This is a genomic window from Streptosporangium sp. NPDC000509 (assembly GCF_042898365.1).
Lineage (GTDB): Bacteria > Actinomycetota > Actinomycetes > Streptosporangiales > Streptosporangiaceae > Streptosporangium.
The window spans coordinates 1-230,686 of the sequence record NZ_JBIAYX010000017.1 but is presented as its reverse complement, the minus strand read 5'-3'; the positions used below and the strand labels follow the sequence as shown (position 1 = coordinate 230,686).

The 230,686-nt window shown below is 70.2% G+C and carries 188 protein-coding genes, 1 tRNA gene and 1 other RNA gene (1 of these 190 cut by a window edge); 96 read left to right on the top strand and 94 right to left on the bottom strand.

Annotation, left to right across the window (positions count from 1 at the left end; all coding sequences use genetic code 11):
* Positions 1-106: the 3' portion of a response regulator transcription factor gene (locus tag ACFY3D_RS29695; RefSeq protein ID WP_350946500.1), read on the top strand. The gene continues 599 nt to the left of window position 1, outside the view; 106 of the gene's 705 nt are visible here — the last part of the coding sequence; the start codon falls outside the window, past its left edge; it ends in the stop codon at positions 104-106.
* A gap of 87 nt (positions 107-193) precedes the next feature.
* Here the strand turns inward: ACFY3D_RS29695 and ACFY3D_RS29690 are convergent, their stop codons facing one another.
* Together ACFY3D_RS29690 and ACFY3D_RS29685 are read right to left on the bottom strand one after the other, a co-directional pair.
* Positions 194-1,387 (bottom strand): winged helix-turn-helix domain-containing protein, encoded by a 1,194-nt coding sequence (locus ACFY3D_RS29690; protein WP_389773638.1) that lies wholly within the window; start codon positions 1,385-1,387, stop codon positions 194-196.
* Between the two features lie 161 nt (positions 1,388-1,548).
* Positions 1,549-1,863 carry an HGxxPAAW family protein gene (locus tag ACFY3D_RS29685; RefSeq protein WP_389985283.1) on the bottom strand — a complete coding sequence of 105 codons (315 nt, stop codon included), beginning with the start codon at positions 1,861-1,863 and terminating at the stop codon, positions 1,549-1,551.
* Between the two features lie 263 nt (positions 1,864-2,126).
* Here ACFY3D_RS29685 and secA point away from each other — a divergent pair, with 263 nt between their 5' ends.
* Complete coding sequence (gene secA / locus ACFY3D_RS29680) at positions 2,127-4,940, top strand: preprotein translocase subunit SecA (RefSeq protein WP_350946503.1); 2,814 nt, start codon at positions 2,127-2,129, stop codon at positions 4,938-4,940.
* A 239-nt stretch (positions 4,941-5,179) separates the two neighbouring features.
* Here the strand turns inward: secA and ACFY3D_RS29675 are convergent, their stop codons facing one another.
* The 3 genes from ACFY3D_RS29675 to ACFY3D_RS29665 all read right to left on the bottom strand — a co-directional run bounded on the left by ACFY3D_RS29675 (position 5,180) and on the right by ACFY3D_RS29665 (position 8,508).
* Positions 5,180-5,803, bottom strand: coding sequence for an Rv3235 family protein (locus tag ACFY3D_RS29675; protein ID WP_389985280.1), 624 nt, complete (start codon positions 5,801-5,803; stop codon positions 5,180-5,182).
* Positions 5,804-5,984: 181 nt separating this feature from the next.
* Complete coding sequence (locus ACFY3D_RS29670) at positions 5,985-7,505, bottom strand: PTS transporter subunit EIIC (RefSeq protein ID WP_389985277.1); 1,521 nt, start codon at positions 7,503-7,505, stop codon at positions 5,985-5,987.
* Between the two features lie 229 nt (positions 7,506-7,734).
* Positions 7,735-8,508 (bottom strand): GntR family transcriptional regulator, encoded by a 774-nt coding sequence (locus tag ACFY3D_RS29665; RefSeq protein ID WP_389773628.1) that lies wholly within the window; start codon positions 8,506-8,508, stop codon positions 7,735-7,737.
* Positions 8,509-8,634: 126 nt separating this feature from the next.
* Between ACFY3D_RS29665 and ACFY3D_RS29660 the strand changes: the two genes are divergently transcribed.
* The 7 genes from ACFY3D_RS29660 to ACFY3D_RS29630 all read left to right on the top strand — a co-directional run bounded on the left by ACFY3D_RS29660 (position 8,635) and on the right by ACFY3D_RS29630 (position 14,820).
* Entirely contained in the window at positions 8,635-9,669 is a 1,035-nt protein-coding gene (locus ACFY3D_RS29660) for an SIS domain-containing protein (protein WP_362906275.1), read from the top strand.
* 64 nt (positions 9,670-9,733) lie between these two features.
* Entirely contained in the window at positions 9,734-9,970 is a 237-nt protein-coding gene (locus tag ACFY3D_RS29655) for a glucose PTS transporter subunit EIIB (protein ID WP_350946508.1), read from the top strand.
* Positions 9,971-10,137: 167 nt separating this feature from the next.
* A complete protein-coding gene (locus tag ACFY3D_RS29650; RefSeq protein ID WP_350946509.1) occupies positions 10,138-10,593 on the top strand; it encodes a PTS glucose transporter subunit IIA in 456 nt (151 codons plus the stop codon).
* A gap of 95 nt (positions 10,594-10,688) precedes the next feature.
* Positions 10,689-11,336: an HAD family phosphatase gene (locus ACFY3D_RS29645; RefSeq protein WP_350946510.1), complete on the top strand. Its 648-nt coding sequence runs from the start codon at positions 10,689-10,691 to the stop codon at positions 11,334-11,336.
* Positions 11,337-11,364: 28 nt separating this feature from the next.
* On the top strand, positions 11,365-11,622 hold the full coding sequence (locus tag ACFY3D_RS29640; RefSeq protein WP_350946511.1) for an HPr family phosphocarrier protein: 258 nt from the start codon (positions 11,365-11,367) through the stop codon (positions 11,620-11,622).
* Entirely contained in the window at positions 11,619-13,310 is a 1,692-nt protein-coding gene (ptsP, locus tag ACFY3D_RS29635) for a phosphoenolpyruvate--protein phosphotransferase (protein WP_389985273.1), read from the top strand. Before ACFY3D_RS29640 ends, ptsP begins: the two co-directional genes overlap by 4 nt.
* 115 nt (positions 13,311-13,425) lie before the next feature.
* On the top strand, positions 13,426-14,820 hold the full coding sequence (locus tag ACFY3D_RS29630) for a glycoside hydrolase family 3 protein (protein WP_389985270.1): 1,395 nt from the start codon (positions 13,426-13,428) through the stop codon (positions 14,818-14,820).
* Between the two features lie 33 nt (positions 14,821-14,853).
* On the opposite strand, the gene ACFY3D_RS29625 is transcribed toward ACFY3D_RS29630, so the two are convergent.
* Both ACFY3D_RS29625 and ACFY3D_RS29620 read right to left on the bottom strand, forming a co-directional pair.
* Entirely contained in the window at positions 14,854-14,979 is a 126-nt protein-coding gene (locus ACFY3D_RS29625; protein ID WP_350946514.1) for a hypothetical protein, read from the bottom strand.
* Positions 14,980-15,045: 66 nt separating this feature from the next.
* Positions 15,046-19,677 (bottom strand): HAD-IC family P-type ATPase, encoded by a 4,632-nt coding sequence (locus ACFY3D_RS29620; RefSeq protein ID WP_389985267.1) that lies wholly within the window; start codon positions 19,675-19,677, stop codon positions 15,046-15,048.
* Between the two features lie 82 nt (positions 19,678-19,759).
* Between ACFY3D_RS29620 and ACFY3D_RS29615 the strand changes: the two genes are divergently transcribed.
* The 6 genes from ACFY3D_RS29615 to ACFY3D_RS29590 all read left to right on the top strand — a co-directional run bounded on the left by ACFY3D_RS29615 (position 19,760) and on the right by ACFY3D_RS29590 (position 26,868).
* A complete protein-coding gene (locus ACFY3D_RS29615) occupies positions 19,760-20,752 on the top strand; it encodes a hypothetical protein (protein WP_389985264.1) in 993 nt (330 codons plus the stop codon).
* Positions 20,753-21,465: 713 nt separating this feature from the next.
* Entirely contained in the window at positions 21,466-22,110 is a 645-nt protein-coding gene (locus ACFY3D_RS29610) for an HAD family hydrolase (RefSeq protein WP_389985261.1), read from the top strand.
* 166 nt (positions 22,111-22,276) lie between these two features.
* Positions 22,277-22,783 carry a DUF6912 family protein gene (locus tag ACFY3D_RS29605; protein ID WP_389985331.1) on the top strand — a complete coding sequence of 169 codons (507 nt, stop codon included), beginning with the start codon at positions 22,277-22,279 and terminating at the stop codon, positions 22,781-22,783.
* Positions 22,784-23,141: 358 nt separating this feature from the next.
* Positions 23,142-23,771: an HAD hydrolase-like protein gene (locus tag ACFY3D_RS29600; protein ID WP_350946518.1), complete on the top strand. Its 630-nt coding sequence runs from the start codon at positions 23,142-23,144 to the stop codon at positions 23,769-23,771.
* Between the two features lie 133 nt (positions 23,772-23,904).
* Complete coding sequence (locus ACFY3D_RS29595; protein ID WP_389985328.1) at positions 23,905-24,639, top strand: HAD family hydrolase; 735 nt, start codon at positions 23,905-23,907, stop codon at positions 24,637-24,639.
* A gap of 249 nt (positions 24,640-24,888) precedes the next feature.
* Positions 24,889-26,868, top strand: a complete 1,980-nt coding sequence (locus tag ACFY3D_RS29590; RefSeq protein WP_389985258.1) for an acetoacetate--CoA ligase — start codon at positions 24,889-24,891, stop codon at positions 26,866-26,868.
* A gap of 223 nt (positions 26,869-27,091) precedes the next feature.
* Here ACFY3D_RS29590 and ACFY3D_RS29585 read toward each other — a convergent pair whose 3' ends face one another.
* The 5 genes from ACFY3D_RS29585 to ACFY3D_RS29565 form a co-directional block, all read right to left on the bottom strand.
* Positions 27,092-28,513 (bottom strand): FAD-binding oxidoreductase, encoded by a 1,422-nt coding sequence (locus ACFY3D_RS29585; RefSeq protein WP_389985255.1) that lies wholly within the window; start codon positions 28,511-28,513, stop codon positions 27,092-27,094.
* A gap of 175 nt (positions 28,514-28,688) precedes the next feature.
* Complete coding sequence (locus ACFY3D_RS29580; protein ID WP_350946521.1) at positions 28,689-30,146, bottom strand: NADH-ubiquinone oxidoreductase-F iron-sulfur binding region domain-containing protein; 1,458 nt, start codon at positions 30,144-30,146, stop codon at positions 28,689-28,691.
* The gene (locus ACFY3D_RS29575) at positions 30,143-30,994 is read right to left on the bottom strand and encodes a hypothetical protein (RefSeq protein ID WP_389985251.1); all 852 of its coding nucleotides are present in this window, start codon (positions 30,992-30,994) and stop codon (positions 30,143-30,145) included. The genes ACFY3D_RS29580 and ACFY3D_RS29575 overlap by 4 nt, the downstream gene beginning before the upstream one ends.
* A 144-nt stretch (positions 30,995-31,138) precedes the next feature.
* Positions 31,139-32,530 (bottom strand): DUF1996 domain-containing protein, encoded by a 1,392-nt coding sequence (locus ACFY3D_RS29570; protein WP_389985325.1) that lies wholly within the window; start codon positions 32,528-32,530, stop codon positions 31,139-31,141.
* A gap of 5 nt (positions 32,531-32,535) precedes the next feature.
* Positions 32,536-33,207: a DUF4142 domain-containing protein gene (locus tag ACFY3D_RS29565; RefSeq protein WP_350946523.1), complete on the bottom strand. Its 672-nt coding sequence runs from the start codon at positions 33,205-33,207 to the stop codon at positions 32,536-32,538.
* A gap of 306 nt (positions 33,208-33,513) precedes the next feature.
* Here ACFY3D_RS29565 and ACFY3D_RS29560 point away from each other — a divergent pair, with 306 nt between their 5' ends.
* The 3 genes from ACFY3D_RS29560 to ACFY3D_RS29550 all read left to right on the top strand — a co-directional run bounded on the left by ACFY3D_RS29560 (position 33,514) and on the right by ACFY3D_RS29550 (position 39,698).
* The gene (locus ACFY3D_RS29560) at positions 33,514-34,053 is read left to right on the top strand and encodes a sigma-70 family RNA polymerase sigma factor (protein ID WP_350946525.1); all 540 of its coding nucleotides are present in this window, start codon (positions 33,514-33,516) and stop codon (positions 34,051-34,053) included.
* Positions 34,053-34,256: a zf-HC2 domain-containing protein gene (locus ACFY3D_RS29555; RefSeq protein WP_389985248.1), complete on the top strand. Its 204-nt coding sequence runs from the start codon at positions 34,053-34,055 to the stop codon at positions 34,254-34,256. Before ACFY3D_RS29560 ends, ACFY3D_RS29555 begins: the two co-directional genes overlap by 1 nt.
* A gap of 561 nt (positions 34,257-34,817) precedes the next feature.
* Entirely contained in the window at positions 34,818-39,698 is a 4,881-nt protein-coding gene (locus ACFY3D_RS29550) for an NAD-glutamate dehydrogenase (protein WP_389985245.1), read from the top strand.
* A 185-nt stretch (positions 39,699-39,883) separates the two neighbouring features.
* Here the strand turns inward: ACFY3D_RS29550 and ACFY3D_RS29545 are convergent, their stop codons facing one another.
* Entirely contained in the window at positions 39,884-40,966 is a 1,083-nt protein-coding gene (locus ACFY3D_RS29545; protein ID WP_389985242.1) for a hypothetical protein, read from the bottom strand.
* A 65-nt stretch (positions 40,967-41,031) separates the two neighbouring features.
* Here ACFY3D_RS29545 and prfB point away from each other — a divergent pair, with 65 nt between their 5' ends.
* The gene (gene prfB / locus ACFY3D_RS29540) at positions 41,032-42,150 is read left to right on the top strand and encodes a peptide chain release factor 2 (protein ID WP_350946529.1); all 1,119 of its coding nucleotides are present in this window, start codon (positions 41,032-41,034) and stop codon (positions 42,148-42,150) included.
* Positions 42,151-42,364: 214 nt separating this feature from the next.
* Here prfB and ACFY3D_RS29535 read toward each other — a convergent pair whose 3' ends face one another.
* On the bottom strand, positions 42,365-42,556 hold the full coding sequence (locus ACFY3D_RS29535; RefSeq protein ID WP_362504082.1) for a hypothetical protein: 192 nt from the start codon (positions 42,554-42,556) through the stop codon (positions 42,365-42,367).
* 235 nt (positions 42,557-42,791) lie between these two features.
* On the opposite strand from ACFY3D_RS29535, the gene ftsE reads away from it, so the two are divergent.
* The 5 genes from ftsE to ssrA all read left to right on the top strand — a co-directional run bounded on the left by ftsE (position 42,792) and on the right by ssrA (position 47,607).
* Complete coding sequence (ftsE, locus tag ACFY3D_RS29530; protein ID WP_012888192.1) at positions 42,792-43,481, top strand: cell division ATP-binding protein FtsE; 690 nt, start codon at positions 42,792-42,794, stop codon at positions 43,479-43,481.
* Positions 43,482-43,512: 31 nt separating this feature from the next.
* Entirely contained in the window at positions 43,513-44,421 is a 909-nt protein-coding gene (gene ftsX, locus ACFY3D_RS29525; RefSeq protein ID WP_350946531.1) for a permease-like cell division protein FtsX, read from the top strand.
* Positions 44,422-44,533: 112 nt separating this feature from the next.
* Positions 44,534-45,001: an SsrA-binding protein SmpB gene (gene smpB, locus ACFY3D_RS29520; RefSeq protein ID WP_344922291.1), complete on the top strand. Its 468-nt coding sequence runs from the start codon at positions 44,534-44,536 to the stop codon at positions 44,999-45,001.
* Between the two features lie 2 nt (positions 45,002-45,003).
* Positions 45,004-46,893 (top strand): penicillin-binding transpeptidase domain-containing protein, encoded by a 1,890-nt coding sequence (locus tag ACFY3D_RS29515; protein ID WP_389985239.1) that lies wholly within the window; start codon positions 45,004-45,006, stop codon positions 46,891-46,893.
* Between the two features lie 329 nt (positions 46,894-47,222).
* Positions 47,223-47,607: a transfer-messenger RNA gene (gene ssrA, locus ACFY3D_RS29510) on the top strand.
* Positions 47,608-47,779: 172 nt separating this feature from the next.
* On the opposite strand, the gene ACFY3D_RS29505 is transcribed toward ssrA, so the two are convergent.
* Positions 47,780-48,145, bottom strand: coding sequence for a hypothetical protein (locus tag ACFY3D_RS29505; RefSeq protein WP_389985236.1), 366 nt, complete (start codon positions 48,143-48,145; stop codon positions 47,780-47,782).
* A gap of 480 nt (positions 48,146-48,625) precedes the next feature.
* Here ACFY3D_RS29505 and ACFY3D_RS29500 point away from each other — a divergent pair, with 480 nt between their 5' ends.
* Positions 48,626-49,543: a DUF4388 domain-containing protein gene (locus tag ACFY3D_RS29500; protein ID WP_389985233.1), complete on the top strand. Its 918-nt coding sequence runs from the start codon at positions 48,626-48,628 to the stop codon at positions 49,541-49,543.
* A gap of 289 nt (positions 49,544-49,832) precedes the next feature.
* Positions 49,833-50,201, top strand: a complete 369-nt coding sequence (locus ACFY3D_RS29495; protein ID WP_350946534.1) for a roadblock/LC7 domain-containing protein — start codon at positions 49,833-49,835, stop codon at positions 50,199-50,201.
* Between the two features lie 196 nt (positions 50,202-50,397).
* On the opposite strand, the gene glpK is transcribed toward ACFY3D_RS29495, so the two are convergent.
* Positions 50,398-51,915, bottom strand: a complete 1,518-nt coding sequence (gene glpK, locus ACFY3D_RS29490) for a glycerol kinase GlpK (RefSeq protein WP_389985231.1) — start codon at positions 51,913-51,915, stop codon at positions 50,398-50,400.
* A gap of 84 nt (positions 51,916-51,999) precedes the next feature.
* The gene (locus tag ACFY3D_RS29485; protein ID WP_389985229.1) at positions 52,000-52,830 is read right to left on the bottom strand and encodes an MIP/aquaporin family protein; all 831 of its coding nucleotides are present in this window, start codon (positions 52,828-52,830) and stop codon (positions 52,000-52,002) included.
* A gap of 340 nt (positions 52,831-53,170) precedes the next feature.
* Here ACFY3D_RS29485 and ACFY3D_RS29480 point away from each other — a divergent pair, with 340 nt between their 5' ends.
* Entirely contained in the window at positions 53,171-54,241 is a 1,071-nt protein-coding gene (locus tag ACFY3D_RS29480; protein WP_350946537.1) for a polysaccharide deacetylase family protein, read from the top strand.
* A gap of 250 nt (positions 54,242-54,491) precedes the next feature.
* Here the strand turns inward: ACFY3D_RS29480 and ACFY3D_RS29475 are convergent, their stop codons facing one another.
* Positions 54,492-55,604 carry a S1C family serine protease gene (locus ACFY3D_RS29475; protein ID WP_389985226.1) on the bottom strand — a complete coding sequence of 371 codons (1,113 nt, stop codon included), beginning with the start codon at positions 55,602-55,604 and terminating at the stop codon, positions 54,492-54,494.
* A gap of 499 nt (positions 55,605-56,103) precedes the next feature.
* Here ACFY3D_RS29475 and ACFY3D_RS29470 point away from each other — a divergent pair, with 499 nt between their 5' ends.
* From ACFY3D_RS29470 to ACFY3D_RS29435, 8 genes are all read left to right on the top strand, one after another.
* Positions 56,104-57,153: a hypothetical protein gene (locus ACFY3D_RS29470; protein WP_389985223.1), complete on the top strand. Its 1,050-nt coding sequence runs from the start codon at positions 56,104-56,106 to the stop codon at positions 57,151-57,153.
* A 223-nt stretch (positions 57,154-57,376) separates the two neighbouring features.
* Complete coding sequence (locus tag ACFY3D_RS29465; protein ID WP_389985220.1) at positions 57,377-59,602, top strand: acyl-CoA dehydrogenase; 2,226 nt, start codon at positions 57,377-57,379, stop codon at positions 59,600-59,602.
* Between the two features lie 191 nt (positions 59,603-59,793).
* Entirely contained in the window at positions 59,794-60,564 is a 771-nt protein-coding gene (locus ACFY3D_RS29460) for an FkbM family methyltransferase (protein ID WP_350946541.1), read from the top strand.
* A complete protein-coding gene (locus ACFY3D_RS29455) occupies positions 60,564-62,339 on the top strand; it encodes a hypothetical protein (RefSeq protein ID WP_389985217.1) in 1,776 nt (591 codons plus the stop codon). The genes ACFY3D_RS29460 and ACFY3D_RS29455 overlap by 1 nt, the downstream gene beginning before the upstream one ends.
* Before the next feature lie 139 nt (positions 62,340-62,478).
* Positions 62,479-62,610, top strand: a complete 132-nt coding sequence (locus ACFY3D_RS29450; protein ID WP_350946543.1) for a hypothetical protein — start codon at positions 62,479-62,481, stop codon at positions 62,608-62,610.
* Positions 62,611-62,850: 240 nt separating this feature from the next.
* Complete coding sequence (locus tag ACFY3D_RS29445; protein ID WP_389985214.1) at positions 62,851-64,122, top strand: glycosyltransferase family 4 protein; 1,272 nt, start codon at positions 62,851-62,853, stop codon at positions 64,120-64,122.
* Positions 64,123-68,427 (top strand): alpha-(1->3)-arabinofuranosyltransferase, encoded by a 4,305-nt coding sequence (locus ACFY3D_RS29440; RefSeq protein WP_389985211.1) that lies wholly within the window; start codon positions 64,123-64,125, stop codon positions 68,425-68,427.
* Positions 68,424-69,554 carry a DUF3068 domain-containing protein gene (locus tag ACFY3D_RS29435; RefSeq protein WP_389985208.1) on the top strand — a complete coding sequence of 377 codons (1,131 nt, stop codon included), beginning with the start codon at positions 68,424-68,426 and terminating at the stop codon, positions 69,552-69,554. Before ACFY3D_RS29440 ends, ACFY3D_RS29435 begins: the two co-directional genes overlap by 4 nt.
* Here the strand turns inward: ACFY3D_RS29435 and ACFY3D_RS29430 are convergent.
* Positions 69,475-70,710, bottom strand: coding sequence for an acyltransferase family protein (locus tag ACFY3D_RS29430; protein ID WP_389985205.1), 1,236 nt, complete (start codon positions 70,708-70,710; stop codon positions 69,475-69,477). The genes ACFY3D_RS29435 and ACFY3D_RS29430 overlap by 80 nt on opposite strands.
* 130 nt (positions 70,711-70,840) lie before the next feature.
* Between ACFY3D_RS29430 and ACFY3D_RS29425 the strand changes: the two genes are divergently transcribed.
* The 4 genes from ACFY3D_RS29425 to ACFY3D_RS29410 all read left to right on the top strand — a co-directional run bounded on the left by ACFY3D_RS29425 (position 70,841) and on the right by ACFY3D_RS29410 (position 78,603).
* A complete protein-coding gene (locus tag ACFY3D_RS29425; protein ID WP_389985202.1) occupies positions 70,841-71,755 on the top strand; it encodes a DUF3068 domain-containing protein in 915 nt (304 codons plus the stop codon).
* Positions 71,756-71,999: 244 nt separating this feature from the next.
* On the top strand, positions 72,000-73,115 hold the full coding sequence (locus ACFY3D_RS29420; protein ID WP_362504135.1) for a nitronate monooxygenase family protein: 1,116 nt from the start codon (positions 72,000-72,002) through the stop codon (positions 73,113-73,115).
* A 57-nt stretch (positions 73,116-73,172) separates the two neighbouring features.
* Entirely contained in the window at positions 73,173-74,984 is a 1,812-nt protein-coding gene (locus tag ACFY3D_RS29415) for a hypothetical protein (RefSeq protein ID WP_389985199.1), read from the top strand.
* Positions 74,985-75,261: 277 nt separating this feature from the next.
* Positions 75,262-78,603: a family 16 glycoside hydrolase gene (locus ACFY3D_RS29410; RefSeq protein ID WP_389985196.1), complete on the top strand. Its 3,342-nt coding sequence runs from the start codon at positions 75,262-75,264 to the stop codon at positions 78,601-78,603.
* Between the two features lie 148 nt (positions 78,604-78,751).
* Here ACFY3D_RS29410 and ACFY3D_RS29405 read toward each other — a convergent pair whose 3' ends face one another.
* Together ACFY3D_RS29405 and ACFY3D_RS29400 are read right to left on the bottom strand one after the other, a co-directional pair.
* Positions 78,752-79,978: a cysteine desulfurase-like protein gene (locus tag ACFY3D_RS29405; protein WP_389985193.1), complete on the bottom strand. Its 1,227-nt coding sequence runs from the start codon at positions 79,976-79,978 to the stop codon at positions 78,752-78,754.
* Between the two features lie 198 nt (positions 79,979-80,176).
* Entirely contained in the window at positions 80,177-80,992 is an 816-nt protein-coding gene (locus ACFY3D_RS29400) for a crotonase/enoyl-CoA hydratase family protein (protein WP_389985191.1), read from the bottom strand.
* A gap of 347 nt (positions 80,993-81,339) precedes the next feature.
* On the opposite strand from ACFY3D_RS29400, the gene ACFY3D_RS29395 reads away from it, so the two are divergent.
* The 5 genes from ACFY3D_RS29395 (at position 81,340) to ACFY3D_RS29375 (ending at position 87,658) form a co-directional block, all read left to right on the top strand.
* Complete coding sequence (locus ACFY3D_RS29395) at positions 81,340-82,890, top strand: acyl-CoA synthetase (protein ID WP_389985189.1); 1,551 nt, start codon at positions 81,340-81,342, stop codon at positions 82,888-82,890.
* Complete coding sequence (locus tag ACFY3D_RS29390; RefSeq protein ID WP_350946553.1) at positions 82,880-83,791, top strand: OB-fold domain-containing protein; 912 nt, start codon at positions 82,880-82,882, stop codon at positions 83,789-83,791. The genes ACFY3D_RS29395 and ACFY3D_RS29390 overlap by 11 nt, the downstream gene beginning before the upstream one ends.
* Positions 83,792-84,811, top strand: a complete 1,020-nt coding sequence (locus ACFY3D_RS29385) for a thiolase domain-containing protein (RefSeq protein ID WP_389985187.1) — start codon at positions 83,792-83,794, stop codon at positions 84,809-84,811. It abuts the gene before it with no gap.
* A gap of 89 nt (positions 84,812-84,900) precedes the next feature.
* Complete coding sequence (locus tag ACFY3D_RS29380) at positions 84,901-86,052, top strand: thiolase domain-containing protein (RefSeq protein WP_389985184.1); 1,152 nt, start codon at positions 84,901-84,903, stop codon at positions 86,050-86,052.
* Positions 86,053-86,071: 19 nt separating this feature from the next.
* Positions 86,072-87,658, top strand: a complete 1,587-nt coding sequence (locus ACFY3D_RS29375; protein ID WP_389985181.1) for an acyl-CoA synthetase — start codon at positions 86,072-86,074, stop codon at positions 87,656-87,658.
* Between the two features lie 29 nt (positions 87,659-87,687).
* Here ACFY3D_RS29375 and ACFY3D_RS29370 read toward each other — a convergent pair whose 3' ends face one another.
* Positions 87,688-88,785 (bottom strand): helix-turn-helix transcriptional regulator, encoded by a 1,098-nt coding sequence (locus ACFY3D_RS29370; protein WP_389985178.1) that lies wholly within the window; start codon positions 88,783-88,785, stop codon positions 87,688-87,690.
* Between ACFY3D_RS29370 and ACFY3D_RS29365 the strand changes: the two genes are divergently transcribed.
* Positions 88,778-89,929, top strand: a complete 1,152-nt coding sequence (locus tag ACFY3D_RS29365; RefSeq protein ID WP_389985175.1) for an alpha/beta fold hydrolase — start codon at positions 88,778-88,780, stop codon at positions 89,927-89,929. The two genes, ACFY3D_RS29370 and ACFY3D_RS29365, sit on opposite strands and share 8 nt — an antisense overlap.
* 201 nt (positions 89,930-90,130) lie before the next feature.
* The gene (locus tag ACFY3D_RS29360; RefSeq protein ID WP_389985173.1) at positions 90,131-90,853 is read left to right on the top strand and encodes a hypothetical protein; all 723 of its coding nucleotides are present in this window, start codon (positions 90,131-90,133) and stop codon (positions 90,851-90,853) included.
* A 1,043-nt stretch (positions 90,854-91,896) separates the two neighbouring features.
* Here the strand turns inward: ACFY3D_RS29360 and ACFY3D_RS29355 are convergent.
* Both ACFY3D_RS29355 and ACFY3D_RS29350 read right to left on the bottom strand, forming a co-directional pair.
* Entirely contained in the window at positions 91,897-92,256 is a 360-nt protein-coding gene (locus tag ACFY3D_RS29355; RefSeq protein WP_389985170.1) for a hypothetical protein, read from the bottom strand.
* Between the two features lie 24 nt (positions 92,257-92,280).
* The gene (locus tag ACFY3D_RS29350; protein ID WP_389985167.1) at positions 92,281-93,582 is read right to left on the bottom strand and encodes a helix-turn-helix domain-containing protein; all 1,302 of its coding nucleotides are present in this window, start codon (positions 93,580-93,582) and stop codon (positions 92,281-92,283) included.
* A 293-nt stretch (positions 93,583-93,875) separates the two neighbouring features.
* Here ACFY3D_RS29350 and ACFY3D_RS29345 point away from each other — a divergent pair, with 293 nt between their 5' ends.
* The 7 genes from ACFY3D_RS29345 to ACFY3D_RS29315 are packed head-to-tail and all read left to right on the top strand — an operon-like array spanning position 93,876 to position 100,031.
* Positions 93,876-94,964 (top strand): adenosylhomocysteinase, encoded by a 1,089-nt coding sequence (locus ACFY3D_RS29345; RefSeq protein ID WP_389985164.1) that lies wholly within the window; start codon positions 93,876-93,878, stop codon positions 94,962-94,964.
* Positions 94,961-95,575, top strand: coding sequence for a hypothetical protein (locus ACFY3D_RS29340; protein ID WP_389985160.1), 615 nt, complete (start codon positions 94,961-94,963; stop codon positions 95,573-95,575). The genes ACFY3D_RS29345 and ACFY3D_RS29340 overlap by 4 nt, the downstream gene beginning before the upstream one ends.
* A gap of 2 nt (positions 95,576-95,577) precedes the next feature.
* On the top strand, positions 95,578-96,468 hold the full coding sequence (locus tag ACFY3D_RS29335; protein ID WP_389985157.1) for a glycosyltransferase: 891 nt from the start codon (positions 95,578-95,580) through the stop codon (positions 96,466-96,468).
* Positions 96,465-97,364 carry a phosphotransferase gene (locus ACFY3D_RS29330; RefSeq protein ID WP_389985154.1) on the top strand — a complete coding sequence of 300 codons (900 nt, stop codon included), beginning with the start codon at positions 96,465-96,467 and terminating at the stop codon, positions 97,362-97,364. The genes ACFY3D_RS29335 and ACFY3D_RS29330 overlap by 4 nt, the downstream gene beginning before the upstream one ends.
* Entirely contained in the window at positions 97,357-98,091 is a 735-nt protein-coding gene (locus tag ACFY3D_RS29325; protein ID WP_389985151.1) for a glycosyltransferase, read from the top strand. Before ACFY3D_RS29330 ends, ACFY3D_RS29325 begins: the two co-directional genes overlap by 8 nt.
* Positions 98,092-98,103: 12 nt before the next feature.
* A complete protein-coding gene (locus ACFY3D_RS29320; RefSeq protein WP_389985148.1) occupies positions 98,104-98,988 on the top strand; it encodes a PIG-L deacetylase family protein in 885 nt (294 codons plus the stop codon).
* Positions 98,985-100,031 carry a glycosyltransferase gene (locus ACFY3D_RS29315; RefSeq protein WP_389985145.1) on the top strand — a complete coding sequence of 349 codons (1,047 nt, stop codon included), beginning with the start codon at positions 98,985-98,987 and terminating at the stop codon, positions 100,029-100,031. Before ACFY3D_RS29320 ends, ACFY3D_RS29315 begins: the two co-directional genes overlap by 4 nt.
* 14 nt (positions 100,032-100,045) lie before the next feature.
* Here ACFY3D_RS29315 and ACFY3D_RS29310 read toward each other — a convergent pair whose 3' ends face one another.
* The 10 genes from ACFY3D_RS29310 to ACFY3D_RS29265 form a co-directional block, all read right to left on the bottom strand.
* A complete protein-coding gene (locus ACFY3D_RS29310; RefSeq protein ID WP_389985142.1) occupies positions 100,046-101,101 on the bottom strand; it encodes a phosphotransferase in 1,056 nt (351 codons plus the stop codon).
* A gap of 103 nt (positions 101,102-101,204) precedes the next feature.
* Positions 101,205-102,722 (bottom strand): class I adenylate-forming enzyme family protein, encoded by a 1,518-nt coding sequence (locus ACFY3D_RS29305; protein ID WP_389985139.1) that lies wholly within the window; start codon positions 102,720-102,722, stop codon positions 101,205-101,207.
* Between the two features lie 17 nt (positions 102,723-102,739).
* Positions 102,740-103,687, bottom strand: coding sequence for an MBL fold metallo-hydrolase (locus ACFY3D_RS29300; RefSeq protein WP_389985136.1), 948 nt, complete (start codon positions 103,685-103,687; stop codon positions 102,740-102,742).
* Complete coding sequence (locus tag ACFY3D_RS29295; protein ID WP_389985133.1) at positions 103,684-104,664, bottom strand: ABC transporter permease; 981 nt, start codon at positions 104,662-104,664, stop codon at positions 103,684-103,686. The genes ACFY3D_RS29300 and ACFY3D_RS29295 overlap by 4 nt, the downstream gene beginning before the upstream one ends.
* A gap of 59 nt (positions 104,665-104,723) precedes the next feature.
* Positions 104,724-106,274 (bottom strand): sugar ABC transporter ATP-binding protein, encoded by a 1,551-nt coding sequence (locus ACFY3D_RS29290; RefSeq protein WP_389985130.1) that lies wholly within the window; start codon positions 106,272-106,274, stop codon positions 104,724-104,726.
* Positions 106,275-107,444, bottom strand: a complete 1,170-nt coding sequence (locus ACFY3D_RS29285) for a sugar ABC transporter substrate-binding protein (RefSeq protein ID WP_389985127.1) — start codon at positions 107,442-107,444, stop codon at positions 106,275-106,277.
* A gap of 99 nt (positions 107,445-107,543) precedes the next feature.
* Entirely contained in the window at positions 107,544-108,965 is a 1,422-nt protein-coding gene (locus tag ACFY3D_RS29280; protein ID WP_389985124.1) for an amidohydrolase family protein, read from the bottom strand.
* Positions 108,966-108,987: 22 nt separating this feature from the next.
* A complete protein-coding gene (locus ACFY3D_RS29275) occupies positions 108,988-109,893 on the bottom strand; it encodes a fumarylacetoacetate hydrolase family protein (RefSeq protein WP_389985121.1) in 906 nt (301 codons plus the stop codon).
* A 301-nt stretch (positions 109,894-110,194) separates the two neighbouring features.
* Positions 110,195-110,317, bottom strand: a complete 123-nt coding sequence (locus tag ACFY3D_RS29270) for a hypothetical protein (RefSeq protein ID WP_389985118.1) — start codon at positions 110,315-110,317, stop codon at positions 110,195-110,197.
* 30 nt (positions 110,318-110,347) lie between these two features.
* Positions 110,348-111,148 carry an HpcH/HpaI aldolase/citrate lyase family protein gene (locus ACFY3D_RS29265; RefSeq protein ID WP_389985115.1) on the bottom strand — a complete coding sequence of 267 codons (801 nt, stop codon included), beginning with the start codon at positions 111,146-111,148 and terminating at the stop codon, positions 110,348-110,350.
* A 56-nt stretch (positions 111,149-111,204) separates the two neighbouring features.
* On the opposite strand from ACFY3D_RS29265, the gene ACFY3D_RS29260 reads away from it, so the two are divergent.
* Together ACFY3D_RS29260 and ACFY3D_RS29255 are read left to right on the top strand one after the other, a co-directional pair.
* Positions 111,205-112,389: a CaiB/BaiF CoA transferase family protein gene (locus tag ACFY3D_RS29260; RefSeq protein ID WP_389985112.1), complete on the top strand. Its 1,185-nt coding sequence runs from the start codon at positions 111,205-111,207 to the stop codon at positions 112,387-112,389.
* Between the two features lie 87 nt (positions 112,390-112,476).
* Positions 112,477-113,160, top strand: coding sequence for a GntR family transcriptional regulator (locus ACFY3D_RS29255; protein ID WP_389985109.1), 684 nt, complete (start codon positions 112,477-112,479; stop codon positions 113,158-113,160).
* A 4-nt stretch (positions 113,161-113,164) separates the two neighbouring features.
* Here ACFY3D_RS29255 and ACFY3D_RS29250 read toward each other — a convergent pair whose 3' ends face one another.
* The gene (locus ACFY3D_RS29250) at positions 113,165-113,791 is read right to left on the bottom strand and encodes a TetR/AcrR family transcriptional regulator (protein ID WP_389985106.1); all 627 of its coding nucleotides are present in this window, start codon (positions 113,789-113,791) and stop codon (positions 113,165-113,167) included.
* Between the two features lie 481 nt (positions 113,792-114,272).
* Between ACFY3D_RS29250 and ACFY3D_RS29245 the strand changes: the two genes are divergently transcribed.
* On the top strand, positions 114,273-115,742 hold the full coding sequence (locus ACFY3D_RS29245) for an aldehyde dehydrogenase (NADP(+)) (RefSeq protein ID WP_389985103.1): 1,470 nt from the start codon (positions 114,273-114,275) through the stop codon (positions 115,740-115,742).
* A 176-nt stretch (positions 115,743-115,918) separates the two neighbouring features.
* On the opposite strand, the gene ACFY3D_RS29240 is transcribed toward ACFY3D_RS29245, so the two are convergent.
* Together ACFY3D_RS29240 and ACFY3D_RS29235 are read right to left on the bottom strand one after the other, a co-directional pair.
* Positions 115,919-117,274, bottom strand: a complete 1,356-nt coding sequence (locus tag ACFY3D_RS29240) for a polysaccharide lyase family 1 protein (RefSeq protein WP_389985100.1) — start codon at positions 117,272-117,274, stop codon at positions 115,919-115,921.
* Between the two features lie 250 nt (positions 117,275-117,524).
* Positions 117,525-118,616: a Gfo/Idh/MocA family protein gene (locus ACFY3D_RS29235; protein WP_389985097.1), complete on the bottom strand. Its 1,092-nt coding sequence runs from the start codon at positions 118,614-118,616 to the stop codon at positions 117,525-117,527.
* 263 nt (positions 118,617-118,879) lie between these two features.
* Here ACFY3D_RS29235 and ACFY3D_RS29230 point away from each other — a divergent pair, with 263 nt between their 5' ends.
* The gene (locus ACFY3D_RS29230; RefSeq protein ID WP_350946563.1) at positions 118,880-119,851 is read left to right on the top strand and encodes a LacI family DNA-binding transcriptional regulator; all 972 of its coding nucleotides are present in this window, start codon (positions 118,880-118,882) and stop codon (positions 119,849-119,851) included.
* Complete coding sequence (locus ACFY3D_RS29225) at positions 119,848-120,801, top strand: aldose epimerase family protein (protein ID WP_389985094.1); 954 nt, start codon at positions 119,848-119,850, stop codon at positions 120,799-120,801. The genes ACFY3D_RS29230 and ACFY3D_RS29225 overlap by 4 nt, the downstream gene beginning before the upstream one ends.
* A 113-nt stretch (positions 120,802-120,914) precedes the next feature.
* Here ACFY3D_RS29225 and ACFY3D_RS29220 read toward each other — a convergent pair whose 3' ends face one another.
* From ACFY3D_RS29220 to ACFY3D_RS29205, 4 genes are all read right to left on the bottom strand, one after another.
* On the bottom strand, positions 120,915-121,559 hold the full coding sequence (locus ACFY3D_RS29220; protein ID WP_362905164.1) for a LysE family translocator: 645 nt from the start codon (positions 121,557-121,559) through the stop codon (positions 120,915-120,917).
* A 91-nt stretch (positions 121,560-121,650) separates the two neighbouring features.
* Entirely contained in the window at positions 121,651-123,165 is a 1,515-nt protein-coding gene (locus tag ACFY3D_RS29215) for a DUF6297 family protein (protein ID WP_389985091.1), read from the bottom strand.
* Positions 123,162-123,803, bottom strand: coding sequence for a heme ABC exporter ATP-binding protein CcmA (gene ccmA / locus ACFY3D_RS29210; RefSeq protein ID WP_389985088.1), 642 nt, complete (start codon positions 123,801-123,803; stop codon positions 123,162-123,164). Before ccmA ends, ACFY3D_RS29215 begins: the two co-directional genes overlap by 4 nt.
* A gap of 101 nt (positions 123,804-123,904) precedes the next feature.
* Positions 123,905-124,771, bottom strand: coding sequence for a LysR family transcriptional regulator (locus ACFY3D_RS29205; protein WP_389985085.1), 867 nt, complete (start codon positions 124,769-124,771; stop codon positions 123,905-123,907).
* Between the two features lie 74 nt (positions 124,772-124,845).
* On the opposite strand from ACFY3D_RS29205, the gene ACFY3D_RS29200 reads away from it, so the two are divergent.
* Complete coding sequence (locus tag ACFY3D_RS29200) at positions 124,846-125,370, top strand: cysteine dioxygenase (RefSeq protein ID WP_389985082.1); 525 nt, start codon at positions 124,846-124,848, stop codon at positions 125,368-125,370.
* 162 nt (positions 125,371-125,532) lie between these two features.
* On the opposite strand, the gene ACFY3D_RS29195 is transcribed toward ACFY3D_RS29200, so the two are convergent.
* The 4 genes from ACFY3D_RS29195 to ACFY3D_RS29180 all read right to left on the bottom strand — a co-directional run bounded on the left by ACFY3D_RS29195 (position 125,533) and on the right by ACFY3D_RS29180 (position 130,479).
* Complete coding sequence (locus ACFY3D_RS29195; RefSeq protein ID WP_350946571.1) at positions 125,533-126,279, bottom strand: PspA/IM30 family protein; 747 nt, start codon at positions 126,277-126,279, stop codon at positions 125,533-125,535.
* A gap of 10 nt (positions 126,280-126,289) precedes the next feature.
* Complete coding sequence (locus ACFY3D_RS29190) at positions 126,290-127,021, bottom strand: hypothetical protein (protein ID WP_350946572.1); 732 nt, start codon at positions 127,019-127,021, stop codon at positions 126,290-126,292.
* Complete coding sequence (locus ACFY3D_RS29185) at positions 127,021-128,871, bottom strand: substrate-binding and VWA domain-containing protein (RefSeq protein WP_389985078.1); 1,851 nt, start codon at positions 128,869-128,871, stop codon at positions 127,021-127,023. The genes ACFY3D_RS29190 and ACFY3D_RS29185 overlap by 1 nt, the downstream gene beginning before the upstream one ends.
* 261 nt (positions 128,872-129,132) lie before the next feature.
* Positions 129,133-130,479: a M20/M25/M40 family metallo-hydrolase gene (locus ACFY3D_RS29180; protein ID WP_350946574.1), complete on the bottom strand. Its 1,347-nt coding sequence runs from the start codon at positions 130,477-130,479 to the stop codon at positions 129,133-129,135.
* Between the two features lie 281 nt (positions 130,480-130,760).
* Here ACFY3D_RS29180 and ACFY3D_RS29175 point away from each other — a divergent pair, with 281 nt between their 5' ends.
* Together ACFY3D_RS29175 and ald are read left to right on the top strand one after the other, a co-directional pair.
* Positions 130,761-132,155 carry an aspartate aminotransferase family protein gene (locus ACFY3D_RS29175; protein ID WP_350946575.1) on the top strand — a complete coding sequence of 465 codons (1,395 nt, stop codon included), beginning with the start codon at positions 130,761-130,763 and terminating at the stop codon, positions 132,153-132,155.
* A 104-nt stretch (positions 132,156-132,259) separates the two neighbouring features.
* On the top strand, positions 132,260-133,375 hold the full coding sequence (gene ald, locus ACFY3D_RS29170; RefSeq protein ID WP_350946576.1) for an alanine dehydrogenase: 1,116 nt from the start codon (positions 132,260-132,262) through the stop codon (positions 133,373-133,375).
* 134 nt (positions 133,376-133,509) lie between these two features.
* On the opposite strand, the gene ACFY3D_RS29165 is transcribed toward ald, so the two are convergent.
* The 5 genes from ACFY3D_RS29165 to ACFY3D_RS29145 form a co-directional block, all read right to left on the bottom strand.
* Complete coding sequence (locus ACFY3D_RS29165; RefSeq protein WP_389985073.1) at positions 133,510-134,919, bottom strand: tetratricopeptide repeat protein; 1,410 nt, start codon at positions 134,917-134,919, stop codon at positions 133,510-133,512.
* Between the two features lie 295 nt (positions 134,920-135,214).
* Complete coding sequence (locus ACFY3D_RS29160) at positions 135,215-136,369, bottom strand: sulfite exporter TauE/SafE family protein (protein ID WP_389985070.1); 1,155 nt, start codon at positions 136,367-136,369, stop codon at positions 135,215-135,217.
* Positions 136,370-136,665: 296 nt separating this feature from the next.
* Positions 136,666-137,289 carry a Uma2 family endonuclease gene (locus tag ACFY3D_RS29155; protein WP_389985067.1) on the bottom strand — a complete coding sequence of 208 codons (624 nt, stop codon included), beginning with the start codon at positions 137,287-137,289 and terminating at the stop codon, positions 136,666-136,668.
* Positions 137,290-137,382: 93 nt separating this feature from the next.
* Positions 137,383-138,030: a response regulator gene (locus ACFY3D_RS29150; RefSeq protein ID WP_389985064.1), complete on the bottom strand. Its 648-nt coding sequence runs from the start codon at positions 138,028-138,030 to the stop codon at positions 137,383-137,385.
* Entirely contained in the window at positions 138,027-139,154 is a 1,128-nt protein-coding gene (locus tag ACFY3D_RS29145) for a sensor histidine kinase (RefSeq protein WP_389985061.1), read from the bottom strand. Before ACFY3D_RS29145 ends, ACFY3D_RS29150 begins: the two co-directional genes overlap by 4 nt.
* Before the next feature lie 131 nt (positions 139,155-139,285).
* On the opposite strand from ACFY3D_RS29145, the gene ACFY3D_RS29140 reads away from it, so the two are divergent.
* Positions 139,286-141,052, top strand: a complete 1,767-nt coding sequence (locus ACFY3D_RS29140; RefSeq protein WP_389985058.1) for a gamma-glutamyltransferase family protein — start codon at positions 139,286-139,288, stop codon at positions 141,050-141,052.
* Positions 141,053-141,239: 187 nt separating this feature from the next.
* On the opposite strand, the gene ACFY3D_RS29135 is transcribed toward ACFY3D_RS29140, so the two are convergent.
* The gene (locus ACFY3D_RS29135) at positions 141,240-141,416 is read right to left on the bottom strand and encodes a hypothetical protein (RefSeq protein WP_350946585.1); all 177 of its coding nucleotides are present in this window, start codon (positions 141,414-141,416) and stop codon (positions 141,240-141,242) included.
* Positions 141,417-141,736: 320 nt separating this feature from the next.
* On the opposite strand from ACFY3D_RS29135, the gene ACFY3D_RS29130 reads away from it, so the two are divergent.
* Positions 141,737-142,639, top strand: coding sequence for an SURF1 family protein (locus ACFY3D_RS29130; protein ID WP_389985055.1), 903 nt, complete (start codon positions 141,737-141,739; stop codon positions 142,637-142,639).
* Positions 142,640-142,668: 29 nt separating this feature from the next.
* A complete protein-coding gene (locus tag ACFY3D_RS29125; RefSeq protein WP_350946587.1) occupies positions 142,669-142,986 on the top strand; it encodes a DUF3817 domain-containing protein in 318 nt (105 codons plus the stop codon).
* Positions 142,987-143,243: 257 nt separating this feature from the next.
* On the opposite strand, the gene ACFY3D_RS29120 is transcribed toward ACFY3D_RS29125, so the two are convergent.
* Positions 143,244-143,435, bottom strand: a complete 192-nt coding sequence (locus ACFY3D_RS29120; protein WP_350946588.1) for a hypothetical protein — start codon at positions 143,433-143,435, stop codon at positions 143,244-143,246.
* Between the two features lie 360 nt (positions 143,436-143,795).
* On the opposite strand from ACFY3D_RS29120, the gene ACFY3D_RS29115 reads away from it, so the two are divergent.
* Positions 143,796-144,752: a winged helix-turn-helix transcriptional regulator gene (locus ACFY3D_RS29115; protein WP_389985052.1), complete on the top strand. Its 957-nt coding sequence runs from the start codon at positions 143,796-143,798 to the stop codon at positions 144,750-144,752.
* 46 nt (positions 144,753-144,798) lie between these two features.
* Here the strand turns inward: ACFY3D_RS29115 and ACFY3D_RS29110 are convergent, their stop codons facing one another.
* The 6 genes from ACFY3D_RS29110 to ACFY3D_RS29085 form a co-directional block, all read right to left on the bottom strand.
* A complete protein-coding gene (locus ACFY3D_RS29110) occupies positions 144,799-146,136 on the bottom strand; it encodes a hypothetical protein (RefSeq protein ID WP_389985049.1) in 1,338 nt (445 codons plus the stop codon).
* 78 nt (positions 146,137-146,214) lie between these two features.
* Positions 146,215-147,762: a serine/threonine-protein kinase gene (locus ACFY3D_RS29105; protein WP_389985046.1), complete on the bottom strand. Its 1,548-nt coding sequence runs from the start codon at positions 147,760-147,762 to the stop codon at positions 146,215-146,217.
* Complete coding sequence (locus tag ACFY3D_RS29100) at positions 147,755-149,608, bottom strand: hypothetical protein (protein WP_389985043.1); 1,854 nt, start codon at positions 149,606-149,608, stop codon at positions 147,755-147,757. Before ACFY3D_RS29100 ends, ACFY3D_RS29105 begins: the two co-directional genes overlap by 8 nt.
* A complete protein-coding gene (locus tag ACFY3D_RS29095) occupies positions 149,605-151,173 on the bottom strand; it encodes a serine/threonine-protein kinase (RefSeq protein ID WP_389985040.1) in 1,569 nt (522 codons plus the stop codon). The genes ACFY3D_RS29100 and ACFY3D_RS29095 overlap by 4 nt, the downstream gene beginning before the upstream one ends.
* Before the next feature lie 387 nt (positions 151,174-151,560).
* Entirely contained in the window at positions 151,561-152,409 is an 849-nt protein-coding gene (locus tag ACFY3D_RS29090; RefSeq protein ID WP_389985037.1) for an arylamine N-acetyltransferase, read from the bottom strand.
* A 239-nt stretch (positions 152,410-152,648) separates the two neighbouring features.
* Entirely contained in the window at positions 152,649-153,557 is a 909-nt protein-coding gene (locus tag ACFY3D_RS29085) for an alpha/beta fold hydrolase (RefSeq protein ID WP_389985034.1), read from the bottom strand.
* A 64-nt stretch (positions 153,558-153,621) separates the two neighbouring features.
* Here ACFY3D_RS29085 and ACFY3D_RS29080 point away from each other — a divergent pair, with 64 nt between their 5' ends.
* The 3 genes from ACFY3D_RS29080 (at position 153,622) to ACFY3D_RS29070 (ending at position 158,879) form a co-directional block, all read left to right on the top strand.
* Positions 153,622-154,236 carry a TetR/AcrR family transcriptional regulator gene (locus ACFY3D_RS29080; protein WP_389985031.1) on the top strand — a complete coding sequence of 205 codons (615 nt, stop codon included), beginning with the start codon at positions 153,622-153,624 and terminating at the stop codon, positions 154,234-154,236.
* 89 nt (positions 154,237-154,325) lie between these two features.
* Positions 154,326-155,015 carry a response regulator transcription factor gene (locus ACFY3D_RS29075; RefSeq protein ID WP_386201565.1) on the top strand — a complete coding sequence of 230 codons (690 nt, stop codon included), beginning with the start codon at positions 154,326-154,328 and terminating at the stop codon, positions 155,013-155,015.
* Positions 155,016-155,261: 246 nt separating this feature from the next.
* Positions 155,262-158,879 carry a DUF4153 domain-containing protein gene (locus tag ACFY3D_RS29070; RefSeq protein WP_389985027.1) on the top strand — a complete coding sequence of 1,206 codons (3,618 nt, stop codon included), beginning with the start codon at positions 155,262-155,264 and terminating at the stop codon, positions 158,877-158,879.
* Positions 158,880-158,892: 13 nt separating this feature from the next.
* Here the strand turns inward: ACFY3D_RS29070 and ACFY3D_RS29065 are convergent, their stop codons facing one another.
* The 3 genes from ACFY3D_RS29065 to ACFY3D_RS29055 all read right to left on the bottom strand — a co-directional run bounded on the left by ACFY3D_RS29065 (position 158,893) and on the right by ACFY3D_RS29055 (position 159,984).
* Entirely contained in the window at positions 158,893-159,324 is a 432-nt protein-coding gene (locus ACFY3D_RS29065; RefSeq protein WP_389985024.1) for a hypothetical protein, read from the bottom strand.
* A 115-nt stretch (positions 159,325-159,439) separates the two neighbouring features.
* Entirely contained in the window at positions 159,440-159,757 is a 318-nt protein-coding gene (locus tag ACFY3D_RS29060) for a hypothetical protein (protein WP_389985021.1), read from the bottom strand.
* Entirely contained in the window at positions 159,754-159,984 is a 231-nt protein-coding gene (locus tag ACFY3D_RS29055) for a hypothetical protein (protein WP_362919966.1), read from the bottom strand. The genes ACFY3D_RS29060 and ACFY3D_RS29055 overlap by 4 nt, the downstream gene beginning before the upstream one ends.
* A 332-nt stretch (positions 159,985-160,316) precedes the next feature.
* On the opposite strand from ACFY3D_RS29055, the gene ACFY3D_RS29050 reads away from it, so the two are divergent.
* Positions 160,317-161,471: a hypothetical protein gene (locus tag ACFY3D_RS29050; protein ID WP_389985018.1), complete on the top strand. Its 1,155-nt coding sequence runs from the start codon at positions 160,317-160,319 to the stop codon at positions 161,469-161,471.
* Positions 161,472-161,957: 486 nt separating this feature from the next.
* A complete protein-coding gene (locus ACFY3D_RS29045; protein ID WP_389985015.1) occupies positions 161,958-162,557 on the top strand; it encodes a hypothetical protein in 600 nt (199 codons plus the stop codon).
* A gap of 337 nt (positions 162,558-162,894) precedes the next feature.
* Here the strand turns inward: ACFY3D_RS29045 and ACFY3D_RS29040 are convergent, their stop codons facing one another.
* Positions 162,895-164,604 (bottom strand): glycosyl hydrolase family 8, encoded by a 1,710-nt coding sequence (locus tag ACFY3D_RS29040; RefSeq protein ID WP_389985012.1) that lies wholly within the window; start codon positions 164,602-164,604, stop codon positions 162,895-162,897.
* 203 nt (positions 164,605-164,807) lie between these two features.
* Here ACFY3D_RS29040 and ACFY3D_RS29035 point away from each other — a divergent pair, with 203 nt between their 5' ends.
* The 4 genes from ACFY3D_RS29035 (at position 164,808) to ACFY3D_RS29020 (ending at position 169,304) form a co-directional block, all read left to right on the top strand.
* Positions 164,808-166,331, top strand: coding sequence for an amidohydrolase family protein (locus ACFY3D_RS29035; protein WP_389985009.1), 1,524 nt, complete (start codon positions 164,808-164,810; stop codon positions 166,329-166,331).
* Positions 166,332-166,530: 199 nt separating this feature from the next.
* Complete coding sequence (locus tag ACFY3D_RS29030; protein WP_389985006.1) at positions 166,531-167,649, top strand: alanine racemase; 1,119 nt, start codon at positions 166,531-166,533, stop codon at positions 167,647-167,649.
* Between the two features lie 25 nt (positions 167,650-167,674).
* Positions 167,675-168,061 (top strand): Rid family detoxifying hydrolase, encoded by a 387-nt coding sequence (locus ACFY3D_RS29025; RefSeq protein ID WP_362504357.1) that lies wholly within the window; start codon positions 167,675-167,677, stop codon positions 168,059-168,061.
* 31 nt (positions 168,062-168,092) lie between these two features.
* Positions 168,093-169,304, top strand: a complete 1,212-nt coding sequence (locus ACFY3D_RS29020; protein WP_389985003.1) for a hypothetical protein — start codon at positions 168,093-168,095, stop codon at positions 169,302-169,304.
* A 227-nt stretch (positions 169,305-169,531) separates the two neighbouring features.
* Here the strand turns inward: ACFY3D_RS29020 and ACFY3D_RS29015 are convergent, their stop codons facing one another.
* Positions 169,532-170,152, bottom strand: coding sequence for a LysE family translocator (locus tag ACFY3D_RS29015; RefSeq protein ID WP_389985000.1), 621 nt, complete (start codon positions 170,150-170,152; stop codon positions 169,532-169,534).
* 144 nt (positions 170,153-170,296) lie between these two features.
* On the opposite strand from ACFY3D_RS29015, the gene ACFY3D_RS29010 reads away from it, so the two are divergent.
* Positions 170,297-173,095 carry an ATP-binding protein gene (locus ACFY3D_RS29010; protein WP_389984997.1) on the top strand — a complete coding sequence of 933 codons (2,799 nt, stop codon included), beginning with the start codon at positions 170,297-170,299 and terminating at the stop codon, positions 173,093-173,095.
* Positions 173,096-173,258: 163 nt separating this feature from the next.
* Here ACFY3D_RS29010 and ACFY3D_RS29005 read toward each other — a convergent pair whose 3' ends face one another.
* Both ACFY3D_RS29005 and ACFY3D_RS29000 read right to left on the bottom strand, forming a co-directional pair.
* A complete protein-coding gene (locus ACFY3D_RS29005) occupies positions 173,259-173,660 on the bottom strand; it encodes a response regulator (RefSeq protein ID WP_362897407.1) in 402 nt (133 codons plus the stop codon).
* Positions 173,661-173,750: 90 nt separating this feature from the next.
* A complete protein-coding gene (locus ACFY3D_RS29000; protein WP_389984994.1) occupies positions 173,751-175,172 on the bottom strand; it encodes an FAD-dependent monooxygenase in 1,422 nt (473 codons plus the stop codon).
* An 80-nt stretch (positions 175,173-175,252) separates the two neighbouring features.
* Between ACFY3D_RS29000 and ACFY3D_RS28995 the strand changes: the two genes are divergently transcribed.
* On the top strand, positions 175,253-175,855 hold the full coding sequence (locus ACFY3D_RS28995) for a TetR/AcrR family transcriptional regulator C-terminal domain-containing protein (RefSeq protein ID WP_389984991.1): 603 nt from the start codon (positions 175,253-175,255) through the stop codon (positions 175,853-175,855).
* A 6-nt stretch (positions 175,856-175,861) separates the two neighbouring features.
* Here ACFY3D_RS28995 and ACFY3D_RS28990 read toward each other — a convergent pair whose 3' ends face one another.
* On the bottom strand, positions 175,862-176,479 hold the full coding sequence (locus ACFY3D_RS28990; protein ID WP_389984988.1) for a helix-turn-helix domain-containing protein: 618 nt from the start codon (positions 176,477-176,479) through the stop codon (positions 175,862-175,864).
* 118 nt (positions 176,480-176,597) lie between these two features.
* Here ACFY3D_RS28990 and ACFY3D_RS28985 point away from each other — a divergent pair, with 118 nt between their 5' ends.
* Genes ACFY3D_RS28985 through ACFY3D_RS28975 form a run of 3 tightly spaced genes read left to right on the top strand, consistent with a single transcriptional unit; the run spans position 176,598 to position 178,541 of the window.
* Positions 176,598-177,389: a class II aldolase/adducin family protein gene (locus ACFY3D_RS28985; RefSeq protein WP_389984985.1), complete on the top strand. Its 792-nt coding sequence runs from the start codon at positions 176,598-176,600 to the stop codon at positions 177,387-177,389.
* Positions 177,376-178,125 carry an alpha/beta fold hydrolase gene (locus ACFY3D_RS28980; protein WP_389984982.1) on the top strand — a complete coding sequence of 250 codons (750 nt, stop codon included), beginning with the start codon at positions 177,376-177,378 and terminating at the stop codon, positions 178,123-178,125. The genes ACFY3D_RS28985 and ACFY3D_RS28980 overlap by 14 nt, the downstream gene beginning before the upstream one ends.
* The gene (locus tag ACFY3D_RS28975; protein WP_389984979.1) at positions 178,122-178,541 is read left to right on the top strand and encodes a RidA family protein; all 420 of its coding nucleotides are present in this window, start codon (positions 178,122-178,124) and stop codon (positions 178,539-178,541) included. Before ACFY3D_RS28980 ends, ACFY3D_RS28975 begins: the two co-directional genes overlap by 4 nt.
* Before the next feature lie 196 nt (positions 178,542-178,737).
* Here ACFY3D_RS28975 and ACFY3D_RS28970 read toward each other — a convergent pair whose 3' ends face one another.
* Together ACFY3D_RS28970 and ACFY3D_RS28965 are read right to left on the bottom strand one after the other, a co-directional pair.
* The gene (locus ACFY3D_RS28970) at positions 178,738-178,938 is read right to left on the bottom strand and encodes a DUF397 domain-containing protein (protein WP_389984976.1); all 201 of its coding nucleotides are present in this window, start codon (positions 178,936-178,938) and stop codon (positions 178,738-178,740) included.
* Complete coding sequence (locus tag ACFY3D_RS28965) at positions 178,925-179,473, bottom strand: DUF5753 domain-containing protein (RefSeq protein WP_389984974.1); 549 nt, start codon at positions 179,471-179,473, stop codon at positions 178,925-178,927. The genes ACFY3D_RS28970 and ACFY3D_RS28965 overlap by 14 nt, the downstream gene beginning before the upstream one ends.
* 72 nt (positions 179,474-179,545) lie before the next feature.
* On the opposite strand from ACFY3D_RS28965, the gene ACFY3D_RS28960 reads away from it, so the two are divergent.
* The 3 genes from ACFY3D_RS28960 to ACFY3D_RS28950 all read left to right on the top strand — a co-directional run bounded on the left by ACFY3D_RS28960 (position 179,546) and on the right by ACFY3D_RS28950 (position 181,773).
* On the top strand, positions 179,546-179,800 hold the full coding sequence (locus ACFY3D_RS28960) for a PQQ-binding-like beta-propeller repeat protein (protein ID WP_389984971.1): 255 nt from the start codon (positions 179,546-179,548) through the stop codon (positions 179,798-179,800).
* A 108-nt stretch (positions 179,801-179,908) separates the two neighbouring features.
* Positions 179,909-180,394, top strand: a complete 486-nt coding sequence (locus ACFY3D_RS28955) for a DUF5946 family protein (protein WP_389984968.1) — start codon at positions 179,909-179,911, stop codon at positions 180,392-180,394.
* A gap of 221 nt (positions 180,395-180,615) precedes the next feature.
* A complete protein-coding gene (locus ACFY3D_RS28950) occupies positions 180,616-181,773 on the top strand; it encodes a glycosyltransferase 87 family protein (RefSeq protein WP_389984965.1) in 1,158 nt (385 codons plus the stop codon).
* Between the two features lie 89 nt (positions 181,774-181,862).
* On the opposite strand, the gene ACFY3D_RS28945 is transcribed toward ACFY3D_RS28950, so the two are convergent.
* Complete coding sequence (locus tag ACFY3D_RS28945; protein WP_389984962.1) at positions 181,863-182,408, bottom strand: TetR/AcrR family transcriptional regulator; 546 nt, start codon at positions 182,406-182,408, stop codon at positions 181,863-181,865.
* A 118-nt stretch (positions 182,409-182,526) separates the two neighbouring features.
* Between ACFY3D_RS28945 and ACFY3D_RS28940 the strand changes: the two genes are divergently transcribed.
* The 4 genes from ACFY3D_RS28940 (at position 182,527) to ACFY3D_RS28925 (ending at position 185,775) form a co-directional block, all read left to right on the top strand.
* Positions 182,527-183,213 (top strand): SDR family oxidoreductase, encoded by a 687-nt coding sequence (locus ACFY3D_RS28940; protein ID WP_389984959.1) that lies wholly within the window; start codon positions 182,527-182,529, stop codon positions 183,211-183,213.
* Between the two features lie 943 nt (positions 183,214-184,156).
* Positions 184,157-184,576 (top strand): C40 family peptidase, encoded by a 420-nt coding sequence (locus tag ACFY3D_RS28935; RefSeq protein ID WP_389984956.1) that lies wholly within the window; start codon positions 184,157-184,159, stop codon positions 184,574-184,576.
* A 241-nt stretch (positions 184,577-184,817) separates the two neighbouring features.
* Positions 184,818-184,892, top strand: a tRNA-Arg gene (locus ACFY3D_RS28930).
* 226 nt (positions 184,893-185,118) lie between these two features.
* Complete coding sequence (locus ACFY3D_RS28925; RefSeq protein WP_389984953.1) at positions 185,119-185,775, top strand: flavodoxin family protein; 657 nt, start codon at positions 185,119-185,121, stop codon at positions 185,773-185,775.
* Here the strand turns inward: ACFY3D_RS28925 and ACFY3D_RS28920 are convergent.
* Genes ACFY3D_RS28920 through ACFY3D_RS28895 form a run of 6 tightly spaced genes read right to left on the bottom strand, consistent with a single transcriptional unit; the run spans position 185,718 to position 190,837 of the window.
* Complete coding sequence (locus ACFY3D_RS28920) at positions 185,718-186,278, bottom strand: hypothetical protein (protein ID WP_389984950.1); 561 nt, start codon at positions 186,276-186,278, stop codon at positions 185,718-185,720. The two genes, ACFY3D_RS28925 and ACFY3D_RS28920, sit on opposite strands and share 58 nt — an antisense overlap.
* Positions 186,268-186,672, bottom strand: a complete 405-nt coding sequence (locus tag ACFY3D_RS28915; protein WP_362897445.1) for a carboxymuconolactone decarboxylase family protein — start codon at positions 186,670-186,672, stop codon at positions 186,268-186,270. Before ACFY3D_RS28915 ends, ACFY3D_RS28920 begins: the two co-directional genes overlap by 11 nt.
* Positions 186,669-187,895, bottom strand: a complete 1,227-nt coding sequence (locus tag ACFY3D_RS28910; protein ID WP_389984947.1) for an MFS transporter — start codon at positions 187,893-187,895, stop codon at positions 186,669-186,671. The genes ACFY3D_RS28915 and ACFY3D_RS28910 overlap by 4 nt, the downstream gene beginning before the upstream one ends.
* Positions 187,896-187,902: 7 nt before the next feature.
* Complete coding sequence (locus tag ACFY3D_RS28905) at positions 187,903-188,415, bottom strand: aromatic-ring-hydroxylating dioxygenase subunit beta (RefSeq protein WP_389984944.1); 513 nt, start codon at positions 188,413-188,415, stop codon at positions 187,903-187,905.
* Positions 188,412-189,731 (bottom strand): aromatic ring-hydroxylating dioxygenase subunit alpha, encoded by a 1,320-nt coding sequence (locus ACFY3D_RS28900; RefSeq protein ID WP_389984942.1) that lies wholly within the window; start codon positions 189,729-189,731, stop codon positions 188,412-188,414. Before ACFY3D_RS28900 ends, ACFY3D_RS28905 begins: the two co-directional genes overlap by 4 nt.
* Positions 189,728-190,837: a glycosyltransferase gene (locus tag ACFY3D_RS28895; protein WP_389984939.1), complete on the bottom strand. Its 1,110-nt coding sequence runs from the start codon at positions 190,835-190,837 to the stop codon at positions 189,728-189,730. The genes ACFY3D_RS28900 and ACFY3D_RS28895 overlap by 4 nt, the downstream gene beginning before the upstream one ends.
* Before the next feature lie 708 nt (positions 190,838-191,545).
* Here ACFY3D_RS28895 and ACFY3D_RS28890 point away from each other — a divergent pair.
* From ACFY3D_RS28890 to ACFY3D_RS28880, 3 genes are all read left to right on the top strand, one after another.
* Positions 191,546-192,121 (top strand): hypothetical protein, encoded by a 576-nt coding sequence (locus tag ACFY3D_RS28890; protein ID WP_389984936.1) that lies wholly within the window; start codon positions 191,546-191,548, stop codon positions 192,119-192,121.
* Positions 192,122-192,425: 304 nt separating this feature from the next.
* Positions 192,426-193,052, top strand: a complete 627-nt coding sequence (locus ACFY3D_RS28885; RefSeq protein ID WP_389984933.1) for a class I SAM-dependent methyltransferase — start codon at positions 192,426-192,428, stop codon at positions 193,050-193,052.
* 52 nt (positions 193,053-193,104) lie between these two features.
* Entirely contained in the window at positions 193,105-194,019 is a 915-nt protein-coding gene (locus ACFY3D_RS28880) for an SIS domain-containing protein (protein ID WP_389984931.1), read from the top strand.
* Between the two features lie 6 nt (positions 194,020-194,025).
* Here the strand turns inward: ACFY3D_RS28880 and ACFY3D_RS28875 are convergent, their stop codons facing one another.
* The 6 genes from ACFY3D_RS28875 to ACFY3D_RS28850 all read right to left on the bottom strand — a co-directional run bounded on the left by ACFY3D_RS28875 (position 194,026) and on the right by ACFY3D_RS28850 (position 200,567).
* On the bottom strand, positions 194,026-195,174 hold the full coding sequence (locus tag ACFY3D_RS28875; RefSeq protein ID WP_389984928.1) for an NAD(P)/FAD-dependent oxidoreductase: 1,149 nt from the start codon (positions 195,172-195,174) through the stop codon (positions 194,026-194,028).
* An 81-nt stretch (positions 195,175-195,255) separates the two neighbouring features.
* Positions 195,256-196,071 carry a PRC-barrel domain-containing protein gene (locus tag ACFY3D_RS28870; RefSeq protein WP_389984925.1) on the bottom strand — a complete coding sequence of 272 codons (816 nt, stop codon included), beginning with the start codon at positions 196,069-196,071 and terminating at the stop codon, positions 195,256-195,258.
* Positions 196,072-196,102: 31 nt separating this feature from the next.
* Entirely contained in the window at positions 196,103-197,326 is a 1,224-nt protein-coding gene (locus ACFY3D_RS28865) for an NRAMP family divalent metal transporter (RefSeq protein ID WP_389984922.1), read from the bottom strand.
* A complete protein-coding gene (locus ACFY3D_RS28860; RefSeq protein WP_389984919.1) occupies positions 197,323-197,763 on the bottom strand; it encodes a hypothetical protein in 441 nt (146 codons plus the stop codon). Before ACFY3D_RS28860 ends, ACFY3D_RS28865 begins: the two co-directional genes overlap by 4 nt.
* A 262-nt stretch (positions 197,764-198,025) precedes the next feature.
* A complete protein-coding gene (locus ACFY3D_RS28855) occupies positions 198,026-198,991 on the bottom strand; it encodes a TIGR03557 family F420-dependent LLM class oxidoreductase (protein ID WP_389984916.1) in 966 nt (321 codons plus the stop codon).
* Between the two features lie 196 nt (positions 198,992-199,187).
* Positions 199,188-200,567 (bottom strand): NAD(P)/FAD-dependent oxidoreductase, encoded by a 1,380-nt coding sequence (locus ACFY3D_RS28850; RefSeq protein WP_389984913.1) that lies wholly within the window; start codon positions 200,565-200,567, stop codon positions 199,188-199,190.
* Positions 200,568-201,029: 462 nt separating this feature from the next.
* Between ACFY3D_RS28850 and ctaD the strand changes: the two genes are divergently transcribed.
* Positions 201,030-202,697, top strand: coding sequence for a cytochrome c oxidase subunit I (ctaD, locus tag ACFY3D_RS28845; protein WP_389985322.1), 1,668 nt, complete (start codon positions 201,030-201,032; stop codon positions 202,695-202,697).
* An 81-nt stretch (positions 202,698-202,778) separates the two neighbouring features.
* Here ctaD and ACFY3D_RS28840 read toward each other — a convergent pair whose 3' ends face one another.
* The 3 genes from ACFY3D_RS28840 to ACFY3D_RS28830 form a co-directional block, all read right to left on the bottom strand.
* On the bottom strand, positions 202,779-203,729 hold the full coding sequence (locus ACFY3D_RS28840) for an MBL fold metallo-hydrolase (RefSeq protein WP_389984910.1): 951 nt from the start codon (positions 203,727-203,729) through the stop codon (positions 202,779-202,781).
* A 97-nt stretch (positions 203,730-203,826) separates the two neighbouring features.
* Positions 203,827-204,720, bottom strand: coding sequence for a serine/threonine-protein kinase (locus tag ACFY3D_RS28835; RefSeq protein WP_389984907.1), 894 nt, complete (start codon positions 204,718-204,720; stop codon positions 203,827-203,829).
* A 25-nt stretch (positions 204,721-204,745) separates the two neighbouring features.
* A complete protein-coding gene (locus ACFY3D_RS28830) occupies positions 204,746-206,725 on the bottom strand; it encodes an N-6 DNA methylase (RefSeq protein WP_389984904.1) in 1,980 nt (659 codons plus the stop codon).
* 84 nt (positions 206,726-206,809) lie between these two features.
* On the opposite strand from ACFY3D_RS28830, the gene ACFY3D_RS28825 reads away from it, so the two are divergent.
* The gene (locus tag ACFY3D_RS28825) at positions 206,810-207,613 is read left to right on the top strand and encodes a PP2C family serine/threonine-protein phosphatase (RefSeq protein WP_350948503.1); all 804 of its coding nucleotides are present in this window, start codon (positions 206,810-206,812) and stop codon (positions 207,611-207,613) included.
* A 250-nt stretch (positions 207,614-207,863) separates the two neighbouring features.
* On the opposite strand, the gene ACFY3D_RS28820 is transcribed toward ACFY3D_RS28825, so the two are convergent.
* From ACFY3D_RS28820 to ACFY3D_RS28795, 6 genes are all read right to left on the bottom strand, one after another.
* The gene (locus ACFY3D_RS28820; protein WP_389984901.1) at positions 207,864-208,694 is read right to left on the bottom strand and encodes a phosphoribosylaminoimidazolesuccinocarboxamide synthase; all 831 of its coding nucleotides are present in this window, start codon (positions 208,692-208,694) and stop codon (positions 207,864-207,866) included.
* A 197-nt stretch (positions 208,695-208,891) separates the two neighbouring features.
* The gene (locus tag ACFY3D_RS28815) at positions 208,892-209,272 is read right to left on the bottom strand and encodes a DUF488 domain-containing protein (protein WP_389984898.1); all 381 of its coding nucleotides are present in this window, start codon (positions 209,270-209,272) and stop codon (positions 208,892-208,894) included.
* Positions 209,273-209,322: 50 nt separating this feature from the next.
* Positions 209,323-214,329 (bottom strand): DNA repair ATPase, encoded by a 5,007-nt coding sequence (locus tag ACFY3D_RS28810; protein WP_389984895.1) that lies wholly within the window; start codon positions 214,327-214,329, stop codon positions 209,323-209,325.
* Entirely contained in the window at positions 214,326-216,464 is a 2,139-nt protein-coding gene (locus tag ACFY3D_RS28805; protein ID WP_389984892.1) for a flotillin family protein, read from the bottom strand. Before ACFY3D_RS28805 ends, ACFY3D_RS28810 begins: the two co-directional genes overlap by 4 nt.
* Positions 216,465-216,477: 13 nt before the next feature.
* Positions 216,478-217,098, bottom strand: a complete 621-nt coding sequence (locus ACFY3D_RS28800) for a hypothetical protein (protein ID WP_389984889.1) — start codon at positions 217,096-217,098, stop codon at positions 216,478-216,480.
* Positions 217,099-217,657: 559 nt separating this feature from the next.
* A complete protein-coding gene (locus tag ACFY3D_RS28795; protein WP_389985319.1) occupies positions 217,658-218,419 on the bottom strand; it encodes a PP2C family protein-serine/threonine phosphatase in 762 nt (253 codons plus the stop codon).
* A 251-nt stretch (positions 218,420-218,670) separates the two neighbouring features.
* On the opposite strand from ACFY3D_RS28795, the gene ACFY3D_RS28790 reads away from it, so the two are divergent.
* Together ACFY3D_RS28790 and ACFY3D_RS28785 are read left to right on the top strand one after the other, a co-directional pair.
* Positions 218,671-220,254 (top strand): peptide chain release factor 3, encoded by a 1,584-nt coding sequence (locus ACFY3D_RS28790; protein WP_389984886.1) that lies wholly within the window; start codon positions 218,671-218,673, stop codon positions 220,252-220,254.
* Between the two features lie 102 nt (positions 220,255-220,356).
* Positions 220,357-221,337 (top strand): Gfo/Idh/MocA family protein, encoded by a 981-nt coding sequence (locus tag ACFY3D_RS28785; protein ID WP_389984883.1) that lies wholly within the window; start codon positions 220,357-220,359, stop codon positions 221,335-221,337.
* A 683-nt stretch (positions 221,338-222,020) separates the two neighbouring features.
* Here the strand turns inward: ACFY3D_RS28785 and ACFY3D_RS28780 are convergent.
* Complete coding sequence (locus ACFY3D_RS28780; RefSeq protein ID WP_389984880.1) at positions 222,021-222,737, bottom strand: GntR family transcriptional regulator; 717 nt, start codon at positions 222,735-222,737, stop codon at positions 222,021-222,023.
* Positions 222,738-223,818: 1,081 nt separating this feature from the next.
* Here ACFY3D_RS28780 and ACFY3D_RS28775 point away from each other — a divergent pair.
* The 3 genes from ACFY3D_RS28775 to ACFY3D_RS28765 all read left to right on the top strand — a co-directional run bounded on the left by ACFY3D_RS28775 (position 223,819) and on the right by ACFY3D_RS28765 (position 225,759).
* On the top strand, positions 223,819-224,064 hold the full coding sequence (locus tag ACFY3D_RS28775) for a hypothetical protein (protein ID WP_389984877.1): 246 nt from the start codon (positions 223,819-223,821) through the stop codon (positions 224,062-224,064).
* Positions 224,061-224,450 (top strand): type II toxin-antitoxin system VapC family toxin, encoded by a 390-nt coding sequence (locus ACFY3D_RS28770; RefSeq protein WP_389984874.1) that lies wholly within the window; start codon positions 224,061-224,063, stop codon positions 224,448-224,450. The genes ACFY3D_RS28775 and ACFY3D_RS28770 overlap by 4 nt, the downstream gene beginning before the upstream one ends.
* 883 nt (positions 224,451-225,333) lie before the next feature.
* Positions 225,334-225,759: a cellulose binding domain-containing protein gene (locus tag ACFY3D_RS28765; protein ID WP_389984871.1), complete on the top strand. Its 426-nt coding sequence runs from the start codon at positions 225,334-225,336 to the stop codon at positions 225,757-225,759.
* A 180-nt stretch (positions 225,760-225,939) separates the two neighbouring features.
* Here the strand turns inward: ACFY3D_RS28765 and ACFY3D_RS28760 are convergent, their stop codons facing one another.
* From ACFY3D_RS28760 to mscL, 3 genes are all read right to left on the bottom strand, one after another.
* Entirely contained in the window at positions 225,940-226,692 is a 753-nt protein-coding gene (locus ACFY3D_RS28760) for a hypothetical protein (protein WP_389984868.1), read from the bottom strand.
* 249 nt (positions 226,693-226,941) lie between these two features.
* Positions 226,942-230,010, bottom strand: coding sequence for a BTAD domain-containing putative transcriptional regulator (locus ACFY3D_RS28755; protein ID WP_389984865.1), 3,069 nt, complete (start codon positions 230,008-230,010; stop codon positions 226,942-226,944).
* Positions 230,011-230,139: 129 nt separating this feature from the next.
* Complete coding sequence (gene mscL / locus ACFY3D_RS28750; RefSeq protein ID WP_362897477.1) at positions 230,140-230,568, bottom strand: large conductance mechanosensitive channel protein MscL; 429 nt, start codon at positions 230,566-230,568, stop codon at positions 230,140-230,142.
* Positions 230,569-230,686: the final 118 nt, after the last annotated feature.

Genomic DNA, 230,686 nt, shown 5'->3' with positions numbered 1-230,686 from the left:
CACCGTGAAGAACCACGTCAGAAACATCCTGGACAAGCTTCAGCTCCACTCCAGGATGGAGGCGGTGGTCTACGCGGTCCGCGAGCGGATGCTTGAGATCACCTGACGCGTGCCCGGTGCGGTGACCGCCCGGCGGTCACCGCGCCCGGCCCCGGGCATCACGTTCGCGGGCCGGGCCGCGAGGTCACCGCGCTCAGCCCTGGGCGCCGTCCTTCAGGGCGTCCTGCAGGGGGCCTGCCAGGAGAGGATCGACGCGCTCGACCCGGACGGCCTCGCAGCCGACCCAGCTCGCGGCCTCCCAGAGCGCTCCGGCCAGCGAGGCGGCGCCCCTGGCCGGTGTGACATCGCCTTCGAGGCTCACCTGACGGGCCACCAGCGTGGACCCCTCCCGGGCCGGGTCGATCCGCCCGATCAGCCGGCCCCCGGCGAGGACCGGCATCGTGAAGTAACCGTGGACGCGCTTCTCCTTGGGCACGTACGCCTCAAGGCGGTGGTTGAAGCCGAACACACGGGCGGTGCGGGCGCGATCCCAGACCAGGGAGTCGAACGGGGAGAGCGGGGTCGTGCGGTGACGGCCCCTGGGCTCGGTCTCCAGCGCGGCCGGGTCGGCCCAGGCGTCGGCGGACCGCTCGGGCCACCCGGCGACGCGGACGGGCACCAGCCCGGTGGAGCCGTCGAGCAGGCACGCGTCGAGCAGCCGTGCCTCCGGGGCCTTCAGCCGCAGGAAGTCGACGAGGTCGGCACGGGTGGCCACGCCGAGCGCGGCCCCGGCCATCCCGGCGAGGCGGGTGACGCACTCGGCGTCGGACAACTCCTCGGCCAGCAGGTCCGCGGGGACCGCGCGCTCCGCCAGGTCGTAGACGCGGCGCCAGCCCACCCTGCGCGTGCAGACGACCTCGCCGGTGTCGAGCAGCCACTCAATGGCGATCTTGGAGTCCGACCAGTCCCACCACGGTCCGCCCTTCTTGGCGCCGCCGATGTCGGCGGTGGTGACCGGGCCGCTCTCACGGACCAGGTTCAGCACCTTGTCGACGCTGTCGGGGACCTCGTGCCAGCGGAACTTCCTCGCGCGGAAGTATCTCCGTCTGAAGGCGTACAGCGCCCAGTCGCCGATCGGCAGGATGCAGGCGGCGTGGCACCAGTATTCGAAGGCCCGCGCGGGCTCGTCCCAGTAGGCCCGCTCGACCTCCTGCCTGCCGACGGCGCCGAGGCGGGCGTACGCGACCAGCTCGTGGGAGCGGGCCAGCACGGAGATCGTGTCGAGCTGGACGGCGCCCAGACGGCGCAGGGTCGCGGGGGCGCCGCCTCGCCGGGACTCGGCGCCCAGGAACCCCTGGGCGCGCAGGATGACGCGGCGGGCCTCGTCGGAGGAAAGGGAGAGCTGCATGACCGCCCCAGGGGGAGACAACACGTCGTGGGCCGAGGCTAGCGCCTGACACCGACAACGCGGCCACGCCGGTGTCAGGGGGGCGTCCGGAGCGGGCGGGGATGAGCGCGCGCCCGCCGCGTCCGGGGATGAACCGGGGCGAACTCCGCCGCGCCGGGCGGTCAGTCCAGGACGCTCCGGCCGGTTCCGCTCATCCTGCGAGGAGCCTCGACGACGATGTCCTGGAAGACGCGGAAGACCAGGACGAGAACGCCGCCCATGGCGCAGACCGCCGCACCCATCCAGAAGACGAACCAGTTGGGGCCCAGACAGAGGGCGACCCCCGCGACGGTGAAGCCCAGCAGGATCACGGTCACCGCGAGCCAGGACGACGCCCTTCCCCCGTGGCCCCCCGAGCCCTTGTGGAGCGCGGGACCGCCGTCGCCCCCCTGACCCTCGTGGGTCCCGCCACCTGCCGGACGTGTGTCCTCCGTCATCACGACTCCTCCTCCCAGGCAGTGACCAGGCATGGCGACGCGCCCGCGCGAATCCCTCGCGGACGCGGCAAAGAGCGACATACCCTATGAAGCTGGTCGTACTCTCTCAAAGAAGCGGGCAAGGAACTCCCAGGGCCACAAGAGCGTCTTTGGGGGTGGCTGTGTCTGGTGGCGGAACCGCCTACGATGGCAGCGGAGAACCATGTCTCGTCCTCAGCCGGGCCGGTCCGGCCGCGGAAGACCTGCGAGGAGCTTTACCTAAAGTGCCAGCCTTTCTCGATAGAATTCTTCGCGCCGGCGAAGGCAAGCTTCTGCGTAAGCTCAAGCGGATCGCCGACCAGGTCAACTCCATCGAAGACGACTTCACGAGCTTGACCGACGCCGAATTGCGCGCGCTCACCGACGACTACAAGCAGCGCTACGCCGAGGGTGAATCCCTTGACGACCTGCTTCCCGAGGCGTTCGCCACGGTTCGCGAGGCGTCCAGGCGGGTTCTGGGTAAGCGTCACTTCGACGTGCAGATCATGGGCGGGGCCAACCTGCACATGGGCAACATCTCGGAGATGCGCACCGGTGAGGGCAAGACCCTCACCTGTACGCTGCCCACCTACCTCAACGCCATCTCGGGCAAGGGCGTCCACGTCATCACGGTCAACGACTACCTGGCCAAGCGTGACGGTGACGAGATGGGCCGTATCCACCGCTTCCTCGGCCTCGAAGTCGGCGTGATCCTGGCCAACATGCCGGCCGACGAGCGTCGCAAGCAGTACAACGCCGACATCACGTACGGCACGAACAACGAGTTCGGCTTCGACTACCTGCGCGACAACATGGCGTGGTCGCTCGAGGAGTGCGTCCAGCGCGGCCACCACTTCGCCGTCGTCGACGAGGTCGACTCCATCCTCATCGACGAGGCCAGGACGCCGCTGATCATCTCCGGCCCCGGCGAGCAGTCCGGCAAGTGGTACGCCGAGTTCGCCAAGATCGTCCCCCGGCTCCGCAGGGGCACCGAGGGCAAGGACGGCGAGGAGAACACCGGCGACTACGCCGTCGACGAGAAGAAGCGCACGGTCGGCATCTTCGAGTCCGGCGTGGAGAAGGTCGAAGACTGGCTCGGCATCGAAAACCTCTACAAGCCCGAGCACACCCACCTAGTCGGCTTCCTCAACAACGCGTTGAAGGCCAAGGAGCTCTACAAGAAGGACAAGGACTACATCGTCGTCGACGGCGAGGTCCTGATCGTCGACGAGTTCACCGGTCGAGTCCTGCACGGACGCCGCTACAACGAGGGCATGCACCAGGCCATCGAGGCGAAGGAAGGCGTCAAGATCAAGGACGAGAACCAGACTCTCGCCACGATCACGCTGCAAAACTACTTCCGCCTCTACGAGACCCTCTCCGGCATGACCGGCACCGCGGCGACCGAGGCCAACGAGTTCCACCAGACCTACAAGCTCGGCGTCGTCCCGATCCCGACGAACCGGCCGATGATCCGCAAGGACCAGGCCGACGTGGTCTACAAGACCGAGGACGCCAAGTTCCTGGCGAGCGTCGAGGACATCAAGGAGCGCTACGAGCGGGGCCAGCCGGTGCTGGTCGGCACCACGAGCGTCGCCAAGTCCGAGCGCCTCGCCAAGGAGCTCAAGCGCAAGGGCGTCAAGCACGAGGTCCTCAACGCCAAGAACCACGCCCGTGAGGCGGCCATCATCGCCGAGGCGGGCCGCAAGCACGCCGTCACCGTGGCGACCAACATGGCCGGTCGAGGCACCGACATCATGCTCGGCGGCAACCCCGACTTCCGTGCCGACCTGGAGCTGCGCAGCCGGGGTCTCGACCCGGTCGAGACCCCGGAGGAGTACGACAAGGCCTGGGGCGAGGCGCTGGAGAAGGCCAAGGCGGCCGTGCAGGCCGAGCACGACGAGGTCACCGAGCTCGGCGGCCTCTACGTCCTGGGCACCGAGCGGCACGAGTCGCGGCGCATCGACAACCAGCTCCGCGGTCGTTCCGGCCGTCAGGGCGACCCGGGCGAGTCGCGCTTCTACCTCTCGCTCGAAGACGACCTCATGCGCCTGTTCAACTCGGCGAGGGTCGAGATGATCATGACGCGTCTCAACATCCCCGACGACGTCCCGATCGAGTCCGGCATCGTCTCCAAGGCCATCGCCTCCGCCCAGCACCAGGTCGAGCAGCAGAACTTCGAGATCCGTAAGAACGTTCTGAAGTACGACGAGGTCATGAACCGGCAGCGCAAGGTGATCTACGCCGAGCGTCACCGGGTGCTGGAGGGCGCGGACCTGCACGAGCAGATCCGCGGCTTCGTCAACGACGTGATCGACGAGTACATCGCGGGCGCCACCGCCGAGGGCTTCGCCGAGGAGTGGGACCTCGACAAGCTGTGGAAGGCCCTCGGCCAGCTGTACCCCATCAGCATCACCGCCGAGCAGCTCATCGAGGAGGCCGGGGGACGCGAGGAGCTGACCGCCCAGTTCCTCGACGAGCGGATCAAGGCCGACGCGATGGCCGCCTACGACCGTCGCGAAGAGGAGATCAACGCCCAGGCCATGGACCCGGAGGCGATGCGGGTGCTGGAGCGCCGCGTCATCCTGTCGGTCCTCGACCGCAAGTGGCGCGAGCACCTCTACGAGATGGACTATCTCCAGGAGGGCATCGGCCTGCGGGCGATGGCCCAGCGCGACCCGCTGATCGAGTATCAGCGTGAGGGCTTCGAGATGTTCTCCCAGATGCTTGAGGGCATCAAGGAGGAGTCGGTCGGCTACCTGTTCAACCTTGAGGTCGAGGTCCAGAGCAACCCGATCGTCGAGGAGCACGACCACTCCGAGGACGCCGCGCTCGCGGAGACCCGCTCGATCATCGCCCGTGGCCTGCGCGGCCCGCAGCGTCCCGCCGAGCTGGAGTACACGGCTCCCGGCGAGAGCGGCGAGGTGGAGCACACCCGGGTCAGCACCAAGGCACAGCGCGACGCGTACGGCAACGTGGAGCGCAACGCCCCGTGCCCCTGCGGCTCCGGCAAGAAGTACAAGCGCTGCCACGGAGACCCCAAGAACGTCGAGGTCTGACCGTCGCCGGAGGGCCCGCACCACCACGGTGCGGGCCCTCCGGCGTGTCCGGATCTCCTCCGCTCCGGGCGGAGCGCGGCGGGCCGGGGGCGGTGGCCGCACGGATTCCGGCAGCGAGCGGTCACGGGCGTGGCGGGCTCCGCGCGGGGGCGGCCGGCCACGATTTCCTGGAACGAGCGACGCGTGCGGCGGACCCTGTCGCGAGCGGGCCGGTCAGGGGGTCGTCGGCTTCACGGCCTTCACGGCCTTCGGGGACGAGCTGCGGACGCGGCGGTGGGCCTGGGCGTCGCGGGCCCTCGGCGCGGGACGCGGTCGGGGGCCGTCTCGAACTCGGTGCACAGCCAGCGCACGCCCCTGCGTTCCAGCCGCAACGCCAGGACGCGCGAGCGGTCGCCGCAGTCGACCACGACGCACATCTCCACGATCCCGTCCTCGGGCTGGGAGACGTGGACCCTGCCGACCCGGGGCGGGCGCGCACTGTCGATGACCTTCCCGCTCCTGGCCAGCTCGGCCTGGACCCTGCCGGTCAGGTGACAGGAGACGCTCGCCGGGGGGCGCCTTCCGGACAGGATCTCGGCGACGGCCTGCGCGAGGGCCCGCAGTCTCCGCTCGCCGGGGACCGCGCCGGGCGGGCCCCAGACCAGCGGTTTCCCGGCCGAGGAGCCAGGCTCTCGGGGATCGAGGGCGAGAGCGAGGGTGCCCTGCACGTACGGCGGTACGGCCGGGGCGTTCCCGGTGGGGCGGTCGTCGTCGTAGGGCGGTTCCGCGGCGGGGGAGGGGGCGATTCTGGGGAGTGCTGCCGGGCGTCGTGGGGGCGGCATGAGGGCTCCGATGTGCTGGTCCGGGGGCGGGGAAATCAACACATCAGGGAGTTTCCGGCCCGCTGTGCAGATACGCGGCCCGCCAACTTCCCGGAAATCGCGGTCGATTCGTCCTGTTGGGTGGAGAAGGTCGCCTCAGGTTGGAGCGGTCGTTTCCGGTTGAGGCGGGTTGTGGCCAAAGCCGTGATCGCCGACGGACGGCCGAAACCACTCGGCGCACCTCTCAGGAGAGGGGCGGTCCGCTCTCCGCGTCTCCCTGGGCCCGGCCGGTGTTCGTGTTTTCCCGAGCCCGGTCGGTGTCCGCGTTTTCCCGTGCCGGATTGTCATCCGCCCGGCTTCGCGCCCGCCCGGTGTTCGTGTCTTCCCGAGCCCGGTCGCTGTTCGTGTCTCCCGGTGTCCGGCCACCGTCCGCGCCTCCCCGCACCGGGGTGGAGGACTCCCCGGAGTCGACGTCGGGTTCGGGCTCGCGGCCGGGGGTCATGATGTTCAGTCTTCTGATCAGGAAGGTGAAAACGGTGTAGTAGATCACCGCGTAGAACAGCCCCATCACGATGATGATCGGTATCCCCCGGGCGTTGGGCGCGGTCCCGTACAGGCCGAGGTCGATCAATCCGGAGGAGAAGCTGAAGGCGAGTTTGGCGCCCAGGGCGGAGGCGACGGCCATGGAGATGCCGGTGAGCACGATATGGATCACGAACAGGACCGGCGCCACGAAGATGAAGGCGAACTCGATCGGTTCGGTGATCCCGGTGAGGAACGCGGTGAGCGCCGCGGAGATCATGATCGAGCCGACCGCGGTGCGGCGGTGCGGTGGCGCGGCCCGCCAGATGGCGATCGCGGCGGCGGGCAGGCCGAACATGAGGACCGGGTAGAAGCCGGCCTCGAAGCCGCCGTAGCCGACGGCGCCGTTGTTGAAGCAGATCAGGTCCCCGGCGAGCTTCTTGCCGTCGACCACGCACTCGGGCACCTGGGTCCAGATCACGTTGTTGACGATGTGGTGCATGCCGAGGGGGAGCAGGGCGCGGTTGATCATGCCGTAGATCCCGGCGCCGAGCTCGCTGTTGGAGGCGAGCCAGGCCCCCGAGGCGCGGACCCAGCCGCCCAGCAACGGCCAGACGAAGCCGAAGAGCACGCCGATCACGAGCCCGGCGAAGGCGGTGAGGATCGGCACCAGGCGACGCCCACCGAAGAAGGCGAGCCAGGTCGGCAGCTTGGTGCGGTAGTAGCGCTGCCAGAGCAGGGCCGAGACCAGGCCCATCACGATCCCCCCGAGCACCCGGGTCGGGTTCTGCGCGCCGAGGTTCAGCACCGTGTCGGGGACGCCGGGGTCGCTCCTGTCGAACACCTCCGTGGTGATGGGCCCCCTCAGATCGGCGTCGAAGAGGATGAAGAACATGTTCATGCTCACGGCGTGGAAGACCAGGTAGCCGACGAGTGCCGCCAGGGCGGTGGAGCCGTCGGCCTTGCGGGCGAACCCGATGGCGACGCCGATCGCGAACAGGATGGGCAGGTTGTCGAACAGGGCGCCGCCCGCGGTGCCGACGACCCGGGCCACGTCGTCGAGCAGCGCGCTGTCGGTCCGGCCGAGGAGGTCGTCCTGCCCGAGCCTGAACAGCAGACCCGCGGCCGGCAGGACCGCGATCGGCAGCATCAGGGACCGTCCCAGGCGCTGGAGCACGCTCATCGCCGCGGACCCGCGCGGGTGGGCGGCGGGCGGACCCGCGTCCGCCGAGAGAGGGCTCATCGGGCTTTCCTCCAGAGGCTGGAAGGGAGGAGGGCGGCGAAGGGGCGGTGGGCGGGGGGTGACGGTGGCGGTACGGGCACGGTGGATGGGACGTTGTCGGAGGGCGAGGTCGGAGGGCGAGGTCGGCGGTGGACGGGACGTGCGCGGGAAGTCGAGGCCGGTAACCGGTCTCGGATGTGGTCGAGAAGCGAGGTCGGTGGCGGGTCTCGGCTGTGGCCGAGAAGCGTGGTCAGCTGCGGCGGGTCGGTATCTCCAGGATCGTACGGAGCTGGTAGCGGTCGGCGCGATAGGTGGACACCCCGAGTTCCGCGCAGACACCTCCCGCGAAGGAGCGTCGCTGGAGTAGCAGCACGGCCCCGCCGCGCGGCAGCTTCAGCAGGTCGGCGTCACCGGGATCGGCGATGCCGCCGTCGATGGTGAGCTCTCCGGCGTCGAGCACCAGGCCGTAGCGGGTCTCCAGAAGGGCGTAGAGGGAGCGGCCCGTCAGGTCGTGGGTGTCGAGGTCGGGCGCGAGGGAGACGGGAATGTGGGCCCGCTCGATGCACATGGGCTCGTCGGCCGCGGTCCGCAGCCGTTCGATGAAGTGAACCTCGTCGCCCGGCTGGATGCCGAGTTCCCGCGCCAGGTGCGCGCTCGCCCTGACCACCCGCCGGTCCAGGTCGCGGGAGCCGGGTTCCATGCCCCTGGCGCGCATCTCGTCGCTGAAGGAGGTGAGCCGCAGGGACATCTCGATCTTGGGGCGGGCCACGAAGGTGCCCTTGCCCGCCACCCGCTGCAGCCTGCCCTCCGAGACGAGGTGGTCCACGGCCTGCCGCACGGTCATGCGGGACAGTCCGAAGCGCTGGCAGAGCTCGCGTTCCGACGGGATCGCCGTGCCGATCGCCAGCTCGTTGTTCTCGATGAGATCGAGCAGGATCTCCCGGAGCTGGAAGTATTTGGGCACCGGGCTGTCCGGATCGATCCGGGCCACAGGATCCTCCCCCCTCGATCTGAGATGCCTCATGAGCTATGGTTCGTACTGGTCTAGTCCGGACTAGACCACAGGCCGGAAAAGGGTGTCAACGTACGGACCGGAGACGGATCGGTAACGGCCCGGTCTCGTCCGTCCGAACCGAAGGATGAGCGCGAGATGACGACCAAGATGCGCAGCGAGATCGCCGAGCAGCCCGCCGCGCTGCGAGCCACGCTCGACGCACTTCTCCCCAGGGTCGGGGAGGTGGAGCGGCTCGCCGGGCAGACCCGCCAGCTGCTGTTCATCGCCCGCGGCACCTCCGACAACGCCGCGGTCTACGGCCGCTATCTCGCCGAGACGCACACGGGCAGGCTCTCCACGCTCGCCGCTCCCTCGATCGCCACGACCTACCGGCGCAGGCTGGACCTCGACGGTGTGCTGGCCGTCGCCCTCTCCCAGTCGGGCAGGACCGAGGAGATCGTCGAGACCCTCGCCTGGGCGAAGGACTGCGGCGCCAGGACCGTGGCCATCACCAACGGCGGCGAGCAGACCCCCCTCGCGCAGGCCGCCGACCTCGCCCTGTGCACGGTCGCGGGCGAGGAGAAGGCCGTCCCCGCCACCAAGACCTACACCACCGCGCTCGCCGCGCTCGCCGTGCTCGCCCTCGGGCTCGGTGCGGACGTCGACGCCGCCGACCTGCGGCGGGTGCCGGACGCGGTCGAGAAGCTGATCGGTGACCCGGGCGACCTGGAGGCGATCGTCGAGGGCCTGGCCGACAAGCCGGGTGTCGTGGTCTCCGGCCGGGGTCTGGCCTTCTCCACCGCGCTGGAGGTGGCGCTCAAGCTCAAGGAGGCCTGCTACCTGCACGCGATGGGCCTGTCGTACGCCGACCTTCTGCACGGCCCGATCGCCGTGGTCGACTCCGACACCCCGGCCATCCTGGTCGCGGCGGGCGAGGGCCCGACCCTGGCGGGCACCGTGGCGCTCGCGGAGAGGGTGACCGGCGCGGGCGCCTCGGCGTACACGGTCGGCGGCGGCAATGCGCTCTCCTCGGTCGCCACCGCCGCGCTGAACGGCCCCGACCTTCCCGAGTGGGTCGCGCCGCTGGGCCTCATCGTCCCAGGTCAGCTGCTCACCGAGGCGCTCGCGCGCAGGCTGGGGATCGACCCCGACTCCCCCCGAGGTCTCAACAAGGTGACCCAGACCGACTGATCGTGACATGTCCTTTAGCCTGGTCATAGCCTTGGGGACAGGGTGATCACATCTGGAGGGCGACATGGCGGCCGACGCCGACGCGATCATCGCTGGACTCGGTGGGGCGGACAACATCATCGAGATCGAACCGTGCATCACCCGGCTCCGCACCGAGGTGCGCGACGCCTCCAGGGTCGACCAGGCCGCCCTGCGGGCGGCCGGCGTGCACGGTGTGATGGCGGCGGGCAACGTCGTCCAGGTGGTGGTGGGCCCCGAGGCCGACACGATCGCCAGCGACATCGAGGACATCATCGGCTGAGCACGACCGACATGGACATGGGCACGAGCCGGTCAGGGCAGGGGAGGACGCTCTCACGGCGGGGGTGTGCCCGAACGGCGCGAGTGGTACGGGCGACGCGGGTGGCAGGGGCGGCAGGGGCAGGGACGGGCCGCCCTCGCGGGCGGCGGCAGGCCGAGGGGGGAACGGTGACCACAGTTCTGGCACCGGTCGCGGGGGTGGCCGTGCGGCTCGGCTCGGTGCCCGACCCGGTTTTCTCCGAAGGACTGGTCGGGCCCGGTGTGGCGATCGAGCCGGACAGGGCGCCCGGCAGGGTGCTCTCTCCCATCGCGGGCACCATCGTCAAGCTGCACCCGCACGCGTTCGTGGTCGTCGGCGACGACGGCCGGGGGGTCCTCGTCCACCTCGGCATCGACACGGTCGAACTCAGGGGCGAGGGCTTCGAGACACTGGCCGCCGAGGGTGACCGGGTGAGCGCGGGGCAGCCGGTGGTGGCGTGGGATCCGGCCGGGATCGAGGCCGGCGGGCGCTGCCCGATCTGCCCGGTCGTGGCGCTCGACGCCGCCGCGAGTGCCGTCACCGGCCTGGCCACGGGGGCCGTCGACGCCGGGGACGACCTTTTCGAGTGGGACGATCCGGTCTGAGAGCTCGCGGAAGCGACCACGAGACACCGGCCGTGCGACACCGGCCGCGAAGCCGAGAGTGGGGACGAGAAGTGGCGACGACAGCGAGACCGCCCGTGAAGGCGGCACTCTTCGATCTCGACGGAACGCTGATCAACACCGAGCGGCGGAGCATGGCGATGTGGTCGATGCTGCTCGACAGCCACGGGGTGGTCCACGACGAGATCGTGCTGCGCGGATTCATGGGACGGCGTGGGCGCGACGTCCTGACGGAGCGCGCCCATCTCTTCCCCGGTAAGCGGATCGACGACCTGATCGAGGAGGTCTTCTCCTTCCAGGACCATCCCGGCCTGCCCGGCATCGTGCCGGTGCCCGGCGCCGCCGAACTGGTCCGCAGGGTCGCGGCGCACGGTTCGCCGGTCGCGGTCGTCACCTCCGCCGACCGTGACTGGGCGGAGGAACGGCTCGCGCAGGTCGGTGTCCGCGACCTGCTGGAGACGATCGTGTCCGCCCACGACGTGATCGTGGGCAAGCCCGATCCCGAGGGATTCCTCCTGGCCGCCGCACGCCTGTCGGTCGATCCGGCACACTGTGTGGCGTTCGAGGATTCCATTGCCGGGATCACGGCGGCGAAGGCGGCGGGCATGGCGTGCGTGGGCATAGCGACCACGCACGCGGGCACCGAGCTGGCCGGGGCCGATCTCGTGGTCACCGACCTGACGGGGGTCGCCTGGCCCCTGTCGCCCAACGATCTCGCGGTCTAGACCGCGAGAGGACTCTCGGGAGGAACACGTGGCCGAACGCCAAGTCATCGTCAAGTCGGAGGTCGGCCTGCACGCCAGACCCGCCGCGACGTTCGTCCAGACGGCCGCCAAGGCGTCCCTGGACGTCACCGTCGCCAAGGGGGGTGGCGAGCCGGTGAACGCGAAGAGCATCCTGGGGGTCCTCTCGCTCGACGTCAGGGAGGGCGACACCGTGGTGATCAGGGCGGAGGGTGAGGGGGCCGACGAGCTCGTCGACCGGCTGGCCGACATCGCGTCGGCGCCGTGAGCACACTCACCGGGGTGGGTGTCAGCCCCGGGGTCGGTGTCGGTCCCGCCCACGTGCTCGCGTACGAGGCGACCGTCCCCGACCCTGACTCCCGGCACGGCGGGGACGCCGGGGACGCCGAGGCGGAGCTGGCCAGGGCCGGGCGGGCGCTGGAGCGGGTCGCCGCCGACCTGGAGGAGCGGGGGGTCCGCGTCGGGGGCGAGGCGAGGGAGATCCTCCAGGCGCAGGCCATGATGGCGCGCGACCCCGGCCTGGCCGACGGGGTGGCGAGGCTGGTCGAGGCGGGTACCTCCGCGGCCCGCGCGGTCTACGAGGCGTTCGGCCACTACCGCGACCTGCTCGCCGCGGCCGGGGGATACCTCGGCGCGCGTGTCGCGGACCTGGACGACATCAGGGACCGTGTCGTCGCGGTGATCGAGGGCAGGTCGATGCCCGGCGTGCCCACCGGCACCGGGCAGCCGTACGTCCTCGTCGCCCGTGACCTGGCGCCCGCCGACACGGCGCTGCTGTCTCCCGACGTGGTGGCGGCCTTCGTCACCGAGCAGGGCGGACCCACCGGCCACACCGCGATCCTCGCCCGCGCCCTGGGGGTGCCGGCCGTGGTGGCCTGCCAGGGGGTGACCTCGATCGTTCCGGGGACGCCGCTGCTGGTCGACGGTGCCTCGGGCCTCGTACGGCCCGAGCCCTCCGACGACGAGGTCCTCCGGGCGCGCGAGGCCGCCGCCGCGCGGAAGGCGGGACAGGCGTCCGCCAAGGGGCCGGGCAGGACCGCCGACGGGCACGCCGTGCCGCTGCTCGCCAACATCGGCGGGCCGCGCGACGTGGCCGCCGCACTGGAGCACGGGGCCGAGGGGGTCGGGCTGTACCGGACCGAGTTCCTCTTCCTCGACCGGGCCGAGGCGCCCTCCGAGCAGGAGCAGGAGGCCGCCTACCTGGAGGTTCTGGACGCCTTCCCCGGTGGCGGGGTGGTCGTGCGGACCCTCGACGCGGGAGCCGACAAGCCCCTCGCCTTCCTGCCACCGGGAGCGCACGAGCCCAACCCGGCGCTGGGGGAGCGCGGGGTGCGGCTGTTCAGGACGCACTCGGAGATCATGGACACCCAGCTCGCCGCGCTGGCCGCGGCGGCCGCCCGTTCGTCGGCGAGGCTCCAGGTGATGGCGCCGATGGTGGCCACCGCCGAGGAGGCCGCCTGGTTCGCCGACGCCTGCGACGCGGCGGGGTTGCCGTCGGCGGGCGTGATGATCGAGATCCCGTCGGCGGCTCTGCGCGCCGCCGACCTGGCGGTCCGTGCTGCTTTCTTCTCCATCGGCACCAACGACCTCGCCCAGTACGCCCTCGCCGCCGATCGGCAGCTGGGCGCGCTGGCCGGGCTCCAGGAGGCATGGCAGCCCGCGCTGCTCGACCTGGTCGCCCTCGCCGCGGCGGGCGCCGCCGAGCGCGGGAGGCCGTGCGGGGTCTGCGGTGAGGCCGCGGCCGATCCCGCCCTCGCCTGTGTCTTCGTCGGGCTCGGGGTGACCTCGCTGTCGATGTCCGCCCCGTCGCTGCCCGCCGTGCGGGCCGCGCTGGCGCGCCACACGCGGCAACAGTGCCACCTCGCCGCCCTCGCGGCGCGGGCCGCCTCCTCCGCGGGCGAGGCGCGCGCCGAGGCGCGCTCGCACCTGCCCGGCCTCGCCGATCTCGGCCTCTGACGTGGGCCGATCCCCTTCACAGGTGGCGAGGACCCGGCGGGTGAGCGGCGTGGGGCCGGTGGTGACCGGGTGGATGCGGAGGCAGCGGTGCGCGAGCCCGGATAGCGTAAGCGGCATGGCTCGGTGGACACGTGTGGCGGGTATCGCAGTGATCGCGACGATGATGGCGGGATGCGCCGAGGCGGGGATGGCCGCTCCGCCCACCTCGGGTGCCACCCGGGCGGACGAGACCCCCGCGAACGCCGACGCGGCGGCACCCACCGGCACGACCGCTGTGACCTCCGGGACCCCCGGGGCACCCGAGACCGCTGGGACTCCCGATCCCTCCGCTCCCCCCGCGGCCTCCGCGACGGCGGAGGCGCCGGGCGTGGAGGGCGTGCTCGCCGCGATGAGCGTGGAGGAGAAGGTCGGCCAGCTGTTCATGCCCGTGCTGTACGGCCCGTCGGCCGACACGGCGTCGGGGGAGAACCAGGCGAGGTTCGGCGTGGACACCCCGGCGAAGATGGTCGCCCGCTATCGCCCCGGCGGGGTGATCCTCTTTCCCTGGGCGGGCAACGTGAAGAATGTGCGGCAGGTCGTGGCGTTGACCAACGGGCTGCAGAAGGCGTCCCCCGAGATCCCGCTCCTGATCGGCATCGACCAGGAGAACGGCAAGGTCTCCCGCCTCGCCCCCCTGGTCACCCCCCTGCCCGGGGCCTCGGTCATCGGCGCGACCGGCGACGTCTCGCTGGCCCGCCGGGCCGCCAGGGTGACGGGCACCGAACTGCGCGCCCTGGGCGTGAACCTCGACTTCGCGCCTGTCGCCGACGTCAACCTCAACCCGCGCAACCCGGTGATCGGCCCGCGCGCGTACGGCTCCGACCCGAAGAAGGTGGCGCCGATGGTCGCCGCCGCCGTACAGGGCTTCCACGACGCGGGAATCGGGGCGACGGCGAAGCACTTTCCCGGTCACGGTGACACCGCCGTCGACAGCCACACCGGGCTGCCGGTGATCAAGCACTCCCGGTCCCAGTGGAACAGACTGGACGCTCCGCCGTTCGCCGCGGCGATCGGCAAGGACGTCGACGCGATCATGAGCGCGCACGTCGTGATGCCCAAGCTCGACCCCTCGGGGGACCCCGCCACCCTCTCCAAGCCGATCCTGACCGGGCTGCTCCGCGAGAGGCTCGGCTTCGACGGGGTCGTCTCGACCGACGCGCTGGACATGGCGGGGGTACGCAAGAAGTACCGCGACGGGGAGGTCGCGGTACGGGCGATCCAGGCGGGGGTGGACCTGCTGCTCATGCCGCCGGACTACCGCGAGGCCCATCGGGCGCTGCTCGCCGCCGTGGCGTCCGGAAAGATCTCCGAGGCGCGGCTCGACCAGTCCGTCCGGCGACTGCTGAAGCTGAAGGCCGCTCGCGGCCTGCTGAACAAGGCGCCGGTCGCCGACCCCGCCAAGGCCGAGCGGGTGCTTCGCTCGGCCGAGCATCTCAAGGTCGCCCGGCTCATCGCCTCACGGGGCCGCTGAGCGGGACCCCGGGGCTCCGTGCCGTCAGGGGGATCAGGCGACCTGGAGGTTGCCGGTCCTGGCCAGCGAGACGACGAGCGACTGGATGATGCGCGTGAGCAGGGCCTCGATCAGCATGACGGCGGCCTTCGCGATCACGGTGGAGATGAATCCGGACATAGTAACCTCACAGGGAGAAATTGGTCTTAAGGCGATAATTCATACCAAAGGAGTCTAAGTCACCAGTCACGAGGTTACCGTTTGGTGAACGTTCGGTGACGAACCCCGCCTCGACGCCTGGAAGGCCACCCCGGCCGCCGTCGTGGCGGCCGCGCTCCCCAGGGCGACGGTCCACCCCACCGGCCCCAGGTAGCGGCAGTCGAAGAACCGGCAGAGCCACGGGAGCGAGACCGACGCCCCCAGAACGCCGAGGGAGAGCAGCGAGGCGAGAACGACCATGCGATCCCGGCTGCCCATCGCCAGGGTCTGCAGCAGCTGCGACGCCACGAGCGCGACCAGCCCCATCGAGTTCGCCCGCCCGTGCGTACCGGTCACCCTGCCGATCGCCCAGGCCAGACCCGCCGCGCTCGCCGTGGTGGCGGCACGCAGGTAGATGTCGCGGGTCAGGGAGGCCCCCAGCGAGGCCTCGGGCCCCTCGTCGAGCAGCCTCTCCGGGCTGGTGGCCGTCGGCGGCCTGGAGGCCACCGCCATCGCGGGCAGCATGTCGGTGAGCAGGTTGACCAGCAGCAGCTGCCGGGCGTTCAGCACGTTTCCGCCGCTGACCAGGCTGGACCCGACCGCGAAGACGATCTCGCCGATGTTGCCGCCGAGCAGGATGCTCAGGGCGTCGCGGACCGAACTCCACATCGCCCTGCCCTCGATGATCGCGTCGACGATCGTCTCGATGCGGTCGTCGGTCACCACGATGTCGGCGGCCGCCCGCGCCGCCGGGGTGGCACGGGAGCCGAGGGCGATCCCCACGTCCGCGACCCGGATCGCGGGGGCGTCGTTGGCGCCGTCGCCGGTGACCGCGACCACCTTGCCGGTCCGGCGCAGGCAGCCGACGATCCGCGCCTTGTGCGCCGGAGTGGTCCTGGCGAAGACCGTCACCTCGGGCAGCGCCTCCACCAGGGCGTCGTCGTCCATCTCGTCCAGCTCGGGCCCCGTCATCACCTGCCCGCCGTTCAGCACGTTCAGCTCGACGCCGATCGCCTCGGCCGTGCTCGGATGATCGCCCGTGATCATGACGACGCGTACGCCCGCCCGGGTGAGGCGGCCGACGCTCTCCGCGGCCGTGGGCCGCACGGGGTCGGCGAGGCCGAGGAACCCGAGGAAGCACAGCTCCTGGATACGGGACTCGTCGAGATCGCGACGGTTGGAGGCGGGGCGCTCCGCGACCGCGAGCACCCGGTAGCCCTGCCGGGCGAGCTGGTCGAGTTCTTTTTCGATCTCCGCCACGAGAGGGTCCGTGAGGGGGACCACCTGGCCGTCGCGAAGAATGGACGTGCACCGGGTGACCACGACCTCAGGGGCGCCCTTGACGCTCAGCAGCGGGCCGGAGTCGCCCTTGCCGAGTACGGCGTGGTAGCCGCGCCCCGGTTCGAAGGGAAGCTCGTCGATCCGCTCCCAGCTCCCGGTCCCCTTCTCGGTCACGCCCAGCTCCTCGGCCCCCTTGAGCACGGCGCGGTCGGTGGGATGCGGGACGGAACGCCCCTCACCGTGCTTGGGGCAGGCGCGCACCCCCGCGGTCACGACGTACCTCAGCTCGGGGGGTAGGTCCTCCAGAGTGCGCTCGTCCTGTACGTCGGAGACGCACCGCAGGCTGATGCGCCCCTCGGTGAGGGTTCCCGTCTTGTCGAAGCACAGGACGTTCACCCGGCCGAGGGCCTCGATCGTGGAGGGGTTCGGCACCAGGGTCTTGCGGGTCGACAGCCGCCGCGCGGAGGCGAGCTCCGCGACCGAGGCGACGAACGGCAGCCCCTCGGGTACGGCGGCGACGGCGAGGCTCACCGCCGGCGCGAGCGCCTGCACCGCGGGGTTGCCGCGCAACAGGTCGGCGGCGAGCAGGACGACGCCGGATCCGACCGCGACGGGAAGGACCCGCCGGCTCAGCTCCCGCAGCCGCAACCGCACGCCCGAGGCCGGGGGCTGCTCCGCGGCGAGCCTGGCGGTCCTCGCCGCCTCGGTCGACTCACCCGCGGCGACCACCACGGCGAGCCCGCTGCCGGCCGCCACCGTCGTCCCCTGGTAGACCATCGAGGTCCGGTCGGCGACGGCGGGCGCGTTGACGGGCTCCGGCGACTTGGTGACGAGCTGCGACTCGCCGGTCAGGGCGGCCTCGTCGATCTCCAACCCCACCGCCTTGAGCACGCGGCAGTCGGCCGGCACGGTGTCACCCGCGCGCAGCTCGACCACATCGCCGGGTACGAGGTCCTCGACGGTCACCTGCGCCCGCTCGTGGGAGCGGGCGGCGCTCGGCTTCTCGTGAGGGCCGGGATCGTGAGGGGGAGCCGCCTTCGCCCGCTTGCCCGATTTGAGGTCCTCGGTGGTCGCGTTCGCCTGCTCCCGGGGGCGGCGCAGTCGTACCGGAATCGCCACCGCCTCGGTCAGGCGGTGCAGCGCCCGGTCGGCGCTGTATCGCTGGCTCCCCCCGATGAGCGCGTTGGCGAGCACGACCGTGCCGATCATCACCGAGTCGGAGACCGAGCCGACCATGGCCGACAGGCCCGCTCCGGCCGCCAGGACGGGGGTGAGCGGATTGGCCAGCTCCTCGGCGGACACGTGGAGCAGCGAATCGGGGCCCTTCGGCTCTCCCGATCCGGTGGCCGACCTGCGCCGCCTGGCCTCGGCCTCGCTGATCCCCTCGGCAGACGAGCCCAGCAGGGCCAGGACCTCCTTGGCCGGCATCGCGTGCCAGGGGGTCGTGTCGATCAGGACCGGCGGCGTCTCCCGCCCGGCCTGCCAGCCCGCCCACCCGCCCGCGACGAGGGCGGCCAGTGACGTGCAGCTGCTTGTGAACTGCGCCTTGCTCTGGGAGTTCTCCGCCGGTCCGAGGATCGTCAGCACGCCTCCGGCGACGGTTCCCGCGGTGGTGAGCCACACGCAGCGCTCGCTTGTCCTCCTCGCGGGTCCCAGGCAGCTCAGGAGCAGGTGAACCTCCTCAAGCTCGGCGATCACGTCCGCGTCCCAGGGCACCCGGCCCGAGCGGCGCAGCACGCCGATCCCCAGGTCGGCCTGGGCGAGCGCGGCCATGCGGCGCTCCGACACCACGGCGACCCCGTGGCCCGCCGCCTGGAGGGTGCGGACCGACCGGGCGAGCCGGGAACCGCCCGGTACGATCTCGTCGATACCGAGCCGCAGGCCGAGTTCCGTGTCGTCTCCCGCGAGCGCCACGGCGCACGCACCCCTGGCCGCGGCGACGATCGCGTCGGCGAGCGGGTCGACCCGCGGCGCCATGCCGACCAGGGCGACGGGAACGCCCTTCCTCGTCACGCGAACGGCCCGGATCCCCCGGACCTCCCAGTCCCTGGCATCCTCCGTGACGAGCCCGGCGGGACCCGCGAGGGGTTCGGCCTTCCAGGTGTCGCGCTCCCTTCGCGCTTCGGGGTCGTCGACGTCGATCAGGGTGAGCAGCCGCGCACGCAGTACGTCGAGACCCTCGCCGTTCGCGGAGTCCGCGTCACCGAGGGGGATGATGCGGTCGATCTCCCACGAACCGGTGCCGAGCACGTCGGCGTCGAGGATGACCGTGTCGATGCCGTCCATGCGGCGCAGGGCGCGATTGTTGAGAACGATCGCGCCGCGTCTCGCCATGGCGCGCCCGATCGCGACCGCGAAGAACTCGCGGCCCAGTTTCGCGGCCTTGGGCGTCGTCGCGGTGAGCATGGCGACGGCGCGCGCGTGGCCGTCGCCGAGAAGGTACGTCAGCCCGGAGGCGCCGGCCGCCACCGGGCTTCCGACGCGTTCGAACCGATCCACCGGGCTGTGGGCCATGGGCGCGGGACGCCGTTTCCTCGCGGTGCGGATGTGGCGGTAGGAGCCCTTTCTCGATGCCAGTTCGTGCTGGCGCGCCTCCCAGGCCCGCCGCGTGTCGCGCGCCTCGGTGTAGCGGCCCGCGGCGATGATCGACTGGACGAGCATCTCCACCCGGCGCAGCGCCAGGGTGTGGGTGACGATGTTCGCCGTCGCGAACAGGTTGACGGTGGCCGGACCGCCGATGCGGCGTTCCACCTCGTGGCGGACTCTCGGGGTGGACTCGGCCAGGCCCAGCAGGGCGGGAAAGATCGGCGGGATCGACGGTGCGCGCACCGCCTGCCCGGCGAACGCCACGCCCGTCCCGATCAGGTTCGCGCCGAGCCGGATGCCGGCCCGGGTGTGCCGCTCCACCAGCCTGGCGGTATGGTGCTCCACCAGCCTGGAGGCGACGAATTTCAGTGCCGGAGACGAGGTCTCGCCGGACTCGGTGTCCTCTTCCTCCTCTTCCTCTTCCTCTTCGGCTTCTTCGGCTTCCTCTTCCAGGTCGTCGGTCAGATCGTCGCCCGCACCCTCGTCGTCGAGGGCGTCGATGATCGCCATCAGCCTCTCCAGGTCGACCAGGCCCGTGTCACACCCCACGAAGACGGAGCCGAGGACACCGTTGACCTCCGCTCGCTCGACCCCCTCCAGCTTCAGCAGGGCCTTCTCCAGCCGCCGGGCCTTGGAGCCGCTCCCCGGAGCGCCGATCACACGCAGATCGACATGGAGCCCTCCGGAACAGGCACGCCTCCCACGCGAATGTGGCAGGGCGTTTCTGATCGCGCCGGGTACGACCTTGATCGCACCGGGCACGACGCTCCAGAGGGTTTCCGCGGGAACGGACAGCAGGCGGGGCACGAACATTCAGATCTCCAGCAGACAAGACGACGGGGCCGATCAGGCCTTTGTTGACGCGTGGCCTGATCGGCCCCATCGCTGCGATTACTTGGACGACTTCCCGGAGGTCGACCCCTTCGAGCGAGAGGCGGACGGCGTCGCCCGTGACGCGGAGGTCGCGGTGCGCGAGGTGGACGCCGACGCGCGAGCCCGCGAGGTGGGCGTCGCGGCCCGTCGCGATGTGGATTTCGTGGTCCGCGATGCCGGTTTGGTGGTCCGTGCCGCGGGTTTCGCGGCCCGGGACGCGGGCTTCGCGGTCCGTGAGCGCGAGGTGGACGTGCCGGCCCGGGAAGCGCCGCTCGCGGCCCGGGACGCGGCGCCCGCCGCGCGTGAGGCGGCGCCGGTCGCCCGTGAGGCGGCGGCGCCGGTCGCGCGGGTCGCGGCGCCCGCCGCGCGTGAGGTGGTGCTTTTCGCACGGGATGTGGGTTTCGTGGCCCGTGAGGCGGTGCCCCCTGTACGGCTCGCGGTGGTGCGGGTCCGTGAGGTGGGGCTCGTGGCCCGAGACGCGGCGCCGGTCGCCCGGGACGCGGCGCCCGCCGCGCGTGAGGCGGCGCCGGTCGCCCGTGAGGCGGTGCGGGTCGCGCGTGAGGCGGCGGTGCCCGCCGCGCGGGTCGCGGTACCGGCTGCCCGGGACGCGGCGCTCGCGGTGCGCGACGCGGCGGTGCCCGCGGCTCGGGAGACGGTTCTCGCGGTCTTGGAGGCGGTGCGTGACGCGGACGCCGCCGTACGGGAGGGCGTGGTCCGTGCCGTGGGCTTCGCGGTCCGTGAACGTGAGGTGGACGTGCCGGCCCGTGTCCGGGACGTGGTGCCTCCCGTGCGAGAACGGGATGTGGCACCGGTGGTCCGGGTCCGGGATGTCGTCCTCGTCGTCGGGGACGTGGCGCCGCCGAGCGAGGCGGCGGATGTCGAAGGTCTGGAGACCGGGCTCGACGACCCGTTCTTCCCACGCGCACGTTGCGCGATCAGCGTTCCGACCCCGATGGCCGCCGCTACCGGCCATTCGAGCAATCCGGCCACCGCGAGCGCGCCGAGTCCTCCGTAGTAGGCGATGCGCTCGGCCGGCGGGAGGAAGGACTTGGCCGTGTCCATGGCCTGTCCCGCCTCCTGCCTGCTGACATGCGGCAAGTGAACATGCGGAGGCCGCAGCTGAACGGTCATCATCGGAAGTTTGAGCGTTAACGATTTGCCGTCCTGTTTCCTGCCTGCCTGGGCAGGCGTGGTGGACGTCGCGGATGTGGTCGGTCGCTGTGCCGTACGGGCGCGCGACCGGCTCGCCTGAGCTACTGCCATGATCCCTCCTCATGGGAACCGAGGGAAGCTGCAAATGGAGCCCGCAGGAGGTCGATCATGCCTTCTACGTGCGGTTATATGGCCTGAGTGCCATTCTCGTAATCTTCCTCGTATTGAGACCGTGAAACGCGTAACGGTCGTTGAATCGGATGTTAGGGGAGGAATCTCCGGAGCGTCGGGTCGCGCCCTGTCTGTTTGGGGATGTTTTAGGAGGTATGCGACCCGAGCTCGCGGCAGGCCACGGTGCGTGAACCCCGGGCGGATCGCCGAAGACGCGCGTCGCGTGGACCCAGCCGTACACCGCCGAGAGCGAGACGTCGTCGGACGATCCCGTGCCACCACGGACCCGGACGGCGCGGTCGACGGCCTCGCGCGCCGTCCTCGGGGCGACGACCTCGACAGAGGCGGCCGCTCGTGTCCACCGGTCCGCGCCTAACCTGGAAGCCGTTCCGGCAAGGAGGAGAAATGCTGAAGGGTGTGCTGATCGACTGGGGCGGTGTGCTCACCGTCGATCTCACCGAAGCGGTCGCCGAGTGGATCGTCGCGGAGAGACTCGACGAGGCCCACTACCGCGAGGTGATGCGTGAACTCATCGTCCACGCGTACGAGAACACGGAGAACGGCGAGAACACCATCCACGCCCTGGAGCGCGGAGAGATCTCCGGCCTGGACTTCGAACGTGACCTGGCGGCCAGACTGATCACGACGGACGGCGTGCCACCGGCCGCCGAGGGGTTGCTGAACAGGATGTTCTCCCGCTTCCACAGGGTCGAGCCGATGTACGAGATGCTCCGTGAGGCGCGCGCGGCGGGGCTGCGCACCTGCCTGCTCTCCAACTCCTGGGCGAACGAGTATCCCCGCGAGGGCTGGGACGACTTCTTCGACGAGGTCGTCATCTCGGGGGAGATCGGCATGCGCAAGCCCGAGCCCAGGATCTTCGAGCACGCGCTCGGCAGGATCGGCCTGGCCGGGGAGGAGTGCGTGTTCGTCGACGACGTCAAGGCCAACATCGAGGCCGCCCGGCGGCTCGGCATCGTCGGCGTGCACCACCGTGACCCCGAGGTGACCATCGCCGAGTTGGAGACCCTGTTCCAGGTCCCGCTGCGCTGACCTGTCCCGCTCACCTCTCACCGTGTCACCGTGCCCGATGCCCGGGCCGCGGGTCGCCGCCGTCGGATCGTGCCGCTTGACGCCGGGGGGCGCCGATGCTGGCACACTCGATGCGTGAATCGGCGCCGAACCGGTGCCGATGTCGGAGAGACAGATCGAGGCATGGATGCGCGTCTACCTGCCGTGTACGCTTCCGGCGCTGGCCCGTGTGGCCGCCGTGGGGGAGCTGGGTCCGGCCCCGCTGACCGGCTACGCGGTGACCCCCGCGTTGACCGAGTGGTACGCCTCGGGTGACACCGAGGAACTCGAGTACGTCGCCCTGACCGAGGCGGCCAGGCATTCCCTGCGGATGCTCGCCGCCGACCGCGCCGACGGGGTGGAGGTCGCCGCGCGGCGGGTGGTCGTCGCCGTCGACGTGCCGGAGGGTGACGTGAGCGCGAGCACCGACCTGGAGGAGCGCGCCCGGGTGCGGCTCGCCGCGGCGGTCCCGCTGAAGCTGGTCGCCGCGGTCCACGTGGACGACCTGCCCGCGGTGAAGGATGTCGAGGCCGCTCTCGCCGCGCTGCCCGCGGCCGAGCGCGGCGACGACGACGCCCGCTTCACCGTGGACGGCGCCGAGGCGAACGAGCTCCTGTGGTACGCCACCCAGGAGATCCCCGACCTGATCGGCTGATGGGAGTCACCGGGTCAGCTGATCGGGCGGATTCGGTGCCTGACAGCCGCCGGTGGGTGAGCATCCTCTTCGGCTGGATCGATGTTCGAGTCCTGAGGTCGGACCGGGCCCCCGCCGGTGGTCAAGGGCCTTGATCACTGATGGATGTCGGCCCGACCTGGTGGCGCGAGACCGGTCCAGCAGCGTGGCGTCCGGAGTCTCGTGTCCTCTCCTCCCGCGGGCCGAGCGCGGAGGAGACTCCCTCGGCCGGCCCTGTCGTGAGCACCTCGGACCGGGCCTCGGACCGGGGCGCCGAGAGGACGGTATCCCCTGCCGCGGCGCCGATCCGACGGGAAATTTCGCTATCCTGGAGGGCAATATGAGACACATTGTTTGGGATTGGAACGGCACGCTGTTTCACGACATCGACGCCGTCGTCGGTGCGACGAACGCGGTGTTCGAGCCCTACGGGCGTTCCTACGATGCCGACAGCTTCCGCGCGGTCTACACGCGCCCGATCTGGACCGCCTACGAGCGCATGCTCGGCCGTGCCCTTGAGGACGGCGAGTGGGAGAGGCTCGACCTCGGCTTCCACGAGAACTACCACCGGCTGATGCTGGAGTGCGGGCTCGCCGCCGACGCCCTCTCCACCCTGCGGAGCTGGGAGCGCGCGGGGGGCAAGCAGTCTCTGCTGTCCATGTGGGCGCACGAACGGCTGGTTCCCAAGATCGCGGAGTTCGGGATCGACCACCACTTCACCCGGATCGACGGCCTGCGCGGTGTCCCCGGCGGGCACAAGGCCGAATCCATGGTGGCCCACCTCACCGCCCTCGGCGTCGACCCGGCCGATGTCCTCGTCATCGGCGACAGCCTGGACGACGCGCACGCCGCTCAGCACGTCGGGGCACGCGCGGTCCTCTACACCGGTGGCATGACCAGCCGGGCCGATCTGATGGCCTTCGGCGTCCCGGTCGTCGACACCCTGGAGAACGCGCTCGACCACGCCTGAGGGCAGTGAGGGCGCTGAGGGCGCTGACACGACCTCGCGAGAACCGGCGAACGGATCCTTTCGGTATCGAAGGCGGTCACTGTACGCCCGGGGCCTTACCCTGGGCATCCACCCCCATTCCGGGAGGCCCCCGATCAACCGCCTCGTTCTCTGGAACATCGACCTCACGCTGGTCGACGTGTCGATCGTCACCCGTGAGGCATACGCGGAGGCGTTCCGCGCCGTCACCGGAAGGCCCCTGGTCAAACTGACCCAGGCCAACGGGCGTCCCGACTCGGAGATCGTGTTCGAGATGCTCGCCATCAACGGGATCGTCGCCGAGGACGACCACCTCCCCAGGTTCCTCGACGCGCTCGCCGAATCCTTCGGAGCCCGGCGCAGGCGCCTGGCCAAGGAGGGCAGGATGATGTCCGGCGCCCGCGACGCCCTGAAGGCCGTGGCGAGGCTCGACGGTGTGGTCCAGTCGGTGCTCACCGGCACGATCAAGAGCAACGCGGCGCACAAGCTGACCGCGTTCGGCCTCGACAGGCACATCGACTTCGAGATCGGCGGTTACGGTGAGGAGGTCTATCCCAAGGCGACCCTCCTACAGGTCGCGCAGGGACGCGCCAAGCGGAAGTACGGGGCGACCTTCGACGGGCGTAACACGGTGCTGGTCGGCGACTCGGCCAGGGATGTCCAGGCCGCCAGGATCGCCGGGGCCGCGATGATCGGGGTCGCCTCGGGGCGTTCCCTCCCGGCCGAACTGCACGAGGCGGGAGCCGACGTGGTCCTGCCCGACCTCTCCAACCCCTCCGAGGTCGTCGCCGCCGTCGCCGGTCTCACCTCTCCGGCCCGGCGCGCCGGCCACTTCCCCGCGGACCGCTGACCTCCGGCCCCCGGCGGCGGCCAACGGCCGTACGGGGGCGAATCACGCGGAGTCCGTCGCTGTCCGTCGCTGTCCGTCGCCGTCCGTCGTCACCGGTCGGCCCCACATGCCCGGCGGCGATCCATGTCCCCGGCCCGATGCCGCTCGTTCCCTTCGGAAGGTCCGTACGTGTGCGTCCCACACCGGGGGGCCGGAGGGTGTGTGGTCCCGGGGGATGACATTCGGGTGGGGCACCGAGAGGATGGAGTCATGGTTGAGGAAGGTGCGCCGCTCTGGGAGCCGTCCCCGGAGATCGTGAGAAACGCCAAGGTCACCCGCTACGCGGAATGGCTGGGCCGGTCCGGTGACTACGAGTCCCTGTGGCGGTGGTCGGTCGACGCGCCTGAGGAGTTCTGGACGTCGATCTGGGACTACTTCGGGGTGGTGGGGGAGCGCGGCGACGGGCCCGTCATGTCGGGGGAGATGCCCGGCACCGAGTGGTTCGCCGGGTCGACGCTGAACTACGCGGCGAACGCGCTGCGCGGGGCCGCGTCCGACCCCGGGCGGCTCGCGGTGGTCTCCCGCGACGAGGCGGGCGGGCGCCGGGCGCTCACCCTGGGAGAACTCGCCGAGGAGGTGGCGCGGGTCCGTACGGGGCTCGCCGCGCTGGGTGTCGGGCGCGGTGACCGGGTGGCGGCCTACCTGCCGAACGTCCCCGAGGCGCTGATCGCCTTCCTCGCGACCGTCTCCCTGGGCGCCGTCTGGTCCTCCTGCTCGCCCGACTTCGGCGCGCCCAGCGTGATCGACCGTTTCACCCAGATCGAGCCGAAGGTGCTCGTCGCGGTGGACGGCTACGACTACAACGGCAGGCGCTTCGACCGGAGCGCGGTCGTCCAGGACATCGCCGCCAAGCTGCCGACCCTGGTGGCGCGGGTGCGCGTCCCGGCCCAGGACGCGCTCGGCGCCGACACCTCCGGTACGGCACAGCAGGCGGCCGTGACCGGTGACGGTGTCCGTACGGTGAGCTGGGCGGAGGTACGCGCCGTCGCGGGACCGCTCGGCTTCGAGCCGGTGCCGTTCGGGCACCCGCTCTGGATCGTCTACTCCTCGGGCACCACCGGGTTGCCCAAGCCGATCGTGCACGGTCACGGCGGTGTGGTGCTCGAGCACCTCAAGGCGCTCTCCTTCCACCAGGACCTGGGCGAGGGCGACGTCTTCTTCTGGTACACCACGACCGGCTGGATGATGTGGAACTACCTCGTCGGCGGCCTGCTGGTCGGCTCGGCGGTGGTGCTCTACGACGGGGCGGCGACCTATCCGGAGACCGGCGCGCTCTGGCGGATCGCCGCCGAGGAGGGGGTCACCTACTTCGGTACGGGGGCTCCGTACGTGATCGCGTCCATGAAGGCTGGCCTGGAGCCGTCCGGTCTCGACCGGCTGCGTGGCCTCGGCTCCACCGGCTCGCCGCTGCCGCCCGAGGGGTTCGCCTGGGTGCACGACGTGATGCCGGAGGTCCAGCTCGGCTCGTTCTCCGGCGGCACCGACGTGTGCACCGGTTTCGTGGGCGCCGTACCGCTGCTCCCGGTCCGTGCGGGGGTGATCCCGTGCCGCTGCCTGGGGGCGAGGGTCGAGTCCTTCGACCCGTCGGGCGCGTCGGTGGTCGGCGAGGTGGGCGAGCTGGTGCTGACCCTGCCGATGCCGTCGATGCCGGTGATGTTCTGGAACGACCCCGACGGGTCCCGCTACCGCGACAGCTACTTCTCCGAGTATTCGGGCGTCTGGCGGCACGGCGACTGGATCAAGATCCTTCCCGATGGCGGCTGCGTGATCTACGGCCGCTCCGACTCGACCCTGAACCGGGGCGGTGTCCGGATGGGCACCAGCGAGTTCTACCGCGTGGTGGAGCGCTTCGAGGAGATCACCGACAGCCTGGTGATCGACACCGGCCAGCTCGGTCAGGAGGGTCGCCTGCTGCTGTACGTCACCATGGCCGAGGGGAGGTCCCTGGACGACGATCTGGTCGGGCGCCTGCGCAGGGAGCTGAGGGAAGGTCTCTCACCGCGCCACGTGCCGAACGAGATCATCGAGGTTCCCGGCATCCCCCGTACCCTCAGCGGTAAGAAGCTGGAGGTCCCCATCCGTAAGATCCTCCTCGGCGCGGCGCCGGAGCAGGCCGCCAACCTCGACGCGATGGCCAACCCCGAGGTCCTGTCCCACTTCGTACCGGGAGCCGACATCACCCGGCACTGACCTCCCAGGAATCGCGGGCACGCGGCGCCGACCGCCCCCGGAGCCACGCGGCGTCGACCGTTCGGGGACCGGTGCCACGCGGCACCGGCGTCACCCGGCACCGGCCGCCCCTCGGGAGTGGCGTCACGCCGCTCTGGCCTCCCGAGGAGCCTCTGGCCCCCGGGGAGCGGCGTCACACGACGGCGGCCGCCGCTCGGGAGCGGTGTCACGCGGCCTTCGGGGGTCAGATCCCCTGGGGAAGGCGGAACAGGCGGCCCGGGTCACGGGCGGCCTTGACCTGGGCGAGCCTGGTGGCGTTGCCCCCGTAGTAGGCGGCGCGCCAGCCGCCGAGCTCAGGGTCGACGTAGTTGACGTACGCGTGGTCGCCGAAGTGGGGCCGCATCGCCGCGCGCGCGGTCCTGGTCCAGACCCTCGCGCCGAGGCGGTGGGCGTAGTACTGCACGCTGTAGAGGGCGGTCCGGTGCGGGAAGGCCGTGGCGTCGGGGCGGACCCTGGCGACGGCGCCGCCGAGGGCGTCCAGCAGCACGGTGTGCTCGCCGGGGCGGGCGACCTGGGCGACGAGGGCCTTGGCCCCGGCCTCGGAGAGCGGGCGGTAGGCCATGTGCGACTTGGCGGTGAAGTTGCCCCTGGACAGCCGCCCGCCCCGGGCCTGTCCGGGCAGGGTGGCGGGCAGGCGGCACTCGGCGACCGAACGCGAGGCGCAGCCCGCCATGATGAGCATCGCCTGGCGGTAGGAGGTCTGGCTGACGGAACTCGACGACGGCGACCCGGCCGCGTCGGCGAGCCGGTCGAGCAGCCGTTCGCAGCCGGCCTTGCCGCCGAGGTAGAGCCCGACGACCTCCACGTCCGTCCCGCCGTTGCGGCTCAGGTGCATCCCCGACCACATGGCGTCGGGAGCCGAGGGAGCCCACGCCTGCCAGGCGCGCAGGGCCTTCACCGCCTTCGACCACGGCCAGTGCAGGAAGAACACCGTGACCTCGCGGGTGGGGTGGGTGCGGAACTCGAAGGAGACCGCCACGCCGAGGTTGCCCCCGCCGCCGCCCCGCGAGGCCCAGTACAGGTCGGCGTTGTGGTTCGCGTCGCAGGTCAGCAGCCGTCCGTCGGCCGTGACGATCTGGACCGACTCCATCACGTCGCAGGTCAGCCCGTACTTCCTGGAGACCACGCCGATGCCGCCGCCCAGGGTCAGCCCGCTCACCCCGACCGTCGCGCAGGTGCCCGCGGGGACGCTGACCCCGCTCGCGGCCAGCTTGTCGTAGAGGTCGATCAGCTTGGCGCCCGCCCCGACGGTCGCGCGCCCCGAGGAGTGGGCGACCTTGTTCATCCGGGACACGTCGAGGACGAGACCGTTCCCGGTGGACCAGCCCGCGTAGGAGTGGCCGCCGGAGCGTACGGCGAGCGGCAGTTTCAACCGGCGCGCGAAGCCGACGCACTCGGCGACGTCGGAGGGGTTGGCGCAGAGGGCCACCCCCGCGGGCCGGATCGCGTCGAAGGTGGGGTTGAACAACTTCCTGGCGCCGGGGTACGCGGCGTCGCCGGGCCGGATGAGCGTGCCGTCCAGCCCTTCGGCGAGCGCCCGCCAGTCGGCGGGCCGTGGCGCGCCCGCGGCGCCCCTGGCGGTGGTGTCGGCCTGGGCGCCGTTCATGCCGACGGCGCCCAGGGGGGATAAGCCCTGAGCGCCCAGCGTGAGGGCGGCGAGGCCGCCGGTTCGAAGGAATGCCCGCCTGTCCGGGGGGGTCGGCATGTTCTTACTCCCGAGATTCGGTGTCACCTGCCTGATAAGGACGGCCACGCCGCCCTTCAGGTTGATCACGTTCGCATCACGTCCCCTGAACCACGCGCAGCGCGAGGGCCGGGCACATCTCGACGGCCCTGCGGGCCATCCGCCGGAACTGGGCGGGTACGGTGTCGCGGCTGAACACCGGGTAGCCGTGCTCGTCGAGGTGGACGAGGTCGGGGGCGAGTTGCGCGCACAGGCTGTGGCCCTGGCAGCGGGTCCAGTCCACGGTGAGCTTCACCTCCGGCTCGTTCTCCTGCGGGGGCAGGGGGAGCACACCGTGCACCGGGCGCCCGCAGCCGCCGCGCAGCAGGTGCTCCTCGATGTCCTCGGGGAAGGCGTCCAGCGCCGACAGTACGAACCTGGACGTTCCGTCGGGGTGGAAGCACGCTCCCCTGCCCTTCACGCTCGCGGACCTGCTCCGCAACTCGTCCAGGGCGGAGGCGGACCCGTTCACGAGCTCGGCCATCGACTGCGCGACGTCCGGGAGGCCGAGGCGGCAGGGGCCGCACTGCCCCGACGACTGGGCGGCGAGGTATCTCGCGACCCTGACCGTCTCGCCCAGCGGGCAGGTCTCCCCGCCGAGCGGCACGATGATCCCGGCGCCGAGCTGGCCGCCCGCCTCCGCGATGCCCTGACGGGAGACGGTCGCCACGGCCGCGGCGTCCGCGTGCAGCCACGCGCCGTGGTAGCCGCCGACCAGCACCCCGTCGCCGGTCGAGGCCTGGCAGGCGTCCAGGACCGCGTACAGCGGGGTGCCGGTCGCGACCTCGACCACGGCGGGGGCCTTGGCCGAGCCGCCCACGGTGAGCAGGACCGTCCCCGGCTCGCGTGCCGTGCCGACGTCGGCGTACCGTTCCGCGCCCAGGGTGGCGAGGACCGCGAGCTGGGCGTACGTCTCGGCGTTGGACAGCAGGGTGGGCAGCCCGTTCACGCCGCTCTCCACGGCCCGCACCTTGCGGCCGGGCGGCTCGCCGACCTGGCCGTTCACCGAACGGACCAGGGCGCCGCCCTCGCCGGAGATGAACCTCTCGACGATGCCGACCACCCGGACCCGGTCACTGATGCCCCGCTCCTCGACCGCGGCGGCCACGGACGACTGGCCCATGCCGCCCTCGACGGTCGCGATCACGACCTGCTTGGCGCCGATCGCGTCCGCCGCGAGGAGCGCGCCCTCGATGACCAGGTGGGGGGTCCTGGTGAGCAGCATCGTGTCCTTGCTGCTCGCGGGCTCGCCCTCGGCCGCGTTGACCAGGACGATCTTGTCGGCCTTCTTGTCCATCACCGCGCGGACCTTGCGGGCGAAGGGGAACGCGGCCCCGCCGCGCCCGCGCATGTCCACCTCGTCGGCGAGCGCCGCGAGCTCCTCACCGGACATGCTCGGCGCGGTGCCGTGCATGTCGCGGTGTTCCGCGAGGTCCATCCTGCGGCAGTCGTCGAGTCCGGCGGTCAGCCTGGCCGGCCCCAGCCGGCGAACGGGTGGGACACGGTAGGGAATCATCCGACATCTCCGATACGGCGAAGCTCCGGCTGCTCCTCACGGACGATGCGCGGGATGCGGCCGACGATGCTCGTGGGCGGGGTGAGGCTGGTGGGCGAGGTCGTCTCCGTCGCGACCGGCACCGCGGCGGGCACCGCCACCGGCGCCTCCTCGGGTACGAAGATCGGCTTGGGCTGCAGTTCGGAGATCACCCGGATCAGCAGGGCGGCTCCCACCGCGACCAGGCAGACCACGTAGCTCCAGGTCACCCACTCGGCGGGCGCGCGGCCCGCGGTCAGCCCGTGCAGGACCGCAATCGGCCACGCCAGGTAGGCGGAGCCGTGCAGCATGCGCCAGAGCCACGGCCTGCTGTTCTCCGCGAACCTGGCACGGGCCGCCCCGGTGAGGAAGACGAGGATCATCAGGTCGGAGGCGATGGCGCCGAAGCCGACGTACAGGCCCTGGCCGCTCGCCGAGAGCGGGATCACGACGGAGGGGAGGGACGTCCTGCTTTCGATGATCTTCATCGTGACGTGGATGGCGAGGAAGCCCATGCCGGCCATGGCGGTGGCCCGGTGGGCGAGCTGCGACCGGATCCTGCCCAGGACGGGCAGCACGATCCGGTCGGCGGAGAGCAGGCCGAGCGCCACGGTCACGGTGAGCGACACGAGGGCGATCACGCCGGAGAAGAACGAGAAGACGCCGCGGACGGCGGCGGCCACCTCCATGCCGGGCGCCGTACGCCCGAGCATCAGGAGGCCGACCACGGAGACCGTGATCGTGACACCGAGGCCGATCCTGGCGGGCCTCTGGTCGAGGCTGATCCCGGCCTCGGACCGGGTGTGCCTCGGAGTCCGTCTGTTACCCACCTGTTGCTCCTGTCTGCGAAGCGGCTCGGACGACGGCTGCGTCCGAGGGGGATGGACTCTGATATCGCGAGATGCCGCCCCCCGTCTCCGCGGGGTGTGGAAGAGGCGCGGAGACGGGGGGCGGCGGTCCCGGGAGGGGTTCCGTCAGCAGCGACGGTTCCTGTTGATGCAGTCGACCGCGAACCTCATGAGCCGGTCGGGCATCACGTTGGCGAAGTCGGCGTGGTCGGTGACGGGGTTGTGCCGTTGCTCGGGGAAGGCGTCCAGCGCGAAGGACGCGGTGCGCGGTGTGGCGTAGAACAGGCTCATCCGCAGCTGCGGGATCGCCCTGGTGCCGGACGGGCAGGCGCCGTTCGCGTCGGGGAACACCACGTGCGTGCGGTGGTTGGCGCTGTCGTTGTTCTGGCCGTCCCAGCAGCTGGGGAAGTCCAGGATCCGGACGAGCAGGCTGCCGCGCGGGCAGAGCGGATACTTGGTGGTGATCCGGTTGGTGAACCCGGTGCAGGTCCACTTGGCGAGGGCGTTCGCGCCGCCGTTGGTGGCGGCCTTGGCGTCGCCGGTGAGCATCCTGATGAAGCGCGGCATCGGGCTCACCCTGGAGACCGGGTTCCCGCGGAACTGCAGGCTCACCTGGCGGGCCCGCATGATGGTGCCGACGTTGCCGTCCGGGTCGTTCGCGTTGGCGTCGCTCGTACGGTCGCGAAGGACCGGCCAGAAGTAGGTCGAGCGGTCGTTGAACGCGCACGTGGTGCCCGCGGCGGCCAGTGACTGGTCCGTGGAGAAGGCGTCGGTCGACAGGTTGCCCACGTAGTCGTGGATGTGGTGGGCGCCGTTGGACACGCCGGGGGCCACGATGAAGTTGTCGGAGTTGTGGTGGCCGTTCCTGTTCGTGCCGCACTGGGAGGTGAAGACGCCGCCGGAGCCGCCGCGCCGGGTCCGGACGTCCTGGAAGTTGCGCGGGACTCGCCGGATGTCGATGAAGTCCTCGGGGAACGGCCCGAGGTCGGCGCACTCGGCCTCCTCACCGCCGGGCGGGGGAGCGGAGGTCTCACCGGGTGCCGGGTTCGCGGGCGGGTCGGCGGGCGGGGCGTCGGTCGGCGGAGTGTCGACGGGGGGCTGGGCGGGGTTCTGCGTGGGCGCCTGGTTCGGACGGCGGCGGGCATTGGCGTCGCTGCCGTCGTTACCGTCGCCGCCCAGGGTCTGCGCCTCCTGGTCGGCGAACTCGTCGGGGGTGGCGGGGTCGGTGGGGGAGGCCGGGATGAGGCTTCCGCCCGCGGGAGGCGCGTCGGCGGGCTGGTCCTGAGGGAGCTGATCCTGAGCGGGCTGGTTCTGATTCTGGCCCTGATCCTGTTGATTCTGGTTCTGCTGCCCCTGGTCCTGCTGACTTCGCTGGTTCTGCTGGTTCTGGTTCTGTTGCTCGGCGGGGTCGCAGTGATCACCGTAGGCGGGGGTCGTGACCGCCACCGTGAACGTGACGGTGGTGAGCGTGCCGGCGGCCAGTACCAGCGCCGACAGGGAGGCCATCGAGCGTTTCATGATCTTCAAGCGATTTCTCTCCTCACAGGTGTGTCGAGAGCGGAGGCGGGCGGCGGCGGTGCGGGCATCGGAGGCTCGGGCAGGTCCGAGTAGTCGACCAGCCCGGTGCTCTCCAGCAGGGTCATGTGCTTCATGACCACCTCGACCGCCCGCTGGGCGAATGTCCTGACCAGGTCGTTGCGGGTGCCGGCTCGTACGCCGGCGACCACCCCGAAGACCTTTCCGTGGGCCTGCCGCAGCAGCCGGGCGAACAGGAGGTCGTACTCGGCGCCCGCCTTCACCGCCGTCAGCTGCGCCATCCAGGACTGCTGGTCGGCGTTGGCCTGGTCGGGCAGCGGCACGTTCAGTTTGGCCGCGAGGGCGCGGACCTCCTCGTCGAGCTTGAGGTGGTCGGTCATCAGATGCATGCCGACCTCCTTCACCCGCTTGCTCGCCGCCCGCTGCTGGGCCTGCTGGCCGCTGGGAATCTCCCAGAGCCCGGCCAGGCGGACCTTGACCAGCAGGTCGCGATCGGCCGGACCCAGCGGGCCCTGAGGGGTCTGGACCCAGCTCTGATCGGCCAGTGCACCGCCGCCGGGAGGGGTGATCAGGACGACCGCCACGGCGGCGACCGCGATGAAGACCCCGAACAGCAGGGGTTCGCCGTTCTTGAAGCGGCGGAACAGTGATCTGAACATGGCCCGGCCCCGCTCTCAGATACCGGCCGCCACCGGGGCCTTCTCGGCGCCCGGCGCGGTGACGAACGTGCCGCCCGGCCCGTGAGGGGCCGGGTGCGTGAGGAGGAGGACAGTTCCGACCGGCCACGGGATGTGCCGCACCGCCATGTCGTTTCCTTTCCCCGGGGCCCGCCGATGCGGGCGCACTTGGTGGGAGGTACGCGGCACTGCCCGGGGTGGTTCAGCAGAAGTGATGAGATAGTTAGAAATGACTGGAGTTGCTAGAGATGCAGACGGGGCGGATAACGAAGGTGTAAAGATGTGCCCGTGCGTCAACTCGACAGTCGGTTCGAGAGCGCGGACACCGATGTCCTCCTGGTAGAAGATCTGTACCGAGAGTTCGGTGTACCCCTGCTCCGCCATGTGCGTAAGGCCACCGGTAACGATCTGCAGTGGGCAGAGGACGTCGTCCAGGAGACGCTCGTCCGTGCCTGGCGTAACGCAGGAAGGTTGCAACGAGAGCCCGGTCTTCTGTGGGCCTGGCTCCTGACCGTCGCCCGTCGTATCGTCATCGACGGGCGTCGTAGACGAGGCACCCGACCACAGGAGGTCGAACCCGCCGACGCGAACGCCGTGCCCGTTCCCGACGGGGCCGATCGCGCGCTGGAGGCGATGGTCGTCGCCGAGGCGCTGCGAGAACTGTCCCCAGAACACCGCGAAGTCATCGAGCACACTTACCTGCGGGACCGTACGATTAACGAGGCGGCGGAAATCCTCGGGATACCGCCGGGTACGGTCAAGTCCCGGCTCTACTACGGGATCCGGGCTCTCCGAAAGGTCTTGAAGGAGAGAGGTGTCGCGAGCTGATGTTGCCCTCCCCGCATCATGACGTGGCGGCGTACGCGCTCGGGGTGCTCGACGAAGAGGATCACGAGACGTTCCAACGCCATCTCATGACCTGCGAGGAGTGCCAGGTCGAGCTCCGGGAACTCACCGAGGTTCCCGGACTTCTCGATGCGGTGAAGCGGGACCGCTCCAATACCCTGGACGATGACCGCACGCCACATTGACGTTTAGCTGCTTTTGGGGTGATATCAGGAACGGTGGTACGTCCCGGTCAACGAGGATCGGGACAGACGGCCACTGGAGGTGTCGTGCCGCGGGCCATGCCCGATGGGCGGAGTGCGGGTCGGTCGACCCCGATCGCCGGGCGAGGCGTCCGGGGCGAGGCCAGACTCGCCCGGCTGCGCCGTAGCCGTTCCGAGGCGACCCTGTGGAATGATTGCCCCACCGCCACCTCGTGGGGAGAACCCGCCGTCTCCGACCAGGAGCCCTTCCGTTCCCCGTTGGCAGCGGCGAGAGACCGCGGTTCCCATGACGAGCCGTGGCGCCTGGCCGCGATCCCGATCACCCGTGAAGAGACGATCACCCCGTGGTGGGCGTTTCGTGCCCCCGCTGCCGGGGAGCTGAATGTGGCCGGAAACGGGCGGCAGGACGAGGGCACCGCATCCCCGAGGGCGCGGGCGACATCACTTTCTCTCCGCTGGGCACCATTTCCGCGGAGCTTATGAGATTCCATCCTGGAGTCTCACCCAACCATGCAAAACCCCTCACAAAGGAGTGAGAGCGACATGCCGCTCGACGAGGCCAAGGACGAGCTGCTGAGGAGTGCCGCGGAGACGTGCGCGCGCACACCGGGCAGTGATCACGTGAGCGTGGAGGAGGCGCTCGCCTTCCTGCGGCTCTACTACCGGCATGTCGCCCCCGAGGATCTGCTCGGCCGCGACCTGGTCGACGTGTACGGCCCGGCGATGGTCCAGCGGCGGCTCGCCGAGCAACGCCCCCAGGGCCGCGCCCTGGTCCGCGCCTACACCCCCACCCCCGAGGAGCAGGGCTGGGCCCGCGGGTCCTCCGTCGTGGAGATCGTCACCGACGACATGCCCTTCCTCGTCGACTCGGTGACCATGGAGCTCAACCGGCACGGCGTCGGCATCCATCTGGTCGTCCACCCGCAGATGCGCGTGCGCAGGGACATGACGGGCAAGCTGCTCGGCCGCGACGAGGAGAACGTCACCGGGCAGGTGCTCGCCGAGTCCTGGATGCACTTCGAGATCGACAGGCAGAACGACGAGGCCGCGCTCAAGGCGATCGAGACCGACCTGCAGCGTGTCCTGGAGGACGTGCGCGGCGCCGTCGAGGACTTCGCCAAGATGCGGGCGCTCGCCCTGCGGACCGCCGAGGACGTCTCCGTCAACCCGCCGCCCCTCGACCCGGCGGGGGTGGAGGACAGCCTGGAACTGCTGCGCTGGCTCGCCGACGGGCACTTCACCTTCCTCGGCTACCGCGAGTACCGCCTGGAGGAGGGCGAGGAGGGCGACAGGCTGCACCCGATTCCCGGGACGGGGCTGGGCATCCTCCGCGGCGACAGCGCAGACTCGGGCAGCTTCGCCGCGCTCCCGCCCGACCTGCGCGCCAAGGCCCGCGAGAAGCAGCAGATGCTGATCGTCACCAAGGCCAACAGCCGAGCCACCGTCCACCGCTCCGCCTACCTCGACTACGTGGGCGTCAAGCTCTTCGACGCCTCGGGCGAGGTCGTCGGCGAGCGGCGCTTCCTCGGCCTCTTCACCCACGTGGCCTACAGCGAGTCGATCTCGCGCGTCCCGGTGCTCCGGCGCAAGCTGGCCGAGGTGCTCGTGCTCGCCGGGCTGACCGCCGACAGCCACGACGGCAAGGATCTCATCGAGATCCTGGAGACCTTCCCCAGGGACGAGCTCTTCCAGACCTCGGTGGATCAGCTGCTGCCGATCGCCCTCGGCGTGCTCAGGCTCCGCGAGCGCAAACAGGTCAAGGTCTTCCTGCGCCCGGACGACTACGGCCGCTACGTCTCATGCCTGGTCTACCTGCCGCGCGACCGCTACACCACCAAGATCCGTATCAAGCTGCAGGACATCCTGCTCAGGACGCTCGGCGCCACCACCTTCGACTACAGCGCGATGATCGGAGAGTCGGCACTCGCCAGGCTGCACGTGGTCGTGCGCGGTGAGCGTGGCAGGCCGCTGCGCGTCGACACGGTGAACGTCGAGGAGCTGGAGGCGAGGCTCGCCGCGGCCACCAGGTCCTGGGAGGACGACCTGGCCTCCGCGATCACCGAGCTGTGCCCCGAGGGCGAGGTTTCCAAGCTCGTCCGCCGCTACGTCCAGGCGTTCCCCGAGGGCTACAAGGCCGACTTCCCGGCCCGGATGGCGGTCGCCGACCTGCGCCGCCTGGAGGATCTCGCCGCCTCCTCGGACGAGATCGAGATGAACCTCTACGAGCCGCACGACGCGACGGAGGGCGAGCGCCGCTTCAAGCTCTACCGCCTCGGCGCGCCGGTCTACCTCTCGCACGTGCTGCCGCTGCTCCAGCGGATGGGCGTGGAGGTGGTCGACGAACGGCCGTACGAGGTCGACCGCGACGGGGACCCGGCGACCAAGGACGCCTGGATCTACGACTTCGGCCTGCGCTACACGCCCTCGCCCGAGGTCGACAGGGATGAGTTCAAGCGGCTCTTCCAGGACGCGTTCGGCGCGTTATGGGCAGGGCGGGTGGAGAACGACGGGTTCAACGGCCTCGTCCTGGCCGCCGGGCTCACCTGGGAACAGGTCGAGATCCTGCGCGTGTACGCCAGGTATCTGCGCCAGGCGGGCACCGCGTTCAGCCAGGAGTACATCGAGCGGGTGCTGACGGGCAACGTGCGGCTCGCCCGGCTGCTGGTGCGCCTGTTCGAGGCGAGGCTGAACCCGCGGCGCCCGGCCGAGGTCCGCTCCGACCTGTCCGAGGCGCTGCGCGAGGAGATCCTCGCGGCCCTGGACGACGTGGCCTCGCTGGACGAGGACCGGATCCTGCGGGCCTACCTGGAGATGATCGGGGCCACCCTGCGGACCAACTACTTCCAGCGGGTCGACGGCGAGCGCAAGCCGTACATCAGCCTGAAGCTCGACTCGCCGTCGATCAGCGTGCTGCCGCTGCCCCGGCCCGCGTACGAGGTGTTCGTCTACTCGCCCAGGGTCGAGGGCGTGCACCTGCGCTTCGGCAAGGTCGCGCGGGGCGGGCTGCGCTGGTCGGACCGGATGGAGGACTTCCGTACGGAGGTGCTCGGGCTGGTGAAGGCGCAGATGGTGAAAAACACCGTCATCGTCCCCACCGGTTCCAAGGGTGGCTTCGTCGTGAAAAATCCGCCGAAGTCGGGGTCGCGGGAGGACACCCTGGTCGAGGGCATCGCCTGCTACCGGATGTTCATCTCCGGCCTGCTCGACCTCACCGACAACCTCGTCGACGGCGAGGTGGTCCCGCCCGCCGACGTCGTCAGGCACGACGGCGACGACACCTACCTGGTGGTCGCCGCCGACAAGGGCACCGCGACGTTCTCCGACATCGCCAACGCGGTGGCCAAGGAGTACGGCTTCTGGCTGGGCGACGCCTTCGCCTCCGGCGGCTCGATCGGCTACGACCACAAGGCGATGGGCATCACCGCGAGGGGCGCCTGGGAGTCGGTCAAGTACCACTTCCGCACGACCGGCGTGGACATCCAGAACACCGACTTCACCGTCGCCGGAATCGGCGACATGTCCGGTGACGTGTTCGGCAACGGCATGCTGCTCTCCCGGCACATCCGGCTGGTCGCCGCGTTCGACCACCGGCACATCTTCATCGATCCCCGGCCCGACGTCGCGGTGAGCTACGCCGAGCGCGCCCGGCTCTTCGCGCTGCCCCGCAGCTCCTGGGAGGACTACGACGCCTCGCTCATCTCCGCGGGAGGCGGCGTCTGGCCCCGTACGGCCAAGTCGATCCCCGTCTCCGCGCAGACGCGCGCCGCGCTCGGCATCGACGCCGACGTGACGTCGCTCGCCCCGGCCGACCTGATCAGCGCCATCCTGCGGGCCCCGGTCGACCTGCTGTGGAACGGCGGCATCGGCACCTACGTCAGGGCGTCGAGCGAGTCCAACGCCGACGTCGGCGACAAGGCCAACGACGGCCTGCGGGTCACCGCCGGCGAGCTGCGGTGCAAGGTGATCGGCGAGGGCGGCAACCTGGGCTTCACCCAGCTCGCCCGGATAGAGTTCGCGCTCAACGGCGGCCTGGTCAACACCGACTTCATCGACAACTCCGCCGGGGTGGACACCTCCGACCACGAGGTCAACATCAAGATCCTGCTGGACCGGGCCGTCCGCGACGGGGAGCTCACCGACAAACAGCGCAACCAGCTCTTCCTCGACATGACCGACGAGGTGGCCGAGCTCGTCCTGCGCGACAACTACGACCAGAACGTGGTGCTCGCCGCCGCCCGCGCGCAGGCCCCCGACATGCTGCACGTCCACTCGCGCCAGCTGCGCAGGCTGGAGCGGGCCGGGCTGCTCAACCGGGAGCTGGAGTTCCTGCCGTCGGACAAGATGCTCGCCGAGCGGCGTCAGGCCAGGCTCGGGCTGACCGCGCCGGAGTTCTCGGTGCTGCTCGCCTACACCAAGCTGGTGACCGACGCCGAGATCCTCGCCTCCGACCTGCCCGACGACCCCTACCTCGCCTCCTGGCTGGTGTCCTACTTCCCCTCCGCGCTGCGCGACGCCCGGATCCGCACCTACATGGACACCCACCCGCTGCGCAGGGAGATCATCACCACCGGGGTGGTGAACGACCTGGTCAACTCCAGCGGGACCACCTTCCTGTTCCGCATCGGCGAGGAGAGCGGCGCGTCCACCCCCGACATCGCCCGCGCCTACCTGGTCACGCGCGAGGTCTTCGACATGCCCAACCTCTGGCGCCAGATCGAGGAGCTGGACAACAAGGTCGACACCCCCACCCAGATCGCGATGGAGCTGGAGGCCCGCAAGCTCGTCGAGCGGGGCACCCGCTGGCTGCTGGGCAACCGGCGCCCGCCGCTGGACCTCGCCTCCACCGTCGGCTTCTTCGCCAAGGGGATGAACGGCCTGCTGCCGCACCTGCCCAAGCTGCTGACCGGGGTCGACCTGTCCGCGTTCGAGGAGCGGCGCGACGGCTTCGTCTCCCGGGGCGTCCCGGCCGAGCTGGCCGAGCGCGTCGCGGCGATGGTGCCCGCCTACTCCACGTTCGACCTGGTCGAGGTGGCCGCACGCACCGGCCGTCCCGTGCACGACGTCGCCGAGGTCTACTTCGACCTCGCCGACCGGCTCCAGCTCTCCAGGCTGCGCGAGCGCGTCGTCGCGCTGCCCAGGGACAGCCGCTGGAACTCCATGGCGCGGGCCGCGCTCCGTGACGACCTCTACGCCGCGCACGCCGCGCTCACCCACGGCGTCCTGACGCACAGCACCCCCGGACTGTCGCCGGAGGAGCGGCTGGCACGCTGGACCGAGGCGAACTCGGCGGCGGTCTCGCGGGCGCGGCAGACCCTGTCGGAGATCTGGGAGAGCGACAACTTCGACCTCGCGACCCTCTCGGTGGCACTGCGCGCGATCCGCACGCTGGTGGCCACCATCAACCTCCCGCGCACCGGCGCCTGACCCGCCCGACGCCCGGCCGGGCCTCCTTCATCGGGGTCCGGTCAGGCGGCGCGCCACACGGTAGGCGCGTCGCCCGGTATGACGGGTCCGGTTTCCCGCGGCACGGGCCGGTGCGCGGCCGGTCCGGGCCCGCGGGCTCCGTACGAACTCCGTGAACCTCGCACGGCTCACACGGGAAGGGGAACCTAGCTCACGATGACCTTGGTGAGACCGCCGAGATAGCCGATCACCTTGGCCGCGTGGCCGCTGTCCTTGGCCGGGACCGTGCTCACGTACAGCTGCGTCTCCACCGTGCGCAGCTCCTTGAGGATGAACCGCTCCTTCGTCAGCTTCCTGGCCTCGGGCGGGATACGGGTGTCCGACCCGCACGGGGTGACCTTGATCGACCGTGTCGTCGTCCTGATGAGGGAGTACAGGACGAGCGCGCCGCCGTCGGCGGTGCGCAGCGCGTGAACCGGGTAGTCGCTCGCCGCGAAGATCGAGTCGTAGCCCAGGCAGTTGTTCTTCTCCTCCGCGCGCCTTCTGGTGATCTCGTCGGCGAGCCCCGTGGTGTGCGGGCCCTCCTCGATCAGCCCCGTCGCGAACCCCCGCTCGCCCTCCTCCGCCGAGGTCGCGTGCAGCGGGGCCATCAGGCGCGGGCTGATCGCCACCGTCGCGTCCTCCTCGCCCAGCGCCGTCGCGTACCCCTCGGTGTCCGTGACGACCTCCGGGGGCCGGACGCCCTCGTCGAGCAGGGAGGTCGAGCTGACCCGCCAGTCCTCACCGCCCTGCCGCATCAGGGTGAGCACGGCGGTGCGCACCTCGCCCGAGGACTCCTCGCGGTCCACGAACGCGGCGAACCAGAGCGGACCCTGCTGGTTGCGCGGGACGAGCAGCCGGGGGGCGCCCCACGTGTAGTGGGGAAGGTCCTCGGCGGAGCCGCTGAAGGCCGCGATGGTGAGGGCCTCCTGCCCGTCGCGGGTCTGCTCCAGCATGAGCCTGCGGTCGGCGTCCAGGTGCGGCGTCGCCGCTCCCAGCACCCCGTCGGCGCCCACGACGCCCGCGAGAGCCCTCTTCGCCTCGGCGAGCGTGACCGGGGGCGGCGAGGGGGTGGCCGTGGGGTGGGCGGTCGGCGTGACGGCGTCGGCCGAAGGGCTCCGCTCGGGCCGGCCGTCGCCGGAACCCGAACACGCCGCGGTCGCGGTGATCAACGCCAGCGCGAGTGCGAGCACACCCCGTCGCCCGTTTTCGCGCACGTACACCTCCCGATACTCCCCGATGCGGGCCATGCTAGCCATGGTGGGGGAGCCAGCCGTACACGATGGGGTTCGGAGGTCGCGTACCCTTTACAGACGTGGCACTCATCGATCCGGCAGAACAGATCAACGAGCTTACCGGGACGCTGAACAGCATCCAGGACGTGCTCGACCTTGGCGCGATGCGCAAGCAGATCGAGGAGCTGGAGGATCAGGCCGCCGCCCCCGACCTGTGGAACGACCAGGAACGCGCGCAGAAGGTCACCAGCAGGCTCTCCTATCTCCAGGGCGAGATCAACAGGATCGAGTCGCTGGAGCAGCGGCTGGACGACCTCTCCGTCCTGTACGAACTCGCCGCCGACGAGGGGGACGACGACACGCGGGAGGAGGCCGACCGCGAGCTGGAGTCCCTGCGGGGCGACATCGGCGCCCTGGAGGTCCGCACCCTCCTGTCCGGGGAGTACGACGCCCGCGAGGCGGTCGTCACGATCCAGTCACAGGCGGGCGGCGTGGACGCGGCCGACTGGGCCCAGATGCTCCAGCGGATGTACCTACGGTGGGCCGAGCGCAAGGGCTACCCGACCGACATCTACGAGACCTCCTACGCGGAGGAGGCGGGCATCAAGTCGACGACCTTCACCGTCAAGGCCCCCTACGCGTACGGCACGCTGCGCGGCGAGCACGGCACCCACCGGCTGGTCCGCATCAGCCCGTTCGACAACCAGGGGCGCAGGCAGACCTCGTTCGCGGGCGTCGACGTGGTGCCGGTCGTCGAGACGACCGACCACATCGACATCAACGAGGACGACCTGCGCGTCGACGTCTACCGCTCCTCGGGTCCCGGCGGCCAGGGCGTCAACACGACCGACTCCGCGGTCCGCCTCACCCACCTGCCCACGGGCATCGTGGTCTCCTGCCAGAACGAGCGCTCGCAGCTGCAGAACAAGGCGACCGCGATGGCGGTCCTGCAGGCCAAGCTGCTGGAGCGCAAGCGCCAGGAGGAGAAGGCGGCGCTGAACGAGATCCGGGGCGAGTCGACCACGTCGTGGGGCACCCAGATCCGTAACTACGTGCTCCACCCGTACCAGATCGTGAAGGACCTGCGGACGGGCGCCGAGGACGGCAACCCGGGCGGGGTGCTCGACGGCGACCTGGACGGCTTCATCGAGGCCGAGATCCGCTGGACCCGACGCCAGGAGTCGGGCGCCGACGACTAGGACGTCCTTCTCCCGCCTCTGAGAGCCCGACACGGGCGGACACCCTCGCCCCCTGCGGGATGGATGCCTGAGGGAACTCCCGGTGAGCCGGGAGCCGGCGGGAAGACCGTGTTCCGGCCCTGGGCATGGCGGAGTCCTCACTCACGGGCGCCGCTGAGCGCCCGTGAGGCGGGTTTTCCACGCGAGACGGGAACAACCGCCTCGGAAGGGCGTGTCAGGCGCCGCTGAGGTGCTTCAGGGCCAGGGTGAGGAAGAAGAGCGCGATCAGCACCAGCGACAGGAGTGCGGGGGTCATGCCCCCGAAGGTGTGCTGGTGCATCCGCTCGCGATACGCGCGGCAGCGGGGGCAGCGGCCTTCGGCCACGGGGTGGGCGCACCCCGCGCAGACCAGGTCTTCACAGCTCATGATGTCCTCCCTCGTCGAGGTCAGAACTACTTTATGCGGTCGTTACCGGGCGCCGAATCGTTTTGTTTCCGTTATGGGCTTTCCATGTCAGTCTTCCCCCTAGACTGGGCTCCGGCCAACCGGAACGTCGATCGAGAGCAAAGACCGGCGCCCCCCGGCCGGCGAGAGGCGGAAGTGGCCCTCTGCCACTCCTGCGACCGTCCTAACCCCTAGACTGGCATGCCGTGATGCGCCCGTGATCCATTTTGATAATGTCACCAAGGTCTACGCGAACCAGAACCGGCCCGCGCTGGACCACGTCAGCGTCGATGTCGACAAGGGCGAGTTCGTGTTCCTCGTCGGCCCCTCGGGGTCCGGGAAGTCGACCTTTCTCCGCCTGGTCCTGAAGGAGGAGCGCCCGAACTCGGGCGCGATCCACGTGGCTGGCAAGGACCTCGCCCGACTGTCCAACTTCAAGATTCCACACCTGCGCCGCCGGATCGGATGTGTCTTCCAGGACTTCCGGCTGCTCCCGAACAAGAACGTGTACGAGAACGTCGCGTTCGCCCTGGAGGTCATCGGCAAGCCCCGGCGTTTCATCCGTAAGGTGGTCCCGGAGGTCGTCGAGCTCGTCGGCCTTGAGGGCAAGGCACACCGGATGCCCGACGAGTTGTCCGGTGGCGAGCAGCAGCGGGTCGCGATGGCCCGCGCGTTCGTCAACCGGCCGATGATCCTGCTGGCCGACGAGCCGACCGGAAACATCGACCCCGCGACGAGCATCGGCATCATGAAGGTGCTCGACCGGATCAACCGGACCGGCACCACGGTCGTCATGGCCACGCACGACGCGGCCATCGTCGACTCCATGCGCAAGCGGGTGGTGGAACTGGAGGACGGCAAGATCGTCCGTGACCAGTCGCGAGGCGTGTACGGCCAGGCGTACTGACACCAGGACCGGATAGAGCGACAGGAAGAGCATGCGGGCAAACTTCATCTTCTCCGAGGTCTGGATCGGCCTCCGCCGCAACCTCACGATGACCATCGCGGTCATCGTGACCGTGGCGATCGGCATGGCGTTGCTGGGCGTCGGTCTGATGATCAACTCCCAGATCTCCAGCATGAAGGACTTCTGGGCGGACAAGGTCGAGGTCTCGGTCTTCCTGTGCAAGAAGGACGACCCCTTCCCGCAGTGCAAGGGCAGCGGTGGCGTGAACGCCCAGGAGCGGGCCGCGCTGAAGGGGGACATCGAGGCCATGCCCCAGGTCGAGAAGGTCGACGTGGAGGACGCGGCCCAGGCCTACAAGAACTTCCGGGCACAGAACGCCAACAACACCGTGCTGCTCTCCGCCATCCAGGTCGAGGACATGCCCGAGTCGCTGCGGGTCAAGCTCAAGGACCCCGACGCCTACGCGGCGGTGATCGAGGCGGTCAAGGGCGCCCCCGGGGTCTCCAACGTGGTGAACCAGCGGGAGCTGCTGGAGAAGTTCTTCGGGCTGCTGGAGAAGCTCCGCTGGGCGGCCCTGGTGGTGGCGATCATCCTGGTCTTCGCGGCCACGCTGCTGATCGGCAACACCGTGCGGCTCTCGGCGTACAACCGCAGGCGTGAGACCGGCATCATGCGGCTGGTGGGGGCCTCCAACCTCTACATCCAGCTGCCCTTCGTGATGGAGGGCGTCATCGCCGGTCTGATCGGCGGTGTGATGGCCGCGATACTGCTGATCATCAGCAAGGTCTTCCTCTTCGACGGGGTGCAGCTCTACCTCTCTCCCAACAGCCAGCTGTCCTGGGAGACGGTCGCCTCGGTGATCAGTATCACCATGATCTTCGGTGTGCTCATCTGTGTTCTGGCGTCCTTCGTCACGCTCCGCCGCTACCTGCGGGTGTGACGCTCCCGTGTCCTCGTACGCCCCGCGGGCGTGGCGCGTCCGTACGTCGCTCCGGGCCTCGCCCACGCTCGCGGGCGCGGCCCGACACTCCGGTCACCGGTAGGCTCCAGACATGCCACGTGAGACCGGGCGGAAGGTAATCGCTCAGAACAAGCGTGCCTGGCACGACTACCACATCGAGGACACCTACGAGGCCGGCCTCGTGCTCCAGGGCACGGAGGTCAAGTCGCTGCGGCTCGGCCGTGCCTCCCTCCTCGACGGGTACGCCGTCATCAAGGACGGCGAGGCCTGGCTGATCAACGTCCACATTCCCGAGTACACCATGGGGACCTGGACCAACCACGCCGCGCGCCGAACCCGCAAGCTCCTGCTCCACCGCAAGGAGATCGACAAGCTGGTCTCCAAGACCAAGGAGGGCGGGCTCACCCTGGTGCCGCTCGCCATCTACTTCAAGGACGGCAGGGCCAAGATAGAGATCGGCCTCGCCAAGGGAAAGAAAGACTGGGACAAGCGGCAGACGCTGGCCGAGAACCAGGCCAAGCGGGAGATGGCGCGCGCGCTCAGGCACAGGAACAGGTGATCGTGAGGGGCAAGGCCCGGCGAGCCACCGCCGCGGCGCTCGCGCTGGCGGTGACGACTCCCATGTTGTCCGCGTGTTTCGAGGAGCCCTCGGCTCACGAGGCGGTGCGCGACTTCCTGATCGGCTGGCAGACGGGCGACTACGCCGCCGCGGCCAGGCGCACGGACGGCGACGAGAAGGTGGTGAGCCGGGCGCTGGAGGACGCCAAGCTCCAGCTCGACGCGGCCTCGTTCCGTTTCGACGTCACGAGCATGCGGCGCGCGGCGGACGAGGTCGAGGCCGACTTCGACGCCGAGGTCGACCTGGGGGAGAACAACCCCCTGTGGGAGTACGAGGGCGTGCTGCCGCTCCACCTGGTCGACGGCCGGTGGAAGGTGCGCTGGTCGCCCAGCGTCCTGCACCCCCAGCTGCGCGAGGGGGAGCGGTTCGCCGTGAAGGTCACCCCCGAGGGGCGTCAGCCGATCCTCGACCGCAACGGTGACCCGCTGCAGGAGAAGGCCGTCCTGCACGTGGCGAGTGTGGTCCCGGCCACCCTGAAGAGCGGTCAGGCGGACGAGCTCTGCGCGAAGCTCTCCAAGATCACAGGATTTCCCCAGGACCGCCTGCTGAGCCGGATCCGCTCCGCGCCGCCCAACCTCCAGGTCCCCCTGGTCACCTTCGGCCGTACGAAGTTCGGGCAGTTGCGCGCGCAGCTGGAGGCGATCCCCGGGATCACCCTCTCCGCGCAGGAGCAGGCGGTCGCCCCCGCCTCGCCCACCCAGATCGTCGGCACCGTCACCGCGGTCACCCCGGAGAGCGAGCAGCAGCTCGGCGGCCCGCAGCGGGCCGGGGACACGGTCGGCAGGGCCGGTCTGCAGAAGGCGTACCAGGAGCATCTGACCGGTTCGACCGACACACGTGTGATCATCGTCGATCTCAAGACGCTCAAGGTGACCGAGCTCAAGAAGTGGCGGCCCGACCGCTCCACCTCGTCCGTGCAGACCACGCTCGACCGTTCCCACCAGAAGGCGGCCGACAGCGCGCTGCTCGGCGGCGGGGCTCCCGGCATGCTGGTCGCGGTCCAGGCCTCGACCGGCGACATCCTGGCGGTGTCCAGCACCGAGCAGTACGACCAGGAGAAGCACGCCCTCGCGGGGAGGTTCCCCGCGGGGACCGCCTTCTCGATCATGACCGTCGGGGGCATGCTCAAGGCGAAGATCGACCCCAAGCAGAAGATGGCCTGCCCGGCCGACAGGTCCGTCGGGGGGGCCGCGTTCCACCAGGAGGGCGCGCCCGCGGGGAGCTCGCCGAGCATCCAGGCCAACTTCGCCACCGGCTGCGTGACCGCGCTCGCCGCGCTGGCCCGCAGGATCGACGGCGCGGAGCTGGCGGCCGACGCCGCGAAGTTCGGCATCGGGGCGCCGTGGACGCTCCCGCTGAGGTCGTTCAGCGGCTCCATGAAACCGCTGAAGAACGACGCGGCCACGGCCAAGGCGATCGCCGGGCAGAACGTCCTGGTCAGCCCGCTGTCCATGGCGCTGGTCGCGGGAGCCGTCTCCTCGGGCACCTGGCGCCCGCCGGTCCTGGTCACCGAGCCCGAGGTCGCCGACTCCACACCCGACGCCAAGCCGTCCAAGGCGCCGGACCCGGTCAAGCTGGACGACAAGACGGTCGAGACCCTCCGCACCTTCATGCGCAGTGGAGTGACGGTGGGCTCCGCGCGTGCCGCCGCGGCACCCGGCGACCCCGTCCACGGCATCACCGCCGTCGCCTCGCAGAAACGCAAGCCGCTCGCCTGGTTCGTGGGGTGGCAGGGGGACGTCGCCGTCGCGGTGCTGACGCAGAGCTCGGACGCGACGGCCGGGGCGGCCGTCGCGGGGAGGTTCTTCCAGGGGCTTCACGCGGGGTTGTGACGTTCCGCACTGTTTTTTTCACCCTGAGCAACCATGGGGTGTCTTGTTTGCGTCCTTCTAAGTGACCGGGCTCCGCTTGGGGGGTTGCGGACCCGGTCGCAATGATGGGACAGGGCCTCATCTCGGGGGAAGCCCTGCCGTCAGAACCGGCTCGACCCTGCCGGTCGACCCCGGGGACGCCCGCGATTCGCGGGTGTCCCCGGGGTTTCGGCGTTCGGGGCTCCGCTGGTTCACGCAGGCGCCGCGCGGGAATTCGATTCGCGTCGGCCGTGTTGTAGGAGGTATCTTCGGATGGCTCGACCCCACGGGGTCGCGTTGAAAACTCAACAGGGGGTGACTGGTTTCGACTTTGGCTTTTCAAGCCAGGTGAAGCGGGTCGAGGACTGCGGACATAACCTCGTTAACACTGTGACCGCGACCAACAAGTGCCAATAAGACGCACTCCGAAGTCAGCCAGGGCAACCTGGCACTCGCCGCCTAAGCAGCGAGTGACTTCTGCCGGCCCGGGAGCGCCTCCGGCCCGGATCCGGCATCGCTAGGAGGCTCAACCGATCGACCCGGCCACGGGGAAGATCGGGAAATCTTACAGTGGCTGAGCCCGTCGGCGACTTGCCTGCGTGATTGCCGGGGCTGAGAAAAGCACAGCAGGCTGCACCCGGAGAAGCCCTGTCTTGGAGTTGAAGGACGCGGGTTCGATTCCCGCCACCTCCACCCCCGTTCCGCGCCGACCGCGCGGAACAGATCGCCGAAGGGCGGTCGAGTCGGCCCAGCGCCGCCTCGACCGCCCTTCGTCTTTTCCTGGCCACAGCGGGGTCGCTTTTTCGGAAGCCTTCGTCGCCGGGTGAACTCGCCTTCCGGTCGTGACGCCGCCCCGTGGTTCTCGCGGCTAGATGGTGAGCGCGGACTCGATGCGCCTGAGGTGGTGCCTGGCCAGGGCGAGGTTGGAGCGGTCGCGGTCGAGCACCAGGTAGAGGAAGGTGTGGCCGGCACTGTCGGACAGCAGCCTGATGATGTGATACTGCCTGGCCAGCGTGATGAGGATGTCCTCGACGGAGTCGTTGATGTTCAGCGCGGCCATGGTCCGCACCTTGGCCCGGACGACCTCGGTGTTGCCCGCGGCGGCGACTTCCAGATCGAGGTCGCGGCCTCCACCGATCGTGCCGAGAGACATGCCGCTTTCGTAGTCGACCAGCGCCGCGCCGATCGCGCCGTCGATCGCCATGGTCTCCTTGAGGGCGGTTTCGATGTTCATGATCTTCTTTCCCGGGCGAGCGACCGCACCCCGGCGCCTCGCCGAGGAGGGGATTTATCGGACATACAGATGGGGCAGTTTGTGGCTGTCGATACGTAAAGTACACTTAACTACTACCGTTAGTGAAGTGCAATATGGTCTAGTAGCGGATGAACAGCTCATTAGGGGAGATATCCGGAGTTCGTGGTAGGGGCATGGCCTGTCCTGTCCCACGGAGTCAGGGGTGTCGTGCCGCGTCCGGGCGTCTCCCGGCTCGTCCGGAGTGCGCGGGCGCCGGGGCCGCGTCGTCTCCCGTCCGAGCGCCCGTGAAAGAGCCGAGGGAGACACCCGGTGGTGAAGACCGGCCCACATTCCGTACGTGAACGACTCACCCTCCGCGAGCAGAACCAGAGGTGACCCTGTGCCGTCGTCGGCCGCCATCCAGCCGATGCCGTCTCGTGGAGCGGCAGGCCGCTCCCCTTCCCCGAACGGGATGACGGCGTGACCGCCGGGGAGCCGGAGGTCCTGGGCGAGATCGGAAGATGCCTGCAGCAACTCTCCCGCGAGAGGTTCTCCGGCGTGCTCCGCGTCGAAGGAGGCCCGGGAGGAGCGCTGTGGGTGCGGGACGGCCTCGTGGTGGCCGCCACGACCCCGGCGGCCCCCGGCCCCGAATCGCTGCTGCTGCGCTCGGGCAGGGTGTCGGAGAAGGACTGGACCGACGCGTACACGACCGGTGCCCCCGCCGACCGGCTCGCCGCCGAACTCGCCGAGCGCGGCGTCATCGGCGAGGCGGGTCTGGAGGCGGTGTGCCTGGCCGCGCTCTTCGACGCGGTGTTCGCCATGGTCCTGTACGGCGTCGAGTCGTGCGCCGCCGAACCGGTGGGCCCCGGCGACCGCCGGCCGCTGCTGCCCGTCCTGCCGGGCATCGGGCACGAACGGCTGGCACGGGAGACCGCGCGCCGCATGGGATACGTGGAGACCTGGCGACGGCTGGGCCTGTCCATGCGCGTCAGGCCCGTGCCCCCGGCCGTCTCCGTTCCCACGCTGCTCGGCGCCGACCGCATCCGCCGAGCCGTCCTGGACCGGGCGAACGGGCGCCGGACGCCGCGGGACATCGCCTTCGTCCTGGGCAAGGGCCTGTTCGCGGTGATGAGCGAGATCGCGAGGATGGTCGAGGAAGGGGTGCTCGACCTCGGCGGTTCCCCGGCGGGAGAGGTGACGCCCGTTCCCGAGCCCGCGGCGGAGGATCCGGACGAGAGTCCGGCCTCCCGGCTGCCGCGCCGCCATCCGGGAAACAGCAAGATCAACGAGGTGCTGGCCGCCGCCGGGGGAGGACCGATCCCCTCCCGGCCCCTCCTCGCCCTCCGGTCCCTGCCGCTGCCCTCGCCTCCGCCCTCCAGGGAATCGGAGGGGAATTGACTTCCTCCCCACGCCCACGGTTGAAGCCAGGGGATTCCAACCCTCACGGGTCGGATTTCCTGCTTCATCGCCGGTTGCCCGCCAGGAGGAAAACTCTCCCCATTGAGGTCTTATACCAGCTCCACAGGCGTTTTTCCTCTCCGCCAGCCCGGCGGCGAGGGTGGTGCGGGTCATACGTGCGGCGGCTTGGTTATCGCCACCGCACGCACATGCCAACAACCCGTGTGGTGTCTTGCCGCGTTTTCTTCCCACGCCTAAAGGCGGGATTCTCCACGTTGAAAGGAACACGATGACCAGGCAAGCGGTGCTCGCCGAGCTGAAGATCCTGCGCGATCAGGTGGCCGGCGTGATGGAGACGGCCGTCGCGTCCGTGGACGGGCTGCTCGTCGCGGCCGACAGCGAGGGGCCGAGGCCGGAGGTGCTGGCGGCGCTGGCCGCCGCCACGCTCGGCCTGGGCAAGCGGACGGGCTACGAGGTGGGCATGGGGGAGCTTCGTGAGGTGGTGACCCGCTGCCGCAGCGGGTACATCGTCGTCTACGCCGTGCGTCAGGAGGCGCTGCTCGTCGTGCTCGCCGACGAGGGATTGGACGTCTCCCGGTTGCACGTGGAGTCCCGGCCCACGGTCGAGCGGCTGGGCGCGCTCCTCGTCGCCACCTGACCAGGACTCCACCCGCCACCAGGACTCCACCCGCCACCAGGACTCCACCCGCCACCAGGACTCCACCCGCGACCGGGATCCCGCTCACTGCCGGAGGCGCACCCGCGACCGGGTCTCTCGTCCGGGAACCAGGTCGCACCCGCGACCGGGATCCCGTCGGCGAGCGGAGTCGTACCCGTGACCGGGATCCGGTCGTTCAGGACACGTCGACCCAGTCGAGGGTGCGCTCGACCGCCTTCTTCCAGTGCGCGTAGCCGTCGGCCCGCTGCTCGTCCGACCACCGGGGCTCCCAGCGGCGGCCCTCCTGCCAGTTCTGCTTGAGCTCGTCGGTCGACTTCCAGAAGCCGACGGCGAGCCCCGCCGCGTACGCGGCCCCCAGGGCCGTCGTCTCCGCCACGACGGGCCGGGAGACGGGCACGCCGAGTATGTCGGCCTGGATCTGCATGCACAGGTCGTTGGCGGTGACACCGCCGTCGACGCGCAGGACGTCGAGGGCGACCCCTGAGTCCTGTCGCATCGCCTCGACCACGTCGCGGCTCTGGTAGCAGATGGACTCCAGGGTGGCCCGCGCGAGGTGGGCGTTGTTGTTGAAGCGCGACAGGCCGACGATGGCGCCCCGGGCGTCGGATCGCCAGTACGGGGCGAAGAGGCCGGAGAAGGCGGGGACGAAGTAGACGCCGCCGTTGTCCTCGACCTGCCGGGCGAGCGCCTCGCTCTGCGACGCCCCCGAGATGATGCCGAGCTGGTCGCGCAGCCACTGCACCGCGGAGCCGGTCACCGCGATGGAGCCCTCGAGCGCGTACACCGGAGGCTCCTCGCCGAAGCGGTAGCAGACGGTGGTGAGCAGGCCGTTCTGGGATCGCACCAGCTCGGTGCCGGTGTTGAGCAGCAGGAAGTTGCCGGTCCCGTAGGTGTTCTTGGCCTCGCCGACGCCGAAACAGACCTGTCCGACGGTGGCGGCCTGCTGGTCGCCGAGGTCGCCGGAGAGCGGGACCTCGCCTCCCAGCGGGCCTCTCGCCAGGGTGGTGCCGTACAGGCCGGGGTGGGAGGAGGGGGCGATGGCCGGCAGCATCTGGCGGGGGATGCCGAAGAACGACAGCAGCTCGTCGTCCCAGTCGAGGGTCTCCAGGTCCATCAGCATCGTGCGGCTGGCGTTCGTCGGGTCGGTGACGTGCACGCCGCCGTCGGGGCCGCCGGTCAGGTTCCACAGCAGCCACGAGTCGGTGTTGCCGAAGATCGCGTCCCCGGCCTCGGCCGCCTCGCGCACCCCCTGGACGTTCTCCAGGATCCACTGGACCTTGCCGCCGGAGAAGTACGTCGCCGGGGGCAGGCCCGCCTTGTGACGGATGACGTCGCCCCTGCCGTCGCGGTCCAGGGCCGAGGCGATCCGGTCGGTACGGGTGTCCTGCCAGACGATCGCGTTGTGGTACGGGCGCCCGGTTCTGCGGTTCCAGACCACCGCGGTCTCGCGCTGGTTGGTGACGCCGAGCGCGGCGAGGTCGGAGGCGGAGAGTCCCGCCCTGTTCATCGCGGTCTCGATCACCGCCCTCGTGCGCTCCCAGATCTCCGTGGGGTTGTGCTCGACCCACCCGGCCCGCGGCAGGATCTGCTCGTGTTCGAGCTGGTGGCGACCTATCTCGTTACCGCCGTGATCGAAGATCATGAAGCGGGTGCTCGTCGTTCCCTGGTCGATGGCTCCGACGAAGTCAGGCATGGATGGTGCCTCCTCTGTGAGACTCTCCGGGAGATCTGCCGCTCTCCCCGTAACGGTTCTCGGCCGTGGTCGTCCCGCCCCTGTTCAGGCGGTGTCGGCTTTCTCGTCGGACGGCATCCGTCCCACCTCGGGCTCGGCCTCCTCGGGAGGAAGGAACCTGGAGATCAGGACCTGGTACAGGAACGCCCCGATCAGCCCTCCGATCACCGGCGCCACGATCGGCACCCAGAAGTAGAGTTGGCCGTACTGATCCTGCCAGGCGGTCTCATACCCGGTGAGGTACGAGGCAAGCCGGGGCCCTAAGTCGCGGGCGGGGTTGATGGCGTACCCCGCGTTGGTGCCCCAGGCCATGCCGATGGCCACGACGATCAGGCCGATCACGAAGGGGGCGAGGTTGGCCATCGGCGCCGAGTTGCGCGCGTCGGAGACGGCGAGGATGAGCAGGAGCAGGATCGCGGTGCCGATCACCTGGTCGCGGAAGGCGCCCCAGGTGCCGATGGGCAGGGTCCCGTTGCCCGGCAGGGTCGAGAAGACGCCCTGGGTCTTGATCGTGAGCCCCGGGTCGGCCTTCTGCAGCACCTCGCTGTAGTTGAAGCGGACGATGAGCGCCGCCACGAACGCGCCCGCGGTCTGTGCCAGGGCGTAGGGCAGGACCTTGCGCCAGGAGAAGCCCTTGAAGGCGGCGAGGGCGACGGTGACGGCCGGGTTGAGGTGGGCTCCGCTGGTGCGTGCCGCGACGTAGACGCCCAGGGTCACCCCGAGTCCCCACGCCCACGCGATGCTGTCGTGGTCGCCGATCTCGGCCGCCGCGACCTGGGCGACCACCCCCACGCCGAACAGGATAAGGATCATGGTGCCCGCGAACTCGGCTGCCATCTCGCCGAGAAGACCCCGGTTTTTCAGCCGTTCTGCCATATTTCCCCCTCACGGCGCCGCTCCGGATGCTCGGACGGTAGGCACGAATTCCAGGGCAGTCAACGATTTCGTGACGAGATTGTTGATTTTTGGTCAACAATCTAAGTAATTGGCAACGTCATCGAAACATGCCCTTATGTCCCTACTTGCGCTGTAACCGTCGGGTAAGAATCCCGTCGCCTTCCGGGATTCCGCGTGAGGACGTCCTCTTTTCCGAACCGCCGGGTGCCCCAGGCGCGGCCAAGAGCCGCTCGGGCGGGAACCTTTGCCGGGTGCGGAGGTCAACTCGCAGGTCAGAGGGGGATGAGAAGCGTATCTTCAGTGCGCTTGGAGGAATTCGATGGGCCGTCTCAGAATGTGCAGGGCCGGTGTGGCCGTCGTCGCGACGGGAGCCGTGCTGGCCGGATGCGGATCGACGGGGCCGGATGAGAATGACGAACAGAAGGCCAGGGTGGCGGCTGCGGCGAAGGCGTCGGCCGCCGCGGCCTCGCAGGCCAACCTCCTCAAGGCCAAGACGGAGGCCGCCGCCAAGGTCAAGGCCAACGAGCTCGGACAGGTGCCCGTCCTCATGTACCACCGGATCGTCGACAAACCCTCCACCCAGGACGACCGCACCCCCAAGCAGTTCCGTACCGAGTTGGAGCGGCTCGCCAAGGAGGACTACGTCGCGATCACCGCGGCCGAGTTCGTCACCGGGCGCATCGACATCCCGGCGGGCAAGCACCCCGTCGTCCTCACCTTCGACGACTCCTCGCCCTCGCAGTTCGATCTGGACGGGATGGGCCTGCCCAAGCCGAACACCGCCGTCGCGATCCTTCAGGAGGTCGCCAAGGCACACCCGGGCTTCCGCGGGGTTGGAACGTTCTATGTGACGCGCGACATGTTCGGCAAGGCGACGCCCGAGGAGGGGGCGCAGATGCTCCTCTGGCTCGCCGAGAAGGGCTTCGACATCGGCAACCACACCCGTGACCATCTCAACCTGAGGGGCAAGCCGAAGAAGGAGGTGAACACGGAGGTGGCGGCGGGCCACCGGCTCATCACCGACCTGATCAAGGTGCCGCCGGTCACGCTCGCCCTGCCGTACGGCAACCAGCCCGACGGCAAGGAGTGGGGACGCAAGGGCTCCTCGGGCGACGTCTCCTACGACTACGGCGGCGTCTTCCTGGCCGGTTACACCCCGGCGATGTCACCGTTCAACAAGAAGTTCGACCCGCTCGGCATCCCGCGCATCCGCTCGATGGACAAGAAGGGCGACTGCGCGAAGTTCTGCTCCGTGGCCTGGCTCGACTGGCTGAAGGCGAACGCCGACGAACGCTACACCTCCGACGGCGACGTGAAGACGGTCGCCTTCCCCAAGTTCAAGGCCCCCTTCGTGGCCAAGTCCTTCACCGACCGCGTCCTGCCCTACTGACCCGGCCCGGCCTGACCGGAAGCGGCCTGACCGGAAACGGTTTGAGTCAGCCCGGATTGACCTGAATCATCCCGAACTGATCTGAACCTGCCGAGGATCGGTCCTGGCCTACCGATCCTCGGCCGGACGGTCGATGTCTCTTCGATGTGCCCCGAGGTGGCCGAGCAGGATCCGGGCGTGTCCCGAGGTGGCCGAGCAGGACCCGAGCAGGATCCGGGCGTGTCCCGAGGTTTCCCGCGGGGCACCGGGATCAGCCGGGGAGTTCTTCGAGGGGGACCACCACGGTGGTCGTCGAGCCGTTGGGGCGCAGGGTCTCCACCTTCGCGTCGTCGCCGGGCTTGAGCTGCGCGAGGACCGTCGCCAGCTCCTGGGTCGACGGGGTGGGGGTGCCGTTGACCGAGACGATCAGATCTCCGGCCTTGAGTCCCGCCCTCTCCGCGCCGCTGTTCCTCTGTACCCGTACGACGCCGACGCCCGCGGGCTGCCCGTTCATGTCGATCACGGTCTGTACGACGACGCCGAGCGCGGCCCTGCGGGTGTTGGTGACCTTGCCGTCCCTGATGATCTGCGTGGCGACGTCCTTGGCGGTGTTGGCCGGGATCGCGAAGCCGATGCCGGGGGCCTGGGCGTTGCCGAGTTCGGGGTTGACGGCGGTCAGGGTCGGCACGCCGACGACCTCGCCCCTGAGGTTGACCAGGGCGCCGCCGCTGTTGCCCGGATTGATGGGGGCGGATGTCTGGATGGCCCCGGTGATCGTCGCGCCCGGCGAGCCCTCGCCCCCGGGTTCGGTGATCGTGCGGCCCAGCGCCGAGACGATCCCGTCGGTGACGCTGCCCGACAGGCCCAGCGGGTTGCCCATCGCCATCACGATCTCACCGACGCGCAGCCTGGAGGAGTCGCCGAAGACGGCGGGCCTCAGCCCGGCCGGGTCCTCCACCTTGATCACGGCCAGGTCGCCCAGCTCGAAGGAGTCGACCAGCCTCGCCGTACGCGGGGCGCCGCCGCTGGCGAGCGTGACCTCGAAACGCTTGGAGCTCCCGACCACGTGGGCGTTGGTGATGATGTGCCCGGCGTCGTCGTAGACGACCCCCGAGCCGAGGCCGTTGTCGGTGGTGATCTGCACGATGGACGGCAGCACCTTGGCGATCGTCCGCTCGTACGCGGCCTCCAGGGCGTCCGGGACGTACGTGGGCGCGGGAGAGCCCGGCGGGGATGCCTCGGCGGAGGTGCTCGCCGGCGCGCCGGGTGTGGGGGCGCCGGGTGAGCCGGCCATCCCGGATGTTCGCAGTTCCGGGCCCTGACCGCAGCCCGCGAGTGTCACGGCGGCGGCCAGTAGCGCGACGCCTGTCTTTGATCCCCCCATGCAAGGGTATTTGCCCAGCTCAGAGAGGAAGATACGCCTTGTGAGGGTTGTCGCGGCGGAGCTCGCCCGATCGTGAGCGCGTCGACCTCTCGCGCACCCCATGCCGGGACCAGCGGAGTGACATTCTGTTCATGCGGCAGAAAAGGCGGTCACCTGGGCGGATGTGCCTCCCGTAGCCGAAGCGTAATAAACGACGATGCGTCGAATCTTTCCGGGGTGACATAACCTGGCGCGTATGGCGGACGTCGGCGGCAATTCCTCCGGGCGCTCTCATGAGAGATACATCCCCTCATACGAGGCGCCCACGGCTCCCATACCCGCCATACCCGCCGAAGACGGCTCGATCATCAGCCCTCGGGTGCCCCGGCGGTTTCCCATCGGCGACGGCGAGGAGACCGTTCTGGTCTCCGGGCCTCCTGGATCGTTCCCTCACCCTTCATCCTCGCCGGGTACGGCGTCGGGTGACGGGCGGGACGAGCCTGAGGAGGACGCCGACCAGGTGCGTGAGTCAGGCGGTCTCGGCACGATCCCGGTCAGGCAGGTAGGCGGCTCCGCGGGGCTCTGGCGCCCTGATCGGACCGGCATGCCCGGCCGGACGGGTGGAGGGGCACTGGCGGGCGCGGCCGGAGGGCGAAGCGCGGCGGGGCAGGGCGACCGGCTCGGCAGCGGGCAGGACGGTGGACAGAGCGACGGGCAGGGCACGGCGGCCGGATGGCCCGGCGCGGCGCGGCGGCCCGGCGTGTTCGCGGAGTCCGGCGGGCAGGACCGGCCGGAGGCGCAGAGCGGGCCGCAGGTGCGAGGTGGGACCAAGAGGTCCGGCGGCCTGCTGATGCGGATCGGCGACATCCCGATCCGGTTGGCCTACAGCCTGGGTGCCGCCGTCCTCACCGGTGTCATCGTGGCCCTGATCTTCGTCCTGTTCTCCGGTGACCAGCCCAAGGACCCGGCGGGGGTCGGCAGGGCCGTGATGCCCGCCGCGAAGCCCTCGCCCACCGTCTCACCGATCACGCTGCCGGCCCTGCCGGGCGCGACCGCCCTGCAGGTCCTGCCGGGCACGCCGAGTACGGTGCTGGGCGCGGTGACCGACACGAGGTCCGCGCTCACCTACGCCAGCCTGGGGGCGCCGTGGGAGAGCAAGGCCGTGCCGTCGTTCTCGGTCGGCCAGCAGGTCGGCGCGACCCGTCTGCCGCGCACGGTCATCGCCTCGGGGCCGCTGCCCGGCGCCACCCCGGCCAAGGCGCTCAAGAGCGACGCCGACTACCGCAGGGCGGCGCTGAACGCGGTGAGGTGGACGATCCGCGGCCACCACCCCGCGGGGAGCAAGGTCGTCTGGACCGCCTCGCAGCGGCCCGCCGGAGGCAAGGGATGGCTGCTCGCCTACAAGGTCACCTATGAGGTCAACGGCAAGAAGCGCACCTCGCAGTCGGCGCTCGCCGTGATCGACGTGGGCCGTCGCAAGCCCTCGATGCTCTTCGTGACCGTGCCCGACGGGCGCAAGCGGCTCTGGGCCGACATCGCTCCGCTGATGGCGAGCGTCCGCGCCCTCTGACCTCTTCCACGCCCGTCCGGCCCCGGCTCACGGGGGAGGCCGACGGACGGGCACAGAACGGGTGTCCTCCACGCGGCGGGTGGGGGTCGGGAGTCTCGGCGTGCGGGATTCTCTCCGGTTGTCCACGGCGCGAGATCGTGTGCCCGGAAGGTGATCTCGCGCGTTGTGATGGAAGTACCTTCTAGAATATGGTTCTGGCATTGAATCCTGTCTGGAGGCTGTCATGGCGATCGGATTGAGTGAGGAGCACGAGGCGCTCCGGGAGTCGGTGACCAGGTGGGCGGAGCGCAACATCCCGTCCGGGACCGTGCGCGCCGCCGTCGCGGCGGAGGGTGAGGAACGCCCCGGTTTCTGGGCAGGACTGGCCGACCAGGGCCTGCTCGGCCTGCACATCCCCGAGGAGCACGGCGGCAGCGGTTACGGCCTGCTGGAGACCGTCGTCGCCGTCGAGGCCCTCGGCGAGCGCGTCGCCCCAGGCCCGTACGTCCCCACGGTGCTGGCCGGCGCCGTGATCCTCGCCTCCGACGGCAAGGCCCAGGCCGAGCTCCTGCCCGGTCTCGCCGACGGCACGCTGACCGGTGCGGTCGCGCTGGGCGCCTCCATCACCGGCACCCGCGCGAAGGACGGCACCCTCACGATCGGCGGCGTCGCCGAGCCGGTCCTGGGCGGCGCGTCGGCCGACGTCCTGGTGCTCCCGGTGAGCACCGACCGAGGCGAGGAGTGGGTCGCGGTGGACGCCTCCGCGGCGACCGTCACCCCGGTCAGGTCGCTCGACCTCACCCGGTGGGTGGCCAAGGTCGAGCTGGACGCGGTCACCGTACCGGCGGGGCGGATCCTCGACCGGCTGCGGGGCTCGCAGGTCCTGGATCTGGCCGCGATCCTGTTCGGCGCGGAGGCCGCGGGCGTCGCGTCGTGGTGCGTGACCGCCGCCGCCGAGTACGCCAAGGTGCGCGTGCAGTTCGGCCGCCCGATCGGGCAGTTCCAGGGGGTCAAGCACAAGGCGTCCCGGATGCTCGTCGCCCTGGAGCAGGCCCGCGCGACCGTGTGGGACGCCGTCCGCGCCGCCGAGGTGACGGGCGGCCCCGAGGTGTCGGCCGACGAACGGGCGTACGCCGCCGCGATCGCCGGTGTGGTCGCCCCCGACGCGGCCGTGCTCTGCGCCAAGGACGCCATCCAGATCTTCGGCGGCATCGGTTACACCTACGAGCACGACGCCCACCTGTACTACCGGCGCGCGCTCACCCTGCGCGCCCTGCTCGGCTCCTCGGGGGAGTGGGCGGAGAAGGTCGCGGAGCTGGCACTGAACGGCGTGAGCCGGGAGCTGGAGATCGAGCTGCCCGACGAGGCCGCCGAGCTGCGCGAGAGCATCCGGACCGAGATCGCCGGGATCGCCGCGCTGGAGGGCCAGGAGCAGAAGCGGGCACTGGCGAGCGCCGGATACGTCATGCCGCACCTGGCCAGGCCCTGGGGACGCGACGCCAAGCCGCTGGAGCAGGTCCTCATCTTCCAGGAGCTCAAGGCCGCGAAGGTCAGGCTGCCCCAGATGATCATCGGTGCCTGGGTGGTGCCCTCGATCGTCACATACGGCACCCCCGAGCAGCAGGAGCGCTTCCTGCCGCCCACGCTGAGCGGCGAGATGATCTGGTGTCAGCTCTTCTCCGAGCCCGGTGCGGGCTCCGACCTGGCGAACGTGCAGATGAAGGCCGAGAAGGTCGAGGGCGGCTGGCGGCTCAACGGTCAGAAGATCTGGACCTCGGTGGCGCACTTCGCCGAGTGGGGCATCTGCATCGCCCGCAACTCCTCCGAGGGGTCCAAGCACGAGGGCATCACCTACTTCCTGGTCGACATGAAGGGGGCCGGCGTCACGGTCAGGCCGCTCACCGAGATGACGGGGGAGAACCTGTTCAACGAGGTCTTCCTCGACGACGTGTTCGTCCCCGACGAGCTCGTCGTCGGCGAGGTCGGGCAGGGCTGGAAGGTCGCGAGGAACACGCTGTCCAACGAGCGGGTCTCGCTCTCCTCCGGTTCCGGCGGCACCGGCTCGTCCGTCCCCGACCTGCTCGGCCTGACCGGGCGCCTCGGCAGGGAGCTGGCCCCCGCCGAGCGCCAGGAACTGGCCCACGTGGTCTGCGAGGGCCACTCGATCGCCGCGCTCGGACTGCGGGTGACCCTGAAGCAGCTGACCGGCCAGGAGCCCGGCGCCGACGCATCGGTCCGCAAGTTCCTGTCCACCTCGCACGCCCAGCACGTCTCGGAGTGCGCGGTCTCGTTGCTCGGTTCCTCGGCCGTCGTCGCCGCCGACATGAAGCTCGGCGACGCGGGCTACTGGAACCGCGCGGTCCTCTCCACCCGGGCCATGACGATCTACGGCGGTACCACGGAGGTGCAGCTCAACATCATCGCCGAACGCATGCTCGGCCTGCCCCGCGACCCCGAGCCGGGGAAGTGAGCCGTTTGCCGTGGTGAGGGGACGTGCTCGGTTCGTCCTGAGTGCCCGCGCCCGGGGAGTGACCCACCTCCCGTCGTGAGCGTAAGGAAGGCGCGTTCTCGCCCGCCTGTGATCCTGCGGGCGGACACCGCAGGTAAAGACCGGTTATTTCAGTACAAGTCGGGTTTGACCCCTTCGGTTAGGCTTCGCGCATGTCGATGCGGTTCCGGCCAGGTGTGGTCGTCCGGAGCGCCGTGGCCGGCGCGATCCCGCTGCGCTGGTTCGGCGCCCTGATCCGCCGGGTCTACCCCCGGCTGGACGCCGAACTGGCCCGTGCCGAGGAGTTCGTGCCACGCGGCGGCACCGCTGTCGACGTGGGCGTCTGGTACGGGCCGTGGACCGCGAGGCTTCGGCGGCTCGGCTGCGACGTCGTCTCGATCGAGGCGAACCCCCGCCTGGCCGCCATGCTCGGGCGGACCTTTCCCGACGTCCGGGTGATCGCGGCGGGTGCCTCGGACAGCTCGGGCACGGCGCGGCTGTGGATACCCGGCGGTGGGCGGGGAGCGGAGGCCACGGCCTCGCTCGTCCACGGCGAGGGGGAGGGGGTGCCGGTGGACATCCCGACCGTCACCATCGACGAGCTGGACCTGAAGGACGTCCGTTTCATCAAGGTCGATGTGGAGGGTCACGAACTCGCCGCGTTGCGCGGCGCCGCGCGGACCGTCCACCGGGACCGGCCCGTCCTGCTGGTCGAGCTGGAGACCAGACACCAGGACATCGGCCTGGTCGTCGACCAGCTCGCGGAGTGGGGCTACACCGGCTCCGTCCTCACCGGTGGCACCTGGGTTCCGCTGGACGGCTTCGACCTGGCCGCCCACCAGGCGGCGGCGGTCGGCGAGGTGGAGCGGAGCTTCGTCTCCCGTCTCGTCAGGCCCGGCGGTGAGTACGTGAACATGGTGCTGTTCCGTCCCACCGTCTCGTAGTGCGCGCCCCCCGCGTGTCCGCTCTCGGCGCCACCGCCCCCCGCGTGTCCGCTCTCGGCGCCACCGCCCTCCGCATGTTCGCCCTCGGCGCCCTCGGTGCCATCGCCTCCCGCGTCTTTGCCCTCCGCGCGCTCACCCCCCGAGCCCTCGCCTCCCGCGCGCTCGCCCCCCGCACCCCCGTCCCGCACCCGGCCGCGGGGCACGTCTTCGCGTCGTTCCTGGTCCCGGCCCTGGTGGGGCTCGCCCTCGGGGTGCTCGCGCTCTGGCCCGCGCTCGGCTCCGGTTTCGTGCTCCGCTACGACATGGTGTTCGTGCCCGACCCGCCGATCCCGGCGCGGAGCGGCGGTTTCCCCCGTGCCGTGCCGAGCGACCTCGTGGTGGCCCTGCTCTCCTCGGTCCTTCCCGGCCAGATCGTGCAGAAGGCGATCCTGTTGGGGATCTTCGTGCTCGCCGCGACGGGTGCCGCGGCCCTGGTGCCGGGGGAGCGCCGGGTCGCCCGGCTGGTCGCCGCGGTCTTCTACGCCTGGAACGTCTACCTCGCCCAGCGGTTGCTGCTCGGCCAGTGGGCGCTGCTGCTCGGGTACGCGGGCCTGCCGTGGGCGGTACGCGCGGTCACCCGAGGGGGGATGTGCAGGACGGTCCTCGCGCTGATCCCCGCGGCGATCGGGGGCTTCCAGGCGATGCTCGTCTCGGCGATGGCGGTCGTGCCGGTGGCGGGCCGCCGGGCGCCGCGAGCGTTGCTCGCCGTCGCCGTGCTGAGCCTGCCGTGGCTGGTTCCGGCGCTGGGCAGCTCCGCCGTCACCGATCCGGCCGGGGTCCGGGCCTTCGCACCACGGGCGGACGGCCCGTTGGGCACCCTCGGCAGCCTGCTCACCCTCGGCGGCGTGTGGAACTCCGGAGCGGCCGTACCGGGACAGGAGACCTGGTGGTCGGCCCTCGTCCGGCTCGCGGTGGCCGTGGCGGCGGTGACCGGGTACGCCCTCCTCGCGCGGGGGTGGCCGTCGGCGGGCCACGTGGCCGGGGGCGGGCCGGTCGCGAAGAGCGGACGGGGCACGGCTGGAGGCGGGCGGGACAGCGGGCGGCCCGCGTACTGGGGTGGGCTGACGGTCGCCTCGGTGGCGGGGCTGACGGTGGCGTGTGCCGGGGCCTTCCTGCCGGGGGCGGTGGAGGCGCTGGTCGGGCTGTGGCCCGGCTTCGGGCCGCTCCGCGACGGGCAGCTCTATCTCGCCCCCTTCGCCTTGCTGCAGGCGGTCGGCCTGGCCGCGGTGACCGCGCGCCTGTCCCCGGTGATCCGTCCCGGCATGCTCGTGCTGCCCCTGCTGGTGCTGCCCACCTTCGCGATGGGGGCGTTCGGCCGGCTGGTCGCGGTCGACTACCACCCGGACTGGTCCGGGGTGCGGAGCGTCGTGGACGCGGATCCCGCGCCGGGGGCGCTGCTGACGCTGCCGTGGGGGGCCTACCGGGTATTCGGCTGGAACGGGGGCCGGGTGGTGCTCGACCCGGCCGTCAAGTCCTTCCGGCGCGAGGTCGTCTGGAACGACGGTCTGCCGGTCGGGCTGGGAGACGGTCGTAGGCTCGTCCTCGCGGGCGAGGATCCGAGGGCGCGCAAGGTCGGCGCGATCCTCGCGGGGTCCGGCCCGCTGACCGGCCCGCTGGCCGCTGAGGGGATCAGCCACGTGCTGGTCCAGAGGTCGAGCGAGAACTTGTTTCGTTCCAGACTGCCCGGCGCGCGGCTGATATTCGCTGGTCAGGAGCTCGTGTTGTACCGCCTCTGATCCTCTGGGACGCGAATACACCGAGATTTACCAGCTGGTAGCATTTTCCACACACTTTCGTCGATTGACTAGCTGATTACCTGTATCAGGTTCTACTGTCAGGCAGACCGCACGACCGCGCGTTGGAGGGAGAACTCGGGTGTTGCGAGTGATTGCCGCTCTGGCGGTAGGGGCAGTGCTGGCGGTCGGAGCCTCGGTGGCCGTCGTGAACGTCGCGGCACCGACCCCCGAGCCGCCCAACAGGCCGCTCTACAACTACGGCAACAGGTGACGCGCGAAGGCCGCGGATCGGTCCTGGCGCTCACCTGAGCATCCGGCCCTCGGGGGCGGAGACCCGCTCCGGATCACGTCGACGAGACAGGGCCTGGCCGCCGCATGCGCGAAAACCCTCGGTGCCGTCGTTCTCGCACGCCGGACAGCGACATTCACCCCATAAAGTGACACCTCGTCCGGAGAGTGCGGAGCGTACGGGGGCACGGAGCGCTCGGAGAATTCGGAGATAGGAGTGGTCGTGGCCGGACAGGGCGCCAGGGCGACCCGCCGGGCGTCGGGCCCGTCCCCCGCGGGCCTGGTGGCCGCGACGGCGCGGCAGCGGCCGTTGCTGCGCGGGGTGCGCGTCGCCGTCCTGAACTTCCGTGAGCCGTTGCAGTCGGTGGCGGGGGGCGCCGAGGAGTACGCCTGGCAGGTGAGCCGCCACCTGGTGGGGCAGGGAGCGTCGGTCACCTTCGTCACCTCCAAGGAGGCGGGGCAGTCCTCGGCCGAGGAACGCGACGGCATCGCGCTGCGGCGGATGGGCAACCCGTTCCTGGTCTATCTGCTGGTCCCGCTCTGGATGCTGCTGCGGCGCCGGCGCTTCGACGTCGTCATCGACTGCATGAACGGCATCCCCTTCTTCGCCCCCCTGGTCACCGGACGGCGCACGGTCGTCATCTCCCTGGTGCACCACGTGCACGACCGCCAGTTCTACGCCTTCTTCCCGCGCTGGCTGGCCCGTATCGGCTGCTTCATCGAGGGGCCGGTCGCCCGGCTGGTCTACCGGCGCCGCGCGACCGTCACGGTCTCCGAGTCCTCCAGGAAGGAGTTGCGCGAGCGGCTCGGCTGGCTCGCGCCGATCCAGATCATCCCGAACGGCAGCCCGGTGGCGCGCCTGGTCGCGAGCGGCGAGGGCGTGGCGGGGGACCCCTCGGTGGTCTACCTCGGCAGGCTCGTGGGCCACAAGCGCGTCGAACGGGTGGTGGACCTCGCGGGAGACCTCGAAGGGGCGTGGCCGGGCATCCACGTGCACGTCATCGGGCGCGGCTGCGAACAGGAGCGGCTCACGGCACACGCCGCCCGCCGCGGCCTCGAAGACCGGGTCCACCTGCACGGCTTCCTGCCCGAGGCCGCCAAGAACGCGATCCTGGGGGCGGCGCGGGTCAACGTCACCGCCTCGGAGTTCGAGGGCTGGGGGCTGACCGTGATCGAGGCCGCCGCGCTCGGCGTCCCGACCGTCGCCTACGACGTCGCGGGACTGCGCGACTCGGTGCGTGACGGTGTCACGGGCTGGCTGGTCGGGGAGGGGGAGGCGCTCGCCGACGTGGTGGACCGCGCGCTGCGGGAACTGTCGGACCCGGCCAGGCGCGAGGAGATCCAGCAGGCGTGCAGGCTCTGGGCGGCCGAATTCACCTGGGGGAGAACGGGCGCTACGATGACCGGACTAATCACCACAGAACTATCTAAAAACGGCCGCCACCTTCATGTATCCGATCTCTGTCTCGCCGTGGGTGAGACCGACCCGCCATAAGTGACGGTGATCCCCGAGGCGTGGATCACCCGCCTTTCCGCACCTCCCTCCGAGTTCGGAGCCTCCGACACCGGGCTCCGCCGCAGGCTCAGGCTGCTCGCCGGGTGCCTCTTCCTCGCCGCCGTCGCCTTCCACATGGCGCCGGGCATGCTCATCGCCGAGACGAAGCTGGACATGCCGATCAACCCGATCGGCTTCCTCTCCCAGGCGCTGAGCATGTGGGACCAGGACTACCTGGGACACCTGCAGAACCAGGCGTACGGCTACATCTTCCCGATGGGCCCCTTCTACACCCTGCTGATCAACGCGGGCATGCCTCCGTGGGTGGTGCAGCGGCTCTGGGTGACGCTGATCCTGTGCGTCGCCTTCGTCGGCGTCGCCCAGCTGGCCAGGGCGCTGCGGATCGGCGGGCAGCTCGCCGGGGTGCTGGCCGGTCTCGCCTACGCGCTCGCCCCGCACGCGCAGGCGCTCATGGGCTTCAACTCCGTGGAGTTCGCCCCCAGCGCCGTCCTGCCCTGGGTGCTGCTCTTCCTCGTCAGGGGCGCGCAGGGGGAGACGAGCCCGCGCAGAGCCGCCTGCCTGTCGGCGCTCGTGTTCCTGTTCGCGGGCGGCATCAACGCCGCCGCCGAACTGGCCGTGCTCGTGGTACCGATGATCTACCTGCTCACCCGGGCGCGCGGCCCGCGCAAGCGGCGGCTCATCGCCTGGTGGCTCGCCGCGATCGCCGCCGTGTCGTTCTGGTGGCTCGTCCCGCTGGTGATGCTCGGCCGCTACGTCTTCTCCTTCATGCCCTTCACCGAGAACGCGTGGACGACCACGGTCGTGGGCTCGCTCACCAACGTGCTGCGCGGCATGAACAGCTGGGTCGCCTTCCTGCCGGTGGACGGACGCCCCTTCCTGCCCGCCGCCTACGAGCACGCGACCGTGCCCTGGCTCGTGCTGGTCACCGCGCTCGTCGCCGGGCTGGGACTGGCCGGGCTCACCCTCGCGCGCACGCCCGAGCGGACCTTCCTGATCCTGACCGCGCTCGTGGGTGTCGCCGTCCTCGTCGCGGGCCACGCCGGGCCGCTCGCCGAACCCCTCAGGGCGCTGCTGGACGGCCCGCTCGCGCCGTTCCGCAACCTGCACAAGTTCAACGCGCTCGTACGGCTGCCGCTGGTGCTCGGACTCGCCGCGTTCGTCTCCTACGTGGGAGCGCGCAGGCCCGCCGTCCGCCTCCCCGCCGTGGTGGTGGGGGCCGGGCTGGTCGGGCTCACCCTCGTCCCCGTCGCCACCGCGGGCATCGCCCCGAGCGGCGCCTTCGCCGACGTCCCCGAGCACTGGCGGCAGGCGGCCTCCTGGCTGGACGACCGGGCAGAGGAGGGCACCGTGCTGGTTCTGCCCGGAGCCCGGCGAGGCGAGTACACCTGGGGGCGCCCGCTCGACGAGCCGTTCCAGCCGCTGCTGAAGAAGGCCCGCTGGGTGAGCAACACGATCGTGCCGTGGGGTACGGCCGGCTCCAACCGGCTCGTCAAGGCGATCGACGACCGCTTCGCCAACGGGCAGGGATCGGAAGGGCTCACCCGGACGCTGCGCCGGATGGGGGTGCGCTACCTGCTGATCCGCAACGACCTCGACAGGGTCGCCTTCGGTGACGCGTGGCCCGCCCGGGTGCACGAGGCGCTGGACCGCTCTCCCGGCCTGACCCGGGTACGCGGCTTCGGGCCCACGGTCGGCTTCGAGGACTCCCAGACCGGCGCGAGCTGGCTCGACCAGCCGTACGCGTCCCTGGAGATCTACGAGGTCACCGGGGCGCGTCCCGTCGTCGGCACGGTCGCGGCGCGGCGGCCGCTGCGGGTCTCCGGCGGTCCCGAGGCACTGCTCACCATGGCCGAGGAGGGGGTCCTCGACGACGACCGGCCGGTGATCCTCGGCGACGACCCCGGAGCGGACGCGATCCCCGCCGCCGACACGGTGCTCACCGACACCATGCGGCGGCGCGAGCTGGTGGTGAGCGACCTGCGCAGGCCGTACGGCGAGACGATGACGCCGGACGAGCCCTACGAGGGGTACGGGCCCGCCTACGACCTCACCGACCCCGGCTGGTCCGATCCCGGCACCGTCGCCGCCTTCATCGGGATCAAGGGGGTGACCGCCTCCTCCTCGCAGTCCGGGCTCGGGGTGACCCCGGGAACCCGCGACAGCGGGCAGCAGCCGTACGCGGCGGTGGACTTCGACCTGCGCACCGGCTGGCGCTCCACCGGCTGGAAGCCCGCCACCGAGCAGTGGCTGGAGGTACAGCTCGCCAAACCGACCTCGGTGCCCTTCATCCAGGCGGTCTTCGAACGCTCGGAGGAGACGGTGACGGTCTCCGAGGTCATGGTCGAGACCGACACCGGCAGGGTGCGCACCCGGCTCGGCCTCACCTCGCTGTGGGAGCGGCTGAACGTTCCGCAGGGCGAGACGTCCCGGATCCGGATCCGGGTCACCGGCGTCCTGCGTGACCCCAACCCCCGGGTCGGCATCACCGAACTGTCCATTCCCGGGGTCCGCGCGGAGCGCACGCTCGTGGTGCCGCCTGTCTCCTCGTCCGCCTCCTCGGCCGACCCCGCTTCGCCCGGGCAGACGGTCGTGACCAGCCGGACGGACACCGCCCCCGGCTGCATGCTCGGCTCCTACGCCTGGACCTGCGCGGACAGGCTGCGCTTCGTGGGCGAGGACGGTTACGCCTTCGACAGGCTGGTCCCCGTCGCCGAGGGAAGGCAGACGCTGGAGGGCAGGGCCGTGCTCACCGACCGGCGGGTGGCCGAGACCGTGCTGATGCCGGAAGGGAGCTTCCCCCGCGCCACCGCCTCCTCCACCGCGAGCGACATCCCGGCCACCGGCGCCTACGCGGCCTTCGACGACGACCGCAGGACCATCTGGTACGCCGGGGACAAGGACCTGGAGCCCTCGCTCTCCTTCGAGCTGGGCAGGGAGGTGAACCTGTCCCGGCTGCGCGTCGACTTCCCCGACACCAGGCTGGGCGCTCCGCCGGTCCGGGTCACCGTCACGACCGACGACGGCGTCCGGTACGCCTGGGCCTCGAAGGACGGGTGGATCCACTTCGCGCCGATGAGGGCGAGCCGGGTGAAACTCACCTTCGCCGCCCTCGGCTCCTGGCGGATGGAGGTGCTCGGGGTGGCGATCCCGGGGGTCGAGCCGCTGCCCACCCCGGACACGCAGCCGGTGAGGATGCCCTGCGGGCTCGGCCCGACGCTCACCGTGAACGGGGTCGCGACGCCCACCGAGATCCACAGCGGGACCCTGGGCGACCTGTTCAACGGCCGTCCGGTCGGCTACCGGGCCTGTGAGGCGGTGGAGACGCGGGACGGCACGCTGCGGGTGCGCGCCGCCGCGCTCCAGGGCTTCCGGGTGGACTCGATGGTCCTGCGCGCCGCCGACGCGGAGGGCGAGGGGGGCGGCGACGGTGCCGCGAACGACGCCAAGAATGCCGCAGAGAGCCCGAAGAGCCCAAAAAGCCCGAACAGAAGCGGTGCCGGGAGCATCGAGAGCACCGAGAGCACCGGGAACGCGGGGAGCGCCGGGAACGTCGCGGCGCCGGAGGTGATCCTGCGGCCCGCGACCGTGGAGAGCTGGGAGGCGGGGGAGCGCCGGGTGAGGGTCTCCACGACGGAGCCCTCCTACCTGGCGCTCGGCGAGAACTTCAACAGGGGCTGGCAGGCGTCGTTCGACGGACGTGTGCTGGAACCGGCGAGGCTGGACGGGTGGCGGCAGGCGTGGCTGCTGCCCCCCGGGAGCGGGACCGTGGTGATGACGTACGCCCCCGACGGCCTGTATCGGATGTCGCTGGTCGTGGGATGGGTGCTGGTCGCGCTGGTCGTCGCGCTCGCCCTGGTCCGCCCCCGCCGCCCGCTCCGCGAGCTTCCCGCGTCGCCGCCCGCGGTGCTGCGGGCGGCCTGGCTGTGGCCGCCGGCCCTCGTGCTGGGCCTGGTGGCCGAGGGGTGGGCCGGTGCCGCCCTGGCCGGTCTGGTGGCGGCACTCGCCCTGTGGCTGCGAGGCATCGCGGGGGCCGAGCACAGCGCGGGCGGCCGGCTGTACAGGATCGGCCGGGTGCTGCTCACGCCGTTCCCGGTGGTGGCGGCGCTCGGCGCGGCCGGTCTCGCGCTCGGCTACGGCGGGGAGACGGGGGCGGTGGGAGCGCAGTATCTCTCCCTGGTCGCGGTGGGCCTGTTGTTCGCCGCGGCGCGCGTGTCGAGGTCGCCCCGCCGTTGGCTACGGGCGTGGGAGAAGGACGATCACCTCCAACCCGTGGAGCGACGATGATCGGCCGGAGACCGCGCGGTGTGCTCGTCCTGGTCGCCGGTGCCTTCCTGATCACGCTGGCCGCGCTGGTGCGCCTCTACATCTATCCCAGCGGTCTGGTACTGCCCGCGGAGCAGGACCGGATCACCAAGCTGACCACCGAGTCCGGCTCCTACTTCGACACCGCCACCCTGCGCACGCACCGAGGCGTCCCGCTGGAGACGGCCGTGGCCAGATACGGGGACACGGTCAGGTCCACGCCGGACGTCGCGGTGTGGACGGAGTTCGTCTCCCTCGCCACCCGCGACGGGCGGCGCATCGACTACCACGAGCGGCGGGCCGCGTTCGACCGCCGTACGGGGCAGGCGGTCAACTGCTGCGAGAACTACGTCGACGAGAACGGCAACCCCGCCCCGCGCGGGCTGGTGTTCCGCTGGCCCTTCGGAGCCGGGCCGGTCGCCTACCAGGTCTACGACCCGCTCGTCCGGCGTCCGGTGGCTGCCCGCTTCGAGGGGATCGAGACCCTGTACGGCGTCCGGGTCAACCGCTACGCGCAGCGTCTGGTCAACGAGCGGCTCGTTCAGCGGGCGATGGAACTGCCGGGGACGGTCCTCGGGCTGGGCGGCAGGGAGACGTTCCCCGTCAACGCCTACCTCGAAGGGACCCGTACCTTCTGGGTGGAACCGGAGAGCGGGATGGTGATCGGGATCAGGGAGAACCTGGTCAAGACCCTGCGCACCGATGACGGCGCGGGACGGCTGGTCGCGCTCGCCGCCGACATGCGCACCAGCACCGGGGACGAGCGGTGGAACGCGGGGGAGGCGCGGCAGTTTCTTCGCCGGGCGACGCTCGTCAACCGGGTGATCCCGCTGTCGTGCGCCGTGCTCGGCGTGCTGTTGCTGGTCGCGGGCCTGCGCCTGCAGCGTCGCGCCTCCGCCGTTCCCGCCTCCGATGATCCCGCTGCCGGGAGCGGAGGCGCGGACGGTGAGGGCGTCGCGGGTGGTGCGGAAGGCCTCGACGACGGTGGCGAGGTCGGAGGCGGTGTGGGGGGCAAGGGCGGTGCCGGGGTCAGTGGCGGCGGCGTCGCCCCCGCCCCCGACCTCGGCTCCGGAGCCGCAGCGCCGGAGCCTCGATCAGCCGATGGCTGAGGTCGGCGAGCAGGACGGTGAACGCGGTGCACACCACCAGCGTCGTGAGCAGATCGCCGCTGAAGCTCTGCTGCCCGGTCAGCTCGTACCAGCCCACGATCACCACGAACTGCCACAGGAAGACGCCGTAGGAGATGCGGCCGAGATAGCGCATCACCCGGTTGCCGAGCAGCGAGCGCAGCGGCGAGGGTTCGGAGGTCTGCAGGGCCACGGGAGAGAGCAGGGCGAGGACGAAGACCGTGTAGAGGGTCATCTCGAAGATGTCCGTCCACAGGTCCTGGACCTCGAAGAGGCGGCCTCCCGCGATGGGGCTGGCCGCGACGACGTAGACGAAAGCGGCGATGATCCAGCAGGTCACCCACGACTCGCGCACCCCCCTGGTGAGCCGCCGCACCGGGGCGTCGGTGTCGGTCTCGGCGTGAGCCCAGAACGAGACGACGGCGAGGGCCATGCCCGTCGCGAAGTAGAGCATCGACCGGGGGAGCCAGAGCCCGAGTTCGGGGCGGTGCGCGGGGATGTGGCTGAAGACCGCCCAGAGGGGGGAGACCAGGGCGAGGGCGCCGATGCCGACGAGCAGCCGCTTGGCCCTGGCCGCGGGGTCCGCGCCGCGCCGCCCGAGGGCGCGCAGCGCGACGGCGAGGAGCGGGAGGGCGAGATAGAAGGTCATCTCGACCGAGAGGCTCCACATCTGCCCGAGCCCCGGCGGGCTCGCGCCGGCCCACCACGGCTCCGGCACGTAGTTCTGCACCAGCAGCAGGAAGGGCAGCCAGTTGACGGGTTCGGCCGCCTGCGGCCACGACCACAGCGGCAGCGCGACGGCGACCACGAGCCAGTACGCGGGCAGGATGCGCAGCGCGCGCTTCCACAGGTAGCCGCCGGCGCCGGGGGGCGCCTCACCCCGCACGACCTCGCCGGCCCAGGGCCGGTAGAGGAGGAAGCCCGACAGCAGGAAGAAGATCGGCACCCCGATGTCACCCCTGGAGAGCAGGGCGGGCAGGAACCCCTCCCTGAGGGAGGCGCCCGTCGTGCTCGCCACGTGGTAGAGAAGGACACCGAAGGAGGCGACCGCGCGGACGCCGTCCATCGCGTCGAGATGCCCGCCGACCGCGGGAAGATCCCGCACGTCCCTGCCGGTGGACCCCTGGTGAACCGGCATAGAACCTGTTTCGGTCACTTTTCGGCATCCCTGGTGACTGTGGATGTTTGCCAGCACTAACATATCGCGAAATGGAACTTGTTATAGGGTGAGCGGGATATATGTGTAGCGGGCGGCCCCAGGAGGAGCGATGCGTCGCGTCATCGGTTTGATATTCATCGGACTCGGGGCGTTTCTCATCGTTCTGGCACCGCTCGTGCGGTTCCAGGTGGCGACCGGTCTCATCGCCGCCCCCGCCGACCAGTACGGCATCAGCAAGCTGGAGGCCGTCGACGCCCAGTACTTCAGCCCCGGGGACCTGAAGGTGGTGAAGGGCGACCTTGACATTACCGTCACCACCAGGGGGGACGTTACCGCGGCCGAAGGCGACCGGGTCGTCTGGGAGGAGGCCACGGCGGTCAACGACGTCACCAACCAGAACCCCCTCATCTCGTTCAGCGAGCGTCGCAGCGCGTTCAACAAGTACACGGGCGAGGGCGTGAACTGCTGCAACGTCAACGTCGACAAGACCCCCGTGCAACTCCAGGGGCAGATCTACAAGTGGCCCTTCGACGTCGAGAAGAAGACGTACAGCGTGTTCAACGCGATCACCGGCAAGGCGTTCGACGCCAAGTTCGTCGGTGAGGAGCGGGTCGGAGGGCTCTCGGTATACCGGTTCGAGCAGGCCGTCCCGCCGACCAAGATCGACACCGTCACCGTCCCGGCCTCCATCCTCGGCATGGACGATCCCGGCGACGTGCAGGCGGACCGCGTCTACGACGGCGTCAACACCTTCTGGATCGAGCCGGCCACCGGCTCGCCGGTGCGGCAGGAACAGCGGCGCCACGACGTGCTCAAGACCTCGGACGGCGTCGAGCGCTCGCTCGCCTTCGCCGCCGACGTGAAGATGACCCAGAACACCGTGGACGACCTGGTCAAGAACGCGCTCGACAGCAGGAACAGCATCACGCTGCTCAAGACCATGATCCCGCTGGTGCTCCTGCTGATCGGCCTCGCCCTGGTCGTCACCGGCGCCCTGCTCGTGAGGCGCCGCAGGGACATGTGAGAGACCGGGGGCGCCGGGCCCTCGACGGGGAAGGTGTGGAGGGAGGCCGTGGGCACGTGCCCGCGGCCTCCCTTTTCCGTTCGCCGCGAACCTTGTGGACCATCGTTCCCTGGACGTGTCGCTGGAACATGTTCCATCGTTTTCCCCGCTTCATTACTCGCGAGTAGCTTAGGTTTTCCATCGAAAGAAAGGTTCTCCACTAGAACGCGTTGCAGTTAGTTTGACGCGGTCGTACAGTCGCAGCATGCGGACACGTGTTACCGACATGCTCGGGATTGAATTTCCGATCTTCGCGTTCAGCCACTGCCGTGACGTCGTCGCCGAGGTCAGTCGCGCGGGGGGGATGGGCGTGCTCGGCGCCCTCTACTTCACCCCCGAGGAGCTCGAGATGGAGCTCAAGTGGATCGACGACCACGTCGACGGCAAACCGTACGGCGTCGACGTGGTCATGCCCGCCTCGTACGCGGGCTCCGACCTCGGCGTCGACTCGCCCGAGGACCTCGTGGGACGGCTCCAGGGGATGATCCCCCAGGGCCACCGGGACTTCGTCGACGGCCTGCTCGCCTCCCACGGCGTGCCACCGCTCTCGGCCGACGCGGACGCGGGCAAGGTGCTGCTCGGCTGGACCGACGCCACCGCGCGCCCGCAGGTCGAGGTGGCCCTGCGGCACCCGATCGCACTGCTCGCCAACGCGCTGGGCCCGCCCCCCGCCGACGTGGTCGACCAGGCGCACGCCAAGGGGGTGAAGGTCGCCGCGCTCGCCTCCACCCCGCGGCACGCGATCAAACAGGTCGAGGTCGGGGTGGACATCGTCGTCGCCCAGGGCACCGAGGCGGGCGGGCACACCGGGGAGATCTCCACGATGGTCCTCATCCCGCAGGTCGTGGACGCCGTCGACGTCCCCGTACTGGCCGCGGGCGGCATCGGCGACGGCCGCCAGATGGCGGCCGGGCTCGCGCTCGGCGCCGAGGGCGTGTGGACGGGATCGATCTGGCTCGCCGTGGAGGAGGCCGACACCTCCGAGGTGGTCAAGCGCCGCATCCTGGGGGCGACCTCGCGCGACACCGTGCGCTCGCGGTCGTGGACCGGCAAGCCCGCCCGGCTGCTCAGGAACGAGTGGACCGACGCCTGGGAGTCCCAGGAGTCGCCCGGCACGCTCCCCATGCCGCTGCAGTTCATGCTGATCTCCGACGCGCTCCGCAGGATCGGCCGTTCCGACGCGACCGAGCTGGCGACCTTCCCGGCCGGGCAGATCATCGGCGCGATGAACCAGGTCAGGTCCACCAGGGACGTCGTCTTCGGCATGATCGAGCAGTACGTCGAGGCAATGGAACGATTGGGTCGCATTACCGGTGAGTAGGTAGCTCATGTCCGAAGGAATGGGCTAAGAACTCATCAGAGCCGATGAGTTTGGAGAATGATGGCGTCCCCGCAGGTCACCGACCATGTCACCGATCCCCCGACAGGACCTTCGCGGTCCTTTCCCGGGGGGCGGCGGGTGCTCGGCGCCGCGCTCGTCCTCATCGTGGTCCAGCTTGCCTGGCGGGCCGTGATCCTGCACCGGGGCGGCTTCTTCGGCGACGACCTCAACATGGTGGGCAGGGCCGCGGCCGAACCCTTCGGGCTCGACTACCTCTTCGGCGTCTACTCCGCGCACGTGATGCCGGTCGGGATGATCGCCAACACGGTCGTCACCTCGCTCGGCGCGTACGACTGGACGGTGACCGCGGCGGCGCTGCTGCTCTTCCAGCTCGCCGCCTCGCTCGCCGTGTACCGCATGCTGCGCGTGCTGTTCGGTGCCCGCTGGATGATCCTGGTGCCGCTGTCCCTCTACCTGTTCACACCGCTCGCCCTGCCCGCCTTCTACTGGTGGGCGGCGGCGGTCCAGGCCCTGCCGCTGCAGATCGCGATCGCGATGGCGGTCGCCTCGCACGTGACGTTCCTGCGCTCCGGGCGCGGCGTGGACGCGGTCGTGACCGGGCTGTGGTTCCTGTTCGGGCTCGGCTCCTTCCACCTCAAGGCCGTCTTCGCCATCCCCCTGCTGCTCGTCCTGGTCACCGTCCTGTACTTCCCCGTCCGTGAGCGCCTGCGCTCTCTGGCGACGGTGTTCGGCGCGTACGCGGTCATGGCGGGCGCCTACTCGATCCTGTTCCTCCTGCAGCTCGACCGCCTGCACGGCCAGGAGATCGGGGCGCCCTCCTCCGAGGTGGCCGGCCGGGCCATGGCGCGGATGCTGGGCGTCACCCTCCCGGTGCTCGCGGCCGGGGGACCCGGGCCCTGGTGGTACAAGTTCTACGCGGTGCCGCCGCAGGCGATGGTCGGCGCGGCCTGGGCGCTCATCGGGGTGGTCGTCGCCGTCACCCTGCTCCTCAGGCGGGGAGCGTGGAAGGCGTGGCTGATCCTCTGCCTCTACCCGCCCCTCCTCATGGTGCCGATCCTGGCCGGACGCTCCCTGGACCGGGCCCTGGGCGAGGAGGCCCGCTACCTCGCGGACGTGACCCCGGTGATCGCCCTCTGTCTGGGGCTGGCGATGCTCCCGCTGCTGGGCGAGGCGCGCCCGTACCGCTGGCGGATCCCGGCCCGCGTCGCCGGGACCGGCTGCGCGTTGCTGGCGATGACGGTCGCCGCCTTCTCCGTCTACTCCGCGCACAGATACGTGATGGGGACGGAGCCGGGGCGGGCCGAGATCCGCTCCTACCTCGCCTCGGTGCGGGCCACGCTCGCCTCCGCCCCGCCGGGCAGTGACATCTATCCCCAGCAGACGCCCTACGACCAGTTCGGCTTCGGGTACGGGGACGAAGGGCTCAGTCACCTCACCCTCAGCCCGCTCGCCCCGCCCGAACTCGCCGCCCTCATGCGCAACCCCCGGCCCGCCGTCGCCCCGCTCGTGCTCGACCCCACCGGGCGCCGCCTCGTCCCGGTCCGCCTCACCGGCCCCTACGTCGCCGCCCCCGGCGGCTGCTTCCCCCAGCTGGGCGGCACGATCTCGATCCCCCTCGCGCACAAGGGCGGCATGGTCGTCCTCGGCCTCGACTACCGCTCCACCGCCAGGACGGCGGCCTACGTGCAGGTGGGGGAGCAGGAGGTCGAGATCGTCCTCGAACGGGGAACCGGCAGGATCCACATCCCCTTCACCGCCCCCGGCGCCTCGGTACGGATGGAGGTCCTGTCCGCCGACACCCAGGTCTGCGTCATCGGCGGCCTCTTCGGTGGCCCGGTCCCGGGCTAGAGGACGGCTCCGAAGCCCGGTCGGTGATCGGTGGTGCGGTCGCGCCGGAGCGCGGCGTCCTCTTCTTTTGCCGCGAGAGGTATGACTTTTGCTGGTTTTCGGCATATACGTATGGGCAAGTGGAAAATCTTGCTTTAGATTACGGCCAGAGCGGCATTAACTCCTTCCCATCACAGCGAATCAGGTCCGGCATCCGCCATCCGATCAGTCACACCGGCGGTGCCGCATCCCCCCACGCCGCGCCGAAAAGCGGCCTCCTCACCGAGATGGAACGGTCATGCGGAAATCCCCCCTGTTATCCGTCTTACTGCTCACCGCGCTCTCATGGCTCGCCGTACCCGCTCAAGCACACGTGGCAGTGCCGCCACAGGTGCCGGGCGTCACCCTGCGCACCTACGACGTCCAGGTCGAACTGTCCAAGCTCTGCACGCTCAAGCCCGGTCAGACACCCAACGTGGACAAGCTGATGCCCACGATCGACTGGAGCTCCGACGCCGACTTCGGCCTGACCGACATGTTCGTCACCGAGGCGATCGGCAACATCTCCATCGCCACCGCGGGCACCTACGAGTTCCGGCTCACCAGCGACGACGGCTCTCGGCTGCGCATCGACGACACCGTCGTGATCACCAACGACGGGCGGCACGGGCCGATCGCCGTGGACGGCACGATCACCCTGACCACCGGCTACCACGCGTTGCGCGTCGACCACTTCGAGCACCTGTACGGCCAGCAGCTCAAGCTGGAGTGGAAACCACCGGGATCCTCGGGGTTCGCCCTCGTGCCGAACTCGGTGCTGAGCACGGACGCGGACGTGGTGCGGGTCACCGCCCCCGGGCGCAAGGAGTGCGAGAGCGGCGCCGACTCCCCGGGCGACGGGCTGCCGCTGGAGTCGGTACACCCCGACTTCACGCTCACCGACCTGCGACCGGAGGGTTTCCAGCCGCAGGTGACCGCGATGGACTGGCTGCCCGACGGCCGGTTGGCGGTCGCCACGTGGGGCGGCTCGGAAACCAAACTCGGCGAGGTCTACCTGCTCGACAACGTCACGGGCAAGACCTCACCCGCGCAGGTGACCACCAAGAAGATCGCCGGTGGGCTCCAGGAGCCCATGGGCATCAAGTACGTGGACGGCAAGCTCTACGTCTCGGAGAAGTCCCGGCTGGTGGAGCTGAACGACACCGACGGCGACGAGGTCGCCGACAACCTCAGGACCGTGGCGACCTGGCCGTTCGGCGGCAACTTCCACGAGTTCGCGTTCGGGCTGCTCTACCGTGACGGCCACTTCTACATCAACCTCTCCGTCGCCATCAACTACGGCGGCGCCACCACCGACCCGCAACCGGCGCCGGACAGGGGCACGACCATCAAGGTCGACAAGGCCACCGGCAAGGTCGAGTACGTCGCCGGCGGCCTGCGCACGCCCAACGGGATCGGCTGGGGTCCGAACGACGACCTGTTCGTCATGGACAACCAGGGCGGCTGGCTGCCCGCCTCGAAACTGGTGCACGTCAAGAAGGACCGGTTCTTCAACCACTACACCAACCCCGACGGCCGGTTCGACGACAACGTGGTGAGCGCGCCCGTGCTCTGGCTGCCGCACAACGAGATCGCCAATTCCCCCAGCACGCCACTGCTCATGAAGCAGGGCAGGTACGCGGGGCAGATGCTGTTCGGCGACGTCACCTACGGCGGGATCCAGCGCGGCTACCTGGAGAAGGTCAACGGCGAGTACCAGGGCGCGGTCTTCCGCTTCACCCAGGGCCTTGAGGCAGGGGTCAACCGGATCAGCCTGGGACCCGACGGCGCCGTCTACGCCGGAGGTCTCGGCGCCGGCGGAAACTGGGGCCAGCCGGGCAAGCTCACCTACGGACTGCAGAAGCTGACCCCGGGCGACGACAAGACCTTCGACATCCTGAAGATGCGCGCGATCGAGGGCGGCTTCGAGCTGCAGTACACCCAGCCGCTGTCGGCCGAGACCGCCGCGTCGCTGGCGGCGAGGTACCAGGCCACCCAGTGGCGGTACGCCGCGGCCTCCACCTACGGTGGCCCCAAGGTGGACGAGGAGCCGCTGACCGTCACCTCCGCGGACCTGAGCCCCAGCGGGAAGAAGGTCACGCTGAAGATCGCCGGTCTCAAGCCGGGGCGCGTGGTGCACCTGCGGTCGCCGCGCCCGTTCGGTTCGGCGTCGGGGCAGCCGCTGTGGAGCACCGAGGCCTGGTACACGCTCAACTCGATGATCGACGGTCCGGAGACGGACACCGTGTACGAGGCGGAGAGCGCCTCGCACAGCGGCGGCGCGAAGCTGAACACCGATCATCTGAGCTACTCGGGAAGCGGCTTCGTCGACGGTTACCAGGCCGTGGGAGCGGCCACGCAGTTCGCCGTGCACGCGGCCAGGGAGGGCACGTACCACGTCGGCCTGCGCTACTCCAACGGCCCGCACCCCGCGCCCGGCACCAAGTCCCTGAGCGTGTACGTCAACGGGACCAAGGTCAGGCAGGTGCCGCTGCCCACCACGGAGACCTGGGACCTGTGGGCCACCCGGGTCGAACCGCTCACGTTGAGGAAGGGCGCCAACCTCATCACCTACAGGTTCGACAGCGGTGACGTGGGCCACGTCAACCTGGACTCCATCACCGTGGCCGCGCAGCGGGTGTTCGAGGCCGAGAACGCCTCGCTGAGCGGTGGCGCGAAGGCGAACCAGAACCACCAGGGCTACACCTACAAGGGCTTCGTCGACGGCTACTGGAACCAGGGCGCGAGCACGTCGTTCTCCGTGTGGTCGGACTCGACCGGCACGCACAACGTGGGGCTCCGCTACGCGGCCGACGTCGGCAGGTCGTTGAGCGTGTACGTCAACGGAGAGAAGGTCAGGCAGGTGCGGCTGGCCGCCACCGGCGGCTGGGACGCCTGGGCCGTCCAGACGGAGCCGCTCAATCTGAACCGGGGCACGAACACGATCGCCTACAAGTACGACTCCGGCGACACGGGCAACGTCAACCTCGACCACATCACCGTGTCGAAGGCGCAGCGGATCACGCTGTTCGACGGGTCCAGCCTGGCGGCGTGGGAGAAACGGGCCGGCGGGGCGGCGACCTGGCCGATCGCGAACGGCTCCGTGGAGTCCTACGGCGGCGACATCCGTACCCGGCAGACGTTCGGCGACTTCAAGCTCCACGCCGAGTGGTACGAGCCGGACTACCCGCCGGACGTGACCGGGCAGCAGCGGGGCAACAGCGGCGTCTTCCTCCAGGAACGCTACGAGATCCAGGTCCTGGAGTCCTACGGTGACACCACGCCGGCCGCCAACGAGGCGGGTGCGATCTACAACAAGCGCGCGCCCGACCGCAACATGGCCACCGCCTCGGGAACGTGGCAGACCTACGACATCACCTTCCGCGCGGCCCGGTACACCGGCGCGGGAGTGAAGGTCGACGACGCGCGGGTCACGGTCGTCTGGAACGGCGTGGTGGTGCACGACGACGTGGCCGTCGACGGCGGCACGGGCGACCACATCCCGGAGAGCGCGGCGTCGGGCGGGATCCGCCTTCAGGACCACGGCGACGCCGGCGAGAACCCCCGCTTCCGCAACATATGGATCGAACCCGCCTCCTGACCTCATCCGCCCGGCAGGCCGTCCCGCTCTCCGCGCGGGGCGGCCTGCCCTTTGCGTGAGGCCACCCGCCGGGCCGTGAGCGCACCGCGACGCCCCCGTCCTCCCAGCCGTTCGTCCGGGAACCGGGCTCCGCCCGTGGCGGTGCCGTTCACGCCGGTCCGGGCCGTGCCGCCTTCCCGGCCAGCTCCTGGACACCCTTGAGGAGCCTGTCCACGTCGGACTCGTCGGTGTACGGCGCGATTCCGGCCCGGATGGCGCCGGTGTCGCCGAGGCCCAGGCGGCGGGAGCACTCCAGCGCGTAGAAGCTGCCCGCGGGGGCGTTGACGCCGCGTTCGGCCAGGAAGCGGTAGGCGTCGGCGGACCTGACGTGGTCGACGGAGAACAGGGTCGTGGGGGTGCGGGCGCGCGACGCCGCGCCGTAGAAGGTCACTCCGGCGATCTCGGCCAGCCCTGCGTCGAGCCGTTCGAGCAGGATCCTCTCGTGCTCCTCCAGCGCGCCCATCGAGCCTTCCAGGCGTTCGCGCCTGGTCCCCTCACCCGGTACGAGCCCGGCGAGGAAGTCGACCGCCGCCGTCGTGCCGGCGAGCAGCTCGTAGGGCAGCGTGCCCAGCTCGAAGCGTTCGGGCACCGCGTCGGTGGCGGGGAGCAGGTTGTCGGGGTGGACGCTCTCCAGCAGGCCGGGGTCGGCGGCGAGCACGCCCAGGTGGGGGCCGAGAAACTTGTACGGCGAGCAGGCGTAGAAGTCGGCGCCCAGCCGTCCGACGTCGACCAGGCTGTGCGGCGTCAGGTGCACGCCGTCGACGTAGAGCAGCGCCCCGGCCGCGTGCACCCGTTCGGCGATCGCCGGGATGTCCGGACGGGTGCCCAGCAGGTTCGACGCGGCCGTGACGGCCACCAGCCGGGTGCGCCCGCCGAGCAGGTGGGCGATCGTGTCGACGCTCAGCTCGCCGCTTTCCGGGTCGAAGTCGGCCCGGCGTACCGTGACCCCGCGCGCCTCGGCGGCATGCACCCAGGGCCGGATGTTCGCGTCGTGGTCCAGGGTGGTGACCACGACCTCGTCACCGGGTCCCCACTCCTTGGCGAGCGCGCGGGCCATGTCGTAGGTGAGCTGCGTCATGCTCCGGCCGAACACGACGCCGCCCGGGGTGGCGCCGAGCAGGTCGGCCATCGCCTGGCGCGCCCCGGTCACGATCCCGTCGGCGCGCCGCTCGGCGGCGGTCTCGGCCCCCCGGTTGGAGACGGCGGCCCGCAGCGCACCGGCCACGGCCTCCGCGACCGGCTCGGGCACCTGCGACCCCCCGGGTCCGTCGAAGTGCGCCGCACCCTCGTCCAACGCGGGAAAGCGCGCTCGTACAGCCGCCACGTCGTATGCCACAAAACCTCCAGGACCGCTGCCGGCCATCGGTGTTCTTGTCAGGCGTCCCCATTGGAGCGGAACGTGGCCAGAGTACTTCGTCAGGTTGATTTGGATAGGTGGTGTTCTGGCTGGGGCGGGCCGGGATATCGCGGTGGCAGGTGGGGGACGCGCTGGTCCACGCGTGGACGAGGGCTTGGAGCGTGGACAGCACCCGGGTCATTCGCCCCGGTAGGAGGGTGGGCGCTTCTCGCGGAAGGCGCGGGAGCCCTCCTTGGCGTCCTGGGAGCCGATGACCGGCCAGCCGACGGCGTCGGAGACCTTCAACGCCTCGGCCTCGGGCAGGCCCAGGGTCTCGCGGTAGGCGCGGAGGATGGCCTGGACGGCGAGGGGGCCGCACTCGGCGATCTGGGCGGCGATCTCCAGGGCGGTCGTGAGTGCCTCCCCGTCGGGGACGACCCGGTTGACCAGGCCCATGGCCAGCGCCTCCCGCGCGGTGACGGCGCGGCCGGTGAGCAGGATGTCCATCGCGAAGGCGTACGGGATCTGGCGGGGCAGGCGGATCGCGGAGCCGCCCATGGGGAAGAGGGCGCGGCGGGCCTCGAACAGGCCGAGGGTGGCGGACTCGGCGACCACCCTCATGTCGGTGCCGACGAGCAGTTCGGTGCCCCCGGCCACGGCGTACCCCTCGACCGCGCAGACGATCGGCTTCGTCGGCAGCGCGCCGGAGTCGCGGAGCAGGCCCTTCCAGTGGAAGTCGGGGATGGCCGCGGCGCGCTCCCTGACCCGGGCGTCCTGCGAAGGGGTGCCCATCGCCTTCAGGTCGGCGCCCGCGCAGAACGTCCCGTGCGCGCCGGTGAGGACGGCGACGCGGACCTCGGGCTCCTCGGAGACGTACGCCCAGGCGTCGGCCAGGCCGACCAGCATGTCGGTGGAGAGCGCGTTCCTCGCCTCCGGCCGGTCCATGGTGACGACCACGACGTGACCGTCACGCTCGATCCGGCAGTGCGGTGTGCTGATCGGCAGGAGTTCCACGGGACGACCTCCGTTGGTTCAACCAGGTGCCTGGTGGGGGAAATTCTGGACGCGTGCCGGCTCCCGCGCGGTGTGGCCGCCCGGGGACCGTTCGCTCCCGTGCGGGGGTGGGAACGAGGTCTCGGCGACGCCGGGAGGGACGTCTCCGAGGAGGGGCGATCTCACGCGGAAAGAGTGGGGCCTGTGCTGGGTCAAGCGCTTGCTAGGCGCACCTCCCGAGGTTAGTCTGCCCATGCGCACAAGAACAGATTCTTGTTCTATATACCCCGTTCCGCCAGGGCTTGTCGCGATAAAGAGAACGTGATGCACTTCGGTGTACCGGGGCCTTTCCAGCGAAAGGATGTCCGATGGGTACGCTCGGTTTCTGGAGACTGGCGCAGGCGGACCCCGACTGGGTGGCCGCCGTCGACCCGGACGGCGCGGAACATCGCGCCGGTGACCTCCTCGCCCGTGCCAACCGTCTCGTCCACGGCCTGAGAGAGCTCGGCCTCCAGGCGGGCGACGGCATCTGCGGCCTCGTGCCCAACGGCTCCGACGGGCTCGTCCTCTATCTCGCCGCCCTGCAGGCCGGCTGGTACTACACGCCGATCAACTGGCACCTCACCGGCCCCGAGATCGGCTACATCGTCGCCGACAGCGAGGCGCGGGCCTTCTTCGTCGACGAGCGGTACGCCGAGGAGGGCCTGCGCGGCGCCGCCGAGTCGGGCATCGCCCCCGAGCGGGTCTTCGCGTTCGGGCGGGTGGAGGGCGTGCGGCCCGTCTCCGAGCTGACCGAGGGGCGCCCTGACACCGCACCCGCCGACCGTACGGCGGGCGCCACCATGCACTACACCTCCGGCACCACCGGCAGGCCCAAGGGGGTACGGCGCCCGCTCAGCGGCATGGACCCGGACGACGCCGCCGAGCTGATGACGTTCCTGCTCACCCTGTTCGGCATCACCCCCGGCAAGGAGAACGTCCACCTCGTCACCTCGCCGAACTACCACACCGCCGTCACCCAGTTCGGGGGGACGGCCCTGCACATGGGGCACACGCTCGTCTACATGGACAAATGGGACGCCGAGGAGACGCTCCGGCTCTGCGAGAGGTACCGCGTCACCAACTCGCACCTCGTCCCCACCCACTTCAAGCGCCTGCTCGCCCTCCCCGCCGACGTGAGGTCGAAGTACGACCTCTCCTCCCTGCGGTGGATGATCCACGCCGCGGCCCCGTGCCCGGTCCCCGTCAAGTGGGCGATGCTGGAGTGGTGGGGTGACTGCGTCTACGAGTACTACGCGGCCACCGAGGGCGGCGGCACCATCGCCACCCCGCAGGACTGGAGGAGCCACCCCGGCACCGTCGGCACCGCCTGGCCGATCAGCGAGCTGCTCATCGTGGACGAGAACCTGGAGCCCGTGCCGGCGGGGACCCCCGGAACCGTCTACATGAAGATGCGGGGCCTCAGCTTCGAGTACAAGGGCGACCCGGCGAAGACCGAGGCCAACCGGCTGCGCGACCACTTCACCGTCGGCGACATCGGCTACCTGGACGAGGACGGCTTCCTCTTCCTCTGCGACCGCAAGGCCGACATGATCATCTCCGGCGGGGCGAACATCTACCCCGCCGAGATCGAGAACGAGCTGATGGTCCACCCCAAGGTCGCGGACGTGGCCGTGTTCGGCATCCCCGACGAGGAGTGGGGCGAGCAGATCAAGGCCGTGGTCGAGCCCGCGCCCGGCGTCGCACCCTCGCCCGAGCTCGCCGCCGAGCTCGTCGAGTCGCTGAGGGGCCGCCTGTCGACGATGAAGTGGCCGAGATCCGTCGACTTCGTCACGGAGATGCCCCGCGAGCCCAACGGCAAGCTCCTCAAACGCAAGCTGCGTGACCCGTACTGGAAGGGACGCGAACGTGCCATCTAGCGAAGACCCTCCGGCGCCGCTGCGGGCACGGCACGTACTGGAGTTCCCCGGCGGATACACGCGCACGACGGGACCGGTGATCGGGCGCTTCCTCACCGAACTGCGCGACGGGCGGCTCTTCGGGGTCCGCACGGCGGCGGGACGCACGCTGGTGCCGCCGCTGGAGTACGACCCCGAGACCGGCGACGCGGTGACCGAGGAGTTCGTCGAGGTCGGCCCCGCGGGCACCGTGGAGAGCTGGGCCTGGGTGACCGTCCCCAGGAAGGGCCACCCGCTGGACCGGCCGTTCGCCTGGGCCCTCATCCGGCTGGACGGCGCCGACACCTCGCTGGTGCACGCGGTGGACGCCGGAGATGTCAGGGCGATGCGCCCGGGGCTGCGGGTGCGCCCCCGCTGGCGGGCCGAGCGCACCGGCCACATCACCGACATCGAGAGCTTCGTCCCCGAGGTCACCAGGATCGTCTCCGAGGTCCGCGCCGAGTACACGGTCACGCCGGGGCTCGCGTTGCGCCGCTTCCTGGAGGGGGTCGCCGAGGGCGTCCTCATCGGCTGCCGGTGCGGCACCTGCCACAAGGTCTACGTGCCCTACCGGCTCTCCTGTCCCGAGTGCGGGGTCTCGATCACCGAGGAGGTGGTCGTCCCGGACACCGGCACGATCACCACCTTCGCCATCAACAACCTGCCCGACCCACGGGCCCCCGAGGTGCCGTTCGTCTCGGCGTACATCCAGCTCGACGGCACCGACATCCCGATGATCGCCCTGGTCGGCGGGATCGCGGCCCACGAGGTGCGCCAGGGCATGCGGGTGCGGGCCGTCTGGGTGCCGCAGGAGGAGCGGACGATGTCCATGTCGAACATCAAGTGGTTCGCCCCCACCGGCGAGCCGGACGTGGAGCTGTAGATGCGGGAGATAGCGGTCGTCGCGTTCGCGCAGACCCGGCACAGCGCCGTCGACGAGGGACAGAGCGAGGCCGAGCTCATCCTGCCCCCGCTGGAGGAGGTGAGGGCCGCGACCGGGCTGCGCAGGTTCGGCTTCACCTGCTCGGGGTCGTGCGACTACCTGGCGGGCGCGCCGTTCTCGTTCGTCTCCGCGCTCGACGCGCTCGGCGCCTGGCCGCCGATCTCGGAGAGCCACGTCGAGATGGACGCCGCCTGGGCGCTGTACGAGGCGTGGGTCAGGCTCCAGCACGGCGACGTCGACTCGGCCCTGGTCTACGGCTTCGGCAAGTCCTCCCAGGGGGACCTTCGGGAGATCATGACGCTCCAGCTGGACCCGTACTACCTGGCCCCCCTCGGGCTGGACCAGGTCTCCTTCGCCGCGCTGCAGGCGTCGGCCACCGGGGCGAAACGGGCCGAACTCGACGAGATCGTGCGGCGCAGCCGGGCCGACGGGAGGGCGAACCTCTACGCCCTCGACCTGCCGGACCCCTCGGGCGAGGACGCGGAGGTCGCGCCGCTGCGGCCGTACGACGTCGCCCCGATCACCGACGGCGCCGCCGCGGTGGTGCTGGCGGCCGGGGACCTGGCCAGGGAGCTGTGCGAGCGGCCCGCGTGGATAACGGGGATCGCCCACCGCATCGAGCCGCACTACCTGGGCATGAGGGACCTCGCCCGGTCGGCCTCCGCCGCCGACGCCGCACGCGCGGCGGGGGCCGGCAAGGGTGACGTCGACGTGGCCGAGCTGCACGTCCAGTTCAGCCACGAGGAGCTCATCCTGCGCGAGGCGCTGGAACTCGGCGAGGGCACGCGCGTCAACCCGAGCGGCGGCCCCCTCGCCGCGAACCCGGTCATGGCCACCGGCCTCATCAGGATCGGCGAGGCGGCCGCCCGGATCATGGACGGCACCGCGAGCCGCGTCCTCGGGCATGCCACGAGCGGACCCTGTCTCCAGCACAACCTCGTCACCGTGATGGAGGTATGAGGTGGAGCGAACCCGGCGCAGTGAGCGGAGTGGGCCGCGCGGCGGAGCAAGCGGTCCGCGTAGCGAGCGAGGAGCGGTGAGCGACCATCATGAGTAACCCCTGCGCGGTCATCGGTGTCGGCCAGACCCACTACACGACCAAGCGACGCGACGTCTCCCTCGCCGGGCTGGTCCGCGAGGCGGCCCTGCGCGCGCTCCAGGACGCGGGCCTGACCTGGAAGGACATCGACGCGGTCGTCATCGGCAAGGCCCCCGATCTGTTCGAGGGCGTGATGATGCCCGAGGCGTACCTCGCCGACGCGCTGGGCGCCGCGGGCAAGCCGATGATGCGGGTCCACACGGCGGGCTCGGTCGGCGGGTCCACCGCGCTCGTCGGCGCCTCGCTCATCCAGGGCGGCGTGCACGACCGGGTGCTGGTGGTGGCGTTCGAGAAGCAGTCGGAGTCCAACGCGACCTGGGCCCTGTCCACCCACCTGCCGTTCAGCGCCTCGCTCGTCGTCGGTGCGGGAGGCTACTTCGCCCCGCACATCCGCGAGTACATCCGCCGCTCCGGCGCCCCCGAGCACATCGGCCACCTGGTGGCCGTCAAGGACCGGCGCAACGCGCTGAAGAACCCGTACGCCCACCTGAGGATCCCCGGCATCGACCGCAAGATGGTCGAGTCGACCCCGATGCTCTGGGAGCCGATCCGCTACCTCGACACCTGCCCGTCCTCCGACGGCGCCTGCGCGATGGTGCTGGCCGCGCAGGACAAGCTCACCGACAGCACCCCCGCCTGGGTGCTCGGCGCGGCGACCCGCTCCGAGCCGATCTTCCGCGCCGGTCGCGACACCGTGAACCCGCAGGGCGGCAAGGACTGCGCGGCCGACGTCTACCGGCAGGCCGGGATCACGGACCCGCGCAGGGAGATCGACGTGGCGGAGGTGTACGTGCCCTTCTCCTGGTACGAGCCGATGTGGCTGGAGAACCTCGGCTTCGCCGCCGAGGGGGAGGGCTGGAAGCTCACCGAGTCCGGAGCGACCGCTCTGGACGGCGACATCCCGTGGAACGCCTCGGGCGGGGTGCTGTCGAGCAACCCGATCGGCGCCTCGGGGCTGATCCGGTTCGCCGAGGCGGCGCTCCAGGTGAGAGGGATGGCGGGGGAGCACCAGGTGGACGGCGCCCGGCGGGCGCTCGGGCACGCCTACGGGGGCGGCGCGCAGTTCTTCGCGATGTGGATGGTCGGCAGCGACAAACCCTGATCCCCCAGGAGGGGTGCGAATGGAGTTCAACCACGCGGATCTGTTCGAAGGACTCGCCGACGCGATCGGGGACCGCACGGCCGTCGTCTGCGGCGACCGCCGCGTGACCTACGCCGAGCTGGACGCGCACGCCAACCGGCTCGCCCACTTCCTGGAGAGCAGGGGAGTGCGCGCCGGGCAGCACGTCGGAATACACCTCTACAACGGCATCGAGTACGTGGCGGGACTGCTCGCCACCCTCAAGATCCGCGCCGTGCCGGTCAACGTGAACTACCGCTACGTCGAGGCGGAGCTGCTCTATCTCTACCGGGACTCCGACATCGTCGCCCTGCTGTTCGACGTGGAGTTCGACGCCCGGGTGGCGGCGACGGCCCCCGACGCCCCCGCCCTGCGACACCTGATCGCCGTGGGAGGGCCGTCCCAGGTCGAGGGCGCGGTGCCGTACGAGGAGGCGCTCGCCGGGCAGCCGGAGACGCGCGGATTCCCCGAACGCTCAGGCGACGACCTCTACATCATCTACACCGGTGGCACGACCGGCATGCCCAAGGGCGTGATGTGGCGTACCGAGGATCTGTTCTTCGCCTTCGGCGGCGGCAACCCCTACGGCGAGCCGCGCGCCACCCCCGGCGAGGTGATCGAGGCGGCCTCGGCCGCGGGCGGGATGACCATGATGGCCGCGGCGCCGCTGATGCACGGCGCCGCCCAGATGGGCACCTTCATCACCTGGTGCATGGGCGGCACGATCGCGTACGTCCGCAGGTTCGACGCGGCCGAGGTGCTGCGGACGATCGAGCGGGAGAGGGTCCTCACGCTCAACATCACCGGGGACGCGATGGCCCGCCCGCTCGCCGACGAGATCGCCGGCGGCGGCTACGACCTGTCCTCGCTGTTCGCGCTGAGCTCCACTGGCGCGATCCTCAGCGGTTCGGTACGCGAACGGCTGGAGGAGCTGCTGCCCGGCAAGATGATCATCGACAGCTTCGGATCCACCGAGTCCGGCTACACCGCCTCGGCGGTTCCCGGATCCTCCCCCGAGTCCGGGCTGCGCTACCAGGCGAACCCGCACGCTGGCCTCGCCGTGCTCAACGAGTCGCTGGAACCGGTCAAGCCAGGCTCTGACGAGCTGGGCACCGTGGCCAGGAGCGGCCGGATCGCCTCCGGCTACTACAAGGACGAGGCCAAGACGGCCCGCACCTTCGTGACGGACAAGGACGGGGTCCGCTGGCTGCTCACCGGAGACATGGCCAAGGTCGAGGAGGACGGCACCATCGCGGTCTTCGGCCGGGGCTCCGCGTGCATCAACACCGGCGGGGAGAAGGTCTTCCCCGAGGAGGTCGAGGCGGTGCTCAAGGGCCATCCGGCGGTCTTCGACGCGGTCGTGACCGGCATCCCGGACGAGCGGTGGGGTACCCGCGTCGCGGCGGTGATCGAGCCGCGTCCCGGCACGGCGCCGACGGCCGAGGAACTCGACGCCCACTGCCGGGAGAAGATCTCCGGCTACAAGGTGCCCAGGACCTTCGCCTTCGTCGACGAGATGGTCCGCTCCCCGGCGGGCAAGGCCGACTACCGCTGGGCCAGGACGACCGCCGAGGCCGCCCGTTCCTGACGGTTTCACCGGGGCACCCCTCCCGCACGTCACCGGCCCTCCTGGCCGGAGGCCGTCAGGACGTCGTCCTGTTCGTCGCCGGGGGCCGCTGGACGGGCTGGGCTGTCGTACTGCCGGAAGCGCGGCGTGGACCCGCCGGGCACAAGATCACTGCGTGGCTGCGGTGAAAGATTCAGCAGGGGGGCGCTGGGGCTGTCTCGGCCGTATCGCTCGACGAGCGCGTTGCCGATCAAGGTGAGGTGGTCTCGCACACCAGGCGGGCCGGTCACTTCGAGCCATTCGACCAGTCCGGCGAGCTCGCCCGCGAGCGCGTACTCGTTGTAGCCGCGGATCACGACCTCGATGCGGCCGTCGACCGTGGAACCTCCAACCTCAAGCCGGTCCCCGAGCGTCATTCGGAGCTTGCCGATCCCTTCGGGAGTGCACACGGCCTGGATTTCGAGGGGTGTTCGCCTTCGGTCGACTTCGTCGGCGATCTCCCTCCAGCTCTCGGCAAGGTCGAACCCCTCGGGTCGGTGCACGGGATCGTCGGTCGGCTCGACGGATGACACGCGATCGATCCGGAACGTCCGCCGACCGGCGTCGGTGTTGGTGACGAGGTACCACGTCGGTCCTTTGGCGACGATGCCCAGCGGGTGGACGGTTCTCTCGGTTTCGGTGCCTTCGCGGTCGACGTAGCCGAGCCGCACCTGGACGCCGCGGATCACCGCGTCCTGGAGTTCGTCGAGGAAGCGAGGTGGCCGGTGCTCGACCCGGCTCGCCCCCCATCGTTGCGGGTCCATGACCAACGACGACGCCGCCGCCTCGGCCTGCACCCGGAAGGGCTCCGGCAGGGCATGGACGAGCTTGCGCAGAGCCGCTTTCACGGCCGGCGTCGCAGCCGAGACCGGGCTGGCAACCAGGAACAGGGCACGGGTCTCACTCGCGGTCAACCCGGACAGGTCGGTGCGGGCGCCGCCCACGAGGCGCCAGCCGCCGCTTCGGCCCTGCATGGAGTACACCGGCACCCCGGCCATGGCCAGGGCGTCGAGGTCGCGGCGGGCGGTGCGCTCGGAGACCTCCAGCTCTCGGGCGACCTCTGCCGCCGTCACCTGCTCGCGCCGTTGCAGCAAGAGGAGGATGGCCACCAGCCGGTCGGTTCGCACGCCGACAACACTTTCACGTAAAACCGGTCATGGGGTGACCGGTTTCGGTTGGCAGGATGGCGGCATCACCTCACCGACGAGGTCGACCACAAGCGAACACCCCCGGCCCGTCAGGGGTGCGCCGACGTCATCTCCGGGAACCTTCGTCGCCCGATCACCCCGAAAATACAGAGGAAACGCGATGCCCAATCCAACCGATTTCCCCAAGCCCACCCTTGTTCCGGTCAACGGTGTGGAACTCGAAGTCTTCGAGGCGGGCCGAGAAAACGCGGAAAAACCCATCGTGCTCTGCCACGGCTGGCCGGAGCACGCCTTCTCCTGGCGGCACCAGATGCCCGTCCTCGCCGCCGCCGGCTACCACGTCATCGCACCGAACCAGCGGGGTTACGGCAACTCGTCCCGCCCGGCCGAAGTGACGGACTACGACATCGAACACCTGTCGGGTGACCTCGTCGCACTCCTCGACCACTATGGATACGAAGACGCCGTCTTCGTCGGCCATGACTGGGGTGCGTTCGTCGTCTGGGGACTGACCCTGTTGCACCCCGACCGGGTGAACAAGGTGATCAACCTGAGCCTGCCCTACCCCGAGCGCGGAGAGAGGCCCTGGATCGAGTCCATGGAGGACATGCTCGGCGGCGACTTCTACTTCGTCCACTTCAATCGACAGCCGGGTGTCGCGGACGCCGTGTTCGAAGACAACACATTCCAGTTCCTCCGCAACCTGTACCGGAAGAACGAGCCCCCCAGAGAGCCTCAGCCGGGCATGGCGCTGATCGATCTCGCCAGAGCGGAAACACCACTCGGTGAGCCGATCATGAGCGACGGCGAACTGGCCGTCCTCGTCTCCGCCTTCGAATCATCGGGATTCACGGGCGGCATCAACTGGTACAGGAACCTCGACCGCAACTGGCATCTGCTGGCGGACGTGGACCCGATCATCCGACAGCCCGCACTCATGATCTATGGCGACAGGGATCTGGTCGCACGGGGTGCGAACCTGGCGGAGTTCGTGCCCAACGTGGAGGTGGTCAGCTTTGATTGCGGCCACTGGATCCAGCAGGAGAAGCCGGAGGAAACGAACCAGGCGATTGTGAAGTGGCTGGAACAGCAGGACGCCACCTGACCGCGATATGACAGGCCGACCTCCGGGAAGTGGCCGGTCCGCTCGACACCGAAGACGTACGTGACCTCTGCGGCTCCGGTAATCATTCGTTGTCCGCGATAGCTATCATGATCGTCTTTGCCGCTGATTTCCGCACCCGGACCCCTCGCGGGCCCGGTGGGGCGTGAACCGCTCGGGCGCCCGATCCGTTTCCGGAAGGTGATGCGTTTTCTGCGGACCGTCGTCCCGCTCCTCCTCGTGGTCGGCTGCTCGGGGACCACCACCGTCGCCGTCGAGACCACCGCGCCCGCCGGGGAACAGCCGGGTGCCGTCGTCGTCCGGTACGTCAGCTGCGGTGGGATGACGTGTGAGGGCGGCGACAGCATGAGCGTCACCGCCGACGGACGGGCCGGCTCGCTGCGTGACGGAGAGCTGGTCGTCGTCCCCCTCCCGGCGGCCGAGTTGCGCGACCTGCGGGCAGGGCTGGTCGAGTCCCTGGCCGGGAGGGAGGGCACGCTCGACCGTACCGGAGGGGCCACCGACCAGCCCTTCGCCGTCGTCACCGTGGTGGACTCCGGCGGCAGGACCCACGAGACCAGGCTGGAGGGGACGCCGACGGCGGAGGACGCCCTCGTCGTCGCCGCGACCGAGCGCCTCTCGAAACTGACCGCGCGGATCCGCGCCACCGGCACGCCCGATGTCACCGCGCCGGTCACGGTGACGATGTACGAGGACCCGAGCACCAGGCCGATCCGGCAGGCGACCTGGCCCGAGGGCATCACCACCCCGATCGAGGCCGCGTCCGGCGGCAACTTCGGCACCGAGACCTACCGGGGAGACGAGGCGAAAGCGCTGCGTACCGCCCTGGGCAAGGCGGGGGAGAACGTGACGGTGACCGCCGGAGGCAAGACCCTGATCGCCCGCTGGGAGGCCGTACTTCCTTGATGCCGAGCGGCGACACGCTATGGCAAGGCATCTGTCACCCGTCTTCGAGATGCTCCGCCTTCTTGATTGATTGACTGTGTTTCACGAGACACGGGCGCGCGCGAGGATCGTGAGGTTGAGCGGGCTCGCGAGCCATGCGTCGCTGTGTCGAACCGGCGCACACCGTCGACGAGGAAGAAGAGACAGAGTGAGCGAGCAGGAGAGCTGGCAAGAGCTCAGAGACCGTCGAATGGCCGAGCCGGGCGCGGCTGAGGCCTATGAAGCCACGCGTCTCGCCTACGAACTGGGCAGAACGGTTCCCGCTGCTGAGCCGGGGCCGGACCACGGGGAACCTCAAGCTCCGTGAAGTGCCTGCCAGCGAGGCCTCGACGTAACTTCAAGGGATGAGGGGTTGTTCGGTTGTATGAAGGGTTGTATTCAGAGGCCAGCTGGGGCCAAATACTGAGGCGGGCTGCCCTCGGGCAGTCATCATCAACGTATGGGCGGCGAGAGAGCAATTCTTGGGGGCAACGCGACGCTGGCCGCGCTGCTCTCTGAGGCCGGGTGTTCCCACGGTGCGCTCGCGCGTCGGGTGAACGAGCTGGCAGGACGTCAGGGAGTGGTGACGCGCTATGACAAGGCATCTGTCACTCGTTGGCTACAGGGAATGCACCCGCGAGGCCATGTCCCGGAATTCATAGCCGCTGCGCTGGCCGAACGGCTTGGGCGTGCGCTCGGTCCGGTCGATGCCGGGTTCCTGGCAGAGCCTGATGGCACACCGCCGGTGTCCGGACTACTGGGGAAGCTCACAGCGAGTTCCGCGGTGCCGGCGATCCTGAAACCGAGCGCTTCGGTGCCGGCGAGGGCATCGTGCCCGCCGCTGACGCGATCGCCCGCGTCCTGCGTGTCAACTCCTGACCTCGGGGCGCCACCCGTTTGAGTCGGCGCGGCGGTGTCGGACCCCCTATGCCGTGCCGCCGCGCCTTACATCGCCCGGCCGTCGCGTCGTTCAGGTCACGCGACGGCAAGGGCGGGGCCCCTATCTCACCTTCCCGCGTACGGCGCTACGCCTGCGTTTCGATGCGCTCGAAGATGTCGGCGTCGGTCTCCTTCTGCCACTCGGGCAGGTCGTCCCAGTCGGCGACGTAGGACGACTTCGGGTCTTCGATGTGCTTGTAGATCTGCGCGATCCAGCACAACGCTACGAATCGGCCCTTCTGAGCGCGAGTCAGCTTGGCAGTCATGCCTCCGCTGACCGTGATGAAGTCCCGCACCTGCCCGAACACGGCCACCGCGGCCTGCCGCTCCCAGTCCGGGGTGTCCTCCCAGGGAGTGACGTAGCCAGGCTTTGGCTCACCTGGGTAGTGCTTGTGGACTCCGGCGATCCACGCCGCACGGAAGATCCGGCCCTGCTCATCCGTCATGGTTGGCACAGTGTCCTCTCATTGTCAGGCAATACGCGCAAGTCGAGAGATGTGGTCGGTGAACTGCGCGACACGATTGTCCGCCATGAACGGGGCGAGCTGCGTATTCAAGATCTGCAGTTTACGGCCGACGTAACCGGCCGACTGGGTCTGCTCGGCGAGCGTGATGGCCGCGCCGCCGTAGTGCAACGCCTGGTCCAGGTCGCCGCGCTGAATACCGAGCATGGCCAAGTCGGTCAGAACGCTTCCCTGTTGCCGCAGAGACACCGCCTGGCCCAGGGCCTCGAAGAGCGGGCCTTCCGCGAGGTCTGCCCGGCCGAGTTCGAGGTAGCAGGTGCCACGTTCCTCGGCCAGACGAGAGCCGTCGAAACGCAGCCACCCGCTGCTGGTCCCTGGTCCGGTGAGTGTCAGCACCTCATCAGCGGCCTCCAGTGCCCGGTTGCAGGCGTCCAGGTCGCCGAGACCGGCGAACGCCTGGGCCTGGACAGCCGCGACCCAGTGACGGGTCGACAGGTGGCTATCGCCTTGGACGGCGACGCGGGCCGCCGCCGACAGCACGGAGACGGCCTCGGCGAAACGACGCTCGTACATGCTGATGAACGCGTGGCGGGTCAACGCGCATGCCCATAGATCATGGGCGTCGGCCGCTTTGCTGGCATCAACGGCCAGGGTGTAGCAGTGTGCGGCGTCGGTGTACCGGTTGCCATCGAAGAAGATCTCCCCGGCCAGCTGGAACAGGTCCCCGGTGAGGGCGCACAGCCGCTGGTAGACGACGCCAGTGCGGGCCTGCTCCAGGCGCGTGGCCAGCACACGAAGCTGCTGGCCGACCACTGGGTAGACCAAGCGTTTGGACGGCGACAGGCTGAACACCTGCCATAGATGGGCGTTGAGCTGCTCGTACTGGACGAGGTCGGAAGCGGCCACCGACGGCGCCGCCCAGGCGGCGTCGGTGCTGTCGAGCTGAGGCAGCGCCACAAGCGTCCCCGTGACGCTTAGCAGGCGAAGCAGTTCACGACGGTTCATATCGTCACATTCACTCAGATTCGTGCCAGGCGCGGGCACGGCCAGGCCGGTGATGGACCGCCCCAGCAAGGAGGGGGAGGAAGCCAGATCCTCGGTGGAGGGGTTGAGAAGAGCATCGAGCTCTGCCGGGGTCACCTGGAGCAGCATCGCGAGCTTTGGGCGGACGAAGGGCAGCGGCTCACATTCCCCGCGTTCCCATCGGGCGATGGTTGACCGATCGGCCCCCACATGTTCGGCAAACGACTCCTGGGTGTAGCCCAGGGATCTTCTCCGCTCCGCGAGGTGTTGCCGTCTGGTCGTCACAAGACCTCCAGGGCACGCTGTTTGCCGACGTCAGCATACGCGATGCGTCACCGATGCGTCACTGATGCATCATGACCGCTCTGGTTCGTGCCCAGCCGCTCCGGTTGGCTGGCGACCACTAACCCTTGACGGAACGGAATCCTGCGATGCCTCACCGTGAGCGCACGCCTCAGTCTGCCTTACCCGAGCGGGCCCCCTTCACCGTCGCCGCACCTCCCACCCGAGCGCGGGCCGCAGCGGACAGTTTCTTCGCCGACCTGGCCGCGGATCTCCCCACCAGCGACGCGGCAACCATGGTGATCACACATCTGCTGCCCGGTCAGATGGACTTCCTGCCGGTGCTGGACCGCGTCGCCAGCGTCGCGGCGGTACTGCCCAAGCCCAAGTCCGCCGATCGGCGCACCCTGGAGGCGGTCACCGCGTCCTACCGGTGCGACCCGCTGAACCGCAGCAACTTCGCCGCCCCCGCCTGGCTGACCGCGTATCTGGACGACCGGGCCGCAGGCCGGCCGCTGGTACTGGCCGACATCGGCGGATACTTCGCGCCAGCGCTGGCCGCGGTGTGCGAGGCCCTGCCGGGACGCATCGCCGGGGTGGTGGAGGACACCGAGAACGGCCTGCGCCGCTACCTTGCTCTGCCGAGGCTGCCGTGCCCCGTTTACACGGTGGCCCGCAGCCCGCTCAAGGAGCCCGAGGACCGTCTCGTGGGCGAGGCGATCGTGTTCTCCACCGAGTCGCTGCTGCGCCGGCTGGGCGAGGTGCTCCCCGGACGGCAGGCGTGCGTGCTCGGCTTCGGGAAGATCGGCGCCGGGATCGCGGCAGCCCTGCACGCCCGGCACGTGCGGGTGACGGTGCTCGACACCGACCCGGTCCGCCAGGCCCAGGCCATCTCGATCGGATACGGCTGGGCGAGACTGCCTGACGCGATAGCAGCCGCGGACCTGGTGGTCAGCGCGACCGGCAGCCGCGCCATCGGCATGCAGCACCTGACGCTGCTGCGCGACGGCGCCGTCCTGGCCGGGGCGACATCCGGCGACGATGAGTTCGACCTGGCCGGCCTGCACGACCCAGCGGCTGCGTTCACCAGCACCGAACTGATACCCGGGGTGGTCCGCTACACCCGTTCGGGCCGGTCGTTCCTGCTGCTGGGCGGCGGCAACGCCGTCAACTTCCTGCACACCTCGGCTCTCGGGCCGGCGATCCACCTCATCAAAGCGGAGATCATCGCCGCGGCGGCGCGGCTGGCCACCGAACTCCACGACCCGGGCCTGTACGAGGTGCCGACGGCGGTCCGCGCCCGCATCGCCGCCGCGTGGGTGGAGGCGTTCCAGCCGCTCGACGACACCGCGGTCTGCGGGTTCGGAAAGGCACCCACACGATGATCATCGCGGTTGAGGGAGTGAGCTGCACCGGCAAGACCACCCTTGCAGCGGACCTAGCTGGCCGGTTCGGCTGGGAAACGATCGGCTGTTACTACTACGTGGCTGACGACCCGTCGGTTCTCGGTGTACCCGTGGCGGCCACCGAAGCTGAGCAACTGGCGGCGTTGACCGCGCACTTCGCGATCGAGGAGGAGCGCGCCCGGCGAGCTCGCGCCGCGCTCGCCCGCGACGGCGCGGTCATCATGGACCGCAGCGTTGACACGCTGCTGGCGCATCTGGGCGCCGTCGGCCGCATCCAAGGACTGAACGCCGCCGCCCGTGCTCGCGTCATGGTCGCCGAGCGGATCTCGGCCGACGCCGCGGTGGTGCCCGACCTGACGCTGCTGCTGGCCGCGGACCCCGCAGTGCTGGCCGCACGCGCCACCACTCGGCCCGGCCTGCCGCCCATGTACTACGACCCGCTGTTCGCCGCCCACTTCAACGACCACTTCGCTGCCCCGATCGCTGCGCGCTGCGTACGGCTGGACGCCAGCCGCGGCCGGGGCGAGGTCGTGGAAGCGGCGTTGACTCACATCACCCAGGCCGCGGTCACCCGGACGGGGAGGTGGTGACGGTGTTCGCTTTCGGGTTCTGCGTCGACGAGCAGTACCTGCTGCCCTCCTTGGTGGCGATGGAGTCCTTGGCCGGCACCTTGCCGCCAGCCGCCCGGCGGGAAGCGGCGGTACGGGTCCTCACCTTGGACCTGACACGTCAGCACGCCGCCACCATGGCCGACCTCGCGGCCCGCGTCGGGTTCGGGTCGTTCGACCTGGCGTGGGTACGGCCGATGCGTCAAGCGCTACTCGTGGACGACGACTACATCACGATCACCGCCTACCTGCGGTTCCAGTTCACTCCCGCGTTCGTGGGCCGCCCTTATCTGATCTACGTCGACGCTGACACCCTCGCCGTCGACGACATCACCCCGCCCCTGCACACGCTGGGCAAGTACCGGCTCGGCCTGGTGGCCGACGAGTTCATCCCGGCGGTCGGCCGCGGCCTGGCCCTGCCCGGCCTCACCGCCGACCGGCCGGACCTGGCGGGCCAGCCGTACTACAACAGCGGGATGTGGTGGGCGCCGGTCGAACTGCTCGCCACCGTTCGGGCCGGCGTGGGCCGCGTCCTGACGACCCAGGGCCGCTACATCTTCCACAACGACCAGGACGCCCTGAACCTGTGGCTGCTCAGCTCCGACGCCGCCCACCCGGTGCCCGGACGGTTCAACACCTACGAGCTCGCCCGGTTCCTCGACCGCAGCAACTGGACGCGCCGCTACACCACCCGAAACCCCCACCCAGGCGACCTGGCGCTGCTGCACTTCGTGGGCAGCCAGAAACCCTGGCTCCCCACGTGCCCCCCGACCGAGCACACCCGCGTGTACCGGACTCATCTGACCGCCACCATGCGGACTCTGGGCCGGCTCGGCGACCTCACCCTCGACGCCCCACGCTGGGGACGCAGATGATCGCCGTGCAGGCCGCCGAGGTGGCCGAAGCCGCCTGCCGCGCCCTGCTGGAGATCACCCCGGTGAGCGTGCACCCGGTGAGTGCCGCCCCGCACGCGGCCGTGTACCGGGTGACCCTCCCTGACCGGCCCGTCACGCAGGCCATCGTGAAGGTATGGGCCGTGGGAGCGCACTGGAAAGCACACAAGGAGGCTTACGCCCTGCGGTCCCTCACCGGCGCGGCCGGGTTCGGCGTGCCTCACCTGCTCGCGTGCGGCGCCGTACCTGATCGGAACGCTGCGGCCGTCGTCATGAACGATCTCGGACCGTTTACCCTGGGGCAGGTCGGCCGTACCGGCGGCATCACCCGCACCGAGCAACTGACCCTGCTGGGACGGCTTCTCGCGGCTTTCCACACCACCCCACGGCCTGCCCCGGGGCCGCTCATCACCGCAGTCGGGGGCAGGCGGGAGATTGCCGACCTGCGCGCCTACCTGCCCGCCCCGCTGGTGGAGGCCGCTGGGGAGCAGTTGGAACGGGTCGCCGAGATGCCGGCCGGTGAGGTCGTGTGGTGCCACGGCGACCTGCACCCGGAAAACGTCATCCTGACCGGCCAGCGGCCGTACCTGGTCGACTTCGAGCAGTCCGCGCTCGCCCCACCCGAATGGGACATCGCTCAGACGGCGGTGACCACCGACGCTCTCACCCCGCCCGAACTGAACGCGATCTGCGCCGGCTACGGCAGGCCCCTGTCGCCGCGCCGACTAGGTGACCTGGTCACCTTCCACGCGTTGCGCGGATGGCGGTGGGCCGCACGGCATGAAGGCAGGGACGCCGCGCTATGGCAGGCCCGGCTGCAGCTCGCCCTCGCCCGCTACCCCGGCCCGGACAAGGAAGGAACCTGCGACCGTGGATGAACCGACCGTGTCGGTGGTGATCCCCGCATACAACGAAGAGCACTACCTGCCCAAATACCTGCCGAGCGTGCTGGCGTCCCTGGAAGTGTGGGAGACCAGCACCGGCCTGCGCGGCGAGGTGATCGTCGTCGACAACGCCAGTACCGACGCGACCGCCGCGGTAGCCGCCAGGCTCGGCGCCCGGGTCGTCACCGAACCCGAGCGCGGCATCGGCCGGGCCCGCAACGCCGGCGCGACCGCCGCCCAGGGCGATTACCTGGTGTTCATCGACGCCGATGTGGAGTTTCCCCTGTACGGGATCCGCGACGCCATGCAGGCGATGACGTTGAGGTGGTGTGTCGGCGGTGCGATCCAGCCCGAGTACGAACCCACCAAGCGCGGCACCCGCCTGCTGGTGTGGGCCTGGGCACTGTACCGGCGCCACCGAGGCGGCGCCCAGGGCGTCACCCAGTTCTGCACCCGCGAGGCGTTCTTCGCCGTCTGCGGTTACCGGCCAGAGCTGTACATGAGCGAAGACGTGGAGTTCTTCGCCCGTCTGACCAAGCTCGGCGAGCTGCGCGGCCAACCGGTGACCTACCTGCCGCACCTGCGGGTGCGTCCGTCCAACCGCCGGTTCGAGACGTGGTCGAGCTGGCGCATGTACTGGTGGTGCAACCCGATCACCGCGAACCTGCTGCGCTCCTCCCGCCGCTTTTGGCGGCACTGGTACGACACGACCGTTCGCTGATCAGGAGACTTCGTGACGCGACTACTTCCCGCGCCGGACGCGACCGGCGTCTACACCTTCCCCGCTGATCTTGCCGCTGCTCACCACGCCCATCAGGAGGACCTCGCCGCCCGTCTGGCGGCCGGCGATGACACCGTGACACGGGTGAAGGCACCGTACGGCGGCCACACCTACCTGATCGAGCGGCGTCGGCCGTCCGGCGGGCCACTGGTGGTGATTGAACCGCACCACGACGATGTGGCCCTGTCGGCGTCTGGCTTGTTGCTGACCCGGCCTCGCCCGCTGACCGTCGTGACGGTGTTCACCCGGTCGACCACCGCCCACCCCCGCGCGCTCGCCGACCACCCGACAGAGGACGCGGTGTCGAAGCTGCGAGCGGAGGAGTCCCGGCAGGCTCTCCTACCCCTGGACGCCAAGCGGGTCCTGCTGGGATACCGAGACGCCGACGCGCCGTATGGGCCCTATGATCCGCGGTTGCTCGATGAGGTGAGCGCGGACCTGCAGCGGACCCTGGCCGGGCTCGGCGAGACCGAGCTGCTCGCGCCGGCCGCGGTGACCCGCCACCCCGATCACCTGATCGCGCACGAGGCGGCCCGCCGCCTCGGCTGTACCTGGTTCTGGGAAGACGTCGCCTTCTGGCAGACCTACGCCCTGTCGTTCGACGACCGGCACCTGTTCCGGCAGCGCACCCGAGGCAGCATGCGGGCCGAGCTCGTCGACATCACCCCCGCCGCCTTGGACAAGCTCACGCTGCTGTACCTGCACGCCTCCCAGTTGCACCCCTTGGAAGGCATGTGGCGGCCCCTTCGGTACGCCTGGACGACAGCACACGAGCTACGGCCCGCCGCCGGTCCGGCGTCGTACGCCGAGCGATTTTACCGGACGGAGCAGCCATGACGGGCACGGTGCTGTTCGCCTGGCGGCGCATCCCGCCGCCGTTCCTCATCGGCGGCGCCGAGGTGTCGCAGCAACTACTCGCTGAGGAGTTCGCCGCGGCTGGCTGGCGGACCGTCTACCTCGCGTCGCACGAACCGCCCTGGGGCAGCGCCAGCGAACTGCCTGGCATGCTGACCCACCTGCGGGCGCAAGGCGTGCCGTACGAGCATCACGACCGGTCGAGGGAACTGCGCTACACCTGGCACGGGGTGGAGGTTCGCGCGGTGTCACGCGACCGCCTGGACTCCGCCTTGCACACGCTGCTCGGCCAGGTACGGCCTGACCTGGTGATCACGTGCCAGGAGGGTTCGGCGGAGATCGCGGTAGCCGCCCGGGGCCGGGCGAAGGTCGCCGGGTGGCTGCACTCGGTGTCGAAGACAGGCATGCACGTGCTGGACGGCCGGCCGCACGTCGCGCTGGCCACCTCCTGGTTCGTGCTGCAGCGCACACCGGCCGGGCAGGCGGCCGTGCTGTTCTACCCGCCGTTCCAGCGCTACCAGGCCCGCGAGACGGCCGCCCGCGGCCGGGACCTGCTGATGGTGAACCCGGTGCCGGCCAAGGGCTCCGAGCTGGTGCACCGCCTCGCCGGGCTGATGCCGCACCGCACGTTCACGCTGGTGGAAGGCTGGTGGGACACCTCAGCGGAGTTCCAGCATTACCCAAACGTCACATGGGTGCCCCGCACCTACGACATGAACACCCTGTACGAGCGGCACCGGTTACTGCTGGTCCCCTCGACGGTCGAGGACGCCTTTCCCCGCGTCATCGTAGAGGCCGGCCTCGCCCGGCTACCGGCCCTCGGCTCGGCCCGGGGCGGCATCCCCGAGGCGATAGGCGATCCAGGCCGCGTCGCCCCGCCGGACGACCCGGCTGCGTGGAAGGCCCGCATCAATGCCTTGACACCGGAGCGGCTCACCGACGCCGGGGAAGCGGCATGGCGGCGGGCCGCCCCCATGACCCGGCTGTGCCTGCCGGAGCTGGCGGCGGCCGGCGTCCTTCCGTGACCGGCTCCCGCTGTTCAGGGGCATGATGTGAAGGCGGCTGCCACCTGGTCGCGATGGCTGGTCCACCAGTGCAGCAGCCGCTCACCGGAGACCCACAGCTCATCCGGGCCGTGGTCGTCCTTGTCGTAGTGCCACTGCAACTGCCAGTAGTCCGTCATGCGTTTCCACCACAGCCTGTCGACGGCGTCGGCCAGGGCCTCACCGGTGATGGTCATCACAGACCGGTATCCGGCGGTGAACGCCGCCACCCGCTGCAGGTCCAGTCGGCCATCGCCGGTGGTGAACCAGACTTGTGCGGTGCGTACGACTTCCTCGCTGTAGGGGCGCACTGCGAGCCGGTCCCAGTCGAGGACCGCCGTGACCGCCCCGTCCTCCCACAGCATGTTGAGCGGCTGGATGTCGCCGTGGGTCCAGCCGACCGGCCCGCGCGGCACCTCATCGGCGGGGCGCTGGTGGGCGTGTACGGCCAGGAGTCTCCTGCGTTCCCTCAACGCTTCGGCGGCTGCCGTGTCGAACGGGGTCGACGTCTCCAGGGCGGCGATGACCTGTAGGAACCGGTCGGCTTCAGTGTCTGCGGCCTCCGGTGCGGTCACCTTCGCGCGGGGCTGCCCGGCCGGCAGCTCCAGCCTTGTTCCGGAGGTGGCGAGCGCCTGGTGGATGCGGCCTACGAGCGCGCCGAGGGTTGTGGCGTCGCCGCTGCTCAGGTCGGCGCCGGTGCGGTGGGAGCCTGCTGCCCACGGCAGCAGGCAGTAGCTCCGGCCGTCGATGTCGGCGACCGTGTCAGCGGAGGCGGTCAGCTGCGGCGCGCACACTGGTAGGCCGTCGTCGGCCAGGACTCGAAGCACGTTCAGGCTCCGCCGTGCCTTGGGCACAGGCACGTCGACGATCTCTTTGAGCGCGAAGGCGCCCTCCGGGGCCTCGATACGCCAGTTGCGGTTCATCATCCCTGCGGGCAGGAACACCGCCCGGTGTGCCTGCCCCAGGCCGAACGCCGCCATGATCTCCGCGAGATCATGGTCGGCGATTCGGCCCCGACCGGATGTCTGTGCGTCTGCGGCCTCATCAGTCACGCTCACGAGGCTACGCCACAGCCTTCGCTTTTTCCGCTCTTGCTCGGCCAGCCGCCCGAGGGTCATGAGCAGCACGTCTCCCTCCAGCATGATCAGTGGTCCATCACCATCCAGCCCATTCTTGGCGCAGCTTCTTCTTGTCGATCTTTCCGACCGCGGTCACCGGCAGCGATGGCACGATGACGACCTCCTTCGGCCGTTTGTACGACGTGAGCGCTACGTGTGCGGCCGACCGGATCTCGTCGGCACTGACGTCGGGGTGGTCAGGCACGACGAAGCCGACGACCGCCTCGCCCCAGTCCGGGTGCGGTATCCCGGTCACGGCCACCTCCCGTACCCCGGGCACGCGAGCGAGAACCTGCTCGACCTCGGCGGAGTACACGTTCAACCCCCCTGTGATGATCATGTCTTTCTTGCGATCGACGAGATAGAGATATCCGTCGTCATCGAGATAGCCCAGATCACCGGTGTGCAGCCAGCCACTGCGCAGCGCCTCGGCGGTCTCGGCCGCACGATTGAGGTAGCCCTCCATCGTGTACGGAGTGAATGCGACGATCTCACCGACCTCGCCCGAGCCGCAGACCGCCCCGTCGTCGTCGTGGATCTCGACCCGCGCCATGGCCACGGCCTGCCCGCAACTGGACAACCGGTGCGTGGCGTGTTCGGGCTGATGATCGTCGCGGCGCAACCGGGTCAGGAAGTTGGGCGCTTCCGACTGTCCGTACAGCTGCATGAACACCTGCCCGAAGGTGCGCAGCCCCTGCTCCAGGCGCTCCACGGCGATCGGTGCGGCGCCATAGAGAATCGTGCGCACCGAGGTGGTGTCCACGTCCGTGCGCTTCTCCGCCGCATCGAGCACGCGGTAGATCATCGTCGGCACGAGGAACAGATAGGTGACGCGATCGCGGCCGATGCGCTCAAGTACGACGTCGACCTCGAAGCCTTCCTCGACGAACACCGACGCGCCCTTCGTCAGTGCCGCCTGGAGCAGGAATCCGGCACTGTGCGGCAAGGGCGAGGTCAGCAGGAGGACGTCTTCCGCGAAGATTTCCATCTCGACGAGGTGCGTCAACAGGTTGGCCGCGATGCCTCGCTGGGTGTGCACCACGCCCTTGGGCCGGCCGGTCGTGCCGCCCGTGTACATGATCAGCGCGTGGGCTTCCGGTGGCACGGCCGGTTCCTCTGCCAGGGGAGCGTGCGCGACCGCCTCGTCCCACGAGCCCGGTCCCCCGTCCCCGCTGTGGACGACCACCTGCGGGTCGGCGCCGAGAGCCCGCGCCGCGTGGACCGAATCCAGTCGATCCGCCTCTACCAGGCACACCCGGGCATCGGAGTCGGCCACGATGTAGGCCTGCTCGTCGGTCGACAGCATCAGGTTCACCGGCACCTTCGCCGCACCCAGCAACGTGATCGCCAAGTCGGCCACCACGTACTCGACTCCGTTCCGCAAGATGATCGCCACCGGATCTCCTGGGCCGACGCCACACTCCTGGAGGTGGCCGGCCACGGCTCGCGACATCCGGTTCAGGTCGGCGTACGACCAGATCCGGCCGCCGGCCACCACCGCCGGGCGCGCACCATGGCGCCGGACGGCTGCCGACAGGTAGTTACGAAGGATCACGTCGTCTCCCATCGCGATCAGACCCGGGTGACGATCGGGTGACCGAGCCATTCCACCGCGTCCGCGAGAGCCGCCGATCGCACCACCGGTTCGCCGCTCAGCTCGCCGTACGCGGCGTGGACGTTCAGGACGAACCGCTCGGGATCGAGCAGGTGCGTCCACTCCGAAAGGTCGGCGCTCCGCGCCACGCCCAGGGGAGTCAGACCCTCCGCCATGCCGCGCCGGCCCTCGTCGAGCACGAAACGGTAATACGCCTCGTGCTCCGCGATCGTCTCCGCGAACCCCGCGGCGTCCAGGATCTCGCCGTGGCCCGGCACGACGACCTCCGGCTGAAGGGAGGCCATCCATCCGAGAGAGTCGATCGCGCCGGACGGCCTACCCGCCATGACCATCGGCGTGTGGCCCGGGAACAACAGGTCACCGGTGAACAGGACCGCCACGTCAGGCACCCACACGATCAGGTCACCATTGGTGTGCGCGGTGTATCCGGGGTGCAGCAGGTCCACCTGTCGATCGCCGAGGTGGATCGACATGTCGCCGGCGATCGTCAGCTCGGGCGCCCGCAGGGTCAGGTCGCCGAACTCGGGCTTGGGCTCCCAGAAGCGGGGAAACGACCCGAGTGTCGTGTCCTCGAGCAGCCCGGCACGCATGTTCTCATGCCCGATCAGGCACGTCGTGGCGGGCAGCAGGGAGTTCCCGTAGGTGTGATCGCCGTGGTGATGGGTGTTGATCGCGTATGCCAGCGATCGTGACGGGCAGGCCGCCTCGACGGCCCCCAGGAACGCCCGCGTGCGTCGTTCCGTCGTACAGGTGTCCACCACCGCGATCGATGTGTCGCCGGCGACGAAGCCCGCGTTGTTGATCCACCAGGTGCCGTCCGGCTGAATCCAGGCATAGACGTCGTCGGCGACCTCCACCAGGCGGCCGTCGGGAAGCGGGGGGCCGGCCTGACCGGGCGCGCTCATCGCACACTTCCCAGCCGGCGCTTGGCCAGAATCGCCGACACCGCGACCGCGATGACGACCGCCGCGCCGTTGAAGACGGGTTCGACCCAGTCGTCGGCGCCGGCGAGGGTCAGGCCGTTGATGCTGATCGCGACGAAGAAGACGCCGACCAGCGTGCCCAGAACGGTGAATCGCCCCAGTTTGATAGTCGTCGCCCCAAGGAAGATCGCCGCCAGCGCAGGCAGTGTGTACCCGGCGCCGACGCCGGCCGCGGCGCTGCCCGTACGTGCCAGCAGGAGCACGCCCGCAAGCCCGGAAAGCGCCCCCGAGACGGCGAACGCCAGCATCACTGATCGAGAGACGGGAAGGCCCACGAGCCGGGCCGCGGACGGGTTCGAGCCGATCGACAGTAGCGTCCGGCCGAACACGGTGAGGCCGAGCACGTATGCGACGACCAGGGCGACGGCGACCAGCAGCCACACGGGCCGGGGCACACCCAGCCAGTACTGGCTGCCGAAGGCGGCGAGGCCGTCGGGGATGCCGAGCAAGGTCGTGTCGCCGGCCAGGTACGAGCTCGCGCCTGCCAGCAGCGTCGACATGCCCAAGGTGATGACCAGTGAACTCGCGTTGAAGTACGCGATGATCACTCCGTTCACGAGCCCGATGACCAAGCCCGTCAGCACGCCTGCCGGCACGCCGACCGCCAGCGGCAGGTTCAGCTCTGTCACGACCTTGGCCGTCGTGATGGAGGAGACCATCACGATGGCGCCGACAGAGAGGTCGAAGTGTTCGGCCACGAGCGGGATCAGGGCGGCGAGAGCGACGATGACGAGGATCGACTCGTTGGCCAAGATGTTGCGGATGTTCGCCACGGTTGGGAAGGTGCCCGAGGTCTGGGGCCAGAGCGCGAAGAACACCGCGATGGCCACCAGAAGGAGCACCAGGCCGAATCGCTCGACGACGTGCAACAGCCAGCGCGTCGGCGTCACGCTGGTCACCCCGTTCCCCGGCTCGGTGGATTGACCGTCGGTGGGGGGATGTGTCGCCAAGGTGGTACTCATTCTTCCTCCGCGGAGTTGAACAGGGCGTGCACGACCCAGTCGCGGGTGATGTCGGACCCCGTCGCGCAGGCGATCGGGGTGCCGCCGTCGAGCACGTAGACGCGATCTGCGAGGTGGAGCAACTCGTCGAGGTCCGAGCTCACCAGGAGCACACCGGCGCCGCCGCGGGCGACGTCTGTGATCTGGTCGTAGATCTCGGCACGTGCCCCGACGTCGACTCCCTGCGTCGGTTCGTCGAGCAGCAGGAGCTTCGGATCCTGGCGTAGCCACCGGGCCAGTACGGCCTTCTGCTGGTTGCCGCCGGACAGGTTGACCATCGCGGTGTCGGGAGCCGCCGTACGGATTGAGAACCGGGCGATGTCGGACACCGCGTCTCGGAGCTCCTGCCGCCGGCGGAAGAACCCTTTCCGCTGGTAGCGGTCGAGGCCGGCGGCCGAGAGGTTCATCTCCAGGCCGAGGTCGCGGAACGCGCTGTGCCGGGCCCGGTCCTCGGGCACGTATGCCACGCCGTTGCGGATCGCCGCTCCGATGCGGCCACGGCGGATCGGGCGGTCGCCGAGCACGACCCGGCCGGCCGCGTAACCGTGGACGCCGAAGATCGTCTCAAGCAGCGATGTCCGGCCGGAGCCGACCAGCCCTGCCACCGCGACGATCTCTCCGGGACGGACTTCAAGGTCGACGCCGCGCAGGGGACCTCCGGTGAGTCCCTCGACCCGCAGGATCGGAGCAGCCGCTCGATCGGCCTTTGCGGAGGCGCGCTTCTCGAGGATGCCGCGCTCCTCACCGACGATCAAGCTGGTCAACTGGCGTCGGTCGAGACCTTCCATGGATCGGGTCGTCCGGTGGACGCCGTCGCGGAGCACCGTCACCGAGTGGCTGTGGTCCAGCACCTCGTCGAGGCGATGGCTCACGTAGAGGATGGTCTGGCCGTCGGCCACGAGAGCATCGAGCCGGTCGAGCAGCTCATCGACCTCGGCGTGGGGGAGGCGAGCCGTCGGCTCGTCGAGTACCAGGAGGTTGACTCCGGTCGTGTCCGCGTCGCGCAGCCCACGTGAGATCGCCACCAGGGTGGCCTCTGCCGGACGGAGGTCGTGTACGGAGCGGCGCGCCGTCACCGGGACACCGAGCCGGTCGAGCACGCTCTGCGCCTCGTCGTGTGCCCTCCGCCAGTCGATCGCTCCGTACATCCGTGGCAGATCCCGTCCCAGCAGGTTCTCCGTGACGCTCAAGGCGCCGAACAGTCCCAGGTCCTGATGGACGAAGCGAATGCCGGCCTGATGGGACCAGGCAGGGGTGATGCCGTCGGCATCGCGCGAGTGCGGCCCGACCGTGATCGTCCCGCCCGGATCAGCGCGGTAGACCCCGGCCAGAATCTTGATCAGGGTCGACTTGCCCGAGCCGTTGCCACCCACGAGTGAGTGGAATCGGCCCGGTGTGATGGAGAACGTCACGTCGTCGAGTGCCCGCATTCCCGGGAAGCTCTTGGTCACTCCGGCCAGAGCGAGGGCGCTGGCCGGAGCGACGACCGAGGGGAGTGCCTGCCCCACCTACGACACACCCCAGATCCGCTTGTAGTTGGCGATGTACGGCGCATCCGGCTTGTTGCCGTCGTACGTGTCGACCTTCGGCAGGTGGTCGGCGTCCATGCTGCCGAAGCCGAACCCGGCGTCAACGGCACGCTCACCGGCGAACATGCGGTTCACCCCGTCGGCGGTCGCCCAGCCGGTCCAGCGCCAGGGCCGTCCGAGTGCGAACGACTGGGTGCCGTCCTTGATGAGCTTGACCGACGCGGGGACACCCTCTTGGCCGACGAGCAGGATCTCGCGGCCGCCGGCTCGCGCTTGCTGCACCGCGGTGCCCACCCCCAGCGAGATCGCCGCGTCGACGGGCACGGTCACGACGTTCGCGTTCGGGGCCTTCTGGAGCGCGGCCGAGACCTTTCCCTGAAGCTTGCCGGTCGCGAGATCCGCTCCGGTGTAGGAGAGGATCGTCACCGTGCAGCCGCCACAGCTTTTCAAGCGCTCGTACGCCGACTCACCGATGTGCCGCGTGCCGGCCGAGTCGTCCTGACGGAGCTGGATGATGTTCGCCTTGCCCTCCGTCTTGGCGATCACCCAGTCGGCCTGGCCGGGCCCGACGTACTTGTCGGTGAAGGTGGCGTAGTCGGTATTGTCGGGGCCCCAGACGAGCTGACCGTCGAAGAGCGCTGTTCCGTTTCCGGCTGCGTACTTGTCGTCACAGTCGAGTGCGTTGGCCGCGAAGACCTTGGTGCCGGCCTCCTTGGCTGCTTCGACCGCGCCCTTGACCGGTGCGCAGTCGATCCCGAACAGCACGAGCGCGTCGGCCTTCGCCGCGACCGCGGCTCGGACCTGGGCGTTGTACACCGAGGGATCGAGCTTGCCGTTGGCGAGGGTGGTCTTCCAGCCGAGTGCTTTGCCCGCCTCGACGAATCCCTGCGCCGGCATGCTGCAGCCCGGCGCCACGGTCGAGCACGCGATGGCCCAGACCGTCTTGCCCGGCTGGGCCTTCGGGCCGTCGGCAGGCAGCGCCCGATCGGTGCCGGCGAGATTCTCCGCCGTCACCTTCTGTGCGGCGGCGATGACATCGGCGCTGGTCGTCCTGTCGGCCGACGCCGTGCTGTTCGATTCGCCGGAGCCGCATGCCGCCAGGACGGCGGCCGCGGTGACCGTCGTGAGGATCGCCCGAGTTTTCTTCATTTCTGTCTCCTTATGAGCGTGCTCGACCTGCCGAGACGGTCGTGTCGGCCGACGAGGTGATATCGAGCTGGCCCCCTGGAAGGTTCTGTGCCGCCGGTCTTACTCGCCGGCGTTCGAGACGTGGTGCTCACGCTCGGTACCCATCCATTCGGGTCTCTCGGGGGTCCAGCCCGCGCCGGTGCGCACCACCTCGTCGACCCACGCTCCGGACTCGTCGAGCCCTTCGATCGCCTTGCGGGAAATCGACGGGAGCAGCCGGCCGCCTTCCTTGACGATGTCGCCGCCGACCATCACCGTGTCGATGTCGGCGACCGTCACGTGCATGACGATGGCATTGATCGGATCGACGATCGGGTGCAGCCGGGGCGTGTCCGCCCTGATCAGCAGGAGGTCGGCTGCCTTGCCCACCTCGATCGAGCCGCAGACGTCGCCGAGTCCGAGGCCACGAGCGCCACCCAGGGTCGCGAAGTGAAGGACGTCCTCGGTCTTCAACGCGACGCCGTCGAGCGCCGAGGTGCCCTCGGCCTCGATGACCGGCTGGTGGTAGCGGCCTCGCTCGCTGGCGAGGGCGAGTCGCATGGCGGTGAACAGATCGGGCGAGTTGTTCGACTGGATGTCGGCGCCGAGCCCTGTCGTCACTCCGGCGCGGTCCGCGGCGCGCAGGACCGTGTAGCCCAGTCCCATGCCGACTTCGGTCTCCGGCGTCGAGGAGACGGCACATCCGACGTCGGCGAGGATCTTGAGGTCGTCGGCGTCGGCGCAGTTGCAGTGCGAGTGGAGTTGCTTCTCCCAGAGCAGTCCGGCTTCGTGCCACTGCTGGATGTCGGACCGGTGGCCCGGTCGCCACCGGGTGTTGGTGTGCGGATGGACCAGACCGTCCAGTTCTGCGCCCATCCGGATCTCCTGGGCGATCTGCTCGAACGGCACGCGGGCCATCTCGTGCGGGGAGACACCGAACCGCACTCGGTCGTCATCACCGCTGAAGTAGGTGGATCGGATCCGGCGAGCGTCGTCGTAACGCTGCTCGGGGCTCGTGAACCAGGGGTCGTCGACCGGCTGGTTGTAGAACCCGTAGCACCAGACGGCACGGATGCCCGAGTCCTTGATGGCGGTGACGCCCGCATCGGCGTGTTCCGGCGTCACGATGCAGTGCGAGAAGTCCACCGTGCAGGTCGTCCCGGCGTCCAGCATGCTCGCGGCCCCGCCGTAGGTGCCGTTGTAGACATCGACTGCTCGATGACTTCCGGAGTGGTTGCGGCGGATCGTCCAGAAGTAGTCGTCGAGCGTGAAGTCGGACGTCAGCGCTCGCATCGTCGCCTGCCAGAGGTGGTGGTGCGTGTCCACGAAGCCCGGAAGGATCCAGGCCCAGGAGACGTCGCGCACCTCGACTCCGGCACGCGCGAGATCGTCCCCGATCTTGGTGATGATGCCATCGGTGATCTCGAGGTCGACCTTCTGGAATTGACGGAGCCGGGGATCGCCGACGACCACATGAGCGCCGGTAAGGACGTAAGTGCTCAACTACTTGCCTTTCAGGAGGTGCCTACGCTCTGGGGAGCGGCTTCCGCCGCCATGGGACCGCGGGGGCGGGTGCGCCGAGTCGAGAGGAGATGGTCCCGAGCGGGCCGCCGTCGAGGACGACGTGGTCGCCGGGCTGGAGCCAGCCCCTGAAGTCCGGTGAGCGCGAGCCCTCGAGGAGACAGCCGCCAGGAAGGGTTCCCGACGCGATCACGTCTCCCGGATGGACGCCGGCGCCGAACGAGGCGTAGGCGACGAGCTCCTCGAACGACCAGTCCATGCCGGTGAACGGCTTCGCCAGCACGGTCTCGCCGTTGATCTGGACGGAGACGTCGAAAGAGAAACCGTCGACGCGACGGAACATCGTCGCCTCCGACACCGGCAGGATCCACGGCCCAAGGGAGACCGCGGCGTCCTTCCCCTTGCCTTGGCCGATCTGCATGACGCGCTCCTCGGCCTGGACGTCCCGCGCGCTCCAATCGCAGTACAGGACGTATCCCCCGATGCACGCGGCCACCTCGTCCTCGCTGAGGTTGGCGCCCCCCGAAGTGAGCACTGCGGCGATCTCGAACTCGAAGTCGAAGTCGGTGCTGCCGGGCGGGATCGTGACCGGCGCATCCCAGGAGTGCAGCGACGCCGGATTCGCGAAGTAGAACGCCGGCCGATCGAACCACGGTTGAGGTAGCTCGTCGAGCACGTCGCGGGCCTTCCGGCAGTTCCGCACATGGTCGAGGAACCCAACGCAGTCGCGCAGGCTCGCCGTCCAGTCGACCGGGAGCTCGGGGTGGAACTCGATCGTTTCGTATGACGTCGTGGTACTCCCGGAGAGCGCCTCGAGCATGCACGGCGCGCCATCGAGCGGGCGAAGGCGATCGCCCGCCACGTGGCCCACCACCGGCTTGCCGCCGCTGTTCGTACGTCCGATCGGCACTGTCCACCTTCTTACACTCAAACTACTTTTTACACTCCGGTGTAGGTAGTTTGAGTGTGCTCTATCACACTGTCAAGAGGTCTGGGGCATTTCGGCGTTGTTCCCTGTGGGTTACCTGGCGGTTCAGGCGCTCGGGTCGGATCCGAGCCGTTCGAGGAAGAGGCCGTCCGCCGTGACCTTCGCCGGCGCCCGCCGGTCGGCGGAGCACGAAACGGCGATCGCGACCGGGGGGGATCCCGCATACCGGGGGGAGTCGGACGGCTCGTATGTCGTGGCAAGGGTACATCCCCCCGGCCCTCATCTAGCGGATGAGCTGGTGAATCTCGTCATCGAGCCCGAGCTCACGGAATCCCCATCCGGTGATGTCGCCGCTCGTCGGCGGTGAGTCGAGGTGGCGGGCCGGGGCGAGCCTCGCCGTCTTCATCGCCGCTTCCGCCTCGGAGAGCAGGCGGGCTCAGTCGTCGCTGTTCCTGTCCGAAAAGCGCCGGCTTTGGTCGAGGATGCGGCGAGCCCGAGCGACGATCGGCGCGTCGATCATCTGGCCGTCCATCACGGCGACGCCGTCGATCTCGCGGTCGACGACGTCACGAGCCCACGCGGTCTCCTTGGCGGTCGGCGTCATCACGTCGTTGACCACCGGCACCTGGAGCGGATGGACGCACAGCTTCGCGCTCAGGCCAAGCCGTTTCGCACGCCGACTGTCGGTAAGGGTCTTGGCCAGGTCGCGCACGTCGGTGGTCACCCCGTCGACAGGGCCGGGCAGGCCCGCCGCCGCCGACGCGATCACCAGCCGGGAGCGCGCCACCAGCAGCGCCTCGTCGTCATCGGGTGCGACTCCCAGCTCCGTGGCCAGGTCGACGTTCCCCAGCGCCACGCGCGCCACGCCTTCGGTTCCGCAGATGGTCTCGACACGCACCAGGCCGGCCGCGGTCTCTATGAGAGGGAGAACGCGGACCAGGCGCCGCGCTTCGCTGTGCACGCGGCCGACGTCGGCAGGGCTCTCGCACTTGGGCAGCATGATGGCGGTCGCCAGTCCTCCGACCGCGCCGATGTCGGCGCTGAATCCTTTGCTGCCCGCCGGATTCACCCGGACGATGGCCGAGCCGTCCCGTTCGAGCCAGGTGCGAGTCGCCTCTCGGGCCGCCACCTTCCGGTCCGGCGCGACCGCGTCCTCAAGGTCGATGACGACGACATCGGCCCCGGATCTCACCGCACGATCGAATCGATCCGGACGATCACCGGGGACGAACAGCACGGAGCGAGCGTGGTCGAGCCGATCGGTTTCCAGTTTCATGCATTATCCTTCCTTTCATGCATCATATGTCGACATCCCCGATCGCTCGTGACCTCCCGTTGCACGGCGTCACGGTCATCTCCTGCGAACAGGCGGTCGCCGGCCCGTTCGCGACCCGTCAACTCGCCGACCTGGGCGCCCGGGTCATCAAGATCGAACGACCCGGACGCGGAGACTTCGCGCGCGACTACGACGACGCTGTGCGAGGGATGTCGAGCCATTTCGTGTGGCTGAACCGGTCGAAAGAGAGCGTGGCGCTGGACCTGAAGGACCCGAAGTCGCGCGACGTCATGGCCGCGCTGCTTGAACGGGCCGACGTCTTCCTGCAGAACCTGGCTCCTGGCGCGGCCGACCGGCTCGGGCTCGGCGCGGCGGATGTGCGCGCACGATGGCCGCGGCTGATCACGTGCTCCATCAGTGGGTACGGGACCAGCGGCCCGCTGCGGGACGCCAAGGCGTACGACCTGCTGATCCAGTCCGAGGCGGGGCTGGTGTCGATCACCGGAACCGAGGCCCAGCCGGCGAAGACCGGCATCCCCACCGCGGACATCGCGGCCGGAATGTATGCCTTCTCCGGCATCCTGGCCGCGCTCTACGACCGCGAGCGCACCGGTGTCGGCACCGCGCTGGACATCAGCCTCTTTGACGCCCTCGTCGAGTGGATGGGATATCCGCTGTACTACGCGGCATATAGCGGGAACGTGCCGAGGCGTACCGGAACGAGCCATGCGGCAATCGCTCCCTACGGCACGTTCCGGGCGGGAGACGGGACCGACGTGGTGCTGTCGATCCAGAACGAGCGCGAGTGGGAGGCGTTCTGCTCGATCGTTCTCGATGACCCCGCCGTGTCGACGGACCCCCGATTCAACACCGGAGCACTCCGGGGGCAGCATCGCGACGAACTCGATCGCCTGATCCACGATCGCCTCGCGACGCTCACCGGCGAACAGTTCCAGGTACGACTTGAGCAGGCGGCGATCGCGCACGCGCGCCAACGCGATCTCCACAGCGTGCTCGAGCACCCCCAGCTGAGCGGTCGGGACCGATGGCGCGATGTCAACTCCCCGGTCGGCCGCCTCCGAGCGACGCTGCCTCCGATCTGCATGGAGGGGGTCGAGCCGCGGATGGACCGGATCCCCGCGGTCGGTGAGCACACCGAGGCCGTCCTGGCCGAGCTGGGACTTCCGGGAACTCTTCGATGATCACCTGCGCGGCGGACGCCCAGCAGGGAGCCACGGTCACCGGCGTTATCCTGATGACCCGGTGCTTCGACCCGTGAAGGATGCGACGTGCGACCACAGCAGCAGCCGGGCACCAAACGCGACCAGATCGTCGACGCCCTCCGTCAGCTGATCCTCTCGGGTGAGATCCGCCGCGGCGAGCGACTTCGTCAGGACGCACTGGCCGAGAGCTTCCAGACGAGCATCACGCCTGTGCGCGAAGCGTTCAGCATCCTGGAGTCCGACGGTCTGGTCGTCTCCGAGCCGCACCGCGGCGTCCGTGTCGCGGCGGTCGACCTCGCCAAGGTGGAGACCGTCTACATCCTGCGCCGCCTCGCCGAGACCTACGCGATGAGACGGGCGACCGTGCGAGTCTCGGCCCTCGATATCCGCACCGTCGAGACGCTCGCGGCCGACATCGAACAGGCGGGATCGGCGCACGACTCGGAGCGGGTCCGCAGGCTCAACCGCGAGTTCCACTTCTTCTTCTACGACCGCTGCGGCATCCCCGGGCTGGCCGACCACATCGCCTCGCTGTGGATATCGTTCCCCTGGGACGTGCTCCTGCGCTCACCGGAGCGTCTCCACGCGTCGGAACGCGAGCACCGGGAGATCGTCCGCGCCGTCCGATCGGCCGATCCGGACGCGGTGGCAGCGGCGGTCGAAAACCACCTTCGGCAAGGCTTCCTGGCCGTGACCGCGCATCTCGGCGGAGACGGCGCCACCGACCCTTTCGACGACGACCTCGCCTAGCCCGTCATGACGGTCGGGCGAGCACGCCGTCGAACGTCAGGTCGAGCAGTTGGCTGTACGCCTGCGCGAGGTCGAACGGCGCTTCCTCATCGGAGCCGGCGATCCAGTCGTACAGAATCCCGAAGTAGCCGCTGTACAGGATCGTCGCCACGCGCGCCGGGTCGGTCGCCGTCCGAAGCTCGCCGTGGGCGATCGCCCTGGCGATCATGCCTTGGAACACCTCGACCAAGAGATGCGGGTCGGCATCGAACGGCCCTCCCGACTCGCGCCAGCCCATCAGCATGCGGATCGCCAGCGGGCGCTGTAGCTGGTTGATCGTCACCAGGGCGTCGAAGTAGTGGCGAAGGACCTCTTCGAAGGAGCGCGTCGCCATCACCTCCTCCGACAGCTCTTCCTGCACGAACAGACGCCGCCGCCCTCCCCACTCCGAGATGAAGTCGCGCTTGCGCGGAAAGTGGTTGAAGGCGGTCTTCCGCGCGACATCAGCTCGTTCGGCGATCTCGTCGACGGAGGTGCCCGCGAAGCCGGACTCGAGGAACAGTGCGCAAGCGGAGTCATACAAGCGATCGTGCACGTCTTGCCATCGTCGCCTGCGGCGACTGATGGTCGGCTCGACATGCTCAACGCTCATCGGGTCTCCGTCTCGTCTCCGTCTCGTTCGCTCACGTGAACACGTAGCTACACTGCAGTATAACTTAATTGGCCCCCCCTGTAGGGCGGCATTCACTGTCTTGGCGCCGCACAATGGGCGCTTTGCGCAACATGTTCAGAAGCGGGGTGTCGACACGAGGGCGATGTCGTTGCAGGTGAGTCGGGGGCGGGCTGGGGTGGACCGGGGCGCCCTGTCGTGATTTCGAGGTTGAAGGGCGGATGTCGCGACGGGATACGGTTGCGGGTGTTCGCCATGCCGGAAATCCGTTGTCGCGTTGCCGTCCGCCACCACCGGCAAGCCCGTAGAAGTACCCACGGCCGGACGCTGCCGCACTCGTCGCTGGTCGGGGCAGGTGGCCGCTCGCCGTCAAGCGGCGCGGCGCCGGGTTGGCCGACGCAGGGAAAGCGCTTACCGTTGACGGGTAGCCTGGCGTGGCAGGCTCCGCCGAGGAAAGGCTTTCGTGGTGATCCACTCAATCGACCCCAGGACCGGTGAGTCCTTCGGAGATCCCTTCCCCCTCACCTCGGACGACGAGGTGGACGCGAGCGTTGCGGCGGCTCTCGCGGCAGGGGTCGCCTGGCGTTCCGCGGACCGGGCGGCGACGTTGGAGGCGGTCGCGGCGGTGCTGGAGGCGAACGTCGAGGAGCTCTGGCGGGCCGCCGACGCGGAGACCGCGCTCGGGGAGACCAGGCTGCGCGGGGAGGTGGCGCGGGCCGCCGGTCAGTTCCGGCTCTTCGCCCAGGTGCTGCGGGACGGCGGGCACGTGGAGGCGGTGATCGACCACGCGACGGCCCAGCCGCCGGTCCCCGACCTGCGGCGGATGAACCACCCGCTGCCCGGCGTGGCCGGGGTCTTCGCGGCGAGCAACTTCCCCTTCGCCTTCTCGGTCGCGGGCGGTGACACGGCCTCCGCGCTGGCCGCCGGATGCCCGGTGGTGGTCAAGGCCCACGACGGGCATCCCGGCACCTCGGAGCTGTCCTGGCAGATCATCCGGGGTGCCCTGCCCGACCCGGCGCTGCTCGGTCTGGTCCGTGGGCTCGACGCGGGGAAGCGGCTCGCCCGGCACCCGTCCGTGGCGGCCGTCGGGTTCACCGGCTCCATTCCCGGTGGCAAGGCGATCCAGGCGCTCATCGCCGAGCGGCCCGACCCCATCCCGTTCTACGGCGAGCTGGGCAGCGTCAACCCCGTCGTCGTGCTGCCCTCGGCCGCCCGCGACGGCCTCGCCCAGGGGTTCGCCGCCTCGCTCACCCTCGGCACCGGGCAGTTCTGCACCAACCCCGGGCTGGTGTTCGTCCCCGACGACGCCGACCTCCTCGCGTCCATCTCCAAGGCGGTCTCCGAGACCGCGGGCGGGCCGATGCTCACCGAGCGGATGCAAGGTGGTTTCCAGCACGGGCTGGCCAGGCTCGCCAGGCTCACCCCGCTCGCCGAGGGGAGGCCGGGTGAGGGGGCGTTCGCGGTGACCCCGCAGGTCTTCGTCACCGACCTGGCGACGTTCGCCGCCGACCTGCCGGAACTCGTGGAGGAGTGTTTCGGTCCGGCCGCCCTCGTGGTCGTCTACGCCGACGCCGCCGACCTGCCTGCCGTACTGGAGCGGCTGGACGGCTCGCTCACCGCCACGGTCCACGCGACCGACCCCGCCGAGGCGCGCGAGAGCGCCGAGGTGCTGATCAGGAAGGCGGGACGGCTGATCTGGAACGGCTGGCCGACCGGGGTGGCGGTCCGCTGGGCGATGCACCACGGCGGTCCCTGGCCCGCGAGCACGGCCGCTGCCCACACCTCGGTCGGCGCCGCCGCGATCCGCAGGTGGCTCGTGCCCACCGCCTACCAGGACTGGCCCGCCGAGCTCCTGCCGCCGGAACTGCGCGACGACAACCCCCTCGGCATCCCCCGCCGGGTCGACGGGGCCCTCGTGGAGGGGCACGCCTGACACCTCCCGCCGGTCCCTGGACCCGCCGGAGAGGCGCCTTGTTGCGGCGTGCCCCCCACCGGCCTCGCCGATGCCTCTTCGGCGTGCCGGCTCTACCGGCCCGAGGGAGAACCCGAGGACCGGACGGCTCGTGAACGACGGGCCGTCCGGGTCCGCGGTGCCGGGCCGACGTGTTCTCAGCCGATCTCGCCGACCCCCGCGTGCCGGGAGACCGAACGCTCCACCGACGCGGCCGGGTCGATCCCGGTGTGCAGGGCCGGGGTCCAGCCCGCGTCGGGGCCGAGGTCGGGGTCGTGGGCGGCGTTGTAGACGGAGACGAGGTCGACGGGGGAGACCTTGCCCCCGACACGGAGCAGGTTTCCCCTCGCGGTGAGGGCGGTGCCGCCCCAGTCGTAGAGGAGACTCGACGGGGCGACCGCCCGGCTCAGCCGGAAGAGGTTGTTCTCGGCGAAGATCTGTGACTGCACGCCCACGCCGAGGGCGTACTCGAAGGTCGAGGCGTCGGGGATCTCGTAGTAGTTGTTGTAGACGTGCACCTGGCCGAAGCGCACGCGCGGGAGCCGCTGGAGCACGTTCTCGAAGTGGTTGTGGTGGAGGGTGACGTTCAGCTTGCCCGTGTCGTTCGCCGGGTTGTTGGTGGAGCCGATCAGCATCGTCTTGTCGTGGCCGGAGAACCGGTTCCAGGAGGCCGTGACGAAGTCGGAGGCGTGGGTGATGTCGAGCTGCCCGTCGTGCACCTGGTAGGGCCTGCCGAAACGCAGCGGCTGTCCCGAGTCCGGATTGTCGCCGTCGGTGAAGGTGTTGTGGTCCACCCACACGTGCGTCGAGCCGGTCACCGAGATGTTGTCGTACAGGGAGTTCCAGTTGCCCTCGGCGCCGTCGGTCGGGGTCCACCGGGGGAAGCAGTCGGCGGTGTCCTCGAAGAGGATGTTGCGGATGATGACGTTGTCGACCTTGTCGACGTGCAGGTTGACGCCGCGGATCCGCGCGTTCTTGCCGAGGCCGACGATGGTGGTGTTCGAGCCGACCTTGAGCCTGATGTTCGCGCTCTGCCTGGCGGCCGAGGCGACCCGCGCGTCCTCCAGCGGGCCCGAGGGGTCGCTCTCCCTGCCCCACACCGCCGGGTCGTACGCGGCGAGATAGCCCTCCAGGGTGTAGCCGCCGGTCGCGTAGTCGGCGCAGGTCCTGTCGGTGTCGATCGTCCCCTTCACGTAGATGATCTTCGGTGAGGGGGCGGCGAGCGCGGTGGCCAGCTCGGTGCGGGTGGAGACGGTGTGCACGTTCGACGCGGGCGCCGCGGCTCCACCGGTGGTGCCGGAGCCCTCGGCGGCCCAGCCGTCGTTCGCGGGCAGGGTCCGGCGGCCCAGGTCCGGCCTGCGCCCGGCGGCCTTCGACTCCGACTCCGACTCCGACTCCGACGAGGTCGTGGTCGTGGTCTCGGGGGCGCCGGTACTCAAGGAGGTGGCGGACGCGGCAGGGGCGGAGAGGACCGCCAGGGACAGCAGGGCGGTGAGCGCGACGGCTCGTTTCATGGTCTTCCTTCACGAGGTCAGGTGGGAGGGACGCTGCGGGGCAGGGCGGCGAGGCGCGTACGGCCCCGGGGTTTTTCCGGATACCGGAGCGGGCGCGCCCAGGTCAGGGGTGGGTGCGCCCGCTCCAGGGCATGCGCGGGTCCGGGTGAGGGCGGGTGCGCCCTCGGGGACGACGCCCGCTTCCGGGCAAGGCCGCCTTGCGGCGCGGCCGAAGACGGGCACGCCCGATCCAGGGTTCTCGGGGTTCCGGTCAGGGGTGGGCACGTCCGCTCCAGGGCACCCGCAGTTCCGAGTAGAGCGCGAGCCGTTCCGCGCTCGCCGCCGTCACCTCGGCGATCCTGGGCAGCACCCGGCGCTCGTCGCCGACCTCCTGGAACACGTCCGGTATGGCGAGCGGTTGCGGCGCGAGCCGTACCGCCTCCAGGACGCGCATGAAACCCGCGGTCCTCTCCAGCGGTACGAGCAGTTCGGCGCCGTCGCGGAGGTGGGCGACGAGGTTCTCCAGCAGGTCGGTCCTGGGGTGGACGACCGAGGTCCCCGCGAACTCGACCCGGTCCTCGGTGTAGGTCAGCCGGATCCGCCCCCTCTCGCCGTGCACGATGAGGTACGGCTCGTGCCGCCGGTCCGCGCACAGCGAGGCCGCGACCGTCACCGTCGTCCCGTCGTCCATCCGCATCCGCGCGCACGAGGTGTCGTCCGCCTCGATCGCGTTGGCCCGGTAGAGCTCGACCTCGACGTTCTCCACCGCCGCGCCGGAGACGGCGAGCGCGGTCGCGGTGGCGTGCGCGAGCGGGTTGGTGAGAACGCCGTCGCCCGTGGGAACGCCGCCGGCCTCGCGCCTGCCCGCCCACGGCACCCGGTCGTAGTAGGAGTAGGGACGCTCCCACGCGCCCGCCGCGCCGATCCCGGTGACCCGGCCGATCGTCCCCTCGGCGACCATCCGCCGGATCGCGGGGATCGCCTCGGAGCCCAGGCTCTGGAATCCCACCTGGCAGGCGAGCCCGGTCTCCTCTGCCACCGCGACGATCCGCAGGTAGTCGGCGTACGTGGCGGCGGGCGGCTTCTCCAGCAGCACGTGCGACCCGGCGCGCAGCGCCTTCTCCGCCAGCTCGGCGTGGGTGTGGATGGGGGTGCACAGGATCGTCACCTCGGCGCCGGTACGCCCGATCAGCTCGACCAGGTCGTCGGAGAACTCCGCACTCTCGGGCAGGCCGTCGACCGGCCGCACGTCGCACACCCCGGCGAGCCTCACCAGCCCGGTCTCGGCCAGCCGCCGCACGTTCGACAGATGCCACCAGCCGTGCCCGTGCGCTCCGGCGAGCACCACGCGAACCGGTTCCATCACGCCATCTCCCATCGCGGTCCCGGGCCCCGGCATCCTGCAACCGGTTGCAAGAAACATTGATGACATCCGTGATTAACGTCAAGGGCCCAATTTGGTAAGGCGCTTCCCATCTGCGGATTTTTCGAGATTTCCGATCGCCAGGGCGACGCGAGCCCTCACATATCGTTTGGCAGACCGCTCGATCCCGGCGTTGACAGTCGCGCAACCGCTTGCACTAATGTGCTTCAAGGCCCCATGGTGGGCCAGGGCGAAGGAGCACGGTGGCAGCGACGATCAGGGATGTGGCACGGGCGTCGGGAGTGCACGTCTCGACGGTGTCCCGCACCTTCTCCGCGCCACACCTGGTGAACGCCGAGACCCGCAACCGCGTGCTCGCCGTCGCCGAGGAGCTCGGCTACCGGCCCAACCGTGCCGCCCGGGCGCTCACCACCGGCAGGACCCACAACATCGGCCTCATCGTCGCCGACATCTCCAACCCGTTCTTCCCGCCTCTGATCAAGTCCGCCCAGGCGCAGGCCAGAGCCCGCGACTACCACGTGTTCGTGGCCGACACCGACGAGGACCCGCTGGTCGAGGAGGAGCTGATCCAGACGCTCGCCAAGCAGGTCGACGGGGTCCTGCTCTGCAGTCCCAGGTTGTCCAACCGGGTCATAGAGCGCCTCCGCGCCGACGTGCCGTTCGTGGTCGTGAACCGCAGGGTGAGAGGCATGCCGACGATCCTGATGGACGTCGGCCAGGGTGCCCGCCTCGCGATCGAGCACCTGATGCGGCTCGGCCACCGCAGGATCGCCCTGCTCCTGGGGCCGGCCGGCTCGTGGACCAGCGGTGAGATGCGCGCCGCCGCGACCGCGACGGACGGCGTCGAGCTGGTGATCCTCGGCCCGAACGCGCCCACCGAGCAGGGCGGCCTCGCCGTCGCCGCCGAGGTGATCTCCGCCGGGGTGACGGGCGTGCTCGCCTACAACGACCTGGTGGCGATCGGCCTCATCGAGGGCCTGTACGAACGCGGCGTACGCGTCCCGGACGAGGTCAGCGTGGTCGGCGTCGACGACATCGTTCCCGGGCGGCTGAACCGCCCCAAACTGACCACCGTGGCCATGCCCACGGCCGCCGCCGGGCGGATGGCCGTGGACCTGCTGCTGCAGTCGTTCGACGCCGGCGCCACCCCCACCCTGGCCACCCTGGACACCAGCCTGGTCGTCCGTGAATCCACCGGAGAGGCACGCAAATGAGCTTCGGAACCACCCCGTCGGGCGAGCGAGTCGAGCGGCACGTGCTGTCGAACGGGCCGATGCGCGCCGCGATCCTCAGCTACGGGGCGATCCTGCAGTCGCTGGAGGTCTCCGGCGTCAACGTGGTCCTCGGCTACGACAACCTCGACGACTACCTGACGCGCAGCCGCTACTTCGGCGCGGTGGTCGGCCGGTACGGCAACCGCATCGCGGGCGGACGCTTCACCCTCGACGGCCGCGACCACGAGCTGCCGATCAACAACGGTCCCAACAGCCTGCACGGCGGGCCGCACGGCTTCGACACCCGGGTCTGGCGGATCACCCACGCCTCGGACACCGCCGTGACCCTGGAGTACGTGAGCCCGGACGGTGAGGAGGGCTACCCCGGCACGCTCACCGTCGCGGTCACCTACACGCTGACCGCCGACGCGATCCGGATGGACTATCGCGCGGCCACCGACGCGCCGACCGTGCTGAACCTCACCAACCACTCCTACTTCAACCTCGCCGGGGGCGGCGACGTCCTCAAGCACGTGGTCCGTATCGACGCCGACCACTACCTGCCGGTCGACGCCACGCAGATCCCGACCGGGGAGATCGCCCCGGTCGCCGGGACCCCGTTCGACTTCACCTCGCCGCGCGAGATCGGCGAGCGGATCGCCGACCCGCTGCTCGGGGACGGCTACGACCACTGCTACGTCCTGCGCGGTGGCATGGAGGTCCGCGAACCCGCGGGCGGGCTCACGATGGAGGTCACCACCACCGAGCCGGGCGTGCAGTTCTACACGGGCAACTTCCTGGACGGCGTCGCCACCGCGTACGCGAAGCACGCGGGCCTGTGCCTGGAGACCCAGCACTTCCCCGACTCGCCCAACCAGCCCGGCTTCCCCTCGGTGGTCCTGCGTCCCGGCGAGCGGTTCGAGTCCACCACCACCTACCGCTTCACCTGACGGGCGCCGGGACCTCCGGAAGAATTTCCGGGGGTCCGGGACTCATGTCCCGCCAGGCTCCTCGGCGGGCCGGAAAGGGAGGGCGGAGGAGGCCGAGGCGGGGTCTGCCCCGCTCAGGCCTTGGCCGCGGCGCTCTCGCCGCTGAAGGCCGCGACGGCTCCCAGGCCGAGATAGACGAAGCCGCTGGTGACGTCCAGGCGGCGGCGGGCACGGGCCGAGCGGCGCAGGCGGCCCGCCAGGGCCGAGGAGAGCAGGGCGAAGGCGCCGTCGCTCGCGATGCCGAGCACCGTCCAGATCAGGCCGAGCAGCACGATCTGCGGGGCGATCGGTCCGGCCTGCGGGTCGACGAACTGCGGCAGGAAGGCGAGGAAGAAGATCGCGGTCTTCGGGTTGAGCACGTTGACCACGAAGCCCTCCCAGAACATCCGGGACCTCGTCGCCGTCTTCGGTTCGAAGGAGTCCTCCCCGTTCGAGCGGGTCATGAGCTTGCGCACGCCCAGCCAGACGAGATAGGCGGCGCCGAGATACTTGACGATCATGAATCCGGTCGACGAGGCCGCGAGCAGGGCACTGACGCCCAGGGCGGCGGCGGCCACGTGGACCAGCGAGCCGAGGTGGATGCCGAGCACCGATATCAGTCCGGCGGACCGGCCCTGGGCGACACTGCGGGTCACGATGTAGAGGACCGCGGGCCCCGGTACGAGCAGCAGGGCGAGGGTCGCGGCGGCGAAGAGCGCGAGTGTGGACAAATCCGGCATAGCCGGATCGTAGAGGGCGTCGACTCCCCGGCGCCTCGCATTTTCACCGCCGGTCTGCTCCGCGCGGACCCCGCCCGGAGCAGACCGTTGTTCAGTTCCGCGCGGACCCCGCCCGGAGCAGATAGCCCAGCAGGACGGCCGTACCGGCCAGAGCCTGGGCGGCGAGGAACCCCGTGAGGGAGGAGGGTTGGAGACCCAGGGCGAGCGTCAGCGGCAGGCACCCGAGCACCGCGAGATCCACGCCGGTCAAACCCCAGATGAGCGGGCCTGTCGGTATCGCCCCTCCTCCCGTCTCGATGACCGGCATGGAGTGGTCGATCGGGTTCCGGCGGGCCATCCGCAACCCTCCGGCGGCCAGCGCGGGGGCCGCGAGCGGTCCGAAGAGCCACCACGGGCCCGTCCCGAGCGCGCCCGTCAGGGACATGAAGGCGAGGGCGACGGTCAGCCAGCCGCCGCCCAGCAGCGCCGGCAACAGCGATCTGGCGGTCAGAGCCGCGCGGGCGCCGATCCCGAGGAGCCGGGCCAGAGCCGGATTGTCGCCGTCGCGGCGCGCGCCCGAGATGCCCGCCGTCGCGGCGGTCAGCGCCCCGGCGAACACGACTCCCGTCACGACCGTGCCGACCTCACCGGCCGCGAGCGCCGCCAGCGCGGGGAGCGCCGTCCCCCCGAGCAGGGCGGCCAGACGGCCCGGGCGCCGCCCCAGGCGACGCCAGTCCTGCCAGGCCAGGGCGAGCGGTGCGGGCAGCGGCGGCCAGGGGCGCGAGCGCAGGGTGCGCCCCCGCCAGTGGTTGTCCTCGGCGATCCAGGTCAGGGCCGACGGGTCCATGCCGACGGCGGCGGTGCCCACGTGGCCCGCCCGGGTGGAGGCGGAGAGCACGGTCCGCGCCGGAATCCCGGCCAGGGCCGACCACGCACGCCACCCGAGCAGGGCGGCCGACACGGCGGCGAGGGCGGCCACCACCGCGCCGTGCGACGCGGGCACGTTCGCGATCTCGGCCACGAAACGCCGCGTCGGGCCGCTCGCCGCGGACAGCGCCGTCACCGCGGCCAGCAGGGCGGTCACCACGACGACCGCGTTCAGCCACGGCTGCCAGCTCTGCGACGACTGGGCGAGTACGGTCAGCGCCACGCCGCCCACACTCGCCGAGACCCCCAGGATCACCGCTGTGGCCAGCCGCAGCGCGAGCAGGTCCGGCGCGCCGAGGACGGCGAGCGCACCCACCCCGAGCGCGACCCCGGCCAGGACGGACCCCACCAGGAGAATCGTCGCCGTCCGGCCCAGCACGCCACGGCGGTGCAGCGGGGACAACAGCAGCCAGGCGGCGTCGGCGGCCGGCAGCGCGACGGGACCGATCGCGCGGGCGGCGAGGAGAAGGCCGGCGTAGGCGAGCATGACCAGGGCGAGGCCGGCTCCGGCTCGCCACGGGTCCACCTGCCGGGAGAGCGAGGCGAGCGCGGAGGAGAACGGCTGGGCCAGCACCACGAGCAGCATCGCGAGGCCGAACAGCCGCACGTAGCGGTCCAGCCAGCTCATGGGGGCGCCGCGGCGCGCTCCGACGAAGGCGCGGACGCTCCGGACCGTGTTCATGTCGTGGTCCGCGTTCACGATCGGCTCGTCGCCTGTCCGGCCTGCAGCACGACCTGGCGGGCCCGGGTGTTCTCGGCGAGCCGGTGGTCGTGGGTCGCCATGACCACCGTGCCGCCGGCGCCCGCGTAGCCCGTGAGGATCGTGGCCAGGTGTTCGCGGAACGCCTCGTCGAGCCCGCGCTCCGGCTCGTCCAGGAGGAGCAGCCTGCTCGGCCTGAGCAGGGCGGCCGCGAGTGAGAGCCGCTGCCGCTGGCCGGTGGAGAGGGCCTGCGGCGACGCGTCGGCCCGCTCCCGGAGGTCGAACGACTCCAGCGCCGCCTCGACCTCCAGCCGGGCCGGAGCGTGGACGGCGTACGTCAGCTCCAGGTGCTCGCGTACCGTCAGGCCCGGATACCAGGCCGGTTCGTCCCCGACCAGGGCGACGTCACGCCAGAAGCCGGCGTCGTCCCTCGGAGGGCCGCCCAGGACGCGCAACGCGCCGGAGGGCGTGGGGTGCAGCCCCGCCAGGCAGCGCAGCAGCGTCGATTTTCCCGCGCCGTTCGCGCCGATCACGGCGATGACCTCGCCGGGGGCCGCCGTCAGGCCGATGTCGCGGAGCACGGGGTTGCCGCCGAGTTCCACGCTGAGACCGCTCACCGTGATGATCGCTGTGGACACCGTTCGAGCGTAGCCACTGCCGGCCCCGCGCGGGCCATGACGATCACCGCGACCCGTGGCGGCCTGCCCGCGCGTTCGGCCGGGGATCGATCACGGGCGTGTCAGGGGCAGGTCACCGAGGTCAGGGCGCTGAGCAGTGCTGTGGTGGCCGGGGGGTCGGGGGGCTCGCCGTAGGTGGCGGCGTAGACGTGGCGGGTCGAGCCGGGAAGCTCGGTCGTGGTGACCTTCGGATGCCGGTGGGCGTGCAGGGCGAGCCCCGGCAGGGCGCTCACCCCCACCCCGGCGGCGACGAGGGCCTGGACGGCGACGACGTCGTCGGTGGTGAAGGCGATCTCCGGCTCGAAGCCCGCCCTGGCGCACAGTTCCAGCAGGTGACTGCGGCACCGGTCGCAGCCGCCGATCCACCGGGAGTCGCGGTACGAGATCAGCTCGCCGACCGGACCGGAGGTGATGAGGTAGCTGGGATCGTCCAGCAGGGGGAGCAGCCGGATCCCGTCGGCCTCGGGGGCGGTGTCGTCGTAGCGAAAGATGACCGCCACGTCCACGTATCCGGCCTTGAGCATGCGCAGCGCGTCGGGAGGCTCGGTCTCGGTCAGCCGCAGCTCCAGGCCGGGGTGTGTCCCGGCGAGGGCGGCGGCGGCCTCGGGCACGAAGGTTCCCAGGGCGGAGGGGAAGGCCGCCAGCCTGACCCGTCCGGCGCGCAGGCCCACGTGCGCCGACAGCTCGGCGGACGCGGAGTCGAGACGACCGATGATCTCGATGGCCCGTTCGGCGAGCAGGCGGCCCGCCTCGGTCAGCCGGATGCCCCGGCCGGCCCGCTGGATCAGCTTGGCCCCGGTCTCGGCCTCGAGCTTCGCGAGATGGTGACTCACCGACGGCTGGGAGTAGTGCAGCTCCCTCGCCGCCGCGGTCACCGAGCCGTGCCGGGACACCGCAGCGAGGACGCGAAGTCGCACGATATCGAGCATGTATCAACTTTATCTATGAATAGCGAGAAAAATGGGCATTAGACGTTATGGATCCCCCGGAGCATCCTTGAGGCATGACAACCTTGACGCTCACCCGCCCGGGCCTGGCCGAGCTGGTCGCGGGGGTCCGGGAACTCGCCGACCCGTCCGCCGACCCTCGGACGACGGCCTTCGCCGTGGCGGCGCTGCTGCGTGAACGGCTGCCGTCCCCCGAGATCCTCACCGAGGAGGAGCGCCTCGGCGACCCCGACCACTACGTCGGCCACACCCTGCACACCGAGGACGCCTTCTCGGTCGTGGCCGTGGTCTGGCGGCCGGGCCAGAAGACCGTGATCCACGACCACGTCGCGTGGTGCGTGTTCGGTGTGCTGCAGGGCGTGGAGTACGAGACCCTCTACCGCGACCACGGCGACCACCTCACCGAGATCGGCAGGACCGCCAACCGGACCGGCGAGGTGAGCGGTTTCGCCCCGCCCGGTGACATCCACCGCGTCCACAACACGGGCGACGAGACGGCGATCTCGCTTCACATCTACGGGGCCGACCTCGGCGCCGCTCCCACCAGCGTCCGCCGCGTCTACGACCTGCCCGTCCGCTGAACGAATCCCGCCCCGTCCTGTCAGCGAGCGGGCGACGGAGCCGGCCGAATCCGGGCGCTCCGCTCTCGGTGAGCGGGTGAGCGGGTGAGCGGGTCCGCGTGAATCCCGGTGGCCCCCTCCTGATGAGCGGGTGACGGACCCGGCGCAGAGACCGTTGCTCGCCTACTTCTCGACCTCGGGCTTCCCGTCCGGATGCAGGCTCTTCCTGATGGCGTCCAGGCGGGCGGCGCCCTCGGCGTCGATGGCGGCGCGCTCGACCTCGATCATGCGGGCCTCGACGGACCCCGAGGTCAGCTCGGCCTCACCCAGGGCACGGGCGTAGCGCTTCTCGATCTTGTCGCGGACCTCGTCCATGGTGGGGGTGTCGCCGGCCGGGGTGAGGCCCGACAGATCGGCCATCGCCCTGTTGAGCTCCTCCTGCACCTTGGCCTGGTCGAGCTGGGAGAGCAGGCGCATCCGCTCGGCGATCTTCTTCTGCAGGGCCATCGCGTTGGTCTCGACCGCGGCCCGTGCCTGGGCCGAGGCTCCCGCTGCCCGTTCGTGCGCCAGCCGCGACTCCTGCTGCGCGCCCTCGGCCGCCACCAGGCGCGAGGCGAAGGCGCGGGCCGAGTCCTCGTACGACAGGGCCTTGCTCTCGTCGCCCGCGGCCCGGCTCTGCTCGGCGAGCAGGAGGGCCTGGCGGGCGTTGGCCTGGAGCCGCTCGGTCTCCTCCACCGAACGGGCGAGCCTCATCTCCAGCTCACGCTCGTTTCCGATCACCGCCGCGGCCTGCTGGCTCAGCCGCCGGTGCTGCTCCTTGGCCTCCGCGATGGCCTGCTCGATCTGGACCCGGGGGTCGGACAGCTCGTCCAGCCGCCCGGAGAGGGCGAAGACCAGGTAGCGCCAGGCCCTACGGATGACCTTGAACATGGGGGACTCCTTATCGATCCAGCGCGTCGCGCGTGATCTGTTCGGTTTCGTGGAGGCCCTGGCGGACTCCTTCGAGGGTGTCGGCGAGCTCGTCCAGCACCCGCAGTGGCTCCAGCGGCCCGTTCGCCGACACCGCGGACAGTTCCACCAGCCGGGCGAGGAGCCCTTCGATGCCGATCGCGCTCGACTCCATCCGGGCGAGCACCCGCTGCCGGGTCGCGGAGAGCCGCTCGACCACGGCCCGCTGGGAGTCCAGCGAGGCGAGGGCACGGTCGAGGTCCTCGGCCAGGCCGGGCCCCGCCTCCTGCCGGGCCCGCGCCAGCCTGGCCCGCTCGTGCCCGAGCATCTCCAGGTCGAACCTGGCCAGCGCGGTGCCGGTGAGCGAGGCCTGCTCGGCCAGCCGCTCCAGCGTGGCCGTCGAGTCGTCCACCTGGGGACGCATCAGCGCGACCCTTTCGGCGAGCGGGCCGCGCTCCATCGAGGCGCTCAGCTCGCCGAACCCGTGCGCGGCGGATCCGGCCCGGGTGAGCCAGTACTCCTCCTGGCTGCCGGGGGTGACGGCGGGCCGGTCGCGGTCCCCGCGCTCCGACAAGGCCGAGATCCCGGCCTTGGTCAGCCAGACGACGACACCGACGAACCCCGCGGCGATCGGGTGCACGCTGACGGCCCACGCGGCGCCGCCGGCGGTCGCGCCCAGCAACAGCCCCCACGGGTCCTTGAGTTCGTCGACGAAGCGTGCCATCAGAAGTTGGATACCACCGCGGTGAACACCTGATCGATACTTCCCGGCTCGCGAGAGTCGTACGCGGCGGCGGCGGTCGCCTCGGAGATCTGCTTCAGCACGTCGAGGTCGGCGTCCTGGCCGTAGGCGATGGTGAACATCCGCACCGTCTCCTGACCGGCCTCGGTACGCAGGTCGGGCAGCAGGTTCTCCAAAGAGAGGCTCTCGGGGTCCTCGTTCTTGCCGTCGGTCAGGAAGACCACCGCGTTGATCGCGTCACCGCCGCGCAGCTTGCGCACCCGCTCGTGGGCGGCGAGCGCGGTGTCGTACAGGCCCGTGCCGCCGTCGGGGGTGAGGCCCTCGAGCCTGGCGCGCAGCTTCTCGCGCTGGGCCTTGTCGACGGCGGAGAGCGGGGCCAGCTCCAGGTGGTCCTTGTCGCCGTCACGCTTGGTGGAGAACATCCACAGCCCGACCTTGTCGTGCGCGGCGAACTGGGGCAGCGAGTTGATCGCGGCCTGCTTGGCCAGGTCGAGCTTGCTCTTGCCGGTTCCGGGCACGGTGGCGCCCATCGAGCCGGAGACGTCGATGACGATGAGGACGTTCGCGGGCTTGCGCAGGTCGGCCCAGCCGGTGAGCACCTTGTCGAGCACGTTCGGCGCGGGCGGGCTGAGGGTCGTCCTCGGCTCGGCGGGCAGCAGCCCGTTCGCCTGGGTGATCAGCTTGCCCGGCTTGCCCTCGTGGGAGCGGAAGGCGAACTCGGCGAACCGGTCCTGCTGCTCGGGGGCATGCAGGTGGGCGAGGAAGTCGGCCGCCACCGCCCGCTTGGCGTCGTCGACCCACGGGGCGCTCAGCACCGCGTACGGGTTGTCGGAGTAGAGCGTGCCCTCCTTGGGATAGATCGCCGCGAGCGGCACCTTGGGCTTGGCGTGCTTGCCCAGCGTCGCGGGGTCACCGGTCGGGTTGCCCTGGTTGTAGTCCCAGACCGACTTCTCCTCCACCGCGACCGCGGAGATGTAGCTCAGTCCCGCACCCGCGTCGTCGGCCCGCTGCAGGTTGGACAGGAACGTCAGCGTCGTGTCGCCGTAGTGCACGATCGAACGTTCCACGTCCCGGACGAAGTCCCTGGTCCTGGCGTCGGCCACGTTCTTCTCCGACAGGTCGCCCGACAGGCCGGTCGCCGCGAAGTAGGCGCCGATCGTGGCGTTCAGGCCGCTGGTGGAGAAGTTGGGGTTGGTCTTGCCGAGCTTGAAACGCCCCCACTCGGGGTGGTCGTACTTCGCCCACGATCCGGCCGACACGGCGAGGACGTCGGACCAGCCGAGCTTCTTGTCCGGCCAGCCCAGCGCCTGGGCCATCGGCATGGGCATCGCGACGACCAGCGGCGTCTTGGCGATCGACGGGTTGTCGGCGGCGACGAGGGAGGCGGAGTCGTTTCCGGTGGCGCGCTGCTGGAGCAGGGTGATCCAGCCGCTGCTGGCGGGCGACCACACGTCGGGGCGGGGGCCGTCCTGGCGTTCGTCCCAGCCCCTGGCCAGCGCCTGCATCGCGCCGCCGCTCGCCTTGGTCTCGATGACGACGTCGGCGCAGCGCCCCTGCACGGTCTTGCCGTTGTAGTCGGAGGCGATCGTCCGAAGCAGCTCGGCCTTCTCCGACGAGGCGGTGACGGTGAGGGTGACGCCGTCGTCGCACGCCTTGGACTGCTCACCGGTCTTCGGCGCCCCCGACGTCCCTGACGCCCCTGACGCCCCCGACCTTCCGGGTTCGTTTCCGCCGACGAAGATCCGCAGGGCGACGATCAGAGCTCCGGCGAGAATGATCGCGACGATGAACGGCGCGAAGTTCCTACGCCGGCGCTGCGGTTGCTGGTACAACCCTGCCTCCTGGGGGGATGTCTGTACTTATCCGACGAACGAACCGCCCCGAGAGTTCTCCGCGACCGGAGTTCGTCGCGGGCGCGGCAGCGGGCAGGGGGAGGGAACGCTCCGCGACCGGAGACGCGAGCCCCGGAGAAACAGGGGTGCCCGTACGCCAAGGGCACTCCCGGTAAGCACCGGAAGTGCCCGATGGATGTCGGCCGCCGGACCGTCGCGGAGGCGTACAGCCTGTCAGATCGCGATGGAGGCGTACAGCCTTCAGACCGCCGCGGAGGCGTACTCCTGGAGGAAGAGCGCCTCGGCGGTGGCGGTGCGGCGCAGCTCCTCGATGTTCACCCGCTCGTTGGGGGCGTGGATCGCCGCGTCGTCGTCCTCGGCGCCGAAGAGCAGGATCGTGGCGGCGGGGAACTGCCTGACGAAGGTGGAGACGAGCGGGATCGAGCCACCGGCGCCGACGTCGCGCGGGGGGCGGCCGAAGGCGCGCTCCATGGCCCGGTTCAGCGCGGAGCGGGCCGCGCCACCGGTGTCGGCGAGGTAGCCGGAGCCCATGGTGTAGTCTCCGACCTCCACCTGGACACCCCAGGGGGCGACCTGCCGCAGGAAGTCGACGACGGCCTCGACGGTCGTCTTCGGGTCGCCGGCCGGGGGAACCCGCACGGTCACCCGGGCCCTCGCGACGGCCTGCACCGCGTTGATCGCACCGGAGACCGTCGGCACGTCCAGGCCGGTGACCGTGATCGCGTACGAGGCCCACAGGCGGTCGGCGAGCGAGCCGGAACCGACCGTGGAGACGCCGTCGAGCACGCCCGCGGTGACGCGGAACTCCTCCTCCGACGGGCCCGAGCCGAGGAAGCTGCCGCGAGGCAGGCCGGGCACGCGGATGTCGCCGTGGTCGTCGTGCAGGGCGGCGAGCATCCGGATCAGCGCGGCGAGGGCGTCGGGGGCGGCGCCGCCGAACGAGCCGCTGTGCAGCGACTCCTTGAGGGTGCGCACCTCGACGGTGAAGGCGCCGGTGCCGCGCAGCGAGGTCGTCACCGCGGGGTCGCCGACGCGGGGGTTGCCGGTGTCGGCGACCACGATCGCGTCGGCGCGGAACAGCTCGGGGTTCTGCTCGACGAAGGCCTCCAGGCGCTCGCCCGCGTACTCCTCCTGGCCCTCGACGATGACCTTGACGCCGACCGGGAACCGCCCCTGGAAGGCGCGGAGCGCCGCGACGTGGGAGATGACGCCCGACTTGTCGTCGGCCGCGCCACGGCCGTAGATCGCGCCGTCGATCTCCGTCGGCTCGAAGGGCGGGGTGCGCCAGAGCGCGAGGTCGCCGGTGGGCTGCACGTCGTAGTGCGCGTACAGGAGCACGGTCGGCGCACCGGGCGGGGCGGGGGCCTCGGCGTAGACGGCGGGGTAACTGCCCTCGACGGGGATCTGCCGGACGTGCGGCAGGCCGGTGCTGCGCAGCAGTTCCTCGGTCACGGCGGCGGCCGCGTGCACGGGCTCCTCGGGGTGGCCGGGAAAGGCCACCGAGGGGATGGAGACGAGCCGCTTGAGGTCGGCCACCGCCTGGGGCAGGCCGGTGGCGACGGCGTTCTCGATCTCGTCAGGAGTCACGACTTTCCCCCGCATCTCAATATCTGGTGCGTCCTATTGGATCACAGCCGTGAGTACGGCCGCTCTCGCGCACGATTCCAGCACATCAGGGTTCCGCCAAGTGGAACCGGAGTTTGGGTAATGATCGGCCCGCCATCTCATCTGATCGCGGATTTCGTCGTTGTTACATGACGGTTTTGCGGATTCCGAGGTTCTCGCACTTTAATGCCACGTTTTCACTTGGCAAGCGCTGTTCTGGCAGGCAGACTGTTGGAAGCCCAGCTCAACGAGGGAAGATCGCGATGACGCACCCTGAAAACACCGACGTGACCTCGCTCATGAAGGCCGCCCAGGACAACCTGTGGATGCACTTCACCCGGCACAGCTCGTACGAGGGTGCCGAGGTGCCGATGATCGTGCGGGGCGAGGGCTCCTACATCTACGACGTGCACGGCAAGCGCTACCTCGACGGACTCGCGGGGCTCTTCGTGGTCCAGGCGGGGCACGGCCGCAGCGAGCTGGCCGAGGCCGCCGCCAAGCAGGCCCAGGAGCTGGCGTTCTTCCCGCTGTGGTCGTACGCGCACCCCAAGGCCGTCGAGCTGGCCCAGCGGCTCGCCGCGGAGACCCCCGGCGACCTCAACCGGGTCTTCTTCACCACCGGCGGCGGCGAGGCCGTCGAGACCGCGTGGAAACTCGCCAAGCAGTACTTCAAGATCACCGGCAGGCCGCTCAAGCACAAGGTCATCAGCCGCCAGATCGCCTACCACGGCACCCCGCAGGGCGCCCTGTCGATCACCGGCATCCCGGCCTTCAAGCAGATGTTCGAGCCGCTGGTCCCGGGTTCCGTCAGGGTGCCCAACACCAACCACTACCGCGCCGACGAGATCACCGGCATGCCCGGCATGACGCCCGAGCAGTACGGCTACTGGGCCGCCGAGCGCGTCGCCCGCGCCATCGAGATGGAGGGCCCCGACACCGTGGCCGCCGTCTTCGTCGAGCCGGTGCAGAACGCGGGCGGCTGCTTCCCGCCGCCCCCCGGATACTTCCAGCGCCTGCGCGAGATCTGCGACGAGTACGACGTCCTGCTCGTCTCGGACGAGGTCATCTGCGCCTTCGGCCGCCTCGGCACCATGTTCGGCGGGCAGAAGTTCGACTACGTGCCCGACATCATCACCTGCGCCAAGGGCATGACCAGCGGCTACTCGCCGATCGGCGCCATGATCGCCTCCGACCGCCTCTTCGAGCCGTTCAAGAACGGCACCGAGATGTTCGCCCACGGCTACACCTTCGGCGGCCACCCGGTGTCCTCGGCCGTCGCGCTGGCCAACCTCGACCTGTTCGAGCGGGAGGACCTGCTCGGCCACGTCACCCGCAACGAACCGGTCTTCCGCTCCACCCTGGAGCGCCTGCGCGACCTGCCGATCGTCGGCGACGTGCGCGGCTCCGGTTACTTCTGGGGCATCGAGCTCGTCAAGGACAAGGCGACCAAGGAGACCTTCAACACCGAGGAGTCCGAGCGCCTCATCAGGGGCTTCCTCTCCGGCGCCCTCTACGAGGCGGGCCTGTACTGCCGCGCCGACGACCGGGGCGACCCCGTCATCCAGCTCGCCCCGCCGCTCATCTGCGGGCCGAAGGAGTTCGACGAGATCGAGTCCATCCTCCGCTCGGTGCTGACAGAGGCGTGGAGCCGCCTCTGAGCGCGCACGTCCGCGCCTTCCGGGCGCCGGATCCGCCGGAGTGACCCGCGCCGCACCCGCACAGACCTCGGCGCCACTCCGTTGAACCAAGGAAAGGAAATCCCATGAAGATCGGCGTGCCTGCCGAGGTCAAGAACCACGAGTACCGCGTCGCCGCGACCCCGGCGGGCGTGCACGAGCTTGTCCGCCACGGCCACGACGTCTACATCCAGCGTGACGCGGGCCTCGGCTCGCACCTCACCGACGAGGAGTACCTCTTCGCCGGCGCCAAGATCCTCGACACCGCGGACGAGGTGTGGGACCAGGCCGAGATGATCCTCAAGGTGAAGGAGCCCATCGCGGAGGAGTACCACCGCATGCGCCCCGGCCAGGTGCTCTTCACCTACCTGCACCTCGCGGCGGGCCGCGAGTGCACCGAGGCCCTCCTTGAGCGCGAGGTCACCGGCATCGCGTACGAGACCGTCCAGGTCGGCAACACCCTGCCGCTGCTCGCCCCGATGTCCGAGGTCGCGGGCCGGCTCGCCCCGCAGGTCGGCGCCTACAACCTCATGCGCTTCAACGGCGGGCGCGGCGTGCTGCCCGGCGGCGTGCCCGGTGTGGCGCCCGCCAAGGTCGTCGTCATCGGCGCGGGCGTCTCCGGGCTCAACGCCGCGCAGATCGCGGTCGGCATGGGCGCCGACGTCACCGTCCTCGACCTCAACGTCGATCGCCTGCGTTTCATCGACGCCATCTACCAGGGCCGTCTCAAGACCCTCGTCTCGACCTCGTACGCGATCGAGAAGGAGGTCCTGGAGGCCGATCTCGTCATCGGCGCGGTGCTGATCCCCGGGGCCAAGGCCCCGACCCTCGTCTCCAACGAACTGGTCTCCCGGATGAAGCCGGGCTCCGTGCTCGTCGACATCGCGATCGACCAGGGCGGCTGCTTCGAGGACTCCCGCCCGACCACGCACGCCGAGCCGACCTACCAGGTCCACAACTCGATCTTCTACTGCGTGGCCAACATGCCGGGGTCCGTCGCCAACACCTCCACCTACGCGCTGACCAACGCCACGCTGCCCTACGCGGTCAAGCTGGCCGGCCTGGGCTGGAAGGAAGCGCTCCAGCAGGACGCCTCCCTCGCGCCGGGTCTCAACACCCACGCGGGACGGCTCACCAACGAGCAGGTCGCCATCGCCCTCGAACTGCCGTACGTGCCGGTCTCCGAGGTCATCGCCGCCTGAGCCGGATCCCGCACGTCCCGCGCGGTCAGGGTGCGGGACGTGCGGGATCCACAGGTCCGGCCGGACCGGTTCGTGAGAGGCGGCCGGCGCCGGTCACGGTGATCGGCCGGAGCACGGAACGCGGCCGGTGCCGGTCACGGTGACAGAGCCGAGCGCAGGGCGCGGGCGGTGATCAGGACGTGCTCGATCTCCGCCGGGGTCGGCCAGGGGACGCCGCCGGGACGCAACAGCGCGGCCCGTACGGCGGCCAGGTGCTCGACCGCGCCCAACGGCAGCCCGCTCCGCTCGGCCAGCCACGCCGTGACGTCGGTGTGGTCGCGCAACGGCCGGGTGACGAGATCCCAGGTGCCGAGGATCTCGGTCAGGTCGGCGATCCTCAGGGGGGCGCCGCCCCGCCGGGCGACGGCGGCCGCGGCCAGCTCGGCGCGGGCGACGAGCTCCGGCTCGGCGGTCCGGCCCCACGGAGGAGAGGGCGGGTCGGACAGCCACCGCTCCGCCTCGCGGGAGAACCCCGCGGCCGACAGCAGCGCGGCCAGCTCGACCGCGGCCCGGTGGTGCCCGGCCTGTGCCGCCTGGCGGAACCAGTGCTGACCGCCCTGCAGGTCGCTGTGCTCGGCGATGAGCAGCAGGCCGAAATTGAAGGCGGCCTCCGGGTCGCCGCTCGCCGCGGCCCGGCTGAACCAGTGGCCGGCCCCCTGCGCGTCGCTCATCTCCACGCACACGAACCCGGCCGTTCGCTGGTCGTCGATCCTGCCGGTGCAGGCCGCCCGCTCGAACCAGGCACGCGCGGTACGCAGGTCACCGAGGGAGAGCGCGATCCCGCCGAGCTGGGACGCGGCACCGGGGTGCTCGTGCCTGGCGGCCAGCCGGAAGAACGCCTCCGCCCCCTCGGGATCGAGATTGGCCTGCAGGAACAGCCCGAGATGGTAGGCCGCGTCGGCATGACCGTTCCTGGCGGCCGATTCCCACCAGCGCAGCGCCTCGTCCTCCTCCCCGGCGGCGTAGGCGAGGAAGCCGAGATCGTGGGCCGAGGCGAGGTCACCGTCCATCGCGGCCCTGCGATGCCACTCCACGGCGGCCTTCACCTCGCCGCCGTCCTCGCAGAGCAGCGCGAGCCGCCTGGCCGCCGCCCGGGAGCCCGCCCCGGCCGCCGTCTCGAACCACCGCCGGGCGGCGGGGACGTCGCCGTGCTGGTCCAGCAGGAGGGTCGCCAGGTTCACCGCCGCCTCGACGTCTCCGGCGTTCGCCGCCAGCTCGTACCACCTCGCGGCCTCCGCGGGGGTGCCGTGTTTCTCGTGCCAGATGCCCAGGTTGTAGGCGCTGTCGAGGTTTCCCGCGGCCGCCGCGCGCTCCCACCAGTGCCGCGCCGCCGAACGGTCACCGCACTGGGCGAAGTGGCGGCCGAGCAGGTGGGCGGCCTGTACGTCGCCGCCGTGCGCGGCGAGCAGCAACTCCGTCTCGCCGTCCATGTCGTTCTCGTGCTCGGTGCCGCGGGGGGTGGGTATCAGCCCCGCGGTCGTCTCCGGGTCGTCAGGCCACCCCATGATCACACTCCTCGCCGACGGCGCCCAACCGACAGATCACAGGGTGACACGTAAGCGCTCCGTGACGGAGGGTAATCGCGGACTTTCGCTCGACACCCCGCCTCCCGGTCCGCTCCGGTGCTCGGACGAGGCGTACGAATCCCGCCCGCACGCCTGTCGAGTCATCGGGGTGCCACGTCCGGTGAGTGTGGACGAACGCCTCCCGGCCGAGGTCGGCAGATCCTGTTGAAGACACCACGGTCGGTCGGACGACGAGCCAGACCTCACCGGGAGGCGTTCACCTCCATCCTCACGGTCAGACGAAACGGATGAACCCCACGTACATCCCCATCGAGCAGACGTAACGCAGCGAGCCCGCGTCCCGAGCGCCCAGCCGTACGGTGGCGGGAAGTGTCACGTCGCGGCCGTCGATCGTGAGCGTCCGGGTGCAGCCGGGGGCGCCCACCAGGTGGAAGACGAGCTCCGTGGGGAATCCCGCGCGGGCGGTCACCACACCCGGCCGGTAGCCCTGGTCGGTGGCCCAGATGTCGATCCGCTGGACGCCGCCGGAGTGTACGGCCGCCCGCGCCTGATCGCCCGTCGTCCCCGCCGGGCCGTCGGGGATGCCGCCCGCCGGGCCGTCCGCCGCTCCCGCCTCGTCCGTCGCCCCCGCCATCGGGTTCCGCGCGGTTCCCGCCGGCGTCTCCGCCGCCATCGCCGGGCCGCCGGATCCGGGGAGCCACCCTCCGAGGCTCAGTCCCGAGGAGATCGTCCACAGGCCCGTCGCGAGTGCGGCGACCCCGGCCAGCGCCGCCAGCCTGGTGGTCGCGGCCCGCCGCAGGACCAGCCCGAGAAGCGCGAACGCGGGCGTCGTCCCCACCACGAACCCCGCCATCACCGCGCCCCCGCCCAGCGCCGACCCGCTGGAGACCGCCACCGTCTCGATGCCGAGCGTCACCCCGCACGGCAGCAGGATCGTCGCGGCACCGAGCGCGAGCGCCCTGGGAGCGGGGACGGTGAGTCCCGCGAGTCCCGTGATCCCGGACATGCCGCCGCGACGGGACGTACGTCCGCCCGATGCGACGCCCGGGTGGCATCCGGTTCGCGGCCCGCGCCCGAACATGCGGATTCCGAAGCCCGCGACCGCGATCCCGGCCGCGACGAGCAACGCGGCCCTGACCTGAGGGCCGAGCAGCACGGCGGACCCGGCCAGTCCGAGCAGCGCCCCGGCCACCACGTGGGAACCGAGGCGCCCGGCGAGGAAGAGCGCGACGACCACGGGACCCGAAGGCCCCGCCCCGGCACCGCCGTCCTTGCCGTCTCCGCCGGTCTCACCGTGCTCGTCGGCTCCGTCGGTCCTGCCGGGTTCGTCGGTCCCGTCGCATTCGCGGGTCTCGCGGGTCTCGCGGTGCCGGCGGGAGCGGGCAGGAAGGTCACGAGAGGTGAGACCGGTGAGCAGGCCACCCTGCACGACCGTGCACGAGGCCGTACCCGCGACCAGTCCCGCGGCGAGCCCGGCGGCGAACAGCGCGGCCGGCCCCGCGCTCAGCGGACATCCCCGGTAACCATCCCGATCCCCACTGACCCAACGTAATCTCAGCGGAGGATGACCGATAGTGACATTTCCTTACCGAGCGCTCACGCTGTCCTTACCGGACTTCCACATTCCTCGCGGTATCCCCCGGTGGCCCTTGACGGGCAGTGCCCGCATTCGCCCGGCCGATCGGGGCCACGGAGCCTACCGTCCGTGGTGCACGGCCCCGATCGTCACGGTGTGGTCTGGGTGTTCGCGAAGATCGAGGTGTCGAGGGTGAAGTCGACCGGCTCGGGCAGGTGCAGGCGCGAACCCATCTCGACCCGGGTGGAGGTCCGGTACTCGTCCTCCTTGGGGTCGCTCAGGACGGTCACGGTGGCGGGGGAGACCACGGGGTCGATCAGAAGCATCACGGGGACACCGCCCGAGGCGTAGATGGCGGGCTTGCGGTCGCGGTCGTCGAAGGTGCTGCCCGGGGACACGATCTCGGCGACCATGAGGAGGCCGGAGGAGAGCAACTCGCGGGCGCCCCAGCGCGGGCAGTCTTCGGGCGCCAGCACGAAGTCGGGAACGATCGGGTCACGCGGTCCGTCTATGCAGACGTCCACGTTGCCGCTGAAGCCATCCCACTCTTTCTCCTCAAGGAGGGGAAGAAGGGCGCGATACAGGCGCATCGCGATCCTGGCGTGCTCAGGGGTGCCCATCGGGCTCACTACCAGTCTCCCATCGATGATTTCGGTCCGCAGCCCTGGAAGCTGCGGAAGCGCGTCGAAGAGTTCGCGCGCCGTTCCTGGCAAGGGCTGGGACGAGGTCTCGGGGGAGGGGCACAGCTTGGCGTGGCTTCGTCGCGAGGTCATGGCCATGACGATATGTCCCTTCGTGTTCTTCTGAACACGGTGAGTATCGCAAGTGGTGTGGGGCGACGCGAGCCTTTACCGGAATGTGGGGCGTCAGATCCAGCCGGGGCGGACGAGGCCGGATTCGTAGGCGATGACGACCAGCTGGGCGCGGTCGCGGGCGTGGAGTTTCATCATGGTCCGGCTGATGTGGGTCTTGGCGGTGGCCGGGCTCAGGAAGAGTTTGCCCGCGATCTCGTCGTTGGTCATGCCGGTGCCGACCAGGGCGAGGACCTCGCGCTCGCGGTCGGTGAGCAGGTCGAGGTCGCGGGCGTGGCGCGGCTCCTTGGCCCGGCTCGCGTACTCGGCGATCAGGCGACGGGTCACGCCGGGGGAGAGCAGGGCGTCGCCGGCGGCCACCACCCGGACGGCCTGGATGAGCTCGGCCGGTTCGGTGTCCTTGACGAGGAAGCCGCTGGCGCCGCCCCGGAGGGCCTCGAAGACGTACTCGTCCAGTTCGAAGGTCGTGAGGATGATGATCTTCGGTCCCGCGGGCATCTCCCGGGTGGCGGTCAGTCCGTCCATGCCGGGCATGCGGATGTCCATCAGGACCACGTCCGGCTCGTGCTCGGCGGCGAGCCGCAGGGCCTGGGCCCCGTCGGAGGCCTCGGCCACCACGGTCATCCCCGGCTGCGCGTCCAGCAGGGCACGGAACCCCGCCCTGACGAGGGCCTGGTCGTCGGCGAGAACAATCTTGATCATCGGGATTCCTCCGGGATCGGCAGCAGGGCCTCGACGCGGAAGCCCCGGCCGTGGTGCGTGGCGGTGAGCGTTCCCCCGAGCGCCGATGCCCGCTCCCGCATGCCGGGAACGCCGTTCCCGCTGCCCAGGCTCTCCCCGGGGGCGTCGCCGCCCGAGTCGGTGACCTGGACGGTGAGCGCGTGGGGAGCGTAGTCGAGCACGATCGTGACCGAGGCGCCGGGAGCGTGCCGGGTGACGTTGGTGAGGGCCTCCTGCACGATGCGGTACCCGGCCCGGTCGACGCCGGGAGGCAGCGGCCCGGCCTCGCCGACGATCTTCTTGGTGACCGGCAGCCCGCTGCGCTCGATGAGCTCGTCGAGCCGGTCCAGCCCGGCGGTGGGGGAACGGGGGGCGCCGTCGCGCAGGACGTTGAGCACCGACCGCATCTCGGTCAGCACGTCCTTGGACGCCTGCTTGATCGTGGTGAGCGCGGTCCGCGCCTGCTCGGGGTGATCGTCGATGAGGTGCAGCGCGGTGGACGCCTGCACGTGGATGAGGGAGATGTTGTGCGCGAGGACGTCGTGCAGCTCCTGGGCCATGGTGAGCCGCTCCTCGCTGGCCCGCCGCCGTAGCTCCTCCTGCTCCACCCGCGCGTGCTCGGCCTGCCGCTCCCTCCTGGCCCGGGAGACCTCGGCGGCCACCACCGCGAGGCCCATCAGCGCGGCCACCGCGAGATCGTGAAACCAGCCGGTCGTACGAACGGGGGCGAACCAGGACGTATAAACCACGAAGAACACGTAGGCCAGGCCCCATATCGACCAGGCCACCCGCCGGTGCCCGGTGACCACGGCGGTGTGGAACGCGATGATCGGACTGAGGAAGACCGGCCCGTAGGAGTAGCCGAGGCCGATGAAGATCACTGTGGAGCCCGCCGCGACGGCCAGGCTGAGCACCGGACGGCGCCGGCGTACGATCAGGACCAGCGGCCCGGCCAGCAGGAGCACCCAGCCCAGCGGGTCGAGCGGGATCCTGAGTATGCCGGGGTCGTGGACCTGCCACCACTGCACACCGCGGGTGACCACGCCCTGGAAGACCCCCACGAGCAGCGGGAGCAGCAACTCGGCCCAGCGGGGTTTGACGTGCACGCTCAGCACTGTACGTGCGCCCACAGGCAGGGCGCGTCCATCCCGTGAGGCATGAGGCGATACATCCCCTGCGGTAGGGAAGGGGCTGACAAGTCTTACGGGCTGAGTCAAGCTGTCTGCGGGAGGTCATCATGATCAATCGTCGAGTCGCCGCCCCCCTGGCGGGGGTCCTGGTGGGAAGTTCCTTACTGCTCGTCCAACCCGCCGCCGCCTCTCCACAGGCGTCACCGGTACGGCCGGGTGCGGAGAAGAAACCCGTCGCGGAGGGGTACGGGGGCGCGGTCTCGACCGTCGACCTCGACGCCAGCAAGGTCGCGCTGGGCGTGCTGCGCCAGGGCGGCAACGCCATGGACGCGGCGGTCGCCGCCGCGGCCGCCCTGGGGGTGACCGAGCCCTACTCGGCCGGGCTGGCCGGGGGCGGGTTCATCGTCTACTACGACGCGCGCCACAAGAAGGTCCACACGATCGACGGCAGGGAGACCGCTCCGAAGGCGATGGGGCCGACCTCTCTGGAGGGCATCCCGTTCGAGGAGGCCGTGACCAGCGGGCTGTCCGCGGGGGTGCCCGGCAGCGTGGCCCAGTGGGAGCTGGCGCTGCGCAAATTCGGCACGCTCTCGCTGAAGCAGGCGCTGAAACCCGCGACCGAGCTCGCCTCCAAGGGATTCAAGGTCGACCAGACCTTCTACGACCAGACAGCCGCGAACGCCGCCCGTTTCAAGGACTTCACCTCCACCGCCAAGCTCTACCTGCCGAACGGCGCCCCGCCGCCGGTCGGTTCCACCTTCCGCAACCCCGAGCTGGCCGAGACCTACCGCAAACTCGGTAAGCAGGGCGGCGGGTGGCTGTACGGCGGCTCCCTGGGCGCCGAGGTCGTGGCCACCGTGAAGAAGCCGCCGGTCACCCCGGGCTCCACCCGTAACGTGCGGCCGGGGCTGATGGAGCTGGCCGACCTCAAGGCCTACCGGGCGCTCGAACGGCCGCCCACGAAGGTGACGTACAAGGGCATGGACGTGTACGGCATGGCGCCGCCGTCCTCGGGAGGCTCGACGGTCGGCGAGGCGCTCAACATCCTCCAGGTCCTGCCGAAGGTCGGTGAGCACGAGTATCTGGAGGCATCCAGGCTCTCCTTCGCAGACCGGGGCAAGTACGTCGGCGACATCCCGGGCGTCCCGCTCCAGGAGCTGCTCTCCGACGGGTTCGCCAAGGAACGCGCCTGCCTGATCGGCGAGCGGGCGCTGACGAGCCCGGTCGCGCCCGGTAACCCCGACGGGACGTACGGGCCGTGCGCGCCCGCTCCCTCGGCGGAGGCCACCCCGTCGGCCCCCGAAGGGCCGGAGACCACGCACCTGGTGGTCACCGACCGGTGGAACAACGTGGTCGCCTACAACATCACCATCGAGTCGACCGGCGGCAACGGCATCGTCGTCCCCGGCCGGGGTTTCCTGCTCAACAACGAGCTGACCGACTTCACCTTCGGCCCGGCCCCCGGCGACCCGAACCTGCCCGCCCCGGGCAAGCGGCCCCGTTCCTCGATGGCGCCGACGATCGTGCTGGACGACGGCAGGCCACTGCTCGCGCTGGGTTCCCCCGGCGGTTCGACGATCATCACCACCGTGCTGCAGATCCTGGTCAACCGCTGGGACCTCGGCATGTCGCTCCCCGAGGCGCTCGCCGCGCCCCGGGCCACCCAGCGCAACACCCCTCAGACCCAGGCGGAGCAGGCATACATCGACCGCTACGGCGCCGAACTCACCGAACGGGGCCACAGCCTCGTACTGAACCCCGAGATCGGCGCGGCCACCGCGGTCGAGTTCCTGCGGAACGGGAAACTCCAGGCGGTGGCGGAGCCGACCCGTCGCGGCGGAGGCAGCGCGCTGGTGGTGAACGAGCGCAGATAGGGTTCCCGTACTCGCGGCGGCACGTACGGTGACGGCGCGAACGGATAACGGATCCGGCGGCGTGGTCTCGGCCGCGCCGCCGGGGACGCCGAAGGGCGTCGGCGGGACGTCTAAGGACGTCCAGGGACGTTCGGGAACGCGAAAAGCGCCGAGGGCGATGCCTTCGGCGCTGCGGACTCCCCGGTCGTCAGAGCAGCAGGTACGCGGCCACGGCGACGACGACCAGCACCCCGACCACCACCGCCGCCGTGATCGGCAGGACGAGCGACCGCTTCTCAGGGGCGGCCTCGGGGTCCTTACGCTGGGCGAACGCGCGGAACGCCTGGGTGTTGCCCGCGGGGTCAATCTGCTGAGGATCAGACATGGAGATGACTGTAGCGATACGGGATACCTCCCAACACTGATTTGTCCACTTTCACGAGACGGATTCCGCTGCCTGACCGGGGGCCGAGAGCTGGGGGACCGGGGCGTCGGCCCCGGGCGGATCGGGGAGACGTCCGCCGGTCGGCGGGACCGGGGGCGGACCGCCGATCCCGGGCGGATCGGGACGGCCACCCGGCGACCGGTGGGGAACGGGCACTGGGGCCGGGTCGCCGACTGGGGGGATCGGGTCGGAAGCCTGGTGCCCGGCTGAGAACGGGTGCTGAGGGCCGGACCGCCGACCGGGGCGGATAGCGTGGTGTCATGCTCCGGATCCTGTTCTCCGCCCGCGTGGTGGTGCTCCACCTGCTCGCGGTCGGGGCCCTCGTCGTGTGCGGGCTGCTGGGCAGGTGGCAGCTCGGCGTCTTCGAGGATTCCGGCATGCCCCAGTCGCTGCGGGATCCCGCCCCCGTGGCGGTCGCCACCCTCACCGCGCCGGGGAAGCACATGACGGCCGACGCGGTCAGCCGCCAGGTGACCGCCGAGGGGACCTTCGACGTCTCGAAGCAGCTCCTGGTGGCCGAGCGCGACGGGGGTCTGTGGCTGCTGGCCCCGCTGGACCTCGGCGACGGCACCTCCATCCCGGTCGTACGCGGCTGGGTGGCCACGGCGGGAGATCCCGCCGTCACGGCCCCTGCCGAGGGGCGGGTGACCCTCAGCGGGCGCCTGCGGCCCTCGGAGTCCACCGACAGCGTCCAGCGCCGGACCAGGCAGCTGCCGCCGGGGCAGGTGCTGACCGTGTCGTCGGCCGAACTGGTCAACCTCTGGCGGGGTACGAAGCTGCGCGACGGTTTCGTGATCGCCACCGCCCAGTCACCGGCTCCCGCGGTCGCGGCCAGGCCGGTGAGCGCCCCTCCGCCGACCGAGCCGGGCGGGCTCACCTGGCGCAACCTCGCCTACGCCGCCCAGTGGTGGATCTTCGGGCTTTTCGCGGTCTTCATGTGGTGGCATTTCGTTCGTGACGCGCTGCGCGGCGGCACGCGGAAGATCGACGCCACTCCCACCGCCCCTGAGGCCGACACCGCCACTGACACCGACACCGGATCCGGTGCCGGTCCCGACTCCGCCTCCGACGCCGGGATCGCCCCCGGCCCGGGGGCCGCCCACGAGGGCGGCGCCGGTGGAGAGCCGGAGACGCCCGCCCTACCGGCCCGTACCGCCCCGTGAACCGAACCCCAAGACCGAGGTAACCGACCGTGGAATCCGCTCTCAAGCCCTTTCGCATCCTGGCCTACATCGTCGGCGTGATGCTGCTCATCCTGGTCACCTGCATCGTGCTCAGGTACGGCTTCGGTATCGAGGAGCCCTCGAAGATCGTCTCTCCGATCCACGGCTTCCTTTACATGCTCTATCTCGTGGCCACGATGAACCTGGGCATGAAGGCACGCTGGACGTGGCAGTACATCCTCGGGGTGATGCTCGCGGGCACCGTGCCGCTGCTCTCGTTCGTGTTCGAGCGCAGGGTGACCCGCCGGGTGGAGTCGGAGCTCGCGACCGCCGCCGCCACCGCCTGACCGATCCGGGCCGGGGCCGGAGGCGGGTCACGGTGCGTCCGACCGGGACCAGGTCAGGTCCGGAAGCGGGCCACCCGGCCCGCGCCGGGTTCGAAGACGGGCTCGCGAGATGCGTCTGAACGGCCCGGCCCGGCCCGGAGGCGGTGTGTGGGGTGCGTCTGAACGGCCCGGCCTGGAGGGGGGTCTGTGAGGCGCGCCTGAACGGCCCGGCTCGGAAACGGGATCGCGAGGCCGGGCCGTGCGGGGGGCGTCCCGCGTCAGCGGCCGAGCCCCCGGCGACGCGAACGCTTGAGACGCTCGCGCTGAGACGGGTCGAGCATCAGATAGCCGACGACCGGGGCGGCGACGACGCCCAGGAGGATCAGCAGCGTCAGGAAACCTGGCAGGAACAGCCACGACAGGAACACCACTGCTCCGGCGCCGATCGCGTACTTCTGGACGGGCGACATCCTCAACATCCTCCGAACGCGGGGCGGACGCCCCGTCTGTAGTTCATTGTGCGTCGCCCGTCCAACGTGTGAACCCATCGCCGTGGTTCCAGCCGAGATATATCGCGATTTTCCCGGTGATGGCCGTCCCCTGCCGCAGGTGTGGCAGGAGGGCGTACCGGGCTGTCCAGGCGGCGCCGGGTTGGTAGTTTGGCGGTTTCGCCGGGAACGAGAGTGAACATGTTCCACCGGAAACCGACATGATCATGCTCGTAGGTGCCGGGTTCGGCGACGGGCACCACCGCAGGAGTGACGACCGGACGGGCTCGACCATGCTCGCCGGCGGCGAGAACGATCACGCGACCATGTGGAGGACAGGCTGTGGACGGCACTGAGCGGGAGCCGGCGCGAGGCGAGCTCAGTGCGATCGGGCAGGCACTGGCGATCCTGGGAGACCGGTGGGTGCTGCTGATCCTGCAGCGGGCGTTCCTGCTGCGGATCCGGACCTTCGCCGGCTGGCACGAGGCGCTGGGCATCTCCGAGTCGGTTCTCGCCGCCAGGCTCAGGGAACTGGTCGACCACGGCATCTTCGAGCTGTCGGCGTACCGCAGCGGTCGCACCCGCTACGAGTATCGGCTGACGGAGCGCGGGCTCCGGTTGTGGGCCCTGCTGGTGGCGATCCACGCGTGGGAGCGAGACTGGGTCGAGCCGAAACGGCGCCCGCCGCTGCTGCACGAGCAGTGCGGTCAGGACGCCAGGCCGCACCTCGGGTGCGGTTCCTGCCTGCGGCCGATGAGTGCCCGCGACACCCGGACCGAGCCGGGCCCGCTCGCCACGTTCTCCCGGATCGGGACACCGCGACGGCACCGCCGCACGGTCCGCGCCGACACCCCGATCGACCTGATCGGCTACTACACGACGTCGATGGAGATCCTCGGCGACCGGTGGAGCACCAGCGTCCTGGCCGGGGCGTTCCTCGGCATCCGCCGGTTCGTCGACTTCCAGTCCGGCCTCGGCGTCGCGCCCTCGGTGCTCACCGACCGGCTGCGCCGCTTCGTCGAACTGCGCGTCTTCGACGCCCGGCCCGACGGCTCGTACCGGCTCACGGACAAAGGACTCGCCTTCTTCGAGGTCTTCGCCTTCCTCGTCGACTGGGCCCAGCGCGAGTTCCCCGCCCCCGAGGGCTCGGCCCTGTCGATCACCCACGCGTTCTGTGGCGCCGCGTTCCAGCCGGTCCTGCTGTGCAGGGCGTGCGACCGACCGCTCCAGCGACGCGAGGTGCGCTTCATCCTCCCCGATGACCCGATGACGACGCTTGAGGGTTCGCTACCCGGGTGACGGCGCTCGGAGGTTCACGACCGGAGGGACGGCGCTCGGGGGTTCGCTACCCGGAGGGCGTCTCCCGGACGCGGAGTGAGTCGACCGTCCAGCGGGCCGCCTGGAGGGCTCCGGCGCTGCCCCTGCCATCGGTGTCCGGAACGGTGAACCGGTGGTACTGCAGCGCCGTCACGATGTTTCCCACACGGATGACGATCACCGAGTTGACGCTCGAATGACCGTTGCTGATCTGGTAGGCGTAGGCCTCGTCGCCGAGCCCCGGCACATCGGCGAGAGCGCTCACGGTCCGCGTGTCCTTCACGTCCTGTGCGTGGAGGCGAAGGTATCTCGCGTGCGCGAGCGTCGCCTTCGATTCACGGACGACGGTGATCTTCAGCGTGTTCCTGAGACTGCCGGGCGCGGTCGTGTCAGCCGCCTGCCACTCGCACGTCGCCTTCTCTCTCGACGGGGAGGGCGCGAGGTAGAGGCGGCCCGCCTGCTCCTCCGAGATCAGGGAGCACGGGTCAGGAGCCTTCGCGAAGAAGGTGGGCAGCGGCGCCGGAGCCGCGTTCGTCGGCTGGGACGCGGGACGGGACCAGAGCCAGAACGCCGTACCGCCGCCGGCCAGGAGGACCAGCGCGGCGGCCACGACGATCAGGAGGGGGCGGCGTGATCCGGCGGGCCGGGGGGTGAGTCCCCGCAGGATCGTGCGGGCGGTGTCGGCGTCCGGGCGGTGGGCCGGGTCGGCCGTGAGCAGACTCTCCACCAGCGGGGCGAGCGGGCCGGAGGTCGCCGCGCCGGTGCCCCCCGAGGCGGGGCCGGATTCGACGAGGTCCCCCAGGGGAGAGGCCGGGACGGTGCCGTCCGCCGGGCGCGGGCCGGTGTCCGGCACCTGTCCCTCGACGGCGGTGAACAGGAGGGCGCCCAGGTCGCGCAGCTCGTCGGTGGTGTCGAAGATGGCGAAGCCGGTGACCACGACCCTGCCGTCAGGGGTGAGAAGCACGCTCTCCGGGCCTGCCAGAAGGTGAACACCGCGCTCGTGGGCGGCGGTCTGCGCGTCCAGTACGCGCAGCCCGACCTCGGCCGTCCGCTCGGAGGTGAGCGGCCCCTCGGCCCGGACGGTCTGCAGCACCGAGCGGCCCTCGACCGACTCCAGGATCAGCCAGACCTGGTCGGGGAAGGAGACGACGTCGTGCAGGGTGATGACGTTCGGGTGCCTGAGGTCCGCCGCGGCGCGGATCCTGGCGAGAAGGCCGTCGCGCTGCGGGCCGGGTGGCGGGAGCGCCATCCCGGTGACCGTGACGTCGCGCTGGAGCAGTTCGTCGCGGGAACGCCAGGTGGTTCCTGCGCGGTCGCGGCGCTCCAGCAACCGATAGCGACCGGCCAGCAGGTTCGGGTCGCTCATACCGGTTCCTCGGGTGCGCTGGTGTCGAACCGCGCCGGTCGCCCGAGGGCCGCCGGGGGAAACACGGGACGAGGGCGCTCAGTCAAGGTTGTTCAGCTTCTCGGCGACCTGGCGGGCGGCGCGAAGGGCCTGCCGGCGCATTTCGGCGTTCGGGCGCTCGCCCTTCTGTGACACGTCGACCTCGATCAGCAGGTTGCTGATCCGGAAACGAACCGTGGAGTGGACCCGGTCCAGCGCGGTCACGTCGAAGGCGAAGGCCTCCGCGCCCACCCGATCGGCCTTCCTGACGGCACCGGTCGCGCCGAGAGGGCCTTCTCCCTTGTCGGCGATGGTCCTGGTGCGTTCGGAGACGAAGAACTCGTGGGCCACCTCCGGGGCGGCCTTCGCGTTCACGGGGGCCTTGCGGGTGAGTGAGACCCGCAACCAGTGCGCTTCCGACGGCCCACCCCAGCCGCAGGAGGACCCCTCTTCCGCCCGCGTGGTCGTCGCGGGCTCGGGGGTCGCGCCGGGCGCCACGGCCCGGCTTTGGGAGTCCGCCAGCAGCGAGCAGGCGTCGGGCGCGGTGGCGAACCGTCCGGCGCCGGTCGTGGGCGACGGGGTCGCGGGCGCTTCGGAGTCGTTCGACGTCATCAGGACCACCGCCCCGGTCGCGGCGAGCGCCACCGTGGCGAGCGCGGCCCCGGTGATCAGGGCGGTACGGCGGGGCTTGGCCACCCGCCTTCCCGGCACGGTCTCCTGCGTGGAGAGGGGCGGGGCGGGCGGGCCGGGGGAGACCGGGGAGAGCGGCTGCGGAGGCAGTCCCTGGGAGATCTGCCGCAGGGCCGTGCGCAGTCCCGCCTCCCCCGGGCGCAGTCGGGGATCCTTGGACAGGGCCGCCATGAGCACCGGAGTCAGATCCCCCGCCCTGCGGGGCGGTGGCACCTCCTGGGTGAGGATCGCGCCGATGGTCGCGGCCGGGGTGTCGCGACGGAAGGGACTCCGGCCCTCGACGGCCGTGTACAGGGTCGCCGCGAGGGACCACAGGTCGGTGGCCGGGCCGTCGTCGGTGCCGCGCAGCCGCTCGGGGGCCATGTAGCCGGGGGAGCCGATCAGCGCGTCCGGGGAGGTGAGCTGGACGTCCCCCTCCAGGACGGCGATGCCGAAGTCGGTCAGCAGCACCCCGCCGTCCACGGCGAGCATGATGTTCGCCGGTTTCACGTCGCGGTGCACGATGCCCCGGCTGTGTGCGAGGGCGAGCGCGTCCAGCACGGCCAGGCCGATCACGGCCGCTCGCCGGGGCGGGAGCGGCCCCTCGGCCTGGATCGCCTGTTCCAGCGAACGGCCCTTGACCAGGTCCATCACGATCCACGGGCGGCCGTCCTGCGCGACGACGTCGTGTACGGCCACGATGGACGGGTGCCCCAGCCGAGCGGCGGCACGCGCCTCGCGCAGGGTGCGTTCCCGCGCCTCGACGCGTTGCGCCTCGGGCAGGTGCGGGCCGAGCTTGACCTCCTTGATCGCGACCTCGCGGTGGAGCAGCTCGTCGCGGGCCCGCCACACGACGCCCATCCCGCCCGCGCCGAGCTTCTCCACGGCCCGGTAGCGACCCGCCAGTATCGGCAGCGGCCCCGCCATCCGATCAGTCATCGGTTTTCAGGGAGTCGTTGAGCCAGCGGGCCACCCGCAGCGCGCCTTCGGCGATCTTGCCGTCGGGGTCCTCCTTGACGCCGCCCCGCTCGTACTCGACCTCGGCGATCAGGTTGCTGACCCGGAAGACCACGGTCGCCTTGTAGGAGCCGTTGTACAGGTTGATGGCGTTGTACGTGCCCGAGGTGAACGCCTCCTCGCCGACGCCCCGCAGGTCCTTGGGCGGGAGGGGTTTGGGGGTGACGAACTGGCCCTTGTCGACGAGATCCTTCTTCTTGCCCGCCAGATACTCCCTCGCCCTCATGACCTCGGAACCGTCCTGCCTCTGGGCGATCAACCGGACGCGCAGGTCGTACTTCTCGACGTTGGGCTTGCGCCAGTCGTGCTGGTTGAGCCAGTTGCAGACGGAGTGCTCGACCTCCGAGCTCTTGTATCCCGGTACGACCTGGCTCACCTGGTCGTCGTCGAGCAGGCCGCAGGCCCGGGGAGCCGTGGCGAAGCGGCCCTTGGCGCCCGAGGGCTCGGCGGCGATGGTGTCGTCGGCGTTCGTGACGATCGAGGTGAGGAGGACGCCGATGGTGACCGCCATGCCGAAGAGCAGCGCGCCGGTGAGCGCGACGACGGGCCGGGGGACGAGCACCCCCGTCGTCCGCTCGGGAGGCTCCGTGGACGCGCCCGATGGTGTGGGAACGGGAAGGGGGGCCGGCTCACGCGAGGTGGGGGCGTCCTGCGGGTTCTGGTGGGGCGGTGTGGGAGCGGAGGGGAAGGGCGCGCCGGGGTGAGGCTGTCCCTGCTGGGGCGTGCCCTGGTGGGGCTGTCCCTGCGGGGGGAGGCCGGGGGCGGTCCGCTGCTGCGGTGAGGGCTGGTTCTGCGAGGGCTGGTTCTGCCAGGCGATCGGCGTGCCCGGAGAGGAGGAGAGCGCGACCTGCGGGGGGACGGGGGCGTCCTGCTGGGGAAGCTTCGCCGTGATGTCGGACATCTGCTCGGTGAGGGTCTTCCTGAAGGGCGCGGTCTCCTCTCCCGGGCGGGACGGGGCGGCCTCGTCCTCCTGCCTGCCCGCGACCCCGGGACCTCCGAGGGGCGCGGTCGCCTCGTACCTCTGCGGCCCTGTCGTGGTGGCCGCTCCCGGGGCCCCGGGAGCGGCGGGGCCCGGAGGGGGCGTCTGCCCGAAGGCCCCGGGGGTGAAGGGGATGGAAGGGGAGGAAACGGAAGAAGGGGGGCCGGAGGCTCCCGGCTCCGAGGTTCCCCCGACGAAACCTCCCGAGGTCGAAGGGAGCGCGCCGGTGGGAGGCGGCGCGGCCGGAGGTCCTGGACGGTACTGGGAGACCTCGATCAGGGCGCCGCGCAGGGTGACCGGGTCGGGCCGCTGGGAGGGGTCGGCCGCGAGCAGATGGAACAGGACAGGTGCGATCGGGCCCGCGTTGTCCAGGGAACCGCCGGGCGACGGCGGACGGCCCTCGACGGCGGTGTAGAGGGTCGCGCCGAGTGACCACAGGTCGGCGGCGGGGCTGGTCACCCCCTCGGGGGAGGTGAAGAGCGGGGACGGCAGGGACGGCGCGGAGAGGACGATCTGCTCGTACGGGCCGAGCAGCACCGAACCCGGCCGTACGTCGCCGTGGAGCATGCCCTGCCGGTGCGACACCACGAGCTGGTCCAGCACGGCCACCCCGACCACCGCGGCCTGCTGCGGGGACATCGGCCCGAACCGGGCGATCACCTGTTCCAGTGAGCTCTGTTCAAGCATCGGCGCGCCCTCGGCTCCGGCGATCCCGGGTCCCGGCGCGGTGGGAGCGGCGTGCGCGCCCGCGTGCCTGCCCTGCGTTCGAGGGACCTCTGGATGGTTCATCCGCTCGCTTTCTGCTTGTTCAAGGCGTTCGCGACCCATGTCGCGGTGGTGTGAGCGCCCGCCTGGATCGCCGGGCCGTCCTTGCTGCCGTCGACCACGGTGTAACCGACGTCGAGGACGAGGTTGTCCACGCGTACGACCACGTAGCTCTGCTCCAGCCTGCCTGTCTTGCGATTCTCGTAGACGTCGTAGCCGAACGCCTCGTCCCCGACGGGTTCCACCGCCATCGGCGCCGTACTGCGCGAGGAGCGGATACCGGCCTGGATCTCCGGCCAGCTCCAGGCGTTCTCCCCGCTCGGTATGACCTCATGGCGCCGGTTCACGAACAGCTCGTGGGCCTGCCGCGGGCTCTTGCCCCACTGGTCGGCACCGGAGGGACGCACCTCCAACCCCATGCCGCTGGTGGCCCACTGGCAGCCACCGTCGTTGGTCGGCTTGCCCTCGCCCGCCAGCGCGGGCAGCAGCTGCCTGGCCATGGAGCCGGGGACGAGCGCGCACACGTCCACCGGCGTGGCGAAGGCGCCGGGGCTCTCGCTGAGCCTGACCCGTTTCTCGGCGGCCGTGGGGTTCGAGGTGAGCAGGAACGTCACCCCGAAGGTGACCGCGACGACCACCGCGATCCCGGCCGTCTCGACGGCGGCCCACCGCGCCGTACGGCTCAGGCGCGACGTGGGCGGCAGTACGGAGACGGGGGCGGGAGACGGCGGGGGGACGGGTGGCGCGGCCGGTGTCCCGGTCGCCGTACGACCGGAGGCCAGCTCTCCCAGCGAGCGGGCGACGGACTCGAAGGACGGCCGGGTCTCGGGAACCGGGTCGAGCATGCGCGTCAGCAGCGCGCCCAGCTCGCCCGCGCGCTCCGGCGGCCTCGGCGGTTCGGTGAGCACCCGGCCGATCGCCGCGATGGGGCTCTCCGCGGGGTGTGGCGGCACCCCCTCGACGGCGAAGTAGAGCGTGGCGCCGAGGGACCACAGGTCGGAGGCGGGGCCGCCGCGCTCGCCGCGCAGCCGTTCCGGCGCGATGTAGTTGGGCGAGCCGACCAGATGGCCGGTCCGGCCCGAGGTGGCCTCGCCGTCGGCGACCGCGAACCCGAAGTCGGTGAGGACGGCCTTACCGGTCCTGGTGAGGAAGACGTTGCCGGGCTTGACGTCGTGGTGGACCACCCCGGCGGTGTGCGCGGCACCGAGCGCGCTGAGGATGCCCACGCCGATCCTCGCCACCTGGTGCGCGGGCAGCGGGCTCCGGTCGCGGACGGTCTGCTCCAGGGAGGTGCCCGACAGCAACTCCATGACGAGCCAGGGCTGATCCCGATCGATGATCACGTCGTGGACGGTCACGATCGAGGGGTGCTTGAGCCGGGCGGCGAGGTTCGCCTCGCGGAGCGCCGAGGCGAAGATCTCCTGTCGCCTGGCGGGATCGAGGTCAGGCGGGAGCCGTACCTCCTTCACCGCCACGTCGCGGCCAAGCGTCTCGTCGGTGGCGAGCCAGACCGTGCCCGCCCCGCCCTCGGCGAGAGGGTTCAGCAGCCGGTAACGGCCCGCCAGCACTCGAGTGTCGATCCCGTTCACCCCGTTCGCTCAACCCATCGCGGACAGCAACATAGTCACTTAGTGGCACATGAACCAATGAACAATGATTCCGCCCCATCCATCGCCCCGTGGCTTCTGTTCTCGTAGTGTTACGAGCATCCTCATGATGCCCCTGGGACACGACGGAACGGGAAGAGGGGAACCGTCTCCTGCGAGTTCTCCGAACGCCTGGAGATCGTCGAGACGCTGCTCCGACCCCCTGGGAAGATCCTCAAGCGGAGCCGGAGCGATCGGCGGCGACGGGCCGCGACCGGGGAGCGCGGGAGTTTCGAGCCGGTCTGAACCAGACCGGGCTGGGAGCCGAATCGAGTCGGGTCGAGAGCTGATCCGGGCCGGGTTGAGAGCCGGGTCGGACTGGAGCCGGGGTCAGTGGGAGTCGGACCACTGCTCGTGGGCGGTCCACAGCCGCTGCCAGAGCTTGGCGCGTTCCAGGGGGGTGACGTCGGGCAGGTGCAGACCGAAGACGTCGGCGAGGATCTGGAAGTAGTCGCGTTCGGTCCGCGCGGTCAGGGAGTGCTCGCGGTCGCCCCGACGGCTCAGGATCAGCCCTCGCATGACGTCGACGCCGCCCGCGTCGCGCCGCTGGATCGTGGCCACGCGGACGAAGCCCGACTCGGGCGAGGTTGAGAGGAACTCGTGCATCGCGGCGAACTCCCGCATCTCGGCGGGCGCGCCGCGAAAGTCCATGCCGAGGAAGTCGCCACGCGGGTCGTGGTCGAACCGCCACCCGCCGGGCTCCACCTCGGAGGGACGCAGGCCGTAGGTGAAGGGACCCTGCCGGTACGTGCCCTCGACGAGCGGGAGCGGGTCGTGGAGCGCGTCGCCCAGGCCCTGGTCGACGAGCCACCTCCCTTGAGGATTGCCCGGAGCCGGCAGCCCGGAGACCGTGAGCACGAGGTGGCCGCCGTCCACGTTCGCCGGGCCCTGGGCACGGCCCTGCACCCCGCCGCGATGCCGGGTCACCCGGTAGCCGAGCGCCTTCAGCAACTCGGAGAAGGCCCCGTTCAGGTGGTAGCAGTAGCCGCCACGGCCCCGGACGATCCGCGCCGCCGACTCCACCGGGTCGACGGTCGTCGGACGGCCCAGCCAGATCTCCATGCACTCGTACGGCACGCGCTCGACGTGTGCCCGGTGCAGCAGGTGCAGTGACTCCACGCTCGGAGGTCCGTCGACCTTCACGCCGATCCTGCGGAGGTACGCGGTGACATCGATCACCCTGTCACGTTAACGCCCAGGTGAGCGCGTACCTAGCCTCGGACGTGCGCTTTTCCGGGAATGGCATGCACTTTCCGAAAGGTTCGCCCGCGCGGACGCGTCCGGCTTATCCGATCGAGGTCGCGCCGGACACGTCGGTGGCCTGACCGCCTCCCCGCGAGAGGAACGGTCGGGTTGGGAGCGGCCACGGACGGGCCGCTCGGCGGAAGGCCGACGCGACCCGATGCCCGCTCGTCGGTTCAGCGTGCGTCGCCGGAATCCGCCCCGACCTCGGAGTCGATGAACCGAAGGACACGGGCGCCGACCAGGTCGGGTGCTTCCAGAGGAAGGCCATGGCCGACACCCGGCACGATCTCGGCGCGCGCACCGGGAATGAGCGTGCGTGCCCGCGACAGTGCTTTGCGAGGGTTGAGCAATGTGCTGCGCCCGGCGAGCAGGACGAGCGCCGGGACGCGGATCGAGCGCAGTTCGTCGTCGGTGAAGGGCCTGGCCGAGGGGCGGTAGGACGGACGGTACGTGCGCGTGCTCAGCATGATCGGCGCCATCAGCCGGGCCGGAGCGATCAGGGCGTGATTGGCCAGCACACGTGCGAACCAGGGGCGGCACCGGAGAGGGAGGGCCATCGCCACCAGGCCGCCGAGCATGGCGGCCATGAACCGGACGGGCACCTTCTGCAGGCCCCCGGGGTCGAGCGGGGTGATGGAGGCGAGGCGTCCGTCGCCGTACACGCCCTGGTTGAGCGTCAGCCAGCCGCCGTAGGACAGGCCGACCAGATGGACCCGGTCCAGGTCGAGCTCTTCCAGCACCTCGTTCAGCCAGGCGGCGTTGTCCCGGGAGTCCTTCACAACGGTGTGCTGGACGCTGCGGCCGGGGTCGTCGATGGTGTCGACGGCGTAGACGGGGTGGTGTGCGCCGAATGCCGCGATGAGGGGGTACCAGGTGGAGGAGTTCGCGCCGTGGCCGTGCAGCAGCACGATGGGCTCTCCCCGGCTCGCGCCGGCGCGATACACGCGCACGGTGCCGAAGCCGGTTTCGACATCGTACTCCTCTCGGAGGCCCGGCCACAGGTCCATGGCGTCCTCGTAGGCCCGGAGGAACCTTTCCTTCGCCTCGTCGTCGACGAAACGACCGACGGCCGTCCTGGTCATGGGCGCCCCTTTCGTTTTTGGTAGTACGATAGTACTACCAAAAGCCGTTGAGGGAGTGAGTCGCGTGCCGAAGCTGGCTGACCACGGTGAGCGTCGCGCCCAGATCATCGAGGCGCTCATGAGCATCGCCGGGAGCAAAGGGCTGCACGCGGTCACCATGCGCTCGGTCGCGGCGGAGGCGGGCTTCGCGGTGGCCGTCGTGCAGTACTACTTCGAGTCCAAGGAGAAAATGCTGCTGTTCGCCCTGCAACATCTCGCCGAGCGGCTGCAGGATCGTGTCGGGCGGCAGTTGGGCGCGGTCGGCGCGGACGCGAGCCCTCTGCGCGTCGTCGAAGCCGTCCTCGTCCAGGCGGTCCCCGCGGACGAGGAGAGTCGCATCTTCCACCTCGTGTGGACCACGTACGCCGTCCTGTCGGTGACGGATCCGGCACTGGCCGCCCAGCCCTTCCTCGCCGCCCCGGACCGGATGCAGACCTTCATCACCGACCGGCTGCGCGAAGCACAGGACGCCGGAGAGATCGACGCCGGTCTCGACCCGTGGAGCGAGGCGGCCGGGCTGCTCGCCATGTCGGCGGGCCTGGGCACCGGTGTCCTGCTCGGCCAGCACACCGCCGAGCAGGCCGTGCGCGTCCTGCGCTACCACCTCACCCGCATGACCCCGGGCCGCGAGGAAGACTGACGTGACGTTGAGGGCCTCGCCGCCGGGTGCGCAGAACCTTCACAATTCACCACAGGTCTTCTGCACGGCTCAGGTCTACGCTGCCGAGCATGGCAACCCCTCAGCAACGCCGTGTCCTCGTGGTCGAGGACGACGAGACGATCGCGCGGGCCGTACGCCACAGGCTGGCCGCCGAGGGCTTCGACGTGCAGGTCGTCGGGGACGGGCAGACCGCGCTCGCCGCCTACGCGAAGACGGGACCCGACGTGGTGGTGCTCGACCGGCTGCTGCCCGGCCTCGACGGGCTGGAGGTGTGCAGGAGGATGCAGGCCGCGAGGCCGGTACCGGTGCTCATGCTCACCGCGCTGGGAGAGGAGACCGACCTTCTCGTGGGGCTCGGGGTCGGAGCCGACGACTACATGGCCAAGCCGTTCAGCATGCGCGAGCTGGTCGCCCGGGTACACGCCCTGCTGCGCCGGGTCGAGCGGGCCTCCCAGCTGGCCGTGGCCGACACGGTCATCCGCCTCGCCGACGTCGAGATCGACACCGCCGAGCGCCGCGTCTACGTGCGGGGCACCGAGGCCCAGCTGACCAGGACCGAGTTCGACCTGCTGTGCCGCCTCGCCGAGCGCCCCGGCCAGGTCTTCGAGAGGGAACGGCTGCTCGCCGACATCTGGGGCTTCTCCGAGGCCGCGGCCACCCGTACGGTCGACAGCCACGTGCGGGCCCTGCGTCGCAAGCTCGGCCCCGGAGTCGTCCGTACCGTCCACGGCGTCGGCTACGCCCTCGTCAAACCGTGAACGGCCCTCCCGGTCCGCCGATCGCCGTTCACGGTCCGACAGGGGCGCCCGGCCGCGACCGCGTTTCCCCGTGGTGCCACGGAGCCACGCTCGACGGTGCCACGGACCCACGTTCGTGTACGGCCGCGAACGGGGACTTCCGCTCGCCTCCGAAACGGCGCTCGCGCCCGGAGGAGAACCGATCGCCCTCTCCGTCACTCAGACACTCATGTGCCCTTCCACTCCAACATCGGGACGCGCCGACCATTGAGACCTCTCGACTTCCTGGGCCGGATCAAGATAAAGCTCGGAATGGTGATCCTGCTGGCCGTGGTGACGGCGTTCGTCGTCAACGAGGTCGGCATCAACGCCGGCTACTCGCGCGACGTGCGCGTCGCGGTGGCCGTGGTGTTCGCGTTGATCATGGTGCAGCTGCTCGGGCGGGGGATGACCAAGCCGCTGCGCGAGATGGCCGCCGCCGCGCAGACCATCGCGAAGGGCCGGTACGGCCTGCGGGTCACCGCGTCCTCCCGTGACGAGGTCGGCGAGCTCGCCCGTGCCTTCAACGCGATGGCCGCCGACCTGGGGGAGGTGGACCGGCAGCGACGTGAGCTGGTGGCGAACGTCAGCCACGAACTCCGTACGCCGATCACCGCGCTCCGTGCGGTGCTGGAGAACGTGGTCGACGGGGTCTCAGAGCCCGATCCCGTCACTCTCGGCACCGCGCTCGCCCAGACCGAGCGGCTGGGCCGCCTGGTCGCGCAACTGCTCGACCTGTCCCGCCTGGAATCCGGGGCACGGCTCATCGAGCGCGAGGACGTCGAGCTGCGCCCGCTGTGCGAGCAGGCCCTGCGGGAGGCCGTGCTCGCGAGGGAGGGGGTGGTGGCGCGCTGCGAGGTCCCCGAGGGCCTGAGCCTGCGCGCCGATCCCGATTTGCTCGCGCAGGTCCTCGCCAACCTGCTGGACAACGCGGTGCGCCACAGCCCCGCGGGCGGGGCGGTGGTGCTGGCGGCCACGGCCAGGGGAGAGGGGGTCCGGCTGAGAGTGAGCGACCAGGGGCCGGGGATCGCGGTCGAGGACCGGGCGCGGGCGTTCGAGCGCTTCTCCCGCCTGGACGCGGGCCGGGCCGCCGACGACGGCGGCGCCGGGCTGGGCCTCGCCATCACCAAGGAGATCGTCGAACTCCACGGCGGCTCCATCCACGTCGACGACGGTGTCGGCTGCCACATCGTGGCCGACCTTCCTGAAAGGATCGAGATGAACCCCCCGTCCCTCCCCGGCAAGGACCCCCTCCCCTCGGGGGAGGACGCCGCCGCCCGGGGCGAGGAGCCTTCGAGCGAGGCTCCCGCGGAGCCCGCGGAACCTGCGGCTCTCGCGGCCTCCGCGCCGTCGGTCCCGCTCGTGGCCGGTACGCCGCCGGTCCCGTCCGAGACCTCCGCGCCGTCGCTTCCGTCCGCGGCCGGTACGCCGTCGGTCCCGGTCGTGGCCGCCACGTCGTCCGTCCCGCTCGTGGCGGGGCCGTCGTCCGGACGTCGCGAGGTCGTCGAGGTCGCCGCAGTCACCGGGGTCACCGGGACTCCCGTGTCCGACGAACCGGTGGAAGCCGGTCGCGCGTCCGGGGCCGACCAGGGTTCCGTGGCCGTCGAATCCAGGGAGCAGCCGGTCGAACCGGCGGAGAGCGGTCGCACGCCCGAAGTCCCTGAGACGGTCGCGGCCGGACAGGTGCCCGCTTCTCCGGGGCCGGGGCCGGGGCCGGGGCCGGGGTCGGAGTCGGAGTCGGAGTCGGGACCGAGGTCGGGGTCGGGACCGGCGCCTGCCGCCCTCGCCCCCGGAGCCGCCGCCCTGCCTCCTCCCGTACGACCCTCCCCGCAGCCGTACCCTCCACGACCCGTGCTCGCCAGGGACGGGAGCGCGCGTCAGCAGCCGGTCGTGACGCGGAACTGGCCGGGAGCGTTCGCCGGGGTCTTCCTCGGTGCCATCGCGGGGCTGGTGTGCGGTGTGATTGTGGGCATCGCGCTCGCGACCGTCGACGCCTTGCTCGCCGCTTTCGCCGGATCCGTCCTCTTCGCCATCGGCGCGTTCGTCGGCACGGTCATCGGCGCCACCACACCCACCAGCGATTTCCTGGCCTCCGTCGAACCGCTCCCGCACCGGCCTCCGGGACGGGAACCCGCCACGCGACGCGTCGCCGCAGGGGGCACAGGGGCTCCCCGGCGGGAAGGTGAGGCGCGGGCGGCGGGAGTCAGGGAAGGGGCGACGGGCTCATCGGCGGGCTCCCGGCCGGGCGGGGGGAGCGGTCCCAGGACTCCCGGAGAGTACAACGGTCCCGGAGCTCCGGGAGGGCACAACGGTCCTGGGGTTCCCGGAGGCTACGACGGTCCCGGAGCTCCGGGAGGATACAAGGCGCCGCCGGTCTTCCCCCGCCCCGAGCTGCCGGACACGCCCCGGTGGGTGCTTCCGGTGTCCGCCGCCGTCGGGCTGCTCGCCGCGGTCGCGGTGCCGTACAGCAGGGCCGGGCTGGGGCTCGTACTGGTGGCCGCGGCGATGGGGGCGGCGACGATCCCCGCGGTGCGCAGGAGGATCACCCCCTGGTCTGCGGGGATGGGGGCGGTCGCCTACGGGCTGGTCGCGACGGTGATGTTCAGGGACGCGGACTGGCTGGTCGGCATCCTTCTGCTGGCCGGGTTCCTGACGGCCGCGCTCGCTCTGTCGGGGGCCGGGCGCGGCTGGCTCGGGGTGATCAGGGGCGGCGCGTCGGTGATCCTGGGCCTGCTGCCGGTGCCGTGGTTCCTCGGGGCGAGGATGAAGGGCCTCGCGTCCCGTCGCCGGGTGATGCCCCTGCTGCTGGGGGGTGGGCTGACCGTCGTGCTGCTGGCGGTGTTCGGGGCGCTGTTCGTCTCGGCGGACGCGGTCTTCGCCGAGGCCGTCGAGCGGGTGTTCAGCGCGCAGGAGTGGGCGGAGTCGCTGCCGCTGCGCATCTTCCTCTTCGTCGTCTTCGCGTGCGTGGTCGCCTCCGCCGTGCTGGTCGGGCTGCGACCCGTGGCCGAGCCGAAGGCCCCCGACCTGAAGGTCACGGTCGGCCGTGGTCTCTGGGTGACCCCCCTGACGGCGCTCAACCTGCTGTTCGCCACGTTCGTGGGGATGCAGCTCACCGTGCTGTTCGGCTCCACCCGGTGGGTGGTCTCCGCCACCGGGCTGACCTACGCGGAGTACGCGCGTTCCGGGTTCTTCCAGCTCGTCGTCGTCAGCGTGTTCGTCCTCGCGATCGTCGCGGTCGCCTCGGGGACGCTGGATCTTAAGGGTTCCGACCGCTGGCTGATGGCCGGACTGCTCGGCGTGCTGTGCGTGCTCACCCTGGTGATCCTGTTCTCCGCGCTGCACCGCCTGGACCTGTACGCGGACGCCTACGGGCTTTCCCGGCTGCGGGCCTCGGTGTCGGCGACGGTGCTGTGGCTGGGCGGGGTCTTCGCACTGGTCCTCGCCGCGGGCGCGGCCCGGCTCACCGGGCGCGGGCACGCACGCTGGCTGCCCAGGACCCTGGTGCTGATGACGAGCGTCTCTCTGCTGGCGTTCGCGGTGTGGAACCCCGACCTGCGGGTCGCGGAGACCCAGATCGCCGTACGGGGTGTGGACCGGATCGACCTCGAATACCTGGGCGACCTCGGCGCGGAGGCCGTGCCCGCCCTGGACCGGCTGCCCGAGCCGTCTCGTAGTTGCGTCCTGCGGGACGTGGTCGCGGCCAACGACCTCGCCGGACCCGATTCGTGGAACGGCTGGAACCTGGCCCGCCGCGAGGCGAGGGAACTGCTGGCTCAGCGGCCGGTGCTCAGCACGGTTTCCTGCCCGCAGACGATCTCCCGCCTGGAGATCCCCGACCAAGACTGAACGACGGCCGCGCTCACTTCGTCTCCGCGCCTTCCGGGTCGCCGGCGAGCGTGCGCGCGGCCGCCGCGTCGTCCTCGCTCCAGCCCCAGTGGCCGTCGCGTTCCCCGGTCTGCTCGTCGATCCACCGGTTGTGGGCCTCCCACGCGGCCTGCTTGCTGGTCCCCAGCGCGGCACCGATCTGCGACCACGAGGCACCTGCCCGGCGGGCGGAGCGTACGGAGAGCTGACGTCCGTAGCCCGCCTTCCGCGCGATCACCTCGCCCAGCGCGAGGAGCTCCAGCGCCTCACCCCGGGTCAAGGGTTCGGCGCCGGGGTCGAGCGGCGCGAGCTCGGCGTCGTCCTCGTCGGCCGGTGCGGTCAGGGCCTCCCGGGTGCGTAGCGCGTCGTAGCGCGCGGTCGCGGTCAGCAGCGTGAACTGACGTTCAAGATCCTCTGGAGTCGCCATGGGTCGAGTATTTCGTCATGCTGCCTTGACGTCAAGGAGGCTTGACGTCAAGGCAGCATGACGTTAGTTGGCGGCTCTCTTGGGAGTCATGTGAGAGGGCCGTCGTGCCCGTTCATCAGAAGTGGCCGATGCTGGCTGAACTGGAGGTGAGGGCCCAGCGGTGGAGCGTGGTCCTCTCGGCCTCGCGCATCTGGGTCCTCAGCCCTTCGGCGGTTCGGTCGCAGATGATCAGCGGCTCGGGGACGGGCCAGGTGGCGATGGCGTGGAAGAGGCGACTGCTGGTGCCGTACAGCACGGCCCAGCCCGGCTGGGTGATCTCCAGCATCGCGGCTTGAGCGCGGGCCTCGTGGTCCCAGGTGTAGTGCGGGACCGAAATGACAGCCTGGCCGTCGCGGTGGCGGCCTCGGGCGGCGGACAGACAGCGGCGGATCATGAGATCACCTGCCCGGCCTGCGCCTCCCGTGCGATAGCCTCCTGCCGTTCGGTCTCGGCCCGCAGGGCCTCCAGGTTGTCGGCGTCGACGGTTCGCTCGGCACCGGCGTGGAAGGCGACCGAAGGGAAGGGCTCCTCCCGGCTGGCCCACAGCCGCCCGGCATCACTGAGAATCAACCGCCAGCCGGGGATGGTGGATTCAGGGTCGGTGGATTTGGCCTTGTTCACTGATTGGACCTCCATCCGATAATGGGCTTGTCCGATCGTTCGCAGTGATGGACGAGCCCGTTTTTCATGAGGTGGGCAAAGACGCGGAGGGGATGCCGTACGGGCTGGATGGCCAGTACGAAGGCGAGGTGACCGCTGAGCGCTTTCGGATCCCGCCTGTTTGAATTCTCTGTCCATCACACGCGGTAAACCTGTGCATCGGTAGGTGGTGCTGGGGGAAAATAAAGGGATCGACATTTCCCCTCGGTCCGAGGTGCGTGATGAAAAAACTTCCAGTATGGGCTGTTCGACTCCGCGAAGAGCGGTGTGCCCGGTTTTGGTCGCAAAAGGAGATGGCCAAGCGCCTGGCCGAAGCGGCTGACGAGTGGACCCGCGAGCGCCTCCCGGTCAGGGAGTCGCTGGTGCGATCGATCAAGGGGTGGGAAGCGGGGAAACACCGGCCCAGGGAGCCTTATCTCACGCTGTACTGCCGGGTGTTTGGTTTCAGTCAAACCGAATTGTTTGAGGATAACGCCCCTATTCGTCCAGACGCATCGGCATCACTGGGCATCGAGACGCTTGATCCATTTGTCGTAGACGGTCGACCGGCCGACGCGGAGTATGTGATGACGCTCCGGACCACCGGGCAGGCGCTTGTCGCATTGGACACCGCGTACGGGGGAAACGAGATCTTCCCCCTCGCAGTGCGGGTCTTCCGGACTGCCAGTGCCAAACTCGCCGCGGGAAACTTCACCGCGACCGTTGAGCGAGACCTCGAAGCCGCTGCCGGAGAGGCCGGAGAGATCGCCGCATGGCAGGCCCATGACGCCGATCGGCAGGATGTCTCACGTCAGATCATCCACGAGGCGATGATGCTCTCCCGTCTCGCGGGAGATCGCAGCATGGAACTGCTGGAACTGGCTCACCTCTCGATGCTGTCCCAGTTTCAGCGTCGCCCGCACGAGACGTTGCGGATCGCCGACGACGTGCTCGCCGGTGGTGACCTCCCGCCTCGTGTCGAAGCGATATTCCAGGTGCGGCGAGGTCGGGCGCTCGCCGCACTGGGTGACGGGACGCGGGGGTTCGAAGCGCTCCATCGGGCCCGGTCCGCGCTCGCCGAGAGCATCGGCACTCGTGATCCGTACTGGTCGTGGTGGATGGACGAGGCCGAGTTGGCCGGGCATCAGGGGATGGCCTACGCGGAGCTGGGCGAGTGGGGCAAGGCTGTCACACCGCTTACGGAGGCTTACGAGCATCACCTGACGCGGGGACGTTCTCGCTATAACTGCGGGGCCCAACTGCTCAACGGCCTCGTACACGCACAAGCGTGGCAGGAGGCCGAGCCGGTCATCGTGGAGGTGATGGCACAGGCGAGCGAGATCGCCTCGGCACGTACGGTCAACCTGCTGCTCCGTGTCGCCGACCGCATCGAGCTCGCGGGAACGGGGCCGACATCAACGTTGGCGGACTCGGCCCAGGACCTGCGCCGTGTGCTGACCAGCGCGTAAGGCTCACGAACGAAACCCGCGTGGCACTTTGTCGAATTTCTAAGTTTGTTGTTTAACCTCCGAGCCGCGTATTTGTTGCGGTAGGCCATGTGAGGCGGCATATCGGGCTGTAACGGCTCGGATGCTGGACGCGAAAGCGGCCACCGCCTCATCGTCGAGTCACCAAGACATCACGATGAAGGCGGTGGCCGTGAGGCCCACGCTGACACGCGCTGTGATATGCAGCCCAGACACGCACTAGAAAGATCTCCGTACCGAAACCCTGGCGAAGCTGTCAGGCTTCCGCAGCGAGTTCTACGCCTGTCTGACCACTCGGGCCGATGGGCTACACCCATGCAGGTTCCCGCAAGTTACCGACCGGTACGGCCGGGTTTTGGGTCTACCGGGTCTCGATGGCGTTGCAGCCAGCCACAAGAGGATTCCCAGTGATCCGAACGATCCTTGACACGAATGCGGCGGATCATCGTCGTCTGGAAGGAGACAGTGGTGAGGGTAAGCAAGGGGTCACTGGCCATCGGCGCGGTGCTGGGGCTGGTCGTCGGCGGATCGGGGATCGCCGTCGCGGGAGCGGCGGACACCGGCGAGGTGATCACAGCGTGCGTGAGTACGAACGGGGCGGTACGGATCCCGCCGGCCTCCCCCTCGCCCGGCGAGACCATGCTCGCCCCCGCTCCCACCACTACGGCGTCCCCTGGCAGGTGCCTGGCCACTGAGCGGCAGATCTCCTGGAACCAGTCGGGCCCCGCCGGTCCAGCTGGGCCGGCGGGCGACAGCGGCCCGGCCGGCCCCAAGGGAGAAGTGGGTATCTCCGGGCTGGAGGTAGTCACGCGCGACGTCACGTTCCCTGCCGGTGCACAGAGAAGCGCCACAATCACCTGCCCGGAAGGCAAAGTGCCCATTAGCGGAGGGTACGCGTATGGGCGTGCCGACCACTGGTACCTTGAGGACAACATGGCGGTGGGCTACCTGGGCTTGAGCAAGGACCAAGACGGCAAACTGGAAAACACCTGGGGCTATCGGGCCAGCAATCACAACACCTGGCCGGTCACGGTCCGCACGACCGCTCTGTGTGCGATCCTGCCCTGAACCAGTGGCGGGCGTTTGCGCGGCCCGCGCTAGTAGGGGCATGACGAGCATCGGAACGAAAAGTCCCGTTAGCGGCGGCCCCAGCTAACTATTTGATCTTCTGCTCGCCCTGGTTGCTGGGACTGCCCTACTTTCGGCGGCTATACGAGTAAGTCCTAAGTCGTTTGGGATGCGGGAATGGTGAAGGGTGTTGAGGATCGATGTGTGACGAACGACCTCAACACCCTTCTCACCGCACTCTGCGTGGAGATCGACGGCTGGCTCAGCGCAACGACCCGGATCGGCCGTCCACCGAAACTGACCGACGCCTAACTGGCTGCTCATCACCCCTGGAGGATCAGGGCACCCAGTGGTTGCCGGTTACGGTGATCATGACTTGGAGTTGGATGCTGGTCGAGTAGTAGTCGTTCGCGGTGAACGGGGTGTTGAGCATCTTGTTCCACAGGGCGTCCAGCCAGGCCTGGCTGCCGGAGTCGGTCATCGCCGCCACCGCGAACGGGGCGAAGTGGGCCGGCGCGCTGCCGCTGGAGATCTGGGTGCCGTTGAGGGAGTAGCCGATCGCGATGTTGTTCGGGTTGCCGCCGGTCTTGCTCTTGATCCAGGTGTTGAGCTTGCGTGCGGCGGCGAGGGACTTGGCGTCGCCGCTGGTCACCGCGTCGTTGCCGATCCGCCACGGGTCACGGCAGGCGTTCCACCAGAACTTGCCGTCGTTGGCGGACTCCAGGACCTCGCCCGGCGCGGGCTTGGGGGTGGTGTTGGTGTTGACGACGAAGTCGGCCAGCAGGCCGGTGTTGGGCGCGTAGGTCGACTGCTGGGAGGCGATCAGATTCTGGTGGTTGGTGCGGACGGTGTCCCAGGTCGTGTCGCCGGTGGCCTTGCGGAACGCCCTGAAGTGATCGATCATCCAGTCCGAGGAGCGGCTGATCCAGTAGTACTGGTCGCCGGAGCTGCTCCAGTCGCCGAGCTTCATCAGCTTGGTGGTCGGGTTGACCTCACCGGCCTTGATCGCGTTGATGTGTTTGATCGCGAGCTGCCGGTAGTTGTAGGTGCCGGTGCTTCCCCACTGCCGGTCGGCCAGGAGCAGGCCGTAGGCCACGTCCAGGTCGCCGTCGGTGGCGGAGTCGCCGCCGTTGACGCTCTGGCAGGCGGTGTTCTGCTCGGCGGCGAGCAGGCCGGGGGTGATCGACGACGGGTGGGCCAGGACGTACTTCACCAGGCCGTCGAAGATCTTCTTCGCGTCCGGGTCGGCCCCGGCCATCGTGGCGGTGATGACCATGCCGTAGCCCTGCGCCTCGGCCACGTACGGGTGGTCGGCGTCGGGGGAGATGATCTGGTACCAGCCGTTGCCGCAGTTCTGCTTGACGAAGGCGGCCTTCCAGCGCCGGTAGTAGTCGACCACCTTCTGGTCGAGCGTCGCCTGGGTTCCGGTCGGGCGCAGCATCCCGGCCGCGTAGGGGATCTTGTGGGAGCCGAACGGCACGCCGGGGGCGCCGGGGGACGGGGTGGCCGTGGGGGTGGGGCTCGGGGTCGTGCCGCCCGTGCTGCCGTAGACCTCCATCTCGTACAGCGAGTAGCCGTACACGGTGCCTCGCGCGGTCCCGTACATCCGCACGTAGCGGCCGGTGCCCGAGAGGGTCAGGTCGTCGACGCCGCCGTCGCCGGTGGTGGTCGAGTAGACCGACGTCCAGGTGGAGCCGTTGGGCGAGACCTCGATGCGGTACGACTTCCCGTACGCGGCCTCCCAGGTCAGCTTGACCCGGGAGACGGTGGCGGAGGCGCCGAGGTCGACGCGGATCCACTCCGGGTCGTGGCCCTCGGCGGAGGCCCAGCGGGTGGCGGCGTTGCCGTCGAAGGCGGCGCCGGGAAGCAGGGTGGAGTCCTCGGTGGAGGAGGCGGTGGCCGGGCGGCCACGGGAGAGCAGGGAGTCGGCGGCGAAGCCGGCCGGTGCCGCCAGTACGAACAGCGATGCGATCAGTGCCGACGCCAGTGCCAGGGCGAGGACGGGCGAGGGGCGTTGGAGGCGTTCGAGGCGCGGTCTCGCGTGCACAGGGGTGCCCTCTCTGCGATCATCTAGTTAGGAAAGGTTCCTAACTAGGGAAAGATGGCACCATCCCTGACACGCTACGGTCAAGGGGACGGGGGGCCCAAATTCCTCCCATACCTAGAACCGGGGAAATCCGGGACAGCGGCAGGGAGAACGAAGACGAGCGCTGGATGCGGCGCAGACCTTTCGGGTGATTGAATCCCCGCATGTCGTTCGATGTGTTGATCAGGGATGGCTGGGTGCTCGACGGCACCGGAGCACCGGCTCACCGGGCCGACGTCGGTGTCAACGGAGACCGGATCACCGCCGTGGGCCGCCTGGAGGGCGCGGACGCCGCGACCGTCGTCGAGGCCGCCGGGCGCCACGTCATGCCCGGCCTCGTCGACTGCCACGCCCACGGCGACGCCCTCGTCTTCGACAAGGAGGTGCAGTTCGCCGCGCTCCGCCAGGGCGTGACCACGTTCGTCCTCGGCCAGGACGGGCTCTCCTTCGCCCCCTCCACCACCCCGGAGACCTTCGCCTACGCGACCCGCTACTTCGCCGCCGTGAACGGCGTCCACCCCTCGGCCGACGGGCCGATCGGCGTGGCGGAGCTGCTCGCGGGCTACGACCGGGCGACCGCGCTGAACACCGCGTACCTGCTCCCGCACGGCACGATCCGCCACGACGTGATGGGCGCCGCCGAGCGGGCCGCCACCGCCGACGAGCTGGCCGCGATGCTGGCCCGCGTCGAACGCGGCCTGGCGGAGGGCGCCGTCGGCCTCTCCACCGGCCTGGAGTACGCCCCCGGCCGCTACGCCGACGCCGCCGAGATCGCCGCGCTCTGCGCACCGCTGGGCACCCTGCCGTACGTGACGCACATGCGCGGGTACGGTGCGGCGGCCCCCGCCGGGATGGCCGAGGTGAGCGACATCGCCCGCCGCTCGGGCGCCGCCGTGCACGTCTCGCACTACCACGGCCCGGCCTCCACGCTCCTGCCACTTGTCGACGAGGCCCGGCTCATGGGGGTCGACCTCACCTTCGACACCTACCCCTACCTGCGGGGCAGCACGATCCTCGCGATGGTCGCGCTGCCGCCGTGGGTCCCGGCCGCCGACGTCGGGCGCACGCTGGAGGTGCTGGAGTCCGAGCCGATCCAGTGGGACGAGACGCTCTGGCCGAGGATCACCTTCTCCCACGTGCCCGGTGTCGAGTGGGCCGAGGGGATGACGCTGCCCGACGCCGCGGCCGAGGCAGGGCTGGAGCCGGGGGAGTTCTGCCGCAGGATCCTGATCGACACCCGGCTGGAGGCCGGATGCGTGGCGGCCCGCCCCGACGAGGGCCCCGAGGGGGAGGCGTCGGTCCGCGCGGTCCTGCGTCACGCGGCTCACACCGGCGGCTCCGACGGCATCTACGTGGGCGGCCACCCGCACCCGCGTGGCTACGGGGCGTTCGCCCGCATGCTCGGCCACCACGTCCGCGAGACCGGTGACTGGACCCTGGAGCAGGCCGTCGTCCACCTCGCCTCGCACCCGGCCCGCCGCTTCGGCCTCGAAGGGCGGGGCCTCGTCCGGCCCGGCCAGGTCGCCGACCTGGTCGTCCTGGACGCCACCGCGGTCGCCGACCTGGCCACGTACGCCGTCCCGCGCACTCCGGCCACCGGGATCGGCGACGTCCTCGTCTCCGGGGTCCCGGTGCTCACCGCGGGAGCACTCACCGGCGCCACCCCCGGCAGAGCGCTACGCCCCTGAGAAACGCCGTCACCCCTCGGCAGGTCGCCGGGCTTTCGAGGAACGGCGCCGCCCCCGGCGGCCCTTCGGACACGGCCCTGGAGAGGGTGCCGTGAGGATAGGGTCCTCAGGGCGGCGAAGGGGGACGCGATCCCCCACGCCCGGATGCGGCGGCCGATAAGCCGTCGAATCCGTCAGGCGACGCGGAGGGGGACGGGACGTGAAGGGCATCGTGGATATCGCGGACCCCGGGGCGGTGCTGGGGGCCTCACTGTTCGGCGGGGCGTTCACCTTCCCCGTGATGGTGGCCCACCGCGGCGCGCTGGAGCACAACATCGCGACCCTCGCGGCCTTCACCCGCGAGTACGGGCTCACCTTCGCCCCGCACGCCAAGACCACCATGTCGCCCGAGCTGGTGAAGGCGCAGCTCGACGCGGGCGCGTGGGGGATGACGGTCGCCACCCCCAGCCAGGCGCTCACCCTGCGCGGGTTCGGCGTCTCCCGCATCGTCCTCGCCAACCAGGTCTTCGACCCGGCGGGGCTGACCGCTCTCGCCGCCCAGCTGGACGAGGATCCCGCGTTCGAGTTCCTGTGCTTCGTCGACTCGACGGCCGGGGTCGAGGCGCTCTCCCGGCACGCGGGAACCAGGCCGTTCCGCGTGCTGGCCGAACTCGGTCACGAGGGCGGGCGCGGCGGCAGCCGTACGCTCGCCCAGCTGCTGGAGGTCGCCTCGGCCGCGCAGGCGGCCGAGGGCGTGGAGTTGGCGGGTATCGCGGGATACGAGGGCTCGCTGGGGTCGGCGGAGGAGGTACGGGCCTACCTGCACCGGCTGCTGGAGGCGCTGGAGCACCTGCGGGTGCGCGACCCGATCCTGTCGGTGGGCGGCAGCCAGTGGTTCGACGTGATCGGCCGCGAGCTCGCCGCCTGCCAGGCGAGGGTGATGCTGCGCAGCGGCGCGTACGTCTCCCACGACGACGGCTACTACCGCGAGCGCACCCCGTACACCCGGATCGACGGAGAACTCCGCGCGGCGCTGGAGATCTGGGCGCACGTGCTGAGCGTCCCGGAGCCCGACCTGGCCGTGGTCGGGTTCGGCAAGCGCGACGCCCCCTTCGACGAAGGGTTGCCGATCCCGCGCGGAGCCGTCGCGGGTGCGACGGTGCTCAAGGTCCAGGACCAGCACACGCTCCTGAGGCCGGCACCGGGCTCGCCGGTGCGGCCGGGCGACCTGGTGTCGTTCGGTATCTCCCATCCGTGCACCGCCTTCGACAAGTGGCGGACCATCCCGGTGGTCGACGAGGAGTATGTCGTCGTCGATCTGATAAACACCTTTTTCTGAATTTCCATCGCTGAGGATTGGTGAGATGAGCGACAAGCAGGAGCTGAGGACGAGCGAGGGCGCGGCACCCGTCGGGGCGTACTCGCAGGGTCTCGTGGTCGGCGACTTCGTCTACACCTCGGGCATGGGGCCGCTCAGCCCCGAGACCGGCGAGGTCGTCGGGACCGACGTGGCCGAGCAGACCCACCAGGTGATGCGCAACCTCGGCGCGATCCTCGCGGCCCACGGGCTGGGCTTCGACGACGTGGTGAAGTCGACCGTGCACCTGGAGCACCTCAAGCGTGACTTCGCCGCCTACAACGAGGTGTACAAGTCGTATTTCACCCGCCCGTACCCGGTTCGCACGACCGTCGGCTCGGACCTGATGGACATCCTCGTCGAGATCGACTTCGTGGCCTACAAGCCGCGTTAGAGTCTGACCGACTTCGTGGGAGGGCGGCGGCTTGGACAGCTCGCTATACGTCTACGTCGAGGACGTGCGCGGGGAGGGCCTTGAGGCGGTCCTCGACCGGATCACCGGATACGGCGTGACGGGCGTGACCGTGGCCGCGGCCTACCACCGTGCCCGCGACGTCACCCCGCACGGCCGCCCCCGGGTGACGCTCCGCAACGACGGCGCGCACTTCACGCCGCCCGCCGACCTGTTCGGCGGGCTGCGCCTGGTGCCGCCCGTCCAGGACGGCGCCGAGGACGAGCCACTGGCCACCCTGCGCGAGGCCACCGCCGAACGCGGGCTCGCCCTGCACGGCTGGACCGTCTTCCTGCAGAACACCACGCTCGGCCTGGCCAACCCGGACGTCACCGTACGCGACTGCTTCGGCGACCGCGGCTCGCCCGCCGACCTGTGCCCCTCCCACCCCGACGTGCGCCTGTACGCGGTCGCGCTGGGCCGGGCCGTGGCCAGACAGGGCGTCGACAGCGTGGTGGCCGAGGCGCTGCACTACGGAACCTTCGGTCATGGCTACCACCACGAGCGCAGCTTCGTCCCGCTCGGGCCGATGGACGCCTTCCTGCTCGGCCTGTGCTTCTGCGGTTTCTGCATGCGCCGCGCCGCCGACCTGGGCGTGAACGCGGAGGTGGCGCGCGAGGAATGCTCCAGGATCGTGGGCGCCGTGTTCGACGGCGACCCTCCCGCCCAGGGTGAGGTGACCCGCGCGGCCCTGACCGCGTACGCGGGGCCCGAGGTGGTCGCCTACGCCCGGGCTCGCTCGGAGACGGTGACCTCGCTGGTCTCCGAGGTCTCCACCGCCGTCACCGACGAGGGCTCGCGTCTCGTCTTCCTCGACGGGACCGGTGCGGTGAAGGGCTACACCGACGGGCTGCCCTCGCCGGGGCTCGCCGCGCACGACTCCTGGCAGCTCGGCGTCGACCTGGTCGCCCTCGGTGACCTGGTGCCCTCGCTCGGCGTGCTCGCCTACGCCCGCGACGTGGCCAGGGTGGCCGACGACGTCGCCGCCTACCGCCGTTCCACGGGCAAGGACAAGGAGTTGCGGGTCGTGCTGCGCCCCGGCCTGCCCGACACCGACTCGGCCGACCGGCTCGCCGCCAAGGTCCGCGCCGTACGGGCCTCAGGCGCCGACGCGGTCGACTTCTACGCGTACGGGCTCATGCCCTACCCGATCCTGGACCGCATCCCGGGGGCGCTCTCCACCTGAGACCGGCTCGTCCCGGAAAACGGTCGACCACCGGACCGCGTATCCAGGTGGGCCTCGAACGTCCGAGTGCTCTTGTGCGTTCGGTATGCCCTATGTGTCCTCGTACGGCCTTGTGTGTCCGGGCGGCTATCGGGCGTTGAGACGGCCCCGCGTGTCCGGGCGGATTTGGGCGTTCGAGGCGGCCTCGTGCGTTCGGATGGTCTTGGGTGTTCGGGCGGTTCGCGCGTTCAGACGGAGCGGCCGGAGAGGGCGGTCGCGACGCCGAGACCCAGGTAGACGATCCCGCTGAAGTGGCCGATCAGAGGTGCCCTGTTCCTCAGCCGCCCGCCCACGGCACCCGCCGCCACGGCGTAGATCAGGTCGGAGAGCAGGCCCAGGAAGAGCAGGGTTCCGCCCAGGACGGCGATCTGCAGCGGCACCGCGCCCGCCTCCGGCTCCACGAACTGGGGCAGGAAGGCGAGGAAGAAGAGGATCACCTTGGGGTTGAGCACGTTGACGACCACCCCTTCAAGGAAGATCGCCCGAAGCGGCTGCGGCGGGGTCTCCCGGCTCGCGAACTCCTGCCTGCTCGTCAGCGCCCGGATGCCCAGATAGACCAGGTAGGCCACCCCGGCCCACTTGATCACGTTGAACAGGGTCGCCGATTGTGCGATCACGTACGAGAGACCGGCCGCCGCGGCGGCGATGTGCACCAGCGTGCCCACCTCGACGCCGAGCGCACTCGCCATCCCGGCGGCGCGGCCCTGGGAGACGGCGCGGGCGATGATGTAGATGTGGTTCGGGCCAGGCACCAGGACCAGTGCCAGCGACGCGACCGAGAAGATCAGCAATGTGGACGGGGAGACCATGCCCCGACGATAGGGGCGGCCCGGCCCTCGCCGTCAGGGCCAATGCCTGGACCCTTTGGTGTACCAATCGGTCCAGGTTCGCCCCCTACTGATGTACCAATCATTCCCCGTTCGTCCCCTGCGGGTGGAATGTCGATTCCGTCAGTGCCCCGTGCGATACTCGCCGACGTGGGGTGGAACAGCACGCGGAGTGTTCTGATCGGGCGGTCGGCGGAGCTCGATCGCCTGACCGCGGTGCTCGACACCGCGGCCGCTGGGCAGGCCGGGGTCGCCCTCGTGGGAGGCGACGCGGGCATCGGCAAGACCCGCCTGATCACCGAGCTGGCCGGACGGGCCGAGGCGGCGGGGTTCGCCGTGCTCGTCGGCCAGTGCGCCGAACTCGGCGACGCCCTTCCCTACCTCCCGCTCGCCGACGCCCTGCGTTCGGCACGAGGAGAGCTGCGCGCGGCGCTCGACGAGCGGCCCGTCCTCGGCAGGCTGCTGCCCGGCGGCACCGACCAGGGCAGGGAGAGCACGTCGGGCCTGACGCAGCAGCAGCTCTTCGGCTCGATGCTCGGCTTCCTGGCCACGCGGCCCGTGCTGCTCGTCCTGGAGGACCTGCACTGGGCCGACCAGTCCACCCGCGACCTGCTGGTCTTCCTCAGCCGGATGCTGCAGACCGAGCGCGTCTGCCTCGTCGGCACCTACCGCACCGACGACCTCCACCGCCGCCACCCCTTGCGCCGGGTCCTCGCGGAGCTCAAGCGCCTCCCCTCGGTGACGCCGGTGGAGCTGGAGCCTCTCGACCGCCACGAGATGACCGACTACCTCGCCGCGCTCGGCGGCACCGACGCCGGCGTGATGAGGAAGGTCGTCGACCGGGCCGAGGGCAACCCGTTCTATGCCCAGGAGCTGCTGGACGCCGCCTCCGAGGGCTCCTCGATCCCCGACGGCCTGGCCGGCCTGCTGCTCTCCCGGACGGAGCCGCTCTCCGACCCCGCGCAGCGGGTGCTCGGCGGCGCGGCCGTCGCGGGCCGCCGGGCCGACCACGACCTGCTCCAGCAGGCCTCGGGCCTCGACGACCTCGCCTTCGAGGAGAGCATGCGGGAGATCGTCTCGCGCGGCCTGCTCCGCCCCGACGGGGAGTACGGCTACGCCTTCCGGCACGCGCTTCTCCAGGAGGTCGTCTACAACGACCTGCTGCCCGGCGAGCGGACCAGGATGCACGCCGAGTTCGCCCGCCTGCTGACCGGCCGAGGAGGTTCGGCTGCGGAGCTCGCCCACCACTACCTGGCGGGCCACGACCTGCCGGGGGCGCTCGCCGCGTCCGTGGAGGCGGGACGCAGGGCCGAGCGGCTGGGGGCACCCGCCGAGGCGCACCGCCACTTCGACCAGGCACTCGGGCTCTGGGACCGCGTTCCCGACGCCGAGCGGCTGGCCGGGATCGACCACATCGCCCTCGCGGCGCGCAGCGCCGCCGCGGCGGCCGACAGCGGCGACAACCACCGGGCGATCTCCCAGCTCCGAAGCCTCCCGCCCTCCGCCGAGATCAACGAGCGGCTTTCGTACTACCTCATCGACGCCGAGGACGCCGAGGGCTCGATCGCCGCCGCGTACGCCGCCGTCGAGGCCGCGCCGGAGGGGCCCGTGCTCGCCCGCGCCCTCGCCACCTACGCCCGTTCGCTCTACTGGACCGAACGCCACCACGAGGTCGAGGCCCTCGCGAGGCGTGCCCTGGAGGCGGCCCGCGCGAGCGGCGCCGCCGACGCCGAGACCAGCGCGCTGATCACCCTCGCCGCCCTCGCCGCGCTCGCCGACGACATCTCCCACGCCAAGGACCTGCTCGCCTGCGCGACCGCGGAGAGCTCGGGCAACCTCGCCATCGACCTGCGGGCCATGTTCACCTACGCCCGGGTCCAGTACGAGAACGGCGACCTCGCCGAGGCGGCGACCACCACCGACCGGGGGCTGCGGCTGGCGCGCGAGAGCGGTCTCAACTGGAGCACCTACGGCACCGACCTGCGCTTCCTGCGCCTCCTCATCCACTACGTCGCGGGGGAGTGGGACCTGGCGGAGAAGGTCGCCTCCGGGTTCGCCGTCCGCGTCGGCACCCCCTCGGAGGCACTCCTGTCGTCCTTCGCGCTCTTCGTCGAGGTGGCCAGGGGCCTGCCCGTCGTCGAGGACCGCCTGTCGTGGCTGGAGCCCTTCTGGCCGGACGACGTGACGATCGCCGCCATGAGCCGCGGCCTGGCCGCCGAGCACGCCCTGTGGCGCGGCGACCCGGAGACGGCGCTCGAACACGCCCGCGCGGGGCTCGACGTCATCCTCCCCAACGACCCCGCCGTGATCCGGCTCAGCGGCACCGCCCTGTGGGCGCTGACGGACCTGGGCCGCGCGGAGGAGGCCGACGCCTTCCTGGAGCGGGCCAGGGTGCCCGCCGCCGTCGGCCCCGGCTCCGTCCGGCGGGGCCCTCTCGGTCCGGAAGGGCTGGCCTGGCTCGCCAAAGCCGAGGCCGAATGGCACCGCGCGCACGGCCGCTTCGACGTCGCGGCGTGGCGAGCGGTGGTCGAGGCCTTCGACTTCGGATTCGTCTACGAGGTCGCGCGCTCGCGGTGGCGGCTGGCCGAGGCGCTGCTCGTCGAGGGCGACCGCGCCGACGCGTTGAAAGAATGGAAGCTCGCCGTCGAGGCCGCCGAGTCACTGGGTGCCCGGCCGCTCGGCGCGGCCCTGGCGGAGCTGGGACGCAGGGCGCGCTTCACCTCCACACCGCCGACCCTGCTCACCGCCCGAGAGCAGGAGGTGCTCGCCCTGGTGGCCGAGGGCCTGCCCAACCGGGAGATCGGCGAGAGGCTGTTCATCGCGCAGAAGACGGTGAGCGTGCACGTCTCCAACATCCTGGGCAAACTGGGCGTCTCCTCCCGCACCCAGGCCGCCGCCGTGGCCCACCGGGACGGTCTCGTCTGACCCGGGCGGATCCGCGTGGGCCGCATGGCTCAGGTGGCCTCGGCAGGGCCGGCCGACGGCGTGACTCGCGCTGGTACGGCCCTTGACCGGCGTGACCCGTGGTCGGTGCGGCCCGCGACGGGTGGCCTGCGGCCGACGTGTTCTGCGACGTCGTCCCGTGAGGTCAGGCTCTGCCCTGGCCGCTGCGCGCGGTCAGGGCGAGGTCCCGTACGACCTGGATCAGCTCGGCCGGATCGAAGGGTTTCGTGAGGTAGGCGTCGACCCCGATCCCGAGGCCCCGCCGCTTGTCGTCCTCCTGTGCCCGCGCGGTGATCAGGACCACCTTGATATGACTGGTCCCCTCGTCGCCCCGCAGCCTGGTGGCCGTCATCCAGCCGTCCAGCCTGGGCATCATGACGTCCAGGGTGATGACGTCGGGCATCACGTCCAGCACCCGATCCAGGCAATCCTGCCCGTCGGAGGCCGTGTCCACCTGGAACCCCTCCAGGGTCAGGTTGACCGCGATGAGCTGACGGATGACGTCGTCATCATCCACTACCAAGACCTTGCCGAGAACCTCTCCCACGGCGTGAGGCTAACTCCTCTATCCCGTCCACGCGCGGCTTTCCGAAGATGTGTACGCGTAGCCATCAACGCGTGACGGGTTTCCTCTCCCTCACGCGGTGGCCCAGTGCACGTGGCCGTCGGGGCGGACCAGGGCTGCGCGGACCTCGTGCCACTCGGCCGGCGCGTCTCGCCCGAGCGATCCCTCGTACGCGGTCGTGCGCAGGTCGCGCGCGTAGTCCGCGATCGCGGGAGGCAGGCTCCCGGCCCCCATGCCCAGATCGAGCAGCACGTGGCGGGCCTCGTGCAGCAACTCGTAGACCGTACGACCGTCGCGCAGCGGCAAGTCGGGGACGCGGACACCGGTGAGCGGGTGGGCGCCGGGATCGGCCGGCGGGTAGGCGACGTCCAGCGCGGCCAGCCGGTTGGCGAGGTCCAGCGAGAGCTCGGGGTGCGCGCCGATGAGCTTGCCGAGCAGCGCCCGCAGCGCCTGCCCGTCGGGGGTGAACGCGGTCATCAGGGCCGTCTGCGCCTTGCTGCTCTCCAGCAGGTTCGTGCCTATGGGATGGCGCTCGGCGTGGTAGCCGTCGAGCAGGCTCTCCGGGGCGCGGCCCAGCAGCACGGCGGCCAGCCGCCAACCCAGGTTCATCGCGTCCTGGACGCCCACGTTGAGCCCGACACCGCCGGCCGGGAAGTGCATGTGCGCGGCGTCGCCCGCGAGCAGGACCCGGCCCGCCCGATACGCCGCCGCCTGCCGGGAGGCGTTGCCGAACCTGGACAACCAGACAGGGTCGCGCATCCCGAGGTCGTGCCCGATCACCCGGACGACGTTGGCGCGTAGTTCGTCCAGGGTGAGGTCACCGTCCGCGCCGCCGGACCCGGGCGTGACGCCGACGACGCGGTGGTGGCCGTCCGGCAGGCCGACGACCATCACGCCGCCGTCACCGGTGTGAACGGACATGGGCCCCTGTGGCGGGTCGTCCAGGCGGACGTCGCCAAGGAACCCGTACACCGTGGCGTCGGTGCCGGGGAAGGCGATGCCCGCGGCGCGGCGGACCAGGCTGCCCGCGCCGTCGCAGCCGGTGACGTAGCGGGTGCGGATCTCGTACGGGCCGTCGGGGCCGACCACGCTCAGCTCGACGCCCTCGGCGTCCTGTACCAGCCCGGTCACGGCGTGCCCGCGCAGCACGCGGGCGCCCAGCTCGACCGCGCGCTCCTCCAGCAGTTCCTCGGTGCGCGCCTGGGGAAAGAAGAGCGTGTACGGGTGGCGTGTCGGCAGCGGCCGGAAGTCGAGGCGGCTCTCCAGCAGCCCGAAGTGCCCGCTCGGGATCGCGATGCCCTCGTCCGTGAACGCCTTCTCCATCCCTCGCATGGCCAGCATCTCGATCGTCCGCGGGTGCAGCGTCAGCGCCTTGGAGTGCGGGCTCGGCCGCTCAGCGCGTTCGAGGACGAGGACGGGCACGTCCGCGCGGCGCAGCTCCGCGGCCAGCCACAGTCCCACCGGACCCGCCCCGACGACGATCACGTCTTCCATCGCGATCTCCTTTTCTTGGTCAGTGACCAACAGTGTGCCTTGGATATCCTTGGTCGGCAACCAAGAGATGGGGAGATCCGGTGGCGAACGTGCGGCGCCAGGTCGAGATCGTCACGACGGCGCTCGACCTGCTCGACGAGAAGGGGGCGGACGCGGTCAGCCTGCGCGCGGTGGCCGAGCGGATGGGCGTCCGGCTGAACACGGTGTCGTGGCACGTCAAGACCAAGGGGCGGCTGCTGGAGCTCATGGCCGACGCCATCGTCGCCCGCGTGTCGCAGGAGGGCCTGCCTCCGGCCCCGGCCGCCAGATTTCGCGAACTGGTCCACCGCTATCGGCAGGCACTGCTGTCCTTCCGTGACGGCGCGAAGGTGGTGGCGGGGACGTACGCGGCGGAGGAGAACACGCTGCGCACGGGCGAGGCCCTCGTGGGCGCGCTGCTGGAGTGCGGGCTGAGTGAGCGCGAGGCGGCGTGGACGACCTGGACGGCCGTGTACTTCGTACTCGGCCTGACCCAGGAGGAGCAGGCCTCGTCGGCCTCGGTCGGCGAGGCGTTGCGCGCGGCGGTGACGACGGACACGCATCCGGCGCTCACCCGCACGCTCGGCCATCTCACCGGGGGGACGTTCGAGGAGCGCTTCGCCTTCGGTCTGGACCTGATCGCCGGCCCGCTGCCCGCGTCCTGAGCCGGGTTACGCGGGGCCCGTGCCGTGCGGGGGACGGACGGGCGGGGGGGCGACGGAGACGATGACGACGGTGGCAGGCCCGCCGCGCGACCAGAGCGAGTGGCGAGCCTCCGCGTCGAAGTGCAACGCGTCCCCTGTGGCCAGGACGATCTCCTTCGCGCCGACGCGTGCGACGACCTGGCCGCGCACGACGTACAGCCACTCCTCGCCCGCGTGGACGGCGGTGCGCCCGGGTGTGTCGGCGGTCAACTCCAGTCGCACCGCCTCCAGGGCGGAGCGGGGGCCGAGGCCGGCCATCATCGCGTACGGCCCGTCGGGGCCTTCGTGTACGGGTGCGGTGGAGCCGCGCACGACGTGGTGCTCGTGCGGGCGCTCGTCACCGACCAGCTCTCCCAGTGAGACGCCGTACGCCCGCGCGAGCTGGAACAGCGACCCGATGGAAGGCTGACGCTCGCCCTTCTCCATCCGCGACAGATGGGCGGCGGAGATGCCGGTCCACTCGGCGAGCGTGGTCAGCGTCAGCCCGCGGGCGCGCCGCAGCTCCCCGAGCCGCGCCGCGACCCGCTTCTCCGAATCGTCGTCTCCAGGGTCGCGGCTCTGGTCCGCCGGCACGCGAGAGGTCACGCGGAGATCCTAGCGATCGACCGCCCTATTTGCCTAAGAGGCAATGTAATTCGCCTTTGAGGTTGACTTGGGAGAGGTGGGGGCCGCACCCTTGACACAGATCGAAGGGAACCAGAGCATGACGATCTCCGAACAGGCCCCGCCTCCCGAGCTGGATCTCGACGAGGCCCCCACATACGCGTCGGCTCCCATCGAGGAGCAGCGGCTGCACCGCAAGCGCCAGCTCGCCGCCGCGTTCCGGATCTTCGCCAGGTATGGGTACGACGAGGGCGTCGCCGGGCACATCACCGCGAGGGATCCGGAGCTGACCGATCACTTCTGGGTGAACCCCTACTCCGTGCACTTCTCCAAGATCAAGATGAGCGACCTGCTGCTCGTCGATGCGCAGGGCCGGATCGCCCACGGCACGCGGCGTACGAACAAGGCGGCGTTCTGGATCCACTCCTCCGTCCACGACGCTCGCCCCGACGTGGTCGCCGTCGCCCACGCGCACACCGTCCACGGCCGGGCCTGGGCGGCGCTGGACCGGCTGCTCGACCCGATCGTGCAGGAGTCGTGCGCGTTCTGGCGCGACCACGTGCTCTTCGACGAGTACCGAGGGCTGGTGCTGGAGCGGGACGAGGGCGAGCGGATCGCGGCCCGGCTGGGCTCGACGCGGGCCGCGATCCTACGTCACCACGGCCTGCTGACGGTCGGCCGGAGTGTGGAGGAGGCCGCCTGGTGGTTCATCGCGATGAACCGCGCCTGCGAGATGCAGCTCCTGGCCGAGGCTGCGGGCAGGCCGCGGATCATGACCGACGAGGAGGCCGAAGTGGCACACCGCCAGTTCGGGAGCGCGAACATGGCCCGCAACAACTTTCGGCTGCTGTCCTCGCTGATCTTCGAGGAGGAGCCCGATGTCCTCGGTTGACCCGCCGTCCCTGGCTGACTCGCGCCGGACGTACGTACTGGTGCACGGCTCGTGGGCCGGGGGCTGGATCTGGTCGCGGCTGGGTCCGTTGCTCGAAGCGACCGGTCACGAGGTGCACGCCCCCACACTGCCCGGCCTCGCGGAGCGCGGCGACGACCCGCGCGGCGCGGAGATCGGCCTCTCCACGCACATCGACGACCTGCTCGGCTACCTGGAGCGCGCGGGCCTGGAGCGGGTGACGCTGGTCGGGCACAGCTACGGCGGCATGGTGATAGCCGGGGTGGCCGGCCGCGCGCCCGAACGGGTGTCCGCACTGGTCTACCTGGACGCCTTCGCGCCCGAGCCAGGCCAGTCCTGTTTCGACCTGGTGCCCTGGCTGCCGGACGTGTTCGCCGAACTGGCAGGCGGCGGGGAGATCGCACAGCCGCTCGACCCGGCCGTGCTGGGCGTGGACGACGCCGCCGACGCCGACTGGCTGCGTGCCGGCTCCACCCCGATGCCGGTGCGCACCCACCGCGAGCCCCTGCCGGGGCCGGGGCGACCCGAGGCCATGCCCGTCATGTACGTCCGTTGCCTGCGCTTCGAGGCGTTCGCCGAGACCGCCGCCAGGTTCCGCGCTCTGGGCCTGCCCGTCGCCGAACTCGACTCCCACCATTTCGCCCAGGTGAGCCGTCCCGCCGAACTGGCGGACCTCCTGCTCGCCGGTGTGCCCGCCCGGACGGAGAGCATCGCATGACCTCCCTGGAGCGGATCAACCCGCCCACGCTCTGTCAGCCGGTGCAGAACCTCTACTCCCAGGTGGTGATCGCCCCGGCCGGCCGGACCGCGTACATCGCCGGGCAGGTGGCCCTCGACGTCTCCGGCGAGCTGGTCGGCCCCGGCGACCACGCCGCACAGGCCAGGCAGGCGTTCCACAACGTCAAGCTGGCCCTGGAAGGCGTCGGAGCCACCCCCGCCGACCTGGTGCGCCACAACATCTACGTCGTCGGCCACCGCCCTGAACTGGTGCCGGTCATCTTCGGCGCCGCACAGGAGGTCTACGGCGATCCCTGGCCGCTGACCGCCAGCACTCTGCTCGGCGTGCAGGTTCTCGGCCTGCCCGGCTGGCTGATCGAGGTCGAGGCCACCGCCCTGCTGAGGTCCTCCCTGTAGTTCCGGACACCGGCGGTAGACCCCCGCGACAGCTCGTCGAGCTTTCATCCGCCATCGGCGACGCAAGGTCACGAGAGGAGAGTCCGGCACGACGCGCCTGAGCAGCGGTGAACGCGGGGGCAGGGCCGCCTTCGGATATGAGCTTTGTCGGCCGGATCGCCCTGGGCGATTCCGGCCACAAGGTGTTCGCGTTCGGTTAGATCTCTCCGCTGCGGATGCCTGTCAGGAAGTCGTTCCAGGCGGTCGGGGAGAAGGTCGGCGCGGGGCCGGAAGGGTCCTTGCTGTCGCGGACGGCGACGAGGCCGGGCAGGTTGGTGGCCACCTCGACGCAGTCGTTGCCAGTGCCCGAGTAGCTGCTCTTGCGGGACTCGGCGTCGGACAGGTCAGGGGAGATCATGTTCGCTCCTCACCGCGACGAGGAAGGCCGCGGATTCCTTGGGGGATAGGGATGTTCCGGCAAGGCGCTCGAACGTCGGAACAAGCCGCCGTACATGATCGGTCGCTTCTACGTACACATCACCTGCCGGCCCTTCCACGTACCCAACGTCAGGATCCGTTGGCTCAGTGAATCCCAGGACGGAGAAAGCTCCCTCCAAGCCCCGGTGGAGTCCGGTGAGGTACGGAAGGACCTGGATCACGACGTTGTCCCGGTCGGTGAAATCCAAGATCGCGTCTATCTGCTGGACCATGACACCAGGGGCGGCGGACCTTCGTAGTGCGGCCTCGTCGACCACAGCGTGGAGCGTCGGGGGTGACTCGTCCATCAGCACGAGCTTCCGGGCCATCCTCGCGGATACGCGACGGTCCAGCTCTGACTCACTCAGATCTGGAAGCCCGTGCCGGAACAACTCGCGTGTGTATGCCTCGGTCTGGAGCAGGCCGGGCACCAACAGCGGTTGCCACGTACGAATGCATGATGACTCCGTCTCCATGTCGATGTAGCTGCCGGTGAAAACATCGCTGTACGTGGTCCACCAGCCGCGCTGGCCGGCGTCCTTGCAGAGTTGGATCAGGCTCGCTCTTGTCGCGGAGTCCGCTCCGTAGAGATCACAAGCATTTGCGACATCTGTAGCACTTGGTGCGATGCGCGCATTTTCGATTGGGATGTCGCGGCGGCCCGGGGACTCGTATACGTCAGCGACGACAGCAGGCTGTACGCACTCGACGCCGCCACCGGCGCGGCGCGATGGAGCTTCCCGGTGGGCAAGGGCTTCACCTCCGGCCCCGTTCGGTCAGGTAGCCCGAAGCCTGCCGCCTGAAATCGATGTTCACGTTCATGGGGAATCCCAGCATGGCGGTAGGTAGAGCATGAGCCGGCGCCGATAACATGTCGCCAAGGTCGGGACCGGCCATCTATGTTGCAGCCCATGTCGAATATCTCCATGACGGATCGGTGCGACTGCGGTGCGACGGCCGGTCCCCTGGGCATGTGCGTGGACTACTACCACGGGATCCTGGCCGAGGAGCAGTCGGATCCGCAGATGTACAAATGGCACGGGCCCGTGGTCATGACGTATCTTCTGCAGCATCCTTCCAGAGCTCATGAGAAATACCTCGACGGCCAGTTTCGCCAGTTGCAGCTCTACGTGGATCAGGGCCTTGACGCGTGGCTCCGCCTGTCGGCTCATCAGGTGGCACGGAACAACCACCGGGCACGGCTGGGCTACGACATGACACCGTTGGCGGCATACGCGTCGCTCCCGAAGGGTGAACCTTCCGGCTTCCGCGCCTCGTTCAGCGGATTACCGTTCAGGGACGGCAGCTTTGTGTTCGACGGACATCTGGCGTACGGGGATCACATCAAAGCCATCGCCGAAGCGACGGTGGAGTCCTGGAGCTCCGTTCAGAGTTGATGCTCGAAGGCCGGCGTGAGGGGTGCGTAGACATCGGCCGAGCACATCAGAGCCCTGACGGGTAGACGGTCGACGCAGCACGACAAGTTTTGGACAAGCCGGCGTGGCTAGCGTGCACCGTAGCTAAGTCGGGAGCCGCCATGCCTTCTTCAGCGCCAGTCGGTCCGCGAATTCGTCTGGGCAGCAGAGATGGCAGCTCTTTCCAGGTGGCATGCGGAGTATTGATCGCGTTGATTGGCGCGGTGGCAGCCTTCGCCTTCAACGCGATCTATGCGAGGGGCTGGATCGATCTGGAGGTTTATCGAGAAGGCGGAGCAGCGGTACTGCAGCGTACCTCTGTCTACAGCTTGATCGTGGGTGACAATTGGTTGAAGTTCAGCTATTCGCCGTTCGCGGCGATGCTGTTCACACCTCTCGCGTTGGTGGGAATGGAGGCCGCCGTCGCCCTATGGGTGCTGATCTCCATACTCGCCCTTGAGGTTTTGATATGGATTCTCGTCGGTCGCGCCGCGGTGGAGCGCCATAGCCGCCGGACTGCTCGTACGTTGTTGGTCGTTGTCGCGATGCTTCCCTTGTATCCGGTAACGCTGACGTTGTGGAATGGGCAGATAGGTATCATCCTGCTACTGGTGATAGTTGTAGACCTGACGCACGGCAAAGAGAAGTGGCACGGCATAGGAACGGGCGTCGCCGCCGGCATCAAACTCACCTCGCTGATATTCATCCCCTACCTTCTCGTCACGCGTCGCTTCCGGGCCGCCCTGATGGCCGGCCTCGGTTTTCTCGGCACGGTGGCCCTCGGATTCCTGGTGCTGCCGGCTGATTCACGTGATTACTGGGGTGGTGAATTTCTCGACACGCAACGGGTGATCGCCGGGCAGGGTGTGAATTTCTTCAATCAGTCGCTTCGCGGCATGCTCATGCTCGTGTCCGGCTCCTGGCCCACCGTGCCCCTCTGGCTCGCCCTGTGCGCGGTGGTCGGCGCGGGTGGACTTTGGGTCGCCGCACGGACCGCGAAGGAGGCGGGAGAGCTCGCCGGAATCACCGCCTGCGCCATCGTGGGACTACTTGTCTCACCCGTCTCCTGGCCACACCACTGGGTCTGGTGCGTACCGCTCCTGGTGCTCTGGGCGCAGCGTGCTCAGCGCGTGGACTCCACGCTTGAGAAGGTGGGTGTGGGGCTCTTGTGGTTCGTCTTCCTGCTGCCCGGATATATCGTCCTGGCGACGCTTTTCATATATCCGTCCCACGTCGGAACGTGGCTGATGTCGCTGACGGGTAGTTACGTGCTCGGTGGACTGTCGATATTGCTGGCGCTTGCGGTTCGTTTCGGCCGAAGCGATTGGCGGCAAAGAAGGCACGGGTCGGTCGACGGCTAGGACCTTCGAGGGGCAGGAGAATACGGCCTGACCTGGGCGTGAGTCGGCAATCGGTCGTATGGCCACGGCATACCGCGCTGTATCCGGGATCAGTTGTTCGCCGTCAAGGCCGCGCGTGCGGCGGTGAGGATCTCCTCGGAGAGAGGGGAGCCCTTGGTGGCCCGAGCCAGGACGAGTGCGCCGAGCATCGTGCACAGCCGGGCGAGGCCGTCCTGGTCATCGGTGGCGAGCCGTTCGGCGAAGTCGCTCACGCCTTCGGCGTAGACGCGGTGGGCCTCGCGATCACCGAGTTCCCGTGCCATGTCGATGGCGAGCCCGGCGACGGGGCAACCGTCCGCAGGGTTGTCGCGGTGCTCGACGGAGAGGTAGGTGTCGATCAACGCCTGCTGGGCGGCGTGCGACTCCGGTCCTGTCGTGCGGTGCCGGGCGAACTCGTCGAAGGCGTGGGCGGTGGCCTCGTCGACGAGTGCCTCCTTGGAGGCGAACTGCTTGTAGAAGCCGCCGTGGGTCAGACCGCACTCCTTCATGAGGTCGGCGACGCTGACCTGCGTGCCCCGTTCGCGGAACAGCCGGGAGGCGGCTTCCACGACCCGCTTGCGGTTCTCCTGCGCTTGCGCCTGCGACACGCGGCCCATCGGCCACCTCCCAAGTTGGATGTCGGTTGACATCTATCTTACCCTTCGGTTTAGATTATGGATGTAATCTAAATTCGGGACTCGGTCATCGGAACCGTCCACGACGCTGGGAGCAAGCATGGAACTGAAGGACGCGGTCGCAGTGGTCACCGGCGCCAACCGGGGATTGGGTCGCCAACTGGCCATCCAGCTTCTGGAGCGCGGAGCGAAGGTCTACGCGGCGGCCCGCCGCCCCGAGAGCGTGGACGTGGTCGGCGCCATCCCGCTCCGCCTGGACGTGACCGACGAGGAGTCGATCCGAGCCGCGGCCGGCGTCGCCTCCGACGCGACGCTGCTGGTGAACAATGCCGGGATCTTCACCGGCACCCCCCTGGTCGCCGGTGATCTGGACTCGGTGCGGTTGGAGATGGAGACGAACTTCTTCGGGCCGCTCGCCGTGACGCGGGCCTTCGCTCCGGTCATCGAGAGCAATGGCGGCGGCGCCGTGCTCAACGTCCTGTCCGTGCTGTCCTGGCTGCACCCGGCCGGCTCCGGGGCCTATTCGGCGGCCAAGTCCGCCGCGTGGGCCCAGAGCAACGCGATTCGCGAGGAACTGGCACCCCGCGGCATCTCCGTCTCTGCACTGCACGTCGGGTACATGGACACCGACATGGCCGCCGACGTTCCCGCCGAGCGGAAGACCGACCCGGCCGAGGTCGCGGCCCAGGCCCTGGATGCCATCGAGAAGGGCCTTCCCGAAATCCTCGCCGACGAGATCACCCGGCAGGTCAAGCAGAACCTGGCCGCGACACCGAACCCGGCCTGAGGCGCAACCCGCGGCATCCGTCCCGCGTTGCCCACGGTGACATCGAACTTCTCGGCGGCCGGTCCCGGCTACACCCTGCCTTCGTGGAAGTCCCGGTACGAGGGCTCGATGGGGTGATGCTTCACGAGTTATCCCCAGAATCGGGTTCGGCTCGTTGGCGATCGCTCCATCCCGCTGATCCTGGGGCCTCGATCCTTCATCGAGCCCAAGGAGGGCGTGCGTGATCACGACACTCGTCACCGTCACCATCCTCTCGGCGGCCCTCGCGGGAAACTCGCCCTTTCCCGCGCCCCGCCTCTCCCCGGAAGCCTGCGAGACCTGGGGCCACCTTCTCTCCTTTCCTTCGGCCGCCCCATCGGACGGCTCTCGCCACCGGTTCTCGGAAGAGGATTTCCTGCCGGAGGAGATTCGCATCGCTCTCTCCGCCATCTGCGCGCCCTGGACCCCGCTCTCGCCGGATGCGGGTGGCGGCGGATCGACATCCCCACAGGGCTCCTTCCCACAGGGGTCCCCTGCCTCGGCTTCCCCGCAGGGCACCTTCCCGGCCTCGGCTGCGAATCCGGTCCTGGCCTCGGTTCTGGGGGCGGTCGGCGAATGGCCGCCCGGGTTCCCGGGAGCGGATGCCGGCTTCGCTGACCCTTCCGGCCCGGAGGCGGGAGGGGCAGCGGAGCCGGCGGACGACTCAAGTGACAGGGGAGACGCCTCGGCCTCTTGGATGAATCCGGCATCGTGGGCAGGACTGAGAGATCCCCGGCCCTCCTCCCGGGCGCGAGCCAAACGGCCGCAGCGCCCTTCCGGGGGACGAAAAACGCCCTCCGATCGTGGGGTGGTGCCTCCAGGCGGGGCGCTGTCCTCCCGTGGGGCAGGGCCCCCGCGTGGGGCGGCGTCCTCCCGTGGGAAGGCCCTCTCCAGTGGGCGGATGGCACCTTCGCGAAGGAGAGCGGTGTCCTCGCGCGAAGGTGTCCAGGGCCTGCGGGGCCGGATCGCGGCCACCGCCGCGCTCCGTCAGGTCGGCAGACCGTACGTCTGGGGTGGCGGTTCGAGCGCGGGTCCGACCGGCGGGGGCTTCGACTGCTCCGGGCTCGCCCTGCACGCCTGGGCCAGGGCGGGGGCCAGGCTCACCCACTACACCGGCACCCAGTTCAGACAGGGCCGCCGGGTGGCCTTCTCCCGGCTCCGCCCGGGAGACCTGGTCTTCTTCGGCGGAGGCGGCGGAGACCCCACCCACGTGGGCGTCTACGTCAAAGGCGGCGTCATGGTCCACGCCCCCAAGACCGGCGATGTCGTCAGGACGATCGACTTCACCGCCTCGCCCTACTACCTCTCCCGCTATCGAGGCGCCGTCCGCCCTGTCCCGCGCTGACTCGCCCCGTCCGGCCTACCTGATCTGCCCCGTTCCGCGCCGACTCACCTCGTCAGGCCTGCCCCATCCGTCCCATCTCGCGCTGACTTGCTCCGCTCGCCCGACCTCGTCCGCTCCACTCCGAGCCGACTCGCCCCGTCCGGCCCAGGCCGCACTCGATTCGCCTCCGTCTCGGAGATCACTCGCCCGCCCAACCGAGTGTCGGTTCCCCCCAGGATGCTGGTAATGTAATCACGCGTTGGCCCCCTTAGCTCAGGGGATAGAGCACCGGCCTCCGGAGCCGGGAGCGCAAGTTCGAATCTTGCAGGGGGCACCAGCGATCCATCAAGGGGAAACCCGGAGACGACCCGCGGAGACGCGGGTCGTTTTTGCTTTCCTGAGTCCTTTCAGCGGCGTCCGTCTCGCCCTCGCCCAGCGGCGCTCAACCCGTTTGGGGGGTGGTCGATTGTGGGTAGTTTGAGGCTGCCTCAGCGTGCGGCCGTGGGTGCTTCGTCAGGTGGCCGGTCCTGGATGGCGCTGAGCGGACAGGGGAGGCCCTTCGGATGAAGGTCGTTGCGTTGTCCTGCACGCAGAAGCGTCTCCCGTCGCTGACCGACGCGCTGCTGGAGGCGGCGATCACCGGCGTTGTCCGGGAGATCGGTGACGCGGAGATCCAGCGGATTCGGTTGATCGACCATCGCATCGCGATGTGCGAGGGCGAGGACACCTGCCTTGATCCCGAGGTGGGCCGGTGTACGCTCGACGACGACTTCGAGCACGTCGTCGGTCTGGCCGAGGGCGCGCAGGCGATGCTGCTCGCCATGCCGGTGTACGCGGGGAACGTGCCCGCGATACTGAAGATCTTCCAGGAACGTCTGAAGAGCTTCATGAACGCCGGGCAACGCCCGTTCGGCAACCTGCTGGTGGGGACGATCGTGCATTCGCGCACGATGCTGACCGAGCCCGCACTGGGATCGTTGTTCCCGTGGTACCTGCGCCTACGGAACAGGAACGTGGCGTCGGCGTGCTTCACCCAGAACGATCACCAGGACCTGACCCGCACCGCGGCGCTCGACCTGTGCGTGGCCGTGGGCCGGCAGCTCGGCATGACGCTCGACGGCGGCCGGTCGCCGGCCGACGACCGCACGGCACTGCCGTTGGTTCAGTCACCGGCTCGTCCGCGGTGCGGCGACCCGACCGCGTCCTCTTCCGGAGAGTGAGGGGATTCCGCGCGCCAGGTGCATCCGTCGCCCACCTGTTCACACGAGACCGTGACGCCCGGTTCCACGTAGCGGGCGGCGATGGCGGTGTTGAGTTCCTGGCAGTACGGGCACGGTGACGGGAACGTCAGGACGACGCCGTCGCGTGCGGCCCGTTTGCGGTACCGGAGGATCCCGCAGTCGGCGTTGCGCAGGACGGTGCCCGACGGCTGGGGCTCACTGGTCACCGCCGAGTCGTACAGCAGCAGCTGACGCCGCAGCCGGGTCATGAAGTGATCGGTGGCGGACACCCCGGCGGGCCGTTGCGCCCGCAGCAGCTCCGCGGTGATGCGGGAGTTCGCCTGGATCCACGCGGCCAGACCCTCTTCGCCGTGCTCTCCCAGGATGAACTCCTCCGCGGCCGCCTGTGCCTCGAAGAACCGCTGGCGCCACAGGTCGACCTTCTCGGCCGGGTCGAGGGGAGACGTTTCAGTCAGGTCGAGAGGAGCCGGTTCATCGGTCATGGTCCGCGTCCTTCCCGGCGGCGTCCCCGGCGGCGTCGTCCAGTTCGGCGAAGACCTCCTGGGCGACGCGCAGCCCGTTGTTGGCGACCGGCCAGCCACCGTAGTAGGCGAGCTGGATGATGACTTCGATGATCTTCTCTCGTGACATCCCGAGGTGCAGGGCGGCGCCGATGTGGCCGCGCAGCTCCCAGTCGGTCCGTGCCAGCGCGACCGCGGTCAGCGCGACCAGTTCGCGCTCCTCGACGCTCAGGTGCGGGCGGGTCCAGATCTCGCCGAACAGGTGGTCGACGGTGATCCGCAGGAACTCCGGGTAGGAGCCCGGGCGTGGTTCGCGGCCGAAGACCTGCTGGAACATGGCCTCGCCCCGCTCGTGCCGGGCAGACGGCTGATTCATCGATCAACTCCCTCGTGTTGGTCGAACACCGGTCGAACAGTTGTCAACGTCCACGACGCCACGAAGGCGACGACCAGCAGCGCGGCGCCGCTGCCGAAGGCGGCCGGAACACTCACCCGCTCGGCGATGAGTCCCACGACGACCGGTCCGACGACGGCGCCGACGTCGGTGCACATCGAGAAGACGGCGACGCCACTGCCGGCCCGGCCGACGACGACGTCACCGATCAGCGCGGCCGGTGCGGCGTTGAGCAGCGCCGATCCCGCCGCGTACACGCTGAGCAGGACGACGAGCCAGGCGTACCCGTCCACGAACATCAGGGCCGTGATCGCCGCCGCGGCCACACCGGTGCCGGCGATCATGGCGAACCGGCGGCCGGCCCGGTCGACGACCCGGCCGGCCGGCATGATCAGCAGCGCCTGGACGACGGCGGATGTCGTGAACGCCCACCCGACCCATGTCACGTCATGTCGCCACGCCACGATCACCGTGGGGACCAGTGCGCCGCGCAGCCCGAACAGGACCCACCCCTGCGCCAACGCCGCGAGGCAGGCCACCACGTAGCGTCGGTCCCGCAGCAGGACCGGTAGCCGGACCACGTCGCGGCCGGGCTCCGCGCCGGCGCCTCGGCCGGTGTGGAGGACCGTCGATGCCAGCATCGCGGCGGCGAGCAACAGCACGGCGTACGCCACGAACGGCGCGGACAGGCTGATGAGAGCGAGGAGCCCGCCCAGCGCCGGTCCGCAGATCCCGCCGAGCAGGAAGCCCGCTTCGAACACGGCACCGGCCCGGCCCCGCTGGTCGGCCGGCGCGATCGCCAGGAGCGTCGCCAGTGCGGACACCGAGAACAGCACCGACCCGACGCCGCCGAGGCTGCGGAACACGAGCAGTTGCCCGTAGGACCCGGCGAACGCGGTCAGGGCCGAGGAGACCGCGCACAGCAGCAGGCCGGCGACGAGGACCCGCCGTTCCCCGAAACGAACTCCGAGCCGGCCGCAGAACGGACTGGCGGCCAGCCGCGTCAACGCGAACAGGGCGACGAGCGCTCCGATCTGGGTGGGCCCGGCCCCGAACGTCGCCGCGTACACCGGGAGCAACGGGAGCACCAGTCCCAGGCCCAGCATGACGCAGCCACCGACGACACTGAGGACGTAGACCTCGCGGGGGAGACTCGGCTGGGCGGTGGCAACGGGTGGGACGCTGCCGGGGCCGGCCGCCGTCACTGTCCGATCACAGGATGATGCTGAGCTTTCCGTGCTCGTACAACGTCTCGTGGTCGAGCACCACGACCCGTTTCCTGATCCGGAACGACTCGCTCTCGACCACGAGCTCGAACCGGTATTTTCCGACGTAGACGTCAGAGCGTCCGTGCCCGAACCGGTACACGACGACGTTCGCCGCCACGTCGAGGTGCGTGCCCCGATCGGTCAGGATCTCCACGTTGCCGATCATCCGATTCGTCCGCGACCGGGGGTTCTCGCACCACACCTCGCCGTTGAGGAGCTGTTCGATCCGCTGGCGCAGCCGGGCGGCGTCGTCGTCGATGAGCCCGAGCGCGTCGGCCGTCTCGCCGCGGACGTCGGTGGCAGGCACCGAGTAGCGGATGTCGTCGGTCAGCATCTCGTCGCACCACTCGCGCAGGCGCCACTCGTCGAGCAGCCGCGCCTCACGGAAAAGGAACTGGCTCACCCGGTGCCACAACCGCACCTGGGCCGCTTCGTCGACCGTCAGCTCGATGGTCATCGTGGTTGCGCCCCTTGCATCTCGGCCCGGTGGGCGATTTCGAGGTGACCGTCGTCGCCGTGCATCAACCGGTCCCACTGCCGCCAGAACTCGCGGGCCGGAAGCTCGTCGGTCGTCTCCGGGACCTCCTTGTTCATACCGCGGGACAGATCCGAGTAGCGGACCGTGCGGTTGAGATAACCCCGCTGGCACGACTCGACGATCTCGATGTCGTCGGGGGTGGCGAAGCCCGCGGGGCCGAGGAACGTCAGGTAGTGACTCTTGCGGAGTTCCCGGATGTCCGGATCCTCGTCCTTGGGGGTGAGGGCGACCGAGGTGATGGCCATCTGGCCGGCGCCGACCGGGTCGATCTTGCGGATCGTGATCGCGATCGCGTCGATGATCATCAGGTTGGGGAAGATCAGCACCGCGCGATTGGTGCCGGTGATGCGTTCGGCGCGTTCGGCGCCGAACCGGTCGACGAACCGCGCGGCCGTCGCCTCGATCCGCGGCCGGACCTCGGGGCCGAACATCGGCGTCCAGTAGGCGAGCGGGCGGGCCGCCGCCGGTGGCAGCTCGTTGGCTCCGTGCCCCAGTCCGAGGGCGCGGCCGAAGCCGCCTCGTCGCCGTGGCGGCACCGACCCCAGCGACTCCATGTAGCCGACGTAGCGCTTGTGCAGGGCACGGAAGTGGTAGATGTCGACGCTGTTCTCCATCATGAGCTTCCAGTTGGCCCGGGCCCCGTGGAGTTGCGCCCCCTGGATCACCTCCATCCCGACCTCGGACTGGTCGTCGATCAGGTCGAGGTACTCCGTCGCGCCCGCCAGGTACTCGGTCAGGGTGCGCGGCTGCTCCGCATCGAAGGTGACGAACACGAAACCTCGGTAGCCGTCACTGCGGTGCTGTGCCAGGCCGAAGTCCGCCTTGCGGAAGCCCGGCCCGTACCCGTCGGGGATCGGGACCCCGACCAGGTCGCCCTGGTTGGAGAACGTCCAGTCGTGGTACGGGCACCGGAACGATCTGGCCTGCCCGGCGGGCTGCGAGCAGATCAGGGCACCGCGGTGGGTGCAGCTGTTCGCGAAGACCCGGATCACCCCGTCGGACCCGCGCGCCATGACCACCGGGCGCCCGCCGACGTCGCGTGACACGTAGGAGCCCGGTCCCGGCACCTCCGATTCGTGCCCGACGTACAACCAGCAGCGATCGAAGATCCTGGTCATCTCCTGTGCGGCCAGGTCGTCGTCGGTGTAGGCGCGGCGATCCACCCGGAACGAGAGGCGCTCAAGATCGTCGAGCACGATCGGGTCGCCCACCGGCCGCCGCGGTTCGATCGTCACTGCTCCCTCTTTCGCTGTAGCGTCTCGACCGCGCCGATGACCAGCTCGGCCGTGCGCACGGCGGAATCGCCGCACTCCGGCTGCGCGGCGCGCAGCCGGGCCCGGTGGTCCCGGGCGGGATCGAGCAGGTCGGTGACGGCGTCGGCGACCGCCTGCTCGGTGACGCCGGCCGGCTCCAGCGCCGTCCCGAAGCCCGCCCTGTCCACGAAGTACGCCTGGATGGGCTGGTCCACGGCCAGCGGGATCACCAGCATCGGTGTCGCCGCCCGGATCGACTCCGCCACGGAGTTGTAGCCGCCGTGGGTGATGAACACGTCGGCGCGTTCGAGCACCTCACGTTGCGGTAGATAGGGGGCGGTGAGCACTTCGTCGGGCAGTGCGAGCTCCTCGGCGAGATCTCCCACCGCGGCGATCACCTGCGCACCGGTCGCCGCCGCCCCGGTGATCACCGTACGCAGCAGGTCCGGCCGCCGGTAGAAGATCGTGCCGAAGGAGACGTACACCAGCGGGCGGTCGGGGTCGATCCGATCCAGGCCGGAGAAGGCGACCTCGTCGCCGCGGGTCCCCGCCGCACCCGGCAACCCGACCAGCTGCACACCGTCGTCGGTGACCGCGTCGTCCCCGACGAGGGCGGGAATCGTCGGCATCAGGTTGAGAATCGGCGAACGCGCCGAATGGGTCCGGGTCGACCACAACACCCCGTGCCCGGTCAGATAGGCGCCGACCTGCTCGTCGTACGGCCAGCGACCTCGTCGATGCTCGCGCGGGCATACTCCGCCCAGGTTGGCCCAGATCATCCCGTACGGCACGCCGGATGCCTCCGCGCCGACCATGGCCGACGCCGTGACCGGCAGCGAATCGACGAGTACGAAGTCCGGCGCCGTCTCGCGGAGCGCCTTGGCCGTCTGCTCCGCCACCGGCGACGACCGGAGCATCGGGCCGATCTTCGCCGGGTCGCCGCTCCACGGCGCCATCTCGACCTTCCCGATCGCGTGGACCGGCGTCTCACCCAGGGCCTGGCGACGCTGTTCGTCGAGCGTGCCACCGTCGGCGGACAACAGCAGCAGCGCGACCTCACTGCCGGCGGTTCGGAGCGCATTGAGCACCGGAATATACGGGTTCAGGTGACCATGCTGAGTCGTGGTGAGGAGGGCAACGCGCATCAAATCTCCGATTCATGGAAAGAAGACGACCAGGCCGACTCGGAATCCGGCTCCGGGTGCACCACAGCAGCTACGACCGCGACACCCTCCTGCCTTCGGAAACGAGTCGAGACGGCGACGGGCGAACGGCGGAACTCCGCCTCCGGACAGGCGAAAACGCCCGGCAGGCGAAAGGGGCCGTCGACGTCTGGGCACTGCTATGAAGCTCTACGCATTCCCCACCATCGCCGAGGGGACACATCATGTCAACGACGTCTAAATCGTGCTTTTGGCATGAATTTTATGAATTGATATGGATTGTACGTTTTTCGAGGTAACTTCTGATCAAGGAGGGCATTCCTGATGAGTAATGTGATTCAGGCACTCCTGAAAACAAGCCTGGAGCACACCGCGGTGGCGCGCGGGAAGCCCGGAACATCGGGTCGCGAGGCTGAGGTCGACGTGAGTTTTCGCGGCACAGACGTTTTTCGCGGCACAGGCTAGGAGACGTGCCCGAAGTGCGGCTCCGCCCTGTGACGGAAGGGACTCTCACCGTGTTCCGGGTGGAGGCTTCCGTAGACGTCACCTCGGCCGCGCTCACCTCCCGGAGGCGGTCCCGGTCCTGCGGGCCCCATAATGATCGACGGCATTTGCCGATCAATAGGGGGTTTTGTGAAGAAGCTCATGGTCGCCACGTCTCTCGTCCTGGCCGGTGTCGGCACGGTGGCCGCGCCCGCGCCCGTGCTGGCCCGGTCGACGACCTCGGGGGCCGCGTCGTCGCTCGTCACGGCGACGGGCGGTGAGGCGTCCGCCGTGAAGTGTCAGACCCGCAGCATCAAGTCGCTGGCGAACAGCAGGTACGTGTCCGCGGAGTTCGGCTGGTCGGGCGACAAGTACGGGATGCTGCGCGCCCGCGCCACGAAGGTCGGCCCCTGGGAGAGGTTCTCGATCTGCTACAACGGCCGCAACTACACGATCAAATCCCTGGCGAACGGCAAGTACGTGTCCGCGGAGTTCGGCTGGTCGGGAGGCGACCGCGGGATGCTGCGCGCCCGCGCGTCCTCGGCCGGCACCTGGGAGAGGTTCCACATCGCCTCCTGCGGGACGGGCTGTGTGTCGATCAGGAACCTCGCCGTCCCCTCCCCGAGCTACGTGTCGGCGGAACTCGGCAACAAGGGCGACAAGTACGGGATGCTGCGCGCCCGCGGCTCGAAGGTCGGCCCCTGGGAGAAGTTCAGGGTGCAGTAGACCGCATTTCGGGCATCGATTTCGGGCATCGCCGTGGGCCGCCGATCCGGGTCCGGCGGGCGGTTCGCGGCGGATGCCATAGGAACGGGGCCGGTTCGCGGCGAATGTCACGGGAACGGGACCGGGGACCGGTTCGTTGGCAGGTAAACCAGGCGACCGGCCGCGATGACGGGGTGTGACGACAGGCGGGCGGAGTCTCGGCCGGATGGCCGGATGACGGTCGTCGCCCGGACAGGGGCGGTCCTTCGCCGCTTCACGGCGGCGAAGTGATCTCGCGGGGGTTCCGTTCCAGAAGGGGTGCTTGATGCGTACCACCACGGATGCCGACGTGCGGCGGGTGTTCGACCGGATGGCGGATCGGTACGACGACCAGATGCGGGTCTGGGAGCGGCGCCTGTTTCCGGGGAGCAGACAGTGGGCCGTCGAGCAGGCGCGCGGCCGTACGGTGGAGATCGCGGTCGGCACCGGGCTCAACCTGCCGCTGTACGGCGCCGACGTCACGGTGGTCGGCATCGAGCTGTCCGAGCGCATGCTGGAGCTGGCGCGGCGGCGGGTGGCGCGGGAAGGGCTCGGCGAGCGGGTGGAGTTGCGGCAGGGCGACGTGCAGCGCCTGGAGCTGCCCGACGGCCACGCGGACACCGTGCTGTCCACGTTCACGATGTGCACCATCCCGGACCCGGCGGCCGCGGCGCGCGAGGCATACCGCGTGCTCAAGCCGGGCGGCAGGTTCGTGCTGGCCGAGCACGGGCCGTCGAGCAACCCGATCGTCCGCGCCGGGATGCGGGTGGTGGAACCGCTGTTCGTGCGGTTCGCGGCCGACCACCTCACCCGCGACCCCCGGCCGTTCCTGGAGCAGGCGGGGTTCCGGATCGAGTCGGTGTCCCGGATGACACGCGGCGTCGACTTCCGGGTGCTCGCCGTCCGGCCGTGACCCGCCGCCTTCCACCCGCGTGATTCCGGTGCCGGTGAGGCGCTGCACCCTCATGAGCGGGGTACGAGAGGGAACGGGCATCGACGAGGAGGCACCCGTGGAGTACGTCCTGAAGGAGATCGCCGACCAGCCCGCGTGCTGGCGGCAGGCGCTGGATCTCGGCGCGGCGAGTCCGGCGGGGCTGCCGGAGACGGGTGAGCGCGTCGCCGTGATCGGCTGCGGCACCTCGCTGTACATGGCGCAGGCGTACGCGGTGCTGCGCGAGCGTTCCGGGCAGGGGGAGACCGACGCGTTCCCCGCCTCCGAGCTGCCGGCGCGCCGCTACGACCGGCTGGTCGCGATCACCAGGTCCGGGACCACGACCGAGGTGCTGCGCGTTCTCGACGCGGCGGGCGACGTCCCGACGGCCGCCGTCACCGCCGACCCGGCGACCCCGGTCACCGGCCTGGCCAAGACGGTGATCGCGCTGGAGTTCGCCGACGAGCGTTCCGTGGTGCAGACCCGGTTCGCCACCAGCGCTCTCGCCCTGCTCCGCGCGCACCTCGGGGAGGCCCCCGCCGACCTCGCGGCCCAGGCCGAGACCGCGCTCACCACACCGCTCCCCGAGGGGGCGATCTCGCGGCGGCAGTTCACCTTCCTCGGCAGCGGCTGGACCAACGGTCTCGCCCAGGAAGCGGCGCTGAAGCTCAGGGAGGCCGCTCTCGCCTGGTCGGAGGCCTACCCCGCGATGGAGTACCGGCACGGGCCGATCAGCGTCGCCGACGAGAACAGCCTGGTGTGGTTCTTCGGCGGTCAGGAGAGACTGCTCGACGACGTCGCCCGCACCGGAGCCCTGACCACGGCCACCACCCTCGACCCGCTGGCCGACCTGATCCGGGCCCAGCGGCTCGCGGTGGAGCTGGCCCGGTCGCGCGGCCTCGACCCGGACAACCCGCGCAACCTGACCCGCTCGGTGATCCTCGGGTAGTCGCCCTCAGCGGCGCCGGGCGGCGTTCAGCAGCCAGCGGCGGACCACGGCCAGCGCCAGCGGCAGCGGCACGGTGCCCGCGCCCAGACCCACGTCGACCAGCAGGTCGAACACCTCCTTGCGGCGGGCGGCGGTGTCGATCGCGGCGTCGATGAAGCCGGGTGACTGGGAGGCGAGGGCGAGCACGTCGGTGGTACGCAGGTGCCGGCCGAGAGCCTTTCTCAGGCCGCGCCGGTAGGCGGGCAGCGGGTCGTCCGCCGCCTGGACGGCGGCCTCCCCGGCGAGCCGGCCGGAAAGCAGCGCGTAGAAGATGCCCTCGCCGGTGAGCGGGTTGATGAGACCCGCGGCGTCACCGGCGAGCAGCACCCGCCCCGAACCCGGCCCGGGACGGCCGGGGGAGAGGGGAAGATGGTGGGCGCGCAGGTCGCGGGCGTTCACGTGGGGCAGCAGCTCGGCGAGCCGTCCGTGCAGCACCTCCTTGCCCGGCAGGCCGGTGGCGTGCAACCGGGGCAGGAGCATGCCGTAGCCGACGTTGGCGGTCCCGTCGCCGATCGGGAACGACCACGCGTACGCGGGCCACCCGTCCTGCTGCATGAAGATCGACTGGACGTCGTCGTCGGCGGGCACATCGGCGTAGCCGCGCACGGCGATCGCGGTGTGCTTCTCGGGGGAGGGGGGAACGCCGATGAGGCGCCGTACGGTCGAGTTGGCCCCGTCCGCGGCGACCACGGCGCGGGCGGTGACGGTGCCGTCGAGAACCACGTGATCGCCGAGAGCGGCGAGCGCGCGGACCTGGTGGCGGCGGACCTCGACACCGCGGGCGCGGGCGGCGTCGACGAGGCGGGCGTCGAAGACCTTGCGAGGCACGACGTGGTTGGACCTGGCGGAAGTGGCCGAGACGCGGGCGCCACCGGGGGAGACCACCGCCAGGCGCCGTGTCGGCCGGTAGTCGGCGATGAGGTCGGGAACGCCCAGCAGGGCGAGCTCGTCGCGTCCGTGGGCGGCGATGCCGTCACCGCAGGCCTTGTCGCGGGGGAAGTCGGCCCTGTCGAGCAGCAGGACCCGCGCCTCGGGCCTGAGCTGTCTCGCGCGCAGGGCCGCGGCCGCCCCCGCGGGCCCGCCGCCGACGACCACCAGATCCCAGACGTCATCCACCCCGGGGAGCCTTCCCCGTACACCCGGGGGGAACCTCCACGCGGTGGATCTTCCTGGCGGTACGTGCGGGACCGGGCGAGGTCAGCTCGGGTCGGGTTCGTACAGTTCCCTGAGCGGCGACAGCTCGCCGACGGGTACGGACAGACGCACGGCCTCACCGCCGAGTGAGGCGATCTGGGACCAGGCGGCGAACCGGCTGTTCCGGTGCAGCCTGCGGATCACTTCTCTGACCAGCCAGGGGGCACGGCCGCCGGGCCCGCGCTCGTAGCCGAACAGCCGGCCGGTGTGGCGGGGTACCACGATCAGTCCGTTGAACCGGAAGGCGTTCCGCACCTCCTCGATCAGTGGACCGTCCTGGTCGAACCGCACGTCGGCGACCTGGCCCACCCGCCCTCCGCCGGAGTCGACGACCGGGCGGCCGATGAGGTCGCTCACCCTGGGCGGACGGACGCCTCCTTCGCCGCCGCTTCGGCCGATGTCGTCCCCGTCGTCGCGTCCGCCATCGCCATCGCCATCGTCCCCGTCGCCGCTGCCGGGGATCTTGGCGATGATGTTCTTCCTAACCCACCGTTCCAGGGCGGGCGCCGCCTGTCGGCCCGCGACGGTGACGGCGCTGCCGATCTCGGTCACCAGGACCATCGGGACGCGCTGGGGCTCGGGGTGCCTCTCGGGTCTCAGCAGGCCGGTCACGGCGACCATCAGGCGTCCGGGAACTCCTCCGATGCGCGGGCCCAGGGCGAGCGGTCCGTACAGGATCGCGGTCAGATAAGGGCGGCCCTCGGCGTCGTGGCCGAGCTCCAGGTCGTCGACCTTGCACAGTAGGTGGCCGTCGCCCGCCAGTACGACCTGACGGTCCAGCAGGTGCAGCTGGACGTGGATTCGCCTGGCCTCGGTCATCGGCCCGTCCCTCTCGTAGCCGTCGCCCCGGTCATTGTCCCGCCTTCGTCGCGATCATCAGGGGGATCGCGGCCACCGCGACCACGAGGAGCAGCACCATGTACGCCGTCCCCAGGGCGTTGGAGAGGCGGCCGTTGACCCGGTCCCCCATGTAGTCGGGATCGTTGGAGATCATCAGGACGGGCAGGTAGGTGAGCGGGAGCGCGGCGGCGGCGAAGACCAGCGAATACTCCGTCACCTTGATCGGGTCGATGGTCGTCAGGATCAACGCGGTGGCGACGATCACCACGGCCAGGACGACCGCGTGGAACCGGGCCGCGTCCCGGGGACGGACGAACTTGCCCCACTGCCAGCCGAAGTACTGGCTGATGGTGTAACCCGACGACAGCGCGGTCTCCAGAGTCGCCCCGAACGTGGCCGCGAACACCCCGAGGATCACCGCGGCGAGCCCCACCTGTCCCAGGCCGAGGCCCACCGGGAGCAGCATCTGCCCGAGCGTGTCCACCTGGGCCTGCACCGGGAAGAAGACGGTCGCCGCGCAGGCGGCGATGGCGATCGACAGGAACCCGCCGAGCGGGAAGCCGACGAAGACGTTGGCCCGCTCGGTCACCAGGTCCCGGCGCGTCCAGCGCTCCTCCACCCCGCCCGAGGAGAAGAAGAACACCTCGTAGGGCGTCATCGCGCCACCGAGCAGAGCGATCGCGTAGTACCAGTAGGTGGGCACGCCCTCGTCGGGCGGCGGTTGGGTGAGCTGGGCACCCAGCTCACCCCAGTCGGGTCCGAGCTGCCACAACGCCACCGCGAACACCACCAGTGCGAGTCCGGCCAGCCCGAAGACCCGCTCCATCGTCTCGAACTTCACCCGCCACATCACCAGCCACGCGACGAGCGCGACACCCGGTACCCACAGCAGGTAGTTGATTCCCGTCGCCAGCTCCAGTGCCAGGGCGGCGCCGCCGATCTCGGCGGCGAGGGTGAGGACGTTGATGAAGAACGACGCCCCCAGATTGGCCAGACCCGCCCGGGGGCCCAGCCGCTCCCTGACCAGGTCGAAGACGGGCCGTCCCGAGACCGCGGCGATCCGCCCGGACATCTCGGCGAACAGGCAGATGCCCACCACCCCGACGACCACCACCCAGGCCAGAGACATCCCGAACCTGGCCCCGACCAGGGCGTTGGCCACCAGGTCGCCGATGTCGACGAAACCACCGAAGGCGGTGAGGATGCCCAGCGTCACGGCGAACAGCTTCTTCACCGGTGCGCCTCCCCGAACCTCCGCAGCTCCGCGGCCAGCTTCTCCAGCTCGCGTACGGCCCGCGCGGGGTCCTCGACGCCGTCCCGCCTGACCTGGACGAGCAGGTCGCTCACCTGCTCCTCGGCCCGCCCGGTCAGGTCCAGCACCTCTGCCTGGACCCGGTCGGCGGCCTCGGTCGGCGGCTGCACCCCGCCGAACTGCGTGCCGAGACCCCCGGTCTCCTCGGCGGCCTCGGTCAGCACCGTCTTCAGGTACGGGGTGGTCAGCCTGGCCTCGTTCGCGACGGCGAGGCGGACGATCTCCAGACTGGAGGCCGCCGCCTCGGCGGTCGCCGCGGCTTTCAGGGAGTAGTCGTGGTCGTCCCAGGCCGGGCTGACACAGCCCGCCAGCAGCGCCGCGAGTATCCCGAGAGTCCCGAGAGCGCCGGGCCGCCTCATCGGCCCGGCCGCAGCAGGAAGTAGGCCAGCACGCCCAGCAGGCCGAGCAGCTGTGCCCACGCCATGAGTAGCACGAGCCCCTCATCGATCACCTGAGGCCTGTGCCCCCGAACACCCGCCCTATTCCTGTCTCCCTCTCCCCACCCCGCGGGGGCGGGCCAGAGGGGGAGCCGGTGACCGCAGGCCGCTCGGGCCAGGGGCCCGGAAGCCGACGGCGAGGGGGCTCAGAGCCAGGCCGGGGATCGGGGATGGCTACCGATGGCTAGAGGTTGCTCAGGGCGGGAAGGAGCTCCTTCTCCGACCAGTCGAAGAACGCGTCTTGGTGCTCGTGACCGATCTGGACGAGGGCGACGTGGGTGAAACCGGCGTCGGTGTAGGCGCGTACCGCCTCCACCACGGCGTCCACGTCGGGGCCGCACGGCACCTTGGCCGCGACGTCCTCCGGGCGCACGGTCCCGGTGGCGGCGGCGAAGTTGACGGGCCCCGGAAGCTCGGCCATCACCTTCCACCCGGCCACCGACCAGCGCCACAGCCGGTGCGCCCGCTCCCTGGCGGCCTCCACGTCGGGGTCGTAGCAGACGGCGAGCTGGCCGTAGACGGGCTTGCCCGTGCCGCCCTCCCCGGCGAACAGGCGTACCAGGTCCGAGTCGGGATCGGTCGCGACGAGCGCGTCGCCATGCTCGGCGGCGATCTTCCCCGACTGGCCGCCGGAGGCGGCGATCGCGAGCGGGACGGGCCGGTCCGGCAGGTCGTACAGCTTGGCCGAGTCGACGTCGAAGAACTCGCCGCGGTAGGTGACGTACCCGCCCTCGAACAGCTCCCTGATGATCTGCACGGCCTCGCGGAACATCCCGTGCCGGGTGTCGGCGGACGGCCAGCCCTGACCTGTCACGTGCTCGTTGAGGTTCTCGCCCGCGCCCAGCCCGAGCGTGAAGCGGCCCTCGCTCAGCACGCCCATCGTCGCCGCCTTCTGCGCCACCACCGCGGGGTGGTAACGCATGATCGGGCAGGTCACGTACGTCATCAGGGGCAGGTGCCGGGTGGCCTGCGCCGCCGCGCCGAGCACCGACCAGGCGTACGGGGAGTGGCCCATCTCCTCCAGCCACGGGAAGTAGTGGTCGGAGATGACCGCGTAGTCGAAACCGACCCGCTCGGCCGTCGCGACGTCCTGGACCAGCTGCCTGGCGGGCGTCTGCTCACACATCATCGTGTAACCGATCTTTGCCATACCCCGCCCCTACCCGGCTTTCCGCGAGCATCGCCGGAAGAGCCGAAAATATCGCCGTCCTTTACGAATCGCCCATCTACCAGTGGCCTGCCTCCACATCGCCCGCCTTCGAGTCGTCTGTCGGTGGATCGCCCGGCTACGAGTGGCCTGGCTACGAGTGGCCTGGCTACGAGTGACCCGGCTACGAGTGACCCGGTTACGGGTCGCCCGCCTTCGCGGAGGCGCCCGCCTTTCGTGGGGTGTCCGCCTTCGACGCCTCCCCGTCCGGGGCGTGCGGGGCGTGCGGAGCCTGGGGGGTGGTGTGCTTGAGCGGGACCGCCGTGCCGCGGACCACGTCCAGCTGGACGGTCTGGCGGGGCGTCAGCAGGTCCAGCAGCCAGCTTCCCGCGATGCGCGCCCGGTTGCTCGGGATGGACAGCAGGTGGTAACCCCGGGTGACCACCTTGGCCGCCATGCCCGAAAGCGGCACGCCCAGCGGGTTCGCGGCGGCGCCGGTCCCTCCCAGGTCGACGACGAACCCCAGGTCGCTGTGCTTGTACGGCCGGAGCCGCCCGTGGCCGTAGGAGGCGGCGATGTTGCGGGCGGCCCGTCTGCCCTGGCGGCTGGCGTGCTGGGCGGTCATCGCCGTGTACTCGCCGGGCCGGGTGAGGTCGGGGACCGCGGCCGCGTCGCCGCAGGCGAAGATCTCCGGGTGGCCGGGCACCCTCAGGTACTCGTCGACGCGCAGACGCCCCTTCACGGTCGGCAGACCCAGGGATTCCACCATCGGGTCGGGGCGCACGCCGACGCACCAGATCAGGGATTTGGTCGGTACGAACTCCCCGTCGGAGAGCTTCACCCCCTCGGCCGTCGCCTCGGCCACGCTCGTCTCGGTGAGAATCTCCATGCCCCGCTCGGACAGCGTCCGGTACGCGCTCCGCGACAGGCGTTCGTCCAGCTCGGGGAGGATGCGTGGGGCGATGTCGGCGAGGATCCAGCGCATCGGCTGGTCGCGCAGCCTCGGCCGGTGCCTGCGGAGGGCGTTCGTGAGCAGCTGGCCCTGCGCCGCGACCTCGGTCCCGGTGTACCCGGCGCCCACGACCACGAAGGTGCACCTGGCCGCGCGCTCCTCGGGGTCGTCGGACGCGTCGGCGAGCTCGACCTGGCGGATCAGGTGGTCGCGCAGGTAGAGGGCCTCGACGATGCTGCGGAAGCCGTGGGCGTACTCGGCGACCCCGGGTACGGGGAGGAGTTTGTTGACGCTGCCGACCGCGACCACCAGGCGGTCGTAGCCCAGTTCGCGGTGGTTGCCCTCGGCGTCGGTGCACTTCACGCGGCGCGCCTCGATGTCGACGCTGTCCGCCGTGGCGAGCAGATACCGCACGCCGGGATAGTCGCCCGCCAGCGGGACCGCCACCTTGCGGGCGTCGAGGATGCCCGCCGCGACCTCCGGCAGCAGGGGCAGGTAGAGGAAGTAGTCGGTCGGATTGATCAGGACGATCTCGACCGCGCCCTTCGCGATCCGGGAGAGGGTACGGACCGCGGTGAAACCCGCGAACCCTCCTCCGATCACGACGACTCGTTGTCGTTCACCCATGACGTCGCTCCTTTCGGCACTCCGTTTCCAGCGGCGTGCCCCCTCTGCCCCCGGGTCAAGCGTGATGGGCCGTCCCATATTGCCCACGCGGCTCGTACGGACATCGCGGTGAGCGGGTGGGACGCGGGGACGCGGAATGCCAGGGGAGCGGATAAGGAGTATTAATCGCCAGGTCATCGCGCGGGCAAGATGGCGGGGCGGGCGAGTGGGAGCCGCTTTCCCTGGGGATGGCCGGGAGAAGGCGGTGGAATCCAGATGCCGCGCCGATTCGAGGATGATCCGGTTTGTTGAGGGATCGGCTGATGTGAAACGGCCGGTTCGAGAGGGCGGGTCTGCTTCGGGGATGGGCCGGCCCGAGGATCGACCCGCCTTCGAGGGCCGATGTGGAACGGCGGGTTCGAGGGCGAGCCGGTTCGAAGGGGGTGGGTCGTGACGACCTCCGAACAGTCACGCGAGGAGCCGCTGACCTCACCGTTGGCGCCACGCGCGAAGGAGCCGGGCTCGATCGTCGTGCGCTGGCTCACCAGCACCGATCACAAGGTCATCGGCTACATGTACCTGATGACGTCGTTCGTCTTCTTCCTGTTCGCCGGGCTGATGGCCATGGTCATCAGGGGGGAGCTCGCCCAGCCGGGACTGCAGGTGCTGACCACGGCGCAGTACAACCAGCTGTTCACCATGCACGGCACCCTCATGCTGCTGCTGTTCGCCACACCGCTGTTCGCCGGGTTCGCGAACGTGGTCATGCCGCTGCAGATCGGGGCGCCCGACGTGGCCTTCCCCCGGCTCAACATGGTGAGCTTCTGGCTCTTCCTGTTCGGCGGGCTCATCGCGAGCTTCGGTTTCCTCACCGGCGGGGGCGCCCCCGACTTCGGCTGGACGGGGTACACGCCGCTCTCCCACGCGACCTACTCCCCGCAGCTCGGCGGAGACCTGTGGATCGTGGGCCTGACGATGTCCGGGCTCGGCACGATCCTCGGCTCGGTGAACTTCATCACCACGATCATCTGCATGCGGGCCCCGGGGATGACGATGTTCCGCATGCCGATCTTCACCTGGAACACGCTGCTCACCGGTGTCATGGTGCTGATGGCCTTCCCGGTGCTGGCCGCCGCGCTGCTCGCCCTGCTGGCCGATCGCAAGTTCGGTGCCCACATCTACGACCCGCAGACCGGGGGGCCGATCCTGTGGCAGCACCTGTTCTGGTTCTTCGGCCATCCGGAGGTCTACATCATCGCGCTGCCGTTCTTCGGCATCATCACCGAGGTGATCCCCGTCTTCAGCCGCAAGCCGCTCTTCGGCTACATCGGCCTGATCGGTGCGACGATCGCCATCGCGGGGTTGTCGATGACGGTGTGGGCGCACCACATGTTCGCCACGGGCCGGGTGCTGCTGCCGTTCTTCTCGTTCATGTCGTTCCTGATCGCGGTCCCGACCGGGGTGAAGTTCTTCAACTGGATCGGGACCATGTGGCGGGGGCACATCTCATTCGACACGCCCATACTGTTCGCCGTGGGATTTTTGGTGACGTTCCTGTTCGGCGGGCTGACCGGGGTCATCATGGCCTCCCCGCCGCTGGACTTCCACGTGCACGACTCGTACTTCGTGGTCGCGCACTTCCACTACGTGGTCTTCGGCACCGTGGTGTTCGCGATGTTCTCCGGCTTCTACTTCTGGTGGCCGAAGATGACCGGCAGGATGCTGAACGAGAAGCTGGGCAAGCTGCACTTCTGGACGCTGTTCATCGGCTTCCACGTCACCTTCTTCGTCCAGCACCTGCTGGGCGCGGAGGGCATGCCGCGCCGCTACGCCGACTACAGCGCGCTCGACGGGTTCACCACCCTCAATTTGATCTCCTCCATCGGCGCCCTGCTGCTCGGCCTCTCCACGCTGCCGTTCATGTACAACCTCTGGTACACCGCGCGCCACGCTCCGCGCGTCACGGTGGACGACCCGTGGGGCTTCGGCAACTCGCTGGAGTGGGCCACCTCCTGCCCCCCGCCCCGGCACAACTTCACCTCGATCCCGGCCATCCGTTCTGAACGGCCCGCCTTCGACCTGCACCATCCGAGGGTGGCGATGCAGCCGCGCCAGCTCGACCCGGCGGCGAGGCTCAAAGAGGAGATCTGACCGGCGGCACGGTGGTGACGCGACGGGCCGCCAGGGCGTCCGGGCCCGGCGAGGCGGTCCGCTCCCTTCCCCGTGCCCCTCTCAGGGGCCACTCGTGACGCGGCCGAGGGCGATCTCGGTGGTCTCCTCGGGGTACGGCGACAGGCGTACGGCGTCGGCGGGGGAGAGCAGACCTGCCGCCACCCGCCCGCACAACTCGGCGAGGGCGGCGATCTCCGCGTGCTGTGCGAGGACGAACGCGCGGTCGACCGGGTCGCCGTGCCCGGGAACGACCGTGCCACCGGAGCCGGAGCCGGAGCCGGAGCCGGAGCCGGAGCCGGAGGTAGAGCCGGAGGTAGAGGTAGGGGTGGTCGTGTCACCGGAGTTGGGGAAGAACTCGGTCGTTCCATCGGGACCGGGACCGTCGTCGGGCCGGTCGAGCAGGCCGAGGAGCCCGGTGAGTGTGGCGGGCCATTCGAGGGGATAGGCGTCCTCGTAGGCGGGCGGCGCGCCGTTCTCCACCAGGTCCCCGGCGAAGATCACCCCGGCGTCCGGCACGTGGACGACGAGATCGTTGCCGGAGTGGCCGCGGCCGAGGTGGGCGAGGACGACCGGGCGGTCCCCGACGACGAGCCGCGTCCGGTCGGTCACCAAATGGTCCGGCGGCACGATCTCGGTCCTCGCGATGTCGTCGGCGATGTCCGGCCGCCCCAGATCCCGGTAGTACCGTTCCCACTCGTCCCTCGCCCGGCCGCCGTTCTCGACCAGGTCGGCGCGGCAGCCCTCGTGCGCCCAGACCGGGCAGCCGAGGAAGGACCGGGTGCCGAAGCTGTGGTCGAAGTGCGAATGGGTGATCGCCACCGTCCACGGGTCGCGGGTGATCCGTCTCACCTCCGCGAGCAGCTCCGCCCCCTGCCGCTCGTCTCCCCGCGTGTCGACCACCAGGCAGCCGCCGTCGCCCATGACCAGCCCCACGGACAGGTCCAGCTCGGCGTACCGCCGCACGAGCACCCGGTCCGCCACCTCGACCCATCGACCTTCCACGAGTCGCATTCTCCCCCCAACCGGGACCTCGGCGCAGGCCCCCAGCCTGGGACCTCAACCCGTGACCTCAGCCCGTGACCTCAGCGCAGCGCCTCGGTTCAGGGCCTCACCCCAGGACCCGGCCGACCATCCGCGCGTACATCCGCCCCGGGCTCGGCACCGACGACGGGTGCAGGAAGCCGGGAAGCATCGGCAGGTCCACCGCGAAGGGCTGCAGCCTCTCGTAGAGGACGTCGGCTCCCGAGGGGCGGTCGTCGGGGTCCTTCTCCAGCAGGTCGGCGAGGAGGCGGTTCAGCTCGTCAGGGATGCCGGGCACCCGTGGCGGGCGTTCCTTCACCTGGCGCTCGAACACCGCGTACTCGGTGGGGCCGGTGAACAGCTGGCGGCCCGTCAGCATCTCGTGGATCACGCACCCGAGGGCGTAGAGATCGCTGCGGGGGCCGGACAGGCCGCGCTGGATCTGCTCGGGGGCCATGTACGACGGGGTGCCGAGGATCTGGCCCACCCGGGTGAACTGGGTGGAGTCGGACTCGCGCAGCACGGCCAGGCCGAAGTCGAGGACCTTCACGCTCCCGTCGGGGCAGAGCATCAGATTGGTCGGCTTCAGGTCGCGATGGCAGACGGACAACGCGTGGGCGGCCGTCAGCACCGCGCACGCCTGGGCGGCGATCGCCGCGGCCCACGGCACGGGGAGCGGGCCGTGCTCGCTGACCAGGTCGGCCACGGTGACGCCCTCGATGAACTGCATCACCTGGAAGAGCCGCTGGTCGAAGGTACCGAAGTCGTACAGGACCGGAGCGCCGGGGTGCTCCAGCCTGGCCAGGATGCGGGCCTCGCGCAGGAAACGCCGCTTCAGCTCCTCGTCGGGGCCGGTGAGGAACTTCAGGAACTTGACGGCCACCCTGCGGTCGAGATGCTTGTCGTGACCGCCGTAGACGGCCCCCATGCCTCCCTGGCCGAGAGGGAGGTCGTCGAGCACGTACCGGTCGCCGATGACCATCGACCCTCCCCTGGACCTGCGGGCATCAAGCCCCTTGGTCGCACGGCCGGAGATGGCCGTCGACCAGTCCGTCAAAGCCTAGCCGGATCAGCGTTTCCCCCAGCGTCCGTGTTTCACGTAGTTTGTCCTCCAGCTCGAACAGCTCGCGAAAGGCGGTGCCGTACATCCGCTGGTCGGACAGCGGCAGCACCGGCACCCGCGCCCGCCGCACGTCGAGGCGGCTGGAGCTGGGATGGATCCTGGCCGCGTCGGCGGAGCGCAGGAACCCGGCGAGGAACCCGGGGTCGAGCCGCTGCGGATCGACCCGGTAGAGCGTGAGCTGCGGGCCGAGCGCCGCGCCACCGTGGGTGATCACCCTGACCGCGCCCAGCACGGTGGTCACCACGTCACCCGGCCGGATCATGACCAGGGCCGGGTCGAGGGTGGTCCGGCCGGAGGGCGGCGTGCCCGCCGCGGTGTCCTCGGCGGTCAGCACCGGCAGGGGACCCTCGTCGGCGGACATCCTCGCCGGTGCCTGCAGGATCGTGATCAGTCCCGCCTTGGCCAGCTCGCCGACCGTGGTGGTCGGCAGGTCCTGCCGTTCGGTGAGCGGCTGGAGGGCGGGGGTGGCGTCCGAGAGCAGGGCCGAGGTCTCCTTGAAGCCGGCCAGGGCGTCGGTGAAGTCGCGCAGGAGGTCGGGGCCGCCGTGCTGCGGGCGGTGCCTGGACGGGGCGAGGTCGACCTCGTCGTCGAGCAGGTCGATGATCCGTACCGTCCTGCTCTCGCCGGACAGCTCGGCCTCGGGGTCCTTCTGGTACGCGCGCCAGGCGGGCTCCACGATCGACAGGTCGTCACCGGCGTCCACCAGCAGCAGCCGGGACGGCGGACGCCCGCCGTCGGGCCTGCGGAGGATCCACAGGTCGGGACCGCCGGGTGCGAGCGTCACCACGGCACGCAGCGCGCCCGCCCGGAGCAGGTTGCCGCGGATCCGCTTGCCGGGACGGCGGCTGGCGGCGGCGGTGGGCATCAGGATCGCCACCAGGCCACCCGGTCTCACCCGGGCCAGGCAGTGCTGCACCCACGCCAGCTCCGACTCCCCGCGCGGCGGCAGCCCGTACTCCCAGCGCGGGTCACCGGCGAGGTCCTCGTGTCCCCAGACCCGCTCGTTGAACGGCGGGTCACAGACCACGGCGTCGGCGAGCTCACCGGCGAGGCGATCCTCGCGCAGCGAGTCGCCGGCGACGATCCGCGCCTCCGCGCCGCGCAGCAGCACCCGTACGGCGGTGAGCAGCGCGTTCGACTCGTTGATCTCCTGCCCCATCAGGACGGTCTTCCGTTCCGACCGGGCACGCCCCCTGCGGCCCGTCCGTGAGCCCGTGCGTGAGCCTGTGCGCGGCCCGGCGAGGGAGTCCGCGCCCAGCAGCAGTGTCCCGACGCCGCACGCGGGGTCGAGGACGACGCCGCCCTCCCCGGCCGCGAGCCCGACCATGAGCGCGGCCACGTCGTCCCTGGTGACCGGGAGCTGGCGGGAGTGGGCCTCGGCGTAGCGCTGGAACAGGAACTCGAAGACCTCCAGCGGGTCGCGCTCGGCGGCGAGCTCGGCCACCAGCCGGACGAGGGCGAGGTCGTCCAGAAGAAGATCGGCGGAGCCGGGAAGATCCGTCGTCACCTCGGCCACGCGGGTGAGAGACTTCGTACCATGATCACGCCAGAGGGTGGGTTCGCGGCGCAGGAAGAGCAGGAACGCGCCGACTCCGCCCACGAGTTCGCCCAGCCTGAGGTCGTCGACCGAGGTGCGCATCCGCTGCCAGACCAGGTCGCCGAGCGAGACCTCGAACGACTTGCCGTTCGCGCGCAACCACACGGCGATCTCGGGCAGGGAGAACAGCGGGCTGGAGGTGGTGCCGCCCACCGGCTGGGGAAAGTCCTCGTGGCGGCGGCGCCAGTTGCTCACCGCAGCCCTGCCGACCCCGGCGAGCCGGGCGATGTCGCCCGCGTTCACGGTGATCTCCTGACTCTCCTCCATGGTGGGTCACAGTAGTTGACCGTGCCGCAACGGTCTACAACGACTTTGCTTGTGAAGTGCTTCAACCAATGATTTACTGCCCTCATGGCACTGAACCAACCACTTGCACTGCGCTACGCGGCCCGCTCCGACGTGGGTGTCCGTCGTGAGGCGAACGAGGACTCGGGCTACGCGAGTGCACGCCTGCTCGCCATAGCCGACGGCATGGGTGGTCACGCGGGTGGAGAGGTCGCCAGTTCACTTGCCGTCACAGCCATGGCGAAGCTGGACGACACCCTGCCCGCCGACGGTGTCGACCTGCTCGCCGCGCTCAAGGGCGCGGCGAGGGACGTGAACCACACGCTGCACGACATGAGCGAGCAGGACCCCACGCTCCGCGGCATGGGCACCACGTTGACCGCGATGCTCTGGAACGGTGCCACCTTCGCCCTGGCCCACGTGGGAGACTCCCGGGCCTACATGCTGCGCGACGGCGCCCTGTACCAGATCACCCACGACCACACCCTGGTCCAGTCGCTGGTGGACGAGGGGCGGATCACCCCGGAGCAGGCCGCCGAGCACCCGCGCCGGTCGATGGTGCTGCGGGTCCTCGAAGGCACCGGCGACGGGGAGCTGGACCTTTCGCTGCGCGAGGCCTACCCGCAGGACCGCTACCTGCTCTGCTCCGACGGCCTGACCGCCGTGGTCGGCCCCGAGACCCTGTTCAACACGCTGACCGAGATCTCCGACCCCGACGAGGCCGTCCGCCGGCTCATCGACCTGGCCAACCGGGGCGGCGGCCCCGACAACATCACCTGCATCGTGGCCGACTTCGGGGCGCCCACCGGCGCGGCCCAGCCGGGCCCGGCCATCGTGGGCGCCGCGGTCGAGCGGAAACTTCCCCTCTGACCCGCTATCCCGCGGACGGCCGAGGGCGACCTCCCGCAGGAGGGCCCCCGGCCCCCGACTCGCGGGCCCTGGCCTCCGACGCTCACCGAGGGCACCGGCTCCCGGCGTTCGGCAGGTCACGCGGCTTGGTGGCGCCGGGCTCCCGGAATCACCAGGTTTTGCCGGTGATGCGTTCGTACGCTTCGATGTAGCGCTGCCGGGTGACCTCCACGACCTCGGCGGGCACCTTTGTGGCGCCGGGCTCCTGGGCTCACCAGGTTTTGCCGGTGATGCGTTCGTACGCTTCGATGTAGCGCTGCCGGGTGACCTCCACGACCTCGGCGGGCACCTCGGGAGCGGGCTCCTTCTTGTCCCAGCCCGTGCCGGTCGCCCAGTCGCGCACGTACTGCTTGTCGAAGGAGAACTGCGCGTGGCCGGGCTCCCACCGGTCGGCGGGCCAGAAGCGGGAGGAGTCGGAGGTGAGCACCTCGTCGCCGAGCACGAGGGTGCCCTCGGAGTCCCAGCCCAGCTCGATCTTGGTGTCCGCGATGATGACGCCCCGCTCCGCGGCGAGCTCGGAGCCTCGCCGGTAGATCTCCAGCGTGATCCGCCGGAACTCCTCGGCGACCTCCGCGCCCTCCAGGGCGACGACGTCCTCGAAGGAGATGGGCTCGTCGTGCTGCCCGAGCGGCGCCTTGGTGGACGGGGTGAAGATCGGCTCGGGCAGTTTGGAGCCGTCGAGGAGTCCGGGCGGGAGCGGTACGCCGGAGACCGATCCGTGCTCCCGGTACTCCTTCAGCCCGCCTCCGGTCAGGTAGCCGCGCGCGACGCACTCGACCTTCGCCATCGCCAGCTTCCTGCACCGCACCGCGCGCCCCTCGAACTCGGCGGGCACGTCGGTCGCCGAGATCACGTGGTTGGGCACGATGTCGGCGAGTTGCTCGAACCACCACAGTGACAGCCGCGTGAGGATCTTCCCCTTGTCGGGGATCGGGGTGGGCAGGATCACGTCGTACACCGACACCCGGTCGGACGCCACCAGGATGATGTCCCCGCGGTCCTCGTAGACGTCGCGGACCTTCCCTGAATGAAGAAGCTTCACTGCGTTCCTTGCTCTCGCTCGACCCGGCGGCCGCCTCGCGGGCCACCGGTCGCTGACCGACACCTGCCCACCGTATTCGAGATCCGGCGGCGACCCGGCAACCGGGCACCCCCTCACCTGCTCGGGGGAGAGTTTCGCGACCCCCTTGGCCGGCGGCCCTCGCTACTCGCAGGGCCGTGCTCCCCTCGGTGCCAAGCTCACGTGGGACGCCGCGGTCGACTCCGCAGCAGGTCGGCCAGGACCACGGCCTCGCTGATGTCGGCCTGCCTGGTCGCGGTCAGGAGCGTCACCGTTCGCCGCCTCGCCAGCTCCCGCAGGTGCTCCAGCGCGGCGGCCCGCTCGGGGTCCTTCAGTTCGGCCCGGTAGCGGCGGCGGAACTCCTCGAATCGAGCCGGATCGTGGCCGTACCACTTGCGCAACTCGGTCGAGGGCGCCACCGCCTTGCACCACTCCTGAAGATGCGCCTTCTCCTTGGAGAGCCCGCGCGGCCAGACCCGGTCGACCAGCACCCTGGCACCGTCCTCGGCCTCCGGCTCCTCGTAGATCCGGCGCACCCGTACTTCTGGTTCTTCAGCCATGACGTGGTCATTCCCAGGTGACGGCGATGGCAGCCACCCGGTGGAGTCGATCAGTCGGGGGACAGGCGGTCGGCGGCGTGTTCGATGGCGGTGCTCACCCGGTCGGCCAGCAGGCCGACCGCGCCGACCGCGCGGGTCATCGGGTCGTCCTCCGCGCCGCCGAGAGCCTGGGAACGCAGGTAGGCGGCCTTCACCTCGGCCCACCGCGCGGCCTGCACGGGGGTGATGGTGCCGCGCAGCTCGGCCAGTTTGAGCAGATTGGCCTCCGCGCCCGAGGTGAGGGTCTGGGCCTCGCCGAGATAGTGGTCGTCGATCACGGCCTCCAGCTCGGCGTCGTTCATCACCGGGACGACCCTGGCCGCGAGCTTGTTCATGTTCCGGTACGAGCCCTGGAGCTGGAACGGAGGCTCGGTCCGCGACGCGTCCGCCTGGGCGGCGGAGGCGATGTACGCCTGGTTGTTGGCGAGCACCACCCGCTGGATCCGCAGCAGCTTGCGCAGCACCGCGAGGACCTGCTCCAGCTCCACCGAGGAGTACGGGTGGGAGAGCTGGTCGGCCCGGACCCCCGAGTCGCCCCGCGCCAGCCGTACCAGAAGGCGGATGTCGCCCCGGTCGCGGGTGGAGAGCGGCGCCAGGACCGGGTTGGAGGTGAGCGCGTTGTCGATGTAGCTCAGCGCGAACAGCTCGTCCCGCCCCGACAGCACGTCGCCGAGGTTCCACACGTCGGCGCGGTTGGCGAGCATGTCGGGGATACGGAAGCGCTTGCCCGCCTCGGTGTACGGGTTGCCCGCCATGCAGACCGCGAAGCGCTTGCCGCGCAGGTCGTAGGTGCGGGTCTTCCCCTCCCAGACGCCCTCCATCCGGCGCTGGCCGTCGCACAGGGAGATGAACTTCTGCAGCAGCTCGGGGGAGGTGTGCTGGATGTCGTCCAGGTACAGCAGGACGTTGTTGCCCATCTCCAGCGCGAAGGAGATCTTCTCGATCTCCTGCCGCGCCGTCGCGTCGGGCGCCTGCGCCGGGTCCACCGAGGTCACCAGGTGCCCCAGGGCCGGGCCGTTGACCTTGACGAAGATCAGCCCGAGCCGGTTGGCCACGTACTCCATGAGGGTGGTCTTGCCGTAGCCCGGCGGGGAGATGAGCAGCAGCATGCCCATCTGGTCGGTCCGCTTGGCGTCCCCGGCCGCGCCGAGCTGCTTGGCCAGGTTGTCGCCGATCAGCGGCAGGTAGACCTCGTCGAGCAGCTGGTTGCGGACGAAGGCGGTCATCACCTTCGGCTGGAACTCCTCCAGCCTCAGCCGCTCGCGTTCGGCCGCGACCAGCTCGTTGCGCCGCTTCTGGTAGGCGCGGTACGCGGGGACGCGGTGGTCGCGGAAGTGCCGGGTCCTGGTCAGGAACTCGTCCAGGCGAAGCTCCATCGCGTGCCCGGAGATCCGGGGGTGCGTGCCGAGCAGCCCCTCGACCGTGGCGGTCAGCGCCGCGGAGGAGTCGTGCCGGGGCACCTCGCACAGCAGTACGGCCACCGCCTCCACCAGCTCCGCGGAACCGGCTCCCGAAGCCCGTCCCGCGCCTCCGGCCGGCGCCGCGTCCATGCCGGAGCCCGGAGCCGAGACGTCGAAGGCCGAGAGCCACGCCTCGGCCAGGCGGTGACGTGCGGCGAGGTCGTCGCCGAGCGCCCGCAGGTCGTCCTCGAACTCCCCACGCGCCGGTCCCAGCGCCCGGTCGAACCGGTCGAGCAGCGATCGGGCTCCCGCACCGGTCACGAAACCGAACGGCTTGCCGGGCAGCTCCTCGAAGAGGTACTCCCCGGCCAGTTCGAAGACGCCGACCTCTCCCGCGTCGCCGAGGAGATCCCGGCAGAAGGACGCGATCGCGGAGCCGAGGGCGGCGCGGGTCTCCTGGACCGCCTCCACCCTGCCGAACAGGGTCCGTGCCCGTACGAGCGACGTCGCCCGGGTGGTCCACGCCGCGCGGGCCGCCTCGTCGGTGCCGAAGGCCCAGAAGAGCTGGGCGGCGGCCCTCGCGGCGGGCGGGTAGCGCAGCAGTCCGGCGCCCGCGTGCAGGCGGAGCGCGGCCCGCAGGATCGCGGTGGCGTCGTGGTCGTGGACGCCGCGCTCGTAGCCCTCGTCGTACCGGGTCTCCGCGACCTTGCGGACGATCTCCAGCAGCTCCCCGCCGTCCACCGCGGCCTCGTGCAGCGCGTCCAGAGAGATCACGTTCCCGCCCGTACCGGACGAGAACGGGGCTCCGGCCTCGGCGGCGGCGAGGATCGAGGCGGCGAGGTGCTCGCCCCGGTAGACCTCGGGCGACTCCGAGACCGTCAGCTGGTTCCAGAACGGCCGGGTCTCCTCGAAGGCCGCGTCGCGCACCGGGGAGCGGTAGTCGGTCCCGGTGACGGCGAAGGCCATCTGGTCCTGGTGCGGGACGAGGGTGAGGTCGGGCGCCTGGGTGTTGACCGCGAACAGGTGGCGGCCGAGCCGGATGGTCTCCCCGCCGTCGCTGTAGAGGTCGAGCCGGTCGCGCAGGGCGCGGCCCGCCTCCTGGCGGGCCGACTTGATCCGGCCTTCGAGCTCTTCCGCGCGCACCTGGTCGCCCAGCGCGCGCAGCTCCCCGGCCACGCCCTTCAGCTTGAGCACCATCGGGTCGGACCCGAAGTAGGTGTTGACCTCGTCCAGCGACGCCAGCCCGGCCACCCGGCGCCGCACGCTCGACAGGATGCGCGTCGCCGAGTCGGCCAGCCGGTCGGCGCGGCGGGCCCGCTCGTCCAGCAGCGCCTGGCGGCGCGAGGAGAACGCCTCGTAGACGTCCTCCCGCTTGGAGGCGAGCTGCCCCAGGAAGTCGTCGAACTCGGTGAAGCGCGACTCCAGGTTCTCCAGCTGGAGCATCAGGCGGCCCAGCTGCTCGTCGCAGCGCTCGGGGGTGTCGGACATCGCGAGCGCCCCGGTGATCGCCTGCCCCAGCAGGGCGTACTCGGCCGCGAAGGCCGCCCGCCCCTCACCGGCGAGCAGTTCCGCGCGCCGGGCCTCCAGGGTGGCGCGGGCGCGGTTCACCCCGCCGAGCACCTCGCCGACCCGCTCCAGGATGGCGGTCCTCACCGTGGCGTCGGCGATGTCGAGCGTGCCGACCACCTCGACCACGATCTCCAGGCCGCGTGCCTGCCCCTCCAGCCGCTCGCCGACCGGCCCCGCCTCGGCCACGGTCGCGATGGCGCCCGCGTCGGCGACCAGCCGCTCGACCTCCGCGTGGTACCCGGCGAAGGCGTCGTCTCCCCGCAGGAACTCCGTCGCGCGCCGCGCGGTGCCGCCCAGCTCGGTCGTGAGCTCCGCGTCGAGCGCGTCGATCCTCGCGGTGTCGACGTGGCGCAGCTCGCGCAGGGTCACCAGGTGTCCCTGCGAGCGCCGCAGCTCCGACAGCCGGTCGATCCAGCCCCGCGCGGACCGGGGCGCGTCGGCCCGCGTGTGCCGTACGAGCGCGGTGACCTCGGCCTCGGCGGTCTCCAGCGCCTCGGCGGCCTGCCGGGTGAGCGACTGGACCTTCTCGAACTCGTCGAGCACCTGCTCGGCGGTGGCCCGCAGGTCGACGAGCGGGCCGCGCAGCCGGTGCTCGCCCAGCCAGTGGTAGTGGTCGAAGACCCGGGCGCAGGAGGCGATCAGCGCCTCGAAGACCGGGATCGACGGCGCCATCTCCTCGACCATCCGCGCCACCGAGAGGCAGTCGGAGATGCCGCGCACCAGCTCCGCGTTGCCGATCCGCTCCAGCGGCCCGGTGCCGACCGGTCGCCCGGCCGCGTAGACGTCCGACTGGTAGGCCGTCTGCCAGACCTGCATGGGGTGGACGCGGGTGGGCTCGTCGGAGGTGGCCCTGAAGACGACCAGCGTGCCGTCGTCGAACAGCGAGTACCCGTGACAGGACAGCGGGGTCTCCACCCGCTTGCGGATCACGTTGTACGGCAGCAGCAGCGACCGGCCCTCGGCGCGGGCGTGGAAGACGTACAGCACGTCCTCGCCGTTGGGGGAGCGGATCACCCGCTCGAACTCCAGCTCGGACACGTCGGTGTCGAACGTCTTGTTCACCCCGGTGGACAGGTAGTAGCCGCCGGGGAAGATGATCCCCTGGTCCTCGGGCAGGCGCTGGCAGGCCTGCCCGATGCCGTCGAGGCGGACCACCTCCTTGGTCCGGGTGTTGAACACCAGGTGGCGCCACTCGGGTTCCTTGTACGGCCGCACACGCAGCAGGATCAGCGGGCCGATCCTGGCGTGGTGGACCTCCGCGTCGGCGAGGCTCTGCAGCGGCTCCGTGACGGGCTCGCGGTAGATGCCCTCCCCGCTCTCGGTGTTGTTCTCGATCTTGATGGTGAGGTCGCCGCCGACGGTCTCGACGAACACCTCGCCCTCGATCGAGATGTGCGGGTGGCGGCCCAGCACGTGGTCGTCGCGGGTGGTGGGGATCCACTCGAAGTCGTGCGAGGGCGGGAAGGTGTGGTCGCGCTCGCCACGGTCGTCGATGTACGAGAGCGTGCCGTCGGCATCGACCTGCCAGCGCAGCACGCGGGTGTCCTGCGGGCCGGTCTGGAAAACGGCGAGCAACTTGCCCTCGACCCGGCGGAGCTGGAGCAGCCGGGTCTCCCGGTAGTACCGGTAGAGGTCGGCGAAGTCCCGCTCGAAGCGCGGGTCGCGGAACATCGGCACGGGGTCGAACCGGAACGCGCTCCCGCCGTCCCCGTCCTCCCGGACGAACGTGTGCGCGGAGAAGACGTCCTCGACGGCCGTCTCCGGCTTCATCCCGATGAACACGTTGTAGCCGAAGAGCATGAGCCCGCCGACCGAGACGATGTCGCGCGGCACGCAGTTGTTCTCGGTGCGTATCCGCTCGGTGCCGATGAGACGCAGTTCGGCCCCGCCGAACACCGCGAGGCGTTCGGCGTTGAGCGCGTCGGACTGCCGGGCCAGCTCGGCGGCCTGCTCGGCCAGCCGGGCGCGGAGCACCTCGTAGGTGCCCGCGTCCAGCCCCGCCCCCTCCTCGGGGGCGCCGGTGACGGCCTCCGCCGTGGAGGACGTCACCGCTTGACGGATCCGGTGGAGTTGCCGGTGGAGTTGCCGACGGTGTCGAGCGCGGCGACGGGGACCTCGGTCGTGGCCGCCGAGGTCTCACTCAGCAGGCCACGCAGTTTGTCCGCGTCGGGACCGCCCTCATTCATCATTTTCATCAGCAGCGCGGACAGCGAGAGGTTGCGCACGTCGGCGGTGTCGATCGAGCCGATCACCCTGCCCAGGTCGGCGGGGAGGCTCGCCGAGCCGTCCAGGTAGGGCCCGGCCAGGGTGCGGGTAACGTCGGAGTTTTCCACGAAGCCGTCCACGGCCTTGCCCATGCCGATCGAGTTCATCAGCCGGTCGAAGAACACGGTGTCGCCGCCGACGATGTCGATGTTGGCCTTGGACAGTCCGGCCGACACCACGGAGGCCTGTGCCTCGGCGATCTTGAACTGGGCGTTCACCCCGGCGAGGCGGATCTCCTTCTCGGCGTCCAGCCGCAGGCGGTACTCCTCGTGGGAGCGGGTCGCGTCGGTGAGCGCGGCCATCGCCGCGGCCTTCTCGGTGAGACCCTCGGCCTCGGCCTTGAGCTTCTCGCCGACCGTCGCGGCCGCGGCGAGCGCCATGGCCTGCTCGCCCTCGGCCTCGGCCTTCAGCTTCTCGCGGACCGCGGTGGCGACGGCGTGGGCCCTGGCCTGCTCGCCCTCGGCGATCGCGAGCGCCTTCTCCCGCTCGACGGCGGCCTCGGCGCGGCCGACCTTCTCGATCGCCGCGGCGTCCCGCTCGCGTACCTGCACCTCGGCCAGGCCGACGGCGGCGGCCTCGGCCTGCACGCCCTCGGCGAGACGGATCTTGGCGCGGGCGTCGAGCTCGGCCGCCTGCTGCCGCGACTCGGCCAGCACCAGCGCCTCGCGCGCCCTGTGCTTGGACGAGGCCTCGGAGGCCTCGGCCGCCTTGATGTCCTTGACCAGGCTCTCCTGCGCCTCGGCCTCGGCCTGGATGATCACAGCCTGGCGGGTCCGCTCGGCCTCCTCGACCACGCGCAGGCGCTTGATACTCTCCTCCTGCTCGGCGACCGTCTTCTCCACCACGATTCGCTCGCGGATCACCTCGGCGATGGCGCGCTTCTCGCCCTCCAGCTCCTTGTCCTTGGAGATGCGCGACAACTCGGTCTCGCGCTCGCGGGCGATCACCTCGAGCAGGCGGTCCTTCTCGATGCGCTCGGTCTCGATCGCGATGACCCGCTCGCGGTTCTTCGCCGCCACCGCGATCTCACGGGCCTGGTTCTCGTGCTGGACGCCGAGCTGCTCGTCGGTACGCAGGTGCGCGGCCTGCGCCTTGAGCCGCTCCTCGGCCTGCACCTTGGCGGTCTCCGCCTCCTCGCGGGCCCGCATGGTCTCGACCTCGCGCTTCTGCTTGGTCTCCGCGTCGGCCTGACGGCGCTCCAGCTCCAGGATCGCCTCCCGCGCGTCCACGTTCTGGCGGGTGATCTCCTTCTCCTCGCGCCGCTGGAACTCGTTGGTCCGGACGTGCTCGATGGCGGTGAGCTCAGTGATCTTCCTGATGCCCTGCGCGTCGAGGATGTTGTTCCTGTCCAAAGCGGCCAGGGAGGTCTGCTCCAGGTAGTCGATGGCCGCGTCCTCAAGGCTGTAGCCGTTGAGGTCGGTGCCGATGACCTGGATGATCTGGTCGCGGAACTGGTCACGCTGGGTGTAGAGGTCCACGAAGTCGAGCTGCTTGCCGACCGTCTTGAGCGCCTCGGAGAACTTGGCGTTGAACAGCTCCTGCAGCGTTTCCTGGTCGCTCGCGCGTGCGGTGCCGATGGCCTGGGCGACCTTCACCACGTCCTCGACGGTCTTGTTGACGCGGACGAAGAAGGTGATGCGGATGTCGGCGCGGATGTTGTCGCGGCAGATCAGGCCCTCACGGCCGGTGCGCGCGATCTCGATGGTCTTCACCGAGATGTCCATCAGCTCGGACTTGTGGAAGACGGGCAGCACGACGGCGCCGGTGAAGGTGACGTCAACCTTGTTGATCTTCGAGATGATCAGGGCCTTGCCCTGTTCCACCTTGTAGAACAACCGGCTGATCATGAAGAGCATGCCGATGACGACGAGGAGGACGACGGCGAGAAGGATGCCGAGCCCGGTGGAGATGACGTCCAATGTGGCCCCTCGGTTAAATGGAACGATCAGGGTCGAGTTCCGCGTCGTACGGCATCACCCAGAAGAACTCGCCGGGGGAGTCATAGGCGAAGATCAGGGCGACGCTGCCGGCGGCGAAAACCTCGTCACCGGTCTGTCGTACTTGAACGAGAGCGGAAGAGCCGTCGGCGGAGGTGACCTCGGCCTGGCCGAAGTCACGGCCGACGCGGCGTGTGCGGATGACGCACACGCGGCCCACGAAGTCGGCGCGGGAGGGGACGCGCTCCTTCGGGACGAGCCGTCGCAGTGAGAGGACGACGAGGCGCGTGCATGCCCAGGCGCAGACCAGTGCCGCGACCAGTACGGCGACCAGGGCGGGGGTGCTCGTGAACAGCGTGCCGCCCACGAGGCTCGCGAACCACGCGACGACGACCAGCAGCGAGACGACCACCGCGGCCGGGACTCCGCCGAGTCCCAGACCGCTGAGGAAACCGGTGGCCCCCGTCGCCTCGGCACCGTCACCGCCGTCGCCGCCATCACCGTCGAACCCGAACACGCCGGCCGCGACGAGCATCCAGTACGCGATGATCACCACAAGCATGAACGTGAACAGGACGGTCGGAAAAGACAGTGCGGCATCGACGAACTGGCCCATTGGCGTGCGAAATCCCCCCGCTGATCTGTCGGAACGTGGTCCCCTGAACACGTGTAGGTGACTATATACAGATAAAGAACAGTTAAAGGAGATAGTTCCCGAAGCGGAAGAAATCCGCATGATCCTTAACCGTGGCGGCCACCGGCGCGTACGAGGGCCGGTGGCAGGGGGCATGCGGAAGCGGAGGAGCGGGAGCGGGCTCCGCGTCCTCGGCTCTGTCGCGAGAAGACGCTCCGGAAAACCGTCGCGGAGGTCAGGCGGGGCGAGTGATCATGTAGGCGAGACCGACGAGGATCACGATCGGAATGAGCCACACGACGGCCTCGATGGCGAACTCCTTGTACATGAGGACATCCCTCCGGGGCGGTGATCGGCGAGGATCTCCGACGATAGCCGTTGTCTCCGGCGGCGGCCAGAACCCTTCACCTACCGGAACGGCTCCCTACACAAGAGGGCGCCCATGAGCCGGTTCCCTCCGTGAGAGTCAGGTCTCCTCAAGGAGGCGATTCCAGCGATGGTCCGGTCTTCGCGGGAGGCAGGCTTTCGCCGAGTTCGATCTCTATGAGGGGTTGGCCGAGCCGACCACCACCGAGGTGTCCGACATCTCCCCCTCGACCACGTCGGCGACCACGCAGGTGATGTTGTCGGGCCCGCCCGCCTCGCAGGCGAGCGCGATCAGCTGCCGCGTCACCTCGTCGAGATCGTCGACCTCGGCCAGCACCTGGCGGAGCCGCTCGGCCTCGACCACCCCCGACAACCCGTCGGAACAGAGCAGATAGCGGTCACCGAGCTCGGCGTCCCGCAGGGAGAGGTCGAGCTCAAGATTGTCGCCGCCGTCGAGGACCTGCAGCAGGATCGACCGGTGCGGATGGCGGGCCGCCTCCTCGGCGGTGATCCGGCCGTCGTCCATCAGCGTCTGGACCAGGGTGTGGTCGTAGGTGATCTGGTACAGGTCACCGTTGCGCAGGAGGTAGGCGCGGGAGTCGCCGATGTGGGCGAGGGCGACGCGAGAGCCGTTCCAGAGCATCAGGGTCAAGGTGGTCCCCATGCCGGTGAGCGACGGGTCCTCCTCGACCAGCTCGCGCAGGCGCTGGTTGGCCTTGCGGACCCCCGCCTCGGCGGCGGCGGCGAGGTCGCCGGGGCACTCGTGGTCCAGGGAGGCGACGCTGGCGATCGCCGCCGAACTGGCGACCTCCCCGCCCACGTGGCCACCCATCCCGTCGGCCACGGCGAGAAGCCGGGCGCCCGCGTAGGCGGCGTCCTCGTTGCCTTGCCGGATCCGGCCGACGTCGGAACCTGCCGTATAGCGCAGCGTGATCATCTGCACATCACTAGATCGTCGAGTTGCACGAGCTGAGCCGCTTTCGGACAGTTGGGATGGGCATAGGGCGAACCGAGATGTTCCACAATCCACTTAACACCATGGTGACGCAAGCGGCCTGGGGAAGTGTTGCCACATCTGTTGACACCCACAGTGGCGCGTAAGCTGTTTTCAGCGCCACGCGGGGTCCCTCCAGCACCCCCGCACTGTGCCCGGATTGCCCCACCTCACGCATCGCTAGGAGATCTGTAATGGCCGCGATCATTCAGGAGGCGGCTCGTCGTCGCACGTTCGCGGTGATCAGCCACCCCGACGCGGGTAAGTCGACCATGACCGAGGCACTGGCGCTGCACGCCTCCGCGATCAGCCAGGCGGGTGCGGTGCACGGCAAGTCCGGGCGGCGCGGGGTCACCTCCGACTGGATGGAGATGGAGAAGGCCAGGGGCATCTCGATCACCTCCGCCGCCCTCCGGTTCGAATACCGCGGACACATGTTCAACCTGGTCGACACCCCCGGCCACGCCGACTTCTCCGAGGACACCTACCGGGTGCTCGCCGCCGTCGACTGCGCGGTCATGCTCCTCGACGCGGCCAAGGGCATGGAGCCGCAGACCCTGAAGCTGTTCGAGGTCTGCCGGCACCGCCGCATCCCTGTGATCACGTTCGTCAACAAGTGGGACCGGCCGGGCCGCGAGGCCCTGGAGCTGCTGGACGAGATCGAGGAGCGCACCGGCCTGAAGCCGACGCCGATCACCTGGCCGATCGGCACCGGCGGCTTCTTCCACGGCGTGGCCGACCGCACCGACGACCGGATCGTCCGCTACACCCGCACCCCCGGCGGCGCCACCAAGGCCATCGAGACCGACCTGAGCGCCGAGCAGGCCCTCGCGGAGCTGGGCGGCGACTGGGAGCGGGCCAAGGACGAGATCGACCTGCTCTCGGCGATCGGCGCCGACCACGACCAGAAGACCTTCGAGGCGCACGAGTCGACCCCGGTGCTGTTCGGGGCCGCGCTGTCCAACTTCGGCGTCGGCCGCCTGCTGGACGCCATGGTCGACATCGCCCCCGCCCCCACACCCCGCCCCGACGTCGCCGACGACCCGCGCCCGCTGGAGGAGCCCTTCTCCGGCCTGGTCTTCAAGGTGCAGGCCAACATGGACCCCTCGCACCGCGACCGCATCGCGTTCGTCCGGGTCTGCTCGGGCAGGTTCGAGCGCGGCATGGTCCTCGTCCACGCGGCCACCGCTCGCCCGTTCGCCACCAAGTACGCCCAGTCGGTCTTCGGCCAGGAGCGCGCCACGATCGACGAGGCGTACCCCGGCGACGTGGTCGGCCTGGTGAACGCCAGCGCGCTGCGGCCCGGTGACACGCTGTACGACGGCCCGCCCGTCGAGTTCCCGAGGATCCCGAGCTTCGCCCCCGAGCACTTCTCCACCGCCAGGGTCCGCGACTCCAGCCGATCCAAGCAGTTCCGCAAGGGCATCGAGCAGCTCGACGCCGAAGGCGTGGTCCAGGTGCTGCGCTCCGACGTCCGCGGTGACCAGTCGCCGGTGCTCGCGGCGGTGGGGCCGATGCAGTTCGACGTGGTCAAGCACCGCATGGCCGCCGAGTTCAACACCGAGATCCTGATGGACCGGCTCGACTTCAGCATCGCCAGGCTCACCGACGCCGAGTCGGCGTCGATCCTGGCCCGCCAGCGCGGGGTGGAGGTCTTCACCCGCTCGCTGGACGGGGTGCTGCTCGCGCTGTTCACCGACGAGTGGCGCATGCGCGGCGTGCTGCGCGAGCACCCCGACCTGGTGCTGAACGCGCTGCTCGCGGACACGCGCGGGTGAGCGTGTGTACGGGCCGGGTGGGGCCCGGGTGAGGCTCGCGTGAAGTGAGACGGGGAGGTCAGGAGACCTTCTCGTTGCACATTCATGGTGAGATATGTCGTTATGAGTGTGATTAAGTGGGGAATTCTGGCGACCGGCGGCATCGCCGCGACCTTCACCGAGGACCTGAAGCTCCTGCCGGACGCCGAGGTGGTCGCGGTCGGATCGCGGTCGGAGGAGTCCGCACGGGCCTTCGCCGACCGGCACGGCATCCCGCGGGCCCACGGAAGCTGGGCTGAGCTCGCCGCCGACCCCGACGTGGACATCGTCTACGTGGCCAACACCCAGAACGCCCACCACGACGCCGTACGGGCCTGCCTCGAAGGAGGCAAGGCCGTCCTGTGCGAGAAGGCGTTCACCCTCAACCGAGGCGAGGCCGCCGCGCTGGTCGACCTCGCGCGGGAGCGCGGCCTGTTCCTGATGGAGGCGATGTGGACGCGCTGCCTCCCGGCCGTCCGCAAGGTCATGGAACTGGTCGAGGGAGGCGCCATCGGCCCGGTCAACACCGTCCACGCCGACTTCGGCTTCTCCGTCTCCGTCCCGCCCGAGCACCGGCTCCGCAACCCGAAACTCGGCGGCGGCGCCCTGCTCGACGTGGGCGTCTACCCGATCTCCTTCGCTCACATGGTGCTCGGTGTCCCGGCCGGTGTGCGCTCCTGGGCGCGGCTCACCCCCGAAGGGGTGGACGAGAACACCGGCGTGCTGCTCGGCTACGACAACGGCGCGGTCGCCCTGCTGTCCTGCGGCCTCACCACGCACAGCCCGGTCGCCGCATCCATCTCCGGCCCGCTCGGCCGGATCGAGGTGCCCGGCCCGTTCTTCCGCCCCGACACCTTCGTCCTGCACCCCACGGAGGGCGAGCCGGAGACCTTCCACGTCCCCTTCGAGGGCAAGGGCATGCTGCACGAGGCGGTCGAGGCGATGCGCTGCCTGCGGGAGGGGCTGCTGGAGAGCCCGCTGATGCCCTGGCAGGCGACCTTGGACGTGATGGGCATCATGGACGAGGTCCGCTCGCAGGTGGGTGTCCGTTTCCCGGGTGAATAGTTGATCGGGCGTTTTTTCTTATAGCTGGGGCTGTTCCCTTTCGGTGCACCCGGAGTTTTCCGGGTGCGCTGTGCGGGTGCTCATTGCGCCGGTGTGGTTTGGTGTTCGTGCCCGCGTGCGGCGGGTGGGTGCTCTTTGTGCCCGCTGCGGTGGGCGGGTGCTCCGGCCGGCCGTCTCAGTTACTGTCTGGTGGTTCAGGCCTCCGGCCTGCTCGGGCGTGGTGGTTGCGGGCTCTTTTTAAGCCGGCCGGAGCACCCGCCCACCTCCGCTGCACGTGTTCCGGCCGTGCGGGGTGCGGGCCGTAGTTGCTTTCTTTCCGGCTGCCCTGGCGACCCGCCGTCGCTGAAGCGTCTTTGAAGGCGCGTTCAGGGTGGGTCGCCGTAGCTGAAGCGTCCCGTGCACGACCCAGTCCAGGGCTGAGGCGCCAGAGGCAGCGCTATCGGCGCACGCTGCAAGACCCTCGTCGTGGACACCGGTCTCATCGCGATCGCCCTTGGCTGTCCGACGCAGTGGTTCTTCCACGATGTGCGGGTTTCACCACTTATGTCGCGAGCATTCGGGCCTTGGATGTCACCCGTTGATTACCGCCGAGGTAGGGCGATCTCTGCAGAGATGGCGATCCCTGCAGAGATCAGGACAAGGTGGACCGTCTTCTTGGCCAGCCAGGCCATCCGGTCGAGGGGTTATTCCAGGGTGTAGTCGGCCGAGAGTTCGCGGCCGGGGCCGAGAAAGTCCACGGCGTACTCGGTCACCTCGTCGTGCTGATCCCAGTAGAGGTTGGTCATGGTGAGTGCCGGTTGACCGCTTTCCATGCCGAGCGCCGAGGCGATGTCCTCGGGGATCGGCCTGATGGCGACGATGTCGCGCCGTCGGACGGCCCGTCGCCCTGCTCTGTCCTCGACCAGCCCGAAGGTCATTCTCGGGAGTGGTTCCGCGACCAGTAGTTCGGGCACCACCTGGCCCAGCTCACCTGGAAGCCATGAGGTGGACAGCGCCACGAGCCCTCTGTCGTCGTAGTAGGCGCGACGACGCTGGACGACAGCGACTCCCTCTTCGATCTCCAGCGCGTCCGCGACCGCCTGGGGTGCCGGAACAAGACCGGCGCTCAAGATCTCGACTCGCTCGCCCTGACGGTAGCCGCTCCCGTTCGCCCGCAGCATTTGAAGGCGATCGGAACCTGCTGTGATCTTCTTCGGCAGGTTGGCCAGGGTGCCGATCCCCGGAACCGACTCCGCGTAGCCTTCCGCCCTCAGGACGGCCGCGACTCGGGTGGCCGTCGCGGTGGACACCCCCTCGTCGCGCATGATTTCCCGCACCGACGGAATCCGGTCGCCGGGCCGGATCTCCCCGCTCTCGATCCTGGCCTTGATCTGCGCGGCGATCCGCCTGTACGGAGCCATCGCCTGCGGGCTGCCAGCCATCATGAGACCCCTGTTCTAGTGCACTCTGAATCAGCGATTGACTTTGCCAGTGCTCTAGAACACTATAGAGCTGCCGCTGACCAAAGAACAGGCAGGCTGCTTCGCGAACGAATTCAGATCGCACCGCCTTCGCAAGGCGCCAGGCAGGAAGAGAGCACTCGCTGTGGAACGTTCCCATGAGTCCGACCAACCGCCCGCCCGCCATGATTCGGGCGTCAGTGGAGACCTCACGCGCGACACGGAGCCGGGACACACCCGTGTAGAGACACCCGCCCTGACAGGTGAGCCACGCCTGTTCGCCCTGATTCAGGAGTGTGCGGGGGATGACGAAGGAGGCATGACAGAGGTGGTGGCATACGGGCTGACGCTGCCGGGCGGAGCGGCGGCAACCGTCGGAGTGAACGGCAACGGTTTCGGCCGGTGGACGAGCGCGCACAGTGCCGCACGGCGGCTTCGCTCCGACCTCCTCTGGCTTGGGGACGGCGACACACGGAATCCCACGCCATCGTGCCCATGCGGCCGTGATCCCCTCTCCTCGCGCCCGGAGGGCCCCGAGGCACTTTGAAGGTGCCGAAAACACGTAAGGCGCCCTGGCCGTCATGGGGCAGGGCGCCTTGAAAGACGATCTAGTGGCGTGTCACGCAGCCTTGGTGGGATAACGGGTCCATGAGCGGATCGGGGAGCTGGCCGGGAAGCTGACCTTGGGCGGGGCGTGCCGGTTGTGCCAGCGGATGTTGGTGGCGATGGCGGTGTTGCTGTAGCGGTTGTAGGTGGCCCGCAGACGGCGGGGTCTTTGCCTGGCCGCCAGGCATTGCCCTTGTGGGGCTGCAGGTTCAAAGGGCCGAACTCATCCACGCACACCATGTGGTGAGGCGTCGTACGGGGCCAAGACGTGCTGCATCTTGGCGACGAAGTCGGTGTCGTTGGGGACCACGCTGGCCTGCTCACCCGCCGAGATCAAATAGCCCAGCGAGGTTCAGTGACATGCCACTAGAAAGGCTTGGCCAACGGCTACGCTGATGATGTAACCCAGGTAACGCGACCGAAGGAGCGAGCGACGGTGAGCGTGGACCTCGAACACGAGCCCATTCATGATCTCGCCCGCCGGGTCATCCGGCTGGCCGAGGAAACCCAGCACGCCGCTCAAGTGCTCGAACGCCGTCTGGATGCGCTGGAACGACGCTCCGGAACCGCCGCCAGAGCCGAACGCATCCTGAGCATTGCCGCCGACATGCGCGCTCACCTCGATCAGGACCGGCTGTCCATTGAAGACCTGTACGACCCGAACACCGGCCTTCCCGCATGATCATCGATTCCAGCGCCATCATCGCCGTCATCAACGGGGAGCCTGAGGCCGCCCATTTCGCTCAGGTCATCGCCGCAGCCGTGGGTCGTATCTCGGCTGTCAACTACGTCGAAGCGGCTATCGTGGCCGACAATCGCGGCGAGACCATGCGCAACGCCTTCGACACGCTCATTAACGAGATGGGGCTCATCATCGAGCCAGTAACGCCTAATCAAGCCAGGATTGCGCGCCGCGCTTACCAGACATACGGCAAGGGCAACCACTCCAAGGCCAAACTCAACATGGGCGACTGCTTCGCCTACGCTCTCGCCAAAGACTTCGACCAGCCCTTGCTCTTCAAAGGCGAGGATTTCCCGCACACCGACATCACCCCCGTACAGCCGTAACGTCCGGCGACAACATAGGTCACTGTCGCTGGATCCTCAGCTGGGTGATAGTGAGCCTGGCCGCCAGCGGCGTCATGCACCTGATCATTGACACGGGGGCGGACTGTGGCGCCTCAGCCCTGGACTGGGTCGTGCACGGGACGCTTCAGCTACGGCGACCCACCCTGAACGCGCCTTCAAAGACGCTTCAGCGACGGCGGGTCGCCAGGGCAGCCGGAAAGAAAGCAACTACGGCCCGCACCCCGCACGGCCGGAACACGTGCAGCGGAGGTGGGCGGGTGCTCCGGCCGGCTTAAAAAGAGCCCGCAACCACCACGCCCGAGCAGGCCGGAGGCCTGAAACACCAGACAGTAACTGAGACGGCCGGCCGGAGCACCCGCCCACCGCAGCGGGCACAAAGAGCCACCCACCCGCCGCACGCGGGCACGAACAACCACAACGAGGTGATCTCAGCGACTTTTAGATGAGTCTGCCGTGCTCGAACTGGGTGAGGACGAGGACGGTGCGGGCGATGTCGCCGATTTTGCCGGGGCCGGCGGTGATGCGCTGGAGTGTGCGCCAGCGGCCTTTGAGCGAGGATCTCGATTCCTTCGTCGATGGAGCGGTAGGCGGTGGCACGGAAGATCTTGTGGTCGCGGCCGATTTTGGGGATGCCGGTCTCGCCTCGAAACACATTTCCGGCCGTCGACGACCTCTCCCGATAAGTCCGGAATTCCACCATTCATGCCTCGGAAATCCCAGCTGTCGGAACTATTCCACTGAGATCATTTCATTGAATAGCTGAAACTTTCAGCGCCGTTGACGGTATTCGACGCCGACCGTATCGTTCGATCATCGCCTATGCGTGTCTTTCATCGCGCGCACTTCCTGACAGGAGAGGCCCATGACAGAACGGCGCGTCCGTCGGCGACGGCGCCTGATCATGTGGCTGGTGGCCGCCTTATTCGGCGCGTTCGCCGTCGTCACACCCGCCGACGCCGCCACCACCTGCACGCTGACGTTCCAAGCCAATTACCGGGGGACCGTCGGCGGGCAGTACAGGTGGCAGGTCGATGCGCGGCTGACCAACACCGGCACGACACCGTCGACCACCTGGGAGGCGGTCATCGACTTTCCCTTCTCGGCGGGCGCGGTCGTTCACCTGTTCTGGAACGTGAATAGGTTCTCGACGACCGTGTGGAGACCGGCGTCGTGGAACGGCGCCATCCTGCCGAACCAGTACGCGAACTTCGGGTTCGAGATCGACATGCCTATGACGACCACCTCGCCGCCTCTTCCCACTTCCAGTCAGTGCACCATCACCTATTGATGAAACGGGCGAGTCCATAGGGCTCGTCCGTTCGTCAGCTTTCAGTTTGTCGCGAGATCAGGAACTTCTCGTATTCTGCGACGACGTTCACCCGGGCCATGAGGCTCGAAGGCCGCTGGCGCACACTCCAGCGCATCACCGCCGGCCCCGGCAAAATGGAACCACCCCACCAAAACGAAGTCAGACGAGCTTCCAGTCGTGGCGTTCCAGGAAGGCGCGCTCGCCGGTGGCGTACTCGGTGAAGGCTTCCTGGACCGCCTTCAGGTCCTGGACGTGCGTGCGGAACATCCGGTTTCTGACGCTGTCCTTGTACTCAAGCTCGTAGCCCGAGATCTCCGGCGAGCTCTGGACGAAGTGCTCGCCGAAGACGACCAGGGCGGTGAACGGGTTCTGTGGGGACATGGTCGCGAGCGCGTCGGAGATGAGCTGGAGGTCCGGTGAGACCACGATCATCCCGTCGCCCGTGCGCATCTCCATGGTCGGGTAGATGCCTCGCGGAGACAGGTTGTGCACCAGGCCGCGCTGCGGGTCGTAGCAGACCAGCCCGCACTCGGTGGCTAGGGCGAAGACCTCGGAGGACACCTCGTCGGCACGCTCCGGGTCCATGCTGATCAGGATGTGGTCAGGGGAGAGCCACTCGGCCTCGGGCAACCGGTCGGCGAAGGCCACCAGCCCTGGGTACGCCTCGGCGGCGTCTTCCCCCTCTTCGGGACGGGGACCCGCGTCCTGAGGCTCCCCGGCGGGAGCCGTCTCGGCGTCATGAGGCGTCCCGCCGGGACGCGTCCCGGCGTCATGGGACTCCCCGCTGGGAGCCGCCCCGGCGTCGGGGCGAGGCTCGGTGTTACGCGGGTCCCGGAGGCCCAGGAAGACGTTCTCCGCGTGTTCCCTGGTGATCGGTTTGGGCTCGTACCAGACGGCCAGTTCGAAACTCACGGTTCCATTGTCCTCCGGGTGCCTCTCCATGAGGGAAAGGGCCGGACCGATCGGGTGATCGGCCCGGAGGACACGCTGATGGCCGAGGGCTCACGATACGCGGGAAGGGTCAGCCCCTGTGTGACCCCGGTGAGAATGAGCCTGCTCATTCTCGTACGGATCGTGAAGCTTCAGACGACCACTAAATCTCCTGCCACCCGGACCCTACGGAGCCACTGCATATTTTTCGCATACACCGGAAAAAACTGATCAGGGACAGCCTGTGATCGAGGAGTGGCGTCCGAGGAGTCCGGCGAGGTCGTCCGCCTTCGCCCTGTCCCCGATGAGGGTGAAGAGTTCGTGGGACTCGCGCCAGCATTTCAGGGCCTTCTCCCCGTGGCCGGCCGCCACGTGGGCGAGGCCGAGGCTGCGGAGCGCGCCCGCCAGGTATGTGGTCCAGCTGCGGGTGCGCCACAGCGCCACGGATTCGGTGAGGCGTTCGACGGCTCGCGCGTGGTCGCCGTCGGCGCGGTCGAGGTCGCCCAGGATCCAGAGGGCGTCGGCGAGGTGGTGGGTGAGGTTGTAGCGGCGGCTGAGCTCTTCCACGGTGTCGGCGGTGGGCCGGGCCCGCTCGTCGCCGTCGCCGTTGTAGAGCTTCGCCAGCGTGACCAGGGTCATCGTCTCGGAGGCCGGGTCCTTCGCCATCCGGGACATGACGAGCGAGCGGTTGAGACACCGTTCCGCGGGTTCGAACTGGCCGGTCTCGACGTACGCGAGGCCGAGGAACTGCAGGCAGGTCGCCTCGAAGCGCGGGTTTCCCAGCGTTTCCGCCACCTGCAGCGCGCTCACCAGGTGCGGGATCGCCGAGAGGACGTCCCGCTGGCCGTTCGTGATGCCGAGGGCGAGGTGGGCGCGCGCCCGGCCGCCGAGGTGGTCGGTCTCCTCGGCGAGGCGCAGCGCCGTCTCCGCCGCCTCCACGGCCGGTTCGACGAATCCCTGCGCGGCCAGGCCCCAGGCGCACATCACGTGGGCGTCCGACAGCCCACGCAGCTCGCCGACCTCGGCGAACATCTCGGCGAGCCGGACGGCGTTGGTGTGCAGCGCGACCATCGCGCCGCCCTCGTGCTCGACGCCGGTCCAGGTGGTCACGTCGAGCAGTCCGCGCAGCATGACGGCCTCGCCGAGCAGGTTTCCCGCCGTACGGCAGGCGAGCATGGCCCGTTCGTTGAGGCGTCGGCACTCGGAGAAGAAGCCGTGGGAGTCGAAGTAGCGTTCGAGGCATCCCGCGAGGTCCCAGGCGAAGTCGTCGAGTGCGAGGGCGCAGGCCTGTTCGACGAGACCGGCGAGCGCGGTCCGTTCGGCGTTGAACCAGGCGAGGGGGTCGCGCAGGAGGGACGCGGTGATCTCCCCGGGCAGTTCACGACGCGGTGCGGGGCCGTGGAGTACGGCGTAGCAGGCGCCGTGGACGTGCTCCATCGCCTGTTCGGCCAGCCAGAGCCACGCGCCGAACGCCCGGGTCGTCGCGCGCAGCAGCTCGGCGGGCTCCTCCTCGGCCTCCGCGCGCTCGCGGGCGTACAGCCGGACGAGGTCGTGGAAGCGGTAGCGGGCCTGTCCGGTGGCGTCGATCCCGGAGATGGTGGCGAGCTGCGCGTCCACCAGGAGCTCCAGGTATGTCTGCCCTTCCTGGTCGGGGCGGTCGAGCAGGGTGGCGGGGACCCAGCTCGCGAAGCCGGGTACGTCGAGCAGGCCGAGCAGCCGGAAGGCGCGTCGCGCGTTCTCCGGGAGGCCGACGTAGCTTTGGGCGAGACTCGCCCTGACCGCGCGGTCGCCGACGGTCAGCTGGTCGAGGCGTCCGCGCTCGTCGGCGAGCCGCCCCACGAGCCAGGCGATGCTCTGCCGGGGACGGGCGGCGAGCCGCGCGCCCGCGACGCGTACGGCGAGCGGGATGCGGTCACACAGCCAGACGAGCTCGGTGGCGGCGGGGAGCTGTGCGGCGACGCGGTCGTGCCCGATCATCCGCGAGAGCAGCTCCACGGCCTCCTGGGTGCTCAGGACGTCCAGCTCGACCGGCCGTACGCCTTCCAGGCCGGAGAGCCTCGCGCGGCTCGTGACGATCACGGCGCAGCCGGACACGCCGGGGAGCAGGGGTCTGACCTGCTCCTCGGAGGCCGCGTTGTCGAGGACGATGAGGACCTTCTCGCGGGCGAGGCGGCTGCGGTACAGCGCGGCGCGTGCCTCGACCGACTCGGGGATGCTCGACCCGGGCACCCCCAGCGCGACGAGGAACCGTCCGAGCACGTGGCCGGGGTGCGCCTGCTCCTCCTCGTGCGCGCCCTGCAGGTCGACGTAGAGCTGCCCTCCGGGAAACCTGTCCGCGATCCGGTGCGCCACGTGCAGCGCCAGCGTCGTCTTGCCGATGCCGCCCATTCCGGTGATGACCGAGACGGTCGTCGTGGAGCACTCCTCCAGCCGGGCGACGAGCTCCCTCACCTGCTCGTCGCGCCCCGCGAAGTCGGCGATGTTCATCGGCAGCTCCGCGGGAGGATCGCGCGACTCGGGCGGGCCCTGTCCGGTTTCCGGCTGGTCGTCCTGCGCGTGCTCGGGGGTCGCCCACTCCCCGGCCAGGATCAGCCGGTGGAGGTCGCGGAGCCGTTCCCCGGGCTCGACGCCGAGCTCCTCGTTCAGCAGGCGCCGGGCGTCGGCGTACACCGTGAGCGCCTCGGCGCTCCGGCCGGAGCGGGCGAGCGCCAGGATGAGGTGCGCCCGCAGGCGTTCACGGAGCGGGTGCGCGTTCACATGGCCGGTGAGTTCGGCGACGAGCTCCGGCTGGAACCTCACCGTGAGGTCGGCCTCGACGCGGTTCTCCAGGGTGGTGAGCCGTAGCTCCTCCAGGCGCGCCGCCTCGCCGGACAGGTCGTCGACGAACCGCAGGTCGGCGTACGCGGGACCGCGCCACAGCCGCAGGGCCCGGTGGAGGAGGTCGGCGGCCTCGTGGTGGTCGCCGTGCAGGAACGCGTCGCGGCCCTCCACCGCCAGTGACTGGAATCGATGGACGTCCAGCTCGCCGGGGTGCACGACCAGCAGGTAGCCGCCGTGCCGGCGCAGGATCCGGTCGCCGCCCAGGGACTGGCGGACACGGGAGGCGTACAGGCGCAGGTTGCTGGCGGCCGTCTTCGGCGGCTGCTCGCTCCAGAGCGCGTCCACGAGCAGGTCGTCGGGTACGGACCTGTTGGCGTGGTGAAGAAGCACCGCGAGCAGGGCCCTCTGTTTGCGTCCGCCCAGGGGAAGCGCCTGGTGGTCGGCGCGCACTTCGACCGGCCCCAGGACGGAGAAGTCCATACCACTCCCCTGGAAGACTTCGCAGGGGCCAAGTTTGCCCGACCTTCCACTGCCCGTCAATGATCATTGAGGACCCCGGGCCCCGAGGGCGCCCGGGTGCCGGGGCGGGATGCGGGCGTCGCGGCCGGGTTACGCCGGCGGCTTGTCGGCGGCGGCGACCCGCGACAGCTCCACGGTGCAGAACGCGCAGCGCTTGGCCTCGACCGGAATGCTGCTCAGGCACTCCGGACAGTCCTTCTCGGTGGCCTTCTTGTTTCTGTCGAAGAAGGCCACCAGCCGGGTCATGGGCATCACGACGAACCAGTAGATGACCGCGGCGATGATCAGGAAGCTCAGCAGGTGGTTGATGAAGTCGCCGTACATGAACTTGGAGCCGTTGATGGTGAACACGTACTGCGAGAAGTCCGGCTCCCTACCACCCGTGATCGCCCCGATCAGCGGCGTGATGAGGTCCTTGACCAGGGCCTGCACCAGCCCGCTGAAGGTGGCTCCGATCACGACCGCCACGGCGAGCTCGACGAGGTTGCCCCTCATCAGGAACTTCTTGAATCCGCCCATCACCAGAACCTCCCGAGGATGCTCCGGTCTTCAGGCCGGGGAGGAATCGGGAGCGGGAGGGCCGCCGAGGCCCGAGCGTGTCCTGATCGGTCGGTCATTGAGATCGGCTTCTTTCTGA

Excerpts from the sequence above, each read along its gene's own strand:
- ACFY3D_RS28840 (WP_389984910.1), bottom strand. The coding sequence starts at position 203,729 with ATGCGACTCGTGGAAGGTCGATGGGTCGAGGTGGCGGACCGGGTGCTC.
- ACFY3D_RS29000 (WP_389984994.1), bottom strand. The coding sequence starts at position 175,172 with ATGGAAGACGTGATCGTCGTCGGGGCGGGTCCGGTGGGACTGTGGCTG.
- ACFY3D_RS29690 (WP_389773638.1), bottom strand. The coding sequence starts at position 1,387 with ATGCAGCTCTCCCTTTCCTCCGACGAGGCCCGCCGCGTCATCCTGCGC.
- ACFY3D_RS28830 (WP_389984904.1), bottom strand. The coding sequence starts at position 206,725 with ATGGAGGAGAGTCAGGAGATCACCGTGAACGCGGGCGACATCGCCCGG.
- ACFY3D_RS29555 (WP_389985248.1), top strand. The coding sequence starts at position 34,053 with ATGTTGCCCTCCCCGCATCATGACGTGGCGGCGTACGCGCTCGGGGTG.
- ACFY3D_RS29340 (WP_389985160.1), top strand. The coding sequence starts at position 94,961 with ATGATCATCGCGGTTGAGGGAGTGAGCTGCACCGGCAAGACCACCCTT.
- ACFY3D_RS29420 (WP_362504135.1), top strand. The coding sequence starts at position 72,000 with ATGCGGACACGTGTTACCGACATGCTCGGGATTGAATTTCCGATCTTC.
- ACFY3D_RS29155 (WP_389985067.1), bottom strand. The coding sequence starts at position 137,289 with ATGACCTCGCGACGAAGCCACGCCAAGCTGTGCCCCTCCCCCGAGACC.
- ACFY3D_RS29105 (WP_389985046.1), bottom strand. The coding sequence starts at position 147,762 with ATGACTGATCGGATGGCGGGGCCGCTGCCGATACTGGCGGGTCGCTAC.
- ACFY3D_RS29630 (WP_389985270.1), top strand. The coding sequence starts at position 13,426 with ATGGCTCGGTGGACACGTGTGGCGGGTATCGCAGTGATCGCGACGATG.
- ACFY3D_RS28985 (WP_389984985.1), top strand. The coding sequence starts at position 176,598 with ATGACGATCTCCGAACAGGCCCCGCCTCCCGAGCTGGATCTCGACGAG.
- ACFY3D_RS29060 (WP_389985021.1), bottom strand. The coding sequence starts at position 159,757 with ATGATCCGCCGCTGTCTGTCCGCCGCCCGAGGCCGCCACCGCGACGGC.
- ACFY3D_RS29315 (WP_389985145.1), top strand. The coding sequence starts at position 98,985 with ATGACGGGCACGGTGCTGTTCGCCTGGCGGCGCATCCCGCCGCCGTTC.
- ACFY3D_RS28925 (WP_389984953.1), top strand. The coding sequence starts at position 185,119 with ATGAAGGTCGTTGCGTTGTCCTGCACGCAGAAGCGTCTCCCGTCGCTG.
- ACFY3D_RS29475 (WP_389985226.1), bottom strand. The coding sequence starts at position 55,604 with ATGGGGGGATCAAAGACAGGCGTCGCGCTACTGGCCGCCGCCGTGACA.
- ACFY3D_RS29505 (WP_389985236.1), bottom strand. The coding sequence starts at position 48,145 with ATGAACATCGAAACCGCCCTCAAGGAGACCATGGCGATCGACGGCGCG.
- smpB (WP_344922291.1), top strand. The coding sequence starts at position 44,534 with ATGCCACGTGAGACCGGGCGGAAGGTAATCGCTCAGAACAAGCGTGCC.
- ACFY3D_RS29435 (WP_389985208.1), top strand. The coding sequence starts at position 68,424 with ATGATCGGCCGGAGACCGCGCGGTGTGCTCGTCCTGGTCGCCGGTGCC.
- ACFY3D_RS28765 (WP_389984871.1), top strand. The coding sequence starts at position 225,334 with ATGACAGAACGGCGCGTCCGTCGGCGACGGCGCCTGATCATGTGGCTG.
- ACFY3D_RS29135 (WP_350946585.1), bottom strand. The coding sequence starts at position 141,416 with ATGTCTGATCCTCAGCAGATTGACCCCGCGGGCAACACCCAGGCGTTC.
- ACFY3D_RS29240 (WP_389985100.1), bottom strand. The coding sequence starts at position 117,274 with ATGAAACGAGCCGTCGCGCTCACCGCCCTGCTGTCCCTGGCGGTCCTC.
- ACFY3D_RS29570 (WP_389985325.1), bottom strand. The coding sequence starts at position 32,530 with ATGAAACGCTCGATGGCCTCCCTGTCGGCGCTGGTACTGGCCGCCGGC.
- ACFY3D_RS29300 (WP_389985136.1), bottom strand. The coding sequence starts at position 103,687 with ATGAGCGCGCCCGGTCAGGCCGGCCCCCCGCTTCCCGACGGCCGCCTG.
- ACFY3D_RS29250 (WP_389985106.1), bottom strand. The coding sequence starts at position 113,791 with ATGAGCGTTGAGCATGTCGAGCCGACCATCAGTCGCCGCAGGCGACGA.
- ACFY3D_RS29535 (WP_362504082.1), bottom strand. The coding sequence starts at position 42,556 with ATGAGCTGTGAAGACCTGGTCTGCGCGGGGTGCGCCCACCCCGTGGCC.
- ACFY3D_RS29075 (WP_386201565.1), top strand. The coding sequence starts at position 154,326 with ATGGCAACCCCTCAGCAACGCCGTGTCCTCGTGGTCGAGGACGACGAG.
- ACFY3D_RS29225 (WP_389985094.1), top strand. The coding sequence starts at position 119,848 with ATGAGCTTCGGAACCACCCCGTCGGGCGAGCGAGTCGAGCGGCACGTG.
- ACFY3D_RS28825 (WP_350948503.1), top strand. The coding sequence starts at position 206,810 with ATGGCACTGAACCAACCACTTGCACTGCGCTACGCGGCCCGCTCCGAC.
- ACFY3D_RS29425 (WP_389985202.1), top strand. The coding sequence starts at position 70,841 with ATGCGTCGCGTCATCGGTTTGATATTCATCGGACTCGGGGCGTTTCTC.
- ACFY3D_RS29550 (WP_389985245.1), top strand. The coding sequence starts at position 34,818 with ATGCCGCTCGACGAGGCCAAGGACGAGCTGCTGAGGAGTGCCGCGGAG.
- ACFY3D_RS29545 (WP_389985242.1), bottom strand. The coding sequence starts at position 40,966 with ATGGCCCGCATCGGGGAGTATCGGGAGGTGTACGTGCGCGAAAACGGG.
- ACFY3D_RS29285 (WP_389985127.1), bottom strand. The coding sequence starts at position 107,444 with ATGAAGAAAACTCGGGCGATCCTCACGACGGTCACCGCGGCCGCCGTC.
- ACFY3D_RS28955 (WP_389984968.1), top strand. The coding sequence starts at position 179,909 with ATGTCGAATATCTCCATGACGGATCGGTGCGACTGCGGTGCGACGGCC.
- ACFY3D_RS29565 (WP_350946523.1), bottom strand. The coding sequence starts at position 33,207 with ATGTTCAGATCACTGTTCCGCCGCTTCAAGAACGGCGAACCCCTGCTG.
- ACFY3D_RS29600 (WP_350946518.1), top strand. The coding sequence starts at position 23,142 with ATGAGACACATTGTTTGGGATTGGAACGGCACGCTGTTTCACGACATC.
- ACFY3D_RS29345 (WP_389985164.1), top strand. The coding sequence starts at position 93,876 with ATGGTGATCACACATCTGCTGCCCGGTCAGATGGACTTCCTGCCGGTG.
- ACFY3D_RS29580 (WP_350946521.1), bottom strand. The coding sequence starts at position 30,146 with ATGATTCCCTACCGTGTCCCACCCGTTCGCCGGCTGGGGCCGGCCAGG.
- ACFY3D_RS29610 (WP_389985261.1), top strand. The coding sequence starts at position 21,466 with ATGCTGAAGGGTGTGCTGATCGACTGGGGCGGTGTGCTCACCGTCGAT.
- ACFY3D_RS28945 (WP_389984962.1), bottom strand. The coding sequence starts at position 182,408 with ATGGGCCGCGTGTCGCAGGCGCAAGCGCAGGAGAACCGCAAGCGGGTC.
- ACFY3D_RS29620 (WP_389985267.1), bottom strand. The coding sequence starts at position 19,677 with ATGTTCGTGCCCCGCCTGCTGTCCGTTCCCGCGGAAACCCTCTGGAGC.
- ACFY3D_RS28815 (WP_389984898.1), bottom strand. The coding sequence starts at position 209,272 with ATGGCTGAAGAACCAGAAGTACGGGTGCGCCGGATCTACGAGGAGCCG.
- ACFY3D_RS28970 (WP_389984976.1), bottom strand. The coding sequence starts at position 178,938 with ATGATCTCCCCTGACCTGTCCGACGCCGAGTCCCGCAAGAGCAGCTAC.
- ald (WP_350946576.1), top strand. The coding sequence starts at position 132,260 with ATGAAGATCGGCGTGCCTGCCGAGGTCAAGAACCACGAGTACCGCGTC.
- ACFY3D_RS29430 (WP_389985205.1), bottom strand. The coding sequence starts at position 70,710 with ATGCCGGTTCACCAGGGGTCCACCGGCAGGGACGTGCGGGATCTTCCC.
- ACFY3D_RS29625 (WP_350946514.1), bottom strand. The coding sequence starts at position 14,979 with ATGTCCGGATTCATCTCCACCGTGATCGCGAAGGCCGCCGTCATGCTG.
- ACFY3D_RS29065 (WP_389985024.1), bottom strand. The coding sequence starts at position 159,324 with ATGGCGACTCCAGAGGATCTTGAACGTCAGTTCACGCTGCTGACCGCG.
- ACFY3D_RS29205 (WP_389985085.1), bottom strand. The coding sequence starts at position 124,771 with ATGCTCGATATCGTGCGACTTCGCGTCCTCGCTGCGGTGTCCCGGCAC.
- ftsX (WP_350946531.1), top strand. The coding sequence starts at position 43,513 with ATGCGGGCAAACTTCATCTTCTCCGAGGTCTGGATCGGCCTCCGCCGC.
- mscL (WP_362897477.1), bottom strand. The coding sequence starts at position 230,568 with ATGGGCGGATTCAAGAAGTTCCTGATGAGGGGCAACCTCGTCGAGCTC.
- ACFY3D_RS29685 (WP_389985283.1), bottom strand. The coding sequence starts at position 1,863 with ATGACGGAGGACACACGTCCGGCAGGTGGCGGGACCCACGAGGGTCAG.
- ACFY3D_RS29670 (WP_389985277.1), bottom strand. The coding sequence starts at position 7,505 with ATGAGCCCTCTCTCGGCGGACGCGGGTCCGCCCGCCGCCCACCCGCGC.
- ACFY3D_RS29385 (WP_389985187.1), top strand. The coding sequence starts at position 83,792 with ATGCGGGAGATAGCGGTCGTCGCGTTCGCGCAGACCCGGCACAGCGCC.
- ACFY3D_RS29410 (WP_389985196.1), top strand. The coding sequence starts at position 75,262 with ATGCGGAAATCCCCCCTGTTATCCGTCTTACTGCTCACCGCGCTCTCA.
- ACFY3D_RS29140 (WP_389985058.1), top strand. The coding sequence starts at position 139,286 with ATGATCAATCGTCGAGTCGCCGCCCCCCTGGCGGGGGTCCTGGTGGGA.
- ACFY3D_RS28785 (WP_389984883.1), top strand. The coding sequence starts at position 220,357 with ATGAGTGTGATTAAGTGGGGAATTCTGGCGACCGGCGGCATCGCCGCG.
- ACFY3D_RS29120 (WP_350946588.1), bottom strand. The coding sequence starts at position 143,435 with ATGTCGCCCGTCCAGAAGTACGCGATCGGCGCCGGAGCAGTGGTGTTC.
- ACFY3D_RS29465 (WP_389985220.1), top strand. The coding sequence starts at position 57,377 with ATGGCGATCGGATTGAGTGAGGAGCACGAGGCGCTCCGGGAGTCGGTG.
- ACFY3D_RS29590 (WP_389985258.1), top strand. The coding sequence starts at position 24,889 with ATGGTTGAGGAAGGTGCGCCGCTCTGGGAGCCGTCCCCGGAGATCGTG.
- ACFY3D_RS29380 (WP_389985184.1), top strand. The coding sequence starts at position 84,901 with ATGAGTAACCCCTGCGCGGTCATCGGTGTCGGCCAGACCCACTACACG.
- glpK (WP_389985231.1), bottom strand. The coding sequence starts at position 51,915 with ATGCCTGACTTCGTCGGAGCCATCGACCAGGGAACGACGAGCACCCGC.
- ACFY3D_RS29660 (WP_362906275.1), top strand. The coding sequence starts at position 8,635 with ATGACGACCAAGATGCGCAGCGAGATCGCCGAGCAGCCCGCCGCGCTG.
- ACFY3D_RS29150 (WP_389985064.1), bottom strand. The coding sequence starts at position 138,030 with ATGATCAAGATTGTTCTCGCCGACGACCAGGCCCTCGTCAGGGCGGGG.
- ACFY3D_RS29605 (WP_389985331.1), top strand. The coding sequence starts at position 22,277 with ATGCGCGTCTACCTGCCGTGTACGCTTCCGGCGCTGGCCCGTGTGGCC.
- ACFY3D_RS29190 (WP_350946572.1), bottom strand. The coding sequence starts at position 127,021 with ATGGCACGCTTCGTCGACGAACTCAAGGACCCGTGGGGGCTGTTGCTG.
- ACFY3D_RS28795 (WP_389985319.1), bottom strand. The coding sequence starts at position 218,419 with ATGATCACGCTGCGCTATACGGCAGGTTCCGACGTCGGCCGGATCCGG.
- ACFY3D_RS28885 (WP_389984933.1), top strand. The coding sequence starts at position 192,426 with ATGCGTACCACCACGGATGCCGACGTGCGGCGGGTGTTCGACCGGATG.
- ACFY3D_RS28855 (WP_389984916.1), bottom strand. The coding sequence starts at position 198,991 with ATGGCAAAGATCGGTTACACGATGATGTGTGAGCAGACGCCCGCCAGG.
- ACFY3D_RS28755 (WP_389984865.1), bottom strand. The coding sequence starts at position 230,010 with ATGGACTTCTCCGTCCTGGGGCCGGTCGAAGTGCGCGCCGACCACCAG.
- ACFY3D_RS28870 (WP_389984925.1), bottom strand. The coding sequence starts at position 196,071 with ATGACCGAGGCCAGGCGAATCCACGTCCAGCTGCACCTGCTGGACCGT.
- ACFY3D_RS29110 (WP_389985049.1), bottom strand. The coding sequence starts at position 146,136 with ATGAGCGACCCGAACCTGCTGGCCGGTCGCTATCGGTTGCTGGAGCGC.
- ACFY3D_RS29025 (WP_362504357.1), top strand. The coding sequence starts at position 167,675 with ATGAGCGACAAGCAGGAGCTGAGGACGAGCGAGGGCGCGGCACCCGTC.
- ACFY3D_RS28770 (WP_389984874.1), top strand. The coding sequence starts at position 224,061 with ATGATCATCGATTCCAGCGCCATCATCGCCGTCATCAACGGGGAGCCT.
- ACFY3D_RS29485 (WP_389985229.1), bottom strand. The coding sequence starts at position 52,830 with ATGGCAGAACGGCTGAAAAACCGGGGTCTTCTCGGCGAGATGGCAGCC.
- ACFY3D_RS29665 (WP_389773628.1), bottom strand. The coding sequence starts at position 8,508 with ATGAGGCATCTCAGATCGAGGGGGGAGGATCCTGTGGCCCGGATCGAT.
- ACFY3D_RS28835 (WP_389984907.1), bottom strand. The coding sequence starts at position 204,720 with ATGGTCATCGGCGACCGGTACGTGCTCGACGACCTCCCTCTCGGCCAG.
- ACFY3D_RS29655 (WP_350946508.1), top strand. The coding sequence starts at position 9,734 with ATGGCGGCCGACGCCGACGCGATCATCGCTGGACTCGGTGGGGCGGAC.
- ACFY3D_RS28850 (WP_389984913.1), bottom strand. The coding sequence starts at position 200,567 with ATGGGTGAACGACAACGAGTCGTCGTGATCGGAGGAGGGTTCGCGGGT.
- ACFY3D_RS29050 (WP_389985018.1), top strand. The coding sequence starts at position 160,317 with ATGGCCAAGCGCCTGGCCGAAGCGGCTGACGAGTGGACCCGCGAGCGC.
- ACFY3D_RS29200 (WP_389985082.1), top strand. The coding sequence starts at position 124,846 with ATGACAACCTTGACGCTCACCCGCCCGGGCCTGGCCGAGCTGGTCGCG.
- ACFY3D_RS28880 (WP_389984931.1), top strand. The coding sequence starts at position 193,105 with ATGAGCGGGGTACGAGAGGGAACGGGCATCGACGAGGAGGCACCCGTG.
- ACFY3D_RS29130 (WP_389985055.1), top strand. The coding sequence starts at position 141,737 with ATGCTCCGGATCCTGTTCTCCGCCCGCGTGGTGGTGCTCCACCTGCTC.
- ACFY3D_RS29365 (WP_389985175.1), top strand. The coding sequence starts at position 88,778 with ATGGCCACCAGCCGGTCGGTTCGCACGCCGACAACACTTTCACGTAAA.
- ACFY3D_RS29035 (WP_389985009.1), top strand. The coding sequence starts at position 164,808 with ATGTCGTTCGATGTGTTGATCAGGGATGGCTGGGTGCTCGACGGCACC.
- ACFY3D_RS29015 (WP_389985000.1), bottom strand. The coding sequence starts at position 170,152 with ATGGTCTCCCCGTCCACATTGCTGATCTTCTCGGTCGCGTCGCTGGCA.
- ACFY3D_RS28905 (WP_389984944.1), bottom strand. The coding sequence starts at position 188,415 with ATGACCATCGAGCTGACGGTCGACGAAGCGGCCCAGGTGCGGTTGTGG.
- ACFY3D_RS29585 (WP_389985255.1), bottom strand. The coding sequence starts at position 28,513 with ATGAACGGCGCCCAGGCCGACACCACCGCCAGGGGCGCCGCGGGCGCG.
- ACFY3D_RS29375 (WP_389985181.1), top strand. The coding sequence starts at position 86,072 with ATGGAGTTCAACCACGCGGATCTGTTCGAAGGACTCGCCGACGCGATC.
- ACFY3D_RS28980 (WP_389984982.1), top strand. The coding sequence starts at position 177,376 with ATGTCCTCGGTTGACCCGCCGTCCCTGGCTGACTCGCGCCGGACGTAC.
- ACFY3D_RS29270 (WP_389985118.1), bottom strand. The coding sequence starts at position 110,317 with ATGAAGACGGCGAGGCTCGCCCCGGCCCGCCACCTCGACTCACCGCCG.
- ACFY3D_RS28915 (WP_362897445.1), bottom strand. The coding sequence starts at position 186,672 with ATGAATCAGCCGTCTGCCCGGCACGAGCGGGGCGAGGCCATGTTCCAG.
- ACFY3D_RS28780 (WP_389984880.1), bottom strand. The coding sequence starts at position 222,737 with ATGGCTCCGTACAGGCGGATCGCCGCGCAGATCAAGGCCAGGATCGAG.
- ACFY3D_RS29100 (WP_389985043.1), bottom strand. The coding sequence starts at position 149,608 with ATGAACCATCCAGAGGTCCCTCGAACGCAGGGCAGGCACGCGGGCGCG.
- ACFY3D_RS28920 (WP_389984950.1), bottom strand. The coding sequence starts at position 186,278 with ATGACCGATGAACCGGCTCCTCTCGACCTGACTGAAACGTCTCCCCTC.
- ACFY3D_RS29415 (WP_389985199.1), top strand. The coding sequence starts at position 73,173 with ATGATGGCGTCCCCGCAGGTCACCGACCATGTCACCGATCCCCCGACA.
- ACFY3D_RS29220 (WP_362905164.1), bottom strand. The coding sequence starts at position 121,559 with ATGCCGGATTTGTCCACACTCGCGCTCTTCGCCGCCGCGACCCTCGCC.
- ACFY3D_RS29175 (WP_350946575.1), top strand. The coding sequence starts at position 130,761 with ATGACGCACCCTGAAAACACCGACGTGACCTCGCTCATGAAGGCCGCC.
- ACFY3D_RS28965 (WP_389984974.1), bottom strand. The coding sequence starts at position 179,473 with ATGGAGACGGAGTCATCATGCATTCGTACGTGGCAACCGCTGTTGGTG.
- ACFY3D_RS29460 (WP_350946541.1), top strand. The coding sequence starts at position 59,794 with ATGTCGATGCGGTTCCGGCCAGGTGTGGTCGTCCGGAGCGCCGTGGCC.
- ACFY3D_RS29165 (WP_389985073.1), bottom strand. The coding sequence starts at position 134,919 with ATGGGGTGGCCTGACGACCCGGAGACGACCGCGGGGCTGATACCCACC.
- ACFY3D_RS28790 (WP_389984886.1), top strand. The coding sequence starts at position 218,671 with ATGGCCGCGATCATTCAGGAGGCGGCTCGTCGTCGCACGTTCGCGGTG.
- ACFY3D_RS29355 (WP_389985170.1), bottom strand. The coding sequence starts at position 92,256 with ATGACGGATGAGCAGGGCCGGATCTTCCGTGCGGCGTGGATCGCCGGA.
- ACFY3D_RS28860 (WP_389984919.1), bottom strand. The coding sequence starts at position 197,763 with ATGAGGCGGCCCGGCGCTCTCGGGACTCTCGGGATACTCGCGGCGCTG.
- ACFY3D_RS29480 (WP_350946537.1), top strand. The coding sequence starts at position 53,171 with ATGGGCCGTCTCAGAATGTGCAGGGCCGGTGTGGCCGTCGTCGCGACG.
- ACFY3D_RS29360 (WP_389985173.1), top strand. The coding sequence starts at position 90,131 with ATGCGTTTTCTGCGGACCGTCGTCCCGCTCCTCCTCGTGGTCGGCTGC.
- ACFY3D_RS29495 (WP_350946534.1), top strand. The coding sequence starts at position 49,833 with ATGACCAGGCAAGCGGTGCTCGCCGAGCTGAAGATCCTGCGCGATCAG.
- ACFY3D_RS28800 (WP_389984889.1), bottom strand. The coding sequence starts at position 217,098 with ATGGGCCAGTTCGTCGATGCCGCACTGTCTTTTCCGACCGTCCTGTTC.
- ACFY3D_RS29260 (WP_389985112.1), top strand. The coding sequence starts at position 111,205 with ATGCATCATATGTCGACATCCCCGATCGCTCGTGACCTCCCGTTGCAC.
- ACFY3D_RS29235 (WP_389985097.1), bottom strand. The coding sequence starts at position 118,616 with ATGGAACCGGTTCGCGTGGTGCTCGCCGGAGCGCACGGGCACGGCTGG.
- ACFY3D_RS28975 (WP_389984979.1), top strand. The coding sequence starts at position 178,122 with ATGACCTCCCTGGAGCGGATCAACCCGCCCACGCTCTGTCAGCCGGTG.
- ACFY3D_RS29085 (WP_389985034.1), bottom strand. The coding sequence starts at position 153,557 with ATGACCAGGACGGCCGTCGGTCGTTTCGTCGACGACGAGGCGAAGGAA.
- ACFY3D_RS29330 (WP_389985154.1), top strand. The coding sequence starts at position 96,465 with ATGATCGCCGTGCAGGCCGCCGAGGTGGCCGAAGCCGCCTGCCGCGCC.
- ACFY3D_RS28940 (WP_389984959.1), top strand. The coding sequence starts at position 182,527 with ATGGAACTGAAGGACGCGGTCGCAGTGGTCACCGGCGCCAACCGGGGA.
- ACFY3D_RS29395 (WP_389985189.1), top strand. The coding sequence starts at position 81,340 with ATGGGTACGCTCGGTTTCTGGAGACTGGCGCAGGCGGACCCCGACTGG.
- ACFY3D_RS29195 (WP_350946571.1), bottom strand. The coding sequence starts at position 126,279 with ATGTTCAAGGTCATCCGTAGGGCCTGGCGCTACCTGGTCTTCGCCCTC.